The following is a 183,153-nucleotide window of genomic DNA, read 5'->3' on the forward strand; positions in this document are numbered from 1 at the left end:
TGGGAAAACTTCTTTAGTATTTTCAACTACAAATTTTTCTCCTTCTTTTGCATTCATAGGATACTCCCTAATTTTCCCTATAGGAAGGTCGATATCAATTCCTCTATCAACTAACATATTCACAACATTTGCAGGATGTCCCGTACCATCAACTACGAACTTTGCCATAATTGTTATAGGATCAACATGGAGTTTTTGCCTTATAACTGGTGCCCAATTTATTACAATTCCATTCACTTTATTTTCATATAATACAATATCTTCAACTATAACATTATTGAATAAAATTGCACCAGCTTTAGTAGCATTGTATAGCAAAGAAGACGCAAAATGTACAGAATCAACTGAAATAAAATTGTTTTTAATTAAGTAATTCATTCCTAATTCATCTAAAAAAGATTTAATATCGTTTTCAACAACTAGTTCATTAAACATCATTCCTCCACCCCATGTACCACCACCAGGTTCGTTTTTTGCTTCAAATATAGCAACTTTCAATCCTTTTTTTGAAAGATAGTAGGAAGCCGATAAAGCGCTTGGACCACCTCCGACAATGGCTACATCAACGTTCAAATTATCATTCAATTTTTCAAAAAACCTTTCTACAATAATTTTGGAAACTTCATAATCCCACATTCCGTCTACCTCCTTAATAAAAAATTCCCCTCCGCAAAAGCGGAGGGGTTATTATAAACTTATAGACTCTTATCTTTTCCTTCCCAATCCCTCCGCCGGTATTACCCGGTTCAGGTTCTAAGGGTCGAAGGTTTCCACCTTCCTCTCAGCCCCGGATTATGGAGCTCCCCTTGGGATTTTATTCACTTTTCTTACACTAATATAGTACTACTAAATTTTTAAAATGTCAATTTAGTTTTTTAATTTCTTTTATAATGTCATAAAAGAAAAAGTAAGAATATATTCCAAGAGTTAGTATGGAAAATACAATAAACTTAAAAATTGATTTTTTTGACTTTATTATACTCAATATTACCTTAAGATATAACAAAATAAATAGAAAACTCATAAACTGCGCAACAAAATACGTAAAATATGATGAGGTTAAATACAAAGGAAGCAGAGAGAAAAGTGCAAGAAATAACGCTATATAAAAAATCCACATAAAGTTTACATTAAATTTCTTTCCAATTTTTCTACCAAATAAGAATAGTAAAAACATTAAAAATAACGATGAAATAGTCAACAATATTTGCGAAATAGGTTCATTAAAGAAAACAAAAATATTAGCTAAAATTGAAAAAAATGTATAACCCCAAAAAGAAATAATCATTATTAATATACCTCCATTTTTTTGTTTAATACTATTCTAAGTATAAAAAAATAATCGATTAAAGTCAAATATTTTCAACAAATAAAAAACATGGCTTCAAACAAATTGAAGCCATGTTTTCAAGATAAGAAATTTCCAAATATTCAACTTTTATCTTCAAACTCTGGAATCTTCTATTTCTTCTATCTCACTAAAATGAATAATATCTATCTTTTCTCTTTTTAACATATTTGATAAAACATTTTTAGGACCAACTTCAATAAATTCTTCTACTCCAAGTTCTAACATTCTTCTTATCGATTGCAACCAGTAAACTGGTCCTGCTATTTGTTCAAGTAAATAGTATTTTAATTCCTCTGGGTCAGTCGATTCTTTTGCTGTACTATTTAAAACAATCGGAACTTTTGGTTTTTTGAATTTAACATGTTCTATTTCTTTAGAAAGTTTTTCGCGAGCACTTTCTAAAAAGGGAGTATGGAAAGGTCCAGAAACAACCAATTCTGTTGCTCTAATACCTTTATTTTTACAATCTTCTATAAATTTTTGAATAGATGATTTCAAACCACTTATAACTGTTTGTGTTGAAGAATTATAATTTGCAACATAAAGACCTTCATAATTTTTAACAAGCTCTTCTACTTTCTCAGCAGAGATTTTTAGAACCGCAGCCATACTTCCTTTTCCCGGCTCGATTGCTTGAGAAATATATTCTCCCCTTTTTCTTACCAAATATATTCCAAAATCAAAATCGTATACCCCAGCTGCAGCAAAGGCGGTATACTCTCCCAGGCTATGCCCTGCAAATATATCATAGTTTATTCCTAAGCTTTCTAAGTGTTTAAAAGCCACAAAACTAGCTAAAAATATTGCAGGTTGCGCATTTTCGGTTAACTTTAGAGTTTCTTCATCTCCATTCATGATATTTATTAAATCAATATTAAGCACCTCTTCTGCTCTTTTACTTAGATCATTCCAAAATGGATATTTAGAAAAATCCTTTGCCATTCCAGAATATTGTGAACCTTGACCTGGAAATAAAAAAGCTTTCATGCTTCCACCACCTTTAAAACTCTTTTTGAAATTATAACTGCTAAGCACATTTTCAAAAAATCTATTCCAATAAATGGAACAACTCCGATCATAAAAGCTTTTTTAAAATCGTGCAAATGATAATTTAAAACCAAAACCCCTAATGTGTAGATGATTGCAATTCCCAATATCCCATGTAAAAACATAGAAAAATAATCTTTCTTAGATAGAGAAATTATCCAAGCAGCTAAAGGAAAAGCAATTAAATATCCACCAGTTGGACCAATTATACTTGCAAATCCTCCTGAAAAGTTAGCAAAAACAGGAAGGCCAATGATACCTAAAAGAAGATAAATAGATTGTGTTAAAAGGGCAAGTGTGGGTTTTAAAAAATAACCAGTTAAAAATACCATTAAGACCTGTAAAGTTATAGGTACAGTCCCAATTGGAATTGATATTTGTGCTCCGACTATGGTTAAAGTTACAAATAACGCAACTAATGATATATCTTTAGTTTTCATAACCTTACCTCCCCTAATTTTCTCACAGTCTCGTTAAATTCTTCCATTATTTCTTCAATAATTTCGTGTACAGGCTTTATATCTTTAATTAACCCAACACTCTGTCCTGCCATGAAAGAGCCTTGCTCAATATTTCCTTCCTGAACAGCTTTTCTAAGGCTACCAACCAATATATTTTCGGCATCTTGTGGACTTTCAACTTCCAAAGTTTTGACTATTTTTGCAAACTTAGTTTTTATAACTCTTGCTGAATGACCCAAACTTGCTCCAGTAATAATAGTATCTCTTATTCCTGATTTTATAATTAAATTTTTAAAGTTTTCATGAACTTCTGCTTCTTTACTAGCAATAAATCTTGTTCCCATTTGTATTCCCTCAGCCCCTAACGCAAAAGCAGCTGCCATTCCTTTTCCATCTGCAATTCCACCTGCAGCAATTACAGGAATTTTTACACTCTTTGATACAGAGTTAACTAAAACAAAAGTTGTAACTTCGCCTATATGCCCACCAGATTCCATTCCTTCAGCAATAACTGCATCAGCTCCAGTCCTTTCAACAAGTCGAGCAAGATTTTCCGAAGCAACTACTGGAACAACTTTAATCCCTGTACTTTTCAAATCATTTATGTATTTTGTTGGATTTCCCGCCCCAAATGTTACAACTGGAACTTTGTTTTTTAATACAACTTCAACTAGTTCATCTGCAAACGGTGACACTAATATTATATTTACTCCAAATGGTTTATCTGTGTGTTTTCTTACCTCATCAATCGCATTTTGTAAGTCTTCACCTTTCATAGCTCCTGCACCTATTATTCCTAGGCCTCCAGCATTTGATACAGCTGCAGCAAGTCTTGGTGTACCAGCCCAAGACATTCCACCCATCAATATTGGATATTTAATATTAAAGAGTTTGCAAATTCTATTCATAAAATTCACCTCTTTGAACCTAATAATAGAACTGCTTTCGCTACCATTTTACTACTAACATATGCTTTTGCATCTACAAACACTACTCCAGCTTTTATTTCTTTTATCTTAACTTCATATCTTAGTGTACAATCGGGCCTTACTTCTCCTTTAAAACGCGCATTATCAATCCCTAAAAATAATGGTATTTCATCATTTCCTTTTAAAAGCAGTATTCCTGCAGTTTGTGCAAGACCTTCTAAAATATAAACACCTGGATATATATGGTAATTTGGAAAATGACCTTTAAATATAGGATCAGAATCTTTAATTTCTCTTTCAGCAACAATATAATCTTCTCCTTTTTCAACAACTCTGTCAACAAGCAAAATAGGATCTCTATGAGGCAAAATTTTCATTATTTCCTCTTTTTTCATTATTAGTACCTCCCAATAACAACAGAAGCATTATGACCACCAAAACCGAACGAATTTTTAAGAAAATTATTAATCTTTGCTTCTCTAGTTTCTTTAACTAAATTTAATTTCGAAGCAATTTCATCAGGTTTCTCAAGATTTGGCATTCCATGTACAAAACCTTCATTCATTTCTAATATTGCTGCAATTGTTTCTACAACACCTGCTGCTCCTAATAAATGTCCAGTTAAAGCCTTGGTTGAATTTACAAATAAATTATTCCTTTCTCCAAAAACATTCAAAATTGCTTGAGCTTCAAGTTCATCACCAACTGGTGTACTTGTAGCATGACAGCTTACAAGATCAATTTCATCCGGAGAAAGGTTTGCATCTTTTAATGATTGAAGCATTACTGATGTAGAACCTTTTGATTGAGGATCAGGAGCACTAAAATGATAAGCATCATCGTTCATTCCAAAACCCTTAACTTGGGCTAATATATTTGCGTTTCTCTTTTTAGCAAATTCTTCGGATTCTAAAATTAGTATTCCGGCTCCTTCTGCCATTACAAAACCATCTCTTTCAACATCAAATGGCCTAGAAGCTTTTTTCGGCTCATCATTCCTTGTAGACAAAGCTTTCATAGCCGCAAAACCTGCAATTGGTAATGGAGCAATAGTAGCTTCTGCACCACCTACAACAGCTACATCCACATAGCCGTGCCTTATTAAAAGTGCTCCCAAAGCAATAGCATGAACTGAACTTGCACAAGCACTAACAACTGAAAAATTAGGTCCTTTTAGCTTATAATTCATTGCAACAACACCACTTGCCATATTTGAAAGTATCATTGGGATCATAAATGGACTAACTCTATTTGCACCACGTTCTTTGAAAACATCATTTTGTTTGTCGAGAGTTATAAATCCTCCCATACCACTTGCTACTATTACCGCAACTCTTTCTTCTATTCCTTCAAAATTGATCTTTGAGTTTTCAATAGCCTCTTTTGCAGCAACAAGTGCAAATTGAGTGTACCTATCAATACGTTTAGATAATTTTTTATCAATGTATTCTTCTGGCACAAAACCTGTTACTTCTCCAGCAATTTTTACAGGTAAATTTTCAGCATTGAAGCTTGAAATTTTATCTATTCCTATATGCATTTTTTTCAGATTTTCAGAAAACTCGGAAATATTTTTTCCAATTGGATTTATGGTCCCCATTCCAGTTATAACAACTCTTTTCACATTTACACCTCCTATTAATATTTTTACAAGTAAAATTATATCAGTTTAACTTTTTTAAGTCAAGCAAACTTATCATGCTTTTATTTATCATCATCCGCGAAATTAGTTACATTAATCTTAACACAATAACGGAATTTAAAAATATTGAAAAGCTATTTATATAATAACATTCGTGGTATAATTTTATAAGAAAAAAATTTTAGGAGGAAAAAAAGATGGAATTAACAGCTGAGGTATACGGTGTAGAATTGATACCTATGGGACCGATTATTTATTATACTGAAAATGGCGAAGATATAAAAGTAAATGATACAGTTATTGTTATTAGTGAGTTTGGTTTAGACTATGGAGTTGTAAGAATTGGTAAAAGGCAAATGAGCATAGATGATATAGGGTACGATTTAAAACCAATAATTAGAAAAGCTACTGAAGAAGATTTAGAAACAATTGAGAAAAATAAAGAAATTGCAAAAAGAGCATTTGAAGTTACAAAACAACTTGTAAAAAAACATGGTCTAAACATGAAGGTTTTATATTCAAAAATGATGGTTGATGGTTCAAGACTAGTAATTTATTTTAGTTCTAAAAACAGAGTAGACTTTAGAGAACTTGTTAAAGATATTGCTAAAGAATTTAAAACAAGAATAGAACTTAGACAAGTCGGTGCCAGAGATGAAATGAAATTTATAAAAGGTTTGGGACTTTGTGGAAAAAAGTCATGCTGTTCTTACTGGCTTAGAAGTTTTGACAGTATTACTCTAAAACATGCAAAAAGGCAACAGATGATGATAAATACCGCAAAAATTACTGGTCCATGTGGTAGATTACTTTGCTGCTTAAAATTTGAGTATGATTTCTACATAGACGCATTGAAAAACATTCCAGATGAAGGAAGTATGATTAAATATAATGGTAAAGATGCAAAAGTTATTACTGTAAATGTGTTTCTAAAAAAGGTAACAATATACACAAAAGACGGTGAAACTATAGCTCTACCCTTTGATTATTTTAGAGGTGGTAATAATGTGGAAATTGTTGATGACAACAGGGATAATATTGATCTTGATATCACTGATGATGTTTTTAATGGAGAAGAGTAAAATTTTTCCTTTGCCTGGAGATATTGTTATAAAAAGAGGCAATTTTGTTCTTATAATACCAATTACAAGCATGATTATACTAAGCATTATATTAACAATTGTTATGAGTCTTTTTAGAAGGTGATACACTTGATGTTTGAGGCATTAGAACTAAACGATTTAAAAAAACTCTCGCAAATTATTTCAAAATTTTATATTAAGTATCCAGTCAGATTTCTTTATTTAAACGGAGATCTTGGAGCTGGTAAAACAACGTTTTCAAAATTTTTTTGTGAAAATTTTGGTGTTGATCCTGATTTAGTAAGTAGCCCAACTTTCTCGATTGTAAACGTATACGAAGGTTATAAAACAATTTACCATGTAGATTTGTATAGATTAGAAAGTCCTGATGAACTTTTTTATGTACTAGAAGAAAATTTCGAAGATGAAGATGGAATATTTTTAATCGAATGGAGTAATCTATTTGAAAACTATTTTACTGAGAAAGGTATAACATTAAATTTTTTTCATAGAAATGATGGAAAAAGGAATGTGGAAATAATAATCGATACAAAACTTTCTAGTTTAGACTTGATAGAAGATTTAAGGAGGTGGCAAGATGACCGAGAAAAAGTTCGAAAAATTGGAAAAGAAAGTAGCAAAATTGAATGAAGAAGAAATAGAAATACCTGATATATTACCTGCTATAGCAATGAGAAGTAATGTTGTAGTTTATCCTAATACTGTAGTACCTTTCTATGTTGGTCGTGAAAAATCTTTATATGCACTTGAAGATTCAATGGAAAATTACAAACAGTTAATTTTTCTTGTTAATCAAAAAGATACTAAGATTGAAGATCCTACAAAAGATGATCTATTCAAAGTAGGAACAGTTGCAAGAATAATGCAAATAGGAAAACTCCCAGATGGAACTTTTAAAGTTTTAGTTGAAGGACTTTCAAGAGCAAAATGGATAAAGTCAGTTGAAGAAAAATATTTTAAATTTGAAATAGAGCTCTTAAAATCAAAATATAGGAAGACGAAAAAACTAATAGCTTTAATGAGAGCTGTAAGAGATGAAATGCAAAAGTATATCCAATATTCAAGAAAACTTCCTACAGATGCTTTAATGTTTTTGGAAGATATGGAAGATCCTGATATTTTTGCAGATCTTGCTGCTTCAATTTGTCCAGGAAATCTTGAAGAAAAACAAGAGTTGTTAGAAATATTACATCCAGGTAAAAGACTTGAAAAAATCCTAGAACTTTTGTCTAAAGAAACTGAATTGTTAGAAATTGAACATCAACTCGATCAAAAAGTCAAACAAAGGATTGAAAAATCGCAGAAGGAATATTTTTTAAGAGAAAAACTTAGGGTAATTAGAGAAGAGTTAGGCGGAGAAGAAGATGCCGAAATAAAAGAAATTGAAGAGAAAATAGAAAAAGGGGATTATCCAGATTTTGTAAAAGAAAAAGCAAGATTTGAACTTAATAGACTTGAGAAAATGTCTCCCTATTCACCAGAAGCAAATGTTATTCGAAATTATCTTGATTGGATACTTAACTTACCTTGGAAAGAAAAAAGTGAAGAAAATTTAGATTTAAAAAATGCTAGAGAAATACTTGAGAAGTACCATTACGGGCTAAAAGAGCCGAAACAAAGAATTCTAGAATTCTTGGCAACTAGAAAAGTTTCAAAGTCAATGAAAGCACCCATAATTTGTTTTGTTGGACCTCCTGGTGTTGGAAAAACTTCACTTGGAAGATCAATTGCAGAGGCATTAGGAAGAAAATTTTTAAGAATGTCTTTGGGTGGTTTAAGAGACGAAGCAGAAATAAGAGGGCATAGAAGAACTTATGTAGGAGCTCTTCCCGGAAGAATAATTCAGCTAATTAGAAAAGCTGGTGTAAAAAATCCAGTTCTTTTGTTAGATGAGATCGACAAAATGGGTATAAGTTTCCAAGGAGATCCTGCATCAGCTTTATTAGAAGTACTTGATCCTGAACAAAACAAAGATTTTGTTGATCATTATCTAGAATTGCCTTTTGATTTATCCGAGGTTTTGTTTATAACCACTGCTAATACTCTTTATAATATTCCAGATGCTCTTAGAGATAGGATGGAGATAATAGAAATACCGAGCTATACAAATACTGAAAAATATTATATAGCAAAAGAATATATTATTCCTAAAGCACTAGAAGAAATTGATATAAAAAAATCTCAAATTATATTTAAAAATGAAGCAATTAATCATATTATATCTGATTATACTCTTGAACCTGGAGTTAGAGAGCTTGAGAGAAAGATTAGGGCAATTATTAGAAAAGCTGTTCTTGAGATAGTTGAAGGTAAAAATAAGGTAATAATAACAGAAAAAAGAGTAAGAAAATTTTTAGGAGCACCAAAAATACTTGAAGAAAATAAATTAGAAGAACCAACAATTGGTGTTTCAACCGGGCTTGCTTGGACCGCGTATGGTGGAACAACACTTTTTATTGAAAGTACTTTATTCCCTGGAAAGGGAAATTTAATACTTACGGGAAAATTAGGCGATGTTATGAAAGAATCTGCACAAATCGCTCTAAGTCTTACTAAAAAAATTTGCGGAAAAGATTGTATGGATATATTTGAAAAAAACGATATACATATACATGTTCCAGAAGGTGCTGTTCCAAAAGACGGACCTAGTGCAGGTGTTACAATAGTTACAAGTCTGGTTTCAGCTGTAAAAAAGATCCCTGTTAGAAATGACATCGCTATGACAGGTGAAATAACACTTAGAGGTAGAGTTCTTCCAGTTGGCGGAATTAAAGAAAAAGTATTAGCTGCATACCGTAAAGGAATTAAAAAAATAATTCTACCATATCAAAATAGATTTGATATTGAAAAAATACCTGAAGAAGTAAAATCTGATATTAACTTTATCTTTGTAAAGGAAATAGATGAGGTTTTAAAGGAGGCATTAATTTGTGAAAATAAAGAGTGTTGAACTTGTAAAAACTATATATAAAAGTAATGATAAGTATCCAGAATCATTGAATGGAGAATTTGTATTTGTAGGTAGATCAAATGTTGGTAAATCAACACTTTTAAACATTTTAACTGGTAGAAACATAGCAAAAACAAGTAAAAAGCCCGGAAAAACGGCCTCCATAAATTTTTACAAAATAAATAATTCATTTTATTTTGTTGACTTACCTGGATATGGCTATGCAAAAGTTTCTGTAGAAGAGAGAGCGCGTTGGCAAAAAATAATTGAAAATTATTTTTCAAAAAGAGCTTGGAATATAAAATTAGTCTTTGTCTTAATTGATGGCAGACATGAACTTCAAAAAAATGATGAAATATTACTTGAATGGTTGAAAGAATTAGAATTAGATTTTGCAATTGTTATGACTAAGATGGATAAATTGAAAAATTCTGAGAGAGCTAAAATGATTAGGTATTACAATGATCTTTACGGAGAAAATTACACTATTATTCCATACTCTGCCATCACAAGAGAAGGAATAGAAAAAATTTATGAATTAATAGAAATATTTGGAGGTGTTTGAATTGATTAGGGAAGTTATAAATGAGCGTTTAGAAAGTATTTTGCGTGAAGAAGGTCTCGAATATCAATTTAACGTTGAAATTCCTGATGAAAATTTTGGAGACTATTCAACAAATATAGCACTTATTGGAAGTAAGCATTTTAAAAAACCTCCAAGAGAGGTTGCAAAATTGTTTGTCGACAAGCTTTCAAAAGAATCCATTTTTTCTGAAGTTACAATTGCCGGTCCTGGCTTCATAAATTTTAGAATATCAAAAGATTTCTATCTTAGCATTCTTTCAGAAATGATAAAAAAGGAAAAGGCATACTGGAAAATTCAAAAAAATAATAAAAAAATACAATTAGAGTATGGAAGTGCAAATCCAACTGGTCCGTTTACAGTGGGCCATGGAAGACAAATTGTTATAGGAGATGTTCTTGGTAATGTACTAGAATTTCTTGGATATGATGTAACAAAAGAAATGTATATTAATGATGCTGGAAGACAAATAAGACTCTTAGGAAGGTCCTTATGGGTTAGATACAATGAATTGTTCGGAAAAGAATATGAACTTCCAGAGGATGGTTATAGAGGAGATTATTTGATAGATTTTGCTAAAAAACTTAAAGATGAAATTGGTAATAAATATGTAGAAAAATGGGATGATGAAGTTGAAAAATTTTTCATGAAATATTCTGTTGAAAATATCTTAAAAACCATGGATGACACCTTATCAATGCTTGATTGTGGCTTTGATTCTAAAGTCAAGGAAAGCTTTGTAATAGAAAAAGGTTATGTAGATATTGTTCTTAATAAGTTTAAAGAAAAGAATATGATTTATGAAAAAGACGGGGCAGTTTGGTTAAAAGTTTCAAAAGTTATAGACGAAAATGATAAAGTTTTAATTAGAAGTGATGGAACTTACACCTATTTCTTAACTGATATTGCTTATCATTACTACAAATTTACTAGAGGATATGACAGGGTATATGATATCTTTGGAAGCGATCATCACGGACATATTCCGAGAATGATTGCAGCTATGAAATTATTAGATATTGATGAAAGCTTTGTCCACTTTATACTTCATCAATTTGTAACTTTAAAGAGGAATGATGAAATAGTAAAAATGAGTACAAGAGCAGGAAATTTCATTACACTTGATGAGTTAATTAAAGAAGTTGGAAAAGATGCAACAAGATACTTTTTTGCTATGAACGATGTAAATACACATCTTATTTTTGACCTTGAACTTGCAAAATCAAAATCAAATGATAATCCTGTATATTATGTACAATATGCATATGCAAGAATAAATAGTATTTTCGAAAAAGCAAAAGAAAAAGATATAGATTTTAAAATTTTAGATAATATTGAACTTTTGGAAAATGAACATGAAATGAGTATAATAAAAATGATGGATGAGTTCATCCACTCACTATATCAAGTTGAAGAAAAGCTTTCACCTCATTACTTAACAAATTATATATTTAGCTTGTCAGAAAAATTTCATAGCTATTATTCAAAATACAAAATTTTAGATGAAGAAAATAAATCTCTGTCAAATGCAAGAATGAACCTTATTTTTGCCTTAAAAAATGTATTTGAAATTTCCTTTGAACTTCTTGGAATAAGTGCACCTGAAAAAATGTAGAAGGTGATAATTTGAACTTAGATCTTCTTTTTTCATCTTTCATGCATGAAATTGGAAAAGCTACAAGTGAAATGGAGGTTTACAAAGCTTTATTAAACTCCGTTAAAAGTGTTCTAAATTATGAAAAAGCTCTTGTAATGAAAGAAGATAAAATAGTTTATTATGAACCTGAAATGTTAGACATTCAAAAGTTTGAAGATTATATTGCTTGGATAAAGCAAAGACTTTTACCAGCATTTTTTTCAGAAGAAGATAAGTTTATTGGAATAATTCCAATTGTCAAACAGAACAAACTCTTAGGGGTAATTTTGTTGCTAACAAAAAATGAACCAAATAATGAAATATTAAATTTATTACAAACATTTGCTTTTCTAACAGGTGTCACTGTAGAAAATTTAATTTTGGTTGATCAAATAAAAAAGTCAGAAAAATTTATGTCAGATGTTTTAAACTCGATCAATGAAGGTATTTTTGTTTTAAACGAAAATGGAAGGATAGAATTTCTGAATGATTTTGCAAAGGAAATATTGGATTCAGCCCCTCATATTAATGAATTTTTAAAATCAGCAATAAATGATGAAAGAAAAATTCTAACAAAAGAATTTAACAATCACTACTATACTATAGTTAAGGTTAAATTTAATTTTTCAAATGAAACAAAATATGTTGTTACTTTCAATAATGTAACCTATGAAATTGAATTAGAAAAACTAAAACAATTAGACAAAATGAAAACAGAATTTGTCGCAAACATATCTCATGAGCTTAGAACACCCCTAACTGCGATTAAAGCATATACAGAAACATTACTCAATATGGAAGTTGATAGAGAAAGTCAAAGAGAATTCCTTGAAACGGTTTATGAACAGAGTGAAAGATTAGAGAGCTTATTGAATGATCTGTTAGACTTTACTTTAATAGAATCTGGCACCATGGAACTTGAATATAGTGAGTTTGATTTGTGTGAATTAATTAAAGAAGTGGTTGAAAACTTGAAACAACTAGCTGAAAAATACAAAGTAAAAATTAATGTAAGTTGTGAAAGTATTTCTATATCAGCTGACAAAAGAAGAATTAAACAAGCAATACATAACTTAGTTGACAATAGCATAAAATTTTCGGATAAATCTAAAGAAGAAAGATACGTAAATATATCAGTTGAAAAGAAAGAAGAAAACTTAAGCATAATTATTGAAGATAACGGAATAGGAATTTCACAAGAAGACAAAGAAAAAATATTCGAAAAATTCTATAGAGGGGATAGAAGTCTAACATACGAAGTTCCAGGAACAGGTCTGGGGTTAACTATAGTCCAGGAAATAATTAAACTTCACGGTGGAAAAATAAATGTGAATAGCACCTTAGGAGAAGGTACAACGTTTGAATTGGTTATTCCATATAGGAAGTGATAAAGTGATAGCGGAACTTTTAAAAGATATTGAAGAATTACCAACACCAGATTTTCACGTGCAACAAATAATTAATATTGCTTCAAATCCAGATGCTTCGGTTAAAACACTGGAAAAAGCTATTTCTACTGAACCTACTCTTTCATTAAAAGTGTTAAAACTTGTAAATTCAGCATATTATGGTTTACCAAAAAAGGTCACAAAAATTAGTGAAGCAGTCATGATTTTGGGGTTTAAAACTGTTAGGAATTTAGCTTTATCTTTATTTACTTATTCTTCATTAAATAGGGGGACATCAAAGATAGATAAAAAAATGCTGTGGAAACATTTTATGTCGACAGCAATTATTTCTGAGGTAGTTGCTAAAAATATTGGATATCCTGAACAAGAAGAGGCTTTTATGGCTGGTCTTTTACATGATGTGGGGAAAATTGTTCTTGATATAGCTTTTCCAGAATATTTGACTATGATAGTTAATAAAAGTAGGGAATCAAAGATAAATTTATATAAACTTGAGAAGATGTTAGAAGTTGAAACTCATAACGAAATAGGTAGTTACTTGATTGAAAAATGGCAACTTCCTGAATTATACCAAATTGTTTCAAAGTTTCATGATGAACCAGAAGAAAATACTTCGCCAGGTTTCAATAGTATAGTTTTTATAGTACACCTTTCTAATTATATATCAAATTTATTGTATCCAGGCTATTCCGGATCTTTTGGTGATCCAATTCTTTCAAAAGATACATTTAAAGTACTGGGAATTAAACCGTCAGATTTATTGAAATTAATTGTTAAATCTAAAGATTCTTTAGCAAAAGCTAAGGACCTTATGGAAGGAGGAGAGGATAATGAGACCTGAATACAGAAATAAAAAAATAGAAGCCTATATTAGGGAATTAATTGCTCAAGCAATCCAAAAAATAAAAGAACCTGAATTTGAATATTTAAAAGATTATATAGTTATTTCACGTGTTTTGATTTCCAAAGATAGAAGATTTGCAGATGTATTCGTCAGTGTTATTGGAAATAGCGAGCAGAGAAAAAAAGCTGTAGAATTACTTGAAAAGTATAAAGGATATTTCAGAACTTTTGTAGCAAAAAATGTAAGACTTTATACTGCACCTGAACTGAGGTTTAAAGAGGACAAAGGTATAGAAGAAAGTGTTAGAATAAATAAGTTACTGGATGAAATTATGTCTAAAGAAGATGAAAATGGTTCCGATAATTAAATTGAGGTATATTACACTTTAATTGTGGGAGGCAAATGTTATGGATGGAATTAAAGGGGTGGAAAATAGAAGAGTAGATGATCAGATAATTTATAGTGATAGAAATGTAAAAACAAGTGATATTGTTCAACAAAGAAATAAGGAAAAGGCGGATCCAGAATTTGCCGCTAATATTTTTAAAGAAAATTTGGAAAAACTTAAAGTGATTTTTAATGCAGAAGCAGAATTTAAAATTGATAAAGAAACAGGGATGATTATAGTAAAAATAAAAGAAAAAGATACAGGAGAAATCATAAGGCAGATTCCACCTGAAGTTGCATTAAAGTTAGCAAAAAATATAGAGGAGCTCTTAGGCATGGTCTTTGATGAACATGCATAAGTGAGGTGGAAAGCATGGATTATAGTTCAATAGCAAATAACATAAATTACAAATATACGTCAAATGCCCCGCTTTTTCAATTTGGCGGAGTATCTAGTGGTTTGGATACAGCTTCCATAATCGAAAAACTTATGGAAGTTGAATCTCAACCATTAAATAGATTAAACGAAAAGTTTAAAGAATTAGATTACAAGGAAAAAGCTTATAACGCAGTATCTGACAAATTAAGAGAATTAATGGATTATTTGACAGATTTTAAGCTTCAGTCAAATTTAATTCCTAAAAGTGCTTCAGTTTCAAATGAAAGTATTTTAACCGCAACCGCTAGTTCTTCAACGTTGGATGGTACTTATTCTATTGAAGTTAAAAGCTTAGCTACAAGGAGCTTTTTTGAAAGCTCAAAACTCGGTCAAGATATTACTCTAACCACATTATTTTCAGATATTAATCATAGGTATGTTCCGGTAGATTCTGTCGTAAAATTAACCGTAAATAATACTGAAGTTGATATAAATATCAGTACTTCAGATACGATAAATGATATACTTACAAAAATTTCTGATGCATTTACAACTGCAGGCAGTTCTGCAACCGTAAGCTTTGATGATACAAATAATAGATTGATAATCCAATCTTCAGATGTATTTGAGTTTTCACAAACAAGTGGTAATTTTATGTTTGTTTTTAATTTAAACGATGCAAATCTAATAGCTGATGGTAGTGGAAACTATACCCTTGAAAGTACTAAGGACATTGGAAGTTATCATACTAGTAAAATACTTTCAGAACTTGGAATTACTGGTTCGGGTACTTTTACAATTAATGGTGTCTCAATTAGTTATTCTCAAGATGACACAATTGCTGATTTAATTTCAAATATAAACAGCAATTTAGAAGATGTAATTGCTAGTTATGATGAAGTGAATAATAAAATAATTTTAACAGCAAAGGATATGGGAGATGTTATTATAAATGTTGCAAATGCTCCTAGCGAGTTAGGTTTTGATACTGGAACATTTACTCTTGGAAATGTTGCACATGCTGTTTTAAAAACAGATTCTGGATTAACATATGATTTATATTCTGATACTAACTCATTTTCTTATAATGGTCTTGAATTTACAGCTTTAAATGTTGGAACAACAAATGTAAGTGTAAATACTGATACAGATTCAATTATTGAAAAAGTAAAAGATTTTGTGGACAAATGGAATGAAACTACAAATTATTTATACACAAAATTAACTGAATCAAAAGTTGAAAATAAAGATGAATCTGAAATGACTGATGAGGAAAAAATACAAGGTTATTTGAAAAATGATCAATATTTGAGAAAAGTTTTTGATAAAATGAGAAATTATTTGTATGAATCCTACGGAGGAAAATATCTTTGGGAACTTGGAATAAAATCTGGTGATGCTGGTATAGGTTTTGAAAATACAATGAAAGGGCATATTGAACTTGATGAAGATAAACTAAGAGAATTTATTTCTAAAAATGGTTCAGATGCTGTTTGGGAATTTTTTGGTGATGAAAATGGTTTTGCATCTCAGGTAAAAGATTATTTATATGAACTTACAAAATTTAATGGAGAGATAGATCAGATAGCCGGAGTTAGTGGGCGTATTGAGCGCGAAAAAAGAACGCTCGCAAAGCAAATGGCTAATTGGATTGAAATTTTACAGAAAAAAGAGCAGGATTTGTGGCAAAAATTTACTGCAATGGAAGAGGCACTTTCAAAACTAAATGCACAAGGTGCATACATTGCCCAAGCTTTGGCTAAAAAATAATTTGTTATTTTACCATTTTATATTAAAGGTTCTCTTTAAAGAGAACCTTAATGTTTTTTATGATAAAATATAATTGTAAATATGAACTGGAGGGAAAATAATGAAAAAAAACATTCTTGATTTTAATTATGAAGAATTGGTAAATGAATTTAAAAGTTTAGGTCTTGAAAAATATAGAGTAGATCAGGTATTGGACTGGATTTATAAAAAGAAAGTCTTTGATTTTAAAGATATGACTAATTTATCAAAGGAACATAGAAAAATATTAGATGAAAATTTTGAAATTCAGATCCCCAAATTAGTTGACATGCAAATTTCAAAAATTGACAGAACAACAAAGTTTTTATGGGAACTACCAGATGGTAATACAATTGAATCAGTAGCACTTTTTCATGAAGGAAGAGTCACTGCTTGTATTTCAACCCAAGTTGGCTGTCCTGTAAAATGTTCTTTTTGTGCTACAGGTCAAAGTGGCTATGTAAGAAATTTAACGGCAGGAGAAATAGTATCACAAATTTTAGGCATTGAAGTTCATAGAAAAATTAGAGTTGGAAATGTTGTATACATGGGTATGGGTGAACCTCTACTAAATTATGAAAATACAATTAAAAGTGTAAAAATGCTCAATAATAAAAAAATGTTTGGAATTGGGATAAGAAGAATCACTATTTCAACGGTTGGAGTACCTGAAAAAATAATTGATCTTGCAGAAAGTGGTTTAGATGTAAAGCTAGCGCTTTCTTTACACGCAACTACTAACTTTAAGAGAGATCAAATTATCCCATTAAATAAACAATACAGCATAGAAGAATTGATTTTTGCTGTGAAAAAATATCAAGAAATAACAAACAATAGAGTTACCATAGAATATATACTAATAAAAGAATTTAACGATTATCCCGAAGATGCTGAAAAGTTGGCTGAACTTTTAAAAGGTTTAAGTGTTTATGTTAACTTAATCCCGGTCAATCCGGTAAATCCAAATTATTATAGACCAAGCAGATGGGCAATGGAAAGATTCAAAGAAATTCTGACAAAGTATGGAATAGAGTGTGAAATAAGAGCTGAAAAAGGAACTGATATCGATGCAGCTTGTGGGCAATTACGAAGGAGGAATCTAAAATAAAGATTTTAAAGTTGATAATTATGTTTTCTATTGGGGCAATATTTGGAGGACTTTTTTTCCTAGGAGTTTTTTATTATATACAAAATACTTCTTACGTTCAAATTCCATCAATTGAAGAGTTAAAAAACTTAAAAGTGACTGAAGTAACTAAAATCTTAAAAAAAGAAGGTTTAGAAACCGAAAAAATCTTTGGCTGGGGTAATTTAAAACTAATTACACCAGAAGGCGGTAATTTAGTAAAAAGAGAAAGAAAAATACAAATATATGGGAATATAGAAATAAAAGACGGGATTTATATTCCAAATCTTTATGGTGTACACTATTTTATAGGTATAGATATTTTAAAAAACTTAGGCTTAAAAGTAAATCTAGTAAAAATAAATTACCCTGGTGCAGATGGAAGAATTCTTGCCGCATATCCAAGTTTTGAAAGTACTATATCTAATCTAGAGAAAATAAATTTATTGGTCGATAACGGAGAAATTGGAGGGAGCAAATGAGAAGAAAAGGCGTTGTGATAAAGTTTTTGTCGAATATGGCAATTGTTCAAGATTTTGAAACTGGCGAAGAATTTTTGTGTAAATTAAGAGGAAAGTTTAAGGAACAAAAAATTAGACCAATTGTTGGAGATATTGTTGAATATAGTCCTATTGTTTCAAAAGAAGGAGTTATCGAGAATATATTAAATAGAAAAAATGAGCTTCCAAGACCAAAAATTGCCAATATTGATCAAGTTGTTGTAGTAACATCCTTAAGAAAGCCTGAAGTACCTTTACAAATTTTAGATAAATATTTAGTTTTAGTTGAAAACGCTAAACTTCCGGCTGTAATTGTGTTAAATAAGATTGACTTATTAACCAAAGAAGAAATAAATAAATTTAAAAATATTTATGAAAAAATATATCCAGTTTATTTTGTTAGCGCAAAAACAAAAGAAGGAATTGAAGAATTAAAAGAAGTATTTAAAAATAAAATTTCTACAATGGCAGGAATGTCAGGTGTTGGAAAAAGTAGTATTCTGAATGCGATTAATCCAGGCCTTTCACTAAAAGTTAATGATGTTTCGGAAAAATTAGATAGAGGTCGTCATACAACGACAGTTATTGAACTTATGCATTTTGACTTCGGTGGGTGGATAGCTGATACTCCTGGGTTTGCAAATTTAGATATAAGTCATATAGAGCACGAAGAGCTAAAAAGATTATTTCCAGAATTTAATGACTTTTATTGCCTTTTCCCTGATTGTAACCATGTTGATGAACCAGGATGTGGAGTTAAGAAGGCGGTTGAAGAAGGAAAAATTTCTAAGACTCGATATGAATCATATTTGCAAATATATAAGCAATTATTGGAGGGGTAAGTTTTGTTTTTACCTACTACTAGAGATGAAATGAACGCACTAGGCTGGAAAGAATTAGATATTATATTAGTAACTGGTGATGCTTATATTGATCATCCATCAATAGGTATTTCACTAATAGGACATTATCTTTTGTCTAAGGGATATAAAGTAGGGATTATAGGACTACCTGATTATAATTCTGATGATATAACGAGGTTAGGAAAACCTCGTTTATTTTTTGGAATTACTAGCGGAAATGTAGACTCTATGGTAGCAAATTATACTGCTTCAATGAAAAAAAGAAGATTTGATGATTATATACCTGAAAAATTTAATATCAGAAGACCCGATAGAGCTTTGATCGTTTATTCTAATTTGGTTAGGCGATATTTTAAAGGAGTTCCAATAGTAATAGGTGGAATAGAAGCTAGTTTAAGAAGGTTTGCTCACTATGATTGGTGGTCAAATAAAGTTAGAAAATCAATCTTATTAGATTCAAAAGCTGATATTTTAGTTTATGGAATGGGAGAAAAGGCTATTTTAGAAATTGCCAAATGTATAGAAAAATATGGTGATATAAACAAGTGTAAAGATATTGATGGAGTAGTATGGTGGTCTTCTAAAAAACCAGAAAAGTGTGTTGAAATTCCTTCATTTGAAGAAGTTAAAGAAAATCCAGAAAAATATAATGAAGCTTTTAGAAAAATGACGCTTTTAACAGATCCAAATAAGAAAATAAGGATAGTACAAAGGCAGGATAATCGATATGTTATTCAAAATCCTCCGCAATCACCTCTAACTCAAAGTGAATTTGATAATTTATACCTTTTGCCATTTGAAAGAGAAGTGCATCCATATTACAATAAATTTGGAAAGGTTAAAGCAATAGAAACTGTAAGATTTTCTATCACTGCCGTAAGAGGCTGTTATGGAATGTGTGCTTTCTGCGCCCTGACTCAGCATCAAACAACACATGTAATATCAAGAAGTATTGATTCAATTCTTGAAGAAGTAAAAATTTTAAAAAGAATGAAAAAATTTCGTGGAACAATAAATGATGTTGGTGGTCCCACTGCGAACATGTACGGGTCTGATTGCTCTATAAGAGAAAATAAAGGACAATGCTCAAAGTTTTGTTTGTTTCCTAATATATGTAATAACGCAAAGGTAAATCACGAAAAGTTATTGAATCTACTATACTCAATAAAAAAGGTTCCAGGTATTAAAAATGTTTTTATTTCCTCAGGAATAAGGCATGATTTAGTATTAGAAGACAAAAAATACGGTGATATTTTCATTAAGGAACTTCCAAAATTTACACCAGGTCAATTAAAACTTGCTCCAGAACATTCTGATAAAAATGTTTTACAAATAATGAGGAAACCTGATATATCTTTGTTTTTGCAATTTAAAGAAAAATATGAGAAAGTTGCAAAAAAAAGATATGTTGTAGCTTACTTTATTGTTGGACATCCAGGAGAAGGAATGAAAGAAAATAACAACTTAAAAAAATTTATTAAGGAAAAGCTTGGCTATAGGCCACAACAGATTCAAATTTTTACTCCTACTCCTGGAACATTGAGTACAACAATCTATTACACAGGAATTGATCCTTTTACCAACAGAAAAATTTTTGTAGAAAGAAGCTTAAAAAAGAGAAATCTCATGAAGAAAAACATACTTGATATATGATATAATCTTTTTGGAGGTGGTTTCTAAGATGGAAGATCCTTTAAGTTATTTGTTAAATTTATTTTTGTTAATTTTTCTACTTTATCTTTCTTCTCTGTTTTCAGCTTCTGAAACTGCTTTAACTTCTGTTAGTAAGTTAAAACTTAGGGAATCTTTGAAAAAGGGTGATAAGAGCGAAGAGGAAAGCGAACTTCATCTTTTTAACAAGCTTTTAACTGTAATACTTATAATGAACAATTTAGTCAACATTTTAGCCTCATCAATTGCGACATTAGTAGTTGTAAACGCATTTAAAAATGTATTGCCAGAAAGTCTCTCGGCACTTTTTAGCACGTTAATTTTGACATTTTTTATATTAATTTTTGGTGAAATTACACCGAAAATATATGCAAGGCAAAATAATGAAAAGATATTTAATAAAATGATTGGCATTCTGATATTTTTGTCCAAGATATTTTCACCGATAATAAAACTTCTTGTTTCAATATCCAATTTTGTAATCAGAATAATTGGTGGTACATATGTTGAAGAAGCACCATTCATAACAACAGAAGATATCATAATGTATGTTGAAGTTGGAAGAGAAGAGGGAACCATCAAACATGAAGAAAGTTTTATGCTTAAAAGAACTTTAGAAATGGAAGAATCCGTTGTAAGAGAAATTATGATTCCAAGGGTTGATATAGTAGCAATTGAAGAATCGGAAACTTTGGATAAGGTAATGGAAATAATAAAAGAGGAAGAGTATTCAAGGATCCCAGTTTATAAAGAAACAATAGATAATGTAGTTGGTATTTGTTATGCTAAAGACGTTTTAGCATTTATAAGCGATAGAGGATCGGAAATATGCGAAAAGGTTAAGGTGAAAGAATTGATGCGCGAACCACTCTTTGTCCCAGAAACTATGAAAGTTTCTGAACTTTTAAAAATTTTCAAGGAACAAAAGATGCACATGGCAATTGTTGTAGACGAATACGGAGGAACTGCTGGACTTGTAACTATGGAAGATATTCTAGAAGAAATTTTTGGAGAAATTATGGATGAATACGATCAAAATGAAAATCTTGGGATAAAAAAACTCGAAAACGGCTCTTACATAGTAGATGCAACTGTACCTATTAATGATATAGAAAGAGAACTAAAAATAGAGTTTCCAGAAACAGACTATGAAACATTAGCAGGTTATATTCTAGAACATCTTCAAAGAATCCCAAAGGTTGGTGAGGAAATTATAATCGATAAATTCAAATTTAAAATAATTGCAGCATCAAAAAATAGAATTGAAAAAGTATTGGTTAAGGTGGTGAAAGATAATGAATGATAAGTTAATTGAACTTGCAAAAAAGGCACAAAAAAATGCATATGCTCCTTATTCAAATTTCAAAGTAGGCGCAGCAATTTTAACAAAGAGTGGAAAAATTTTTACAGGTGCAAATGTTGAAAATGCATCATACGGATTAAGCTGCTGTGCTGAAAGAAATGCTATTTTCAAAGCAGTAAGTGAGGGAGAAACTCAATTTTCGAAAATTGTAGTTGTTGGTGATACTGAAGAACCAATATCTCCCTGTGGTGCTTGTAGACAAGTTATGGCAGAATTTGGAGATTTTGAAGTAATTTTAGTAGGGAAAAATGGAAATATTAAGAAAACCACAGTATCGGAATTACTACCATACAATTTTGACAAGGAGAATCTTAACAAATGAAGAGTGTAGAGGTAGTATCTGTACACCTTCACGATTATTTGTATTTTAAAGATGTAGATATTTACTTTGATAAAGGATTAAATGTTATTACCGGTGAAACTGGTGCCGGAAAAAGTTTAATGTTGGATATTTTTGGGATATTGCTTGGAGTTACCCCAGGTAGAGTAGACAACTACAGCGTGGAAGTAGTAATTGATATTCCAGATGATATCTTGGAATATGAAATTTATAAGGGAGAAAATGTATTTTCAGTTAAAAGAAACAATTCAAGAACAACTTTTAAGATAAATGGAAGAGTATATCCAAAGAATATTGTATCTTCAATTTTATCAAATTATATAACTTTACATAGACAAAATTCACACATGAAATTTTTGGAACAAAATTTTTTGATATCTATTTTAGATGAAATTTCAAATAATAAAAACTTATTAAATGAGTATAGAAAATATTATGAATTATATAAAGAATTAAACGAACTTATTAAAAGTGAGAGTCTGAATAAGCTATATGAAAAGTTAGAATATTTAGAGTCAGTTATAAAAGAAATAGAAGAAGTAAACCCAACTGTCGAAGAAGAAGAACTCTTAAATGAACAGTACAACGTTGCTACTAAGCTTCAAGAAACCGTAGAAAAGTATAATGAAATTTTAAACGAAAGTGAAGTTATTTCAGAAAAACTGTGGAACATAAAAAAGATAATTAATGATAAGTATGAAGAATCAGTAAATGCAGCTTTAGATATTGTAGAAACATTAAAATTAGATATTCAAAAAGAACTTTCAGAAATTGAAGGATATGATGTTAAAGAAATAGAAGAAAAGATCTGGCAATATAACCAACTAAAGAGAAAATACGGTCCCACTCTAGAAGATGTTTTATTAAATTATGAAAATTATATGAAAGAATTAAATGAAATTAAAAAGAAAATAGAATTATTAGAAGATTCTCAAAAAAAGATAGAAGATTGTTTAAAAAACATGAAAGAACTTTCAGAAAAAATTTCGTTAAATAGAAAAAAAGCCGCTGAAAAAGTAAGTGAAGCATTCTTAAAGCACTGCAATGATTTAAATCTAAATATAGAAATTCAATTCAATTTTTCAAAAATTGATTATAATTACAATGGATTTGACAAAGTTGAATTATTAGGAAGAACTGTAAAAAATCAACCTCTAAAACCGTTGAAAGTTATAGCCTCTGGCGGTGAACTTTCAAGGTTAATGCTAGCTCTGGAACTTTCAGTAGTATCAGATGGTATCCTAATTTTTGATGAAGTAGATGCAGGAATCAGTGGTGAAACTGGTAATAAACTAGCTGAAAAGCTTAAAGAAGTGTCTGAAAGATATCAAGTAATCGTAGTCACACACCTTCCACAAGTTGCAGTAAGAGCCGACAAACATTTCGTAGTTTTAAAAGATCAAAAATCTGGATTAATAAAAGAACTAGATGAAGAAGAACGTTCAATTGAAATCAAAAGAATGGTAGGTTCCGATGATGTACTTAAGTTTATAGATTAAATTAGGGTGGTAATTTTATGAAAAAGGCGATAATTTATACATTACTTTTAGCGATATTTTTGTTTTTTTGGGGCTGTAATTATGAAAAATATAATAATTGTGTATCAATAGGGAATGAAAAGTATTGCCTTCAAGATAATGATGAAATAATTAGTATAAATACTAACTTTGGTTATCTAATAGGCAATAAAAAAAATTTGATTTACTTTGAAGGTATTTCTCAAAGCGGCGGAGTTGATATTGAAGATTCTCTTAACAAGGCAAGAATTGATGCAGCTTTAAAAATGATAGATTTTTTTGGCGTAAAGGTAGGAACTTACAACGGTAATGTAAAAATAAATTATGGAAGCATAAGTGAAGTCTCATTAAAAATTATTAAAATTTTAAACAGTTCATTAGAATACCTGGTTTTTAGAAGAAATAGAGGCAATTTTTATGAAATTCATACCATACTGATCTATATACCGGGTAACAAAAAATTCATCCCCATTTATGAGGATGAATTCTCAAAAAAATTATGGCAATATGCTAATCAATAATCATTTTTTTAAATTCATCTTCATTTATAATTTTTACACCAAGTTCCAATGCTTTTTGATATTTCGAACCAGGTTTTTCACCAACTAATAGATAATCCGTTTTTGAAGAAACAGTATTAGTAACTTTTCCACCAAGTTTTTCTATAATTTCTTTTACTTCTTCCCTTGTAAAAGAATTAAATTTTCCGGTTATTACAAATGTTAAGCCTGCTAACTTAGAAGACTTTTTAGTGTCTTCTTCCTGTTCTAGTTTTACACCTGCATTTTCTAATTTTCTAATTATTTCTTTTGTCTTTTCATTTTTAAAGTACTCGATAATATTTTTTGCAACTTCAGGTCCAATTCCTTCAATAGAAGTTAACTCATCATAACTAGCTTGAGAAAGTGCTTTAATACTTTTAAACTTATCGGCTAATATCTTGGCAGTTTTTTCGCCCACAAGTGGAATTCCAAGACCAATAATAACTCTATATAAAGGAGTATTTTTAGCCTTCTCAATTTGTTCTAAAATATTTGCAATAGATTTTTGACCTAATCCACTTATTTGTGCAAGATCAAATGGGGTAAGATAAAATATATCTGCTACATCATTTATTAATCTTGCATCTACTATCTTTTCAACTATTTTTTCTCCCAAGCCACTTATATTAAATGCAGATTTAGAAACAAATATTTCCATATGTCGCTTTAATTTTTGTGGACAATGAGGATTTAAACATCTTATAGCAACTTCTTCTTCTGAAATTTTACCAACTTTCCCACCACAAATTGGACATGATTTTGGAATTTCAATTTCAAGTTCTTTTCCCGTTCTCTTTTCTTTTATAACACTTACAATTTGAGGAATTATACCACCAGCTTTTTCTACATACACGTGATCTCCTATTCTTATATCCTTTTCTTTTATGTAATCAAAATTATGCAAAGAAGCTCTTTTAACAATAGAACCTTCTAAATTAATTGGTTCTAAAACTGCTACGGGTGTTATAACTCCAGTTCTTCCAACATTAAGTTCTATATTCAAAATTTTTGATTCAGCTTTAATGGAAGGAAATTTGAAAGCAATAGCCCATCTTGGAGCTTTTGCAGTTTCGCCCAATTTCCTTTGATATTCAAAATTATTAACTTTAATTACAAGTCCATCAATCCAATAATCTAATTGTGTTCTCTTCTTGGTCATTTCTTTCCAAAAATCTATTACACAATTAACATCATGACATAACCTTGAATAAGGATTAGTTTTAAATCCTATTTCTTTTAAGAATTTTAAAGCTTCCCATTGAGTTTTTAAGCCATAAATCTCTGGGTTTACTACATAATAAATAAAAGAATCAAGATTTCTTTTAGCAACTATAGAAGAATCTAGTTGTCTTATAGTTCCAGCAGTAGCATTTCGTGGATTTGCAAAGGGTTGTAAGCCCTCCTCTTCTGCAATTTTGTTATACTTTTCAAATTCTTTTACTGGCATGAAAATTTCTCCTCTAACTTCAATTGTCAAATTTTTAAATAACCTAAGTGGAATAGATTTTATTTTTTTTACATTTTCGGATATATCTTCACCTTCAATGCCATCTCCTCTACTTAATGCAGTAACAAATTGGCCATTTTCATATCTTAAAGCTACAGAAATACCATCAATTTTTAATTCACAAACATATTCAACTTCATTAACCCCTAGTAATTTTTTTATCCTTTCATCAAATTCCTTTATTTCTTCTTCGTTATATGTATTATCCAAGCTTAACATAGGAATCGAATGCATAACTTTTTTAAATCCGTCAAGAACTTTTCCTCCAACTTTTTGTGTTGGCGACGTAGGAGAATAAAACTCAGGGTATTTTTTCTCTAACTCTATAAGTCTTTTAAGAAGTTTATCGTATTCTTCATCACTAATTACGGGATCAGCAAGAACATAATATCTGTAATTGTGATATTCTATTTCTTCCCTTAATTTTTCAATTTCCTCTTTAAATTTTTTCTTATCCATACCATCACCTCAAATTTTTTGATAAATTTGCAAAATTTTTTGTTATATGGTAAAATATTTTTGCAATACAAAAAAGGAGGGATAATATGATAAATTTTCTTGCCATTTTAGGAGTAATATTTTTAGTATTACTTGGTATTATATTTTTCCCATTTTTATCTCCTATATTATCTATAGTTTTAGGAGTTTTATTAATTGTACTAATATTTGTAGGGCTTGTAACAATAGTTTTTCCAGTTGTTTTAGTTATAATAGCAATCGCCCTAATAGTTAAAGGTATAAAATATATAGCAAATAAAAGGTGAGGCTATTTAAGCCTCACTTTTTGCTATTTCAAAGTCTATTTGCATTCTTGTTTTGTTTGCATTTACAACTTTTGCTTTTAATTTGTCACCAATTTTGAATACTTTTCCAGTGTGTGAACCAATTAAGATACTTCTTTCTTCGTCATAAAGAAAGTAATCATCTAAAGTTGAAATATGAATTAATCCGGATATGTTTTTATCTATGATTTCTACAAATAATCCAAATTTTGTTACTGCAGTAACTACTACATCAAATGTCTCGCCAATATGTTTTGATATATAGTCAATTTTCTTCAAAGCCGTATAATCCCACTCTGCTTCATCTGCTACTCTCTCCCTCTTACTTGAATGTACCGCAATTTTTGATAGTTTATCATTTAGTTTTGTAATTTCCTTTTTAGTTAATTTGCCATTTGTTGATAAAAATTGCTTTATTAATCTATGAACAACTAGATCTGGGTATCTTCTAATAGGAGATGTAAAATGTGTATAAGCATAGGATGCTAAGCCGAAATGTCCAATATTGTTTGCAGAATATACAGCCCTTTTCATAGATCTTACAAGAAGTCTTTCTATACTTCCACGAAGTGGATGGTTTTTAGTTTTTTCTAAAAGTTCTTGTAAAAGTTTTGACGTTATTTTTTTTGGAACTTTAAAGCTAATACCTATTGCAGAAAGATAATTTTTTAATTGAATTATTGTATCTGGATCAGGTTTTTCGTGAATCCTGTATACGAAAGGCAAATCAAAATTATAGAACAATTCTGCAATTGTCTCATTAGCCTTTATCATGAATTCTTCTATAATTACCTCGGCTTCTCCCCTCTCTCTTGGTATAATATCAATTGTGTTCCCCTTTTCATCTAGGATTATTTTTACTTCTCCACCTTCAATATCTAAAATCGCCCCACGTCTTTTTCTTGCATTTCTTAGAACATCTTTTAATTCTTTCATTAAAATAAGTTGGTCATACAAATCACCGATTTTATTAAAGGCTACTTTATCGCCCTTAAATAAAGCATTTACATCGTCATATACTAATCTTCTATGGCTTCTAATTACACCTGGTGCAACTTCAAAATCTACAACGTTTCCTTCTCTATCTATTTCCATAACAAGTGACATAACTAACCTATCTTCACCTTGTACTAGACTACAGATACCATGAGATAACTTAAAAGGAAGCATTGGAAGAACTCTATCTATTAAATAAACACTCGTTCCTCTTTTAAATGCTTCTTTATCTAATTCACTTCCTTCTTTTACATAATGAGAAACATCGGCAATATGTACACCAAGTAAATAATTATCATTTTTTAATTTTTTAACACTAACTGCATCGTCAAAATCTTTGGCATCAGGTCCATCAATAGTAACTACAATTTCATTTCTAAAATCTTTTCTATTTCTAAGGTCTTTTTCTAAAATCCTATCTGGAATTTTAGATGCTTCTTTTAATACCTTATCTGGAAATTCAAGTGGAAGATCATGTTTAACAACTACAGTAGGAAAATCAGTTGCCGGATCATCGGCATATCCCAAGACTTCTATAATTTTGGCTACAGGATTTTTAGTTGGCGTTGGATACTTAATTATCTTTCCAACAACTTTTTCCCCTGGTTTTGCATTATTGAAAAATTCAATGGGAACGTAAAAATCATATTGGATTTTAGGATCATCTGGTATTATAAAAGCAGCCCTGCCAATAGGCTGAAAGGTTCCAACAACTTTTTTTAAGCCATGATCTAAAATTTTTACAACTCTTCCTTCTGGTATGTCGTACCATTTTCCTGTAATTTCTACAACAACCTTATCTTTATGAATGGCTCTTCCTGCCTTTTCAGCTGGAACTGCAATTTCTTCTCCGTTTTCAGTCCAAACAAAAGCCATAGTCCCATTTCTTGTAAACTCAATTGTTCCAACAATCATGTTCTTTCCTATAACTTTGTATCTTCCTTTTGAATCTTTATATATTTTTCCTTCATTTTGTAATTCTTTAAGTAATTTTCTAACAATTTTCTTTTCATCTTTATTTTTAATTTTCAAGGCATTATAAATTTCTTTTTGTATCATTGGTTTATAACTACTTGAATTAAAAAAACTTTCTAATTTCTTTTTGTTAATCATTAAATCACTCCTTTACCTTTCTTAAGATTGAAACATAGAATGGTGTTAATGTTTCGTCAGGATAAAATAATGCACCGTACCCATCCCAAATATATTTTATATTAAATTTTTCTAATTTTTCTCTTATATCAACAAATTCTGCATAACGTGAAAATTCTTTAACTACTTGTGTGTTTTCTTCGTAAGTAACAGTACAAGTTGAATATATCAAAAGGCCAAATTTATTTAGATACTTCCAAAGGTTTGAAACAATCTTTTTTTGTAATTTTGAAAGTTCCAAAATATTATTTTTAGATTGACGTCTCAATACTTCCGGATTTCTTCTACCTGTTCCAAGACTTGTACACGGGGCATCAACAAAAATTTTGTCGAATAAATTATCTAACTTTAAATTCGAAGCATCTTCGCACATTATTCTTTTAGGAGAAAGTCCTAATCTTTCAAATTGCTCCTCAAGAATACTAATTTTAGACTTTTCATAATCATTTACGTATAAATTAACATCGCTAATTTCTAAAATATGCGTTGCTTTTCCACCAGGTGCAGCACAAGCATCAAGAACATTTTCTTTACTTTCATAATTAACCAATAAAGGAATAATTTGCGAAGATTCACTTTGAAATATTATGTATCCATTTTTATATTCTTCTAATTCCCAAGGATTAGTTTCCAATCTTTCAAAAATAATACCTACAGGTGAATGAGGAGCAAATGTTATATTTTCTAATACTAAATCCTTCCTATTTATTTTTCTCATATTTACCCTTGCTGTAGTTTTTAATGGTTTTTGATTGTATTCTAACATTTCTAAAAGATAATCATTTGGAAGAAATGTTTTCCAGTATTCAATCAACCATTTTGGATGTGAATATTTAAGATGTAATTCTTTAGGTTCAATATACCCAATTTTTGCAATTTTTCTCAAAACAGCATTTACCAATCCTCTAAACGATTTTTTCTCAACCAATTCCACACAGTTATTAACTACAGAATAAGAGGGCTTGTTGGTAAAGATGAGTTGATATGCTCCAATCCTTAAAATGGTTCTTATAGAAGGTGGAATATCACGCTTTTTTAAGTATGAATCAATTATCCAGTCAAGATATTCTTGTTTTCTCAAAACTCCAAAAATTAAATTCTTAAAAAAAGCTTTCTCCTCCACATAGGAGAAAGCCTGATAGAATTCTGATGAAAATATTCCCCTTCTAAATTTTTTCCTCAAAAGCCGATACGCGATTATTAGATCATTCAATCTCTATTTCCTCCCAAAAAGCCTGCTATTAAAAGCATCCTAAGTAATTGCAAAAATGCCATCAATGTTCCAGCAACATATGTCATTGCAGCAGCCCCTAAAACTTTTTTAACACCTTCAAGTTCACTTGGTGGCATCATAAGATTTGTACGTAGAATTTTTACTGCACGATTACTTGCATCAAATTCAACCGGAAGTGTTATTAAGGAAAATATCACAGCAAGAGAAAATAATAACACACCGATCCTAATCAAAGCAATGTTCATAAATATAAAACCTGCAATAAATAATATCCAAGATAAATTAGACGCAAAAGATACAACTGGAGCAATTCCAGTACGGATTACCAAAGGCACATAATGTCTAGCATGTTGAATAGCATGTCCAATTTCGTGGGCTACTACTCCAAGAGCAGCAATAGAATTTGAATTATATGTTGCATCAGATAATCTGACAACCTTTGTTCTTGGATCATAATGGTCTGTCAAATGCCCTGGAATTTTCTCAATTTTTACGTTGTATAATCCAGCTGATTCAAGCATGTACTTTGCTAATTGAGCTCCCGTCATATTTAATGATGATGGAATTTTCGAATATCTTGAAAACCTTTCTTGAACGTAGGCTTGTGCTATGAAAGCTAGTAATAACCCCGGTATAAGTATAATGAATGTTGGATCAAAAAAGAACATTTAATCACCTCCAAATAATGATTATGATATAGTATAGCCAATTCCCCTGACCGTTTTAATTATGTCTGAGGATAATTTTTTTCTTAAATAGTTTATATATACCTCAACAGTGTTTTCAGAACCTTCATAGGAAATCCCCCATACTGCATCTAATATTTCCTCTTTTGATACTACCCTTCCAGCATTTTTTACTAGGTAAGCCAACAGATCGAATTCCGTTTTTGAAAGATTGATAGGCTTACCCTTAAATTTAGCCTCCCTCTTTGAGATATTTATTATTAGATCCTTAATTTTAATTTCATCATTCAAAGTTATATTTTTTCTTCTTGCAATAGCTTTTACTCTTGCAAATAATTCTTCAAAGTCAAAAGGTTTTACTACATAATCATCTGCGCCACTCTCAAATCCTTCAAGTTTATTCTTTTTTTCTGACAATGCAGTTAACATTATAATCCCAGCTGATGGATCTAATTTTCTTATTCTTTTTGCTACTTCAGTTCCATCTATATCGGGAAGCATAATGTCTAATACAACAACATCAGGTTTAAACTCTTGATATTCAATTATAGCATCTTCACCATATTCACAAGTTTTTACTGTACATTTTTCATGTTTGAATTCAAGTTCAAGTAACCTTCTTAGCTTATCATCATCTTCAACTACTAAAATTTTCATTTTGTCTCATCACCTCATAAAGTAATATACCAGCACTAACTGAAACATTCAGTGATTCTACACTATTTTTCATAGGAATTGTTATTAAAGCATCGCATTTTTCTTTTACGTTTGGTCTAATTCCAGCGCCTTCATTTCCTAAAACAATAGCTATTGGTTTCCTTAAATCTGTTTTATAATAAACTTTTCCATTAGTATCTGCACCGTATACCCATATTCCCATTTCTTTGATATTTTTTATAAAACGTGCAATATTGATCGTTTTTATTATATTTATTTTAAAAATTGTTCCTACTGAAACTTTAACCACAGTTGGAGTAACTTGAACAGAATTGTTCTTAGGTATTATTATTGCATCTGCACCACTTGCAACAGCTGTCCTTATTATTGCCCCAAAATTATGAGGATCTTGTAATTGGTCCAAAATTACTAAAAATGGTTTTTCTAAACTTTCAATAATACTTTCATCTTTATATTCAAATTCTCCAATATCAACAACAACACCTTGATGCTTTTCCGTATTACTTAACCTTTGCAGAACCTTTTTATTTGCAATTGTAAAAGGTAATTTTCTTTTTTTCACTTCATCAATTAGCTCAGTTAATTCTGCAGAGTTAGTATCTGAAAAGTAGATCATTCTAACTTTAGTATTTGTTTCAAGAATTTCTTTTAGAATATTTCTTCCATACACTTTCATTTTTTTGACTCCTCCCAGTACTTGTTTAGTTCATCAAGTGAAAGATCTTCAAATTTTTTACCATCTTTTTCGATCAATTTTTCCATTTTTTTAAATCTTTTTACAAATTTTTCGGTGGCTTTTCTCAAAGCAACTTCAGGATCAATCTTTAAAAATCTAGATAAATTCACAATTGCAAAGAGTAGATCACCCAACTCATCCTCAGCTTCTTCATCACTTTTTGCATTTTTCAATTCATCTATTTCTTCATAAACTTTTGAATAAACATCTTCAATATTATCCCAGTCAAATCCTACATTGGCAGCATTTTCTTGAATTCTCCTGGAAAGTGATAAGGCGGGCAATGAATAATTTACTTTACCTATTCTTGAAAAATCGTTTTCTCCCTTCTCTTGAGCTTTTATTTTTTCCCACCTTATGTAAGAAAAATCTTGCTCATTACCAAAGACATGCGGATGTCTCCTTATCAACTTGTCTGATATTGTATCGATAACATCATCAATCGAAAATTTTCCTTCTTCATTTGCAATCTGTGCATGAAAGATAACCTGAAGTAATATATCTCCAAGTTCCTCCTTGAGATTATTGTAATTTTTATTTTTTATTTCTTCAATTAACTCATAAGCTTCTTCAATTAGATAAGGTATCAATGAATCATGAGTCTGTTTTTTATCCCAATCACATCCATTAGGACCTCTTAATTGTTTCATTATATTAATTAATTTCTCAAACTTTTCCCCTGTTGTTGCCATAACTACCTCCTAATATATAATATTTCCAGAATTTCTTTATGAATAAAATAGTTGGTATAGCAATTAATATTCCTATAAATCCGAAAAAGTCATTGAATATTAAAAGGCTAATTATTAGTACAAACCAATGAATCTTTAAATTGCTACTTTGAATTTTTGGTGCAAAAAACCAACTTTCAAGCTGATTTACAATTACCAATATTATAATTCCTAAAATTATACCTGTAAATCCCTTTGATGTCCAACCTAACATTAACATCGGTATCGAAACAATTATTACACCAAGAAATGGTATAAAATCAGTTATAAACGATAAAATACCCAAAAAAAGTGCACCTTTTATTCCAAAAACAAAACAAAGAAATCCTACAGATATCCCTACAAATAAAGCAACCAATACTTGACCACTTACAAACCTTTCAAAATCTTTGTAGAAACTCCTAAAAAAGTTATATCCTTTCTCTGGATCATACACAAAAAAACTTTTTAAATTTTTTTTCAAATATGCTTTTAAATTAGAAACAGCAAGTGTTGTAACTATTATAAGTATTCCCATTGTTATGATAGATGGAGTGTAAGAAAATAATTGGTTCAATACATTTAATGCAAAATTTGAAATTTGTTTATTAGAATTATTCAAAAAGTCGAGTATCCAGGAAGGAAGTTGTGGATTCCCATTTATAGAAATTTTTGAAAGTTCAGAAAATATCTTCTTTCCTTCTTCCAATATAACTGGTATAAATGTTATAAACGAATAAAAAATTAAAGATAACATCAAAGTATATGAAATCACTTTAGAAAGATTTTTATTTAACTTCTTTGATAATAATTTTGCAGGAACATCTATAACTATAGAAAAATAAAATCCTATGATAACTGCACCAAATACAAACGGAGAAAACTTTATTAATATCAAAAACAAAATAAAGTATATTAAAATTAAAAATTTATCATTCATTTTTAATCACCGCTTTTTTTCCTTAGTTTATTTATAAAACTGCTAAAAAAAGAATTTTTAGACTCAACTTTTGAAACATGTGTTTCTTTTAATGGTGTTTCCACCAAATGTTTTACAAATAAATTTAGTATAGCATCTTTAGTAGAATAGGATGGATACAGAATTTTACTGATAGCTTCTATCACTACTTTTAATGTAAAATCAAAGCTGTTTAATACATCTCTCTTTAAATAGATAACATTATCTTTAATATAATAAAAACTTTTTGAATCAATCCTTTCCAGCATGTTAGTTGATATTAAAACATTTATATCTTTATCTATTGTAGAAAGAAATTTCTTTAAGCTTTGAAAATTTTCTTTTTCTTTTTCAAAAAGCTTTTTTTCATCTATTATTTCAAAAACAAAATTTTTAGAATATTTTTCAAAATAATTTTGTATAGTATTGATCCTATTTCCAAGAATATCTCTTTCATTTAAAAGTTCTTCTTTTATTTCTTCGGGAATTTCTATAATTTTATACCCAGAATTTCTTGCATTTTCTAGCAAATGATTATAATGAATTATTTCTTTTTTAGTAATAAATAGGTAGTTATTTAGAGCATTTAATAATTTTAAAGCATGAATTTGAACATCTTTCCATCTGATTTCATCATGTATATTTTCAGAATTAATAATTTCGTTTGCAAGTTTCATAGCAATTTCAGTATTTTCACAAAGTAAAAGTATATTTTTTAGCTTGTATACAAACGCAGTTTTTTTAAATGGCAAGTCAAGATTCTCTAGTTTCTTTATCATATTTTTTGTTGGATTTTTTATATTATAACTATAAAGCAAGTTATCTTCCTCTGCAACTAAAATTCCTTTTACATAAATTTTTGATTTATCATTTTTTTCTATTACTTCACCTTCAAAGTTAGATTCAATAACTTTTTCATTTGAAAGATCTTTAATAAAATATTTAAGCTTTTCAAGAAATTTTTCATCTAAATCATTAAAAATAATTTTGCCTGACTCAATAACAGCAGGGGATTTATTAATATCAATTTTTTCTCCGTTGCTGTCAAGAATACTTACTCTACTTTTGGAATTTAAAATATTTACAGGAATATTTGAAGATGAAATAACTAATTTATTATTTTCAATAGTTATTTCATAATCTTCAAGCTTAGTAAAAACTTTTATTAAAGATTTAAATAATTCAGAAGCTATCATTTCTTTAAAATCAAACATTTAATCCCCCCTAGAACATAAAAATTATATCATAAAAAGTATGGTATAATTATTATGGGAGGTGAATTTATGAAAATCAAAAAATTATTAGTTATATTTGTTTTAGTTTTATCGTTGATTGCCATTTCACAAACATATATTAACATTGGAACTATTGAAAGGAACAATGAAAAGTTTTTTGTTTATGAACTTTCACCAGAATTTTCAATTGGACCAGTCACTATCGGAATAGGTTTTACCAGTTACTCTACTGATGTTGTTTATGGAGAAATGTATTATGGTATTCCTAGCTCCACGCCAAGTACAAACATTTTGAATGCATTTGTCATAAATACCTTTGCATTAAATACTGATTTATTTGAATTTAGGTACGGGAAAGTAAAACCTGTTACTTTGGCTATGGGTTTCAATGTAAGAAAGTATGTTAATCCTAACACCAGAGCATTTGACATAACATTGAAATTTTCTGATCTTTCATTATATACACATTTGCCATATGAAATATCAAAATACATTCCATTTGAATTTTCAAGATCAGATAGTATATATATTGCAAGTTTAGGTTATAACTTAAGTTCTCTATTAAAAATTGAATCTTACCTGATTGCAGATGTTGATGCAACTGTAAGTTATACTGAAGATTCTTCAACACCAGTAAAATACGGTGGAGGAATTGCTGCTTACATTCCTATTTTAAATTCAATTAAAATGGGTGGAGAAGTAGCTGCTCAATCAGATGAAAGTTTTCAAAAAATTTCAAAAGGACTCTTTGCTGGAGTATTTGCAGATTTGGGATTAATAAATCCAATGGGAGGAATATATTACACAATGGATGGTTATATCCCATTTTTGTTTAATAAAAAATATTCATCGCTTAAGTTTGATAGTAATTTACCAAGTATGTCATCAACAGACAGTGTTTTAGGATATTTTGCAGGTGCAGATATTGATTTTGAACCTTACATAACTGGAGAATTTTATGTTTATGGATTACTAGAAAACAGTACTCCAGTTGCGGAAGGAAATATAAAAGTTATTCTTCCAGAGTTAGGTAACTTCTCTGGACTTATCATTGACGGAACATATTTTGATGATTCACCATTTGAAGGTGGAAAATTATTAGATGAAAATACAGAAGCAATTTTAAGACTTTCTTACCCATTAATTGGAAATAATTTTGTTGCAGGAATTCAATATAAATGGGAAAGTGATGAGTGGTTTAAGAGTATATTTATAAGTAGCGTAAGTAGCTTTTAAATTAAAATTTAATAATAAAGCTCAATTAATTAGCCCCATTCCTAAATCTGCTAGAATGGGGCTTTTTTAATTTATATCTCCAAAATATAAATTTCGTAAATCAGTTGTCAATTAAGTTCTAAATATGATAAAGTTATTACACTAAATATTTTTATAAAATATTTTTCCAGGCAAATATGTTCCTTTAAATCTTTTTACACAGTTTTTAGCAACTTAAAAAAATTTATTTTTTACTTAATAGCCCCTGACCAATGTAAAAATAAGTTAAATTAGAATATAAAATAAGGGCTACACCTGCTAAAAATATTTTGCACCAAAAATAATCTCTAACAAGGAGGCGAAGCACCTGAAAAATATTTATCTCAATAGTGAAATTAGAAGAAAGAAAAAGAGACTTCATCTATTATATGAAGCAAAAGTGTTATTAGATTTTGAGATAGGAAATAATAAATAGAACATGCAGAAATTATGTTAGAAGATATAGAAGGTTCAATATTGTTAGCAGATAGAGGATACTGGCAATGGGAGTTTATTGAAAAAATGAAAGAAAAGATGAAGTTATATGTAAGACCTAGTGGAAGAAAAGGGAAAGAATTTATGGAAAGAGAAATAAATAGGTTGATATAAAGCAAAAGATGGGAAATAGAATGGTATATAGAAAGGCTGAAGCAGAGTATAAAGATGAGAGGAATGAATGAAAGGAAGCTAAAGGCGCAGATTACATATATGTTACAAGGGCAGCAGTTAACGATGTTAACAGACACACTTTCTACTCATCCTAAAATGATTAGATTGATTGACAAAAAATTTTTACATTGGCTAGGGTATATTTTATTTTAGTTCGTCCAAACAAAAAGAAAACTAAATTATTGAAATTTACCCTCAAAACCTATTTTAATTCTTAAATATGTTAAAATAAAATAAATGAAATGGGAGAAAAATTTAGGATGTGAAAATTATGTTAGAAAAAATTATTAAAGAATTGGAAAATAATTCTAACGAAAAGAAGGCCAAAGCTAGTTATAAATTCTTAAAAGCTTTTCCTGGTGGGTATGGTGAAGGTGATGAATTTTTAGGTTTAACCGTACCTATACAAAGAAAAATAGCAAAAAAATATAAAAATTTACCTTTAGAAGATGTAGAAAAGCTTTTGCAATCAAAATTTCATGAACACAGATTAACTGCATTATTTATTTTAATCCTTAATTATAAAAATAAAAAAGAAGAAGTGATAAATATATATTTAAGAAATTTAGATAGAGTAAATAATTGGGACTTAGTTGATTCTTCTGCTCCATATTTATTAGGACCTTACTTAGAAAATAAAGATAAAAGTATACTATATGAGCTTGCAAAATCAGATAATTTATGGAAACAAAGAGTTGCAATTATAACAACATTTTATTTTATCAAAAAAAACGATTTTAAAGATGCTTTAAAAATAAGCGAATTGCTATTAAATCATAAACATGACTTAATCCACAAAGCTGTTGGATGGATGTTACGAGAAATCGGAAAGAGAGATAAAAAAGTTGAAGAAGAATTTTTAAAAAAATACTATAAAAAAATGCCAAGAACAATGCTAAGATACGCAATTGAAAAATTTCCTGAAGAAGAAAGACAAAAAATTCTTAAAGGAATATGGTGAATTTTGTATTTCAAAAAATATCCTTATAGACAAACAAAATAAAAGCCCCTTTATCGGGGCATTTTTTTGCTTGAATACTTAATTTTTAATCGAACCGGAAACCGTTGGATTTACTAAAAAAATCTGGTGGCGAGGGACGGAATCGAACCGTCGACACGTGGATTTTCAGTCCACTGCTCTACCAACTGAGCTACCTCGCCACCTTTAAGAACTTATGGTGGGTGCGGCAGGACTTGAACCTACGACCTCCTGCTTGTAAGGCAGGCGCTCTCCCTCTGAGCTACGCACCCTTATATTCTGGCGCCCCCAACGGGATTCGAACCCGTGCCTCTGGCTTGAAAGGCCAGTGTCCTAGACCGCTAGACGATGGGGGCTTATTAATCCAAAACTTCCTGCTTATTTTCTTTTCAATTTCGTGAGCAACCGATAATTATCATATCAAAAAACACTCCTATTGTCAAGCAGAATTTTTGTAACTTTTCTCTGACAAGTAAAAAAATATGTTGTTAATATAAAAAATATCTCTTTATCATATTTATAGAATTTATGGTAAAATAAATATGACATATTTTTTCAGAGGTGATTAAATGGCAAAAGGTACTGATATAATTGTAGCAATAATGATTGCTGCTATTGTTTTATTAATGATTCTACCTATCCCAGGTTTTTTATTAGACTTTTTTCAACTTTTAAATCTTTCACTTTCACTAATAATCCTTTTTTCAACAATGTATATTAGAAAAGCACTCGAACTTTCTTCATTCCCTACAATATTGTTAGTCATAACATTATTCAGACTTGGATTAAATGTAGCTTCTACAAGATTAATATTACTTCAAGGCCCAAAATTTTCTGGTAAAGTTATCAGAGCTTTTGGTGACTTTGTCGTTGGTGGTAATTATGTTGTTGGTCTTGTAGTATTTTTAATACTTGTTATAATTCAATTTATAGTAATTACCAGAGGTTCAGAAAGAATTGCAGAAGTTGCAGCAAGGTTTACGCTTGATGCAATGCCTGGAAAACAAATGAGTGTTGATGCAGATTTAAATGCAGGTTTAATTACAGAAGATGAAGCAAGAAAAAGGCGTGAAGAAATAAGGAGAGAAGCCGATTTCTATGGAGCAATGGACGGTGCTTCAAAATTTGTTAGAGGTGATGCAATAGCTAGTATAATAATAGTTCTTGTAAATATAATTGGTGGATTAATTATAGGAATATTGACCCACAAAATGACTGTATCTGAAGCTGCTCAAACATTTACTTTATTTACTGTAGGTGATGGCCTTGTAACTCAAATCCCGGCATTAATGGTTTCTACCGCAACTGGTATATTAGTATCGAGGGCAGCTTCAGAAGATAATCTTGGAAACGAATTAGTAAGAGAATTAAGCGGCGAAAAAAAGGTAATAATCCTAACAGGATTTATCCTTATATTCCTTGGGATCTTTACTCCTATTCCTTTTTCTGCTGCAATTTTAGGAACATTATTCATGATAACAGGTTTCTTAATTAAAAGCACCACAGAACCACAACTTGAAAGCATTGGTGGTAGTGCTGAAATTCCCACAGCTCAAACACCAAGCGGTCCTATTTTAACTACTCCACAGGAAGTATCAGAAATTTTGCAAACTGATACTGTTGAAGTTGAAATTGGATATGGTCTTATACCTCTTGCTGATACATCTCAAGGTGGAGATTTATTAGAAAGGGTAACAATGGTAAGAAAACAAATTGCATATGAATTAGGATTAGTAATATCACCAATAAGGGTACGTGACAGTGTCTTACTAAAATCAAATGAATATGCTATATTTATCAGAGGAGCACAAGTTGCAAAATACGAACTCATGCCTAATAGATTACTTGCAATCAATCCAGGAACTGTTACTGAAAAAATACCAGGAATCGAAACAAAAGAGCCAGCTTTTGGGCTCCAAGCATTTTGGATTGATGAAAGTAAAAAAGAAGAAGCTAGTAGATTAGGGTATACCGTTGTTGATCCTCCAACAGTTTTTGCAACACATTTAACAGAAGTATTAAAAAGAAATGCTCATGAACTACTAGGTACCAGAGAATTTGAACTACTTGTTGAAGGCTTAAGAAGTAAATTTGAAAAACTTGTAGATGATCTGTTTAATGTATTAAAACCATCTGATGTAAAAAAAGTTCTTCAGAGATTACTAAAAGAAGGTATTCCTATTAGAAATCTTTCTTTAATATTTGAAACTCTATTAGAATATGGTGAACAAACAAAAGATGTAATTTATTTGACAGAAAAAGTAAGAAAGGCCATGAAAAGACAAATTATTACTCCTTTAATATCACCAGATGGAATTTTACATGCAGTGGCTATTGATAACGAACTTGAAAAAAATTTGGTAAATCTTGTAAGAGAAAATGATACTGAAAGATATCTTGACCTAAACCCAGAAATTATGAGAGAATTAATTGAGTCAATTTCTAACTCTCTAGAAAATATTATGAAAAAAGGATATAATCCTGTTTTAATTTGTTCATCCTCATTAAGACCACTTATATCAGATTTACTTTTAAAATTTATTCCTGGAGTTTATGTAATATCATATGATGAAATCCCAGAAAATGTTTCCATGCAAATCGAAGGAGTGGTTAGATTATGATAGTTAAAAAATATGTTGTAAAAGATATAAAAGAAGCACTCGAGAAAATTAAAATTGAACTTGGGAAAGATGCAGTAATATTGGGAACAAGAAAAATTAAAAAAGGTGGTTTTTTAGGTATAGGGGCTAAAACCTTCTTAGAAGTTACTGCTGCTGTTGAAGAAAAAGAAGTTGAAAAACAAAAACAAAATGAAAACAAACAAATATATCAGTTACAAGAACTATTATCAAAAAATTCTAAAACTACAACTTCTAGTTCTGAATTATCCGAAATAAAAAAAATGATGTATGAACTAAAAACAATGGTCTCTAGTCAAAAGTCTGATAATGAGCCTGAATGGAGCAAAGATTTAAGAAAATCTTTATCATTTCATGATGTTAATTTCGAAATTATTGAAAAAATTATCGAATACATAAAAATAAAATATGGGAGTATAGACTTCAATGACGAAAATAGTAGGTTTGTACTATCCGAAGTTTTTTTGCCATTTATAAAAACTGAAGTTCCAGATTTAACTGGAAAGGTAATGTTTGTTGGTCCAACGGGTGTTGGAAAAACTACAACACTTGCAAAGCTTGCTGCAAAAATGTCAATTAATAACCACAAAAAGGTTGGAATACTTACTCTAGACACATACAGAATTGCCGCAACTGAACAATTAAAAACTTATGCAACACTGATGGATATTCCAATGAGAGTAGCATATACTCCAAAAGAAGCAAAAATTGAACTTGAAGCAATGGCTGATTTTGACCTTGTTTTTATAGATACAGCAGGAAGAAGCCAAAAAAATGATCTACAAATGAATGAAATTAAAGCAATGTCAGAAATTATAAACCCAGACTTTATTTTTTTAGTTGTAGGAATGCAGTATAGAAGTAATGACGTAGAGTTAATTACCAAAAAATTTTCATCAGTTTCTCCAACACATGTAATCTTAACAAAAATGGACGAAACATCTTCTTTAGGACATTTCTTAAATATAGGTCATTATATAAATAGTCCTATAATCTTTGTTACAAACGGCCAAAGGGTTCCTGATGATATTATGGAAGCAAACAACAAAGAACTCTCTATAATCTTGTCCAGAGAGGTGCTAAATTATGTTAAATCAAGCAAGCAATTTGATTAACCTTGAAAATGTTGTTTTAATTGGTAGTGGAAAAGGCGGAGTTGGAAAAACATTAATTACAGTAAACCTAGCTATTGTTTTAAAACAGTTAGGATATAAGGTACTAATATTTGATTTAGACGTTGGTTTTACAAATTCTGATGTTCTTTTAAATGTTCACCCACAATATTCTATAAATGATCTATTACTAAATAAATGCGAAAGGGAAGATGTAATCTGTTCAACTGAATATGGTGTAGACCTTGTAAGTGTAGGAAGCGATATTGAGTCAATTTTTAACTTTAATCCAGAAAATATTAAAAACTTTTACATAAAATTTGTACAAATTGCAAAAGATTATGATTTTACACTCATAGATCTTCCTCCTGGCTATAATAACAACTATGCTCCGTTTTTTAATAGTGCTACACACACTATTACAATCACCACTACACATCCTACTTCTCTTGTTAACTCATATACTTTTGTTAAAATTTTAATACACAAAGGTGTCCCATCTTCTAACATACACTTAGTTGGAAATAACGTTGAAAATTATAACGAATCTCTTGAAAATCTAAAACGTTTTTCATCGGTCTTAGAAAAGTTTACGGGAGAAAAAATGGGCTCACTAACAATTATCAAAAGACATAATCTTGTAGAAAAAAGTGTTTTTAATAGAAAACCTTTTGTCATCGATCACCCTAAAATACAACCAACTTTTGCCTTATACAGAATTGCATCTATTTTAACAAAAAAAGATATTTCATACAAAGAAAACATATTAGACAAAATTCTCTCATTTTTTAGGAGTGAACATGAATGACTATTATTGAATTTATAAATAAAAACTTAAGTGGTATATATTTATTAGCAAAGGATCATAATAAAAATGATTATCAAGTAAGACTAATTAATATACAAAAAACTGGAGTTGTTGAAATAGAAAGCAACGAACAGTTTAACATTGGAAAAACATTGCAATTAAATATTCCAGTAAAAGAAGCTCTACTACTTTTCGTTGGTGAGGTATTTGATATTAAAGAAAAGAGACATTTTTTAAAAACTCATGAAAAAGTTGGAATAATTCAAAGGCGCAAAGAAAAAAGATATCCATACTTTAAAAGAGCTACTTTCTCTAATAATAAAATACTTATAATCGATGTCTCAAAATCTGGAATGCAAATTTTTTCAGAGAAAGAAATGGAATTAAAATCAAGTTATGAAATAGCAATAGATGATAAAAAAATTAATATTATTCCTATGTGGAGAATCTATGAAGAAGAAATATATAGAATTGGATGTAAAGTTTCCAATGAATCTTTAAATTTATGGAATAACATACTAAATATTTAGAAAGGGTGCAGCCAATGGCATCATATGTAACAAATATTCCTGCTGAAAAGGCATTAAAAATTGGCCTTCCTGGAGTTGTTGAAATTACAATGGTAAAAGAATTAGAAGGTACTTATAAAACATCCATTGCTGATATGGAGCTTTCAAAAAAAATAATTTACTTGTCTATACCTACATACAAAGGCAGGATGATCCCTATACCAAAAGGCGTAAGAATGAATGTCAAAATATTTGATAAAAGTTCCATGTTCTCATTCACAACCGTTTCCCTGGGTGTTATAAAAAGAGATAATCTTTACATGCTTCCTGTGCTAGCACCTGATGAAGTTAAAAAAACAGAAAGAAGAAAATTCAAAAGAATCCCATTATATGTATATGGAATTTTAAAAAAATCATTGGATGAAAATTCAGAAGCTATACAATTTTTAACAAAAGATTTTAGCGCTGGTGGAATTAAATTTGTGACTAAAACTATATTAAAAGAAGGAGATATAATATATGTAACTCTGAATCTCGATGACGATTTACAAATAGAAAATCAAAAAACAAAAATTGTAAGAGTAGATCAAAAAACAGAAGAAGGATATCAATATGGAGCCCAGTTTTTAGAAGTCCCACGGCAACTAGAAAATAAAATGGTAAGGTTTGTCTTTCAAAAAGAAATTAAGGCAAAAAAATAGGAGGGATTATAATGCTTGAAAAATTAAATGATTCTCAGCTTGATTTTTTAAAGGAAGTAGGAAATATTGGCTCTGGAAATGCTGCAACAGCACTTTCAACTATGATTGGGAAAAAAGTAGATATATCTGTCCCTTCAACAAAGGTTGTACCCATTTCCCAAATTCCTTTTATCTTTGAAAATCCAGAAGAAATAGTTTGTGCAATAAAAATGAAAATGAGAGAAGATGTTGAAGGTGAAATACTTTTAATCTTGAACTCTAATACCGTCAAAGAAATAAATAAAATATTAACTGGAAGTACTTTAGAAGATATTACTAGCCTTGATGAGTTTTCTGCTTCAATGCTTAAAGAAATTGGAAATATAATGTGTGGTTCATATGTTACAGCACTTTCAGGATTTACAGGTTTCTTTATAAACCCAGATCCACCTGAACTTGCCGTTGATATGATAAGTGCAGTTTTAGCTGAGGTATCCTTATCTGTATCAACAACTGAAGATTACATTCTTTTAATTGAAACCTCAATAAAAATTGAAGGTATAGAAAAAGAATTAACAGGATATCTGCTTTTACTTCCAAATGAGGAATCACTAGAAAAAATACTTAAAAAATTGGGGATGTGGAATTAATGCCAATCAAGTCAAAGAAAATAATTGGTATAGGCGATTATGCCATTGGTGATAAAAATACGATTCTTGTAACGTTAGGCCTTGGATCATGTGTGGGTGTATGTATAAGAGACAAAAATAAATTGATAGGTGCAATGGTACATGTTATGCTTCCTGACAGTGATGGAAAAGAAATTAATAAACCTGGAAAATATGCAGATACTGGGATTAAAATAGTTGTTGAAGAACTCAAAAAATTAGGTGCAACTACATTTGAGGCTAAAATTGCTGGTGGTGCTTCTATGTTCGAAAAATCAGCAATGGATGTGGGTAAACGAAATGTGGAATCTGTCAAAAAATGGCTTTCAAAATTTGGAATTAGAATTGTTTCAGAAGACACTGGAGGAAATCGTGCGAGAAGCATTGAATATGATATTGAAACTGGAAAATTAATGGTAAGAAAGGTTAAAACTGGTGAAAACGTGGAGGTAATTGAAATTTGATAAATAAAGAAGCATTAGTAAGTGAATATCTACCATATATAAAAAAAAATTGCATACGATTTGAAAAGAAATCTTCCACACAATGTGGAAGTTGATGATTTGATACAGGAAGGTTTGGTTGCTTTTATACAAGCTATAGAAAAATTTGACCCTAAAAAAGGAGCAAAATTAAGGTCTTACCTTCTAACACGCGTAAAGGGAGCAATGTACGACTATCTTAGGAAAATCGATTGGATGCCAAAAAATTTAAGACATGATATAAAATTAGTTGAAGACGCAATTGTAAATATGGAATCTGACACTAACGATATAGATTTTGAAAAAATAGCAAAAATTACTAATCTGCCTATTGAAAATGTTAAACGTGCCTACAATGAATTAACTAGAAAACAACTTCTAATGTTAGATAGCTACATTTCTGATGATTCCGAGTTAATTGATAAAATTGCTTCAGACGAAAATCCTTATTCATATGCAATCAACGAATTATTAAAAGAACAACTTATTGAGGCGATAAAAAAATTAGACGATAAGGAGCAGTTACTACTAAGCCTTAGATTTGAGCATGAACTTTCACTAAAGGAAATCGGAAAAGTTTTAAATGTCACAGAATCAAGAGTGTCTCAATTACTTTCCAAGACATTAGCAAAGTTAAAGAAATATTTAGGGGGGGAATAATATGGACCCTATTGAATTACACCCAATTTATACAAGAGCAAGCGTAGAAAAATCTGCTCATTTTAGCAATTTACAAAATTATGCAAATGTTTTATCAGAAATTAATGCAAATCAATTAAAAGAAAAAATAAAAAGAGAACAAAGTTCACCAAAAGTTGTTGAAAAAACATCAAGCAATTTAATAAAAAATTCTACTGAAAAAAATGAAAGCAAAAACAATCAATTTTATAATAAAGAAGGAAAGAAAAATAAAAATAAAGAAGACATTGTCAAAACTGAAAATAATCATATACTGGATGTGAGAATTTGATCGGATATCTTTCTGTAAAAAAAATAATAGATAAATACATTGGTGGAATATTAATAATCAATGATAAGGGAATTCCAGTGGAATTTAAATACACAGAACCAATTATTCCAACAGCAATACAAAAAATCATATATGGTTCTTCGCTAGAAGAATACCTTAGTACTGAAATAATTGGTAAAACACTAATTGAAAAAATTGAAAATAAACCAGAAATTATATTTGTTGACAGTCAAGAACTATTATCACTCGAGAATGTAGTCTTTTTAGCTGAGCTTAAAACTCCTACTGATGAATCATTGGAAATAAATAATAGATATTTTAAAATAATACCATTAAAGGAAAATATTAAAGGTATTTTAATTGATATATCAGAAAAAATAGATATTACGGAACCTTTCTCACGACTTGAAAAGGCGTTGAATTACGTATGCGAATCATAAAAAATATTATCGAAACACTAAAAATGGAACTTGGATTTATAAAAGTTAATAATCTCAAACTCGAATTTTCAGCAAATACTTCTGAAAATTCTATAAATTTGAGCACAAAAACTTTAGATAAAACATTAAGAACAAAGGTTCTGAGGTTAGAATTTGAAAATAAAGTGAATGTAAAAAATGAAGTGATAGAAAAAAATAGCATTCAAATAAAAGATATCGCGTTTTCTGGAAATAATTTAAAGCTCAACGAACTAGGCTTTAAAAAATTTTCTAAAGTTAAAAATCAAACCTTAGCATTTAAAACCCCTAGTTGTACTAAAATGCCAACAGTGATAAAAGATATAAAAATATATAAAACTAATGTTTTTAATATTAAAGTTAATAAAAACTATATTTCATCAATATATACTATAACATTTTCGCCTACACCTTCCGTAAAGAAAGAAAAAATTTTAAGATTGCTGAAAAATATTATCGCAAATTATAAAAATAGCGATATTAAGTTTGTAGGTTATTACAAAAATATTCCTATAGGATATGCCTATAATATAATAATCTCAGACAGAAAATTAATATTACATGCTAAAAGTAAGGGAAAAGATATTTCGAAAGACATTGCTGTCTTTAAAATTGGTGAAAAATATAAATTGGAGGTCATTGAAGATTGATTTATGATCCAGAATATCTCTCAAGACTTACAACTTTAAAAGGAAAAAGAAAAGTAATTGTTGATATCCTGAAAAGTATTAAACATATGAACTCAAACAACTACAAAATATTAATTAATAACTTAGAAAATAAAAAACTAAAAGAAAAATTAAAAAAAACAAACATAAATTATTTTATCATTTATACCTCAAACCTATTACATGGAAACGGAAGCATAATATCTAGACTAAAAATGTTTAAAGAAATAAACATAGAGCCAAACGAAATTGGTGAAATATTGTTTTGGGCTAACCCTAAAAAGTTTCCATTTCCAGATACTTCCGAAAATTACGATAAAAAATATTTTGAACAAAAAAATAAACTACTAAAAAAATATAAGGTATCAGATTTTCTCGAATTATATGTTATCGAAAGTCTTAATAAAGAAACTTTTTTAAATGATATCATTTCTGAAATAAATTCAATTACTTTTCACAATTTAGATAGAATTAATTGGCTAAGAGAAATTATATATGAACTTGATCCTATTTCAAAACAAAAAGTTAGAGAAAAAATATCAATCCATCCATATCTTAAAAGAGCTCTTTTTTCAAAACCAATAAGCCCTGTAATTTTAGACGGCAATAACATCGCTTTTTGGTCTATACCACCGTCCACAAAAAACATTTATAACCTTCTAGAAACTCTCTCAAAAGCCAAGGATTTTTACTTCCCATTTTATATTGTCTTTGACAAAAACGCTAAATACATGTTCAAAAATGATGGTATATTTAAATTACCAAATGTATACTTTCATTCACCAGCAGATGAATTGATTATTTCACTTGCTAAGACAAAAAAAGGAAAAATTATATCAAAAGATAAATTCAGAGATTGGGATAAAAATATTAAAAAGTTGATTTTAGAAATCTAATTTTTTAACAAAAATATCCGGTTCTTCTCCATCTTTATAAACTGAAAAGAATAAAAGGCCATCACTTACTGTAGGATAAAATACATCATAATTAATATCACTAGTTAAACATGTAACACTTGATGTATCCAAATCTTTCATCCAAATTCTATATATTCCATCCCTGTTAGATGTAAAAACTAATTTGTTTTTATAGATCACTGGATCGTGCTCGTTATAAAAGCTATCTTCTACTTTAAAATTTTTTCCATCCACATATTTATATATACCAAAATTTGCACCATTTAAAGAGGTATAATATATATTTCCATCATAAACAAATGGTGTGAAAACCATATCACCATAAACATTTAAAACCTGTTTTTTACCATTATAAATGTTTGCCATTATCATTACATTTCCTTTTTCAGTATCTTGTATATATAAAACGTTATCATTGTCATACCATACAGGAGTATATGATGGTAAATTACTGTCAGAAATCTTTTTTATCTTTTTGGAATAATCACTAACTCCAAAAGGCATGGTATAGATACTCCAGTTTCCATGCAATGAACCTTGAAATAGTAACATTTTCATATCCGGTGAAAACCTTGGATAGTACTCACTACTACTCCAAACAGGCAAAAGTGTAATTTTCTCATTTTGAATATCAATATATGCTAAATTTCTATTTCCGCCTAATCTATCAGTTATAAAGAGAAATTTTCCATCTTTGAAATCTCCATATTCATCAACACCTGGATAAAATGTTAATCTTAAATAGTTGTCAAAATCTCTTCTTTTAAGTTTATTTATTGAAATTTTTTCTAGAGGATAATAAACTATTTCCTCTAAAAATGTACTATATTTTTTATAACCTTTTGGAGAATAAACACTACTTACAATATAGTCAAAATCCTTGTATGTTGCCTTATATAAATTATTTGTTGAATCATAAGTCAAATAGAGATTTACATAATAATCACATGTTGCATCTGAAGAAGAATTAATAAATTTCACGTAATCCTTATATTCACTATATTCCTTGTTTATAAGATTACTTGCATCAACAAGTAAGTTATATGTTTCTGTACTATAACTAGTTACTACACCAATGGTGTAAGAAAACAAAATATAAAAAACAAAGGAAAAGGCTAAAATTAACACTCTCTTCATGTTTCATCCTCCAATATTTTTTTCAATTCTTCCTCTTCATTAATTGACGGGTTATCTAATTTTCTACAGTACAATTCATTCATAAATTTTCCAATTTCAACAGAATTTTTCACATTCATTTTTTCTTTTAAATAATTTCCAGAAATGCTAAGTTTTGTTGAAAAAACCCTTTTTAAATATTCTACAAAATATTCTTTAGAATCCTCATCGTCAATATATGACATTATATGCGCAGTTGTTTCAGCTGAAGGTTTACCTATTACTTTATAAATATCTGAAAACCTTATTTTATATTTTATCATGTTTAAAAGAGGAGGCAATCTTGTCTCTGTCGCTTTTATCTCATCTATAAATTTTTTAGGAATACCATATTTTTTGATAACCTTTTTTAATGTATCAATATCATAATATTCAAGCAAAATCCTCAGTAATGAATAAAAAACATTAACCTTTTTATATAATTCTTTTATAATACTAAGGTTATTAAACAAATTTTCTAACTTTTTTTCCATAACAGATGTAAAATAGGTTTTAGGAAATATGTGTTTTAAAATCTTTAGCTGCGCTAATCTTTTTATTGCATTTAACGGCTCTCTTTCTCCTAGAATTTTTTCTAACTCCTGTCTTATCCTTTGCCCACTAACTTTTTCAAGAAAACCTCCATTGAGTGTTTCATTTAAAATCCTCAATGTTTCTTCTTCTATTTTAAACCCAAATCTCTGCTCAAACCTTACAGCTCTAATTATTCTTGTTGGATCTTCAACAAAGCTTAATTTGTGCAATACTCTTATCAAACCTTCTTTTAAATCTTTTCTTGAATCGAAAAAATCATAAAGTAATCCAAATTCTTTAGTATTTAATTTTATTGCCATTGCATTAATAGTAAAATCACGACGATATAAATCCTTTTTTATGGTACTAATATCTACTTGCGGTAAATCAGCTGGTTTTTCATAATATTCTGTCCTAGCTGTTGCTATATCTATCCTAAAACCATCTTTAAAAAACAGCGACGCTGTCAAAAATTTTTCATGTTCTACCATCTTAGCTCCTAACTGCTTGCTTGCATACTTTGCAAATTCTAATCCGTTTCCTTCAACCACAATATCTATATCATAATTTTCTAATCCTAAAAGTAAATCCCTAACAAAACCTCCAACTACATAAACAGGCATTTTTTTATCTTCACCATAGCTTCCAATAAGTCTTAAAAGATTTAGTATCCGACTAGGAATTCTTTCAACCATCAAATGTTTAACATCTTCAAATTTCAGTGTTGATTCATTTCCTTTTTTCAACTCTTTTTCATCAAGGTTAAGTAAATCTGATCGAGTAATTATTCCAACCAAAATATTATTTTTATTCAAAACAGGTATCCTACCAACATCGTTTTCAAGCATTAGCTTTTTTACCTTAAAAACCGGATCATCTTCATACACGGTAACAAGTGATGTAGTCATTATAGACTTTACCGGACGATCTGAAAAACCATGCCTCATTGCCTTATCAACTGCTTTTCTTGTAACAATACCAACTAATTTATTACCTTCAATTATTGGGAAACCTCCATGCCCCGTCAAATTCATCATTTCATATACTTTACCAATGCTTTCATGTGTAAAAACTGTCCTAACAGGTGATGTCATTATATCTTTTGCCCTTTTAGAAAAATTTATAAATTTTGGAAGAACATTTTTTAATTTATAAATTACCTCATCCAAAGAAACATTTTGAAGAGTTGCAGAACCAGCTTTTTCATGCCCGTTACCACCAAAATATTGCATTATTTTCTTTATACTAATATCATCGTTTTTTGTTCTTCCCACCAAAAAGACCTTTTTCCCCATTCTCACTACAACTATTAAAGTTTCTAAATCTTCAAATTCCCAGAGCTTATATGTAATTACATTCAATCCACCAATAAATTTCTCAATCTCTGCTTTAGCAATTGCAATTTTGTAATCATATACATTAAAAGTTTCAACATTCTCACTTAACAAATGCAGTAATTCTTTTTGTTCACTATTTAACTCAAAACTTATAAATTCTTGAACCCAATCAAGTCTTGCTCCATTTTCTAACAAAAATTTTGCAGCTTCAAGATCTTCTGCACTCGTTGTATCATACAAAAAATTACCAGTATCCTCATATATTGCAATTAAGAATAGAGTTGCTTCCTCTGGAGAAATATCTATACCATTTTCTTTTATTTTTAAAACAAAATAACTCGTTATTGCTCCAATTTCAAAGCTATTTACTTCTATTTTTTCATCTATTAACTTCAATTTTGGATGATGATCATATGCAACTATCTTAGTATCATCAGTTACTTTTTCTAAAATCTTACTTCCAACTCTATCTAAACTTGCCGTATCCACAAGAACAAGCTCTTTTAAATTTTCATTGATTTCTACATCCCTAAAATATTTAAATTCAAATAATCTTAAAAATTCTTCAAGATTTTGTTGAAATCTTCCGCTAACTACTATTTCAAATTCTGGATTTATTTTCTTAAATGCATATGCAGATGCAAAACCATCAAAATCAGGAGTTCTATGTGGAGTAACTATTTTCAAAATATCACTTCCCGTTTTTTCAAAACATTCACAGTTGAAGTAACAATTTCAACATCACCATTAACCGTCAAGAGAGCATAAAATAATTCACTTCTTCTTTGAAATTTTTTGCCATGCATTTTCTCTACAACAGGTTTCCACGAGCCACAATTGATATAATACTTTGGATTATTTGACACGTTAAAAATATTAAATGTATTTTTATGTATGTGTCCCATAATAACCCCATTGACTTCTTCTATATCATTTCTATAGTCATACCCTACAAAATGTTTTTCATAATTAATCCGGCCTTTTAATACCTTTTTAGCCTTTTTTATCAAATAATCAGTTCTTTTAAATTTTCTCAAATTCATTATTACCCTTACGATTATTTCACCTAACTTTATACCTCCAAAATTATTCAAAAATAACTTTGAAAAATTACTCCAAAAAGGATAATTGGTTTTCATCCATTTTTTTGCTTCAAGGCTTTTCATCATTCCTAAAAACTCTTCCATCCAAAATCTCAAAAGATCAATTCCTAAGTCATACTTCTTAGACACTATCTCAAACCAATCAAATAAATCAAGGGTAGGGCGAACATTATCATAATCTCTTAAAATCTCGCTTGGTACTTTTCCATGCACCTTTTCATCAAAATTTTTTATCATATATCTTACTATATATTCACCAAGTGGTGGAAGTATTTTTCCTGTTGCTTTATCTACAGCAAATTTATTTACTGGATCAAACTGATTACCGTGGACAACTAACATTTTTAGAGTTTCGTCATAATGATATGGCTTTATACTTAAATTTGGAATTTTCTCCAAAAGCTTTTCTGATAAACCCTTATTTTTATAAATATAATAATCGTGATTTCCAATTATATAGAAAATTCTATTACCGTTTTTAGCAAATTTTCTTAAGCTCGAAAAAACTTTTGGATGTTTTATCTCAATTTCTTCTATAATATCAGAACTAACGCTTTGAATAGATTCTTCATAATTAAGCAAATCAAAATCTAACTTTGAACTACTTTCAACCAGTTCAAATCCATCGCCAACTATAAATAAATCTACATTTGAAAAATCAGAAAAATCTAGCATTAACTTTTCAAAATGCTCGTCGTGTTCAAAATCATCCTTTGCGCTCCCATTTCCTATGTGCAAATCACTCAAAAATAGGTACCTTTTCATTCTAATTCACCTTCATAATTTAAATAGTTTATCAGGCTTTACAATATGAACATCAATGTTTTTTAATTCTTCTTTAAAATTTTCGAGAAAACGCTCAGGCCTTTTTCCGTATCTTCCAGAGATGTGATACAAAATTAATGTTTTAATTTTGGTGTCTTTAATTAAATCAATAATGTCTTCAAGAACCGCATGATTTTTATATTTTCTATCTTCCTTCTTAAAAAATGTACATTCATGAAATAAAATATCCGTATCAAAAACATCCTCTTTCTTTAAAAGATAAGTATCACCAGATACTGTTAAAATTTTCTTTTCAAACTTTTCAGAAACATAATCACTTCCATACTTTCTTGAAAGTTCAGCAATTTCTTTTTGGCTTAGACTTTGAAATTCTTTTTTTAATCTCTTTCTTACCTCATATAAATGATAACCAAAGCTTTTTTCACTGTAAGTATGAACCACAGAAAATGCTTTAATGTACTTTGGCTGATTTCCTTCTCTTAAATAAACAATTTGACCATCTTTTAGCGGAAATACATTTAAATTAAATCTTAAATCAGAATTCATCTTTTTAATAAATCTCAAATATTCTTCAATTCCCTTATTTCCTATTGGATAATAAATGTTTAATTCCTTTTCTCTATCTCCCATTGCATTATTTCTAGTATTAATTAAAGCCCACAATCCAGAAATATGATCTACATGGCCATGTGTTAAAAATATATGCTTAATAGCATATATTTTATTATTTAATAAAGTTGCAACTCCTTCACCAGCATCAAATAATATTCGCTCGGGTGAATAATAAATCCAAGTTGTATATAAAGCTTTTGAATATGCTATTACATTCAATTTTTACCCTCCTGAACTACCTCTACTTTAATTTTGCCAGTAATTCCCTCTGGTAACTTTACTGTTATTTCATACAAACCAAGCTCTTTTATTGGCTTATTCAAAACAATATGTTTTTTGTCAATATCTTTTCCCGTTTTTTCAGAAATTGCCTTAGCAATATCCGCATTTGTAAGTGCACCAAATAATTTCCCGCTTCCACCAGTTTTTACAGGAATTTTGTACAAATGCTTTTGTAAAAGTTTTAGCAACTCTTCACTTTCTTGCTTTATTTTTTTCTTTTCTTCTTCTTCTTTCATCTTTTGTGCTTTAAGCTGCTTCATAACAGCAGGAGTAGCTTCTAACGCTAAACCTTTTGGTATAAGAAAATTTCTAGCATATCCATCAGAAACATTTTTTACTTCCCCTTTTTTACCAATTTTTGCAACATCCTTTAATAAAACAACCTTCATTTAAATCACCTCCGAAAATCTTTTATTACTATTCTATCGTTTCCTGAATAATCCTTAATTACATTCCAGTCCTTTTTTCTAAAAAAATCTCCTTGATCATGTCCTATTTCCATAACTACAATTTTTCCATTTAGATCATAGCTGCTTAAAAATTCTCTATAAAAATCTAATCCATCTTCTCCTCCAAATAAAGCTTCCTTAGGTTCAAACATAACTTCCTTTTGAAGGTTTGAATTATTTTTAACATAAGGTGGATTTGATACAATAAGCTCAATCTCATCATATTCATTTTTGAATGGTTCCAAAAATTTACCTAATCTTAAATCTAATCTATCAATTACTCTGAACTTTCTTGCATTCTTTTTTGCTATTTCCAAGGCTTTTTTTGAAATATCCGTTCCAAATCCAACACAATTTGTTTCAAGTAATATAGAAATGATTACTGCCCCACTTCCAACACCTATTTCGGCGACTTTTTTTATTTTCTCTTTATCGATTACTTTCAATGCATTTTCAACAAGTAATTCTGTTTCAGGTCTTGGGATTAAAACTCCTTCTTCTACATAAAAATTATGTTTATAAAAGCTTTTTTCATTTAATAAATATGATAATGGAAATCCCACTAATCTTTTATTTAAAAGATCAAAAAAACTTTGCTCACAAAACTGATATTCAGGGTGAGCAACCAAATATTCTTTAGTTTTACCAGTAATTTTTTTTATAACAAGATAGGCTTCCAATTCAGGAAGCCCTCTATCTTTGTAAATTTTTAATGCTTCATAAACCGTCATATCCCTAACTGAGCTCTTACACTTGGATCAACTCTATCAGGAGTCCAAGGTGGATCAAAGGTAAGTTCAACTTTTACATCATTTATTCCTTCAATTTCTCTAAGTTTGGTTTCTGCATCTTGCAAAATTAGACCTGCAAGCGGACACATTGGAGTTGTCATTGTCATTAACACATACACGTTATCATTTTCATCAATCTTTATTTCATACACTAATCCTAATGATACTACATCCAATCCAATTTCAAAATCAATTACTTCTTTTAACTTGTTATAAACCATTTCTTCTGTTATTTTTCCCATAAATATCACTCCTTTTTATTATCAAATTTTTTTATTAAATCTGCTATATCATTAGCAATAATTGTTGATTCATCCATATCTGGACCTTCAACCAGAACTCTTACAACTGGTTCTGTTCCAGATGGTCTTACTATAACTCTATAATCTTTAATTGATTTTAATTTTTCAAATACTTCTTTTGATTTATAAACTTCCTTATCATTAACCTTTACATTTATCATCACTTGCGGATAGTCAGGTATTAAATTCGACAAATCAGCCAATCTTTTTCCAGAATTTACCATAGCTGATAACGTTTCTAGTGCTGTAATAAGCCCATCACCTGTTGTAGATCTATCTAGATAAATTATATGACCACTTCTTTCTCCGCCCAAAGTTATATTTTCCTTTAACATCTCTTCCAAAACATATCTGTCACCAACTTTAGTTCTTACTACATCTATTGAATTTTCATTTAAAAATCTTTCAAGTCCCATATTAGATAAAATCGTTACCACTACCTTATCGTTTTTCAAACGCCCTTCTTTTTTTAACTGTAATGCTGTCAAACCTATAATTTTATCTCCATGAAATTCCTGACCATTTTCATCCAAAAAAATACACCTATCCCCATCTCCATCATGCAAAATTCCAATCTTTCCATTAACTATGTAATTTTTTATGTTTTCTGGATGAGTTGAACCACAATCTTTATTTATATTAAAACCATCAGGTTCATTATTAACAACTTCAATTTTTGCTCCAAAATATTCCAAAATTTTGGGATTCAGATTATACGTTGCTCCGTTAGCAACATCCATAACAATTTTCAGCCCTGACAAATCTAAATTCTTATAAAGTTCCTTTATATAATTAAAATACTCTTCTTCAGCCAACCTATAATCTATTACTCTTCCAACTTTTTCAAAAGAATTATATTTTACATCTTGCATTTCATTTTCTATACGTTCTTCTAAACTATCAGGCAACTTATAACCCTTCATTATTACCTTTAATCCATTATATTCAGGAGGATTATGAGATGCAGAAATCATTATTCCTGCTGCATCTTCAAGTTTGGTTATTAAAGCAAGTGCCGGAGTTGGCATTATTCCACATCTATATACATCAGCACCTGCAGAGGTAATACCAGCAATAAGAGCCGCTTCTAACATATCACCTGAATTTCTTGTATCTTTTGCAATAAAAACTTTTCCATTAACCATTTTCCCTACAGCATTACCAAGTCTAAAAGCTAGTTCTGGAGTTAGAAATTCATTAACAATTCCTCTAATTCCATCTGTTCCAAAATATCTCACTTTTCTTCCTCCTTGTCCAATATATACACCGAATCTTCTCCGTCCACTTCACTTATCCTAACTTTAATAGTTTCCCTTTCCTTTGAACTTGGAATATTTTTTCCAACATAATCTGGGCGTATAGGAAACTCTCTATGACCTCTATCTACCAACACAGCTAATTGTATAAATTTTGGTCTTCCCCTACTTGTAACTGCATCCATAGCTGCCCTTATTGTTCTTCCTGTAAACAAAACATCATCCACTAATATTACTATTTTATTTTTAACTTCAAAATTTATATTACTTTTATCATCTTTTGTCTTTTTTTCATCATCCCTAAATGGACCAACATCAAGTCCACCAACTGGTACTGTAACTCCCTCTATCATTTTAATGTTCTCTGATATTCTTTTAGCTAGATAATATCCCCTTGTATATATTCCAAGCAAAACAATATCTTCTGCTCCTTTATTTCTTTCTAAAATTTCATGAGAAATTCTCATTAATGACCTTCTTATATCATCTTTTCCCAAAATCTTTTTCATATTAAAATTTCACCTCAATATTTACTTCATAACCATAAGGTGCTGCTTCATAATGCATTGGAATATCAACCGACACATTTTTATCAAACGCATAAAAGCCAAAAATTGAAACAGAAAAGGTCTCTAATTCAACTTTAAAATCTCCACTTATTTTATTCAACATAACATCATCTTTAATGATATATTCAGGTACCCAAAAAAAACCAAAATTAAGAGTGGAAAATGAAATAACGGGCCCTAAATTAAACTGAATATATTCTTGTTTTATATATTTCAAAGCACCGTATAAATTAAAATTGCTCGTGCCAAAGCTAAAATCAATACCAACATTTGGCTTGAAAAAAGTAAAGGGTTTTTGAGCATAAAGAGGTAAGTCATCAATAAAAGCTCCTATATTAAAATAATTAGACAATGCAGCTTCAAATCCTATTCCTACACTTAAAGATCTACTTACAGTAGATTCGGTAGTTAAACTATTAAAAACAAAATTAGTTCCCCATTGAAAATTTTTAGACATACCTTTAATAACATAACCAATGCTATTTATTGATTCACTTTCGCTATTTTCTGTTCTCAAATATAATAAACCATTCAAATAATTTTCATGATCATAGTAATCTAATTCAAAGTTAGTCAACCAATTGTCTAAAAACATCACTCCAAATTTAACACCTACGCCACTTTGACCTTCTAGAAGGTCGACTGGGCTTTTAACAGTCCTCATCGAAAAAACAAATAAACCTAATATTATTAAGAAAACTACAAAACTCTTACGCATAATATTTTAAAACCTCCCCCCTTAGTTCCTGGAAAGTATCATTCTCGATACTTTCTCTTATCTTTTTACTTAAATCCATCATAAAATGTAAGTTGTGAATGGTTAAAAGTATTTGGCCCAGTACTTCCCCCCTATCAAATAAATGTCTTATATAAGACCTTGAAAAATTCTTACATGTATAACATCCACAACTTTCATCAATTGGTTCTTTACTAAATTTGTATTTTGCCGATCTTATATTGAGTTTCCCTTTCCAAGTTAAAGCTTGCCCATGTCTTGCAACTCGTGTAGGTAAGACACTGTCAAACATATCAATACCAGAGTCTACCAAATCAACAATTAATTTTGGAGAACCTGCTCCCATAAAATATCTTGGCTTGTTTTCTGGGAGAAGAGGAACTGTAAATTTTGTCATGTCAAGAGTAATATTATATTCTTCACCAACGCTTAATCCACCAATTGCAAATCCGTCAAAATTCATACTTGTTATTTCTTTAGCGCTTCTAAGCCTTAAATCTTTGAAAAAAGCACCCTGAACTATTCCAAATATTGCTTGGTCGGAAAGTGAACGAAGTTTTTTTAAACTTCTTTCAGCCCAAAGACTTGTAAGTTCAAGCGCAACCACCGCATCTTGATGACTTATTCCAGGTTCTGCACAATAGTCAAAAGCCATTACTATATCTGAACCAATAGCGTGTTGAATTTCCATCGAAAGTTCAGGGGTAATCATGTGCTTACTACCATCCAAAGGAGAACGTATTAAGACCCCATCCTCAGTAATTTTACGACCTTCCCTTAAACTAAAAACCTGGAATCCACCACTATCGGTTAGTACTGGCTTTTGCCAATTCATAAAATTATGAATTCCACCATGAAATCTAAAAACATCTAATCCGGGCTTAAGGTACAAGTGAAACGCATTACCCAATATAATTTGCGCTCCAATTTCATCTAAAAGTTTTGGAGTCATTAATTTTACATTTGCATTCGTTCCAACAGGCATAAATGTTGGCGTTTCTACAACACCATGTGGAAGATAAATTCTTCCTCTTCTAGCATTTCCAGAAGTTTTTAAAAGTTCAAATTTCAAACCCATTCTCTTTAACCAACTCCCTAATAGATTTATAAATACCTTCTACTTCATTTTTTAATTCCTCAAGTTCTTCCTTGTATTTTCTTACAAATTCTTCATCTTTAATACTAGATAAGTTAATTAAAACATTATACATACCTATTCTGAAGGCTGCATATGCTAGCTCTGCAGAAGAATAAGCATCAGATATAGCATTTTTATTTCCATGTTTACTAGTTACTTGAGAAAACTTTAATACATTTCTTGCTTCTCTTGCAAGTTCAAATGGTATATCTGCAGCTTCCTTCAACGCCTTTTGCAATTTTTCGCTCCTTGTCGGATCATCTTTTGGAATCTTTATTGCTTCCATAACTTTATTAAAGGCCTTTATATCATTATATGCTAATTGCTGAAGTTTTTCTCTTGAATAGTTCATATTTTCTAAAACTTCTTCCATTACTTCCTCAAAATCGGCATACTTTTTCTTTCCTATAGTCAAATTTGCAACCATTTGATTTAATGCTGCGGCTAAAGCTGCTACAATAGCTCCGACCGCTCCTCCACCTGGAGTTGGTGTTTTATCTGCAACCATATCACAAAACTCTTTTAAAGTAGTTCTTTCAACATTCATTGAGACCACCCCCAACTTATTTAAAATTATAATGTTTTCTAACCGCTTTTTTTACTTTCCATCTGCAACTTAATCCTTTTGGAAATTCAACTAAATCACCAGGTTTAATTTTGTAAACTTTACCATCCTTTGTTTCAACTTCAATCTCGCCTTCAAGAATATAACATACCTCTGTTTCATCATAATACCAATCAAATTCTGAAACTTCTTTAGTCCAAATTGGCCATGAAAAAACTCCTAATTTTTCTAACTCTTCTCTTGAAGGAGTTGTTATTTTTATTTCCATTATTACACCTCCCCATGATATTATATCATATATCTTGAAAGCATATAACTTAAAAAATATCCTAAAATAGCTGAAAATAAACCAAAAATCATATTTCCGCTTCCATGAAAACCTGGATAAATTGGGTAAAGTGAACCTATAACAAGTCCAAGAATTAAATTCTTAGAAAAATTTTCATATCTTTCAAATGCAATCTTCATGACAAGTGAAACTGCATAAATTCCCAAAAGAACACCTATTCCAAAAATTAGTAATATTCCAATGTTTAAATTACTTATAGCACTAATAATATACTCATATACACCTAAAAGTAGGAGCATCAAAGAACCACTTAATCCTGGAACAACCATAGCAGCTCCACCTGCAAATCCAGCAATAACTATTTTTAAAATAGATGAATTGGAAGAATGTGGTATAAAATTAGGAATTATAACCAATAATATACCCAATATTAGTGGAACTATATTTAATTTTACTTCCCTCTTTAAAAATAGAATTGAAGCAAATATTAATCCAAAGAAAAAACTGTACATATAAAAAGGAAAGTTTTGAAGTGAATATTCAAAAAATTTTGATAATGAAAATATCGAAACCAAAACTCCAAGTCCAACAATAATTAAAATTTTCAAATCCTGCTTTTTAAACTTAAGCACATTAGATATAGCAGAAATAAGTTTTTCATAAACACCTGCAATGACTGCCATTGTTCCACCACTAACACCTGGAATAAGATTTGCTATACCTATTAAAATCCCTGCAAAAAATAGTCTCATTATTACACCTCCTAATTTTTCCTCATTTAGCATTATAATATTTGTTCCAAAAATTGTAAATTGTTACTACTTGCAATTTTTTTATTTTATGATAAAATTCATATTGGTTACAGAATTGGAGAGGTGGCCGAGGGGTCGAAGGCGCACGCCTGGAGAGCGTGTGACGCCCACAAGGCGTCCGTGGGTTCAAATCCCACCCTCTCCGCCAGAAAACCGGGACTATATGTCCCGGTTTAGTATTTATATTATGAGGGGTGATATTATGAAAGAAATAGTTTCAAAAGTTAAAGAAATTGCCGAAAGTGCATGTAAAAAATATAATCTAGAATTATTTGATATTAAATATTACAACAAATCTGGAAAATGGTTTTTAGAAATTGTAATTGACAATCCACTTGATTATGTAAGTACAAAAGATTGTGAAAATATTTCAAGAGAAGTGGAATTTCAGTTAGACAAACTAGATATAATCCCTCAACGCTATTATTTAACTGTATCCTCTCCAGGACTTGATAGACCACTAAGAAGCATTGATGATTTTAAAAGATTTATAAATAACAAAGTAAAAATCAAATTGGAAAATGAAACAATAATTGGATATATAAAAGATGTGAAGGATTCAGTTATCTTTTTAGAAGAAAATAATAAAAAAATCAAAGAAATTAAATATAACCAAATCAAAAAAGCAAATTTAGAAATAGATATATAGGAGGGAAAAGTATGAATTTAGATTTTCTACAAGCACTTGAACAACTTGAAGAAGAAAAAGGTGTTAAGGTTGATGAAATTATACCTGTCATAGAAAAAGCTTTGATTAGTGCTTACAAAAAGGACTTTGGTGGCGAAAAGAATGTTGAAATAATTATCAATCGACAAACAGGAGAAATTGAAGCATACCAACTCCTTGAAGTAGTTGAAAATGTCGAAAAACCAAATTTACAAATATCATTAGAAGAAGCTCTTAAAATTAATTCAAGTGCAAAAATTGGTGATATTGTCAAAAAAAGATTAAACATAAAAAAATTTGGAAGAATTGCTGCCCAAACAGCAAAGCAAGTTCTTATTCAGAAAATTAGGGAAATAGAAAAAGAAAAACAATTTGAAAAATATTCAGAACTTGCTGGAAAAATAACTACTGCAGAAGTTGTAAGAGTTACAAAAGATTGGGCTGACATAAGAATCGGTAAATTAGAAACGAGACTGCCAAAAAAAGAATGGATTCCTGGTGAAGAAATACAACCAGCATCTCTAATCAAAGTGTACGTAAAAGATGTAAAAAAAGATAAAAAAGGTCCAAAAATATTAGTAACAAGAATAAATGAAGAGTTTATAAAAGGACTTTTAGAACTTGAAGTACCCGAAATAGAATCAAAAGTAGTAGAAGTAGTAAAAATAGTAAGGGAACCAGGAATAAGAACAAAAGTTGCTGTAAAATCAAATAATCCAAAGGTAGATCCTGTTGGCGCATGTATTGGTGAAGAAGGTATCAGAATAGCAGCAATATTGAAAGAATTAAATGGAGAAAAAATTGACATAATTAAGTGGTCAGATGATCCTAAAGAATTAATTGCAAGTGCATTACAACCGGCAAATGTTATAGAGGTTGAGATTCTTGATTATGAAAACAAAGCATCAAGAGTTATCGTTTCACCAAATCAATTATCATTAGCTATTGGTAAAGGCGGGCAGAATGCAAGACTTGCCGCAAAATTAACTGGATGGAAAATTGACATAAAACCAATTATGAATGTCTAAGAGGAGGAAAAGCATGTATATTGAGACTCTGAAAAAGGAATTAAAGAACAAAAAATACAGAATGACTCCCCAAAGGGAATTAGTCCTTAAAGTTTTTATTGACAATGAATCTAAACACCTTGGTGCTGAAGATGTTTATAGATTATTATTTTCAAATAAACATACTGTTAGCAAAGCAACCGTGTATAGAACAATCGATCTTCTTGTTGAATTTGGACTTTTAAGAAAAATTGATTTTGGGGATGGAATATATAGATATGAACTTGCTAAAAAAGAAAAAATGCATCATCATTTTATATGTAAAATATGTGGAAAAATATATGAGATTGAAGAAAAGCACCTTGAAGTAATAAAAAAAGAATTGCTTTCACAGGGTTTTCAATTTGAAGATTTTGATTTCAAAATATATGGAATTTGTCCAAAATGTAGCAAAAAAGCAAAGAATAAAACTGAAAATAAAAAGTAAGTGATTATTCCACCATGAATCTTAGGAAATCTTGAAAAAATACCAGAAATAAACTCTATGAATTTTGTAATAGGAAGACTGACTTTTAAAATAAAATCGACTATTAACGAGAAATTTAAAATGTAAAAGAAATATGCAATCATCAAGCTGGTTAATATAATTTGAAATGGAATAATAAGCACAAAAGTTCCAATTATTGAAAAAATATTTACATTTGAAAATAATGACAAAAATGGTGCGCAACCTAAAAATGCTGCAAGAGGTTTTAATTTGTTATTTTCAACACTTAATATACCAAACGTACTAAAAAAAGTCATATAAAAAGAAAGTGAGTACGCAAGAAAAGGCTGAAAAAATAAAAAGAACAAACCAACAAAACTTAAAATATCTATCTTTGACATTTTTGGAATTAGTTTTTCAAATAAAATTACTAAAAAAAGATATAAAAATGCTCTTAAAGAAGGCAAATTATTACCACAAGAAATTAAAAAAAGAAACGAAACCATTAAAGCAATAAATTTTTTTGACAAATCAGAAAGGCTAAAAAACGTTAAAACAGAAGTTAAAATGGCAAATATTAAAGAAATATGTAGCCCAGAAATACTAAAAAAATGATAAAGTCCACTATCTGAATAAATTTTATCTTTTACTTTTCCACCAAAAAGTCCATAGTAAACTTTGCTATAATTTAATATTTTCTTACGAAAATTTTCTGTTTTAGTATATATATTTCTAACCAAAGAAAAATAGGGTGAGACAATCACCCTATTTTTATCTAATGTTACTTTTGGATATGAATATTTCTTTGCATCAAAAGGTCCATAATAGTAAACAATATCTCCCAATGGTATCTCCTTATTTACTCCAACTAAAACATTTAATTTTTTCCATTTACCGTTATAAAATATATCTCCTTTAACAAGAGAATAGCTGTCATTTGTTTGAATCACCCTACCAACAAATTCAAATTCACCATTAAAGTTTACAACTGATAAAATGTTAAAAGCAAGAAAGAAAAATAAAATCCAAAAGCACTCTCTCTTTTTAAAAAACAAAAATGGTAAAAAAATCACAAACTTTGGAAAAGAAAAAACAGGGGCTATCAAAGCCCCTAATATTGAAGATAAAAAAATGAGGAAATACATAAATTATGCTCCATACTTCTCCAATCTTCCAGCATATGCAAGAGCAAGAGGCATCACATCAACTGCATGGATTGTTCCAAGGCTTCCTCTTGCACATTCAAACTCATTAAACAATTTTGAAAGTCCTCTTCTTGTATTCTTTGCATAAATCATTAAAGGAACTGGATGGAATGAATGTCCTTTCATTACACATGGTGTTGAATGATCACCAGTAACTATTAAAACATCCGGATTTAATTCTAAAAGTATTGGTAAGAATTTATCAACTTCTTCTATAACTTTTACTTTCGAATCAAAGTTACCATCTTCACCATATGAATCGGTCTTTTTTATGTGAACATAAAAGAAGTCATATTCATTCCATAGTTTTTTTACAGTATTAAATTCATCTTCAATAGTTTGACCTGCCTCTACAACTTCCATGCCAACAAGTTTTGCAAGGCCCTTATACATTGGATATACAGCAACTGCTGCAGGCTTTAATTTGAAAACATCTCCAAATTTTGGCATATCTGGGTGCTTTGAAAAACCTCTCAAGAGTGCAAAATTCATTTTTGGTTGGTCTTTCAACACTTCTTTTATTTTATCAAGTAAAATGTTAACTATTCTTTCTGACTTTTTAGATGATTCATCTAAAGCCTTTGTATACTTTATAGGTTTCCCTTCTTTTTGAGGATCCGCATCTTCTAATTTATCCATTAATCCTTCACCTGTAAGTTTAACAACAAATCTATGTTCTTTTCCAGGATAAAATGTTATCTTTACATCTTCTATTTCTTTGATATTTTCATTTAAAATTTCTACAACCTTTGCACTTTCTTCTGAAGATGGCCTTCCTGCTCTTCTGTCAACTATAATATCTCCATCAATAGTTGCAAAATTTCCACGAGCAACCAAATCATTTTCACCAACTTCAACATTGATTCCAAGAGCCTCTAATATTCCTCTACCAATTTGATATTTTAAAGGATCATATCCAAATAATCCCAAATGACCTGGTCCACTACCAGGAGTAATACCAGGAAGAACTGGAATTGTTTGACCTAAATCACTCTTTTTTGCAAGAGCATCTAAATTTGGCGTGTTAGCCTTTTGAAGAGGGGTTAAACCTTCTTCATTTGGAATATCACCAATACCATCCATAACCAATAAAACAATTTTTGAAGTATTAGGCGAAATTAATTCACTAATAACTTTTTGCCTATCAATCATTTTTTCACCTCCGTTTTTCTTCTTAGTAGAATAAACATGATAATCCCTAAAATAATTAAAATAAGACTTACCAATTGTGCCACTCTAATTTTACCCCAATATAAACTATCTGTCCTCAATCCCTCAATCCAAAACCTATTTGCAGAATATAAAATAAAATATAATGCCGTTGTTTCACCATTTTTTTTCTTCCACTTCAAATCATATTTGTACAAAAACAAAAATATCAAAAAATCAAATATACTTTCATACAAAAACGTAGGATGAAAATAAGAATAATTTTCATATCCAACCATTCTATTTTCGGGCGGGACAAACATCTTCCATGGTAAATTAGTCGGCCCACCATATGCTTCATAATTAAAAAAGTTTCCCCATCTTCCAATTGCTTGACCTAAAGGTAATACACTAGTTAAGAGATCAGTCCCTTGCAAAAAAGTAAAAGAACAATTTTTTTTCAAGCGAGTATACAAAAAAGTTGAAACAATTGCACCAATAACGGCACCATGGATTGCAAGTCCACCATGCCAGATCTTTATAATCTCTGAAGGATACTTTGAATAAAACTCGTCCCACATAAATATTACATAGTATGTCCTTGCACCAACTATAGATGACAAAATCCCCCAAAAAACAGCTTCATCTAAATCATCGGGGTTAATATCAAAATATTTCAGTCTTCTTCTTACAAGATAATACGAAATAATTATTCCCGTAACTATTAAAAAGCTATACCATCTAAGCTCAAAAAAGCCAAATTTAAAAATGTATCTTTTTAATATTATTTCTCCGGAAAATACTCCTTTGAGAAAGAAAAACATTCCAATTATAAGACAAATAAAGATTAAGGTGAGAACTAATTTTAAAGATTTTCCCAATTTTTCTTCCTCCTTTTATCTTTTTCGTATAAATTAGAATAAATATAGCTTATATTTGAAAGTTTAGCTTTTATTTCTTCAGGAAATTCTACGTACCTCCAGAATATTTCTCTAATTTCCTTTTCAAGTTTTTGAACACCATTTGATTCCTTCAAAATCCAAAGTATATATCTTTTCACAAAGAATTCATCAATTCTCTCTCTAATTTTATTATCCATTAAATAATTGTATATTTCTCCTGTTAAGCCCTCTTCCATCCAACGTCCAAATGCTAATTCTTTTGCGGCCTTTAACCTGTAGTCTCCCAAAGCACTTAAAATTGCAACATCAATATTTTTAGGAAACATAGGTATAACCACTCTGCCACGACCACTAATAACATTTAATCCCTCAAAAGGTTCCCAACAAAATCCATAATCTCCATACCCAGGAACTATTATAAAATAAGGTTTTAATTTAATGCTTGTGCCTCGTATCTTCCTTTCAAATATTTTATAATCAATTTTTTCAAATTCATTTAGTTTACTCTCAATAAGATCTTTTGAACCAATTGCATTAATACCATTTAAAAAAATAGAGGTTAATACTAAAAACCGATTCCCAAGTCTTCCAATAGATTTATTTATCATTTGTATTATAACCTCATGCTCCATTATTTTTTTACTGAAATTATCTTCTGTTTTTTCATTTATTTGAGATTCTTCTTTTAATTTGTTAAGTTGCTCAAAAATAATCTCAACTTCTTTGTTTACAAGTTTTAATTTTTTCAATTTTTCTATAGCTTGATCAATTAAACTCAAGATAGACTTTCGATATGGTTTTCCTTCATCTTCGATACCTTTAACAATTTCTCTTAATTGTCTTTCAATGAATTTCCTTTCTTCCAATTTCTCATTAAATGCCATCTCAAATGACGCAACATTTTTTGGAGCAACATTTTTTCTCGATTCAATTACCTCCATGAAGCTGCTTTCGTTTACTAATCCCTTTTTAACAGCAAGCAACCATTCATCAACATAAAATATATTTTCTTTATCATCCACAAAAGGAATGCTTTTTATTCTTTCAAAATCCCTGGAATTTAAATATCTAGGCTCGAGTAACCCATACCTTAAAAAGAGGCGTTTTTCAACTTCATAATTTTCGTCTATATTCTCAAGCAAATATCTATACAATTCCCATGTAATTTCAATAAAGTTTCGTTTCACTTGTGAATCGTTAAAGTTTTTTTCAAGGGCACTCTTTGCTTTAAAAACTTCTTTGGAAAGTTCGTTAGGTACATCTTTTAAAACATTTTCAAAAAACATAAAAACAACCCCCTACAAATTTATTAAACAATTCCTCTATGCTTTATAAAACTGTATATGATTATCCACATACCAAACATTACTTTAAGGTATATTAATATACTCAGTAATCTTACGTGAACACTGCCTAACAAAGAAGAGATCGAAAATCCATATATAATGAATATTGAGATTTTCTCAAAAAGTTTTATTTTATACTTTTCAAATACATACTCAATTTCATTAAATGTAGTACTTAGAGAGTATAGTAAAATACCAGTTCCTCCAACTACTCCAGCTGAAAAACCTCCACCAGGCGTCTTATCACCATAATAAGCTAAATAAAATGATAATAATATCACAAAATAACTAAGAAACTTTAATAATATTCTTATGTGAGTTTCATGTAAATGAAATTTTTGTCTTTCTTCTGAATAATTAAATAAAAATATTCCCATTGCAGCAAGTGAAAAAACCAAAACCTCAAAAAGAGTATCATACAACCTATTTTTTAAATATATTTCGGTAACAAAATTATTTACAATACCTAATCTACTAAAATCTAAGTTATGTGAGCTTTCAATAAACAAAAATATAAAAAATAAAATTGATAAAAAAATCAAAGAAAAAGACTTTATCCATGCCATGACAACTTAAATTCCTCCGTTTTAAATACATAAATATCAGTAAAATCAAACTTTTTAGCTTTTTTCACCATTTGCTCAGAGTTTTTTATAGATGCTACTACTAAAGCATCTATTCTAACTTTCGAATTGAGTGGCAAAATTGGTATGCCAAATACTCTAGAATTAACTTTACCGTTATCATCATCAAAAAATACAACTATATTATACCCTCTATTCAACAAAAGCTCAGCCAAAACTTTTCCAACAAGCCCTGCCCCATAAATCCCTATTTCATTTTTTCCTTTTAACTTCAAGAAAATATTTTCAAGTTGAGAATCTATCTTTTTTGACAAATTAACTATATCATTAAAAAATGAAAGCTTCAAAAAATATAATTCCGACAAACCTTCTCCTGTAACATTATAAATTTTGTTTTTTCCAAGATCCTTAGTTTCAATATATCCTTTCTTTTCTAATTCATTAATATATTTATTCACTAAAGATGGAACAACACCAGCTATGGCTGAAAGTTCTTTTTGAGAAAGGTTAGGATTTTCATACAAAGCTTCCAATATAACAAGCTTCCTGTATTCAGGTGTCGGTTGAAAAAATTTCAATGTATCTATTTTTATCAATTTGCTCACCCCTTTAAAAAATTATATCACAAAAATCGTGATATAATTTGATTGAGGAGGGATATTTATGTATATAAGAACGACAGTTGCACAATTAAATTCAACTCTAGGTGATTTCGAAGGAAACATGAAAAAAATTATATCTGCAATTGAAATTGCTGAAAATAACAATTCAGAATTCTTAATATTCCCTGAATTATTCTTGACAGGTTACCCACCTGAAGATTTAATTCTAAGAACTTCGTTTTTAAAAAAGAATATTGAATATTTGGAAAAAATTATTAATTTTTCCAGAGGTAAAAACGTAATTATTTTGTTAGGATTTATAGATATTGAAGATGATGCCTATAATTCACTTGCAGTTATAAGAGATGGGAAATTACTTGGGAAGTACCACAAAATGCATTTACCAAATTATAGTGTTTTTGATGAAAACAGATACTTTAAATCTGGAAATGAAATTGTTATTATAAATTATAACAATATTAAAATTGGAATAAATATATGCGAGGATATCTGGAGTCCATTAGGCCCTATGTTTTACCAAGCTATAAATGGTGCTCAACTAATCTTAAACGCGTCGGCTTCTCCATACTTCCATGGAAAAAGGGAGCTTAGAAAGAATTATCTATCCAAGAAATCATATGATCATCATTGCCCAATAGTTTACTGCAATATGGTAGGTGGACAAGATGAGGTAGTATTTGACGGTGGAAGCGTAGTTACTTCATCTGATGGAAAAATAATTTTTGAAGGAAAACCTTTTGAAGAAGAAATCTTTACAATTGATATACCTATCGAGGATAATTTAAGAACAAATCTACATGATCCAAGAAGAAGGTATATTAACATTGTAAATGACAAACCAATAAATTATATCTTTGTAAAAAGTGAGAACATAAATAAACTAAAGCCAATAAATTATAAAAACAAAAATTACACTTTAACAAAGGAAGAAGAAATTTTTAGGGCAATTACTTTAGGACTTAAAGATTACATCCAAAAAAATGGATTTAAAAAGGTTCTAATTGGATTAAGTGGCGGTATGGATTCATCTTTGGTAGCTGCAATAGCAGTAGAAGCTCTTGGAAATAAAAATGTAGTTGGTATTTTAATGCCCTCTATGTACAGCTCATCACACAGCATAGAAGATGCAAAAAAGCTAGCAGAAAATTTAGAAATTGAATACCATATTATAAAAATCTCAGATATTTATTATTCATTCAAAAACTCATTAAAAGATATATTTAAAGGAACAAGCGAAGATATAACAGAAGAGAACTTGCAAGCAAGAATTAGAGGAACTCTATTAATGGCTGTATCAAATAAATTTGGATATATTGTCCTTGCAACTGGAAATAAAAGCGAAATAGCTACTGGCTATTCTACTTTATACGGTGATATGGTAGGAGGATTTTCTCCAATAAAAGATATATATAAAACAGATGTGTATAAAATTGCAAGGTGGTATAATAAATTCAAAGGTAAAGAAATAATACCAGAAAATGTATTTATCAAACCACCAAGTGCTGAATTAAGACCTGATCAAAAGGATCAAGATACTTTGCCACCTTATGAAATCTTAGATGAAATTTTAAAAATGTACATTGAAAAAGAACTTTCTGTGGATGAAATAATTAATAAAGGATTTGATAAAGACACTGTAAAGTACGTAGCAAAATTAGTAGACAGGAATGAATACAAAAGACGCCAGGGTGTTATTGGCGTTAAAGTTTCGGAAAGATCCTTCGGAAAAGACAGGAGAATGCCAATAACAAATAAATATCGGGAATGGTGAATATGAAATTTGAAGAAATAATTGTCAATTATTTAGGTTTAATCTTTCAGCTTCTAGCAATTATAGTTATTACTTCCGGAATAGTTAAAGCTTTTACTATTTTTGTAAAAGACGCATTATTAAAAAAAGATTCAAAAGAAGCAATAGAAGAAAGTCGATTAGAGATAGGTCATTCTTTTTCGTTGGGACTTGCTATCTTAATTGGTTCAAGTATTTTAAAAACAACAGTTGCTCCTTCATGGAATGATATAGGGCAACTAGCTGCAATTATTGGAATAAGGACATTACTTAACTACTTTTTAAGAAAAGATATTAAAGGCGGGGATGAAAAATGATAAGAATTGGAGCACATATGCCCATCGGTGGTGGTTTTAAAAGAGTACCGAAAGAAACATATGAAATTGGAGGAAACGCATTTCAAATATTTCCGCATAATCCACGTCAATGGAAAGCTAACCTTCCAAAGGAAGAAGATATCAAATTATTTAAAGAAGGTATTAAAAAATACAAGATTGATCCAGAAGCTATGCTTTGTCATAGTGGTTACCTTATAAACATAGCAAGTCCAAATATCGAAACATGGAATAAATCATTAGAGCTATTAATCTTAGAAATGAAAATATGCTCAACCCTAGGTATAAAATATTTAAACATTCATCCTGGAAGCCACTTAAAAAGTGGAGTTGAAAATGGTATAAATCAAATTTTAAAAGCATTAAATACAGCTATGGAGAAAGAAAAAAATACTTTTATCTTACTTGAAAATGTAACAAAAAAAGGTGGGAATATTGGCTCGACACTTGAGGAATTAAAGTTAATTATTGATAAAGCTAAATTTCCTGATAGACTTGGTATTACCATTGATACTTGTCATGCTTTTGATGCAGGATATGATATAACTAATAAAGAAAAACTAAATGAATTTTTAAATAAGATAGATAAATACTTTTCACTCGAAAAATTAAAATTTATACACTTAAATGACTCAAAAAATGATTTAGGATCAAATAAAGACAGGCATGAAAATATTGGAAAAGGAAAGATAGGCTCTGAAGGTCTCAAAGTTTTTATATCACATCCACTTATTCAAAAAATACCATGGGTTTTAGAAACACCAGGCGATAATGATGTTCATAAAAAAGATATACAAGAAGTACTCAAAATTTTAGAGGTGAAATAATGAAGATAGGACTTTCTCTTGCTGCTGGTGGCGTTAAAGGATTTGCTCATATAGCAACGCTAAAATTTTTAGAAGAAAATGATATAGATGTTGATATTATAACTGGATCTTCAGCTGGAGCAATTGTTGCTGCTTTATACGGACTATATGGAGACAGTAACAAAGTTTTTGAAATGTTTTCAGAAGCAATTAAACTTTATCTTCCAAACTTCAAAAAATATATGACTAAACTTGAAAAGTCAAATTTTTGGTCTATTTTTCAAAGATCCTTAGTCCCGGTTGAAGATTACTATCCATTTTTCAAATTCCTTTTTGGAAAGAAAAAATTTAGTGATCTTAAAAAAAACGTTGGGATAATAACCTTTGATACTTTAGAAGGAACTTCGTTGTTGATTACAGAAGGTTTTTTAGTAGATGCTGTAATGGCAAGCTCATCAGTACCTGGTGTTTTTTCACCACTATGGATAGCTGGAACTCAAAATACTGATGGTGGAGTACTAGCACCTACCCCTGTAAAAGAAGCTAAACTTTTAGGCTCCGATTTTGTTGTTGCAAGCACCTTTGAAAGAAAACCGCAAGATTTTCCTAAAGATCAACTCGAACTAATGTACTACTTAGATACATGGAAAGAAATAGAAATTGAATATGTTGATTTAGAACTTGCTAATGTGGTAATATATTATAGAATACCTTATCAATGGTATGAATTTAATAATTACTTGCAAATTTACAATACTGCGCTAAACTATATAAATGAGAGGAGAGAAGAATTTGACCCTCGCTTTTGGTGGTGATTCAATTCTTTATTTATCAATTCCTGCTTTTTTTTCCGCAGCTGAAAAATATAATATTGAATTTGAAGAAATTCACTGTACTGGTTTTTCGTGCATACCGGCATATTTTTACCTAAAAACACAATCATCTTCGACAAGTTACTTATATTCAAAAAAATTATACCTAGAATTAAAAAAGACCTTTCATTTTTTATTTGGCTTGAACCTTTTTGGAATTACCGAGCAATTGAGAACTTTGTACAAAGCCTCAAGAAGTTTAAATGGTTTTAAATCTGAAAAAGTTCTTATAAACTTCGTAGATAAGTTTTTTGTTGATGAACCTATTCCAGAAAAATTAAAAATACATGCATTTAATATCAATACATTCAACGACGAAATACTAAAGGGGTCTTTAAAAGAAGCATTAATTAAAACATTGTCTATTCCCATAGAATTTAAACCTTATAATGGTTACATCACAGGTAGTTGGGTATATGGGATACCAGAAGCTGATTTTTTATTCTATATTGAAAATGAAAACGAATATACTTTGAAAAATGCTGTTGATTACATGATAGTATCAACAATACATAGAACAAAACAAATTGCAAAGAAAAGATTGGAAAATGCAAATCACAAAATAGTTATAAATACAAAATCTAAAAATCCTTTTGAAATTTCTACAACAATACTCAATATATCAGAAAAATATTTAGGGGGACTAATCAATGAAAAATAAATTTTTAACCTTTTTTATTATATTATTTCTAGCAACCATTGTTATCTCAAAAACTATACATATTTCTTCTGATTATATTGAACCAAGTGAGAAAACTATTGTTTACCAAGGAAATATTTTATTGAAAATTCCAGAGGACAAATTACTTTTAACCTCTAATGATATGGTAATAAGTAAAATAAACAATAAATGGATTGACCTAAATGTTGACGGTAAAGTTCACATAGAATTTGAAAATGGAGTAATGGAAGGTATAGAAATGAAATACAATATTGAATCACAAAAAGGAACAATTAAAAATGCATCAGTAACTATAAATGATTCACAAAGCTCGGAAACAATATTTATTTCATGTGAAACCCTTGAATTTGATTTAAAGAATAATACATTTTCTGGGAAATCTGAAAAAGAAAAAGTTTCAATTACAAAAGGAAGCATAATTGCTAAAGCTTTTGAATTTTGGTATGATAGAAATGAAGGTAAAATAATACTTTCAAACAATGTTGATTTAAAAGATGAAAAGAAAAAATTGAAACTTCTAGGTGAAAGCGTAAGCATAAATACCAAGGACAATAGCATGAAAGGTAAAAACGTTAAAGTAGAAATAGTGGTGGAGTGATATATGAAATACACAATTATTTCAGGACCAACAGCAGTTGGAAAGACTGATATAGTATTAGAAATTGCATCCCAAATTAACGCAAATATTATTTCAGTAGACTCAAGACAAATTTACAAATTAATGGACATAGGAACAGCCAAACCAAGTAAAGAAGAAAAATCAAAAGTTACACACTATTTAATTGATCACATTTACCCAGATGAATATTATAATGCTTTCCTATTCAGACAAGATGCACTAAAAATAAGAGATAAACTAGTTAACGAAGGTATTGTTCCACTTTTTGTAGGAGGAACAGGTTTATATATTGATTCATTAGTAAGAGGTTTTTTTGAAGGTGTACCTAAAGATGAAAAACTTAGAAAAGAACTAAGTGAAATGGAAAAAAATGAACCTGGTATTCTAAGGAGTATGCTGGAAAAGTATGATCCACAAGCTGCTCAAAAAATTCATCCCTCCGATATAAAAAGAACAATCCGAGCTCTTGAAGTTTATTTTAAAACAGGTAAAAAGATATCACAACTTCAAACACAATCAGAGTATTCAAAAGACTATAAAATACTTGTCTTAGATCGCTATCGAGATGAGTTATACGAAAGAATTAATTTAAGAGTTGACAAAATGATAAAAGAAGGACTAGTGGATGAAGTCAAATCTTTATTAGAAAAATATCCTAAAGATCTTAATGCATTTCAAACAATTGGATATAAAGAAATAATACGCTATTTAGAAAATACATACGATTTGAATACTGCAGTCCACTTAATAAAGAAAAACACAAGACACTATGCAAGACGACAAATAATATGGCTCAGGCGATATAAGCAAGCTAAATGGATAAATCTATCTGAAATTTCAAGAAAAAAAGCTATAGAAGAAATTAAAAAATTTATATTAGAGGTGTAAAAATGCAGGCATTATATAGAAAATATAGGCCGAAGTTATTCTCTGAAGTTGTTGGTCAAAATCATGTAAAAACCCTGTTTTTAAATTCATTAAAAAATGGAGAAATCTCACATGCGTATATTTTTGCAGGTCCACGTGGTACCGGAAAAACTACTGTTGCAAGGATACTTGCAAAATCTCTTAATTGTGAAAATAAGAATGGAGTTGAACCATGCAATAAATGTAATACTTGCCAATCAATAGATAATGGTAGTTTTATGGACGTTCTTGAAATAGATGCTGCTTCAAATAGGGGTATAGATGAAATTAGAAAAATACGTGAAACGGTAGGATATCACGCAGCCCAGGGAAATTATAAAGTTTATATAATTGATGAAGTTCATATGTTAACAAAAGAAGCTTTTAATGCTCTATTAAAAACACTGGAAGAACCTCCTTCAAACGTAGTCTTTATACTCGCTACTACCAACCCTGAAAAGATCCCTCAAACTATCATATCAAGATGTCAAGTAATAGATTTTAAGAATTTAACTATTGAAGATATTATAAAAAGGCTCGAATTTGTATGTAAAAAAGAAAATATAAATATAAGCCAAGAAGCCTTAAATGAAATTGCAAAAAGGGCAAATGGTGGAATGAGAGATGCATTAACAATCCTAGAACAAGTATCAAAAAGCTCTTCAAAGGACATTACTATAGAAGATGTTCGTGAAACTCTTGGATTAGTCCCAATAGAGGTTATTAATGAAATGATTGATAGTATAAAAATTGGAGATATTAAGAAAACCACAGAAATCATTGAAAAAGTTTATTTTTCCGGAAAAGATCCTGAAGTATTTCTGATGCAACTACTTGAAGAAATGATTTTGAAAATTGAAAGTGGTGATTATGAATTAATTGAATTTTTAAAGCCACTCTCAGAAATTTTAAAAGATATAAAATATTCCGAAGAAAAATTAATTTTGATAAAACTTGGTTTTTTAAGCGTCATGAAGTTAAAACCACCTCGAGAAAATATAAAGAAAAATGTCGAAAAAGCTGAAGAGAATGAACCTATACCTGAAAGTAAACTAAATGATAAAGATTTAGAATCAACTCAAAATGTTGAAAATAAAGAAAAAAAGATCGAAAATAAAGAAAATATAAGCAAAATAATGGAATATCTAAAACTACATGGAGATTTATCACTTTACGTTGGGCTTTCATTTTCAAAAATTGAAGAGCTCCCTGACAGAGTTAAAATAACTTTTCCACCAGAGAAAAAAATTCACTATGAGCTTGTTAGAAGTAAAATACATGAATTAGAAAAATTGTATACCTCAAAATTTGGGATCTTTAAACCCTTTGAAGTAATAATTAAAGAAAATTCAAAAGAAGATGATGTACTTAATAAATTAAAATCATTATTTGGAAATAATTTTATAGTAGAGGGGGATAATGAATGAATGAATTAAATATTGATGAAATAATACTAAAAGCAAATCAATCTCGTGCATCTGATGTACATATATCTGCTAATATGCCCATTATGTTAAGAGTCGATGGAAACTTAGTAAAACTTCCTGGAGAAAATATTCCAACTGCCCAAGAAATAGAAATAATGGTTGAAAATTTATTTTCAAAACTTGGAATAAACTCATTAAAAAAAGAAATAGATTTTTCTTTTTCTATACATAATATTAGAATAAGAGCAAACTTCTACTATGAAAAAAGAAATCCCACTCTTGCTTTAAGACTTATACCAAAAAAAATTAGAACAATAGAAGAATTAGGGCTGCCAAAAATATTAAATGAATTTTCAGAAAAAGACCATGGATTAATTCTGGTAGCTGGTCCTACGGGTAGTGGGAAATCAACAACTCTTGCCGCAATGATTGAACATATAAATTCTCGATTTGCAAAGCATATAATAACAATAGAAGACCCAATTGAATATGTTTTTGACTCAAAAAGATCTTTAATACATCAAAGGGAAGTTGGAACCGATACTGATAGTTTTTCAGATGGGTTAAAATATGCTCTTAGACAAGACCCAGATGTTATATTAGTAGGAGAAATGAGAGATTTAGAAACAATGTCACTTGCCCTAACAGCTGCAGAAACAGGACACTTGGTATTTGCAACAATTCATACAAATTCAGCTGCCTCTGCTCCTGAAAGAATAATTGACGTTTTTCCAGCCCATCAACAAAAGCAAATAGCTCTTCAACTTGCAAATACGCTGATAGCAGTAATATTCCAGAGATTAGTTCCTAAAAAAGATTTTGGAGTTGTTGCAGTTGATGAAATAATGATAGCTACACCTGCTATAAAGAACCTTATTAGAGAAAATAAATTACATCAAATAGAAGGCGTAATGCAAACAAGCAAAAAACAAGGAAATATATTATTTGATGACGCGCTTATCGATGCATTCTTAAAAGGTGTCATAACAAAACAAGCAGTTTTAGAAAACGCTAGAAATATTGAGGAGGTGTCTAAAAAGATAGGATGGAGAATATAGAAATAGTTCAACAAATTCATGAATGGAGTAAAAAACTTTTAAAATCATTAGAAGAAAAATTAAGTTCTCAGCTAACACCTGACCAGATCAGAACATATTCTGAAAAGTATTCAAAAATGAAAGAAATTTTTCAACTTGCAAAAGAATATCTTGAAATTGAAGATGAAATTGAGTTGTGGAAAGAAGAAATGCCTGAAGGTTTTGAGCATGAAGTTGAAAAACTACAAAAAAAACAAGAAGATATAATGCAGGACTTAATTTCATTAGTACTCCCCGAAAGCGAATACAGCGGAAAAAACGTTTTTCTAGAAATACGTGCAGGTACCGGCGGAGAAGAAGCCGCACTCTTTGCTGCTGACCTATTAAGAATGTACCTTAGATATGTAGAAAAAAAGAATTTTAAGGCAGAAATTGTTGATGAAAATAAAACCGATTTAGGTGGATACAAAGAAGTTGTAATAAAAATCAAAGGTAAAAACGTTGGAAACTTATTAAAATATGAAAGTGGAGTACATAGGGTTCAAAGGGTCCCTACTACAGAATCTGGCGGTAGAATTCATACGTCTACTGCCACTGTTGCCGTTCTCCCTGAAGTTTCAAACGTTGAAATAGAAATAAATCCATCGGACATCAGAATAGACACATACAGGGCATCTGGAGCTGGCGGGCAGTATGTTAATAAGACGGAATCTGCAGTTAGAATTACCCATATTCCAACGGGAATAGTCGTTACTTGTCAGTCTGAAAGATCCCAACTTCAAAACAAAGAGCAAGCAATGAATATATTAAGAGCAAGACTTTTTAAATTAAAACTTGAAGAACAAGAAAGAAAGATCAGCTCAAATAGAAAATCACAAATTGGAACAGGAGAAAGAAGTGAAAAAATAAGAACTTACAATTTTCCTCAAAACAGAGTAACTGATCACAGAATAAATTATACATCATACAATTTGCAAGCTGTTCTTGATGGAGAATTAGATGAATTTATAACAAGACTTATGCGAATAGATATGCTTGAACAATTAGAAAACATTTTAAAAGGAGGAAATGAAGATGAAAATTAATGTAGTAGATCATCCGCTAATTAAACACAAGCTGACAATAATGAGAAAAACTGATACCGGTCCAAAAGAATTTAGAGAACTCCTTAAAGAAATAACTCTTTTAATTGCTTATGAAGCAACAAGGCATTTGGAAATTCATGAAACAGAAATTGAAACACCTTTAGAAAAAACAAAAGGATATTTTATTGACGACAAAGATGTTGTTATAATTCCAATTTTGAGAGCAGGGCTTGGAATGTCAGATGGAATTTTGCAATTACTTCCAAATGCATCAGTTGGTCATATAGGAATCTACAGAGAACCTCACACTTTAAAAGCTGTTGAATATTATGCTAAACTTCCAAAAATTAATGAAAATTCCTTTGTTTTCGTATTAGATCCAATGCTTGCAACAGGGGTTTCTTCCGTTAAGGCATTAGATATTGTAAAAGAACATGGTGCAAAAAATGTTATTCTTGTAACACTTATAGCATCACCAGAAGGGACAAGGGTTGTAAACAGCAAACACCCAGATGTTATTATTTATACAGCCTCCCTTGACAGAGAATTAAATTCAAAAGGATATATACTTCCTGGATTAGGTGACGCTGGAGACAGATTATTTAGAACAAAATAGGGGGGATTATTTTGAGCAATAATGATGCTTATAATATAAAAGATTTAGAAAGCATGACAATAAGAGATTTGTACAAACTCGCTAAAGAATATGATATTCCCAGATACACCTCTTTAAAAAAACAGGATTTAATATTTGCAATCTTAGAAGCAAGGGCCCAATCAGAAGGATACTTTTTTGGAGAAGGTGTTTTAGAAGTACACCCTGATGGGTTTGGCTTTTTAAGAAGTCTAGAAAGTATGTTACCAAGCTCCAAAGATATATACATCTCAAATTCTCAAATAAGAAAATTCAACCTAAATACCGGTGATATTATATCTGGTGTAATTAGACCCCCAAAAGAAGGCGAAAGATTTTTTGCAATGATAAAAATTGAGGCGGTAAATTATAAAGACCCAGAGTTTGCAAACGAAAGAGTTAATTTTGAAAATTTAACAGCATGCTATCCTGACAAACAATTTTTCTTAGAAACAAACAAAGATACATACTCTACAAGATTAATTGATTTATTTTCCCCAATAGGCAAAGGACAAAGAGGTATGATAGTTGCTCCACCAAAAGCTGGAAAAACGACTATTTTAAAAGAAATTGCAAATGGAATTGCAAAAAATCATCCAGATACAATAAGAATAGTTCTTTTAATAGATGAAAGGCCAGAAGAAGTAACAGATATAAAGGAGTCAGTTAATGCATGGGTAATTGCTGCACCTTTTGATATGCCACCTGATAAACAAATTAAAAAAGCAGAACTTACACTTGAAATGGCAAAAAGACTTGTGGAATTTGGCTACGATGTTGTTATTTTAATGGACAGTCTGACAAGGCTTGCAAGGGTGTATAATATAAATGTTCCACCAAGTGGTAAACTTCTTTCTGGTGGTGTAGATCCTGCAGCGCTTTACAAACCCAAACACTTTTTTGGAGCAGCTCGTAATACAAAAGAAGGTGGAAGTTTGACAATAATTGCAACTTCTTTGATCGAAACGGGGTCAAAAATGGATGAAGTAATTTTCGAAGAGTTTAAAGGAACTGGAAATATGGAACTCGTTCTCTCAAGACAACTTGCTAATAAAAGGATTTTCCCTGCAATCAATATTATGTTATCTGGAACAAGGAGAGAAGAGTTACTACTTAGCAATGAAAAATTAAAAAAGTTGTGGCTTTTAAGAAAAATGTTGTCTTCAATGAGTGAAGAAGAGGGATTAAAGCTTATCCTCAATAAAATGAAAGAAACAAACACAAATGAAGATTTTCTTGCATTAATTGATCTTCAATAGTGAGGTAATATTTTATGAAAAGATTTTTAATTCTGATTATGTTTATCATTATTTTAAATACGTTATTTTCTTTCGAAAAAAAAGCAATAGAATATTATCAAGCAGGCCTCAATGCATATCAACAAAGCAACTATGAAAAAGCACTTTACTATTTTGAAAAAGCCCTTGTTATTGATCCTTCAATTGAAGGGTATGATACTTCGTTAAAATTTAAAGCAGGAATATCAGCTTATATGATTGGGAACTATGAAAAGGCTAAAGCTTATCTTTCAGGGTATACCGAAAATCCATTTGTAAAAGAGCTTTTGAATGATATTTTAAAAAATTCAACATCCACATCAGAAGAATGGAGTAATTGGATTGAAAAGTATAAACCAATTGAATTACCTGCTTCAACTGAGACTACAAATAAGAAAAACAATTCAAAATTGATACTTTTCTTAATTACTTTTTTATCATCCTTTGTAATTTTACTTATAATGGAGTTAAGGGTTATAAAAGCTAAAAAAACTTATCCTCAGCCTCTTGAAACAAAAAAAGAAATTGAACAACTTACAACAAAAACTTCAGGAATTATTTTTAATGAAAACGAAGAATTAATTCCTGAAAATTCTTATACTATGGATTTTAATGAACTTATAAATAAAGAGCTCTCATTCTTATCTGAATTATTTGAGGAACTTGAAGAAATAGAAAATAATAATGAAGAAGAAATAAAAAGTGACATTGAAAATAATGTAAAAAACTCCCCTCCTGAAATTATAGCTGAAAAAGCAAACAAAGAAGAAGAAAATGTGGATATTGATGAAGTTATTGAAGAAATAGATGAATTAGAAGAAATGGTATCTGATCAAAATGAAAAATTAATCAAAAGCGAAGTTGAACATTCATTAATTGAAAAAATTAAAAACCTTGAAATTTCTTTCTCAGAAGAAAGTAGTGGAGAACTTCCAATTGAAATTGCAGAAGAATTTTCATCATTAAATATAGAAGAAGTATTTTCAAAATTGGATGAAAAAGAAGAGCTTGAAGAAGGGGAATTAAAATTAATAACAGAAAAACTAAAAGAATTCATTTCAAATCAAAACCAAAAAGAAGAGGAGGAGATTATATAAGAAAAACTATACTTTTTCTAACACTTCTTCCATTAATTATTTTTTCTGACTCTTCTATGTTTAATTTCATAGAAAATATTGCTGGTAAAAGAGATTTTTTTATATATGGAACTCTACATTTTGATGTATATGATCAAAATAATAAGAATCTACAAAGCGATATAACATTAGATGCAACGATACTCAATTTAGAGCATTTTTTTGTCCAAATTTACAAACCCGAATTTTTAAAAGATATACAAATAGAATTTAATAGTCTTACAAAAACAACGTATTACAAATATAATAACTATAAAGTTGTAGATGTTTCTGCAATTGATCTTGACTATATTTATGAAATTTTAAAAACAATTTTTAGCTTTTTATCTTCTTCACTTTTTACAATATATGAAGATCAAGAAAATTTAACCTTAATCCCCGCAGGTGCCCCATTCTTGAAAAGATTAGGCTTAGAACCAACTAAAATTAGTGTTTATTTTGATAAAGACTCATTGAAAAAAATTATGTTTACCACCGATGATAGTACTGAAAATATTACAATTACATTTGATAAATTTCAAATTCTAAACTTAGAAAATCAGAGGTGAATCATTATGAAAAAGATTTTTGCAATACTTATTATTTTGACTATCTTTTCTCTAATTTTTTCAAATGAAACTTTTCTAGATTTTTGTATTGGATGGAATCTTGGAAAATTCTCAAATTATGGCTTAAATTTTGGTTTTTCAAATAACTTGTTTAATATACAATGGATATTTAATTTCTCAGAAAACTTTGATCACAAAATTTTTGTAGATTCTGCTATAGCAAAGTTTGAAAATATAAGTTTTGGACCTATTCTATTTGTTAACAACACAACATATGATAGCACATCACTATATATTGAAGCTGGGCTCAAAACTTCTCTTTATATTCCTGATATAGAAATTTCTCTATCACTTACATACCCATTAAATAAAGAAGTAAATTATAACCTCACTGATTTTCTACTAGTTAATCTAAAATACATCGTTCCCCACCCAAATACAAAAAAAATTTGGCGTGATAAGCTTTTTTTGCTAATAAGTTATTCTAAAAAAACTGTCTTTTTTGGAGTAGGACTATCTGAACCATTTTAATAAAATAGCTTTGGAGGAAATTTAATGGAAATCTATCCAAATGTTACCAGCATAGATTTAAAAAAACTTATTGATATGGGAATAGATTTATTTATTTTTGATTTTGATAACACTATTAATAAATGGAAAGAAAGCAAAATTCCAAACGAAATAATTCAAATTTTTAATTATCTTGAAAAAAATGGTGCAAAAATAATAATTGTTTCGAATGGAAAACCAAGAAATTTAAACGTAAATGTTAAAACCCTTTGGCTTGCAAGAAAACCCTTACCTTTTAAATTTAAAAAATACTTGAAAGAAAAGAATATAAAATATAATAAAGCAGTAGTTATTGGTGATCAATTATTTACTGATATGCTTTTTGGAAAGCTTTTGAATGCGTATTTAATAAAAGTCGAACCACTTGATACACAGAAAGAATTTTTCATAACAAAAATTCTTAGATTTTTTGAAAAAATAGTCTTGAAATTTTTTTAGAGTATGTTATAATAGCTTGTGGAGGCGTGTTCCGAACTGGCTAAGGGGCCGGTCTTGAAAACCGGTGGGGGTTACACCCCCGTGTGGGTTCGAGTCCCACCGCCTCCGCCAAATATGAAATGGTCCCCATCCATTGAGGATGGGGTTTTTTCTATTTTTTCAAACAGATTTTATATACAATAACACTAATTACTTAAATTTTCCCATATATTCTCAATTTCAGCTTCATAAGTTTTAAAAATTTCCAAAATCTTAGGGTTAAATTCATCTGGTGAAGTTCTTCCATCTCCATTTAGCATAATCTCCAAAGCTTTTTTGTGAGTAAACGGTTTTTTATATGGTCTTTTTGACCTTAAAGCATCATAAACATCTACTATGTTTACAATTTGCGCTTCAATTGGTATCTGATCTCCTTTTAGTCCATAGGGATATCCTTTTCCATTAAATTTTTCATGATGATACAAAGCTATCCTTTTTGCAATTTCTAATCTTTCATCTCCATCCAGTATTTCTGCCCCCCAAATCGTATGTTTCTTCATAATTTTCCATTCTTCACTAGACAAAGAAGAAGGCTTTCTCAATATTTCCGGTGGAACTTTTATCTTTCCAATATCATGCAATGCCGAATATAAATATATCTTTTTAACCAAATTATCTGGTAGTTTCATCTTTTCTGCTAAAAATTTTGATAAAACTTGAACTCTTTTAATGTGATTACCGGTATCTTCATCAAAACCTTCAACAATAGTCGCCATTTTTTCAATAAATAGTTCGTACGTAGTTTCAAGCTCTCCAGAATATTTTTCTATTTCTTTATAAGCTTCTTCCAGCTCTTCATTTGTAGCTTTAAGTTCTTGAAAGTTCGCTTCAATTATTGAAATCATATCGGCAATCTCATTAACCAAAACATCAATTTCTTCAATTTCAGTATTAATTTTTGAACCATCAAATTCTTGATTAGTTAAATATCTTTTTGTTTCATCTATAATGTTTTCAATTGGAACTCTAATGTTAGAATTTAATTCTTCTTCCACATTATTATCAGTCAAATGTCCTAAGACTAAAATTCCTAAAACAATTGTAATTGTAATTAAAAAGTTTGGGAGCAATCTAATTACATAATTTTCATATACTACAATATAGATATCTCCTAAAGCTTTTTGAAATAACAATACATTAAAGTTATAAATTCTATATTTTTTATCGTGATCAATTTTTAATTTTCGCCCTATAATTTTCTTATTATTACTATAAATCACTGTGTTATCTTGATCGATTAAAATAACATTTCTATCTAAAATATGAGTAATAATATAGTTAGGATTTATATCAACACCTAAAACTCCGTATCCATTTTTCATTTCAACATATTTTGATATAGTTAAAATAATTTCACTAGTGATAGCATCAATATATGGCGGGGAAACTTGGAAAAAATCCTTTTTTTCTAAAGATTTTTTAAACCAGGGTCTATCTTTGGGCAATAAATTTTCTGGGATTTTAGCCTCAGGAATAAAGACAAGGTTCTTTTCAGGAAGAGAAAAATAAACGTGCTCTATCATATTTTTGTAATTTTCATAGAAAAGTTTTAAAATATTTTCAAGATTTTTCTTATCTTCAAATAAACTTTTGTCCTGGCTTAAAACATTTAAAAAATTTCCAACATGTAATCCCAAATCATTCCACTCGCGCACAGATTTGGAAAGTTGTAATTCCAATTGAAAAAACATAGCTCTTATTCCTAAAAGCGTCATAATGATTCCAGCAATTATTCCAATAATTACAATCGGCAAAATAATATGGTTTCTTATTTTCCTTTTTATAAAGTGATTGATTGTCAATCTATCACTCCCAATGCTATTTTTATACAATTTATATACAACTTAATTTTATCATAAAAATCTTTTATATAAAATGGTATATAATATAAAGTGTAGTAGGCATATAACTCAAAAAGATCATTTAATTGGAGGGAAAATATGGTAGGAAAACTAACAGTAATCACTGGACCAATGTATTCTGGTAAAACCACTGAACTTTTATCATTTGTAGAAATCTATAATATAGGGAAGAAAAAAACAATTGTCTTTAAGCCATCGATCGATAACAGATATGGAGAAGACATAGTTTCAACACATACGGGATTTAAAGTAAAAGCTCATAAAATCTCAAAATCAATCGAAATATTAAATCATATTTCAAATAATATCGATGCAGTATTTATAGATGAAGTACAATTCTTTGACGAAGAATTGATAAATGTAGTCAGAAATCTTATCTTTAAAGGTATCGATGTTTACTGTGCAGGTCTTGATATCTCATATCTAGAAAAGCCTTTTAAAACAACGGCAAATTTACTGGCAATTGCAGATGAAGTTATTAAAAAGAAAGCCGTATGTGAAAAATGTGGAGAACATAGAGCGACTTATTCTTTTAAAATTACTCAAGATGATAAAGAAATAGATATTGGTGGAAAAGAAAAATATATAGCTTTATGTAGAGAATGCTTAAAAAAAATAAAAGTTAATAAAACACTATAGGAGGTGAAATTCATGAAGAAACTTTTAGGTATCATTCTTATTGTATTAGCTGTATCTTTATTATTTTCAACTGAAGTAGTTATCTTACACACCAGCGATTTGCATGGAAACATTTTACCGATTAATTATGCTACAAATTCTCCATCAGATGTTGGGCTTGCAAAAATTGCAACCTTGATAAAACAGTTTAGGAATGAGTATCAAAACGTAATACTTGTAGATACTGGCGACTTAATTCAAGGAACCCCCTTGGAATATTATCATGCAAGAATAGATAACAAGCCAGTTGATCCAATGATACTTGTAATGAACAAACTAGGTTACTCTGCCTGGATAATAGGAAATCATGAATTTAACTATGGATTAGACGTTTTAGAAAAAGCAGTTTCCGAAGCTCAATTCCCTGCTTTAAGTGCCAATATAATAGATGTAAAAGAAAATTCATCTTTATTTAAACCTTATCATATAGTAAATGTTGGAGATATAAAAATTGGAATTTTAGGACTTACCACTAAGTACATCCCCAATTGGGAAGATCCAAAAAATATCGAAGGTCTTGACTTTTTAGATCCAGTAGAAGTTGCTAAAAAATACGTTGATATTCTTAAAAACAAAGAAAATGTTGATATAGTAATTGTTGCATATCACGGTGGCCTTGAAAGAGATCCTCAAACAGGAGAACCAACAGAAGAATTAACCGGTGAAAATCAAGCTTATCAACTCTTACAAGAAGTTGATGGAATTGATGTTTTACTACTTGGCCATCAACATAGAACTATTGCAACAAAAATAAATAATGTGCCAGTTTCAATGCCTTCTTACTGGGGAAAATCACTTGGAAAGATTGTTTTAAAACTTGAAAAAAAGGATAATAAATGGCAAGTTATTGATAGCTCAGTAGAGCAAGTTTCTGTAAAAGGAGTTACCGCAGATGAGGAAATTACTTCTTTGATAAAACCATATGATGAAAAAGTTCAAGCATGGTTAGATCAGCCCGTTGGATATGCAGATGGAGATTTTTGGGTAGAAAATCCTCTTTTTGCAAGGCTTCAAGACAATCCTTTAATAGAATTTGTGAACAAAGTTCAAATGTACTACAGCAAAGCTAAAATTTCATCTACTGCTCTCTTTAATAATAGCATTAAAGGATGGAAAAGTGGACCTATTACATTAAGAGATATTAACGCAGTTTATATCTACCCAAATACCTTGAAAGTTATTAAAGTCACTGGTAAAGACATAAAAGATGCTTTAGAAAAAAGTGCTGACTATTTTGTTATGGAAAATTATATGGTTTCAGTCAATAAATCTTGGGTTGAACCTAAACCTAGACATTATAATTATGACATGTGGGAAGGAATTAGCTATAAAATAGTTCTCAATAATCCTTCAGGAAATAGAATAATAGATTTAATGTTCGAAGGAAAGCCAATTGAAATGGATAAAGAATACGAAATTGTTCTTAACAACTATAGAGCAGGTGGCGGTGGTGGCTATACAATGTTTAAAGGAAAACCAGTTGTTAGAGAAGTAATGATGGAAGTTTCAGAATTAATGGCAGACTACATTCTTGAACACAAGAATATTAAAGCAACAACTGATAACAATTGGCAAACTGTTGTTAAATTTGAATATGTTATTAATCCTGGCGAAACTCTCTGGTCAATTTCAAAACGCTTAGGTGTTTCACTTAATGATTTAACAAGATGGAATAATATTAAAAATCCATCACTTATAAAACCAGGAACTAAATTGGTATATTACAAAAATTACATTGATACTATACCACCAATAAAAGAACTAATAAACTTCTAAAAATCAAGTTTTTAAGAGTTCATCTTTAACAACTTACTCATGCTTACAAATAATGCCCGTTTCTAGTAAGAAAAACTAGAAACGGGCCTTTCTATTTGAAAGTAATATTTATGTATATGATTTTGTACTTTTAAAACCTTTTTGAAAGAATAATTTTTGCATTAACTTTTAAACCCATAAATAGCTTACTATGTTATGCATTACCTATTATCATCAAGATTTATTAATTCTGAATCTTTTAGAATGGGGTATTTACGGCTTAAGACTATTTATAAGAATGGTTCTTTTCAATGTTAATATTATTTATTTTATTAACCCAAAAACGTCCTCTATACCTTGCTTTTCAACTTGAAATTTATAAAATCCAAAAAATTTATCTATATATTTATCTCTTTCCTTTGAATATTTATCACCAAAGTTAGCTGTAGATCTTGAAACAGTATCATGATCCCTTGTCTCTTTAATCGCATACATTAGATATAAAACTGTATAATCCATGTTTATAGCAGCCATATATAAGTCTTGATTTGCACTATAAATTTCAGAATTTTCTATTCTATCTCTTAAAGAATCAAGTTTACTAATTATATCTTTTAATATTTTTCTCTTATCTTCTAAATAGTAAATCATATAAGAATATGTTTCATTTCTATCTTGCATTTTATTAACTTCATTAAAAATCTTAACTGTTATTAAATTTTCTTTTAAAACATCATATCCAATTTCTTTATCTAAAGCTTCTAAATAAGATTTAAAATCTTTAATTTTACTTGATTCTTGAGTGCTTTCAACTTCTTCTGTTACTAGTGATGAATCTTCTTCAATATCTTCTTGTGCAATTGGAGTTTGAACATTATCTGCTGCAACTTCTTTATCTTTAGATGGTACAAGTAACACTGCCACTGCCATGACTATAACTATCAATATAAAAAAACCACAACCTTTAACCAATTTTCTCATAAATCTACCTCCTTTAAAGTTAGTAAGCCAAATTATATCCCGACAAGATTATACCATAAAAAAAAAGTATTAACCAATTTATGGTACAATTGATAACGAAAGATTATCATAAAAGTGAGGGATAATAATGATAGATTTTGACAAAACCCTTGAACGACGTGGAACAAACTCGTATAAGTGGGATTATGGGTATAATGAATTATATGATAATTTATTACCTTTATGGGTAGCAGATATGGATTTTGAAGCTCCAAAAGAAGTAATTGATGCAATAAAAGCAAGAGCAAAGCATGGAATATATGGATATACTTTTAGGCCTGAAGGGTATTATAAGTCAATTATAAAATGGTTTGATGAAATTCATAATGTAAAAATAAAAAAAGACTGGATTGTTCCAATCCCTGGAGTGGTTCCAGGAATTGCATTTGCAATACAAGCTTTAACAAATCCTGGAGATAAAATAATAATACAACCTCCGGTTTATAGACCTTTTTATGAAGTAATTAATAACCTTGGAAGAAGAATTTCTTTAAATCCCCTAATTGAAAATAACGGATATTACAAAATGGATTTTGAAAATCTTGAAAAAATTATTGATAATAGAACTACAATGTTAATTTTATGTAGTCCACATAATCCAGTAGGAAGAGTATGGAAAAAAACAGAGTTAGAAAAATTAGGTGAAATATGTTTAAAGCAAAACATAACAGTTGTATCCGATGAAATTCATGCTGATATAGTTTATTCTCCAAATAAACATAATATGTTCTTTTCAGTATCTGATAAATTTTTAAACAATAGTATTGTGCTTACTGCTCCAAACAAAACTTTTAACATAGCAGGTCTTCAAACTGGTAATGCATTTATTCCAAATAAGTTTATAAGACAAAAATTCGAGGCAGTTATAAATTCACAACACCTAAACTTAACTAATATATTTGGAATTGTTGCAACTGAAGCAGCATACACATACGGAAAAAGCTGGCTCAATCAATTAAAAAAATATCTTTATGACAATGCCGTATATGTCAAAAAGGCGCTAGAAAAAAATACCAATGTTAGAACTTTAATACCTGAAGGAACTTTCCTTATGTGGCTTGATCTTAGAAAATATAATACTGATATCCATGAAAAATTATTAAAAAATGGGTTGTGGTTAAATCAGGGTAAAGAATTCGGAAAAGAAGGAGATGGATTTGAAAGAATGAATATTGCAACCTCAAGAAAAATAATTGAAAAGGCAGTAAAAATAATAATTAGTAGTTTAAATGATCTTGAATAATCTTTCAAAAGCCCCCAAAATATTGTTTTTCATAATCTTTGAGGGCTTTATAATATACTTAAATTAAGATTTTACAAGCCTAGTTCTTTTAAAACAATAACAACCTTGATCCTTCCAGGATGTCTATAACCACTTTCTATTATTGTATAATAATTACAAATTCTTTGGTGTGATGCACAATCAACACAATAACCTGTTTGAGCGCATGGAGTATTAAGATTCAACCTTTTTGTATTCATAGGAGAAATATACCTTATCCTCTCTCTTGCTTCTTCTAAATTTTTTACCACCTTATTAACACTAGTAACCAAAATAACATTTTTGGGGCCAAAAATAACTGCAGCAACTCTATTACCGTTCCCATCTAAAAGCGCAATTTCACCATTTTCAGTTATTGCATTAGCACTACATATATAAAAATCTGAAAAAAACGCTTTTCTTTCTAATTCTTCCTTCTCTTCTTTTGTTTTTGCACTATATCTATCCAAAAAGTTATATTCTTCAGTTCTTAACTTTTCTAGTAGTCCTATTTGATTAAGTGTTAAAGAACCGCCTGTTGCAACCGTTGAACCCTTAGGAATTAATTCTAAAACTTTTTCTAATGCTTCTTTTTCATCTTCTACAATATATGCTTCATGACCTTTTTTGTTTAAAGCATCAGCAACTTTGTTTGCCACCGATTTATACTTCCATAAATATAATTCGTCTCTCATTCTACCACCTTCTTCTATTCAATATTTCTTTCAATCTTAAATGATAACGATTTAAAAGAAAGAGTTATATCTACATCTTCGACCGGGATATTCGTTCTAAGTTTCACAGGTGCAAAATTAACAATTCCCTTAATTCCCAATTCTTCCAATTTATCTACAACCATTTGAGCAGCATTTTCTGGAACCGCTAGAACTGCTATTTCTACAATATTTTTCTTAAAAAAATCATCAATTTCAGAAAAATGTTTAACAATTAACCTTCCTATCTTTCTACCAACTTTTGATCTATCAGCATCAAAAATACCTATAACATTAAACTTTTCCTTTCTTAAACCTTCATAATTTGCTATAGCACTACCAATATTTCCTGCACCAATAACAATGACATTCCAATATTTATTAACGCCTATTATGTCTTCTAGCCTTTCCATTAATTCATAAGTATTATATCCAACTCCTCTTTTTCCAAACTCTCCAAAGTATGATAAATCTTTTCTAACTTGGCTAGATTTTATGCCAAGTCTTTCTGCTATATCTTTTGATGCAACGTATTCAATGCCTTCTTCATACAATCTATTAAGACACCTATAATAAAGCCCTAATCTTTTAATAACAGGTCTTGGAATCTTTTTCTCCATATTCTCAACCCTCCTATATTTTTTGTGAAGTTAGTCACAATAAATTATACTATATTTTTCACAAATAATTCAAGTAATAATTTGCCTTCGATTTTTCAATAAAAATATTAAATTTCTGGAAATATTAAAAAATAATATGTAGATAATAACCTATATCCTATTTTTTTTAATATTTGAACAAATTGAAAAATATGATATAATACAATTCGAAATTGGATAATAATACTCGGAATTTAATAATTACTTCAAATTTTTAATTGCTTTTTTAAAGGAGGGATATTGTGTATATTTCAGTATTTATTGTGACCTATTTCACATGGATATTACTAACAGGTTACAACGATATTTCTGAGCTAATTGTAGGCTTTTTTGTTTCACTAATTGTTGCCAGTGTTCTAAAAAAGTATTATAGAATAAGATTTGATTCAAAATTTTTAGTAAGATTTGTTAAATTTGTATTAGTTTATTTACCTGTATTTATATGGGAAATGATAAAAGCAAATTTTGACGTTGCCGCAAGAGTCTTAAATCCGAAACTTCCAATTAACCCAGGTTTCGTAAAAGTTAAAACAAACCTTAAAAAAGAAGCCTCAAAACTTACCTTAGCAAATTCAATTACACTTACCCCTGGCACACTCACCTTAGATGTTAAAGATGATACCCTCTTTATTCATTGGATTGATGTAAAAACATTAGATGAAAACGAAAAAAAAGAAAAAATTAGTGGAACATTTGAAAAGATTTTAAAGGGGGTATTCGAATGACAATTATTAACTATATTTTCTTTGGATTTGTAGGTTTGGGAGTATTATTTTCCTTTCTAAGAATATTGCTTGGCCCAACAAGTGCCGACAGAGTTGCTGCATTAGATACATTGAATGTAGTTTTAACTGGAACTATCGTTTTTTTAGCTTTAGTATTCAATAATGGACTATATCTTGATATCGCTCTAGTATACGGTCTTCTTTCATTTACTGAAACAGTTGTGATATCTCGTTACTTGGAGGGGAAAAAATGAGTATATTAGGATATATTCTAATAACTATAGGAGCATTTTTTTATTTTTTAGGCGGGCTAGGCATTTTTAGAATGCCAGATGTTTATAACAGGCTACAAGCTGGTACAAAAGCTACCACTCTTGGTTCATTTTCAGTAATATTAGGAGTCGGCTTAGTTAATCTTGATTATCTACCTAAAGCATTAGTTATTATTGCTTTCATTGCATTAACAAACCCCGTTGGAAGTTCTGTTCTTGCAAGAGCTGCATATTTGAAAGGTATAAAGCCTACTGAAAAGACAAAAGTTGACGAATATAAAGGTGGTGATGAAAAATGACTATTGTCATTATATTCGTCGGAATATTAATGATTATTTCTGCCATTTATGCAATAGAAGCAAAAAAAATGCTAGATTCATTTATATCATTATCACTTTTAAGTTTGTTATCAGTTTTTTTGTTTGTAATAATGAAGGCTCCCGATGTTGCAATTACAGAAGCTGCAGTTGGAGCTGGTCTTACTACAGCTGTTTTAATCTTGGCATTACAAAGAGTTGGTGGTGATGAAAAATGAGAAGAGTATTTTCAATTCTTATAGTATTAGGCTTGATTTTATTTTTTGTAAATTCTCTTTCTATTCTACCTGAATATGGGAAAGTTAAACTTTCAAAAGTTTCCAGTGCATATATAAATAAAAGTGTTAATGGAAACAGTGAAAAAGTCACATTTGGTAAATCAAAAGATTTAGAAGACGGTTCTGCTAATGTAGTTACATCTATAGTAGTCAATTATAGATCTTTTGATACACTTGGTGAAGTTACTGTATTATTTACCTCTGCATTAGGCGTTGGATTAATATTACATGGCTATAAAAGAAAAAAATACGGAAGACAACCTAACTTTATTCTAAGAATTTCTGTAGGTATTTTGCTTCCATTAATTCTTTTGTTTGGTGCTTATATATTTATTCACGGACATCTTACCCCAGGTGGTGGGTTCCCTGGAGGTACAATAATTGCTGCAGGTATTTTACTATTGTATCTTTCTAACGAAGAATATGAGCTTTCTAAAGCTTCCAAATTCGTTGAAAGTGCTGCAGGAAGTTTGTATGTAATAGTTGGTCTAACAGGATTAGCAGTTTCAGGTATATTCTTACTAAACTTCCTCCCAACGGGAGTAGTTGGTAATTTGTTTAGCGCTGGAATAGTACCAATAGTGTACATATTAATTGGTTTTAAAGTAGGCGCCGAACTTTCAGGAATAATTGCGGATTTGCACAGGGAGGAGGGATGACAATGGTATATTATATCTCTTTTATATTAATAGGAGTAGGAATTTATGGAATACTGACTCAAAAAAACTTATTTAAAACATTAGTATCATTAACAATAATTGATACTGCAATTAACATTCTTATAATTTCACTTGGTTACATTGAAGGAAGTGATGTGCCAATTTATTCAAAATATACACAATCGGCTAACTTTGTTGATCCACTCCCACAAGCATTGGTACTTACAGCAATTGTTATAGGCGTAGGTACTTTAGCATTAGGTGCTTCTCTATTAATTAGAGTATATGAAAAATATGGAACTTTAGATACTGAAGAAATCGCCGTTAAGGAGGCGAGAAAATGACAGCTTTATTAATTGCCATTCCCTTAATTTCTGCTTTCATATTTGTACCATTTAAAGAAAAATCAAAATATATTCTTCCATTTATCGTATTAGCCAACATCATTTTATTATTTAATCTTCCACTTGATACTGCAGAATCCATGGGTGGTTGGAAAGCTCCATTTGGAATAGTATTAGTACTTGACTCTGCAAGCTTTTATACTTTATTAGTCGTTAATATTATTTTCTTACTTATCTCCCTAATGCCTCAAATAACGGATAAAGGTCTATCAATAATCTTATTAATTTTATTAGCCTCTACAAATGGTCTAATATTAACAGGTGATATATTTAATTCATTTGTATTTATGGAAATCACAGCAGCTGCATCATATATTATTGCTTCTTCAAAGAAAAATTATTATGGAGCATATAAATATTTGATTGTTGGAAGTATTGCCGGTGGTTTTTACCTCTTAGGTGCAATATATTCATATTTAGGAACTGGATCATTAAATTTTGCAGATATTTCTTTAAATATGAAAGAATCGTTCCTACCTTATGTTGCACTTATGTTGTTTATTGGACTTGCTGTTGAATCTAAAATACTTCCTTTAGCTGGATGGGTTCCAGACGTTTACGCTTCAGGTTCACCGCTTACTCCTGCAATTTTGGGTACTGGAGTTACATTTACAATGATTTATTTATTAAGCAGAATTTTTATTACTGTATTTAATGGGTATTTCCTTGATGTAATTTACATCTTTGGATTATTAACTCTTATTTTAGCTGAAATTGCAGCATTTAAACAAGAAAAACTATTAAAAGCCTTGGCATTTTCATCTATTGCTCAAGCAGGTTTAGTTTTAAGTGTTATTTCTTTAAACACTTATGATTCATTAAAAGCTGGATATTTCCATCTCCTTAATGATGCAACGGCAAAGATAATTTTATTCGTAATAGCTGCAACAGTTGTTGGCAGCTTTATGAAAAACAAAACTGCTGGAATTTCATTTAGTATTGCTTCTTTTTCCTTGATTGGTTTCCCATTATTTGCAGGCTTTAGAAGTAAATTGTTAATTTTACAAAGTTCATTCGAAAGTGGAAACTATATTTTACCAGCAGCATTACTATTCTCAACTATTATTGAAGCGGCTTACTTATTAAAATGGAACATTCATCTTTGGTACGAAAATAACGAAAAATCAGAAAAAATTCCTTGGAATATAGTTCTAATCACTTTAATATTATCGTTATTCATAATATACATTGGATTGTTCCCAGATACATATTTAAAAATTGCTGAAAATATAACAAACGGCTTAATGAATTACAAAGCTTATGTAACTACAGTTCTGGGAGGGATGTAAATGATTTCTATTACAAATCTAATATTAGTGTTTCTGTTTGGTTCTTTAATTAGTTATCTTTTAACAAAAACGAACAAAGTTTTAGGTTCTATATTTAACTTTCTCATTTCTTCATATGCATTATTCTATGTTTGGAATGTTAATGTTGGAAAAACAGAAAAGTTGTTTAATGTTTTTGGTGATATTGAAAGTTCATTAAAAGTAACATACTTAGGAAAGTTTTTTGCAATTGTTAGTTTTTTAGTATTGGCCTTTGTTTCATTTTTTATAATTGATTGGATAAGATCTAATTCAAAAAATTCTGCAGCTTTTAATGCATTTTATTTGTTAATGGCCGGTGGCTCACTTGGAGTATTTTTTGCAAATGATTTAATAACATTGTATATTTTCTGGGAAATAGCAGTTTTAGGATCATTTTTAATTATCCCTATGGGCAATAAAGATTCAAAAAAGGCTGCTATAAATTATGCAGTTATGAGTGCTATTGGAAGCTATATGTATCTTTTTGCAACTTTTTCGATTTTTAACAGGTATGGAGTAATATCGTTCGACAGAGTAATAAATAAGTTATCTAATGAAAGTTCCACATCATACATTTGGTTTATCATACTATTCATCTCTTCAGCAGGTATAGTAAAAAGTGGTATTTTCCCACTTCACACCTGGCTCAGAAAAGCATATGGTAGTTCTCCAGATGCATTTACTGCAGCTTTTTCTGGTCAATTATCAAAACTAGGCTCATATGTTTTAGCAATATCCTTTGCAGTATTTCCAACAATGAAATTGTTCCCACAATTTTATCATGGTATACCAACTTTAAACTATTTATTAATTTGGCTTGGTAACATTTCTATAATTTTAGGAACGTTTATGGCTATTAGGCAAAATGATATGAAACAGCTTATTGCATACTCCTCGATTGCCAACGGCGGATATATACTAATTGGATTAGCCTCACTTGATAGTATAGGTTTTGCAGGAGGACTTTTCCACGTTTTCAATCACGCTATAATTTCAGTTATGGTATTTTTGTCTTTTGCTTTAGTAATTCTAAGAACAGGTACATCGAAAATTGATGAAATGGGCGGTTTAATTTGGAGAATGCCTATGACCTTTGTAACATATCTTGTAGGAATTATTTCACTTGCAGGAATTCCGCCAACAAGCGGATTTATTTCAAAATGGATGATTTTTAATACTCTAGTTAGAAAAGGAATGTTTATAACCGCAGCAATTGCATTTATTGGAAGTGTAGGTTCATTTTTATACGTTTTCAGGCCTCTTGCAGGTGTATTTTTGGGCCAACTAAAGAAAAAACATTACAATTTAAAAGAAGGATCATTTATAATGTTGTTACCTATGTTGTTAATGGTTGCCTTAACAGTTTTATTGGGAGTTTATCCAAAACCAATACTTGACTTAATTGTTTCTGTTGAAACAGAACTTGGAATTAAACCATTAGAACACTCTGGAATAATAATCAAAACACCTTTAGGTTCATGGAATACTTTAACAGTGTTTATAATGTTTGCTGTTGGATTTATTATTGCACTTGTACTATATCTATTATTCCCAAAAGCAAAAAAGGTAGAACTAACAAATCAATACACAGGAGCAGAATTTCTATACAACTATGACTTGTATCACTATGCAACAGGTTTTTATAGATTTATTGAACGATTATATGATAAACATCCATCATTCGAAAAACTCTATGAAATGGTATCCACTTTCTTTAAATCTATGGGAGATTTTATAACCGGTTTAGTTTACAAGACGGGACCAAGTGGTTATGTATTCTGGATTTCAATAATAATCCTCATAATATATTGGGTGAGGTGGTAATTGATGATTAATACAATATTAAAAGTTATGGCAGTATTATTTACTGGATTTTTTGTTGGTTTAACTCTAGAAGGGGTTGCAAGAAAAGTAATTGCAAGAATTCAAAGAAGATACGGCCCTCCTTGGTATCAAAACTTTATTGATTTATTTAAAACATTTTCAAAACATGGAATTACCCACGGTTGGATTTTCGATTTTGGAGTTTTAATGGCTTTGGGCGGCACAATTGCTACATTAGCATTTGTTCCACTTGGAAATCTAATTGCATTTCCAGGATTAGACAACGTATTTATCATTCTTTATCTTTGGGCTATAGGTGCACTCGGAATGGCAATGGGAATGGTCGGTTCCGGAAACCCTAATGCAAGTATCGGTGTTGCAAGGGCATTAACACAAATGATGGGATACGAAGTTCCTTATCTAGTTGTTTTAGCAGGTGTAATGTTTTATTACAAGACATCTTCTGTTTCAGCTTTAATGTACTCTCAAGCAGACAAATGGACTTTACTAAAAATGCCTATTGGTGGTATTATAGCTTTTGTTTCATTAATGGGAATGCTTGGTAAAAAACCTTTTGATACACCAATTGCACCTGCAGAAATAGCTTCAGGTCCTATGGTTGAACTTTCTGCAAAATACATGGGATTTTTAATGTTAATGCATACATTTTCAATTTTTGTAGAAATTTCAATGTTTGTAAACATTTTCTTAGGAATAAGTAATTATTTTACATTCCTTATTAAATTTACTATAGTTTGGATTCTAGCTACAATGATTAGTGCCGTATTACCAAGATTTAGAATTGAACAAGTTGTTAAATTTTATTGGAAAGTTCCTTTATCTCTAGCTTTTGTACAAGTATTGTTCGTATTATTAGGATGGGTATTCTAGGAGGTGTTATTGAATGAAAACAAATGAAAGAGGAATTTGGGAAAAAATAGCTGATCAGCTTCGAAGTAAATCATTATGGATGTTATATTATTGTACAGGTTGTGGAGCAATAGAACTTCCTCCGTCAATGACTTCAAGGTTTGACATGGAAAGATTTGGTATGGGTCCAATGGCTACCCCAAGACAAGCAGATATATTATTTATTACAGGTTATTTAAGTACAAAAACTTTGAGAAGGGTAATTTACACTTACGAAATGATGTCTGAACCAAAATATGTTGTTGGATTTGGTTCCTGTACGTTGAATGGAGGTATTTATTACGATTCTTATGCAACAATCAACAAATTAGACAATTACATTCCAGTAGACTTGTATATTGCTGGATGTATGCCAAGACCAGAAGCTCTACTAAATGCATTTAATGAGTTAATGAAAATGATAAGAAACGGAGAAGCAAATGGATGGAAAAAATACAAAGAGAATTATGAGTGGTACAAAAAAAATCAAATTCAAGCTCTCGGGGAGGTGTTTATACATGACGAATTCCATGAATAATGCTTTAGAAAAACTAAAAAGTTTAATTGGTGAATTTGAGTTGATTGAAATTGATGAAAGAGAAGTAAAAATTAACTTAAAGCCCGAGAGTGTTTTGCAAGCACTTTCCTTACTAAAAGGTGAAGGATATTTCCATTTATCATTACTTTCTGCTGTAGATTGGATTGATGAAAAAATGTTTGAATTAGTATACATACTTTACTCATGGAATGATGGTGGAAAGATTATTGTCTCAACAAAAATAGATAGAGACAAGGCCGAATTTGTTACTGTTAAGCATATGTGGCCAGTTGCAAGATTTTATGAAAGAGAACTTCACGAATTCTTTGGAATTAGCTTTAAAGGTAATGATGATATGAGACCTTTATTCTTAGAAAACTGGGATGATAAACCACCACTAAGAAAGGATTTTGATCCTCTTGAATATTCTAAAAGGAAATTCCCGGACAGGAATATAAAAAAGACGTTATTCACGAAGCAAAGATTATAAGAGGTGATATAAATGGGTGAAGTTAAACTCTTTTTTGGTCCTAATCATCCTGGAATGCATGGAAACTTTAGTGTACATTTGTATGTTGAAGGAGATACGGTAATAAGAGCTAGACCAATGCCTGGCTTCCTTCATAGAGGATTTGAAAAACTAATGGAAAGAAGACTCTGGTACCAAAATCTTGCACTTATACCTAGAATTTGTGTTCCTGAACCTGATATAAATGAAGTTGTTTATGCTTTAGCAGTCGAAAAATTAGCAAATGTTGAAGTTCCTGAAAGGGCTCAATGGATAAGAATGATCGTATTAGAACTAGCTAGAATAGCCGTACATCTAATGAGTATGGCAGGAATTGGTGGCCCTATCGGATTATATACCGGACCTTACTGGGGTGTTGCTGACAGAGACAGAATACTAGATATTTTTGAAAATTTAACTGGAGCACGTATTTATCATATGTATATTATTCCAGGTGGAGTTAGAAAAGATATGACTCCAAAAGTACAAGATATGATAGTAAAATTCCTAGATTATCTGGAAAGCAGACTTCCAGAATTTGAAAATTTAATATTTAAAAATCGAATTGTCCAAACAAGACTTAAAGGAATTGCTTTACTCGATAGAGAAACAGCTTTTGAAATGGGAGTTACTGGTATTGGGCTTAGAGCAACTGGTATTCCATATGATATTAGAAAAATTGATCCATATCTTTTCTATGACAAAGTGGAATTTGAAGTTCCTACTGCAACAGAAGGAGATGCATTTTCAAGAGTATATCTAAAATTCAAAGAAATCCCACAAAGTATTAGAATAATTAGGCAATGTCTTGAAAAAATGCCTGAAGGAAAAATTAATGTTCCAATTAGCGAAGGAAATGCTTTAAGATATCGTGTTCCAAAAGGTTCTGTATACGTTCATATAGAAGCTTCAAGAGGTGAGTATGGATATTACGTAGTATCAGATGGTGGTGAAAAACCTTACAGAATTGTTGTTAGAGGAGCTTCATACCCACAAACTCTATATGGTATTGAAAAATACTTACCTGGAACAAGAATAGAAGATGTTCCAATCTGGCTTGATACTATGGGTGTATGTTCACCTGAGGTTGACAGGTAAGGAGGTGCTGTGATGACAAATAAAACAACTCCTAAAAAAGAATTCTTTGCTCCAATAAAAGCTTGGAAATATATGTTTAGAAAACCAGTTACAATAAAAGTTCCATACGTAAAAAGAGAAGCTGCAGAAAGATATAGAGGTTTCCACATAAATGATTGGGAAAAATGTATTGGATGCGGTACTTGTGCAAAAATATGTCCTACAGATGCAATTAGAATGGTTGAAGTAGAGGGATTAGCCCAAGAGTATGGTAAAAAACCACAACGCCCAGTTATTGATTACGGAAGATGTTCATTTTGTGCCATGTGTGTTGACATATGTACTACTAGTTCTTTAAAAATGACAAGAGAGTATATCCATATATCTCCTGATCCTGAAGATTTCATTTTTGCTCCAACTGAAAAAGGCATACATGGTGTCGATGAGGTGCCAGTAGGCTGGACTAGGGATGAAAATTCTGAGTTATTAGAATTAGATAGAGTTGAAATGGAAATGATTGAAGGAGAAGAAAGATCAAAATCGTTTATTGAATATGTTAAAGGATATAGCAAAGAACAAGCTATGCATGAAGCTGCAAGATGTGTTGAGTGTGGAATTTGTACGGACAGATGCCCTCAACATATGAGAATTCCAGAATATATTAAAGCAATTTGGAAAGACGATCTTAAAGAAGCAGTAAATATATTGCTAAAAGGTGACTTAGAACAAGATATGCTCGGTGCAAACCCATTTTCTTCAGTGTGTGGTAGAGTATGTACTCACAAGTGTGAAGAAGCATGTTCAATTGGAAATAGAGGGGATGCAATTGCAATTAGATGGCTAAAAAGGTACATTGTTGACAACATTTCAAGTTATGAAAACGTTGTTGATTACAAGATCGAACCTAGAAATAAAAAAGTTGCAATTGTAGGTTCAGGACCTGCAGGACTTTCAGCTGCATACTTTTTAGCAACAATGGGATACGAAGTAGAAGTATTTGAAAGTCTTTCAAGGCCTGGAGGTGTTATGAGATATGGTATACCATCTTATAGATTACCAGATGAAGCTTTAGATAAAGATATAGCTTTCATTCAAGCACTTGGAGTAAAAATTCACGTTGGCGTTAGCGTAGGAAAAGATATTCCTCTAATGGAACTAAAAGAAAAATTCGATGCTGTCTATGTTTCAACAGGTTTTACACTTGGAAGAAGCACCAATATTCCTGGAACAGAGCATGAAGATGTAATACAAGCTCTGCCATTATTAAGAGAAATAAGAGACTTTCTAAGAGGTGAAGGTCCAAAACCAAAGATTCCAAAAAGCCTTGTTGTTATTGGTGGCGGTAATGTTGCAATGGACGTTGCAAGATCAATGGCAAGGCTTCAAATGATGGAATATGGTAAAGTAGATGTAAAAGTTTCAAGTTTAGAAAGAACATACGAAGAAATGCCAGCAGACATGGAAGAAATTGAAGAAGGAGCAGAAGAAGGTGTGAAATTCTATCCTGGATGGGGTCCAATAAGAATAATAATTGAAGATGATAAAGTAAAAGGTGTTGAATTTAAAAAATGTCTTGAGGTATTTGATGAAAATCGAAGATTTAATCCAAAATTTGATGAAAATAAAAAAATGGTTTTGGATGCAGATATGGTAGTTGAAGCAATAGGACAAGCCCCTGACTATAGTTACCTCCCCGAAGAATTAAAAGAAAAATTAGAATTTGTAAGAGGAAGAATTGTAACAAACGAATATAGGCAAACATCAATTAAATGGCTTTTTGCTGGTGGTGATATTGTTCACGGTCCTGACATCATCCATGGCGTTGCTGATGGTTATTGGGCGGCAAAAGGTATTGATGAATATTTAAGAAGTGAGGTGAAATAATGTCAATTGAAGACATTTTAAAACTTGCTGAAAATTTTGAAATTGAAGGATACAAATTTTACATGTCAAAAAAAGAAGAAATCAAGAATTCACTTGCAAAAGAAGTTCTCGAATTTCTAAAAAACATGGAAAAAGAACATACTGAATACATTAGAATGGTTAGAAAAGCACTTGAAGAAAACGGCGAAATCCCTACTGCTTCAGTTGATACTACAAAAGATTTTTTCAAAGAAAGATTTACTTCACAGAAGATAAGTAAAACACCTTCTGAAGATGACATAAAAGATTTGTCAATTCTAAGAATGGCTCTTTTAATTGAAAAAGATTTTGTTAATTACTATGATAAGGCTGCAAAACGGGCTAGAGAGCTAGAAAATGAACAATTGGTAAAAATACTAGAAAACTTAAAAACATGGGAAGAAGGCCATGTAGAATTGGTTAAAAAAATGATTGAAGAAATATACGAAAAAAATAGACTTGATCTTGGATTTTATCCTTTCTAATCTATAAAAAAATATAAATACCCCAAGGGTGAAATATCATCCTTGGGGTATTTTTTTACTTGATTTATAAAAATAAAAATGTTATAATTTAGTCAGAATATTCATTCACTGAATGAACGGAGGGGAGAGTATGTCAAAATTGTACGAAAAAATATTAAACAAAAGTGCTATTATTGGTGTAATGGGAATGGGATATGTTGGACTTCCACTTGCAGTTGAAAAGGCAAGAGCTGGATACAACGTCATTGGATTTGATATACAACAAAAGAGAGTAGATATGATTAATGAAGGGAAAAATTATATTGGAGATGTTAATAATGAAGAATTAAAACAACTTGTAAATGAAAAAAGGCTTAGAGCCACTACCAATTTTGAAGAACTTGAAAATTGTGATGTAATAAGTATTTGTGTTCCCACACCACTTGATAAATTTAAACAGCCAGATCTTTCATACATTATTCAAACTGCCGAAGATATTTCTAAAAGGCTCCATCGTGAACAGTTAATAATTTTAGAGAGTACAACTTATCCTGGAACCACTGAAGAAGTTGTCTTACCTATACTCCTTAAATCTGGACTTGAGGTAGGTAAAGATTTTTACCTTGCATTTAGTCCTGAAAGAGTTGATCCAGGAAACATAAGATATAAAACGAGAAATACTCCAAAGGTAGTTGGTGGAGTAACCAGTGAATGTACAAAATACGCAAAAGCATTGTATGAAAATGTGCTCGATGCTCCGATATTCCCAGTAAGCTCTCCTAAAACCGCTGAAATGTCTAAGATTCTTGAAAACACTTTTAGATTAGTAAATATTGCATTAGTTCAAGAGATGACAAAAGTTGCTGAAAAAATGAATGTTAATATTTGGGAAGTAATAGATGCAGCTTCAACTAAACCATTTGGTTATATGCCATTTTATCCAGGCCCAGGTATAGGTGGACATTGTATTCCTATCGACCCATTTTACCTATCTTACAAAGCAAGAGAATACGATCTTCATTTAATGCTTGTGGAACAGGCAGGTCAAGTTGCAGATGAAATGCCTTATTATGTTGTCCAAAGACTCGGCGATATTTTAAATGAATTTAAAAAACCTTTTAATGGTAGTAAAATATTAGTCCTAGGAGTTGCATACAAAGGAAATATAGATGACATGAGAGAAAGCCCCGCATTAAAAGTAATAGAAATATTAGAAAGAAAAAAAGCAGAGGTATATTATTTTGATCCATTTATACCAGAATTTTCTCTAAACGGAAAAAGTTACAAATCCATAGATCTTGATAAAGAAGTCCTTAAAAAATTTGACGGAGCAATTATAACAACTGCTCATACAATTGGAATAGATTATGAATATATAATAGAAAATTTACCATTTGTTTTTGACACCAAAAATGTTTTAAAAAACTTTAAAAACAGAGAAAATATATATGTTTTATAACCTTGGTAAATTTTTAATGACAGTCTTAATTATCTCAACATATTTCTCTCTCATTTGTGAATAATTGATAAGGCCATCAGCTGGATGGCCTTTTTTTATTCCGGCCCTTATAAGTCTAAAATCTTCATAATATGGTAATTTGTTTAAATTCAAAGCATAGCTTCTCATAGAATCCAAAAGACTTTTAAAATATTCCACTTCGTAAATTTCACCATCTGGTCTATCATTTGGAACAATACCAGTTCCTGGTGTAAAAGTCCACTCTCCAAAAATATTATTCGCTTCAATAGCAAATCTACTTGTTCCCCAAGCAGATTCAACGGCAGCCTGTGCAAGTGCTATGTCCTCAGGAATAGCATTTACTTTTAATAATAGCTCATCATAATCATTTGCGTCATATTTTTTCATATAAAACTCTAAAACTTTTAAATCACCATTTTCCTTTGCTTTTAAGATTTCCTTTCTTTCCATAAGAATTTCTTGATTAACCTTTCGAATTAATGGGATCATTATTTTTACAAATAATTCCTTTTTTTCAGCAACTGGAGCTTCAGAAAGGTTTTTTGGCAATGATTTAACAATAATATTAGGGGGATTTTTAATTGAAAAATACCCTATCTTTTCAAAATATTTTTTTAATTCTTTCCAATCATCAAATTTTACATTTATTTCTGATTCAAAAAATTGAAAATACTCAAATTCTGAATCAATAGTATAAAAGTTTAAAAACAAAAATGCTATAATTATAACCGAAAAAGTTATTTTTCTCATCTATCTTATCACCTCTCATTCCAATTTTATCATAAATTTTATAAATAAACCTAAAGGAGGGGTTAAATGCTTTTTAAGACTGATTTTAGAGGTTCATACGCTATATTGTTTGTTGAACTTGAAATTGGTGAAACCATTGTAGCTGAACCTGGCGCAATGGTTTCAATGGAAGGAGATATTGAAGTAAATACATCTACAGGAGGAATATTTAAAGCCTTAAAAAGAGCATTTTTAGGAGGAGAACACTTTTTTCTTAATAAGTATATTTCACATAGCAAAAGCAAAATTTCATTTGCCCCACTCCTACCAGGTGATATTGAAGTAATAGATATCAAAAATGGTTTTTTCCTTCAATCTACCTCATATCTTGCAAGCCAAGAAACAATATCAATTGATACAAAATTTGGCGGATTCAAAACTTTCTTTTCCGGTGAAGGATTCTTTTTATTAAAACTTTCTGGATATGGAAAAGCCGCTATATCTGCCTTCGGTGGAATTTATCACAAAGAACTTGAACCTGGAGAGGCAATTACTGTTGATACTGGTCATATTGTAGGGTTTGATGAAACAGTAAAGTATTCTGTTAGAACATTTGGCGGAATAAAATCAACTCTTTTTGGTGGTGAAGGTCTCGTAGTTGATCTTGTTGGCCCAGGAAGAGTTTATATACAAACAAGAAATTCTCCTGCATTCATTAACTGGATTAGAAATCTTATACCTAGAGATACCGCAAGTAAGTAAAAATAATCTTTTTTTTGAACCATTGAAATTTTTCTTCAGTCAAAATAGTAGAAAAAGTAAAAAGTGGTTTTTATAATTGCTAAGAAGGTAGTGTGTAATTCTTTGTTAACATAAATGGTTCGTAACAGAAACTTTGGCAAGACTAACTTTGTAACATAAATGATGTAGTATATTAATTAGAGAAACCCCCCTATCCCCCTTGAGATACACCCCCCACAGCTTTGAGCGGGCCAAGAAAAAGGCCCGTGTTTTTTTTATTTACCAACACAAAAGTTGGAGAAAATTGTATCAAGTAAATCATCGGAAAATCTTTTCCCTATTAATACATCTAATTCTTCCAAAGCTTTTCTTATATCAATAGATACAACATCAACTTCATATCCACTTTTTAAATTAAAAATAGCACTTTCAACATTTCTTTTTACTCTCTCCAAAACTTCGAGCTGTCTTTGTGTTATTATATGAGAGCTCTCACCAGATTCTATGATATCAGAAACCTTTGATAATATCATAGACTCTAAAGATTTAAAACTTTCTCCCGTTAAAGCACTTATTTTTACTGCATCTCTAAACTCCATATTAAAATTATCACCAATATCGCACTTGTTCCATACAGGTATATAGTTTAATTTTTTTACCTTCTCAAAAATATACTCATCTTCCTTTGTAAAACCTGTTGTTGCATCCAAAACAAAAAGAACAATATCAGCCTTTTCAAGTTCTTTAATACTTTTCTGGATGCCTATACTTTCAACAATATCATCTGTTTCTCTTATACCTGCAGTATCAACAATAACAAAATGGATTCCGTTAATATCTATTTCGCCTTTAATAACATCCCTTGTTGTACCTGGAATATCCGTAACTATTGCTCTATCTTCTTCCAATAGCTTATTTAGCAAGGTAGACTTCCCTGAATTTGGCTTTCCCACTATCGCCATAACTATACCTTTATTCAAGGTTAATGCTTTCTTGCTATTCTCAATTTTTAAAGATAATTCTTGATCTATTTTAGACAATAAATTGAAAATATTATCAAAATCAACTTCCATATCATCTGGATAGTCTATAGAAACTTCTATCTCTGCAAGTATATTTAATAATCTTGAGCGATAATTTTCTATTTCTTCTGATAACTTCCCTTTTAAATTCTCAAAAGAAAGTTTTAAAGATATTTCACTCTTTGCTTCTATTATTTGATATATTGACTCTGCTTGAACAAGTGAAATTTTACCATTTAAAAATGCTCTCTTTGTAAATTCTCCCCTCTCAGCAAGCCTTGCCCCACTCTTCAACACTGCTTCAAGAACTTTTCTTGTAACCAGTATTCCTCCATGACCATATATTTCAACTAAGTCGTTACCTGTATAACTATTTGGAGATTTATAAAAAACAATATTTACCTCATCTACTATTTGACCTTCAAATTCCATAAAAGCATGATAAACTCTTCTATAATCAACATTAGAAATTTTTACCAACTTTTTTGCAATATCATGACTCTTAGGTCCATCAATTCTTACAACTGAAATAGCACCTGTTCCTAAAGGGCTGGATATTGCCGCGATCGTGTCAAACAAATCTTAATCCCTCCTCACAAAGGTTGTTTCAAAATTTTATTAAATCTTCTTGGATATTTAGGATCATTTTCTTTTGCTTTTTCAAAAACAAGTAACACTCTTTCTTTTTCAAGAATATTATACTCTCTTATCTCTCTAAGTTTTACGTTTAGCTCTTTTATAGCATTTTGTGCATTATCTAACTCCTCTTTATAATTTTTCCCCTTGTAAAGAAAAATTTTTCCACCAACTTTTGAAAAGGGAACCGTCAATTCCAAAATTACTCTTAATTCTGCAACAGCTCTTGAAAAAACCGAATCAAATTTTTCAATCAAATCTTTCTTTTCTTCAATTCTTGCATTTAAAAATTCTAGATTATTCAAATTTAATTTATTACAAACCTCTCTAACAAAATCTATCTTTTTTCTCGAAGAATCAACTAATAAGCCACGAGAATTTTCAAACATAATTCCAATAAAAACTCCTGGAACGCCTCCTCCAGTTCCAACATCTAAAAAATTATTCCCCACATCATTTTCTCTTAGAGGAATTAAACTATCCATGGCTAATAATTGGTAGGCTAGTTCTAGTTCCTTTATAGCGGTAAGATTTAACGGTGCGTTTATAATTTCTTTTAAGTACTTTAAAATAACTTGCTTCTTTTCAAAATTCATCTTATCTTACCTCTTAACACTAAATATGTATATTTAATTATTTCGAAAGGCACATGCCTTTTTTTTATCGGAGACTGCAGCCATCTATAAAACCATTCTAATTTCATTTTTTGAAAAATCAGTGGTGCACGTTTTTTTAGTCCAGAAATTACATCAAAACTTCCACCTACACCCATTGCAAATTTAAAAGGTAATGAAATGTTATTAAAAATCCATTCTTCCTGCCTTGGAACTCCCATACCAACAAAAACTAAGTCAGGTTTTAAACGCTCTATTTCCTCAGAAACACTTTTATCATCAAAAGGAAAATAACCATGATGAAAGCCAACGACATTTACACCATTATTTTTTAGCTTTTTGGCCGCTTCCTCAATAACTTTTGGTTTTGCACCTAAAAGATAAACCTTCCAGTTATACTCTTTAGACTTTTCACATAGATATAACATTGTGTCTATACCTGTAATTCTATCAGTTAAAATGTTTCTATTCCTTTTTAAGGCCCATACTATTCCAGAACCATCGGGAATAATATATGTAGCATTATTTACAACGTTTCTATAATACCCATCCTTCAACGCTCTCAATAAAATAGAAGCATTCAAAGTTACTATAAAAGTTTTTTCATTAGAAATTATACTCTTTACAATTTCTTCTCTTATTTCATTTTCAAATCCAACTGTGATCTTTAACTGCGAGAAGTTTACAATATCCACTTTCTCCACCTTTCTTACTTTTCTAATACAAAAAATTCCCGGATATTACCGGGACTGGTGCCGAGGGCGGGACTTGAACCCGCACGGAGAAAACTCCACATGATCCTGAGTCATGCGCGTCTGCCAGTTCCGCCACCTCGGCATGTTACACAATTATATTATATCACATAAAATTTAAGCAAACTATACTTCTTCATACAATTCTTGCTTTACGAATATTGAACTTTCAAAGATTATCTTAGGAGAAGGAATACCATTGAATTTTGTACCGTATTCAGTAGTGTACGCTCCTGTGTTATATAATACAACTAAATCATCCATTGTTGTTGTTTTCGGTAAATTAATATCATAATACATTACATCAACGCTATCACATGTTGGACCTGCAAGAACAAATTTTTCCTTTTCTTCATCTTCTTTTCCAATAACTTCAACTTCATATCTTATATTCTGTATAGTCTCAGTAAGACCATGAAATACACCTGCATCAGTATAAATCCATTTTTCTTCCCCTTTTTGACTCCTTAAGATTACACTCGTTATCATTGTACCAGCGTTACCTACCATTGAACGTCCTGGTTCCAATATTACTGTTACATCTTCCCCAATATAATCTGCTATTGCCTCATTTATAACTGCAGAAATCTCTTCAACTGTTGGAATATTTTTTGAATATTTTACTGGCATTCCCCCACCAGTATTTACCATTTTCATTTCAATTCCCATTCTTCTTGCCTCTTCAAATACTACAGAAACTTCCCTAATTGCAACTCTCCAATTTTCCGGATTATAATTTTGTGATCCTACATGAAAACTCACACCAATTGGATTAAGTCCCAATGAGTACGCATATTTTACCAATGAAATGGCGTGATCAACACTTGTTCCAAATTTTTTAGTTAAAGGCCAATCTGCATCATCTTCCATTCCATTGGTGCTAATTCTAACATATATATCCGAACCTGGGGCATTTTTAGCTATCTTTTCTATCTCCATTTCACTGTCAACTGCAAACATTTTAATTCCTTTTTCATATGCAAACGCTATATCTGAAGATTTCTTTATTGTATTCCCAAAACTCATTCTCTCTGGTTCTACACCTATACTTAAAAGCTTTTCGATCTCTGGTCTTGAAGCTACATCAAAATAGCTTCCCAAATCTCTTAAAAGTTTTAAAATTTCAATATGGGAGTTGGCCTTAACAGCATAATAAATCTTTGAATTTTTTACATTTTCTACAAGTCTTTTGTAGTTATCTCTTACTACTTCCAAATCCATTACTAATATAGGAGTTCCATGCTTTTCTGCCAATGCTTTCAATTTTTTGTTGAGAATTTTTTTGTCCATTCTCCCCACTCCCTTCAGTAAAAAATCTAAAACAATAATAAACTAATTTATGCTACATTAAAACATACATATTATTAATTTTTTACTACAACATGTTACAATTATGAAATACAGAGCGGGGAGGTTATAATAACATATAAATAAAATGTGAAAAAACACCAGCTGCAAGTCCTCCAATTGTATGTGACAAAATTGCTTTTCCTGTCAAAAATCTATACCCAAGTTCATCCATCATAGCAATATGAGTACTCAAATATCCACTCCAAGTCATTCCCATAGCTGTAAAGACTGCTATATCATTCGGCGTAATAATATTCAAATCAATAAACTTTGGGATTAATGCAAGCGCGGCACCGGTTGAACCCAATGAAGTTAAAGGAAAAGCAATCAATTCAGGATTGGAAAAACCAAACAACCACTTTAAAATGAAGAATATTTTTTCACCCAAATAAGGTAATATTGGGATACCTTCATATGCAAGACCCTGGTATCCTACTGTTGGATCTTTTGGCCCAAAAGTTATCATCATTACAAAAGTGCTAATTACTAGTACTCCAGGAATGATACCTAATCCAATATCAACACCCTTTTTCCCTCCATCAAGTAACGCAGTTAAAAGTCTCTCTGTAAAACTGCCATAACTATTTTTATCCTCATATTCAACATTTACTATTTCTTCTGAATCATCATAGTCTCCCAATTTTTTCTTTGTAAAACTTGAAAAAATTCTTACACTAACAATACTTCCAAAAATTGCTCCCAAATTTCCAATAAACACCGCAGGAACTAGATTATATCCCATTTTACTACCTTGAGCAATCATAAAAGTTGAAACTATTAATCCCATACCAAAGGAAGTTCCCAAATTGCACAGCAAAGGTTCTTGCCACTTTGCAAAGTTTTTCATAAACCTTTTGTCCTTTGCAAGAGCAATAATAGCTGGATTATCTGAAAAGTAAGTTGCAATTATTCCCATCACAGAAACACCAGGAAGGTTATAGAGAGGTTTCATAAACGGTCTTAAAATTACATCTATCAAATCAGCAACCTTGAATTCAAACAAAAGACCTGAAAAAGCCCCAGTAATAACTGCTACTGCCATAATAAAAAATACGGTATTTAATAATAAGTCATGGGCTGTTAGCATTAGTGTCTTAAAAAAATTAGAAACTCCCATATAGGAGTTTACAAATAAAAAGACAAGTATCAATAATATTAGAAAAAGAAAAGCTTCAAAATAGGATTTTTTCACAAATACTCCCCTTTCTCAGTCTAATTTTAGCAGCACCAATATAACGCCAACCAATAAAGATATTACACCAACTATTTCTGCATGCAACGACTGAGAAATGGGATAAGCGGCAATTAAAATAGCAAAATATTTAAAAAAGCTTCCAATTATTCTTTTACTTACTCTTTTAATTGAAAATATAGCATACTCAAATCTGTCTTTTCCCAAAGCCAAAACCAATATTCTAAACCTGGTATCTATAGAATAAATATCCCTAATAATCCTATAAAGTTGGTAAAGCGTCGAAAGAATTAAAAAGAAAAACAATTGCAATATGCCTTTAGGTATATAATACCAACCTAATATTCCAAGACCTAAAACAATTAATTCATTAAAAAATCTAAACGTACCATATTTAAAGAATGTCTTTGAAATTACAATTAAAAAAGCTAATGCAATAGAAATCAGGAGCCCTACGGCCCCTGTAATAAGCGTAAAAAAGGTAACATCAAGCATTATCTTTTTCACCGCCACTCTTAAACATTTCAGAAATTGCTCCTATACTTCCCAAAATACCTGATAATTCCATTGGTAAGAATATCTTAGTTGCATTTCCATTAGCCATTTCTTTAAGTGTCTCAAGATATCTTACTGCAATAACGTCGTTGGTAGGATTTCCTTCATGGATTGACTTAAACACCAACATAATAGCTTCACCTTGTCCTTGAGCCTCAGCAATCAATTTATGCTTATTTGCTTCTGCAACTTTCTTAATGGCTTCCGCTTCACCTTCTGCCTTTAAAATTGCTGCTTGTTTTTGACCTTCTGCTTTTAAAATTTCAGATTGCCTAATTCCTTCTGCTTCTAAAATTGCTGCTCTCTTTGTTCTTTCAGCCTTCATTTGTTTACTCATAGCTTCCATAATATCCTTTGGTGGATCTATCTTTTTAATTTCAACTCTTGTAATTCTAATTCCCCATTTATCAGTAGCTTCATCAAGTACAGTTCTAAGCTTCGTATTTATTTTTTCCCTTGAAGTAAGCGTCTGATCAAGTTCTAATTCACCAATAACATTTCTAAGATTCGTTTGTGCAAGCTTTATTGTTGCAAATTCAAAATTACTAACATTGTATACTGCCTTGTAAGCATCTGTAATTTCATAGTATATTACAGCATCTACAGTTACAACAACATTATCCTTTGTAATAACTTCTTGAGGTGGAACATCTATAACATGTTCTCTTAAATCCACTTTTATCATTCTATCAAAAAAAGGAATAATAAAATGAATCCCTGCTTTAACTTCTTTTCTAAACTTTCCAAGTCTTTCTACCAATCCTCTTTCATACGGTCTAACAATTCTTATACCAGATGCCGCAACTAAAAACAAAAAGAATATTAATATTAAAAACAAAAAGTATAACATATTATCACACCCCCTGATCTATTTTTTCAACCACAACATGTGCACCTTCAACTTGCAAAATTTTTACATATTCCCCCTTTTTTATTACAATTTCATCATCATTTGAGAATGCTCTCCAGGTATCGCCATTTACTTTAATAATTCCAGTTCCTGCTTTGTTGTTAATATCTTCTAAAACTAAGGCATGTTTTCCAATTATCTCATCAACATTAATCTTTCTCGTTTGCTCTCCACTAATTTTATTTGCAAGAGGCCTTGTTAAAATAACCAAAATACCAGAGACTACTATAAATGTAACAAGTTCCCAAATAGTATTACCTACGAAAAAAGCAACTAGTGCCGATGCCAATGCGCCTACACCAAACCAAAATATAAAAAACGTAGGTGTTAATATCTCAGCTGCCATTAATATTACTGCTAATATAATCCAAAAAACTGTCGGGCTAATTATATCACCCCCTCACTTTTTAAAAAACTTTCAAATTTTTCAACCAAATTTGGATCAAAATATTTTCCAGATAACTTCTTAATCATTTCCATAGCTTCTTTTGGAGTTTTTAGTTCAGATTCCCATTCTGAAGAGATAAAATGAGTTGTTTCATCAAAAAAGTCTAGTATAGAAATAACTCTAGCATAATATGGAATTTGCCTCTCTCTCAAGCCATCTGGAAAACCTTTTCCATCCCATCTTTCATGATGATATCTAACAGTTGGAATATATTCCCACAAAACCTCAAACATCGAAAGAAAAACACTCCCCATAACTGTGTGATCTTGGTAACTTTCTTCAAACAATCTCATCCTAGTGGGTGAATATAACATTAATTGTTCAAGACTGATTTTTCCAACATCATGCAAATACGCATGAAATACAAATTTTCTTAGTTCTTTTTCGTCCATTCCTAAAAATTTTCCAAACTTTTCCGCCATTTTTGCAACTCTTTCAGTATGGCTATATCCATCACTGTCTTCTACCTCACTCAAAACTATTATATTTACAAGTAAATCAACAATTAATTCTTCTGCCTTATCCTTGTGCAGAACATTTAAATGCCCTCTTACAACTTTTTCAATTATTATAGGTAAAAGGTCAAAATATCGTTTTTCGTTCTTGATAGAAAATACAATATCTTGATCCTTTTCTACAAAGATAAATCCATTCTCTTCAAAAATATTTATATCTTTTTCTCCTTTTTCAAAACCTATATCATAATCATATAACTTTTCCCTCAAAAAGTCTGATAATTCTTTTGAAATCAAATTATCACCTTCTTTCAGCAATAGCCTTGCGGACAACCTCAACAAATTCTTCTACACTTACATCTTTTTCCTCAACTCCATCTCTACTTCTAACACTTATTTTACCACTTTTTTCTTCATTTTCTCCTACAATAATCATATATGGTACTTTGCTGATTTGAGCCTCTCTAATCTTATAACCAAGAGTTTCGTTCCTACTATCAACTTCAACCCTAATATTACTTTCACTTAACAACCTTGCAACTTTTTTTGCATAATCAATATATTTATCAGAAACTGGTAAAACTAATACCTGGACTGGTGAAATCCAAAGAGGAAATGCCCCTGCATAATGCTCAATTAATATTCCAAAAAATCTTTCAAGTGATCCATATTTTGCCGTATGAATCATCACTGGCCTTTTTTCAATGCCATCCTTGTCTACATATTTAAGGTCAAACCTTTCTGGCATTTGAAAATCTAGTTGAATTGTTGCACATTGCCATTCTCTACCAAGAGAATCTTTTACATGAAAATCAACTTTCGGACCATAGAAAGCACCTTCACCTTCTGCAATATCAAAATCAAGCTTTATATCTTCTAAAACTTTTTTTAGAGCATTTGTTGCTTTTTCCCAAGTCTCTTCATCTCCCATATGATCTTCTGGCATGGTGCTCAGAGTTGCTCTGTAAGTAAATCCAAATGGTTTATAAAGTTCGTCTATAAGCCTTACAACAGAGCTTACTTCTTCTTCAATTTGATCTTGTCTACAGAATATATGAGCATCATCTTGAGTAAATGCTCTCACCCTAAGAAGCCCATGTAAAACTCCACTTCTTTCATACCTATGAACCTTCCCAAATTCAAAAAGCCTAATAGGAAGATCTCTGTAAGAGACTACATCATTCTTATAAATCAGAATATGTCCTGGACAGTTCATTGGTTTTACTGCATATTCAGTCTCTTCCTTTTCTGTAAAATACATATTATCTTTGTAATGATCCCAGTGTCCGCTTTGATGCCAAAGTTTTACATTCATAATTAACGGAGTCATTACTTCTTTATATCCATATTCTTTGTGTAGTTGTCTTGAAAAACTCATCAGTTCATTTAAAATAGTTGCACCTTTTGGAAGGAATATTGGCATCCCAGCTGCAACATCTGTGTTTATAAAGAACAATCCAAGTTTTGGACCTAATTTTCTGTGATCTCTCTTTTTAGCTTCTTCAAGCATTTTTAAATAATTGTCCAATTCATCTTTAGTAGCAAATGCTGTACCGTAAATTCTTTGAAGCATTGGATTTTTTTCACTGCCTCTCCAATATGCACCAGAAACAGACAATAGCTTAAAGTGTTTTATCATACCAGTTCTTGGTAAATGTGGTCCTCTACATAGATCCACAAATTCTCCTTGCTTATAAAAACTCACTTTTTCATCTTGTATTTCTTTTATTAACTCAACTTTGTATATTTGCCCTTTTTCATCCATCATCTTTATTGCTTCATCCTTGTTCAGTTCAAATCGTTCAATCTTTAAATCTTCCTTTATGATCTTTTTCATTTCTTTTTCAATCTTTTCTAAATCCTCTTCTTTTATAACCCCATTCAATATTTCAAAGTCATAATAAAATCCATTTTCAATAGTAGGACCAATACCTAGTCTAACATTTTCTGGACCATATATTCTCATAACTGCTTGAGCCATTATATGTGCCATGGTATGCCTAAAAAATTCCGGTGCTTCTTTATCCTTTTTCGTTATAATTTTTATCTCGCAATCAAAATCAATAGGTCTTTCAAGATCCCACAACATTCCATTAACTATTCCTCCAACTGCATTTCTGAATAAACCTTCACTAATCTCTCGTGCGATCTGTGCAAGCGTAACTTTATCTTTATATTCTTTTTCACTTCCATCTGGTAAAGTTACTTTCATTATATTACCTCCTCTATTTAAATTTTATTATTCCTTTCTTTATTAAATAACCATACATCAACAAAGAAATCAATAATGAAATAATAAATACTTTCAAACTTCCATTAATTAAAAACAAAGAATAAAAAATAAAAGCTTCCAGTAAAGGTAAAATCCAAATCTTTAAGAAAGAGTCTCTATACGACTCTATTAATATAAGTAAAAATATTAAAAAAACGTTAATTAAATTAAAATCTTTAAATATTACCATAGTATATAAAGAAAGAAAAACAACGTATCTTAACGCTTTTTCAAAACTAAAGTTATTAGCAGATTCTAAAAAGAAAAACAGTATAAAAGATAAAAAAAGATCAGAAAAAGCTAAATCAAAAAAAATTAAAAAAAATGGAAATATCCAAAAAAACAAACCTGATATCATAAACCAAGCTCCTTTGATATCTTTTTCATTGCATTTAAGGCAATTTCATAAAATTTTTCAAGCGAAAGACCAAATTTCTCACAGCTTGCCATTTGATCCCTATTTGCACCTTTTGCAAAAGATTTTTCCTTAAAACGTTTTAACAAAAATTGAACATCTATTGCTTCTAGCTTTTTCTCTGGCTTAATCAATGCAGCTGCAACAATAAAACCAGTTGTAGGATCAGCAGCATAAATTGCTTTTTCAATCAAAGTATCTCTAGATTTTTTCCCGCTGTGGGCAAGTATTGCATTTTTAATCTCCTGACTAACTAAATCGCCAAGCAATTCCACTGTTTTCAATCCATGCTCTTCTGGAGTATTTTTCGTATATTCATAATCTAAGTCATGTAAAAGTCCTGCAATTCCCCAAGTTTCTTCATCTTCTCCAAAATAATTTGCAAGATCTCTCATAACCGCCTCTGTTGCAAGGCAATGTTTTATAAGATTTTTTGTCTTAACATGTTCATTTAAAAGTTCCCATGCTTGCTGCCTATTTATCATACCTAAACACCTCCACATTTATAGTATATCATAAGTTTAAAACGAAAATCACTAATAATATCTGTAAAATTTTCAAAAATTGTAAAATTCAAAAAAATTCTTAATTTTTTGTTATTTTTTGATTACATCAAATATCAAGTATAATTTAAAACAAACTATAGGAGGGATTAATGTGTACAAATTGAAATGTATAACTTGTGATACTATTTATGATCCAGAACCAAATATGTATACCTGTCCCAAATGTGGTGAAAGATATGGAACATTAGAAGTAATATTTAATTACGATTTAATAAATGTTAAAAAATCTGATTTTGACAAACATGGAGATATTTCACAATTTTCAAAGATTTTACCAATTGCAGAATATAAAGTCAAACAAGTCGTAGGTAATACCCCAACATATGAATTTAAAAATTATTATGGCATAAAAAAAGTCTTCTTTAAATACGATGGAACAAATCCCACTGGTTCTTACAAAGATAGAGCCTCAGCAATTGCAATTTCAAAAGCATATGAATACGGATATGATACTATCTACTGTGCCTCAACTGGCAATGCAGCAAGCTCTCTAGCAGGACTTTCAGCACCTACTGATCTTAAAACTTATATATTTGTTCCTAAAAATATTCCAATTGCAAAACTTGCACAGTTACATGTTTTTGGAGCAAATATAATTCTTATTGACGGAAATTACGACCAAGCATTTGATATATCTACAAAAGTTGGCCAAAAGTTGAATTGGTATTCAAGAAATTCTGCTATTAATCCATACCTTCTTGAAGGCAAAAAAACGGGTACTATGGAACTTGCTGTACAACTTGACTTTAATGTTCCAGATATTGTCTTCGTAAGTGCAGGAGATGGAACAGTTATAAGCTCAATTTACAAAGGTTTTTATGACTTTTACAACTTAAATCTTATACAAAAAATTCCAAAAATAATCGGCATTCAAGCAGAAGGAGCAGATGCAATTGCAAAAACATTCTCTAATGGAAAACCTTACACTCCTGTAGATATAATACCAAACACAATTGCAGATAGTATTTCTGTTGGAAAGCCTCGTGATGTAATAAAAGCTTGTAAATATGTTGAAAAGAGTGGTGGAACATTTTTAACTGTTAATGATGAAGAAATCAAAACCGCAATATTTGAACTAGCTAAAAACACGGGTATTTTCGCAGAACCTGCAGGTGCTGCTGCATATGCAGGCTTTAAAAAAGCTATTTCTATGAATTTGCTAAAAAAAGAAGATACTGTAGCAATATTTATTACTGGAAATGGCTTAAAAGACATTAAAGCAGTTCAAGATAACATAAAAATTAATCCTATTCCACCAGTTTTTGAGAAAATCATTGAATACATAAATGAGGTGAGAAAATGAAAATTAAATTCACACTTAACGGACAAACAATTGAAAGGGATGTACCTGTTTATAAAAGAGCTCTTGACTTTTTAAGAGATGATTTGAAGATAACGTCTGTAAAGGAAGGATGTGGTGAAGGAGAATGCGGAGCTTGTACGATAATCGTCAACGGTAAAAATGTTCATTCATGCCTTATGCTTGCTGTTGAACTCGATGGAAAAGAGATTATTACACTAGAGGGTATTGAAGATCAAATTAAAGATGCTTATGTTGAAGCTGGAGCAATACAATGTGGATTTTGTACACCTGGATTTATAGTTTCAACAAAAGTGTTACTTGATAAACACCCGAATCCAAGCGAAGAAGAAATAAAAGAAGCACTTGAGGGAAACCTTTGTAGATGTACTGGGTATGTAAAAATAATTAATGCTGTAAAAATAGCTTCTAGCTATATCAAAGGAAGTGAAAAAAATGATTAAAAATTATTTCTTACCTAAGACCGTTGAAGAATTATCTGAAATTAAAGCATCTACAAAAGGATTTCTCTTTTCCGGTGGAACTGATCTTTTTGTCAAACTGAGAGCAAATGCAATAAACACAGACACAGTAATAGATACAAAAGCTATTATTGAAACCCCAAATATAAGTGATAAATTATTTATTCCCTTAAACTTTACATACAGTCAACTTAGAGAATATCTAAAAGATAATAACATAAACAAATATTTAGATAATATAATAAGGCTAATAGGTTCACCAATGATTAGAAATAGAGGTACTCCTGTTGGGAACATTGCAAACGCATCACCGGCGGGAGATTTTGTCCTTGCAAGTTATCTCTTAAATGCAAAAGTAATTGTTAAACCAACAAATAAAAAAATCCCCATTGAAGATTTTATTAAAGGCCCAGGAAAAATAGAATTAGAAGAGAATGAATTTATTTTTGGAGTAGAACTTGATATAAAAAATGACTATAAATTCTATTTTGAAAAAGTTGGCAGAAGAAACGCAATGATCATATCAATTGCAAGCATTGCAATACTATTAAAAGAATCAAACAACAAAATTGATGACATTTCAATTTGTTACGGTTCCGTTGGTCCTACCATACTGCGTGAAAAACTGCTAGAAGAAAAAGTAAAAGGTAAAGAGATAAGTCTAGAACTTTTTGAATACCTTGCAAGCGAATACCAAAAGCTTTCAAATCCAATTACTGATGTTAGAGCATCAAAAGAATATAGAAAACAACTTGTGTACAACCTTATGATTAAAGCATATTACAATCTTAAAGAAAAGAAGGTGATGAATATATGATAAAGTTTAAAGAATATGTAAAGCCAAAAACATTAGAAGAGGCATATCAAATACTAACCGAAAAAAATTCACGAGTTATCGGAGGAGCAGCATTTTTGAAACTTTCAAACCAAGAATTCGATGTTGCAATTGATCTAATAGATACAAATCTTGACTTTATAAATGACTATCCAGAAAAAGTTGAAGTTGGATCTATGGTGACAATATCAGCATTTGAAGAAGATCCGGTACTTTCAACTTTATACAACGGCTTTTTAAAAAATGTTGCAGAAAAAATTTTAAGTTATCAAATGAGAAACATAGTCACTGTTGGAGGGACTATTTTTCCCAAATACGGTTTTTCTGATTTAATTACAGCTCTTTTAGTCTTAAATACTAACGTAGAATTGTATAAAAATGGTAAAATGCCACTTGAAAAATTTCTTGAAACAAAAATTGTTAAAGATATCTTGTCGAAAATTGAGATAATGAAGGAAAATTTAAAGCTCGCATTTGAATATGTAAGAAATTCAGAATATGATTTTTCCTTATTAAATGTAGCTGTATCAAACAATGAAGGAAAATTTAAAATTGCTGTTGGTGCAAGACCAGGTATAGCTCAACTTGCTAAAAATGCCGCAGAATTTTTATCAAATAACGCCATCACAAAAGAAAATATTGAAAAAGCTGCAGAAATTGCAGCCGAAGAATTAAAATTTTCAGATGATTTAAGGGCCACAGCAGAGTATAGAAAAAAGGTTTGTAAAGCACTTGTAAAACGTGCTCTTGAGGAGGTGACAAAATGAAGATTAGTCTAATAATAAACGGTGAAAAAAAAGACGTTGAAATAAATCCAGATGATATTTTACTAGATGTTCTAAGAAAACTAGGCTATTATAGCGTTAGAAGAGGTTGTGACACTGGAATGTGTGGAATTTGTACTGTATTATTGGATGGAAAACCTGTGCCTTCATGCTCTGTTTTTGCGGCAAGAGCTGATGGTCATCATATAACTACAGTTGAAGGCCTTGAAGATGCAAAAGTTTTTGCCCAATATCTTGCAGAAGAAGGTGCCGACCAATGTGGTTTTTGCAGTCCTGGATTGATAGTAAATACTGTCTATCTTAAAAATAAAAACTTTAAAGATAAAGAGGAAATAACAAACAAATTAATCGGTAATCTTTGTAGATGCACTGGATATGTAGGACAGCACAGGGCTATAGAAAAATTCTTGGGGGTGGAAAAATGAAAGAAGTTACAAGAAAAATTCCAAAAAAAGATGCATTAGGACTTCTTTTAGGAAAACCAGTATACACAGATGATCTATCCCCCAAAGATGCGCTTATAGTTAAAATCTTAAGGAGCCCACATGCGTTTGCAAAAATAAAAAGTATTGATACATCGAAAGCAGAGAAAATTGACGGAATCGAATGTGTTTTAACATATAAAGACCTTCCAAGAATACCAATAACCAGAGCTGGGCAGGGCTATCCTGAACCTTCACCGCATGATTGGTATATACTTGATGAATACGTAAGATATGTCGGAGATGAAGTTGCAATTGTTGCAGGAAAAGATGAAAAGGTCGTAGAAAAAGCTTTGTCAGAAATTAAAGTAGAGTATGAAATACTAGAACCAGTTCTTGATTTTGAAAAAGCAGAAGGTCATTCTTCAATTATACATCCTGAAAAAGAAACTCATCCAATGTTTGAAATAGGTTTTGATGCCAAAAACAACATTGCTGCATCGTATGAAATGGAAATAGGCGATGTTGAAGAAGAACTAAAAAAATGTGATGTAATAATTACTGAAAGATTTTATACGCAAGCTCAAGCACATGTTGCTTTTGAACCACATTCTGCCGCCTCATATATTGATATGCATGGAAGGTTAGTAATTATTTCTTCTACACAGGTACCATTCCATGTTAGAAGGATATTAGCCGAAGCGTTTAATATACCAATAAAAGATATTAGAGTTATAAAGCCAAGGATTGGTGGTGGTTTTGGTGGAAAACAAGCAATACACGGTGAACCTTTTGTTGCCGCTGTTACATTAAAAACAGGAAAACCCGCAAAAATTGTATATTCTCGTCAAGAAGTGTTTGAAGCAACCTATACTAGACATCCTATGAGATATGATATTACACTAGGAGCAACAAAAGATGGAAAATTAAAGGTTATTGACATGAAAGGTTTATCAGATACCGGAGCATATGGTGAACATGCTCTTACAACATTTATGGTTGCTGGTTCTAAAACACTGCCAATGTACAACAAAGTTGATGCCGTCAGATTTTCAGGAAAAGTTGTATATACAAATAAGGTGCCTGCCGGAGCATATAGAGGATACGGCGCAATTCAAGGAAACTTTGCACTTGAATCTGCTATTGATATCTTAGCAGAAAAACTAAATATGGATCCTATAGAATTTAGAAAAAAGAATATGATACGTGAAGGCGAAACTTCACCAATATTCAAGATAATGGGTGAAGGTCGTGAAGGAGTAGATATGATTGTAAGAAGTTGTAAATTAAATGAATGTGTTGAAGAAGGAATGAAGTTAATTAATTGGAAAGAAAAATTTCCAAGAAAAAAAATATCTGAAACAAAATTTAGAGGAGTTGGAATGGCAATAGCAATGCAGGGATCAGGTATTGCAAATATTGATATGGGATCTGCCATATTAAAATTAAATGATGATGGCTCATTTAATTTATTAATTGGAGCAACGGATCTTGGCACTGGAAGTGATACAATACTTGCCCAAATAGCAGCTGAAGTTCTTCAAGTTCCTACTGAAAATATTATTGTTTATTCATCAGACACCGATCTTACTCCATTTGACGTTGGCGCATATGCATCAAGTACTACATACGTCTCAGGTAATGCTGTAAAAAGAGCAGCAGAAAAAATGAAAAGAATGATTATTAGAGAAGGAGCGCTTAAATTGGGGCTTGATGAATCAAAAGTAGACTTTGATGGAAAATATATTTTCGAAAAAGATGGTAGTAAAAAAGTTGATTTGAAAGAACTTGCCACTGTTTTGTATTACACCGAAAACCAAAAGCAGTTGATTGCAGATGCATCATATGTCGGTGAGGAATCCCCTCCACCATTTATGGCCGGATTTGCAGAAGTTGAAGTTGATATTGAAACAGGAAAAGTTAGGCTTATAAATTATGTGGCGGTAGTAGATTGTGGTGTTACAATCAATCCAAATCTTGCAAGAATTCAAGTTGAAGGTGGTCTTGTGCAAGGAATTGGTATGACATTATTTGAAGATGTTAAATACTCACCAAGTGGAAAATTACTAACAAATAATTTAATGCAGTACAAAATCCCATCTAGAAAAGATATAGGAAATATTATAGTAAAATTCGTAGAAAGTTTTGAACCAACTGGTCCTTTTGGTGCTAAATCTGTTGCAGAAATTGGAATTGACACACCACCAGCTGCAATAGCTAATGCGATATATAATGCAGTAGGTGTTAGAATAAAAAAACTACCTATCACACCTGAAAAAATATTAATGGGTTTAAATAATAATTAAAAAATCAAGCCTCCAAAATTGGAGGCTTGATTTATATTTTGTAAATTCCAAAAATTTAATTACCAAATATTAGCCAGTATGGTTTTCCATAAACATCATCAACTACTGTTGAAAGTGTCGCATCTTCACTTGCAAAAACAGCTGTTACTGGTATTTCAGTTCCATTCAAAGTAACTGTACCATTAACAGTACATGTCGCTCCAACATTTGATCTTTCTAATCTCAAATATACTAAATCTGCTATAGAAGAGAAATCATACTTCATATTTGAAACAAACGTTTCACTTAAGTAAGATCCTCTAATTCCAGTAATAAGTTCATAAAACACTGAATCAACCGTTAGTGTTGCTTGGCCTAAGTCAATAACTGGTTCATCAAATTCTACTTTAAATGTAGATGTAAAAGTAAACGTTTCAGTAGCATCTGCTGTTACATTAACGGTCCTTACATATTGTCTTTCTTCTTCCCTTCTTTTTGAGGAACTATTACCAAAATAACCATCTCCTGAGTAAGATTTATCATTTGAATCTGGTCCACCAACTATAACTTCATATTTCCCTGCGTCTATATTTGAAAAATGAGCAATACCAGTACGATCTGTTTTAGCAAAATAGTCTCCACCTACTCCATCAACTCTTTTTAGTGTTACAAATACTCCTGGTATACCATTATCCAAACTATCAATTGCTTCAACATTAAATGTTACTCCTCCATCAGTTGGAAGTGTGAGATTTATTGAATTTTTTGCATTTACTAGTCCAAATCCTGAATCATGGTCATATCCAGCTTTATCAATATCAACAGCACCTTGTTCTATTAACTTTCTTATTTGCCATACTTTTGCATTTGGATACTTTTCTTTCAATAATGCTACAACACCAGAAACATGTGGACAAGCCATTGAAGTACCTTGATAAAATGCATATAAACCACCAAATGAGTCGGCAAGTTCTGCGCCTTCATAACCTAAAGCAGTAGCTTGTGGAACTGTTGAAAGAATATCAACACCAGGTGCACCAACGGTTATAGCGTCACTTCTATTTGAGAACCATGTTGTTCTATATTCACCACCATTAAATTCAACTGCTGCAACTTGAATTATTCCGGGATAACCTGATGGATAATGTACATGTTGGTCAGTGTGATCATTACCTGCTGATACTGTTACAACAACATCTCTGTCTAATGCGTAATCAAATGCTTTTTTTAAAGTATAGCTATAGCCCCATCCTCCCCATGAATTTTGAAGAATATCTGCGCCATGATCAACGGCCCAAATTATTCCATCAGCAACCGCATCATCACCTACATAACCTTCCACATCAAATATAACAATCGGCATTATTTTTGCATCTGGCGCTACTCCAATAATTCCTAAAGAATTATCACTAGCAGCTATAGTGCCTGCAACGTGAGTTCCATGTGCCCCGCCAAATGAAGAATCTGTATCTGCAGGTAAGATTTCACCTGTTTTTGGTCTGTAACCCTCAATTACCTGACCTTTTAAATCAGGATGTGTACCATCAACACCACTATCAACTACTGCAACAATTACTCCTTTACCTGTATATCCCATATCCCAAACGTCTTTAACGTTTAATGCTTCCAGTCCCCACAAGTATTTTGAAAATTCTTCATCGTCTCTTGGGTTTGTTGAGTTTATACCAGTTTCATTATTCTTGTTAATCATATTATTATCAACTGGTTTTGGATCAATAATATATCTTTTATAGCTTGGTTCTACATATCTGATACCTTTTAAACCAAGTTTTAAAATTTTCTCATATGCCTCTTCTACTGTTCCATTAAATTTAATTGATACCATTTTTATTTGGGGCAAATCAACTGCAATTTTTCCGTTTAATGCTTCTACTATTTTGTTAACTTCTTCTCTATTTTCATATCCAACAAGAACCTTACCTTCTTCGTATTCAAAATCAAGACTTCCCAATTTTATATCCGAACCTGTATTATTAGAAATATTACTATTTTGAGTTATATTGTTTAATCCACAACTTGATAGTATTAAAAACAATACTAAAATTCCAAAAAATGAATATTTAAACAACTTATTCATCTAAAATTCCCTCCTTTCATCAATTTTCACCAGTAGTAAATGTATTATAAATCTCTGCCTCTATTCCAAACGGATCAATAATTTTACCTTGATCTGCGTATATAGAATATGCTTCTGAATCTTCATCAGAGACTATAGCAACTGCTAATTCATTACCCCATTCGTATGTCTTATTTTTTTGCAATGTATTAAACTGATACCATCCACCGGCACCATAATCTACCCACCACAAACCTGCAGGAGGATTATCAAAAGCAAAAGATACGCTTGTAGCAACAGTACCTATAAAGTTATATTTTGGATAGCCACTAGCACTTAACGAATAATATCCATAATCATTTAAAGTTTCATCATAAAGCCAAATATCAAATAAGTAAACTACAGTTCCTTCTGGAGAATCTATTGGATTTACTACTTCCCATTCAAAAGTTGGATTAGTTGATACATCAGTTGCACCATCAGTTGGACTTATATATTTTATATCAAACATTCCTAATGGAACAACAGAACCTAAATCGGTCAATGAAGAAATTTTTCCACCATAATATGAGCCAACTTTATACCAAACTTCTTTTCCAGCTTCAAGTTGTGCAGAGCTATCCCTATAATAATTAGTATCTGATGGCACCCTTGCAATTAGTTCGTAATTTACTCCATCAAAACTTCTGTAAACAACATAAGCTTCTGGTTTGTCAGTTGTTGAAGATGCAGAAGAATCCTCCCATTTCACCCAATTCACTTCTATCCACATATTTAAATCTTTATCTGGAGCAGCATTTGGTTTTTCAAACTTCATTTCAGAAACTGCTGATTTTTGAATATCATTAGAATAAAATTTTATGCCAGCTCTTCTAGTATATGCTTTAAGGTTCACAGATCCACTATCACTTGGTTTTTCAACAACATACATATTATAATCTCCACTTTCTTTAACCAGTGTCAAATAATAAGCATTAACAACCAAATTTTCATTTTGATCAAATACTGCAACAAAAACTGGAACCTTTCCAGAAAAACCATCCAAGGATATGCTTCCTTCAATTTCTGTATCATAATAAATATTTCTTGGATTAGTGAAAAATCCGCTTCCTGGGACTCCACCAACTTTTACATATACGTATTTTACATCATAACCAGTTCCTGAAAGAACGTTAATCTTATAATACAATTCATCACCGGAAAATTTGTTCAAATTAAATTTTGTTAAATTAAGAGTCTTTGACATTCCTTCATCTTCAAAAAAGCTTGCATTAATTGTAATTTTATCAGATGCTTTTGAAGTGTCATATGCTGTTTTTCTTAACGTTAATTCTAATTTTTTTGTTTCTAAACCACTTATCATATAATTATTTAATCTTGTAATACCATAATTTTCTTTTTCAATTTTCACATCAAAATACTTTACAGTATCGTTCATTTTCAAATCAAATTTCACAAAACCTTTCCCATCAGTAACCTTTTCAGCAACCTTTGAACCCGATTCATCAAAAACTGTTACCGTTGCCTCCTCAACTGCAGCTCCTGATCTGTAATCCGTTACATAAACTTCAAGACTTGCAGGGTACTCTTGACTTAAAAACTGTTGAACACAACCGCTAAAAAGCAGAAAAACAAATAAAAACATCGTACTAAAAATCAAAACTTTCTTCACAACTATCCCTCCTATCCTTAAAATTTGTAAAGTAAAATTACTACTTAACTTTCCATCTTAAAAATTATTCAACCAAATATTTTTTAATGATTTTCAAATAATTTCATTTAATTTTTTTATCGAGATATAGAAATACAAAATTAACAATTCCAATAGCTATTATAACACACTTTGCAAAATTTGTGTTAAAATATTTCCAAAAGAGTTAAGGAGTGTTTAAATATGATAGATATAGAAGAATATATTAAAAATTTGGAAACGGTTCTCAATAAAAATTTATCAAATGAAGAAAAAGAAAAAATCAAAAAAGCAATCAAATTGGCTGAATACGGCCACAAAGGTTACTACAGAAAATCTGGTGAACCTTTCATCACTCATCCAATTGAAGTTTCCAAAATTTTGGCATCATTAAAATTAGATATTACTACTATAATTTCTGGAATTTTACACGATACAGTTGAAGATAGTCAAGGCAAAGTAACTTTAAAAGATATTGAAGAAATGTTTGGTAAAGAAGTTGCATTAATTGTCGATGGAGTAACAAAAGTCAGCAAGATTAATGCACCTGTTGGAAACATCGAACAAAAGAAAAAAAGTGAAACCATACAAAAAATGCTCTTTGCAATGGCTGAAGATGTAAGAGTTATTTTTGTAAAACTTGCAGATAGATTACATAACATGCGAACAATACAATATGTTGAAGATGAAGAAAAAAAGAAATACAAAGCACTTGAAACACTTGAAGTTTATGCTCCTATTGCACACAAACTTGGGATTCATGTGATAAAGTGGGAACTTGAAGATCTTTCTTTTAAAGTTTTATACCCAAAAGAATATTACATGATTAAAGAATTAGTTGCTGAAAAAAAGAAAGAAAGGGAAGAGCGAACAAACGAATATGTAAATCAATTAAAACTTGCATTAAAAGAAAATAATATAAATGCTAAAGTGGAAGGTCGTTATAAACATTACTATAGTATCTGGAAAAAGATGAAGGAAAAAAATAAAAAATTTGAAGAAATTTATGATCTTATTGGAATAAGGGCAATTGTAAAAGATGTTCAAACCTGTTATACTGCTCTTGGAGTAGTACACCATATTTGGGTTCCTCTTCCTGGTAGATTTAAAGATTACATTGCAGCTCCAAAATCAAATGGTTACAAATCAATTCATACTACAGTTGTAACACAATATGGTGAACCTTTGGAAATTCAGATCAGAGATGAAGAAATGCATAACGAAGCAGAGTATGGGTTAATTGCTCACTGGATTTACAAAGAAAAGAGCGTTGATTTAAAGCAAAAGTGGCTTCTTCAACTTCTTGACTGGAGAAAAGAACTTCTTCAAGGAAGTACGAATCTTTCCGAACTTAAAAATGAATTGCAACTTGATGAAGTGTTTGTTTTAACGCCAAAGGGAGAAATAATTCATATGCCTTTGGGATCAACCGTTATTGATTTTGCTTACGCTATACATACAGAAATAGGACACCATTTTGCTGGTGCAAAAGTAAACGGAAAAATTGTTCCAATAAATTACAAGCTAAAAAATGGTGATGTTGTAGAAATTTTAGTTAACAAATCAAGTAAAGGGCCAAGCCTTAGCTGGATAAAATATGCTAAAAGTCCTAGAACAAAGGCAAAAATTAGAAGATTTTTTAGAGAAAAAGAAAAAGAAAAACTAATTGAATCAGGAAAAGATGTAATTAGAAAACTATCTAAAAGATTGAATATTTCAATAGAAAAATTACTCGAACACGAAAAAGTTAATGAATTTATAAAAAACCATAATTTAAGTATAGATGAATTTTATACACGCATAGGTGAAGGAAGTATTACTTTTAACGATTTACTAGAACTAATAGAAAACAAACCAGAAAAAAATTACAAGAAAAAGACAAAAAACTCGAAAAAAATTAAAAATGCAGTAGAAATAGATGGAATTTCAAATATTGATATTCACATCGCCAAATGTTGTATGCCAGTTCCAGGTGATGAAATAGTAGGAGTAGCAAGCAGAAGAGGGATAACTATACATAGAATTAATTGCAAAAATATTAGAGATATAGATGAAGATAGACTATTTAAGGCAAAATGGTTATCTGATGAGTCAAATGAATTTTCAACTAACTTAGAAATTGAGTTTGACAAAAATGAACGCCTTGCCGAAATAATGAATCTTTTAGTTTCAAAAAACATAAACGTAAAAAGCTTTAAACTAAATGAATCAAAAAATTGGAATTCGGTCTTTGCACATCTGACAATTGTGGTAAAATCTTTAAATGAACTAAATGACATAATAAGTCAATTAAATAAAAAATCTGGAATATTGAGGGTGAGAAGAAGATGAGAGCAGTAATACAAAGGGTTAAAAACGCAAAAGTTGAAGTAGAAGGAAAAACAGTTGGAAAAATAGAAAATGGACTTTTAGTATTGCTTGGAGTCGGAAAAGATGATAACAAAGAAGACATCAAATATCTTGCCGAAAAAATAATTAACTTAAGAATTTTTGATGATGAAAATGGAAAAATGAACCTTTCATTGCTTGATATAAATGGTGAACTCCTTATAGTATCTCAATTTACTTTATATGGCGATTGCAGAAAAGGTAGAAGACCTTCTTATTCTGAATCAGCGCCTCCTGACATTGCAAAAAAACTTTATGAAGAATTTGTAAATGCCTGTAAAAACTACAATTTAAAAGTTGAAACAGGTGAATTTGGTGCACATATGCAAGTTTCTTTAGTAAATGATGGCCCTGTAACTTTATTACTTGATTCAAAGAAGGTGTTTTAGTTGCTTCTTCACGTATGTTGCGCGCCAGATTTGGTGCCTGCATACTTTCATATGAAAGAAAAAATAAAATACATTTATTTTTACAATCCAAACATCCATCCTAAGAATGAATATGAAAAAAGGTTCAATGAAGTTCTAAAACTTGCAAAGATGTGGAATTTAAAAATCATTGAAAGCAAATATGAACCCGAAGTTTACTTTAAGCATGTAAAAGGGCTTGAAAATCTTGGTATTAACAGCCAACGATGCGATAAATGTATTTATCTTCTTTTAAAAAACACAGCAATAACAGCTAAAACAAACAATTTTGACTCTTTTGCAACTACTCTAACTTCTTCTCCAAGAAAAGTTTTGGAAAAAATAAATAAAATTGGTAAAATAGTAGAGCAGGAAGTTAATGTAAAATATATCGAAACATATTTTAGAAAAGGAAAGGAATACCAAGAAGCTTTAAAATTTATCAAAGAACAAAATATTTACCGTCAGGCATATTGCGGTTGTATATTTTCAAAGATCGAACTTGAAAATAAAAGAAAGGAAAAAATTGAAAAATCAAAAAAAATTCTAAAAGAATATGGAATAACTAATATCCCAGTTTTCCCTGAAAAATTAGTAATAACAAAAGAAAATTTTGAAATATTCTCAAAAAACTTTATCGAGATAATTAAAGTTATTCAACCAAAAATTTTATACATTGATGATTTTGTTAAAGATAAATACAATTTAAAAGAAGGTTGGAATAAATTTGGAAATTATAATCAAAAAATACAAACTTTAAAGGGGAATGGATAATGGATATAATTTCAATTACTTTTCTCTCAAAAAGTGAAAATATTAAGATCGCAAGAAGTGTAGTACAAAAATTTTTATCTCAAAAAGCAGTTAATGAGCAAGATATATTTGATACTGAACTTGCAGTTAATGAGGCAATTGCTAATATAATAGAGCACACATACAAATTTGAAAAAGATAAAATTATTAAAATGACGTTAAAATGGACTGAACCTAATGTTCTAGAAATCTATCTTAGAGATTTTGGACCTAAAGTTGATCCATCTAAAGTCAAACCAAGACCTTTAGAAGAAATTAGGCCAGGAGGCTTAGGGATATATATAATCCAAAAAATATTTGATGTTATGGAATTTAAAGATGTAAGTTGTGGAAATCTTTTACTACTTAAAAAAGAATACAATATATAGAGGTGTAAATATATGCTTCAATTATTATCAAATAAAGCGTTAATGGCTGCTTTCTTTGCATTTTTAAGTGCTCAAATACTAAAGGTGATAATATATAGAGATATTAAAAGTTTTGGAAGATACGGAGGAATGCCAAGTGCACACGTTGCAACAACAGCAGCTTTGGCATGGGAAGTTGCAAGAATAACTGGCTATGACTCTCCAGAAACTGCCATAGCAGCAATTTTTTTATCAATAGTTGCTTCTGATGCGGTTGGCTTAAGAAGAAAGGTTGATCCAAATAGTGGACACACATTAATTGAGGCTATATTGGGATTCATTCTCGGGACAATAATTGCATTTATAATTCCAAAATAGGAGGAAAAACATGAAAAAACATTTTCTTATCTTTTTACTATTAACAATAGCAATTTCAACATTTGCTTTACCTGGAAAATGGTTTAGAGATATGATAAAGTACTATAGAGAAGCATATAACCTCCCATGTGATGAGGAGTTAATTCAAAATATTGAAAATGCAATTTTAGATGCTTCCAAAGAAACAGGAATTGATCCACTTTTAATAACTTCCGTAATAATCGTGGAAACTGAGTTTAGAAATGTAATTGGAATGCATGGCGAACTTGGAATGATGCAAATAAAACCGGAAACTGCAGAATTTGTAGCAAATTTATATAAAATCTCTACTCCACAAGAAGGTTGGAATAGAATATTATGGGACTTTAAGCTAAATATAAAAATTGGTAGTTACTATCTAAAATATCTATACGACAAATTCCATAATATAACTGATGCAGTAAAACACTATAATGGAGGAACATACAAAGATCAATACGCACAGAAAATCCTCGCAAAGTACAAAGAAATGTTAAAGGTGGCAAGTATCAATGAACGAAATTCTTAAAGTAATAAATTTAAATTTTTCATACGGAAATTTTGGAATTAAAAATTTGAATTTAAATATAAAAGAAGGGCAATTTGTAGGGATAATTGGTCCAAATGGCGCTGGAAAATCAACAACACTCAATCTTATAGCTGGTTTGTTAAAACCATATTCTGGAAAAATATTACTTTATGATAAGGATATTAGAAAGCTTTCAAGAAAGTATATTGCATCAAAAATTTCTTTTGTTCGGCAGGAATTTAACCCCACATTTGAATTTAAAGTAAAAGATATAATTGAAATGGGAGCACTTCATAAAAAAACTAGCTTTTTCAATACATTCGAAGATTCAACAAAAATAAAAGAATGTCTTTCAATGGTTGAACTCTTAGGTTACGAAGACAGATACTTTTCCACATTAAGTGGTGGGGAACAAAGAAGAGTGTTAATAGCAAGGAGCATTTATCAAGAAACTCCTGTAATAATAGTCGATGAATTAACAGCCCATTTAGATATCTCACATGCAATTCAAATAGTTGAAATACTAAAAAAGCTTACTTTAAAAGGAAAAACTGTTTTATCAGCTTTCCACAACATCAATGTTGCCTCAAAATACTGTAACTATATATATGCATTAAAAGATGGAAAAGTAATCTTTGAAGGTGCACCAATAAAAGTTATAAATAAAGAAAACATTAAAAAGCTCTATGAAAAAGAATTCTATATTATTAACCATCCTGTACATAATTATCCCGTAGTTACCTTTTAAAGATTTACTAAAAGTTTTTCAAGCTTCTCATACATTTCTTCAGCATCTTCTTTCATCTTTTTATATATATTTGGATTTACTAACTCTTTAACTTTCAAGCTTGCATCAAATAAATCATGTGCAAAATGGCTGTTGTTACTAGAATATCTATTAAAAAATCTTCTGAATTTTTCATCGTTAACAGAAATAAAAGCTTTTCCCAAAAATGCTGAAACTAGCGCTCCATGGAATCTTTCACTGACAACAATCTTACTACTTGATATCTCTTCTATGATTAGGTTTGAAAACCTTGAATTTAATCCTTTGATTGAAATATTCGATAATTTTTTAGCAAGTACCTCATCTTGAGGCGAAAATGGAACATACACTACTTCATTTATTCCCTGACTTTTTAAAGTTAACAAAAGCGGTACATAATTTTTTACTCTCCTTGGAATTATTACTGCCTTATTACTTTCTTTACTACTTTCCACTTTTATACTTCCTAATTTTCTAATACCTGGATCTGTACACAAAAAAGAATTTTTATTAAAATTTTTTGCATATCTATATGAAACCGGATCTCTTGCAAAAATGTATAACTTCTTACTTTCCAATAAATTTTTCATTAAAATCCTTGATGCATAATTATAAAAAGGTCCAAAACTATTTCCAAAAAATATCAAAGGTTTTCTAAACAAAAGGGCTGTTTTAAAGAGAAGGTAATAATACATAAAGCTTTTAAAGCTAGTCTTATCTTGTAAAACTCCTCCACCACCGCATATTACAACATCAGACTTTATAATAGCTCTTATAATAGACAAAGGATTAAATCTATTATATTCATTCAACTTTTTTTTCTCTTTTGGTAATAATTCCATAACTCTATAATTTTTTTCGATCAAAAATTCCTTTATACTTTGCCTCATCAGTTCGTCACCATAATTTCCATAGCCATAATATCCAATCAATAAAACATTTTTCAAGGAACATTACCTCCTTATAGAGAATAATTTCTATGAAAAGTATATCATAAACAGTGAGGGTATATTATGATAAAAAACATAAATAATAAAGTCTATATTATTGAAAACGAATTAGCATCAAACAGCACTTTAATTATTGGAAAAAAAGGAAACATACTGATAGACACATCTTTATTTCCAAAAAAAGCTGAAAAAATAAAAGAGTTCTCAAAAGATATTTCTGGAAAAGAAATAACTCTTGTTATTAACACTCATTATCACCCCGATCATACATTTGGAAATTCTGCATTTGATTGTCCTATAGTTGGTCACTCCCTAACAAGAAACCTTATGGAACAAATAGATGAAAAATATATAATGCAACTAGAAATTGAAGATATAAAAATAGTTCCTCCAAACATCATATTTGATAACTTTTTTGAATATGAAGATGGAGTAAAATTAACTGTTTACCATGGTCCTGGTCATACACCAGATTCATCATACATCATAATAGAAAATGAAGATATTTTAATAGCTGGTGATACTGTTATAACTGACATCCATCCTGAAATAGTAAGTGATAGTAATTTAGACGTTTGGATAAATACACTTGAAAATCTTCCGCAAGTTTCTAATATTGTTCCAGGTCATGGAAAAATTGGAAATTTCGCAGACGTAGGACTAATGAAAGAATACCTACAAAAAATTAAAAATTTAAAAAACGGCACTGTAAGTTCTACTAGCTTAGAAAATGATCCAAATTTTACAAACAGAAAATATCCAGAGCTACTAAAATGGAGCCTTGAAAATTTATTAAAAAATACCCTCTAGGAGAACTAGAGGGTATTTTTTATGTTAAAATATATTAATAGGAGTGTGATTAAAATGACAATACAAAAAATTTTAAAAATGAAAAATAAAGAAAAAATTGTTATGGTTACTGCCTATGATGCACCAACCGCAAAAATCCTTGAAAAAGCAGGCGTTGATATAATCTTAGTTGGTGATTCTTTGGGAAATAACGTTCTTGGATATGATTCAACAATTCCAGTTACTCTCGAAGAAATGATAATACACCTTCAAGCAGTCAGAAGAGGTGCACCAAACTCGTTTATTGTAGCTGACCTTCCATTTTTGTCATATGGATATAGCATAGAAGAATCTGTTAAAAATGCAGGATTGCTAATTAAAAATGGGGCAAATGCTGTAAAAATTGAAGGCGGAGCACAAAACTGTGAAATAATCCAAAAATGTTTAAACATTGGCATTCCAGTTATGGGGCACCTTGGTTTTACTCCACAATCATTGAATATGTTTGGCGGCTATAAAGTTCAAGGAAAAGAAGAAAGTGCAAAGAAAAAACTTTTAGACGATGCACTTGCACTCGAAAATTGCGGGGTATTTTCAATTGTTCTTGAAATGGTAACTGAATCCATTGCAAAAGAAATTACAGAAAAACTCTCAATACCAACAATTGGAATAGGTGCAGGAAGATATTGTGATGGACAAGTTTTAGTGTTTCATGATATTGTTGGTTTAAATCCCGAATTTAAGCCAAAGTTTTCCAAAATGTATGCAAACACTTTTGAAATTATGCTAAATGCAATCGAAAAATTCAAAACGGAAGTAAAAGAGAAAACTTTTCCATCAAAAGAAAACGTGTTTGAAGAAGGAGGAGGAAAATAAATTGAACATAATTGTTGGAGTTACAAGCGGAATTGCAATTTACAAAGCTGTAGACTTAGTTAGCAAACTTAGAAAAAATAAATTTGAAATTGATATAATAATGACTGAAAATGCAACTAAAATGATTTCTCCGGTTGTTTTTTCAGCAGTTGGTAATTGTCCAGTATATACAGATACATTTAATGTTAAAAACGGATGGATTATTCATACAGAACTTTCAAAAAAAGCTGATTTATTTGTTCTTGCACCAGCTACAGCAAACACAATTGCCAAGATTTCTTCTGGAGTTGCAGATAATCTACTTACAACAACAATATTGGCATTGCCTGAAAAAACTCCAAAAATTTTGGTCCCAACTATGAATACTCGAATGTATGAAAATAAATTAACTCAAGAAAACTTTGAAAAATTAAAAAAATTGGGTTGGTTTATTGTAGAACCCGATAGTGGTCATTTAGCATGCGGTGATGTAGGTAAAGGAAGATACCCAGAAAATGAAAAAATTATTGAAGCAATATACTATATGCTTGACGAAAAAAGATTATCTGGCAAGAAAGTTTTAGTTACCGCAGGACCAACAAGAGAAGAAATAGATCCAATCAGATATATTTCAAACTATTCAAGCGGAAAAATGGGGTATGAAATTGCAAAAATCTCGAAAAGAATGGGAGCATATACAACTTTAATCTCAGGACCAACAAATTTAACTCCTCCATATTTTATAGACGAATTTATAAAAGTTAAAACTGCTCACGATATGTACACTCAGGTAATGAATAAATTTATAGATTACGACATTATAATAATGACTGCTGCTGTAGCTGATTACACTCCAAAAGTAAAATCAAAAGAAAAAATTAAAAAATCAGAAAATAATTTTATTCTAGAACTTGAAAGAACAAAAGATATTTTAAAAGAACTTGGAAGAAAAAAACGCAGCAATCAAATTATTATTGGATTTGCAGCTGAAACAAGTAATATAATAGAATATGGTAAACAAAAATTGTTTTCAAAAAATGCTGATTATATCATTGCAAATGATGCAAATAAAGTAATGGGAAGTGATTTTTCAAGTGCATTTTTAATTTCTAAAGATAAAGTAATACAACTTGAAGGGAGCAAAGAAAAAGTTGCAAAAGATATTCTTACTAATATTATTAACAATTAATACTTTAATTTTCCCTTTTTACACAGGGTTAAAATACACTTTTAGAAACACACAATTTGAAAACTATATTGTTTTAACAAGTTCTATAGAAAGAAAGGTATATATTTATGACTTAGAAACAAACAAATTAAAATATCTATTTAATAATGTTGGAGTGTATCCTGCAATATCTTATACAGACAAAAATTATTTATTCATTATTGATACCGTCGGAAAAGAAATAATCCTAATTGATTTAAAAAAGCAAAAAAAATATACAAAAAGACTTGAGCACAGACCAATTTTCTACAATCGTATTAATAGCATAATTTACATTCTTGATTCCGAGGGGAATCTATTTGGATATGACTTTAATTTAAACTTAGTATACTATCACAAATTTGTCTCAACACCAAATTATTTCTATTTTTACAAAAGCAAACCAATTGGATTATATATCTGGAAAAACGATATTGATTTTGAATATCAAGGAAAAATTTATAACTATAACCTTACTACACCTTCATTATTAGTAGATAACTTTATAATAGATACAAGAGGGGGAAATATTTTAGAAATTGATAAAAAGAAATTGTATAAGTCGGAACCTTACATATCATTTGCAATAATCTGGAATAAAAAACTTTACTTTGGTTCAATGTTTAGTAATACAATTTACAGCATAGAAAGTGGTAAAATAGAAAAGGTAGCAAAATTAAATTATCAACCAACTTACGCAAAAATTATAAACGATAAACTATACATTCTCTCTGCATCAAACAATAAGCTTATAATATTTGATAACAATACAATACAAGAAATCGAGACAGGTGATTTTCCCATTGAAATTTTTAGTTATAAAGGCGAAATAGCCGTTGTCTGTGCTGAAAATGGCGAGATAAACATATTTGAATTCTAAAAAATTATTTACTTAGTAAAAAGAGGAGGGCAAAATATGAATGTAAAAAAATGGGTTTTACAACACTTTCCAACAGTAAAAAAAGACGAAGAAATAGGAAATGCTTTAAGAAAAATGAGAGAATTTTCCTGTGATTATTGTATAGTATTAGATGAAAATGACAAGTTCGAGGGTGTTGTTTACAAATCGAGTATCAGAGATTCAGAACTCGACGAAAAAATCGATATGTATGTAACTTTTCCAGATTTTTATGTAGTCGAAGATTCAAATGTCGAAGAAGCAGCACTAATGTTAATAGAAAACAAAGATCAAGTTCTTCCAGTTGTAAACAATAACGCAGAAGTTATTGGAGTTTTAACTGTCCAAGAGGTACTTGAAGCATTTATTGAACTTTCAGCAATGGATGAACAAGGAACCAGAATAATTTTAGAACTTGAAGATAAACCTGGTGAACTAAAAAGAGTAATAGATGTTCTTGCAAATAATAAAATGAACATTTTATCAATTCTTACTCTCAAAGACGACAACAAAAGACAGGTTTCTATAAAAATTCAATGTGAAGATCCTGAATCAGTAGCAAATTTACTTGAAATATATAATATCAAATACATATCTATCATTGAAGAAGAAGGTTTTTAATGGAATTAGTATTTAAATTCCAAGAATTTGAAGGTCCATTAGATTTAATAATATATTTAGTAAAAAAGAAGAAACTAAGTATTAGGGATATTCCTCTTTCTCAGCTTGCTGATGAGTTTTATGAGTATTTACAACAAATGAAGAATTTAAATCTTAATATAACTTCTGAATTTATAGTCACTGCTTCTTATTTAATGGAGTTAAAATCAAAAAGTCTTCTACCAAGAAGCAGTGAGGATGAGTCTTTTAAAATATCCAAAGAAAAATTTTATTCACAAGTTGAGCAATATGCAGCCTTAAAAGATTTAGTCGAAAAAGTTAAAAATAGCGAAAATTTAAATATTGAAAAAATGCCAGTTTCTGTAAAAACTGTTTTTCCGAAAATTAACGAAAAAAAGTTAAAAGATATAATAAAAAATGCTATAAAAGAAGTTGAATTAAAGCAAAAAGTATATAAAATCAAAAAAGAAGAAATCACAATCGAAACTATAATGAGTAAGGTTCTAAATTCTAATATCAACAAAAACTTATATGAAATTCTTAAAAACTTAAATAGCAAGTATGAAATTATAATGTACTTTCTTGCAATACTAGAACTAATTAAACTTAAAAAAATAACTTTAGATGAAGAATTTTACATTAGGAGTGTTTAGTCTATGGAAAAAGAAAAAATTGCACTAATCGAAGCAATTATATTTGCATCAAAAGGAATATCTATTCAAAAACTCAGCGAACTAACAAATATTGATCAGGATGAAATAAATAAGATTATAAAACATCTCTATTCAAAATATAACAATAATTCTGAATCTGGAATTGAATTAAAAAACATAGATGGATATTTAAAATTTTACACGAAAAAGCAGTATTCTTCATATATTGAAAAAGTTGTAAAAAGACGTTCTTTAAGCACTCTTACAAATCAACAACTTGAAATTGTAATACTTCTTGCAACAAAGAAAGAAGCAACAAAAAAGGAAATAGATGGAATCCGTGGGAAAGATTCTACAAACATTTTAAAACAGCTACTTTATAGCGGCGTAATTAAAAGAAAAAAAAGTGGAAGATCTTATATATACGGTTTAACTGAAACTTTTAAAGAAGAAACACTAATAGAAGAACTCATCGAAGAACTGGGAGGTGCTCAACTTGACACTTTTAGAAGCAAAAACTCTAGCCCGCAAAATAATGGAAAGCGGTGAAATACCACTTTTAGTTGGCCATTTTGGTGTAGGTAAAACCGATATAATTAGAGAAATCGCTCGTGAGAAAAACAGAGAATTAATTATTTTAGTTCTTTCACAAATGGAACCTGGAGATTTAATAGGACTACCCTCAAGGCAAGATGATAAAACAGTTTTTCTTGAACCTGATTGGTGGCCTAAAAATAATCAAACAATACTTTTCTTAGATGAAATCAATAGATCTCATAGAAGCATTAGGAACGCTATTATGCAGCTCTTGGTTGACAAAAGAATTCATAATCACATATTGCCAGAAGGCACTTGGATTGTAGCTTCTATGAATCCTCCTGATGAAGAATATGACCAGGTAGATTTAATAACTGATCCTGCATTTTTGTCAAGATTCTTTATCCTTGAAATTACACCTGACCTTGAAGAATGGTTAAATTGGGCACAAAAAAACGATATTCCAAATGAAATAATAAAATTCATTGAAAAAAATCCTGAATTTTTATATTCTCCAAATCATATATCACTAAAGACAACCATAAAACCAAGCCCAAGAAGCTGGCATAAGCTTGGAAATGTATTCAAAAAACTTTCCGATGAGGAGAAAAAAATTTTTGGATATCAACTTGCCTCTGGAATACTCGGGCCAGAAGCAGCAAAAATATTTACGGAAAACCTCTTCTTAAATATTCCTACCGCAAATCAATTGCTATTAGAAGGAGTTATTCCAGACAAATTAGAACTACATGAAGCTAATTCAATAATTCTAAGAATAATTGACTTTTTTTCAAATCTTGATGAAGAAAATGCAAAAAAATTACATGAAAAAGCAGAAATAATTGCAGAAAATTTAATCAAATTTTCAAATTCTGTTCCAAAAGACAGCTTTTTCAGCCTAGTTAGATTACTAAGTGAGCTTTCAAATGAGAATGGTTATAAAGGAAAGTTGTGTGATAAAATACTTGAAAAAATATCATATTAAAAAAACTCCCTTCAACACTGAAGGGAGTTATTCTAGTGTATAAAATCTCTCCTGAGGTGTTACAATTTCCGTAATCCTTACTCCAAAATTTTCATCAATTACTACAACTTCGCCACGGGCAATTAGTTTACCATTTACAATAATATCAACTGGCTCTCCAGTAAGCTTATCCAATTCAATTAGAGAACCTACTGATAATTCCATAACTTGCTTTAAAGTAAGTTTTGTCTTTCCAAGCTCAACTACAACATTAAGTGGAATATCAAGAAGTGCCTGTATTCTATCAGGTATTTCTCCTGTTGATTTTACAGTTCCGCCACTTTCAAAAGATTGAAATTGCACTGGAGATACCGAAACAGGATTTTTCTCTACATTTTTTGTAGTTGTAGCAGAATGCTCGGCATAATTTTGAGTAGAAACAGGTGAAGAAGTTCCTGCTGCACTCGATTCTACCTTTTCTTGTTTTTCGCTTTCAAAAATCATACTATACAATTTTTTAACAAACTCTGGAGGCATTGCTAAAAAGAAATCAGCTGGCTCTAAACCTTCTATTACAAGCTTAAAATTAACCTTCGCTACAACCGCATCATCACTAGTTGCAATAGGTGGGAAATTAACGTTGTCACCATCAAAATCAATCAATTCAACAGTTGGTGGAGTAATATCCACAGGCTTTTTTAACATGTCAGAAAGGGAAGTTGCTGCAGCTCCCATCATCTGATTCATAGCTTCTGAGACAGCACTTAATGAGATTTCATCAACTTCTTCATTTTCAACTTCTCCCGTTCCACCCATCATTATGTTAGCTATTTGTGCAACCAACATTTGCGGAATAATAAGAGCATTTAGACCCTCTATTGCACCTTTAAAATGTATGGAAACTACTGCATTTTTTCCTGTAACTTCTTTTTTTATTTCTGAAATTTTTTTCAAATCAACTGTGGGAACAGTAATATCAACTTTCCTCCCAAGCAAAGTTGAAAGCGCAGTAGTTCCACTCCCCATTATAATATTCCCTATTTCACCAAACATATCTTTTTCTATCTCAGTTAAATCTTCATCTTCATTTAATTGATTAAGTAATGAATCTAATTCCTCCTGGGATAAAAATTGTTCATCACCCATCATTTTATCTCCTCCTCATCGAGAACCTCAACAATCTTTACCGCATATTTTCCTTTAAATACTCCTGGGACACCTAAAAATTTATCTTTACCATTTAATTTAATTTTTAAAGGATCTTCTTTAAAAGTATCTAATCTTATAACATCTCCAACCTCTAAGTTCAGTATATCCCAGAGTGTTAAATTAGTCTCACCAACAGCTACCGAAAGTTCAACAATTGTTCTTGCTAAATTTTCACGTAATGCTTTCATGTCTTCTTCAGAAACTATTTTTTGCTTGGTCTTAAACCAACTTTGAGTAGTTAATTTTTCACCAATAGGTTCAATCAAAGATGATGGCCAACAAATATTAATATATCCCTCAATATTTTCTATTTTTAACAACAATGTAATTACAAGAACCATTTCATTTGAAGCAACAATTTGAACAAATTGTGGATTTGTTTCAATTGCTTCAATAACTGGTGTAAAAGAATAAACGGTACTCCATGCTTGTGCCAAGTTAGTTAAAATATTTACTACTTCTTTTCTCATTACTTCAATTTCAGTATCTGTTGGAGGCCTGTTAATTTCCACATTCATACCAGGTCCTCCCAGCAATATTTCTAATACCCCAAAAAATATTTCTAAATCTATATCCAAAATTGCACTTCCAACAAATTCTTTGGCAGAAAAAACTGCTATATATGAAGGATTGCGAATTGACTTTACAAATTCATCATAAGTCATCTGATCAAGACCGACCAAATCAACTGCTACAAAGCTACGAAGACGCCCTGAAAAATAAGTTGAAAGGCTCCTTGCAAAATTTTCATGGAGCATTTGTAAAGTTCTCTCTTGCTCCTTTGAAAATTTTCTAGGCCTTAAAAAATCATATGTTCTTACTTTTTTTTCTTCCTCTTCTTTTTTTACTTCTTCAATTGATACTTCCCCTTGATTAACCGCTTGCAGTAATCGATCTATTTCTTCTTGGCTCAAAACATCAGACATTTTATCACCTCAATTATTGAACGGAACTAACGGCCTTTATATACAAATATACATCAATTACCCCTTCCTTTTCTTTTTCACCAACAAAGCCGGTAATTTCGTTAACAGCGTTTTTAATTTGCTTTTTTAAAAGTTCAATCCCAGCTGGAGTATTTATCTCTGTTCTTTCTTTACTCAAAAATATCAACATTAATGCATCCATAATTTCATCATTTTTTTCAGCAATTAAACTTCTACATTGGTCGCTTCCAACTTTAAAAGATAAAGAATCTATTACAGCAACCTCTTTACCACCTTTTAACATAAATGTCTGATAGGTTCCTGGTTGAATAACTACTGCTTTTATTGGAACTGCTGTCGTAGTGGTCGTAGTAGTTGTTTTCTCAGTTTGGACTTGAGTATTATTACCCAAAAACATTACCACTGCAACACTAACAACTAATGAAATCACAAGCGGTATCAAAATAGGTCCTAATAACCCCATTATTCCTTTCTTTTTTTTAGGTTGTTGTCCTTCTTGGATTTCTTCTTCTGGCATTAAAATCCCTCCTATTTTGCAAGTTCACGTTTAATTAAAATATCAATTCTTCTATACTTCTCTCTTAATTGTCTTATCTTATTATCTGTTTCTTCAGTTTTTTGTGCTACAAAATTATTCCATTCTTCTCTTGTTATTTCACCAGCAACTAATTTTTTTCTCATCTCTTCAAGTTCAAATTCGTACAAATTTCTTAATGCTTTTATTTCCTTTTGAATTTCAATATCTCCCTTTCCAATTGGCAAAAATCTTTCAGCTGCATAATAGTAATCTGGGTCGAATCTTCCCAATTGTATATCTGCAATTCTTTCAAGAGTTCTCTTTTGCTTTAGTTCTGTAGTAAAAAAGTAAACAACACTTGATGCTCTTGCGGAACTTAAATGCCAGTTTGATTGGTAAATAGAATTTTCTGGTACAGGAATTTCATTAGCGTATCCATATATTTCTAAAACATTTGTTGTATGTTCAATAATTACTGCTCCTAATTTTTCTAATAATTTTTTTGCTTCGGCAGTTAAACGCGCACTACCGGGATTAAATATATCCAAATCGCTAATTGTAATTAACGTACCTTCGTCTCTTTCCTCTACTGTTACTTTTCCTTTATACTCTTCTGAAATTTTCAATATCTCCTGATATACACCCGGATTTTGCGATATCAAAGGCTCAGTCTGCAAAGATTTTCCTCCTGTAAGAACACTTGGTGGATTACCATTTAACGCCGATGTTAATCCAACTGCAACCTGTTGAAATTTTCCTGGACTAATACTTGACATTGCAAATAGCAAAACAAAAAATGTTAGTAAAAGGGTCACCATATCTCCGTATGTTGTCATCCAAAGCGGAGCACCCTTTGGGCATTCTTGTTTTTTAGCCATTATTATGCGCCCGCCTCCTGAGTAGCTGCTTCATACTGAGCTTTTACAGCATCTGGTAAGAAGGACTTTAATTTTTCCTCCAATATTCTTGGGTTTTCACCAGCTTGAATTGACAAAATTCCTTCTAAAATCATCGTTTTTTCCATTTCAAAACTTATTACCCTTTTTGCAATTTTTTCTGCTATAGGAAGAGCCATAGCATTTGCCATTATAGAACCATACAATGTAGTAATTAATGCAACTGCCATTGAAGGACCTAACGAGTTAGGATCATTAAGGCTCTTAAGCATTTGTATCAACCCTATCAAAGTTCCTATCATTCCAAACGCAGGAGCATATGCTCCAATTGCTTCAAATAATCCCTTCTTCAAATTCATTTCATTACTAGCAACTTCAACTTCTATTTCAAGCATTGATTTTAAAACTTCAGGTTCTGTACCATCAACTAAAAGTTGAAGACCTTTTTTCATAAATGGATCATCGAGTTGCTCTATATTTTCTTCAAGTGATAAGAGACCTTCCCTTCTTGCTTTTTCTGACAAAGATACTAACGTTTTTAACAAATTTACATAATCGGTTTTTGGTTCTCTCAAAGCTTCAAGTGCTATCTGAACAATTTTAAAACCAATATCTTTCGGATTTGCTGCAATTGCAGCACCAATAGAACCACCAATAACTATAACAATGGATGGAATATTAATAAACGCGGCAAAATCTCCACCACCAGAAACAATTCCAAAGACAACCATAGCAAAAGCTATACCAATACCACCAATTAATGCTATATCCATTAATCATCACCGTCCTTAAATAAAGGAGGAATATTCAAAATCTTCTTTTTATATTCAATAATTCTTTCTATAACTGTCTTAGCATCTTCTGAAACTATATATTTTTTTCCGTTGTACAAAGTTATTGTAGTGTCAGGAAGCTCTTCTACTTTTTCGATATAATCTGCATTTAAATAAAATTGCTGTCCTGATAATGAAGTAAGTAAAATTATAAAAATCACTCCTCAATTATTATCGTCTCAAATTAACAACTTCTTGAAGAATTTGGTCAGCAGTTGTTACAACTCTAGCATTTGCCTGAAAACCTCTCTGTGCAATAATTAATTTTGTAAATTCTTCTGATAAATCTACATTTGACATCTCTAATGCACCTGATATTAGAGAACCAGAACCACCAAAACCTGGTTGTCTAATTATTGCTCCTCCACTGTTTGCACTTTCTGTATATAATGAATTCCCAGCTTCCAATAAACCAGCAGGATTATTAAATATAGCAAGTGCTACTTTTCCTAGCTTATCAGTAAGCCCATTACTAAATGTTCCAATTATATCTCCATTTTCAGCTATTGAGAAAGATTCTAGAGTTCCTTGAGCATTACCATTTTGTTCTGTAACATAAGCATCAGAAGTTGCTGCAAATTGAGTTATTCCAGTCAAATTTAACTTTATCTTTACTTCTCCATCTCCATTTTCACCGGCATCAAATTTTATAGCATCTATTGATTCACCTCTATTTACCTTGCCAGTAGAAGGATCGAAAGCATAAATGCCAGTAAATCTTCCGCTTTCATCAAATGTCATAACACCAGCTGTTCCACTAGTAATTTCTTGACCTGTTTCATAATTAGAAAGATATTTAATATTTTCCCCACTTGCGTTTCTTACTCTAAAAGCCCAAGCATTTTTGAAAGTGTCTGTACCGTCATAGTAATTTGCTGAAAGTTTTACAAAATCTATATACAAAGTATAGGCATTTCCTAATGTATCATAAACTTGCACTGAAGTTGTGTAAAATGGAGAATTAAATTCAGAAACTGCAAAATTTGTTGGATTATCTGCCTCATAAAATCTAGGTTCACCACTACCAGGTACTACTACACTATTAACAGTATCTTCTCTTACTACTTCTATTGTATACGTTCCACTTGGATTAAAAACTCCTGATAAACTATATGAAGTTCCATTTGTTATATTATTTAAGCTATACTCTCCCACTAAATTACCATTTCCGTCTCTTACAAATACTTTTATAGGTGAAGAGGTAGTTGTTCCATTATATGTAAAGTCTATCTGATTTGCTGCAACACTAGTTGGAGTTTCCGTTGATAATACATACCCAGGAGTTTGCAAGTCAACAACATCGTTTGCTATTTCTACGATATAATTTCCACCATTAACAATTTTTTCAGATGAAATTGTTGCATTACCACTTGAAACACTCGAAGTTTGAACATCCAAAATACTTCCGTTTGAATCTTTTATAATAAACGTATAATTTCCATCATCTTGTTGAATATTGTTCAAAGTTAAGCTTCCATCAGTCGTTGCTGTTGCAGAAAGTGATTGCTTTATCGCTCCAGATTGAACTACATTTCCAAATTTATCAAATTTAATATAAATTTCTCCATCAACAGAATCATCACTTCCACTATAAACCTTTGCTCTATAAATCTGGTAATCTGAGAATGGTTCTTGCAATGCCCCACTTTCACGGTCAAAAAGTATTTTTACATCTACAGAATTTCCTCCATAACCAGAAAGTGTCATAACTGTTTTGCTAGGCCCAACTCTTGCATCAAGATTATTAGCAACAGTCATATAAGATGTTTTTTTAGCAGCCATTGAAAGACCTGCAGAAATTTGAATATCTGATATTGGCTTATTAGTATCAACAAATCTCTTTCCTGATTCTGGATCCGGTTCTGCAACCCATCCTTGTAATTTAAGTCCTGAAGATGCTTGTACCAATGTACCATTTACATCCAAATCAAAATTACCAGCTCTTGTATAATATATCTTTCCTGAACCATCTTTTAAAATGAAAAAGCCATCTCCTTGAATTGCTAAATCTGTTTTCTTTCCAGTATTTTGAAAACTTCCTTGTGACATGATTTTATCAATAGATGCTACCTTAACACCATAACCAATTTGCTTTGGATTTGTACCTCCTGTTAATTCTGTGGCTCTTTTAGATAATTCTAATACTTGGGAAAAGGTCGTTGCATAAGTAACCCTAGAAGCTTTAAAGCCAATTGTACTAACATTTGCAATGTTATTTCCAACAACATCAATTGCTTGTTGAAATCCTTGCAATCCTGTAACACCACTATAAATTGACCTAATCATCTATTTCACCCCTCTTGCGAAATTTCTATTATTGAACTTATAGGATACAAATTTCCATTTACTAGAACATAAACATCATTATCCCTAAATTGTACTGCTTCCACTTTTCCTCCATCCATAGCAGAAATTTCCTCTAAATTTCCATCAGGTTGTACTGAATAAAGATTGAAAGTATATTTCCCATCAGGAAGCATCACACCATCATCGCTTCTACCATCCCAAAGAAAAGTCTGCATTCCTTCACTCAAATTACCCAAATCTTCTTGACGAACCAATTTTCCATTCTCATCGTAAATTTTTAAAATAACATGCGATGGAGACTCTAATTTGAAAACTTGAGTCGATGTTGTCCCGTTTGATAGCTCTAACACATTAGATTTTACAACTGCATACTTTCCAACCATGGAAGAAGCTTGAGCTCTATACAATGAAGCAGAACTTTCAACAAACTTCTGTACAGACTCGCTCATATTAGTAATCTGTTCTAATGTGGATAGCTGTGTCATTTGGGCAATAAATTCTCTGTCTTTCAATGGTTCTAATGGATCTTGATTTTTTAATTGAGTTACTAAAAGTTCCAAAAAAGCTTCTTTGTCTAATTCCTTTTTTATTTCTTGTTTTTTTGAATTTGTACTCAAATTGTATATATTATCCATCGAAACCCAATTCATCATCTTGCTTCACCCACCTTTTTTGTCTTCTCTTTTGCTCTTGTTGTTGATCTTCATTAGGATGCTGATTTTCATCCTCGTACCATTCTTGCTCTTCTTTAACTTCTAAATTAAATTCTTTTACTTCTAAACCTACATTTAATAATCTTTCTCTTAAATTAACCAATCCCTTTTCTATAATTTCCTTTGAATCACTATTATCAAATACAAACTTTACAACTATTTCATCTTTTACCTTTTCCAAATTTATTTCCATTTTTCCAAAAGCAGGATGTTCTAAATTTATAACCGCTTTTTCTTTAATTATTTCTCCCTTAAAATTTATCATTTCAACAACTTTTTTGTAAATATTCTCTATATTTCTATTTTGAGTTTCAATTTCTACCTTCTGATTCAAATCTACCTTCCCAGTTTGTAAATCGCCAGACCTCACAATATTCTCATCAATATGCGAAAGAGATTGGTAACTTTTTTTGGCATAAAACTCTTTTATATTATTAGAAACTTTTGGTTTTATATCACTAAATTCACTTTTCAATTTTGAAATTTTATTTTCTCGTTCAAAAACAAACTTTACATTTACCTCACTTTTATTATTCTTCGAAACACTTTCCATTTTCCTAATTAATTCATTCAAAGTTTCCACATTTTTCTTTATAGACTTTAAATCAATTTTTAAATGCCCAGTATGTTCTTTTTTCAACATCAGACTATCCAATTTTCTGATACTTTCAAAATTTTCTTTATTATCTAATATATTGACTATCATCGGCTGTAAAACAACAGCTTTTATGGTGCTATCATTTGGAAAAACACTATCAACATTAACTTTATTATCCAATATCAAAAACTTTTTGCTTGAAATTTTTAACTTTATATTATCTTTTTCATTCAAACCTTCAAAATTATCTTTTATCTCATTACTACCTTTTACAAAATCTTTTAAATTAATTTTTAAAACTAAAGGAATTCTCTCCAATTTATCATTCCATGTTATTTTCCTTGAAGTTAAATTATTTTTCAAAACTTTTTTATATTCGTATTTAGTTGTTTTACTCTCTAAATTTAACAATTTATTTGGATCTATTAAAATTATTAGTTTTTCACCTTTTTTTAGATTTATTTCTTTTTCATTAATAACAACAATTTTTTTATTGTTATCTGGTATGTTTAAAACTCTATCCACAAAATTTTTACTAATTATTTTTCCTTTCTTCAATACACCTTCAATTATTTTTTTATTTTCTAGACCATAAATCTTTTCATTACTTTTTTTCGAATAAAGATTTTTAGTATCACTTTCAACTTTTTTTTCATTTAAAAAAGTTCCACTTTCTAAACCTATACTACTTTTTATTTTTTGCTCTACATCTTCAATGAACTGAATTTTTGATTTAAACTTATCTTCCAATTGAATTTTGTTTAAATCTTTGTCTTTAACAATTACCTTATCTTTGATATCTTTTTGAATTAAATTTTCGACTTTTTTAGCCACTTCAACTTTCGAAATTTCCTTTTTTAATCTATCGTCCTTTATTAATTTTCTTTCATTGATTATTAGCTTTTTTACCACATCTGTTTTTGAAACAATTTCAGCTTTAGCTTTATTATCTTTAGAATTAGGAATTATTTTTATTTCTTTTTTATTACTAATTTTCTTTATATCGATATTTTCAATACTTGAATCTAAATTTGTTTTAATTGGCAAATTATTTTTACTTTCATCAACAATAACCTTTTTGTTAATACTTTTAATTTCTTTTAAAATAAATTCTTGTTCTTTTTTACTCATTTTGGTTTCAAATTCTTTATCTCTCAGTTTAGAATTTTTTTCTAATTTTTTCAATGATAGAATTTTACTATTTTCAATAACTATTTTTTTCTCTGCATCCAGTGCGTTGGTATTTTTTTCTATAACTTTGTTAGTATCATTCTTAATAATTGCATTTTTTCCACCTAAATCATTTAATTTCCCAGCTCCATTTTGCCTATTATTTGTCAATGATAAACTTTCTATAGCTTTCTTTAACTCCGTAGCAGGAGTTGTTAATTCTTTTTTCATGCTACTAGATATTTCAAATACTCTTTTAGAAAGGAAATTAGCCATAACTTTCTTTTTTGTTTCAAGCAGCGCTTGCTCAAAACCTTTAAAGTTTTGATTATCTTTTATTTTTTCATTTGTTGTTAATTTTAAATTAGAACCTTTTTTTATATTAACAATCTGCATCAAAAAGTTCATTCGATCCCACCACCAAGTTTTATTATCTCAATAAATAATTTTTCATTATTTTCTTTCAACCATTTAAGTATATTTCTTGATTTACTAGGCTCTAGATTGGACAATATATAGGCTACTATCTTAGGAGATTCTTGATATTGATTTATAAAAGCTTTTATTTCTTCCTCTGTTAAATTTAAAATGTAACTTTTTATAGCTTTATTGAAACCTTCAAGAGATATTAATTGGCTTTCTCTTTCATACAATTTTGCGTAAAAATCTTCTAATTCCTTTATTTTACTATTAACTTCCTTTAAAATCTCTTCGACATTGTATATTGTATTAACCACTGATGCAGCTTTTGTTGGATTTACCGAGGCTAAAGATTGTACCATTTCACTTCTTAAATCAGGTGAAAGTTTTTGAAATACAACAGCTAAAGTTTTTACATCAACTTTCTCGCTATTCATTAAAGGCAAAAGTTCTTTTGAGTCACCATTTTTAAATATTTCAACTAAGCTATCTAAATTTTCAACTTTCTTAACCACTTCAACTTTCGAAATTTCTTCTTTAATTTTCCTTTCTTTCCATTCATCCTCTATTGACTTTAATGTTTTATACAATAACTCATTTTCTTGCTTTAATTTTTCTGCTTCTTTTAACTTTTCCTCAGATTGCTTTATTAACTCCTCAATATTTTTCTTGTAACTTTCCAAAACTTCTTCAAAATATTTTTTTGGCTCATTTATACTTAAAGGTTCATATTTAACAAATTTATTTACCAATGGTATTTTTGACAATAAGTAAGCTGAATAACTCTTAAAATTAGAAAAAATACCTTCATCAATTCCATAAACTTGATTTAGCTGAAACTTAAAATAAGAAATAAATATTAAATTAGAAAAAAACAACACAGCTATAATGAATGCAACTAAAAATTTTAGAAATTTTCCTTTTTTTTCCATATCGACCCTCCAAGTTATACTTTGTCCATAGTATTTTTCTATAGATTCAAACACTTTTCCTTAAAAAAAAATGAGGCGCATAGTTGCGCCTCATTTTTACTTACATATAAAAATTTTATTCTTGTTCTAATTCACGTTTTCTTTCTTGAATAATTTTTTCTTGCACATTTGGTGGAACTATATCATATTTTGAAAATTTCATTGTAAAGTATCCCCTACCACTTGTAATTGAAGACAATCTTCCGGAAAAGTCTAACATTTCAGCTAGTGGAACTTCTGCAGTAATCTTTGTAATACCTTTTCCTGCTGGCTCCATTCCATGAGGTCTTCCCCTTCTTGAACTAATTTCTCCCATTACATCACCAGCATTCTCATCTGGAACAAATACGGAAACTTCCATAACTGGTTCCAATAATACAGGTTTTGCCTGCTCAAAGGCTTTTCTAAATGCTTGAATTGCAGCTATTTGGAATGAAATATCTGAAGAATCAACTTCATGATATGAACCATCAAACAACGTAACTCTAATATCAACGACTGGATATGCTGCAAGCGATCCCTTCTTCATCGCCTCTCTTATACCTTTTTCCACTGAAGGTATAAAGTTCTTTGGAATTACTCCACCAACTATCTTATCAACAAATTCAAATCCTTTTCCTCTTTCAAGTGGCTCAATTTCTATCTTAACATGTCCATATTGTCCATGTCCACCTGTTTGCTTTTTGTGTTTGTGTTCTCCAATGGCCTTTCCCATTATTGTCTCTCTATAAGCGATCTTTGGCTTACCAACCTCAACATCAACACCAAAAATGTTCTTAAGCCTTTCAACCATTACATCCAAATGGATATTTCCAATTCCAGAGATAACTGTTTCAGAAGTTTCTGGATCAAATTCCCAACTAAATGTTGGATCAGAGTCTGCAAGTCTTGCAAGCCCGTTACTGATCTTATCAATATCAGATTTGGATTTTGGATTTATACTCTTTGAAATCATTGGTTCTGGAAATTCTGGTGGTACTATCTTAAGTTTTCTATCTTTATGGGTCATTGTATCTCCAACTGAACTTTCCTTTAATTTAGGAATGACTATAATATCTCCACATGAAGCCTCTGAAACTTCGTTGGTATTCTTAAGAACAGGGAAATATAAATGTCCGATTTTTTCACTTGTTCCCTTATTCACATTTATAAGTGTATCCCCAGAAGTTAATTTTCCACTGATTATTTTTAAAAAGCTCAATTTTCCAACAAATTGATCAACAATTGCTTTAAAAGTATAAGCAACAATTGGTTCATCTTCAACTGGCGCTACTTCAACTTCATCACCAGTTTCTAAAACAGCTTTATAGGAATTCCCCTCAGATGGATTTACTCCTAAAATAGTCATTACTTTTAGGAATTGATCTACAGCAATATTTTTTTCAGCTGAACCGCAAAATACAGGTACTATCTCTCCAGTTTTATATCCCTTTTTTAAAGTTTTTAATAATTCTTCAGCTGATATTTCTTCATCATTAAAATACCTTTCCATTAATTCTTCATCAAGAGAAACTATATCTTCAATCATTGAAGATTTCAATTCTTCAATTTTATCTTTTAATTCCGCTGGAACTTCAACTTCTTTTGCTTTACCATTTTCATAGACGAAAGCTTTCGAAGAGAAAATATCAACAATTCCTTTAAAACTATCTTCTGCCCCAATAGGATAAAAAATTGGAACAAAATTTTTCTCAAATCTTTCTTTTAAACTTTCAAGTGATTCTTCAAAATTTGCTCTTTCTTTATCCATTTGATTTATAAAAACAGCAATTGGTTTTTTCATTTCTTCTGCAATTGCCCAAGTTCTTTCAGTTTGAATTTCAACTCCAGCTGTGGCATTGACAACTGATACAATATTTTCCGTAACAAAGATCGCATTAATTACTTCTCCAACAAAATCACTAAAGCCTGGAGTATCTATAACCGTATATTGAGTACCATCAAAATTAAAAGAGGCAATATGTGAGGATAGACTCGAACCTTTTTCACCCTCAATTGGATCATAATCAATATCTTTATTTCCTATTTTATCAAGTACTCCAGCATTAAAAAGCATACTAGACAATAACACACTCTTTCCTGATCCATTATGACCTATCAAAGAAATAGTTCTTTTTTTATCAACAGCACCCATTCGCCCACCTCCAGTTTATATTTATTGCAAAAATTATTATATCATAGCTTCATCCCTTTTTCTTTACAATCAAATCTAAGCCTACTTCTATTAATCCAGAACTAATTAAAATCACTATAAACTCCAAAACATCAAAATGAATTTTTCCAAAAGCACTAGCAACAATAATACTTCCAACAATTATAGCAGCGATACCTTTTGGAAAACTTCTTATTAATTTGTAAATCCCAAATCCAATTATAAGAAACCCAATTAGAAAAATAAAAGAATATGAGAAGGAGAAAAATACCGAAAATAATATTAAAATCCCCAATCCCAATAAGATAAACCCCATTAACATAACCACACCTCACATGAAAAAGTCTGTAATCTCAGTTTCAATTTCTAATTCATAATCATCTTTTCTAAATTCTTCTTCAAAAATATTCTCAACTAAGTATTTTAAAACCAAGTATGAAATTTCATTATTAGTCATTTCTTTAGTTTTATTTTCATCCAAAACCACATAAACAACATCATTGTCATAAATAAGACCTTTTATAACGTTATCAGAAATCTCAGATACAATCACATCAGAAACAAGACTATTATTTAATAAAAGTTTTTCTGAAAATACCCTTACTTCAGAAAATTCAAAATCATCAATATTTGAAAAAAATAAACCCTTAAATAAAATTAATTCGCCCTCTTTTGAAGTTTCATATAATTCTAGCTTTATTCTACCAAAATTTTGATTAGATTTAATCTCACATTTCAGGCCATTTTCATGATATTCAGAAAGATTTTTAACAATTTTTGCTAAATAATCCTTCTTATTCTTTCTTACATATTTTACCGTAAAACTATCAATAAATCTCATTCTATTCCTCCTCTAAATTTAAATTCTGGAACCAATTTTCTTGCATATTCGCACGCTTTTTCGAAATTAAAACCCTTCAAATTTTCTAAAATTTCAAGAGAATTTTTCTTTATTTCGTCTTCATTGAAAGGTTTATCATATTTTACACTAAAAATTTTCGGATGTTTGGTTCTATTTGCCACTTCATATGGATAAAATAATTCTTCATACAATTTTTCACCTCTGCGAATTCCCGTATAAACAATTTCTATATTGTCTTTTCCTAAGATCTTTCCAAGTTTTCTAGCAATCTCCTCAATTGGAATTTGTTCCCCCATATCTAAAACAAAAAGATTACCATTTAAGATCGTTGATTCTAAAACTAGTGAAACTGCTTCTGGAATACTCATAAAGTAACGCCTCATATCAGGATGTGTTATAGTTACTGGCTTTCCCTGTTCAATTTGTTTTTTAAATTTCCAAAGCACACTGCCGCACTTCCTATAACATTACCAAATCTTACAATTGAAAATCTTGTAGAACATTTCTTAGATAATATATAAAGTTCAGCTATCCTTTTACTCAATCCCATAAATGACGTTGGATTAACTGCTTTGTCAGTTGAAATAAAAACAAATTTTTCTACATTAAACTTACATGATATATCTGCCAAATTTATTGTACCAAAGACATTTACTCTTATTGCTTCATAAGGATTTTCTTCCATCAAAGGTACATGCTTGTGAGCTGCCGCATGAAAAACTATATCTGGTTTGAACTTTTCAAAAATTTTTTCCATCCATTCTCTGTTTTCTACATCACCAATTGCTCTAAAAATTTCAACATCTGCGTATTTCTCATTCAATTCTTCAGAAATTTCATATATACTATTTTCGCCTCTACCTAATAATATCAAACTCCTAGGTTTTTGAATAACAATTTGTCTACAAAGCTCACTCCCGATACTTCCTCCTGCTCCTGTAACTAAAACAACTTTATCTTTTAAATATTCACCAATTTCTTGCAAATTTACATCAATAGGTTTTCTTCCAATAATATCTTCAAGTGAAATATTCCTTATATCATCTATCTTTACTTTTTCACTAAGAATTTCCTCAAAAGAAGGAATAATTTTTACTTTTACTTTACTCAAATCAACTAAATCTACTATTTGATTTACCTTATTACTTGTAATTCCAGGAATTGCAATTATTAATTCATCAAAATCTATGACCTTTGAAAGTTCACCAATTTTAGAAATTGGGCCATAGACTTTTTTACCCATAATAGTTCTTCCAATTTTAGATTTATCATCATCTACAAAAGCTACTATTTCACCTACTTTGTTTTTTTCAATATCTTCTGCCAAAGAAACCGCCATATTTTCAGTACCTACAATCAAAAATTTTCTGGTGTGATTTTTGGATGTTTGCACAAAAAATTGGTACAGAAGTCTTCCCGTTAAAATAAACATAAAAGAGCCAAGAAAAGTAATCATTCCAACAGATCTAGGCAAAACAAATGATCTATAAAAGTGAAAAAACATAACTGTTAGTAGATAAGAAAAAAGTGTTCCTCTGAAAATAATCAAAAAATCTTTTTGATTAGCGTATCTCCAAACTATCTTGTAATTTCCATTTAAAACATAAACAACTGCAGCTATAATAACATAGAAATAGATAGACTCATTATACTTATCCATTTCAACAAAATCAAAACCAAACCTTATAAACAAAGCTACTACACCAGCAATAATGGTTGCAAGAACATCTAATAAGAATAATAACAACTTTCTTTTCAAAGAAAATCACCTCAAACTATATGTTCAATTTCTCCATTTAAATGTCTAATTTTTTCAACAATATTTTCATAACCTCTTAAAACATGAAAATCATTATGAACCTCAGTAGTACCTTCGGCAACAAGGCCAGCAATTATTAAAGCAGCTGTTGCCCTCAAATCTGTTCCTTCAACTTTAGTTCCACTTAATTTTTTTACTCCATTGACAATAGCTGTACCATCAACAACTCTTATGTCTGCTCCCATTCTAACAAGTTCATCAATATGATGAAATCGATTTTTAAAAACATTTTCCACAACCATGCTAACACCATCAGCCAATGAAAGATAAACTAAAATTTGTGGTTGAAGATCGGTAGGAAAACCAGGATAAGGTTGAATATTTATATTTATTCCTCTCTTTTTACCTTCTCCATCTACAAAAACTCTGTTCTTTTCAATGATTACATTCGTACCTGTTTCTTTAAGAATTTCCCATAATATTTCCAAATGTTCTGGGATTATTTCCTCTATATAACCCTTTCCACCGGTTGCAGCTATTGCAATAGCATACGTTCCTGCCTCGATTCTATCTGGAATTACTTTGTAGCTTCCGCCATTTAATGAGTTAACCCCTTCAATTACTATTTTCCTACTTCCCGCTCCTTGAATTCTTGCACCTAAAGAATTTAGAAAGTTTTGAAGATCAACTATCTCTGGCTCCATAGCAGCATTTTCTATAACAGTAGTTCCTTCCATTAAAGCTGCAGTCGTCATTAAATGTTCTGTTGCACCAACACTTGGGAATGGAAGATTAATAATTACCTCTTTTTCCTTTTTGCCCTTTTTTATGTATACTTCCCCATGTTCTATCTCAACTTCAAATCCCAATTTTTTTAATCCCATTATATGATAATCAACCGGTCTAACTCCTATAGCACACCCACCTGGGAGAGAAACCTTGCTTTCACCAAGAATAACAGCAAGCGGTCCTGCAACATTAAAAGAAGCTCTCATTTTTCTGACCAAATCATATGGAACAACATGATTTTCTACTGTTCCATTTAAAGTAACTTTATTATTTTCAAATATTACTTTCTTTCCAATTTTTCTCAATATCTCTATCATTGTCTGAACATCTAAAAGATCTGGAACATTTTCAATCTCTAATTTTTCTGAACTCAATATAGTAGCCGCCAAAATAGGTAAAGCAGAATTTTTTGCACCTGAAATTCTTACATTTCCATTTAATATTGAATTTTTTACCTTAAAATACCCCATTTTATCATCCTTTATGCTTTTACTATATTTAATAATTCTTCTAAACTTGTTGAATCATGTGGATAAACTGCCATTCTAATTTCAAATTTCACATCTGGAATTTTCAATTCAATAAGGTGCTCTATTCTCTCTTTTACAGTTTCTGCATTTTCTTTTGTAATTTCTGTTAAAAGCACCAAGAAAGAGTCATAAGAATATCTTCCAATGCTATCAAGTGGTACTCTTACTGCTTCTCTAAGAACTTTACCTAAAGTAATTATAATTTGTTCTTTTTCAAAATCCTCTTTACTGTTGATATCTAAAAGTTTGATCATCACTATTGCGTATTCGAAATTTTCTTCAAATGCTTTTTGATGATAATAGCTTATCAATTTTAAAATGTGTTCTTTTGAATATACACGAGTTAGTGGATCTACCATTCTTTTTGTTCCAAGATCCTTAATAAAATCATCAAAAGCTTCAAATTGCTTTTTCACTATCTCCGAATATTCATTTAAAAGTCCTTCAAGTTCATTTTGTCTGGATTTTAAAAATACAACTTCATCTTCAAGTTCTTTAATTTTTGCTATCAATTCTTCTCTTGTCATTTTTTCGTATTCACTCATCCCTATCTCCTCCCAAATTATTCTTAATATAATCATTTAGAATAAAATAAATCCTCTTTGTTTTTATATCTGGTAAATTCAACTTTAAAACTCCATCCTTTATTTCAGCAAGATGAATTCCCATCTTAATAAGTGCCAAACCGTAAGGAGTATTTTTTGATAAAAATATTTTCGCATTATTTATTTGAACATTATCAAAAACTTCAAGCTTTCCTTCTTTCAAAAATCCTTCTACTTCAAAATTATTAGCAACAACTGTTACTTCAACATTATCATACCACCATTTTTTTACAAAAATAAACTTTCCGGTTTTTCTTGCTATTCCTAATATTTTTTTATCATCTGTCAAAATTATTCCAGGAGATTCTATTTTATAAAAATATACTCCCTTTTCCGTGTAAGATAAAGGTAAAAGCTCATTTTTCATTTCATCAAATACAATTATTTTACATTCATTTTTGTTTTCAAAAGAATTCATAAATCTCATTTTCAACGAAAAAAAAGGTTTAGAAAAAACACTAAAATATTCCCCTGTAATTTCAACTACTTTACCATCCAAAATAAAATTTAAGGCAAACAAAAACAATGTAATTAGCAGTGATACCAAAATTATCTCTACCTTACTCATTCATTCCTCCTTAATCTCGAAAGAATTGAAATTTTATCAAGGACCATACCAGCTCCACGTGCTACACATGTCATCGGCTCATCTGCAACAATTGCATTTATTCCTGTTTCTTTTTCAATTAAAGTTGTTATTCCTCTTAAAAGAGAACCTCCACCTGCAACAACTATTCCACGTTCAGTTATATCTGCAACCAATTCTGGAGGAGTTTTTTCAAGCGTTGCTTTAGTTGAATCTATAATTTGCATTACAATAGGTTTCAAAGCTTCTCTAATTTCTCCGCCCTTTAACACCAATTTCTTTGGAAGACCACTCGATAAATCTATTCCTGTTACTGATGTTTCAAGTTCATCATATTCCTTGTCAGGGAAAACATTCCCTATTTCTATTTTAACTCTTTCAGCAGTTCTTTCACCTATAACCACTCTATACACTTCACGAACATATTGAATAATAGCATCATCTAATTCATCCCCTGCAACTCTAATAGAAGTCCAAGTAACCAAACTTCCAAGTGAAATTACTGCAATTTCAGTTGTACCTCCCCCAATATCAACAACCATATTTCCAGTTGGTTCCTCAACATTTAAATTTGCCCCAATAGCTGTTGCCATAGGTTCCTCTATTAAAAAAACCCTTTTCGCACCAGCTTCGTTTCCTGCTTCAAGTATTGCTCTACTTTCTACTTCAGTAATTCCAACTGGAACACCTACTACAACTAATGGCCTAAACAAAGAAAATCCATTTTGTGCCCTATTAATAAAGTAGGAAAGCATTGCAAGTGCAACGTTGTAATCTGCAATCACTCCGTCCTTTAAAGGTCTAATTGCCTTTATATAAGCAGGCGTTTTACCTATCATATTTTTCGCTTCATTCCCAACTTTTAAAACCTCATCTGTTTCTACATTTATAGCAACAACAGATGGTTCATTAACAACTATACCTTTATTTTTAACATAAACTAGTGTATTTGCAGTACCCAAATCAATCCCCATGTCGTATCTTTTAAACATGCTAACACTCCCTTAAAATTTCTTCAAGCTTTTTTATTGCTTCTTGCACTTTACCGAAATCTTTACCTCCAGCTTGTGCAAAGTCTGGTCTGCCGCCGCCTCCACCACCTAAAACTTTTGAAAGTTCTTTTGCAATATTTCCTGCATGTAACAACTGATTAGATTTTTTCTTCTTAACAATTAAAATAACTTTTTCTCCAACTTTATCAAATAATACTACAAGGTCCACTCCTTTATCAACCAATCTATCTGCTAGATCCCTTAAAACATCAACTTCTAATCCTTCAAACTTCTCTACAATATACTCTACATTGTTAATAACCTTCTTATTCTTATAAATACTGTCTATATCAACCATTTTCTGTTTTAAGCTCTTTATCTCAGAATTTAACTTCTTTATCTCTTCTTTCATATTTTCAATTCTTCTAAAGACTTCGTCATCGTTAACTTCAAGAACTTTTCTCACTTTAAACCAATTATTTTCTAACCTTTGCAAATACATTAAGCTATTTAAACCAGTAATTGCTTCAACCCTTCTAATTCCAGCACTCACCGAACCTTCAGACACTATCTTAAACAAACCTATCTCTCCCGTATTTTTCACGTGAGTACCACCACATAATTCCTCACTAAAATTGCCAACTTTTACTACTCTAACTTTATCTCCATATTTTTCCTCAAATAATGCCATTGCTCCTTCTTTAACTGCCTCATCATAGTCTTTTTCTTCTACAATAACGTCTATGGCTTCAAGAATAACATTGTTTACCATCTTTTCAACTTGTTCTATTTCATCAACACTTAGTGCATTAAAATGTGTGAAATCAAATCTAAGCTTCTCACTTTCGACCAATGAACCAGCTTGTCTAACGTGCGTACCTAAAACTTTCCTCAATGCCGCATGTAAAAGATGTGTTGCTGTATGATTTCTTGCAGTTGCTTTTCTCTTTTCTATATCAATTTTTGCGTAAACCTTCTCACCTACTGATAATCTACCTTTTAACTTTCCTCTATGAACTATTATTCCCTCTGTTGGGGAATAGACATATTCAACCAAAAATTCTCCATTTTCACCCTTAATTATTCCGGTATCAGATACTTGCCCACCCTTTTCTGCATAAAATGGTGTTCTTTCTAATACAATCTCACAATCAGCGTCTTGTGCTTCATTAACAAATTCAGATACTTTTATTGCAAGAACTTTAGAATACTCCTCATATTTTTCGTATCCTACAAATTCACTTTTTAATTTCAAATCTTCATAACCTGTTCTTTTTGTAAATTCAACATCACCTGCAGCGCTTTTTGCAAGCAATCTCTGCTTTTCCATATACTCATTAAATCCTTGCTCATCAAGAACATAGCCATTTTCTTCTGCTAAATCTCTTAAAATATCTAGTGGAAATCCATAAGTATCATATAATTTGAAAGCCATTTCTCCACTTATCTTCCCATTATTTTCACGAACGACTTTTTCAACTAATTCTAGCCCCTTATTAAGGTTCTGTAAAAATCTCTTTTCTTCACCTAAGATTATTTCTTTAGTAAATTCTTTCTTTTCAACAATTTCAGGATAAACATTTCCCATTTTATTAACAACAAAATCCACCAATTTATGTAAAAAAGGTGCATTTGCCCCCAACAATTTTCCATGCCTTGCGGCTCTCCTCAAAATTCTTCTTAGCACATATCCTCTACCTTCGTTAGAAGGAAACACTCCATCTGAAATTAAGAAGACTAAAGCTCTTATATGATCTGCAATAACCCTTATAGAAACATCTATCTTTTCATCTTTTTTATATTCCACATTCAATATATTACAAATTCCCTCAATTATAGGAGCAAATAAATCCGTATCAAAATTGTTATATACTCCTTGCATCATAGCTGCCACTCTTTCAAGGCCCGCTCCAGTATCTATATTTTTTCTCTTCAAAGGAAGTAAATTACCATTTTCATCTTGGTAAAATTCTGTAAACACCAGATTCCATATCTCTACAAATCTGCCTTCTGTGTTCGCTGGTGTTGGTTCTTTTCCATCACTTGTAGGAACATCTCTTTGTGTATCATAAAAAATTTCAGTATCAGGTCCACAAGGTCCTGTAGGACCAGCAGGCCCCCAGAAATTATCTTCTTTTCCAAGTTTCAAAATTTTCGAAGAGGGAACACCAATTTTTCTCCAAATTTCATATGCTTCATTATCATCTTTATAGACAGAAATCCACAATCTTTCTTCAGGGATCTTCAAAACTTGAGTCACAAATTCCCATGCCCACTCAATAGCTTCTTCTTTAAAATAGTCACCAAATGAAAAATTACCAAGCATCTCAAAAAATGTATGATGCCTTGGAGTTTTCCCAACATTTTCTATATCAGTAGTTCTCACACATTTCTGACAAGTTGCAATTCTAGTATAAACAGGATCAACCTTTCCCCAAAAAATAGGTTTAAAAGGAACCATTCCTGCAATAGTAAATAAAAGTTGAGGATCCTCAGGTATCAAAGAGGCACTAGGCAGTATTTTATGTCCCTTTTTTTCAAAAAACTCTAGAAATAATCTTCTTATTTCATCACTTCTCATGCAGCAACCTCCTTATTTTAACTAAATAGTTTTAAAAATATATAAATAACAGGTGCAACAAACAATAATCCATCTATTCTATCCAACATACCACCATGTCCGGGCATAAAACGCCCTATATTTTTTAATCCATACGCTCTCTTAATAGCAGATTCAAAAATATCACCAGCTGTATCCATTATCCCTGTAATTATTGCAAAAGCTATAGAATACCACAGAGGTATACTATAATTAAAAAAGCTATTTATAATTACAAAATAAATAAGAGTATAAACAAATGTACCAAAAATTCCTCCTAATAATCCTTCATAACTCTTATTAGGGCTATATACTTTTGAAAGCTTGTGCCTTCCAAAACTTAATCCAAAAAAATATGCAAAACTATCATAAGCCCAACTTAAAGTCAAAGTTAAAAGTGCAACAGCTGCACCATAAAACTTATACAATGGAATAAAAAACGAAAGATTCATTGATATATAAATAAATGAAATTGAATATACTCCAAAAAATTCCATTACAATTTCTTTATTTTTAACAATAAACAATGTAAATACGATTCCAATTATATATAGACCACTTAGCAATTCCATAGGTTGCTCTAAAAACCAAATTCCAAAAAGTAAAGGAAATGCAGATAAAAGTGCAATGTAGACAACTAATATTCCATTTTTTCTGTGCTTCTTTAACGTTGCAAATAAAAGTTCAGAGCTTGCAAGTAAGACAATTGCCGAAACTAGGCCTATCAAACTTTGGTACGAAATAAAACAAGCAACAACAAAAGGTGCTACAATAAACGCTGAAATTAAACGAACCTTAGTTTCTTTAGTCACTTTATCCCCCCAAAACGTCTTTGCCTTTTTTTAAAATCTTCAATTGCTCTATCTAAATCTTCCCTGGAAAAGTCAGGCCATAAAACATCCGTAAAATAAAGTTCACTATATGCCGATTGCCATGTTAAAAAATTGCTTAGCCTCATTTCACCAGATGTTCTAATAATTAAGTCTGGATCTGGAATATCTGGAAAATACAAAAATTCTCTAAATTTTTCTTCATCTATATCACTTATTTTAGAATCTATTATCTTTTTTATTGCATCTACTATTTCAGCTCTACCACCGTAGTTTAATGCCATATTGACTACTATTTTATCATTATTTTTAGTTTTTTCCTGATACTCCATACAAATATTATATATTTTTTCACCTAATTCTTTTAACCTTCCACTAAAAACTAACCTTACACCTTCCTTATTCATTCTTTCATAAAATTCACCAATTTTACTTTGCAAAAGCCCAAAAATAAAATTTACTTCACCTTTTGGTCTTTTCCAATTCTCAGTTGAAAATGCATAAAAGGTGGTGTACTTTACACCATACTCAGCACACCACCTCACTACTTCCTCAATTTTATAAGCACCGGCATAGTGCCCATACATTCTAGGCTTGTTTTGCCTTTTTGCCCACCTTCCATTTCCATCCATTATAAAAGCTATATGATTCAACATAATTAAAACTCCATTATCTCCTTTTCTTTCTTTTCAAATAGCTTATCCAATTCCTCAACATATTTATCCGTTAGATTTTGAACTTCTTTTTCAAGTCTTTTTTCATCATCTTCTGATATTTCACCGTTTTTTGTCATCTCTTTCAGTTCTTTAATAACATCTCTTCTAATGTTTCTGACAGCAATTTTACCATGTTCAACAATTTCTTTTGTCTTTTTTACCCATTTTTGTCTTTGCTCAGTTGTAGGGCTTGGAAAAACTAATCTTACAACATTTCCATCATTTGTCGGATTCAATCCAAGATCACTTGCTTGAATAGCCTTTTCAATTGCACTTAAAAGGTTCTTTTCCCAAGGTTTAATAATCAATGACCTTTCTTCTGTAACATTAATAGTTGCAACCTGATTTATAGGAGTAGGCACTCCATAATAATCAACCTTAATTTCTTCCAATAAAGCTGGTGATGGCCTTCCCGTTCTTAATTTTTTCAATTCCTCGTCAATAGCTTCTACGCTTTTTTTCATCCTTAATTCTGCTTCCTTTAAAATAGGGTCCTTCATCAAAACACCTCCTATATTAATTTATCATTTCATTAAATAATTATATCATGGAACTTGTAAAGTTAACACTTTAGATATTGTTTCTCCAGCATCAAGTTTAAATACTATATCATATTTTCCTGGTGCTGGAAATACTAAAGGTAAAGTAACCAAACTCATCCCACCATATCTTCCAAGCAGGACCTTTACATTACTTACTTCATAGGAATAATTTATTTTAGGAATAATTATAACGACTTTATTGAAATATAAATATCTTTCCTTCTCACTACGATTTAAAATTTCGAAATTGAAGTTCACCTTTCTACCAGATACAACATACTCATCAGAGTAAATGTTAAGATCTAGATCTTTTAAACCTTTTTCTGGAACTTCAATAACATTTATATTTTTAGAAATAGTTTCAATGCCATTTTTAAAGTAAATTGTACATTTTAAATTATAACTTCCCTTTTTATTTATTTTGAAAATATTTGATGATTCAAAGAACATCTTTTCGCCAGGCTTTAAACTATATTCTTGCGAAAATACATCCGTATAAGTTTTATTATTAAGTGTCCATTCAATTTCTGTTGGACTTAAAACAACAGTTGTTGCAGTTTTATTTTCAATAACCAACTGTGGAATAATATTTTCACCAATAGAATAATATGGGTCAACGGCTATTTCTTTTAGAATCTCCTCTTTTACAGAGAAATTAAAACTATTCTTTATCAATTTACCATCTAAATACATTTCTACACTTACAATATAAATTCCAGATTTTAAGTTCTTTAAAGATACTTCACGAGAAAGGTCAAAAACTAAAATACTTTCCAATCTGTCTATGGTAGAACTTATTGGAGAATCATAATAGAAATTATACACTGGAACATTTTCTCTTAAGATTTGAAATTTGAATCTATCAATCACAAAATCCCTTTTGTAATTTCTAGTATTTATCAAAAAAACTTTCGATTGAACTTCTTCGTCTGAATAAATTTCTGAAGGCATTTTAATAGCAATTTGATAACCCTCTACAATTGTAGTATCTTTTCCCTTCACACTATTAAATAAAAAGAACAACACAACAACTAAAAAAACATTGAAGAAAAGGATATAAACACTTCTTCGTCTATATGACTGTATCTCTTCTTTTAATTTTCTTTCTTTTTCTTCTATTTTCTTTCGATAATTTTCACTCTTCATTACTACCACCAGTCACTCTTAAAATTTCCTCAATAGTTGTTTCTCCATTAAGAACCTTATACAACCCATCTTCAAATAGAGTTCTCATTCCGTTATTTTTAGCAGTTTTATTAATTTCTATAATTGATGCTCTGTTATTTATTAAATACCTTAATTCATCATTAACAATTAAAACCTCATTTATAGCAGTTCTACCTTTATACCCCGTGCCATTACAAGCATCACAGCCAACTGCTCTGTACGCATATGGCTCTAATTCTGGAAAGAGTTTTCTAGCAATACTTTCAAATTCTGGATCAAGTTTTTCCTTTTGGGCACATTTTGTACATACTTTTCTTACCAATCTCTGACCTATTACTCCAATTAGTGCAGAACTTATTAAGCTTGGATCAATTCCCATATTCAACAAACGATCAACAGCACCAGATGCTGTATTTGTGTGTAAAGTTGAAAGGACCAAATGTCCAGTAAGAGACGCTTCAATAGCAAGATTTGCAGTTTCCTTATCTCTAATTTCTCCAACCATTATAATGTCAGGGTCCTGCCTCAAAAATGCCCTTAAATACCTTGCAAAAGTTAAACCTATCTCCGGATTTACCTGACATTGAGTAACACCTTCAATAGTATATTCGACTGGATCTTCTGCTGTTACAATATTTACTCCCTCATGGTTTAGTGAATTTATTATTCCAACAAGCGTCGTACTCTTTCCACTACCTGTTGGTCCAGTTACCAAAATTATTCCATATGGATGTTTTATCAACTCACTAATTCTTTTAAAGTTATAATCACTATATCCTAATTCTTCCAATTTTTTATTTGATTGTGACACTCTTAAAATTCTTAAGACAACTTTTTCACCATTAACAGAAGGCATTGTAGAAACCCTAAAATCATACTGTTCATTGTTCATTATTAAATAAAATTTTCCATCTTGGGGAATTCTTTTTTCAGTAATATCAAGGTTAGACATTATCTTAATCCTTGCAACTACTGAACCATGGCTCGATTTTGGATATTCTGTAACTTTTTTCAAAACTCCATCAATTCTATATCTGACTATCACATTTTTCCCTTTCATTGGTTCTATATGAATATCACTTGCTTCTAGTTCTATTGCATGATTTAAAATATTGTTAACCAACCTAACAATCGGAGTTTCTTCAGACTCTAATTCTTCCACTCTTACTTCCTCTTCTTCATTAACTTCTTCACTGTAAAGTTCCTCAGACACATCAAAATCAACTTTCTTTTCAGCATTCATATCCATTAATAGTTCATCAAATATACTTGGAGAAACCAAAAAGACTTCTATATCTTTACTTAACAAAAACTTTAATCTCCTTTTAATCAAAGAAAGATTATATACGTTATCAGTAACAACAATTACCTTACCATTTTCTTCCTTAATTGGAATAACCCTCAATTCTTCTATTAATTCTTTTTTCAAATTCAGATTTAACGAAGGATCTATTGTAGGCTTTTCAGGAAAAAAACCTACTTCATACTGCTCAGCCAAAGCTTTAACGATTTGCTGCCATGTACAAAATCCAAGTTCAACTAAAACTTCTCCAATAGGTTTTCTAGTTTCTTTTTGAACTTTAAGTGCATATTCTAAATCATCTTCAGTAATTATCCCCTTTTCAATTAAAATATCCCCCAGCCTTTTATACTTTTTCTCCATCATCCCCCATTACCTCCAAACCAAATTTGAATATAGCCGGAATATCATCGTCACTGTAAAGAAAATCTTCTTCTCTTTCAAGTCCTGTTGCAATGAGCGTAACTCTTAATTCATCTTCTGGAATCTCTGAATCAACAATTATTCCAAGCTTTAAATCGGCATCTTCACTGCATGTTTGTCTGATAATAGTTGCAGCCTCTTGCATTTCATGTAACTTAAAGGTTGTTGATGCTGTAATATTCATAATCAGCTTGGTTGCATTTTCAATAGGATGTTCAACTAATTTACTTTCAAGTGCCCTTCGTGCAGCAACCGTTGCTCTATTTTCACCCTTTGCAACACCAATACCAAGCATGGCCGCTCCTGCATTTCTCATTACCGATTCAATATCGGCAAAGTCAAGGTTAATAATTCCACGTTTGGTAATAAGTTCTGAGATACCTTTTATACCTTGATATAAGGTTTCATCAGCTTTTGCAAAAGCTTCTACAAAAGGAATATCCCATGATAATTCTTCAAGAAGCTTATTATTGCTTATTTTAATTAAAGTATCCACATTCTTATGTATTTTCTTTACACCTTCCATCGCAGCTCTCCATCTTGGTGCACCTTCAAAATAAAATGGAGTAGTTACAACTGCTACAGTTAAAATACCAAGACTTTTTGCTATTTCAGCAATAACTGGTGCAGCTCCTGTGCCTGTACCACCTCCAAAACCAGCTGCTATAAATAACATGTCAATTCCCCTTAACATTTCTTCTAACTTCTTTTTATCTTCAAGTGCAGCTTCTTCGCCTACTTTTGGGTTACCTCCTGCTCCCAAGCCCTTTGTTAACTTTTCACCAATTTGGACTATTTCATCAGCTTTGCTCACTTCCAATACCTGAGCATCAGTATTAACAGCAACAAAACTCACATCATCTATACCAAATTCAATCATACGATTGATAGCATTACAACCTGCGCCACCAACACCTACAACCTTTATTTTCGGCATAATTTTAGAAAAAACTTCCTCTCTTTTTACTGAAAATCCCATACATTATTCCCCCTTAAATAATTTTCTTAGAAATTCTGAAAAAGCACTTGATGACTTATTTCTCGGTTTATTCAATGTATCAATACCCTCTTCTTTTTCAAATTGTAATATGTTTCCAAAGGCTGCTGCAAACTGAGGATCAGACAAAATTTGCTCATTTTCCTCAATTATAAACTCCTCAGTATTTATAAAACTTCCAACCCTTACGGAACATTTCATTACATCTGCAGCAACATCAGTTATTCTAGGTATTTTTGCACCACCACCTGTTAAAACTATTCCTCCAGGAATTCCCAAATCTCTAAATTCTTTATAATCTATCGTTGCATCTCTATAAATTTTTCTAACATTTAAAAATATTTCTCTAAGTCTTGCATAAATTATACGTGCAAGAAGTTCTCTGTTTGTTTCAAGCGTAGTTCTTCCATCAAGGGCCTTATATTCTATAATAGAAGGCTCTATATTTTGAAAAATTGCTATACCATATATCTTTAATAGTCTCTCAGCTTCATAAATTGAAGTTTTTAATATTTTTGCAATATCAAGAACAACATATTTCATAGATTTAGGTAGCCTTACAAATCTTATAGGTGCATTATTTAAAAATATGGTTACAACTGTAGAATAAAAACCTAAATCCACATGCATTACTCCGCTATCTTTTTCAAAACTAGTCAAAACAGCCTCAGCTGCTGAAATTGGAGAAATATAATAATCTGCTTCTCCCAAAGTCTCCCGTGTAGCATAATCAACTATGCTTCTGTGAATGCTATCACCCATTATGATGGAATATACTGCCTCTAATTTCCTTGCACTCATATCAACTGGATTAAATACTATTTTATTTTCATCCAAAATATATTTCTTTATATATGAATGGTATACATAATTATTTTCTCCAAGTGCCGTATTCAAAACAAGTTCTTTAATTTCATCTACATGCTTTTCATTTACAGTTACTAAATTATCTCCTTCCGTCAAAAGCAATTCTTCTCTAATCTCTTGAAGTTTAAAATTTCCAACACTTGATGAAACCAAAAAATCACCTTTTAAAGTTTTGCCAACCTGCTCTTCTAAATTCTCAATTATCTGATTCATTGCATCGTTCAAGGCAACTACATCTTTTATATCTCCAGACTCTATACCTTTAGATTTTAAATTTGAATAAGCAACAACTTCTTTTCCTTCATTAGAATAATTTACAACAACACCCTTAATGCTGTCATTACCTATATCTATTGAAACTACTGGATCCCATTTTCCCATACCTTTCACCTCGCTTTAACTAACATTTCATCCGAAATATAATAAATCCCTAACGGTTCAATATAGTTATACACTATTTTCAATTTTTCAAAATACATTTGAAAATCAAAATTTTCATTAAAATATATTCTGGCGTTATTATTCAAAACCATATAATTCTCATTAAAATTTATCTCATACACGAAACTTGGTATATTTTCTGGTATTTTTTTTAAAAATTCTTGCTTTATTTTTCCAAAATAGCCATCCACAAACTCTTCAGGAACTACTATTATTGGCAGACTTTTTAAAACCTTGTAATCTTCAACAATATCAATAATTTTTCCACTATCAGAAACTACCCATAAATCATTTTTATATGGTAAAATAAACTTGTAAGCAATTGAATTTTTATGGCTAAAATCAATTGCACTTATTTTCTTAACATGAAAATTGTTATAAATTCCAATAAAAAGAAACAAAAACACAATAACCCAAAGAAAATAATATCTATAATTATCCATCAAAGTATATTTTATCACAAATAATATGTAATTATCAAATGAGTGGAGCGAGGAGGCGCAGCTTTAAAGCTGAGGAAAGTCCGGACTCCGTGGGCAGGGTGCCGGATAACATCCGGAGGGAGTGATCCCTGGACAGGGCCATAGAGAAGAAAACCACCACTATGGTAAGGGTGGAACGGTGAGGTAAGAGCTCACCAGGTATGGAGTAATCCATACGCTTGGCAACCCCCACCTGGAGCAAGGTCAAGCAGGGTTTGGGTGGCCCGCCCTATAACCCGGGTAGACCGCTTGAGGAATTTGGTAACAAATTCCCAAGATAGATGCCTCCAAAAACAGAATCCGGCTTACCGCTCCACTCATTTTACAAAAAATGTTATAATTTTATTGAATAACTAAAATAGATAGGAGGTTGTTAAAATGTATGTAAACACTAAAGATATTTTAGAAAAAGCTAGTAAAGAGTTTTACGCTGTTCCAGCATTTAATATTAATAACTTAGAATTCCTTATCGCAATTTTAGAAGGAGCAGTAGAAAAAAACGCACCTGTAATAATTGAAACAAGTGAAGGTGCAATAAAATATGCTGGAAATGGCGATCCAATTAGAGGAGCAAAATTTTTTGTAAATCTAGTTAAAGGATATGCTGATACTTTAAACATTCCTGTTGCTTTACACCTTGACCATGGTAAAAATATTGAATACATTGCTGCAGCAATTAAAGCTGGTTATTCTTCAGTAATGATCGATGCTTCACACGAACCATTTGAAGAAAATTTAAAAATTACTAAAGAAGTTGTTAAATGGGCTCATGCAGCTGGTGTCTCAGTTGAAGCAGAATTAGGTCAACTCGCAGGTATTGAAGATAATGTTTCTGCTGAAGAAAATGTCCTCGTTGACCCTGAGCAAGCAAAAATATTTGTAGAAGAAACAGGAGTGGACTTTCTTGCTCCAGCAATTGGAACAAGCCATGGGGCATTTAAATTCAAAGGTGAAGCTAAACTAGATTTTGAAAGACTTGAAAAAGTTAAAAAACTAACAAACATCCCATTAGTACTACACGGTGCATCAAGTGTTCCTGTAAAATATGTTGAACTTGCTGAAAAATATGGAGCAGATCTTGGCGGAGCAAAAGGTGTTCCAGCAGAAGAAATCAAAAAATGTGTAAAACTTGGTATTAATAAGGTAAATACTGATACAGATTTAAGAATAGCATTCCTTGCGGGCTTAAGAAAAAATCTAACTGAAAATGTTAAAGAATTTGATCCTAGAAAATACTTTAAAGAAGGAATGCAATTTGTAAAAGATGTTGTTATGGATAGATTAGAATTCTTAGGTGCTGCTGGTAAAGCCATATAAAAAAGAAAAGGAGGCAAAGTTATGATTGTATTAGTTGTAAACAGTGGAAGCTCTTCTATAAAATACCAACTGTTGGATATGGATAACGAGAAAGTTCTTTGTAAAGGCTTAGCAGAAAGAATCGGAATCCCTGGAAGCAGAATAGTACATAAAAAAGACGGCGAAAAATTTGTTATAGAACATCCAATGGCAAATCATGACGAAGCGTTACAGCTTGTTTTGCAAACACTAAAAGATGAAAAAATGGGTGCTATAAAAGACTTTAAAGAAATTGATGCAGTTGGGCACAGAGTTGTTCATGGTGGAGAAAAATTCTCCGGTTCTGTTTTAATAGATGATGAAGTTATAAATGCAATAGAAGAATTTTCATACCTTGCTCCGCTACATAATCCTCCAAACCTAATGGGAATTAAAGCAATTATGAAACTTTTACCTGGAGTGCCTAATGTAGCTGTATTTGATACTGCTTTCCATGCTAAAATGCCTAAAAAAGCTTATCTATATGCTATTCCATATGAATACTACGAAAAATACAAAATCAGAAGGTATGGATTCCACGGAACAAGCCACAGATATGTTTCAAGAAGAACTGCTGAAATACTTGGATTAGACTACAATAAATCAAAAATTATAACTGTTCACTTAGGGAACGGAGCATCAATTGCAGCTGTAATGAATGGAAAAAGTGTAGATACATCTATGGGATTCACACCACTTGAAGGTTTAGTTATGGGAACTCGCTCTGGAGATCTAGATCCTTCAATTGTAACTTTCTTAATTGAGAAAGAAGGTTTAAGTCCTGAAGAAGTTTACACTATCTTAAACAAAAAAAGCGGTGTTTTAGGACTTACAAGCAATTTCAGTTCAGACATGAGAGATATAGAAGACAAAGCTCTTGAAAATGATCCATTATGCAGATTAGTACTTGACATTTACGAATATAGAATTGCAAAATATATAGGTGCATATGTTGCAGCAATGAATGGAGTTGATGCTATATCATTTACAGCTGGAGTTGGAGAAAACTCACCAATTACACGTGAAGAAATTTGTGAAAACTATTTGAGTTACCTTGGTATTAAGATAGACAAAGAGAAAAACAATGTCAAAGGAGAAGAAAGAATAATATCAACTCCTGACTCCAAGGTTAAAGTTCTTATTGTCCCAACCAATGAAGAATTAATGATTGCAAGAGATACTAAAGAAATAATTGAAAAAGGAATTAAAAAACTAGAATATTAATTATCTGGGCTGGTGCTTTTGCACCAGTCTCTTTTCAAGAGGTGTTAAATGTGATCATAAAAAAAAGATACGTTTACATAGATACTCCTCAATTAATAAAAAGTGAAAATGTTGAAAAAAATAAAGATTTACCAAGTGAAGATAATAAAGAAATCCAAAAAGATATACTTCTTGAGGAAGCCAAAAAAGAGGCCGCAAAGATAGTTAACGAGGCAAAAACAAACGCAAAAAATATTATTGAATCTGCAAAAAAAGAAGCTGAAGAAATAAAAAATAGAGCATTAGAGGAAATATCACAAATAAAAAATAAAGAGCTCGAAGAAATAAATCAGAAAATAAATAACCTTAATCAAAAAATCATTTCAATAAGCAATAATTTTGAAGAAAAGCTAGAAAAAAAGTTAATGAATTAAGTAATGAAATGTTATATTTAATAAAAACAATAATTCAAAAATTTTTAGAAAAAGAAATAGACGTAGGGGTAACAAAAAGAAAACTTGAAAAAGTTTTAATGCATATTATAGGAATGAAAAACGTAAAGCTTTACCTAAATTCGGAAGATATAAAGTTACTTGATGAGGAAACTTTAAACCATTTACGTTACAGAGGAATAGAAATAATAGAAGACAATAATGTTCATTCAGGCGTTATAGCTGAAACAGAAAGTGGCACTATTAACACAAGCCTGAATTTTCAAATAAAGTTAATTAATGAAATAATTGATGAGGTACTAAACAATGAATAGATTAGAACTTTTAAAGAAAAGATTCGAAAATTTTAATCCTTATCAAAAGATAGGATCAGTAAGTAAAATTGTTGGATTAACTATCGAATCAAAAGGGCCTGATGCCTTTTTAGGTGAATTGTGCAAAATCATTACCGACTACAAAAAAACCCTTGCCGAAGTAGTCGGTTTTAATGATAATGGAATAATATTAATGCCATTAGAAGACATAAGTGGTCTAAAAAAAGGCTGTCAAGTATTAAAAACAGGTGAATATGTTAGTGTACCTGTTTCTGAAGAATTACTTGGAAAAGTTATAGATTCTCTCGGAAGACCACTTGATGGCAAAAAAATATATACAAAAGAAAAAGTACCTATAGTAAGAGAAGCACCTAATCCATTAGTTAGAAAAAGAATTACTACTCCCATTTCTGTTGGAGTTAGAGCAATAGATGGTTTTTTAACTTTAGGTTACGGTCAAAGAATTGGTATCTTTGCAGGTAGTGGTGTGGGAAAAAGCACGCTGCTTGGAATGATTGCAAGAAACACTTCTGCAGATATTAATGTTATTTCATTAATTGGCGAAAGAGGAAGAGAAGTTAGGGAGTTTATTGAAAAAGATCTAAAAAAAGAAGGTTTAAAACGTTCAGTTGTTGTTGTATCTACCTCTGATCAACCCGCTCTTCTAAGAGTTAAAGCATTACTTACGGCAACTTCTATAGCCGAATATTTTAGGGACAAAGGTTATAACGTCCTCTTAATGGTTGACTCACTTACAAGGTGGGCAATAGCTCAAAGAGAAGTGGGACTTGCAACAGGCGAACCTCCTACAACAAGGGGATATCCACCTAGTGTTTTTGCAGGATTACCAAAAATATTAGAAAGAGCTGGTAATTCTGATAAAGGGAGCATAACCGGTATATATACTGTTCTTGTTGAATCAGATGATTTTAACGAGCCTATATCAGATACTGTAAGGGGTATTGTTGATGGTCATATAATATTATCCAGAAAACTTGCAGAATCTGCACACTATCCCGCAATTGATATTTTAATGAGTGTAAGCAGGCTAATGAATGATATTACTAGAAAAGAACATAAAATTGCCGCATTAAAAATTAAAGATCTTCTTGCCACCTATTATGATGCAAAGGATCTAATTGACGTTGGAGCGTACAAAAAAGGCACGAATCCAAAAATTGATAAAGCAATAGAATTAATTGATGAAATAAACAAATTTTTAAGACAATCCGTTGATGAGAAAATGAGCTTTGAAGATACTGTTGAGTATTTAATTTCAATTGCAAATAAAATCTAAAACTTATTAAGGAAGAGGGGGCTAAAGTGAAAAAGTTTTTTCTACTATTTTTAATACTTACATCAACAATATTTGCAACAACATTTTCATTAAGATATGAAAATATAATATATACATCAGATACAAATAAATATTTTTCAAATATATTTACTCCTGCTATCAAATATCAAAACGATAATTTTTCTTTTTTTGTAGAAATGACTTTTTCAAATGATGGAAAATTTCCGCTTTTTTACGAAGAATTCTACGGTGATTATTATATAAAATTTAAAAATTCTGGAATAAATTTAAATCTTAATAACGTAAAAATCTCATTTGGAAATTTAGAGAATTATGATATTGTTGACTCGCCATATTCATTATTTATTTCATCTCTTGGACATTCAAAACCAACTATTTCTTTTAAATTTGAAGATAACAATTTTAAGTATGAATCAAGATATATTTTAATTTCATATGATGATTTTGTGCCTCTAAATCTGTCAACAAAAAGTTCTATTGATAAGGGATTAAACTTAAAATATTACGCTATAAAGTATGGAAATTTTACATTTGGATATGAAGAAGCTTCAGTATATGTAAACAGGTTATTTGATTTTGAATATTTTTCTAATCCTTTACCAAACTTTTTTGTACAATACTACCGTGAAAATGTTTTATACAATGGAATAAGAAGTTTTAACGACAATTCTTTAATAGGATTTTTTGCAACATATGAAGATCTTAAAAAATATTTATATGCACAAATACTCATAGATGATTTTAATGCAAATAGATTTTTTAACCCAGATAATCCAACGGTTGATAAGATTGCATGGTCTTTTGGTGGAACATACAATTTAAATAATTATTTGAAAGCTAAAATATTCAGTGCTGGCGCGACAAAATATACATTTCAACCTTCAGCTGACTCAGGAAACCCTCTATATTATGGATATACTTACTTTATAGTTAAAAAACTAAAAGATTGGATAATAGACTATGAGGAAAATTATATTGGTTACAAATATGGAGAAAATAATCTTGCTCTTTTAATAGGTCTTGATTATTCAAAGGAATTTAATTTAACTGGAGATCTTGAATTTATTCTTTCTGGAACAAAATCGCCTATAAATCCTTGGACAGAGAAGAATAGTTCAACATATGAACGTGGTTTTAATCTCTTAAATGAAGAAAAAATTGAAAAGACTTTTCTTATATCTTTAAACATCTCAAAAAAATTTGGTATAATGGAATTAGGTGGATTTATTAAACTGGGAGAAATATTCAACGTACTAAAATTAGTGGAAGAAGTAAATGATAATGTTAAAAAGCCATATTATGCTCCGTCAGATGAAAATAAAACCATATTTGATCTTTCAATATTTTTAAAAGTAAGTTATAACCTATAAAGAAAAGGGGGATCACATGAAAAAGTTAATGTTAATTCTTTTTGTAATTACATCCTGTATTTTATTTTCTGATACGGTAGTATTAAAAGATGGGAGCCAAATAAAAGGGGAAATTCAAACAATAAATTCTGGAGTTTTAAGTATTAAATCTCTAGTTGGCCAAATTGTTTCTTATACAGATATTGTAAAAGAAGTTTACTTTGATGAACAAGCTACGCCAACTTATGGAGTATGGATAGAGCCTAATGAAGGTGAATGGATAAGAATTCCTGGAAAATTAACTAAATTTGATGGAAACTCTGGAACAGTTCTTTTACCAGATAGTGGAACTTTTGTATTTTCAAGTAGAGAGGCAATAAAATATATTAATTTCATTGAAAGTTCTACAGAACTAGATCTTTCACAAAACACATCTGTTGTTCCTGGAAAAACAGACAAATTAAAAGTAACTTTAAAAAACGGAGATACTTTTTCAGCTGTATTTTCATCCAGGCTTGGTGATATAATAACGTTTATCGTAGAACGTGGAATTATATCAATTCCAACTAACCTGATTGAAAAAGTGATATTTCCTGAAAACTCAAAATATAATTCTCTTTTTACACTTAAAGATGGTGCTAAAATATATGCGAAAATATTAAAATTTGAATCTAATAGCTTCTTAATTGAAACAGCAATAGGTGTTATATTTATTGATTTAAAAATGATGCATAATATAGAACTACTTTTTTAACTGTAACAAAAATTTTATCAAAAATACTGATTGGTTGTTAAAAAAAGATAGTAAAATTTTTCACGAGGACCATATAAAAAGGAGGGAAAAGTATGAAAATAGCTATCAACGGTTTTGGAAGAATAGGAAGATTAGTCCTTAGGGAACTTATACGCCGCAATAGTGACATTGAAGTTGTTGCTATCAACGATTTAACTGATGCTGCTACATTAGCTCATCTTTTCAAATATGATTCAGTACACAAAGTACTACCTAATGAAGTTAAAGCTACAGAAAATTCTATTATAATCGATGGTAAGGAAATTAAAATCTTTGCAGAAAGAGATCCTGAAAACCTTCCATGGAAAGATCTTGGTGTAGATGTTGTTGTAGAATCTACAGGAGTATTCAGAAACAGAGAAGGTGCCGAAAAACATTTGAAAGCAGGTGCAAAAAAAGTTGTAATTACCGCTCCTGCCAAAGGTGAAGATATTACAATAGTTTTTGGCTGTAATGAAGAACAACTTTCTTCTGAACACAATATCATTTCCTGTGCATCTTGTACAACAAATTCAATCGCATCAATTGCAAAAATAATTAATGATGAGTTTAAAATAGTAACTGGTCACCTTATTACAGTACACTCTTACACTAATGACCAAAGAATTTTAGACTTACCACACAAAGATCTTAGAAGAGCTAGAGCAGCTGCTGTTAACATAATTCCTACAACAACTGGTGCAGCAAAAGCAGTTGCAGTGGTTGTTCCTGAATTAAAAGGAAAACTCGATGGAATGGCAATAAGAGTTCCAACACCAGATGGCTCACTTACAGGCTTAAGTGTAGTAGTTGAAAAAGCTACTTCAGCTGAAGAAGTAAATGAGGTAATCAAAAAAGCTACTGAAGGCAAATTAAAAGGAATCATTGGTTACAACACTGAACCAATTGTAAGTAGCGACATTGTTGGAACAAGATTTGCTGGAATCTTTGATGCAACATTAACTAAAGTTATGAACGGAACATTGGTAAACGTATTCTCATGGTATGACAACGAATATGGATACACAAATAGAGTTGTTGATACACTTGAATTAGTAGAAAAGAAATTATAATAACTAATAATCTTTTTTCGTAAATGGGGGCCGTGTTGCCCCCATTATTAAAATTAACAAGGAGGGATAAAATATGGAAAAATTAACAATAAGAGATATAGATCTAAAAGGAAAACGAGTTATAATGAGAGTTGATTTTAACGTCCCTATGAAAGATGGAGAAATCACTGACGATACAAGAATAGTTGAAGCACTTCCTACAATAAAATATGCTATTGAAAACGGTGCTATTGTGATTTTACTTTCACACCTTGGAAGACCAAAAGGCGAAAGAAAGCCTGAATTTTCTCTTTTACCTGTTGCTAAAAGGCTTAGTGAACTTCTTGGAAAAGAGGTTACATTTATTCCAGAACTTTATGGAGAAATTGTAAATGAAAAAGTTAAAAATGCAAAAGAAGGGGATGTTATTTTACTTGAAAACACAAGATTTGACAAAGGTGAAACTAAAAATGATCCAGAACTTGCAAAAAAATGGGCTGAACTTGCCGATATACATGTAAATGATGCATTTGGAACAGCCCACAGAGCTCACGCAAGTAATGTTGGAATTGCACAGTATATACCAAGTGTTGCTGGATTTTTAATGGAAAAAGAAATTAAATTCTTATCTAAAGCTACAACTAATCCTGAAAAACCATATGTTGTTGTATTAGGTGGTGCAAAAGTTTCAGACAAAATTGGTGTTATAACAAATCTTCTTGATAAGGCAGATAAAATTTTAATTGGTGGCGCTATGATGTTTACTTTCTTAAAATCTCTCGGATACAATGTTGGTTCATCTCTAGTTGAAGATGATAAGTTAGATCTTGCAAAAAGAATTTTAGAACAAGCAAAAGAAAAGGGTACCGAAATAGTCCTTCCAGTTGATGCTGTATGTGCTCAAAAAATTGAAGCAGGAGTTGAAACAAAAACAATTGATATTAAAGATGGTATTCCTGAAGGTTGGATGGGGCTTGATATTGGACCTAAAACAGTTGAACTCTTTAGAAATAGCATATCTGGTGCTAAAACAATAGTTTGGAATGGACCAATGGGAGTTTTTGAAATAGAAGATTTCTCAAACGGAACTAAAGAAGTTGCAATTGCTATTGCTGAAGAAACATCAAAAGGAGCTACTACAATCATTGGTGGTGGAGATAGTGCAGCAGCAATCGCAAAATTTGGACTTAAAGACAAAGTATCACACGTTTCAACAGGTGGTGGAGCTTCTCTCGAATTCCTAGAAGGAAAAGAATTACCTGGTATAGCATCAATTGCAAATAAAAAAAAAATAGAAAACTAGTATTGGCTGGAAACTGGAAAATGCACAAAACTCCAACTGAATCTGCACATTTTGCATCAATATTACTAAATGCATTTCATGGAGAAAAAGAATTTGATATTATAGTCGCTCCTACTTTCATATCAATACCAGCAGTATACGAAATTCTAAGAGATTCTAATATTAAGGTTGCAGCACAAAATATGTACTTTGAGGATGAAGGTGCATACACCGGAGAAATATCTTGGAAAATGTTAAAAGAATCTGGTGTTGAGTATGTAATAATTGGTCATAGTGAAAGACGAAACATATTTGGAGAAACAGATGAAATGATAAACAAAAAGATAAAAAAAGCAATAGAAGTTGGTTTAACTCCTATTTTCTGTGTTGGAGAAAAACTCGAAGAAAGAGAGGAAGGCCTTACATTTGCAGTAGTTGAAACTCAAATTAGAAAAGGATTAAAAAATATAGAGGACATTGAAAATGTAATTATAGCTTACGAACCAGTCTGGGCTATTGGAACAGGAAAAGTTGCAACTCCAGCTCAAGCTCAGGAAGTTCATAGCTTTATAAGGTCACTTATTTCAAAAATGTACTCAAAAGAAAGAGCCGAAAAAGTTAGAATACTTTACGGTGGTAGCATTAAACCAAACAACTTCTTTAGTTTAATAGTACAACCAGACATAGATGGTGGACTAGTTGGAGGAGCAAGTCTTAAAGAAAGTTTCATAGAACTTGGAAAAATTTTAAAACAAGTGATATAATATAGAACTAGGGGGTGAGTCCCCCTAGTTTTTCTTTTACAGGAGGTAATTAAATGCCACACATTCTTATAATTGATGATGAACGAAATGTAAGATTTTTAATTGAAAAATTTTTGGAAGGATTTACTTATGATTCTCTATCTACAGTTGAAGAAGCTTTAAAAAACATATTTGAAAAAAATATAAACTATGATCTTATAATTTCTGATTTAAAATTACCTGGAAAGTCTGGTATAGAACTTGTCAAAGAATTAAGGGAAAAAGCAATTGATACACCTATTTTAATTGTGTCAGCATATACAAAACCAGAAATTTTATCTGAATTATTCAAATTTGAACGGGTTGATTTTCTTTCAAAACCTTTTACAAAAGAAGAATTACTTTCAAAGGTAAAAGAATTAATTGATGAACCTAAAGAATCTTTTGACAGAGCATTAAGAATGGCAAATGAATTTCTAAATTCTGGTGATCTAAATAAAGCAGAAAAACTTATTAAAAAAATGTTTAGTCTGTCGCCTTCTTCACCAATCCCACATTACCTTATGTATGAATTACTTAAAAAACGCGGTAATTTAGAACTTGCAAACAAGCACTTGAATGCCGCAAAGTCTCTTGATGAAAACATTGAGGTGAAAAAAGATGCGGAAAACAAATGAGCTTTTCATTGTTATTATAGGCTGTGGTAAGGTTGGCGGAAACATTGCCAGTATGGCTTCGTCCATCGGACACAGTGTCGTTGTAATAGATAAAAATCAAGAGTCATTCGAGAATTTGTCACCTGAGTTTACAGGTTTTACAATTATTGGGGATGCTACTGAAAAAGATGTCCTCGAAAATGCAAAGATTTCTAAAGCAGATTATGTATTTGTACTTACAGAAGATGATAATACAAATTTTTTAATATCCCTACAATGTAAATATTATTTTGGAGCAAAAAATATAATTGCAAGAGTTTACGACCCAGAAAATAGTGTATTATTTTTAGAATACAACATTAATGTTGTATCACCTACGATGCTTTTAATTGGTGATTTAAAAAATATACTGGTTGGTGAAAGCTTATGAAAGTTGTCCTAATTGGCGGCGAAAAAATTGCATATTTTCTTGCAAAATCATTCTCAAGTAAGGGATATAAAACTTATTTAGTAAACAAAGATCAAAAATTATGTGAGGATTTTGCAAGAGATCTAAAAGCTGTGGTAATTCATGGCGATGCTTCAAAGAAAAGACTCCTAGAACAATTAGATATTGAAGAAGATGATATCATAGTTGTTCTTACAAATAAAGATAAAGAAAATCTTATTATCACACAATTTGCAAAAAAGATCTTTGGAGTAAAAAATATTGTAACACTGGTAAATAATCCAGACAATATAGAACTATTTGAAAAATTAGGAATTACAGCAGTTGTCAGTACTACCACAATGCTTCAAAAAGCTGTAGAAAATTTGTTATTTGGGGAAGAACTCCAACAATTCTTATCTGTTGAAGAAGGAAAACTAACTTTCTTAAAAATAGACATACCTGAAAACTCAAAAGCTGTTGGAAAGTTATTAAAGGATTTAAATTTGCCTCATGATTGTGTTGTTGGTGGTATACTAAGGAAGGGAAAAGTTATAATTCCACATGGTAATACTGAAATAAATGCTGGAGATAGATTATATATTGTAAGTTTACCAACAGCTCAAGAACAAATTCTTGATATTTTAATGGGTGAATAAGTATGCCTAGAAAAAAAGAACAGTACAAACTAATTATTCATAACATAGGATTAGTTTTAATGTATTACACAATTATCATACTTTTCCCATTAGTATTTAATATTTTTTATCCAAATGAATTAAAAAATTCTTATGCCTTTTTATTATCAGCCTTTTTGTCTTTTTTTATTGGATACATTCTTTTTAAAGCTACAAAAGATGTTTCTTCTACAACCGTTACAGTTCGTGAAGGAGCTGTTATTGTCTTTTTCACATGGTTACTTGTTGTTTTAATAGGCTCTATTCCTTTTATACTAGTTGAAAACTTGACCTTTTCACAAGCTGTTTTTGAATCAACAAGTGGTTTTACTACTACTGGTTTGACAATGTTTACCGATGTTTCAAAAGTTTCAAAATTAATACTTGTTTGGAGAAGTATAATGCAATTCATAGGTGGTGCTGGCTTTGCACTTATAATGATGGGATCTGTCATTGGTCCAAAAGGGTTTGGTCTATATCACGCTGAAGGCAGGGTAGATAACATTGCTCCAAACATAAAACGTTCAGCAAGGATTATTACTCTCATTTATATAACTTATGCATTTTTAGGAACTGTACTACTTGATATAGTTGGAATGCCTTTGTTTGATGCGTTCAACCATTCATTAACTGCTCTTGCAACAGGTGGTTTTTCCGTAAAGAATGCAAGTATTGGAGATTACAATAACTTAAGAGTTGAAATAGTCACAATCATTCTAATGTTTTTGGGTGGAACAGGGTTTGGAGTTCACTATACACTGTGGAGAGGAAATTTTAAGGCTTTCTTAAAAAATGGTGAGCCTTGGTTAATGCTCACAACAATATTTACTTTTTCTTTAATAATGGCCTTTAACGGTATTGGAAAAGTATTTTCTACCTTTTCACAGGGTTTTAGAGAGTCTTTATTTCAAACTACGTCTGCGCTAACAGGTACAGGTTTTTCAACAGTGGATTTGACAAATCCTTTATGGATCAATTTTGGATTAGGAATGTTTATACTTACTTCATTAATGATGGCCGGTGGTGGTATGGATTCAACCGCTGGTGGATTAAAACAATATCGTATCTGGGTGACTATCAAGGTATTACTACATTCTGTAAAGGAATTTCTTCTGCCATCAAAAAGTGTTACTAAAATATCTGCTTGGAAAGGGCAAAATAAAAATTTTATAAAGAATGAAGATATTAAAGAAATTTTTCTAGTTTTTTCAATGTATTTCTTCACATTTTTCGTGGGAAGTTTAATACTAAGCTCTTATGGTTATAATCTAACTCAATCCATGTTTGAATTTGCTTCCGCAATGAACGGCGTAGGATTATCTTCCGGAATTACTTCACCAAATATGCCTCTTGGAGCAATGTGGACACTTACTATTGCAATGTTTACTGGAAGACTGGAATTTTTAGTTGTAATTTACGCTGTTGCAAAGATGATTAATGATTTATACGAAAGTATAAAAAAGTAGTTTACATATTCTTTTTTAATGTTACGTATGAAGTAGGCGTTTCATATACTTTTATTTCATACAAGAAATATCTTTCACTGTGTAATTCGGTCTCCAATTGTTTCCAAATCCACTCAGCAATATTTTCCGCACTCGGTTGTGGAATTATTTCGTTTATATATGAATGATCTAATCTATTTAAAACTTTTTCTTTAATAATACGCTTTAGTTCTAAAAAATCTATAACCATACCTTCCTCATCTTTCTCACCAGCAACGGTAACTACTAGTTTATATGTGTGTCCATGCAACTTTTCACATTTTCCATGATACTTTACAAGGTTATGTGCTGCGTCAAACGTAAACTCTTTTGAAACTAGTAGCATCTTAAATAGTCCCTCCCTAGTTAAATAATTTCTACTTTTTTTATCTTTGCATTTTTATCTTTTAGTTTTGCTAAAAAAAGTTCTACATCTTTTTCTTTTGATAACTTCCAATTTCTCTCGATTAAAATTTTATATGTTAAGGTATCTATTTTTAAAATAATATCTCCTTTTCTTATATTATCCTCCAAAGGAAATTCTTTGTCAAAAATTATAACCATTCCTATATATGATGAAAATCTCATCAGTTTATTCTTCAACAATACATAGTCAAAAAAATCCTCATAGACTAAATCAAATTCATATCTTTTTTCTATTTCCTCAACTATCAATTTTACCACGTTATAATCTAACCCCAAATCTATCATCTTTTTCAAATAGATCATTTCATTTGATACATTTGTTTCACTATAAACCAAGTATTTACCCACTTCAAAAAATGCTTCCCTATAATACATTCTTACTGATAAAGCCCAATCAGAAGAAATTGATGGTAAAAAATCTCCATTGTATATATCAAATGCTTTTTTTAAAGACTTTGTATCTTTTTTATCTAAAGAAACCAAAGATAATCTTTCAAAGTTTTCAAAATCTGTTTCTATTTTATTAGGTACAACAGAAACTATAGAATCTTTAGTATTTAATCTTGCAATATTTTTTAACTTTTTATTTATTTTAGAAAAAAATACTGTTATATCATTTCGGCATGGCATCTGATTAATATCCCACACATTTTCTAATACATTTTCAACACTTACATGTTTTTTGTAAATAACAAAAGCAAGAATTTCTGACTCTTTGGGAGAAAAATGCGTGTTTTTCAACTCTGAAATTAAAAAATCTCCAAATGTAATAACTTTTATGCTCTCACCTTCTTTCAAGCTAATTATATCATGTAAATTATATAATTAATTTTATATTGAGTAATAATTTGACTGCATCTTAGGTTTTAATTTATATTAATGTAGTATTATCAATTTACAGAAGAAAAATAAAGACAAAAAAAGTGCTGTTGTTATGTAATTAATTTCTTAAGAAAGGAGGAAAGGTAAGAAATTATATAAGAACCACAAAAACTAAGGAGGGGAAACTATGAGAAAGATGTTAATTACTTTATTAAGTTTATTTGCTTTATTTATTTTTGCCGATGCAACTTCTGTACATGTACCGGGATGTGATTGGGAAGAATATACTATTGATTCTTCCATCACAATTTTTGTCCATCAATGGATGGATCTTGATTATGAATGGTTAATCGCTGATTTTGATATTTGTGACTATACTCAAACAGGTGATGTTGATGTATTAACTTTCACACTTGACTCCAATGCTCCTGTCAACGTAATTCCATATGCAGATTACAATGGACTTGATGCTTACATAGATGCAGATGTTTATGTTACAAAAGATGGTAACCCATTTGTTCCTACAAGTCCTATTGATGATGGAGTATA

191 protein-coding genes, 6 tRNA genes, 1 other RNA gene, 3 pseudogenes and 1 riboswitch (1 of these 202 cut by a window edge) are annotated in these 183,153 nt (G+C 30.5%); of the genes and pseudogenes, 112 read left to right on the plus strand and 89 right to left on the minus strand.

Annotated features, from left to right (window positions below; genetic code table 11):
- From OB7_RS02660 to fabF, 7 genes are all read right to left on the minus strand, one after another.
- Nucleotides 1–636, minus strand: partial view of a sulfide-dependent adenosine diphosphate thiazole synthase gene (locus tag OB7_RS02660; protein ID WP_012580423.1) — the 5' portion only. 138 nt of this gene lie to the left of the window's left edge; the window shows 636 of its 774 coding nt (coding positions 1–636); its start codon is at nucleotides 634–636; the stop codon falls past the left edge of the window.
- 69 nt (nucleotides 637–705) lie between these two features.
- Nucleotides 706–817: riboswitch (TPP riboswitch) on the minus strand.
- 45 nt (nucleotides 818–862) lie between these two features.
- Entirely contained in the window at nucleotides 863–1,288 is a 426-nt protein-coding gene (locus OB7_RS02665) for a DUF4234 domain-containing protein (protein ID WP_012580422.1), read from the minus strand.
- A gap of 156 nt (nucleotides 1,289–1,444) precedes the next feature.
- Complete coding sequence (gene fabD / locus OB7_RS02670; protein WP_114702471.1) at nucleotides 1,445–2,338, minus strand: ACP S-malonyltransferase; 894 nt, start codon at nucleotides 2,336–2,338, stop codon at nucleotides 1,445–1,447.
- A complete protein-coding gene (locus OB7_RS02675) occupies nucleotides 2,335–2,838 on the minus strand; it encodes a biotin transporter BioY (protein ID WP_012580420.1) in 504 nt (167 codons plus the stop codon). The genes fabD and OB7_RS02675 overlap by 4 nt, the downstream gene beginning before the upstream one ends.
- Nucleotides 2,835–3,767 (minus strand): enoyl-[acyl-carrier-protein] reductase FabK, encoded by a 933-nt coding sequence (gene fabK / locus OB7_RS02680; RefSeq protein WP_012580419.1) that lies wholly within the window; start codon nucleotides 3,765–3,767, stop codon nucleotides 2,835–2,837. Before fabK ends, OB7_RS02675 begins: the two co-directional genes overlap by 4 nt.
- Before the next feature lie 5 nt (nucleotides 3,768–3,772).
- On the minus strand, nucleotides 3,773–4,183 hold the full coding sequence (fabZ, locus tag OB7_RS02685) for a 3-hydroxyacyl-ACP dehydratase FabZ (RefSeq protein ID WP_012580418.1): 411 nt from the start codon (nucleotides 4,181–4,183) through the stop codon (nucleotides 3,773–3,775).
- 2 nt (nucleotides 4,184–4,185) lie between these two features.
- Nucleotides 4,186–5,412: a beta-ketoacyl-ACP synthase II gene (fabF, locus tag OB7_RS02690; RefSeq protein WP_012580417.1), complete on the minus strand. Its 1,227-nt coding sequence runs from the start codon at nucleotides 5,410–5,412 to the stop codon at nucleotides 4,186–4,188.
- 215 nt (nucleotides 5,413–5,627) lie between these two features.
- Here fabF and OB7_RS02695 point away from each other — a divergent pair, with 215 nt between their 5' ends.
- The 19 genes from OB7_RS02695 (at nucleotide 5,628) to OB7_RS02785 (ending at nucleotide 24,410) form a co-directional block, all read left to right on the plus strand.
- Complete coding sequence (locus OB7_RS02695; RefSeq protein WP_012580416.1) at nucleotides 5,628–6,512, plus strand: PSP1 domain-containing protein; 885 nt, start codon at nucleotides 5,628–5,630, stop codon at nucleotides 6,510–6,512.
- Nucleotides 6,499–6,636: a DUF2905 domain-containing protein gene (locus tag OB7_RS02700; RefSeq protein ID WP_004102707.1), complete on the plus strand. Its 138-nt coding sequence runs from the start codon at nucleotides 6,499–6,501 to the stop codon at nucleotides 6,634–6,636. Before OB7_RS02695 ends, OB7_RS02700 begins: the two co-directional genes overlap by 14 nt.
- A gap of 8 nt (nucleotides 6,637–6,644) precedes the next feature.
- Nucleotides 6,645–7,163, plus strand: a complete 519-nt coding sequence (gene tsaE / locus OB7_RS02705) for a tRNA (adenosine(37)-N6)-threonylcarbamoyltransferase complex ATPase subunit type 1 TsaE (protein ID WP_012580414.1) — start codon at nucleotides 6,645–6,647, stop codon at nucleotides 7,161–7,163.
- On the plus strand, nucleotides 7,111–9,483 hold the full coding sequence (gene lon, locus OB7_RS02710) for an endopeptidase La (RefSeq protein WP_114702475.1): 2,373 nt from the start codon (nucleotides 7,111–7,113) through the stop codon (nucleotides 9,481–9,483). The genes tsaE and lon overlap by 53 nt, the downstream gene beginning before the upstream one ends.
- Nucleotides 9,464–10,048, plus strand: a complete 585-nt coding sequence (yihA, locus tag OB7_RS02715; RefSeq protein ID WP_114702476.1) for a ribosome biogenesis GTP-binding protein YihA/YsxC — start codon at nucleotides 9,464–9,466, stop codon at nucleotides 10,046–10,048. Before lon ends, yihA begins: the two co-directional genes overlap by 20 nt.
- A gap of 1 nt (nucleotide 10,049) precedes the next feature.
- A complete protein-coding gene (gene argS / locus OB7_RS02720; RefSeq protein ID WP_114702477.1) occupies nucleotides 10,050–11,681 on the plus strand; it encodes an arginine--tRNA ligase in 1,632 nt (543 codons plus the stop codon).
- 11 nt (nucleotides 11,682–11,692) lie between these two features.
- Nucleotides 11,693–13,090, plus strand: a complete 1,398-nt coding sequence (locus tag OB7_RS02725) for a sensor histidine kinase (protein WP_012580410.1) — start codon at nucleotides 11,693–11,695, stop codon at nucleotides 13,088–13,090.
- Nucleotides 13,091–13,094: 4 nt separating this feature from the next.
- Nucleotides 13,095–13,952 carry an HDOD domain-containing protein gene (locus OB7_RS02730; RefSeq protein ID WP_012580409.1) on the plus strand — a complete coding sequence of 286 codons (858 nt, stop codon included), beginning with the start codon at nucleotides 13,095–13,097 and terminating at the stop codon, nucleotides 13,950–13,952.
- Complete coding sequence (gene rbfA, locus OB7_RS02735; RefSeq protein ID WP_012580408.1) at nucleotides 13,942–14,322, plus strand: 30S ribosome-binding factor RbfA; 381 nt, start codon at nucleotides 13,942–13,944, stop codon at nucleotides 14,320–14,322. The genes OB7_RS02730 and rbfA overlap by 11 nt, the downstream gene beginning before the upstream one ends.
- A 40-nt stretch (nucleotides 14,323–14,362) precedes the next feature.
- Nucleotides 14,363–14,701 carry a flagellar protein FlaG gene (locus OB7_RS02740; protein WP_114702478.1) on the plus strand — a complete coding sequence of 113 codons (339 nt, stop codon included), beginning with the start codon at nucleotides 14,363–14,365 and terminating at the stop codon, nucleotides 14,699–14,701.
- 14 nt (nucleotides 14,702–14,715) lie between these two features.
- A complete protein-coding gene (gene fliD / locus OB7_RS02745; RefSeq protein WP_114702479.1) occupies nucleotides 14,716–16,491 on the plus strand; it encodes a flagellar filament capping protein FliD in 1,776 nt (591 codons plus the stop codon).
- A gap of 100 nt (nucleotides 16,492–16,591) precedes the next feature.
- Nucleotides 16,592–17,617, plus strand: a complete 1,026-nt coding sequence (rlmN, locus tag OB7_RS02750; protein ID WP_114702480.1) for a dual-specificity RNA methyltransferase RlmN — start codon at nucleotides 16,592–16,594, stop codon at nucleotides 17,615–17,617.
- Between the two features lie 20 nt (nucleotides 17,618–17,637).
- A complete protein-coding gene (locus OB7_RS02755; RefSeq protein ID WP_114702481.1) occupies nucleotides 17,638–18,117 on the plus strand; it encodes a hypothetical protein in 480 nt (159 codons plus the stop codon).
- Nucleotides 18,114–18,977 (plus strand): ribosome small subunit-dependent GTPase A, encoded by an 864-nt coding sequence (rsgA, locus tag OB7_RS02760; protein ID WP_114702482.1) that lies wholly within the window; start codon nucleotides 18,114–18,116, stop codon nucleotides 18,975–18,977. The genes OB7_RS02755 and rsgA overlap by 4 nt, the downstream gene beginning before the upstream one ends.
- A 3-nt stretch (nucleotides 18,978–18,980) precedes the next feature.
- Nucleotides 18,981–20,651, plus strand: a complete 1,671-nt coding sequence (locus OB7_RS02765) for a YgiQ family radical SAM protein (RefSeq protein ID WP_114702483.1) — start codon at nucleotides 18,981–18,983, stop codon at nucleotides 20,649–20,651.
- Nucleotides 20,652–20,679: 28 nt separating this feature from the next.
- Nucleotides 20,680–21,972 carry a hemolysin family protein gene (locus OB7_RS02770; protein ID WP_114702484.1) on the plus strand — a complete coding sequence of 431 codons (1,293 nt, stop codon included), beginning with the start codon at nucleotides 20,680–20,682 and terminating at the stop codon, nucleotides 21,970–21,972.
- A complete protein-coding gene (locus tag OB7_RS02775) occupies nucleotides 21,965–22,354 on the plus strand; it encodes a cytidine deaminase (RefSeq protein WP_012580401.1) in 390 nt (129 codons plus the stop codon). Before OB7_RS02770 ends, OB7_RS02775 begins: the two co-directional genes overlap by 8 nt.
- The gene (locus OB7_RS02780) at nucleotides 22,351–23,871 is read left to right on the plus strand and encodes a DNA repair protein RecN (RefSeq protein ID WP_004102681.1); all 1,521 of its coding nucleotides are present in this window, start codon (nucleotides 22,351–22,353) and stop codon (nucleotides 23,869–23,871) included. The genes OB7_RS02775 and OB7_RS02780 overlap by 4 nt, the downstream gene beginning before the upstream one ends.
- A 17-nt stretch (nucleotides 23,872–23,888) precedes the next feature.
- A complete protein-coding gene (locus OB7_RS02785; RefSeq protein ID WP_004102679.1) occupies nucleotides 23,889–24,410 on the plus strand; it encodes a hypothetical protein in 522 nt (173 codons plus the stop codon).
- On the opposite strand, the gene ligA is transcribed toward OB7_RS02785, so the two are convergent.
- Entirely contained in the window at nucleotides 24,400–26,397 is a 1,998-nt protein-coding gene (ligA, locus tag OB7_RS02790; RefSeq protein WP_114702485.1) for an NAD-dependent DNA ligase LigA, read from the minus strand. The two genes, OB7_RS02785 and ligA, sit on opposite strands and share 11 nt — an antisense overlap.
- An 86-nt stretch (nucleotides 26,398–26,483) precedes the next feature.
- Here ligA and OB7_RS02795 point away from each other — a divergent pair, with 86 nt between their 5' ends.
- Nucleotides 26,484–26,702: a hypothetical protein gene (locus tag OB7_RS02795; RefSeq protein ID WP_012580399.1), complete on the plus strand. Its 219-nt coding sequence runs from the start codon at nucleotides 26,484–26,486 to the stop codon at nucleotides 26,700–26,702.
- 6 nt (nucleotides 26,703–26,708) lie between these two features.
- Here the strand turns inward: OB7_RS02795 and rnr are convergent, their stop codons facing one another.
- From rnr to OB7_RS02835, 8 genes are read right to left on the minus strand one after another with little or no spacing between them, the layout of a single operon-like run.
- Nucleotides 26,709–28,829 carry a ribonuclease R gene (gene rnr, locus OB7_RS02800; RefSeq protein WP_012580398.1) on the minus strand — a complete coding sequence of 707 codons (2,121 nt, stop codon included), beginning with the start codon at nucleotides 28,827–28,829 and terminating at the stop codon, nucleotides 26,709–26,711.
- Between the two features lie 4 nt (nucleotides 28,830–28,833).
- Nucleotides 28,834–30,081, minus strand: coding sequence for a 16S rRNA (cytosine(967)-C(5))-methyltransferase (locus OB7_RS02805; RefSeq protein ID WP_114702486.1), 1,248 nt, complete (start codon nucleotides 30,079–30,081; stop codon nucleotides 28,834–28,836).
- On the minus strand, nucleotides 30,078–30,770 hold the full coding sequence (locus OB7_RS02810; protein WP_114702487.1) for a zinc metallopeptidase: 693 nt from the start codon (nucleotides 30,768–30,770) through the stop codon (nucleotides 30,078–30,080). Before OB7_RS02810 ends, OB7_RS02805 begins: the two co-directional genes overlap by 4 nt.
- Nucleotides 30,771–30,791: 21 nt before the next feature.
- Nucleotides 30,792–31,445: a response regulator transcription factor gene (locus OB7_RS02815; protein ID WP_114702488.1), complete on the minus strand. Its 654-nt coding sequence runs from the start codon at nucleotides 31,443–31,445 to the stop codon at nucleotides 30,792–30,794.
- On the minus strand, nucleotides 31,426–32,142 hold the full coding sequence (gene rlmB / locus OB7_RS02820; protein ID WP_114702489.1) for a 23S rRNA (guanosine(2251)-2'-O)-methyltransferase RlmB: 717 nt from the start codon (nucleotides 32,140–32,142) through the stop codon (nucleotides 31,426–31,428). Before rlmB ends, OB7_RS02815 begins: the two co-directional genes overlap by 20 nt.
- Nucleotides 32,139–32,894 carry a nucleoside triphosphate pyrophosphohydrolase gene (mazG, locus tag OB7_RS02825; protein ID WP_114702490.1) on the minus strand — a complete coding sequence of 252 codons (756 nt, stop codon included), beginning with the start codon at nucleotides 32,892–32,894 and terminating at the stop codon, nucleotides 32,139–32,141. Before mazG ends, rlmB begins: the two co-directional genes overlap by 4 nt.
- Nucleotides 32,869–33,852, minus strand: coding sequence for an AI-2E family transporter (locus OB7_RS02830; protein WP_114702491.1), 984 nt, complete (start codon nucleotides 33,850–33,852; stop codon nucleotides 32,869–32,871). Before OB7_RS02830 ends, mazG begins: the two co-directional genes overlap by 26 nt.
- Nucleotides 33,853–33,854: 2 nt before the next feature.
- Nucleotides 33,855–35,084 (minus strand): hypothetical protein, encoded by a 1,230-nt coding sequence (locus tag OB7_RS02835; RefSeq protein WP_114702492.1) that lies wholly within the window; start codon nucleotides 35,082–35,084, stop codon nucleotides 33,855–33,857.
- Nucleotides 35,085–35,153: 69 nt separating this feature from the next.
- Here OB7_RS02835 and OB7_RS02840 point away from each other — a divergent pair, with 69 nt between their 5' ends.
- The 3 genes from OB7_RS02840 (at nucleotide 35,154) to OB7_RS02850 (ending at nucleotide 37,989) form a co-directional block, all read left to right on the plus strand.
- Complete coding sequence (locus OB7_RS02840; RefSeq protein WP_114702493.1) at nucleotides 35,154–36,341, plus strand: hypothetical protein; 1,188 nt, start codon at nucleotides 35,154–35,156, stop codon at nucleotides 36,339–36,341.
- A 495-nt stretch (nucleotides 36,342–36,836) separates the two neighbouring features.
- Nucleotides 36,837–36,968: a hypothetical protein gene (locus OB7_RS10150; RefSeq protein WP_258167427.1), complete on the plus strand. Its 132-nt coding sequence runs from the start codon at nucleotides 36,837–36,839 to the stop codon at nucleotides 36,966–36,968.
- A gap of 331 nt (nucleotides 36,969–37,299) precedes the next feature.
- On the plus strand, nucleotides 37,300–37,989 hold the full coding sequence (locus tag OB7_RS02850) for a DNA alkylation repair protein (RefSeq protein ID WP_114702494.1): 690 nt from the start codon (nucleotides 37,300–37,302) through the stop codon (nucleotides 37,987–37,989).
- Nucleotides 37,990–38,113: 124 nt separating this feature from the next.
- Here OB7_RS02850 and OB7_RS02855 read toward each other — a convergent pair.
- The 3 genes from OB7_RS02855 to OB7_RS02865 form a co-directional block, all read right to left on the minus strand.
- A tRNA-Phe gene (locus tag OB7_RS02855) sits at nucleotides 38,114–38,189 on the minus strand.
- Between the two features lie 15 nt (nucleotides 38,190–38,204).
- Nucleotides 38,205–38,279, minus strand: a tRNA-Val gene (locus OB7_RS02860).
- 8 nt (nucleotides 38,280–38,287) lie between these two features.
- Nucleotides 38,288–38,363: transfer RNA gene (locus tag OB7_RS02865), tRNA-Glu, on the minus strand.
- Between the two features lie 213 nt (nucleotides 38,364–38,576).
- Here OB7_RS02865 and flhA point away from each other — a divergent pair.
- The 12 genes and pseudogenes from flhA to OB7_RS02925 all read left to right on the plus strand — a co-directional run bounded on the left by flhA (nucleotide 38,577) and on the right by OB7_RS02925 (nucleotide 47,897).
- Nucleotides 38,577–40,628, plus strand: coding sequence for a flagellar biosynthesis protein FlhA (gene flhA / locus OB7_RS02870; protein ID WP_004102657.1), 2,052 nt, complete (start codon nucleotides 38,577–38,579; stop codon nucleotides 40,626–40,628).
- On the plus strand, nucleotides 40,625–41,761 hold the full coding sequence (gene flhF, locus OB7_RS02875) for a flagellar biosynthesis GTPase FlhF (RefSeq protein WP_012580390.1): 1,137 nt from the start codon (nucleotides 40,625–40,627) through the stop codon (nucleotides 41,759–41,761). The genes flhA and flhF overlap by 4 nt, the downstream gene beginning before the upstream one ends.
- On the plus strand, nucleotides 41,733–42,566 hold the full coding sequence (locus OB7_RS02880; protein WP_004102656.1) for a P-loop NTPase: 834 nt from the start codon (nucleotides 41,733–41,735) through the stop codon (nucleotides 42,564–42,566). The genes flhF and OB7_RS02880 overlap by 29 nt, the downstream gene beginning before the upstream one ends.
- The gene (locus OB7_RS02885) at nucleotides 42,563–43,096 is read left to right on the plus strand and encodes a PilZ domain-containing protein (protein ID WP_004102654.1); all 534 of its coding nucleotides are present in this window, start codon (nucleotides 42,563–42,565) and stop codon (nucleotides 43,094–43,096) included. Before OB7_RS02880 ends, OB7_RS02885 begins: the two co-directional genes overlap by 4 nt.
- A gap of 14 nt (nucleotides 43,097–43,110) precedes the next feature.
- Entirely contained in the window at nucleotides 43,111–43,776 is a 666-nt protein-coding gene (locus OB7_RS02890) for a flagellar brake protein (protein WP_114702495.1), read from the plus strand.
- An 11-nt stretch (nucleotides 43,777–43,787) separates the two neighbouring features.
- On the plus strand, nucleotides 43,788–44,405 hold the full coding sequence (gene cheC / locus OB7_RS02895) for a CheY-P phosphatase CheC (RefSeq protein ID WP_114702496.1): 618 nt from the start codon (nucleotides 43,788–43,790) through the stop codon (nucleotides 44,403–44,405).
- Nucleotides 44,405–44,887: a chemoreceptor glutamine deamidase/glutamate methylesterase CheD gene (gene cheD / locus OB7_RS02900; protein WP_004102648.1), complete on the plus strand. Its 483-nt coding sequence runs from the start codon at nucleotides 44,405–44,407 to the stop codon at nucleotides 44,885–44,887. Before cheC ends, cheD begins: the two co-directional genes overlap by 1 nt.
- Nucleotides 44,884–45,565 (plus strand): annotated as a pseudogene (locus OB7_RS02905) (sigma-70 family RNA polymerase sigma factor). Before cheD ends, OB7_RS02905 begins: the two are co-directional and overlap by 4 nt.
- A gap of 1 nt (nucleotide 45,566) precedes the next feature.
- Nucleotides 45,567–45,875 carry a hypothetical protein gene (locus tag OB7_RS02910; protein ID WP_114702497.1) on the plus strand — a complete coding sequence of 103 codons (309 nt, stop codon included), beginning with the start codon at nucleotides 45,567–45,569 and terminating at the stop codon, nucleotides 45,873–45,875.
- Nucleotides 45,872–46,315 carry a hypothetical protein gene (locus OB7_RS02915; RefSeq protein ID WP_012580384.1) on the plus strand — a complete coding sequence of 148 codons (444 nt, stop codon included), beginning with the start codon at nucleotides 45,872–45,874 and terminating at the stop codon, nucleotides 46,313–46,315. Before OB7_RS02910 ends, OB7_RS02915 begins: the two co-directional genes overlap by 4 nt.
- Complete coding sequence (locus OB7_RS02920) at nucleotides 46,303–46,983, plus strand: hypothetical protein (RefSeq protein ID WP_004102640.1); 681 nt, start codon at nucleotides 46,303–46,305, stop codon at nucleotides 46,981–46,983. Before OB7_RS02915 ends, OB7_RS02920 begins: the two co-directional genes overlap by 13 nt.
- Nucleotides 46,980–47,897 carry a hypothetical protein gene (locus tag OB7_RS02925; protein ID WP_012580383.1) on the plus strand — a complete coding sequence of 306 codons (918 nt, stop codon included), beginning with the start codon at nucleotides 46,980–46,982 and terminating at the stop codon, nucleotides 47,895–47,897. The genes OB7_RS02920 and OB7_RS02925 overlap by 4 nt, the downstream gene beginning before the upstream one ends.
- Here the strand turns inward: OB7_RS02925 and OB7_RS02930 are convergent.
- From OB7_RS02930 to OB7_RS02995, 14 genes are read right to left on the minus strand one after another with little or no spacing between them, the layout of a single operon-like run.
- Complete coding sequence (locus OB7_RS02930; RefSeq protein ID WP_114702498.1) at nucleotides 47,886–49,055, minus strand: TolB family protein; 1,170 nt, start codon at nucleotides 49,053–49,055, stop codon at nucleotides 47,886–47,888. The genes OB7_RS02925 and OB7_RS02930 overlap by 12 nt on opposite strands.
- Nucleotides 49,052–51,631, minus strand: coding sequence for a CBS domain-containing protein (locus OB7_RS02935; RefSeq protein ID WP_114702499.1), 2,580 nt, complete (start codon nucleotides 51,629–51,631; stop codon nucleotides 49,052–49,054). Before OB7_RS02935 ends, OB7_RS02930 begins: the two co-directional genes overlap by 4 nt.
- Nucleotides 51,628–52,812 carry a metallophosphoesterase gene (locus OB7_RS02940; RefSeq protein WP_114702500.1) on the minus strand — a complete coding sequence of 395 codons (1,185 nt, stop codon included), beginning with the start codon at nucleotides 52,810–52,812 and terminating at the stop codon, nucleotides 51,628–51,630. The genes OB7_RS02935 and OB7_RS02940 overlap by 4 nt, the downstream gene beginning before the upstream one ends.
- A gap of 12 nt (nucleotides 52,813–52,824) precedes the next feature.
- Entirely contained in the window at nucleotides 52,825–53,664 is an 840-nt protein-coding gene (locus OB7_RS02945) for an MBL fold metallo-hydrolase (RefSeq protein WP_004102632.1), read from the minus strand.
- On the minus strand, nucleotides 53,661–54,116 hold the full coding sequence (gene rplI / locus OB7_RS02950; protein ID WP_012580380.1) for a 50S ribosomal protein L9: 456 nt from the start codon (nucleotides 54,114–54,116) through the stop codon (nucleotides 53,661–53,663). Before rplI ends, OB7_RS02945 begins: the two co-directional genes overlap by 4 nt.
- Before the next feature lie 5 nt (nucleotides 54,117–54,121).
- Entirely contained in the window at nucleotides 54,122–54,907 is a 786-nt protein-coding gene (gene prmC / locus OB7_RS02955; RefSeq protein ID WP_004102631.1) for a peptide chain release factor N(5)-glutamine methyltransferase, read from the minus strand.
- Complete coding sequence (locus tag OB7_RS02960) at nucleotides 54,904–55,209, minus strand: metal-sulfur cluster assembly factor (protein ID WP_004102627.1); 306 nt, start codon at nucleotides 55,207–55,209, stop codon at nucleotides 54,904–54,906. Before OB7_RS02960 ends, prmC begins: the two co-directional genes overlap by 4 nt.
- 5 nt (nucleotides 55,210–55,214) lie before the next feature.
- Nucleotides 55,215–56,507 (minus strand): phosphoglucosamine mutase, encoded by a 1,293-nt coding sequence (glmM, locus tag OB7_RS02965; protein ID WP_114702501.1) that lies wholly within the window; start codon nucleotides 56,505–56,507, stop codon nucleotides 55,215–55,217.
- A complete protein-coding gene (gene pyrR / locus OB7_RS02970; protein ID WP_004102622.1) occupies nucleotides 56,504–57,034 on the minus strand; it encodes a bifunctional pyr operon transcriptional regulator/uracil phosphoribosyltransferase PyrR in 531 nt (176 codons plus the stop codon). The genes glmM and pyrR overlap by 4 nt, the downstream gene beginning before the upstream one ends.
- A 1-nt stretch (nucleotide 57,035) precedes the next feature.
- Entirely contained in the window at nucleotides 57,036–57,812 is a 777-nt protein-coding gene (locus tag OB7_RS02975) for a hypothetical protein (RefSeq protein ID WP_114702502.1), read from the minus strand.
- Nucleotides 57,805–58,908: a tRNA guanosine(34) transglycosylase Tgt gene (gene tgt, locus OB7_RS02980; protein WP_004102612.1), complete on the minus strand. Its 1,104-nt coding sequence runs from the start codon at nucleotides 58,906–58,908 to the stop codon at nucleotides 57,805–57,807. The genes OB7_RS02975 and tgt overlap by 8 nt, the downstream gene beginning before the upstream one ends.
- Nucleotides 58,892–59,515, minus strand: coding sequence for a cyclodeaminase/cyclohydrolase family protein (locus OB7_RS02985; RefSeq protein WP_004102610.1), 624 nt, complete (start codon nucleotides 59,513–59,515; stop codon nucleotides 58,892–58,894). The genes tgt and OB7_RS02985 overlap by 17 nt, the downstream gene beginning before the upstream one ends.
- Before the next feature lie 16 nt (nucleotides 59,516–59,531).
- Nucleotides 59,532–59,801: a cupin domain-containing protein gene (locus tag OB7_RS02990; protein ID WP_004102608.1), complete on the minus strand. Its 270-nt coding sequence runs from the start codon at nucleotides 59,799–59,801 to the stop codon at nucleotides 59,532–59,534.
- A gap of 20 nt (nucleotides 59,802–59,821) precedes the next feature.
- Entirely contained in the window at nucleotides 59,822–60,574 is a 753-nt protein-coding gene (locus tag OB7_RS02995; protein ID WP_004102606.1) for a DUF368 domain-containing protein, read from the minus strand.
- Nucleotides 60,575–60,691: 117 nt separating this feature from the next.
- On the opposite strand from OB7_RS02995, the gene OB7_RS03000 reads away from it, so the two are divergent.
- The 4 genes from OB7_RS03000 (at nucleotide 60,692) to OB7_RS03015 (ending at nucleotide 62,795) form a co-directional block, all read left to right on the plus strand.
- A tRNA-Ser gene (locus tag OB7_RS03000) sits at nucleotides 60,692–60,782 on the plus strand.
- 54 nt (nucleotides 60,783–60,836) lie between these two features.
- Nucleotides 60,837–61,283, plus strand: coding sequence for a ribosome maturation factor RimP (locus tag OB7_RS03005; RefSeq protein WP_004102604.1), 447 nt, complete (start codon nucleotides 60,837–60,839; stop codon nucleotides 61,281–61,283).
- Between the two features lie 11 nt (nucleotides 61,284–61,294).
- On the plus strand, nucleotides 61,295–62,329 hold the full coding sequence (nusA, locus tag OB7_RS03010; protein ID WP_004102602.1) for a transcription termination factor NusA: 1,035 nt from the start codon (nucleotides 61,295–61,297) through the stop codon (nucleotides 62,327–62,329).
- Nucleotides 62,330–62,342: 13 nt separating this feature from the next.
- The gene (locus tag OB7_RS03015) at nucleotides 62,343–62,795 is read left to right on the plus strand and encodes a Fur family transcriptional regulator (RefSeq protein WP_004102600.1); all 453 of its coding nucleotides are present in this window, start codon (nucleotides 62,343–62,345) and stop codon (nucleotides 62,793–62,795) included.
- Here the strand turns inward: OB7_RS03015 and OB7_RS03020 are convergent.
- Genes OB7_RS03020 through OB7_RS03045 form a run of 6 tightly spaced genes read right to left on the minus strand, consistent with a single transcriptional unit; the run spans nucleotide 62,708 to nucleotide 68,577 of the window.
- Complete coding sequence (locus tag OB7_RS03020) at nucleotides 62,708–63,940, minus strand: ComEC/Rec2 family competence protein (protein WP_004102598.1); 1,233 nt, start codon at nucleotides 63,938–63,940, stop codon at nucleotides 62,708–62,710. The genes OB7_RS03015 and OB7_RS03020 overlap by 88 nt on opposite strands.
- Nucleotides 63,941–63,943: 3 nt before the next feature.
- Nucleotides 63,944–65,152: a 2,3-bisphosphoglycerate-independent phosphoglycerate mutase gene (locus OB7_RS03025; RefSeq protein WP_004102596.1), complete on the minus strand. Its 1,209-nt coding sequence runs from the start codon at nucleotides 65,150–65,152 to the stop codon at nucleotides 63,944–63,946.
- Nucleotides 65,149–65,973, minus strand: a complete 825-nt coding sequence (gene lgt / locus OB7_RS03030) for a prolipoprotein diacylglyceryl transferase (protein ID WP_193330477.1) — start codon at nucleotides 65,971–65,973, stop codon at nucleotides 65,149–65,151. Before lgt ends, OB7_RS03025 begins: the two co-directional genes overlap by 4 nt.
- Before the next feature lie 41 nt (nucleotides 65,974–66,014).
- Nucleotides 66,015–67,337: a hypothetical protein gene (locus tag OB7_RS03035; protein WP_012580373.1), complete on the minus strand. Its 1,323-nt coding sequence runs from the start codon at nucleotides 67,335–67,337 to the stop codon at nucleotides 66,015–66,017.
- Nucleotides 67,338–67,360: 23 nt separating this feature from the next.
- The gene (locus tag OB7_RS03040) at nucleotides 67,361–67,963 is read right to left on the minus strand and encodes a Na(+)/H(+) antiporter subunit B (protein ID WP_004102590.1); all 603 of its coding nucleotides are present in this window, start codon (nucleotides 67,961–67,963) and stop codon (nucleotides 67,361–67,363) included.
- Nucleotides 67,951–68,577, minus strand: coding sequence for a winged helix-turn-helix transcriptional regulator (locus OB7_RS03045; protein ID WP_004102588.1), 627 nt, complete (start codon nucleotides 68,575–68,577; stop codon nucleotides 67,951–67,953). The genes OB7_RS03040 and OB7_RS03045 overlap by 13 nt, the downstream gene beginning before the upstream one ends.
- A gap of 67 nt (nucleotides 68,578–68,644) precedes the next feature.
- Here OB7_RS03045 and OB7_RS03050 point away from each other — a divergent pair, with 67 nt between their 5' ends.
- The 17 genes from OB7_RS03050 (at nucleotide 68,645) to OB7_RS03130 (ending at nucleotide 82,876) form a co-directional block, all read left to right on the plus strand.
- Entirely contained in the window at nucleotides 68,645–70,375 is a 1,731-nt protein-coding gene (locus tag OB7_RS03050) for an NAD+ synthase (RefSeq protein ID WP_004102586.1), read from the plus strand.
- Nucleotides 70,376–70,377: 2 nt separating this feature from the next.
- On the plus strand, nucleotides 70,378–70,710 hold the full coding sequence (locus OB7_RS03055; RefSeq protein ID WP_012580370.1) for a DUF1622 domain-containing protein: 333 nt from the start codon (nucleotides 70,378–70,380) through the stop codon (nucleotides 70,708–70,710).
- Nucleotides 70,707–71,555 (plus strand): deoxyribonuclease IV, encoded by an 849-nt coding sequence (locus OB7_RS03060; RefSeq protein ID WP_004102582.1) that lies wholly within the window; start codon nucleotides 70,707–70,709, stop codon nucleotides 71,553–71,555. The genes OB7_RS03055 and OB7_RS03060 overlap by 4 nt, the downstream gene beginning before the upstream one ends.
- Complete coding sequence (locus OB7_RS03065; protein ID WP_114702503.1) at nucleotides 71,555–72,349, plus strand: patatin-like phospholipase family protein; 795 nt, start codon at nucleotides 71,555–71,557, stop codon at nucleotides 72,347–72,349. The genes OB7_RS03060 and OB7_RS03065 overlap by 1 nt, the downstream gene beginning before the upstream one ends.
- Nucleotides 72,327–73,067, plus strand: a complete 741-nt coding sequence (locus tag OB7_RS03070; protein ID WP_004102578.1) for a hypothetical protein — start codon at nucleotides 72,327–72,329, stop codon at nucleotides 73,065–73,067. The genes OB7_RS03065 and OB7_RS03070 overlap by 23 nt, the downstream gene beginning before the upstream one ends.
- Complete coding sequence (locus tag OB7_RS03075) at nucleotides 73,057–73,686, plus strand: hypothetical protein (protein WP_012580368.1); 630 nt, start codon at nucleotides 73,057–73,059, stop codon at nucleotides 73,684–73,686. The genes OB7_RS03070 and OB7_RS03075 overlap by 11 nt, the downstream gene beginning before the upstream one ends.
- 3 nt (nucleotides 73,687–73,689) lie before the next feature.
- A complete protein-coding gene (miaA, locus tag OB7_RS03080) occupies nucleotides 73,690–74,595 on the plus strand; it encodes a tRNA (adenosine(37)-N6)-dimethylallyltransferase MiaA (RefSeq protein WP_004102573.1) in 906 nt (301 codons plus the stop codon).
- Nucleotides 74,596–74,597: 2 nt separating this feature from the next.
- The gene (gene dnaX, locus OB7_RS03085; protein WP_004102571.1) at nucleotides 74,598–76,040 is read left to right on the plus strand and encodes a DNA polymerase III subunit gamma/tau; all 1,443 of its coding nucleotides are present in this window, start codon (nucleotides 74,598–74,600) and stop codon (nucleotides 76,038–76,040) included.
- Complete coding sequence (locus OB7_RS03090; protein WP_004102570.1) at nucleotides 76,037–77,098, plus strand: type IV pilus twitching motility protein PilT; 1,062 nt, start codon at nucleotides 76,037–76,039, stop codon at nucleotides 77,096–77,098. Before dnaX ends, OB7_RS03090 begins: the two co-directional genes overlap by 4 nt.
- Nucleotides 77,086–78,162 (plus strand): peptide chain release factor 1, encoded by a 1,077-nt coding sequence (prfA, locus tag OB7_RS03095; RefSeq protein ID WP_004102569.1) that lies wholly within the window; start codon nucleotides 77,086–77,088, stop codon nucleotides 78,160–78,162. Before OB7_RS03090 ends, prfA begins: the two co-directional genes overlap by 13 nt.
- Nucleotides 78,152–78,778, plus strand: a complete 627-nt coding sequence (gene upp, locus OB7_RS03100) for a uracil phosphoribosyltransferase (protein ID WP_004102568.1) — start codon at nucleotides 78,152–78,154, stop codon at nucleotides 78,776–78,778. Before prfA ends, upp begins: the two co-directional genes overlap by 11 nt.
- Nucleotides 78,779–78,789: 11 nt before the next feature.
- Nucleotides 78,790–80,055 (plus strand): transcription termination factor Rho, encoded by a 1,266-nt coding sequence (gene rho, locus OB7_RS03105; protein ID WP_114702504.1) that lies wholly within the window; start codon nucleotides 78,790–78,792, stop codon nucleotides 80,053–80,055.
- 14 nt (nucleotides 80,056–80,069) lie between these two features.
- The gene (locus tag OB7_RS03110; RefSeq protein WP_114702505.1) at nucleotides 80,070–81,170 is read left to right on the plus strand and encodes a tetratricopeptide repeat protein; all 1,101 of its coding nucleotides are present in this window, start codon (nucleotides 80,070–80,072) and stop codon (nucleotides 81,168–81,170) included.
- Between the two features lie 56 nt (nucleotides 81,171–81,226).
- Nucleotides 81,227–81,757, plus strand: coding sequence for a hypothetical protein (locus OB7_RS03115; RefSeq protein ID WP_012580364.1), 531 nt, complete (start codon nucleotides 81,227–81,229; stop codon nucleotides 81,755–81,757).
- Between the two features lie 6 nt (nucleotides 81,758–81,763).
- Nucleotides 81,764–82,288, plus strand: a complete 525-nt coding sequence (locus tag OB7_RS03120; RefSeq protein ID WP_114702506.1) for a hypothetical protein — start codon at nucleotides 81,764–81,766, stop codon at nucleotides 82,286–82,288.
- A 24-nt stretch (nucleotides 82,289–82,312) separates the two neighbouring features.
- A complete protein-coding gene (locus OB7_RS03125; RefSeq protein ID WP_114702507.1) occupies nucleotides 82,313–82,765 on the plus strand; it encodes a YqeG family HAD IIIA-type phosphatase in 453 nt (150 codons plus the stop codon).
- Nucleotides 82,766–82,785: 20 nt separating this feature from the next.
- Nucleotides 82,786–82,876, plus strand: a tRNA-Ser gene (locus tag OB7_RS03130).
- Between the two features lie 74 nt (nucleotides 82,877–82,950).
- Here OB7_RS03130 and OB7_RS03135 read toward each other — a convergent pair.
- On the minus strand, nucleotides 82,951–84,606 hold the full coding sequence (locus tag OB7_RS03135; RefSeq protein WP_114702508.1) for an HD domain-containing phosphohydrolase: 1,656 nt from the start codon (nucleotides 84,604–84,606) through the stop codon (nucleotides 82,951–82,953).
- Nucleotides 84,607–84,744: 138 nt separating this feature from the next.
- Here OB7_RS03135 and OB7_RS03140 point away from each other — a divergent pair, with 138 nt between their 5' ends.
- The gene (locus OB7_RS03140; RefSeq protein ID WP_004102555.1) at nucleotides 84,745–85,305 is read left to right on the plus strand and encodes a thymidine kinase; all 561 of its coding nucleotides are present in this window, start codon (nucleotides 84,745–84,747) and stop codon (nucleotides 85,303–85,305) included.
- Nucleotides 85,306–85,317: 12 nt separating this feature from the next.
- On the plus strand, nucleotides 85,318–87,120 hold the full coding sequence (locus OB7_RS03145) for a 5'-nucleotidase C-terminal domain-containing protein (protein WP_004102553.1): 1,803 nt from the start codon (nucleotides 85,318–85,320) through the stop codon (nucleotides 87,118–87,120).
- Nucleotides 87,121–87,423: 303 nt separating this feature from the next.
- Here the strand turns inward: OB7_RS03145 and OB7_RS03150 are convergent, their stop codons facing one another.
- Nucleotides 87,424–88,080, minus strand: coding sequence for a hypothetical protein (locus tag OB7_RS03150; RefSeq protein ID WP_114702509.1), 657 nt, complete (start codon nucleotides 88,078–88,080; stop codon nucleotides 87,424–87,426).
- 127 nt (nucleotides 88,081–88,207) lie between these two features.
- Between OB7_RS03150 and OB7_RS03155 the strand changes: the two genes are divergently transcribed.
- Nucleotides 88,208–89,362 carry a MalY/PatB family protein gene (locus tag OB7_RS03155; RefSeq protein ID WP_114702510.1) on the plus strand — a complete coding sequence of 385 codons (1,155 nt, stop codon included), beginning with the start codon at nucleotides 88,208–88,210 and terminating at the stop codon, nucleotides 89,360–89,362.
- Between the two features lie 71 nt (nucleotides 89,363–89,433).
- Here the strand turns inward: OB7_RS03155 and OB7_RS03160 are convergent, their stop codons facing one another.
- Together OB7_RS03160 and OB7_RS03165 are read right to left on the minus strand one after the other, a co-directional pair.
- Nucleotides 89,434–90,075, minus strand: coding sequence for a lactate utilization protein (locus OB7_RS03160; RefSeq protein ID WP_004102548.1), 642 nt, complete (start codon nucleotides 90,073–90,075; stop codon nucleotides 89,434–89,436).
- A gap of 14 nt (nucleotides 90,076–90,089) precedes the next feature.
- Complete coding sequence (locus OB7_RS03165; protein WP_012580357.1) at nucleotides 90,090–90,713, minus strand: redox-sensing transcriptional repressor Rex; 624 nt, start codon at nucleotides 90,711–90,713, stop codon at nucleotides 90,090–90,092.
- A 281-nt stretch (nucleotides 90,714–90,994) separates the two neighbouring features.
- Between OB7_RS03165 and OB7_RS03170 the strand changes: the two genes are divergently transcribed.
- From OB7_RS03170 to OB7_RS03240, 15 genes and pseudogenes are all read left to right on the plus strand, one after another.
- Nucleotides 90,995–91,477, plus strand: a complete 483-nt coding sequence (locus OB7_RS03170) for a Na+/H+ antiporter subunit E (protein ID WP_012580356.1) — start codon at nucleotides 90,995–90,997, stop codon at nucleotides 91,475–91,477.
- Nucleotides 91,474–91,731, plus strand: a complete 258-nt coding sequence (locus OB7_RS03175) for a cation:proton antiporter (RefSeq protein ID WP_012580355.1) — start codon at nucleotides 91,474–91,476, stop codon at nucleotides 91,729–91,731. Before OB7_RS03170 ends, OB7_RS03175 begins: the two co-directional genes overlap by 4 nt.
- Nucleotides 91,728–92,048, plus strand: a complete 321-nt coding sequence (gene mnhG / locus OB7_RS03180; protein WP_012580354.1) for a monovalent cation/H(+) antiporter subunit G — start codon at nucleotides 91,728–91,730, stop codon at nucleotides 92,046–92,048. Before OB7_RS03175 ends, mnhG begins: the two co-directional genes overlap by 4 nt.
- Nucleotides 92,045–92,284, plus strand: coding sequence for a Na(+)/H(+) antiporter subunit B (locus OB7_RS03185; protein WP_012580353.1), 240 nt, complete (start codon nucleotides 92,045–92,047; stop codon nucleotides 92,282–92,284). Before mnhG ends, OB7_RS03185 begins: the two co-directional genes overlap by 4 nt.
- Complete coding sequence (locus tag OB7_RS03190) at nucleotides 92,281–93,003, plus strand: Na(+)/H(+) antiporter subunit B (protein WP_004102528.1); 723 nt, start codon at nucleotides 92,281–92,283, stop codon at nucleotides 93,001–93,003. Before OB7_RS03185 ends, OB7_RS03190 begins: the two co-directional genes overlap by 4 nt.
- 2 nt (nucleotides 93,004–93,005) lie before the next feature.
- Nucleotides 93,006–93,347 (plus strand): sodium:proton antiporter, encoded by a 342-nt coding sequence (locus OB7_RS03195; protein WP_004102527.1) that lies wholly within the window; start codon nucleotides 93,006–93,008, stop codon nucleotides 93,345–93,347.
- A complete protein-coding gene (locus tag OB7_RS03200) occupies nucleotides 93,344–94,696 on the plus strand; it encodes a complex I subunit 5 family protein (protein ID WP_114702511.1) in 1,353 nt (450 codons plus the stop codon). The genes OB7_RS03195 and OB7_RS03200 overlap by 4 nt, the downstream gene beginning before the upstream one ends.
- Nucleotides 94,697–96,541 (plus strand): proton-conducting transporter transmembrane domain-containing protein, encoded by a 1,845-nt coding sequence (locus OB7_RS03205; RefSeq protein ID WP_114702512.1) that lies wholly within the window; start codon nucleotides 94,697–94,699, stop codon nucleotides 96,539–96,541.
- A gap of 3 nt (nucleotides 96,542–96,544) precedes the next feature.
- Entirely contained in the window at nucleotides 96,545–97,432 is an 888-nt protein-coding gene (locus OB7_RS03210; RefSeq protein ID WP_114702513.1) for a respiratory chain complex I subunit 1 family protein, read from the plus strand.
- 13 nt (nucleotides 97,433–97,445) lie between these two features.
- Nucleotides 97,446–97,988 (plus strand): NuoB/complex I 20 kDa subunit family protein, encoded by a 543-nt coding sequence (locus tag OB7_RS03215; RefSeq protein ID WP_114702514.1) that lies wholly within the window; start codon nucleotides 97,446–97,448, stop codon nucleotides 97,986–97,988.
- Nucleotides 97,969–98,498: pseudogene (locus OB7_RS03220) on the plus strand (NADH-quinone oxidoreductase subunit C). The gene OB7_RS03215 and the pseudogene OB7_RS03220 overlap by 20 nt, the downstream one beginning before the upstream one ends.
- Nucleotides 98,491–99,594: an NADH-quinone oxidoreductase subunit D gene (locus OB7_RS03225; protein ID WP_004102511.1), complete on the plus strand. Its 1,104-nt coding sequence runs from the start codon at nucleotides 98,491–98,493 to the stop codon at nucleotides 99,592–99,594. Before OB7_RS03220 ends, OB7_RS03225 begins: the two are co-directional and overlap by 8 nt.
- Before the next feature lie 12 nt (nucleotides 99,595–99,606).
- The gene (locus tag OB7_RS03230; RefSeq protein ID WP_004102510.1) at nucleotides 99,607–101,457 is read left to right on the plus strand and encodes an FAD-dependent oxidoreductase; all 1,851 of its coding nucleotides are present in this window, start codon (nucleotides 99,607–99,609) and stop codon (nucleotides 101,455–101,457) included.
- A complete protein-coding gene (locus OB7_RS03235; protein WP_004102509.1) occupies nucleotides 101,457–101,960 on the plus strand; it encodes a ferritin-like domain-containing protein in 504 nt (167 codons plus the stop codon). Before OB7_RS03230 ends, OB7_RS03235 begins: the two co-directional genes overlap by 1 nt.
- A gap of 130 nt (nucleotides 101,961–102,090) precedes the next feature.
- A complete protein-coding gene (locus OB7_RS03240) occupies nucleotides 102,091–103,398 on the plus strand; it encodes a nucleotide sugar dehydrogenase (protein ID WP_114702515.1) in 1,308 nt (435 codons plus the stop codon).
- Here the strand turns inward: OB7_RS03240 and OB7_RS03245 are convergent.
- The gene (locus OB7_RS03245; RefSeq protein WP_004102506.1) at nucleotides 103,393–104,169 is read right to left on the minus strand and encodes a glucosaminidase domain-containing protein; all 777 of its coding nucleotides are present in this window, start codon (nucleotides 104,167–104,169) and stop codon (nucleotides 103,393–103,395) included. The two genes, OB7_RS03240 and OB7_RS03245, sit on opposite strands and share 6 nt — an antisense overlap.
- 66 nt (nucleotides 104,170–104,235) lie before the next feature.
- On the opposite strand from OB7_RS03245, the gene OB7_RS03250 reads away from it, so the two are divergent.
- Nucleotides 104,236–104,910 (plus strand): TIGR00266 family protein, encoded by a 675-nt coding sequence (locus tag OB7_RS03250; RefSeq protein ID WP_114702516.1) that lies wholly within the window; start codon nucleotides 104,236–104,238, stop codon nucleotides 104,908–104,910.
- Nucleotides 104,911–105,164: 254 nt separating this feature from the next.
- Here OB7_RS03250 and mnmE read toward each other — a convergent pair whose 3' ends face one another.
- The 13 genes from mnmE to OB7_RS03315 form a co-directional block, all read right to left on the minus strand.
- The gene (gene mnmE / locus OB7_RS03255; RefSeq protein WP_114702517.1) at nucleotides 105,165–106,490 is read right to left on the minus strand and encodes a tRNA uridine-5-carboxymethylaminomethyl(34) synthesis GTPase MnmE; all 1,326 of its coding nucleotides are present in this window, start codon (nucleotides 106,488–106,490) and stop codon (nucleotides 105,165–105,167) included.
- A 14-nt stretch (nucleotides 106,491–106,504) separates the two neighbouring features.
- Nucleotides 106,505–107,143, minus strand: a complete 639-nt coding sequence (gene rsmG, locus OB7_RS03260) for a 16S rRNA (guanine(527)-N(7))-methyltransferase RsmG (protein ID WP_004102498.1) — start codon at nucleotides 107,141–107,143, stop codon at nucleotides 106,505–106,507.
- Nucleotides 107,140–107,856 (minus strand): WecB/TagA/CpsF family glycosyltransferase, encoded by a 717-nt coding sequence (locus OB7_RS03265; RefSeq protein WP_004102496.1) that lies wholly within the window; start codon nucleotides 107,854–107,856, stop codon nucleotides 107,140–107,142. Before OB7_RS03265 ends, rsmG begins: the two co-directional genes overlap by 4 nt.
- Before the next feature lie 55 nt (nucleotides 107,857–107,911).
- Nucleotides 107,912–107,998 (minus strand) — tRNA-Leu (locus OB7_RS03270).
- A 41-nt stretch (nucleotides 107,999–108,039) separates the two neighbouring features.
- Nucleotides 108,040–109,203, minus strand: a complete 1,164-nt coding sequence (locus OB7_RS03275) for a type III PLP-dependent enzyme (RefSeq protein WP_114702518.1) — start codon at nucleotides 109,201–109,203, stop codon at nucleotides 108,040–108,042.
- 124 nt (nucleotides 109,204–109,327) lie between these two features.
- Nucleotides 109,328–110,455: a CD0519/CD1768 family membrane protein gene (locus OB7_RS03280; protein ID WP_114702519.1), complete on the minus strand. Its 1,128-nt coding sequence runs from the start codon at nucleotides 110,453–110,455 to the stop codon at nucleotides 109,328–109,330.
- Nucleotides 110,456–110,470: 15 nt separating this feature from the next.
- A complete protein-coding gene (locus OB7_RS03285; RefSeq protein ID WP_012580341.1) occupies nucleotides 110,471–110,950 on the minus strand; it encodes a hypothetical protein in 480 nt (159 codons plus the stop codon).
- The gene (locus OB7_RS03290) at nucleotides 110,943–111,860 is read right to left on the minus strand and encodes an SPFH domain-containing protein (protein WP_114702520.1); all 918 of its coding nucleotides are present in this window, start codon (nucleotides 111,858–111,860) and stop codon (nucleotides 110,943–110,945) included. The genes OB7_RS03285 and OB7_RS03290 overlap by 8 nt, the downstream gene beginning before the upstream one ends.
- Before the next feature lie 4 nt (nucleotides 111,861–111,864).
- Nucleotides 111,865–112,266: an NfeD family protein gene (locus tag OB7_RS03295; RefSeq protein ID WP_211305594.1), complete on the minus strand. Its 402-nt coding sequence runs from the start codon at nucleotides 112,264–112,266 to the stop codon at nucleotides 111,865–111,867.
- Between the two features lie 41 nt (nucleotides 112,267–112,307).
- The gene (locus tag OB7_RS03300; RefSeq protein ID WP_249030998.1) at nucleotides 112,308–113,141 is read right to left on the minus strand and encodes an HD-GYP domain-containing protein; all 834 of its coding nucleotides are present in this window, start codon (nucleotides 113,139–113,141) and stop codon (nucleotides 112,308–112,310) included.
- On the minus strand, nucleotides 113,125–115,035 hold the full coding sequence (gene thrS / locus OB7_RS03305; protein WP_114702522.1) for a threonine--tRNA ligase: 1,911 nt from the start codon (nucleotides 115,033–115,035) through the stop codon (nucleotides 113,125–113,127). Before thrS ends, OB7_RS03300 begins: the two co-directional genes overlap by 17 nt.
- 13 nt (nucleotides 115,036–115,048) lie before the next feature.
- Nucleotides 115,049–115,453, minus strand: a complete 405-nt coding sequence (locus OB7_RS03310) for a hypothetical protein (RefSeq protein WP_012580337.1) — start codon at nucleotides 115,451–115,453, stop codon at nucleotides 115,049–115,051.
- Nucleotides 115,450–115,995 carry an HD domain-containing protein gene (locus OB7_RS03315; RefSeq protein WP_012580336.1) on the minus strand — a complete coding sequence of 182 codons (546 nt, stop codon included), beginning with the start codon at nucleotides 115,993–115,995 and terminating at the stop codon, nucleotides 115,450–115,452. Before OB7_RS03315 ends, OB7_RS03310 begins: the two co-directional genes overlap by 4 nt.
- A gap of 172 nt (nucleotides 115,996–116,167) precedes the next feature.
- Here OB7_RS03315 and thrC point away from each other — a divergent pair, with 172 nt between their 5' ends.
- From thrC to OB7_RS03345, 6 genes are read left to right on the plus strand one after another with little or no spacing between them, the layout of a single operon-like run.
- Nucleotides 116,168–117,379 carry a threonine synthase gene (thrC, locus tag OB7_RS03320; RefSeq protein WP_114702523.1) on the plus strand — a complete coding sequence of 404 codons (1,212 nt, stop codon included), beginning with the start codon at nucleotides 116,168–116,170 and terminating at the stop codon, nucleotides 117,377–117,379.
- Entirely contained in the window at nucleotides 117,376–117,840 is a 465-nt protein-coding gene (locus OB7_RS03325; RefSeq protein ID WP_012580334.1) for a (2Fe-2S)-binding protein, read from the plus strand. Before thrC ends, OB7_RS03325 begins: the two co-directional genes overlap by 4 nt.
- Nucleotides 117,833–118,675 carry an FAD binding domain-containing protein gene (locus tag OB7_RS03330; protein WP_004102474.1) on the plus strand — a complete coding sequence of 281 codons (843 nt, stop codon included), beginning with the start codon at nucleotides 117,833–117,835 and terminating at the stop codon, nucleotides 118,673–118,675. Before OB7_RS03325 ends, OB7_RS03330 begins: the two co-directional genes overlap by 8 nt.
- Nucleotides 118,672–119,460 carry an FAD binding domain-containing protein gene (locus OB7_RS03335; RefSeq protein ID WP_004102472.1) on the plus strand — a complete coding sequence of 263 codons (789 nt, stop codon included), beginning with the start codon at nucleotides 118,672–118,674 and terminating at the stop codon, nucleotides 119,458–119,460. The genes OB7_RS03330 and OB7_RS03335 overlap by 4 nt, the downstream gene beginning before the upstream one ends.
- A complete protein-coding gene (locus tag OB7_RS03340; RefSeq protein WP_004102471.1) occupies nucleotides 119,457–119,903 on the plus strand; it encodes a (2Fe-2S)-binding protein in 447 nt (148 codons plus the stop codon). Before OB7_RS03335 ends, OB7_RS03340 begins: the two co-directional genes overlap by 4 nt.
- A complete protein-coding gene (locus OB7_RS03345) occupies nucleotides 119,900–122,206 on the plus strand; it encodes a xanthine dehydrogenase family protein molybdopterin-binding subunit (protein WP_114702524.1) in 2,307 nt (768 codons plus the stop codon). The genes OB7_RS03340 and OB7_RS03345 overlap by 4 nt, the downstream gene beginning before the upstream one ends.
- A 55-nt stretch (nucleotides 122,207–122,261) precedes the next feature.
- Here OB7_RS03345 and OB7_RS03350 read toward each other — a convergent pair whose 3' ends face one another.
- The gene (locus tag OB7_RS03350; RefSeq protein WP_114702525.1) at nucleotides 122,262–124,283 is read right to left on the minus strand and encodes a S8 family serine peptidase; all 2,022 of its coding nucleotides are present in this window, start codon (nucleotides 124,281–124,283) and stop codon (nucleotides 122,262–122,264) included.
- 19 nt (nucleotides 124,284–124,302) lie between these two features.
- On the minus strand, nucleotides 124,303–125,934 hold the full coding sequence (locus tag OB7_RS03355) for a hypothetical protein (RefSeq protein WP_114702526.1): 1,632 nt from the start codon (nucleotides 125,932–125,934) through the stop codon (nucleotides 124,303–124,305).
- Nucleotides 125,935–126,156: 222 nt separating this feature from the next.
- On the opposite strand from OB7_RS03355, the gene OB7_RS03360 reads away from it, so the two are divergent.
- Genes OB7_RS03360 through OB7_RS03390 form a run of 7 tightly spaced genes read left to right on the plus strand, consistent with a single transcriptional unit; the run spans nucleotide 126,157 to nucleotide 131,580 of the window.
- Nucleotides 126,157–128,283 carry a RelA/SpoT family protein gene (locus OB7_RS03360; protein WP_114702527.1) on the plus strand — a complete coding sequence of 709 codons (2,127 nt, stop codon included), beginning with the start codon at nucleotides 126,157–126,159 and terminating at the stop codon, nucleotides 128,281–128,283.
- Nucleotides 128,280–128,729 carry a D-aminoacyl-tRNA deacylase gene (gene dtd / locus OB7_RS03365; protein WP_004102462.1) on the plus strand — a complete coding sequence of 150 codons (450 nt, stop codon included), beginning with the start codon at nucleotides 128,280–128,282 and terminating at the stop codon, nucleotides 128,727–128,729. Before OB7_RS03360 ends, dtd begins: the two co-directional genes overlap by 4 nt.
- On the plus strand, nucleotides 128,730–129,521 hold the full coding sequence (locus OB7_RS03370) for an epoxyqueuosine reductase QueH (RefSeq protein ID WP_004102459.1): 792 nt from the start codon (nucleotides 128,730–128,732) through the stop codon (nucleotides 129,519–129,521). It begins immediately after the preceding gene.
- Nucleotides 129,521–129,928 carry an ATP-binding protein gene (locus tag OB7_RS03375; protein WP_114702528.1) on the plus strand — a complete coding sequence of 136 codons (408 nt, stop codon included), beginning with the start codon at nucleotides 129,521–129,523 and terminating at the stop codon, nucleotides 129,926–129,928. Before OB7_RS03370 ends, OB7_RS03375 begins: the two co-directional genes overlap by 1 nt.
- Before the next feature lie 12 nt (nucleotides 129,929–129,940).
- Entirely contained in the window at nucleotides 129,941–130,285 is a 345-nt protein-coding gene (locus OB7_RS03380; protein ID WP_114702529.1) for a divergent PAP2 family protein, read from the plus strand.
- A gap of 10 nt (nucleotides 130,286–130,295) precedes the next feature.
- Nucleotides 130,296–130,832, plus strand: coding sequence for a transglycosylase SLT domain-containing protein (locus tag OB7_RS03385; RefSeq protein WP_004102456.1), 537 nt, complete (start codon nucleotides 130,296–130,298; stop codon nucleotides 130,830–130,832).
- Nucleotides 130,816–131,580, plus strand: coding sequence for an ABC transporter ATP-binding protein (locus OB7_RS03390; protein ID WP_012580327.1), 765 nt, complete (start codon nucleotides 130,816–130,818; stop codon nucleotides 131,578–131,580). Before OB7_RS03385 ends, OB7_RS03390 begins: the two co-directional genes overlap by 17 nt.
- Here OB7_RS03390 and OB7_RS03395 read toward each other — a convergent pair.
- A complete protein-coding gene (locus tag OB7_RS03395) occupies nucleotides 131,577–132,545 on the minus strand; it encodes a polysaccharide pyruvyl transferase family protein (RefSeq protein WP_114702530.1) in 969 nt (322 codons plus the stop codon). The genes OB7_RS03390 and OB7_RS03395 overlap by 4 nt on opposite strands.
- 66 nt (nucleotides 132,546–132,611) lie before the next feature.
- Between OB7_RS03395 and OB7_RS03400 the strand changes: the two genes are divergently transcribed.
- Genes OB7_RS03400 through OB7_RS03435 form a run of 8 tightly spaced genes read left to right on the plus strand, consistent with a single transcriptional unit; the run spans nucleotide 132,612 to nucleotide 139,093 of the window.
- Nucleotides 132,612–133,358, plus strand: a complete 747-nt coding sequence (locus OB7_RS03400; protein WP_114702531.1) for an MBL fold metallo-hydrolase — start codon at nucleotides 132,612–132,614, stop codon at nucleotides 133,356–133,358.
- 54 nt (nucleotides 133,359–133,412) lie between these two features.
- Nucleotides 133,413–134,213, plus strand: coding sequence for a 3-methyl-2-oxobutanoate hydroxymethyltransferase (gene panB / locus OB7_RS03405; protein ID WP_004102451.1), 801 nt, complete (start codon nucleotides 133,413–133,415; stop codon nucleotides 134,211–134,213).
- 1 nt (nucleotide 134,214) lies between these two features.
- Nucleotides 134,215–135,381 carry a bifunctional phosphopantothenoylcysteine decarboxylase/phosphopantothenate--cysteine ligase CoaBC gene (gene coaBC / locus OB7_RS03410; protein WP_114702532.1) on the plus strand — a complete coding sequence of 389 codons (1,167 nt, stop codon included), beginning with the start codon at nucleotides 134,215–134,217 and terminating at the stop codon, nucleotides 135,379–135,381.
- Nucleotides 135,344–136,279, plus strand: a complete 936-nt coding sequence (locus OB7_RS03415; RefSeq protein WP_114702533.1) for a YncE family protein — start codon at nucleotides 135,344–135,346, stop codon at nucleotides 136,277–136,279. The genes coaBC and OB7_RS03415 overlap by 38 nt, the downstream gene beginning before the upstream one ends.
- A 36-nt stretch (nucleotides 136,280–136,315) precedes the next feature.
- Nucleotides 136,316–136,918 (plus strand): CBS domain-containing protein, encoded by a 603-nt coding sequence (locus OB7_RS03420; RefSeq protein ID WP_012580322.1) that lies wholly within the window; start codon nucleotides 136,316–136,318, stop codon nucleotides 136,916–136,918.
- Complete coding sequence (locus OB7_RS03425) at nucleotides 136,918–137,571, plus strand: segregation and condensation protein A (protein WP_012580321.1); 654 nt, start codon at nucleotides 136,918–136,920, stop codon at nucleotides 137,569–137,571. The genes OB7_RS03420 and OB7_RS03425 overlap by 1 nt, the downstream gene beginning before the upstream one ends.
- Nucleotides 137,572–137,574: 3 nt before the next feature.
- Complete coding sequence (gene scpB, locus OB7_RS03430) at nucleotides 137,575–138,120, plus strand: SMC-Scp complex subunit ScpB (protein WP_012580320.1); 546 nt, start codon at nucleotides 137,575–137,577, stop codon at nucleotides 138,118–138,120.
- Nucleotides 138,068–139,093 (plus strand): AAA family ATPase, encoded by a 1,026-nt coding sequence (locus tag OB7_RS03435; RefSeq protein ID WP_170128440.1) that lies wholly within the window; start codon nucleotides 138,068–138,070, stop codon nucleotides 139,091–139,093. Before scpB ends, OB7_RS03435 begins: the two co-directional genes overlap by 53 nt.
- Before the next feature lie 27 nt (nucleotides 139,094–139,120).
- On the opposite strand, the gene fliY is transcribed toward OB7_RS03435, so the two are convergent.
- From fliY to OB7_RS03570, 27 genes and pseudogenes are all read right to left on the minus strand, one after another.
- On the minus strand, nucleotides 139,121–140,218 hold the full coding sequence (gene fliY / locus OB7_RS03440) for a flagellar motor switch phosphatase FliY (protein WP_012580318.1): 1,098 nt from the start codon (nucleotides 140,216–140,218) through the stop codon (nucleotides 139,121–139,123).
- The gene (gene fliM, locus OB7_RS03445) at nucleotides 140,218–141,207 is read right to left on the minus strand and encodes a flagellar motor switch protein FliM (RefSeq protein ID WP_114702534.1); all 990 of its coding nucleotides are present in this window, start codon (nucleotides 141,205–141,207) and stop codon (nucleotides 140,218–140,220) included. The genes fliY and fliM overlap by 1 nt, the downstream gene beginning before the upstream one ends.
- A 13-nt stretch (nucleotides 141,208–141,220) precedes the next feature.
- Nucleotides 141,221–141,745 carry a flagellar basal body-associated FliL family protein gene (locus OB7_RS03450; RefSeq protein ID WP_114702535.1) on the minus strand — a complete coding sequence of 175 codons (525 nt, stop codon included), beginning with the start codon at nucleotides 141,743–141,745 and terminating at the stop codon, nucleotides 141,221–141,223.
- Nucleotides 141,746–141,756: 11 nt separating this feature from the next.
- Complete coding sequence (locus OB7_RS03455) at nucleotides 141,757–142,623, minus strand: flagellar motor protein MotB (RefSeq protein ID WP_004102432.1); 867 nt, start codon at nucleotides 142,621–142,623, stop codon at nucleotides 141,757–141,759.
- A gap of 2 nt (nucleotides 142,624–142,625) precedes the next feature.
- Nucleotides 142,626–143,414 (minus strand): motility protein A, encoded by a 789-nt coding sequence (locus tag OB7_RS03460; RefSeq protein WP_012580315.1) that lies wholly within the window; start codon nucleotides 143,412–143,414, stop codon nucleotides 142,626–142,628.
- Nucleotides 143,414–143,626 carry a flagellar FlbD family protein gene (locus OB7_RS03465; RefSeq protein WP_041427341.1) on the minus strand — a complete coding sequence of 71 codons (213 nt, stop codon included), beginning with the start codon at nucleotides 143,624–143,626 and terminating at the stop codon, nucleotides 143,414–143,416. The genes OB7_RS03460 and OB7_RS03465 overlap by 1 nt, the downstream gene beginning before the upstream one ends.
- Nucleotides 143,627–143,645: 19 nt before the next feature.
- Complete coding sequence (locus OB7_RS03470) at nucleotides 143,646–145,760, minus strand: flagellar hook-basal body complex protein (RefSeq protein ID WP_012580313.1); 2,115 nt, start codon at nucleotides 145,758–145,760, stop codon at nucleotides 143,646–143,648.
- Nucleotides 145,761–145,765: 5 nt separating this feature from the next.
- Nucleotides 145,766–146,434, minus strand: a complete 669-nt coding sequence (locus OB7_RS03475) for a flagellar hook assembly protein FlgD (RefSeq protein ID WP_012580312.1) — start codon at nucleotides 146,432–146,434, stop codon at nucleotides 145,766–145,768.
- Complete coding sequence (gene fliK / locus OB7_RS03480; protein WP_114702536.1) at nucleotides 146,409–148,670, minus strand: flagellar hook-length control protein FliK; 2,262 nt, start codon at nucleotides 148,668–148,670, stop codon at nucleotides 146,409–146,411. The genes OB7_RS03475 and fliK overlap by 26 nt, the downstream gene beginning before the upstream one ends.
- Nucleotides 148,667–149,614, minus strand: coding sequence for a hypothetical protein (locus OB7_RS03485; protein ID WP_114702537.1), 948 nt, complete (start codon nucleotides 149,612–149,614; stop codon nucleotides 148,667–148,669). Before OB7_RS03485 ends, fliK begins: the two co-directional genes overlap by 4 nt.
- 115 nt (nucleotides 149,615–149,729) lie before the next feature.
- Complete coding sequence (gene fusA, locus OB7_RS03490) at nucleotides 149,730–151,787, minus strand: elongation factor G (protein ID WP_114702538.1); 2,058 nt, start codon at nucleotides 151,785–151,787, stop codon at nucleotides 149,730–149,732.
- 49 nt (nucleotides 151,788–151,836) lie between these two features.
- On the minus strand, nucleotides 151,837–152,127 hold the full coding sequence (locus OB7_RS03495) for a LiaF transmembrane domain-containing protein (RefSeq protein ID WP_249030999.1): 291 nt from the start codon (nucleotides 152,125–152,127) through the stop codon (nucleotides 151,837–151,839).
- A 9-nt stretch (nucleotides 152,128–152,136) separates the two neighbouring features.
- Nucleotides 152,137–152,646, minus strand: a complete 510-nt coding sequence (locus OB7_RS03500; RefSeq protein ID WP_012580307.1) for a hypothetical protein — start codon at nucleotides 152,644–152,646, stop codon at nucleotides 152,137–152,139.
- Nucleotides 152,643–154,327, minus strand: a pseudogene (locus OB7_RS03505) (polysaccharide biosynthesis protein). The gene OB7_RS03500 and the pseudogene OB7_RS03505 overlap by 4 nt, the downstream one beginning before the upstream one ends.
- Nucleotides 154,328–154,437: 110 nt before the next feature.
- The gene (gene murA, locus OB7_RS03510; RefSeq protein ID WP_114702539.1) at nucleotides 154,438–155,685 is read right to left on the minus strand and encodes a UDP-N-acetylglucosamine 1-carboxyvinyltransferase; all 1,248 of its coding nucleotides are present in this window, start codon (nucleotides 155,683–155,685) and stop codon (nucleotides 154,438–154,440) included.
- Between the two features lie 11 nt (nucleotides 155,686–155,696).
- The gene (locus tag OB7_RS03515; RefSeq protein ID WP_114702540.1) at nucleotides 155,697–156,290 is read right to left on the minus strand and encodes a GGDEF domain-containing protein; all 594 of its coding nucleotides are present in this window, start codon (nucleotides 156,288–156,290) and stop codon (nucleotides 155,697–155,699) included.
- The gene (locus OB7_RS03520) at nucleotides 156,283–156,918 is read right to left on the minus strand and encodes a hypothetical protein (RefSeq protein WP_012580303.1); all 636 of its coding nucleotides are present in this window, start codon (nucleotides 156,916–156,918) and stop codon (nucleotides 156,283–156,285) included. The genes OB7_RS03515 and OB7_RS03520 overlap by 8 nt, the downstream gene beginning before the upstream one ends.
- Nucleotides 156,915–157,928, minus strand: coding sequence for a rod shape-determining protein (mreB, locus tag OB7_RS03525; protein ID WP_004102407.1), 1,014 nt, complete (start codon nucleotides 157,926–157,928; stop codon nucleotides 156,915–156,917). The genes OB7_RS03520 and mreB overlap by 4 nt, the downstream gene beginning before the upstream one ends.
- Before the next feature lies 1 nt (nucleotide 157,929).
- Nucleotides 157,930–160,509, minus strand: coding sequence for an alanine--tRNA ligase (alaS, locus tag OB7_RS03530; RefSeq protein WP_114702541.1), 2,580 nt, complete (start codon nucleotides 160,507–160,509; stop codon nucleotides 157,930–157,932).
- A 17-nt stretch (nucleotides 160,510–160,526) separates the two neighbouring features.
- Nucleotides 160,527–161,339 (minus strand): phosphatidate cytidylyltransferase, encoded by an 813-nt coding sequence (locus tag OB7_RS03535; RefSeq protein WP_114702542.1) that lies wholly within the window; start codon nucleotides 161,337–161,339, stop codon nucleotides 160,527–160,529.
- A complete protein-coding gene (uppS, locus tag OB7_RS03540) occupies nucleotides 161,336–162,013 on the minus strand; it encodes a polyprenyl diphosphate synthase (RefSeq protein ID WP_114702543.1) in 678 nt (225 codons plus the stop codon). Before uppS ends, OB7_RS03535 begins: the two co-directional genes overlap by 4 nt.
- 2 nt (nucleotides 162,014–162,015) lie before the next feature.
- Nucleotides 162,016–162,573, minus strand: a complete 558-nt coding sequence (gene frr, locus OB7_RS03545) for a ribosome recycling factor (RefSeq protein ID WP_114702544.1) — start codon at nucleotides 162,571–162,573, stop codon at nucleotides 162,016–162,018.
- A gap of 45 nt (nucleotides 162,574–162,618) precedes the next feature.
- Complete coding sequence (locus tag OB7_RS03550) at nucleotides 162,619–163,761, minus strand: hypothetical protein (RefSeq protein ID WP_114702545.1); 1,143 nt, start codon at nucleotides 163,759–163,761, stop codon at nucleotides 162,619–162,621.
- Nucleotides 163,751–165,445 carry a GspE/PulE family protein gene (locus OB7_RS03555; RefSeq protein ID WP_428843307.1) on the minus strand — a complete coding sequence of 565 codons (1,695 nt, stop codon included), beginning with the start codon at nucleotides 165,443–165,445 and terminating at the stop codon, nucleotides 163,751–163,753. Before OB7_RS03555 ends, OB7_RS03550 begins: the two co-directional genes overlap by 11 nt.
- Nucleotides 165,429–166,484 carry a cell division protein FtsZ gene (ftsZ, locus tag OB7_RS03560; protein ID WP_114702547.1) on the minus strand — a complete coding sequence of 352 codons (1,056 nt, stop codon included), beginning with the start codon at nucleotides 166,482–166,484 and terminating at the stop codon, nucleotides 165,429–165,431. Before ftsZ ends, OB7_RS03555 begins: the two co-directional genes overlap by 17 nt.
- Nucleotides 166,485–166,487: 3 nt before the next feature.
- Entirely contained in the window at nucleotides 166,488–167,750 is a 1,263-nt protein-coding gene (gene ftsA, locus OB7_RS03565; RefSeq protein WP_114702548.1) for a cell division protein FtsA, read from the minus strand.
- Between the two features lie 5 nt (nucleotides 167,751–167,755).
- Nucleotides 167,756–168,217, minus strand: a complete 462-nt coding sequence (locus tag OB7_RS03570) for a DUF4894 domain-containing protein (protein WP_249031000.1) — start codon at nucleotides 168,215–168,217, stop codon at nucleotides 167,756–167,758.
- A gap of 75 nt (nucleotides 168,218–168,292) precedes the next feature.
- Here OB7_RS03570 and rnpB point away from each other — a divergent pair.
- From rnpB to OB7_RS03640, 15 genes are all read left to right on the plus strand, one after another.
- Nucleotides 168,293–168,616, plus strand: an RNA gene (rnpB, locus tag OB7_RS03575) — RNase P RNA component class A.
- A 54-nt stretch (nucleotides 168,617–168,670) separates the two neighbouring features.
- Nucleotides 168,671–169,609, plus strand: coding sequence for a class II fructose-1,6-bisphosphate aldolase (fba, locus tag OB7_RS03580; protein ID WP_004102382.1), 939 nt, complete (start codon nucleotides 168,671–168,673; stop codon nucleotides 169,607–169,609).
- Between the two features lie 21 nt (nucleotides 169,610–169,630).
- On the plus strand, nucleotides 169,631–170,851 hold the full coding sequence (gene ackA, locus OB7_RS03585) for an acetate kinase (protein ID WP_004102380.1): 1,221 nt from the start codon (nucleotides 169,631–169,633) through the stop codon (nucleotides 170,849–170,851).
- 50 nt (nucleotides 170,852–170,901) lie between these two features.
- Complete coding sequence (locus OB7_RS09945) at nucleotides 170,902–171,264, plus strand: hypothetical protein (RefSeq protein WP_249031001.1); 363 nt, start codon at nucleotides 170,902–170,904, stop codon at nucleotides 171,262–171,264.
- Between the two features lie 8 nt (nucleotides 171,265–171,272).
- Nucleotides 171,273–171,596, plus strand: coding sequence for a FliH/SctL family protein (locus OB7_RS09950; RefSeq protein ID WP_249031002.1), 324 nt, complete (start codon nucleotides 171,273–171,275; stop codon nucleotides 171,594–171,596).
- A complete protein-coding gene (gene fliI, locus OB7_RS03595) occupies nucleotides 171,589–172,893 on the plus strand; it encodes a flagellar protein export ATPase FliI (RefSeq protein WP_114702549.1) in 1,305 nt (434 codons plus the stop codon). The genes OB7_RS09950 and fliI overlap by 8 nt, the downstream gene beginning before the upstream one ends.
- Before the next feature lie 26 nt (nucleotides 172,894–172,919).
- Nucleotides 172,920–174,284 (plus strand): hypothetical protein, encoded by a 1,365-nt coding sequence (locus OB7_RS03600; protein ID WP_114702550.1) that lies wholly within the window; start codon nucleotides 172,920–172,922, stop codon nucleotides 174,282–174,284.
- Nucleotides 174,285–174,300: 16 nt separating this feature from the next.
- Nucleotides 174,301–175,017 (plus strand): hypothetical protein, encoded by a 717-nt coding sequence (locus OB7_RS03605; RefSeq protein WP_012580294.1) that lies wholly within the window; start codon nucleotides 174,301–174,303, stop codon nucleotides 175,015–175,017.
- Between the two features lie 92 nt (nucleotides 175,018–175,109).
- On the plus strand, nucleotides 175,110–176,108 hold the full coding sequence (gene gap, locus OB7_RS03610) for a type I glyceraldehyde-3-phosphate dehydrogenase (RefSeq protein WP_114702551.1): 999 nt from the start codon (nucleotides 175,110–175,112) through the stop codon (nucleotides 176,106–176,108).
- A 73-nt stretch (nucleotides 176,109–176,181) separates the two neighbouring features.
- Nucleotides 176,182–177,390, plus strand: a complete 1,209-nt coding sequence (locus OB7_RS03615; protein ID WP_114702552.1) for a phosphoglycerate kinase — start codon at nucleotides 176,182–176,184, stop codon at nucleotides 177,388–177,390.
- Between the two features lie 2 nt (nucleotides 177,391–177,392).
- A complete protein-coding gene (gene tpiA, locus OB7_RS03620) occupies nucleotides 177,393–178,133 on the plus strand; it encodes a triose-phosphate isomerase (RefSeq protein ID WP_282956778.1) in 741 nt (246 codons plus the stop codon).
- A gap of 53 nt (nucleotides 178,134–178,186) precedes the next feature.
- Entirely contained in the window at nucleotides 178,187–178,789 is a 603-nt protein-coding gene (locus tag OB7_RS03625) for a response regulator (RefSeq protein WP_114702553.1), read from the plus strand.
- Complete coding sequence (locus OB7_RS03630; RefSeq protein WP_004102358.1) at nucleotides 178,773–179,198, plus strand: potassium channel family protein; 426 nt, start codon at nucleotides 178,773–178,775, stop codon at nucleotides 179,196–179,198. The genes OB7_RS03625 and OB7_RS03630 overlap by 17 nt, the downstream gene beginning before the upstream one ends.
- Nucleotides 179,195–179,854, plus strand: coding sequence for a potassium channel family protein (locus tag OB7_RS03635; RefSeq protein WP_004102356.1), 660 nt, complete (start codon nucleotides 179,195–179,197; stop codon nucleotides 179,852–179,854). The genes OB7_RS03630 and OB7_RS03635 overlap by 4 nt, the downstream gene beginning before the upstream one ends.
- A 2-nt stretch (nucleotides 179,855–179,856) precedes the next feature.
- Nucleotides 179,857–181,338 carry a TrkH family potassium uptake protein gene (locus OB7_RS03640; protein WP_004102354.1) on the plus strand — a complete coding sequence of 494 codons (1,482 nt, stop codon included), beginning with the start codon at nucleotides 179,857–179,859 and terminating at the stop codon, nucleotides 181,336–181,338.
- Nucleotide 181,339: 1 nt separating this feature from the next.
- On the opposite strand, the gene queD is transcribed toward OB7_RS03640, so the two are convergent.
- Nucleotides 181,340–181,702 (minus strand): 6-carboxytetrahydropterin synthase QueD, encoded by a 363-nt coding sequence (gene queD / locus OB7_RS03645; RefSeq protein ID WP_114702554.1) that lies wholly within the window; start codon nucleotides 181,700–181,702, stop codon nucleotides 181,340–181,342.
- Nucleotides 181,703–181,722: 20 nt separating this feature from the next.
- Complete coding sequence (locus OB7_RS03650; protein ID WP_114702555.1) at nucleotides 181,723–182,580, minus strand: hypothetical protein; 858 nt, start codon at nucleotides 182,578–182,580, stop codon at nucleotides 181,723–181,725.
- A 211-nt stretch (nucleotides 182,581–182,791) separates the two neighbouring features.
- Here OB7_RS03650 and OB7_RS03655 point away from each other — a divergent pair.
- A partial coding sequence (locus tag OB7_RS03655) for a hypothetical protein (protein ID WP_114702556.1) occupies nucleotides 182,792–183,153 on the plus strand: 362 nt, incomplete at its 3' end.

Source organism: Thermosipho africanus Ob7 (genome assembly GCF_003351105.1).
GTDB classification, from domain to species: domain Bacteria; phylum Thermotogota; class Thermotogae; order Thermotogales; family Fervidobacteriaceae; genus Thermosipho; species Thermosipho africanus.

Coding starts and splice junctions, on each gene's coding strand:
- OB7_RS02665 (WP_012580422.1), bottom strand. CDS start 1,288: ATGATTATTTCTTTTTGGGGTTATACATTTTTTTCAATTTTAGCTAAT.
- fabD (WP_114702471.1), bottom strand. CDS start 2,338: ATGAAAGCTTTTTTATTTCCAGGTCAAGGTTCACAATATTCTGGAATG.
- OB7_RS02675 (WP_012580420.1), bottom strand. CDS start 2,838: ATGAAAACTAAAGATATATCATTAGTTGCGTTATTTGTAACTTTAACC.
- fabK (WP_012580419.1), bottom strand. CDS start 3,767: ATGAATAGAATTTGCAAACTCTTTAATATTAAATATCCAATATTGATG.
- fabZ (WP_012580418.1), bottom strand. CDS start 4,183: ATGAAAAAAGAGGAAATAATGAAAATTTTGCCTCATAGAGATCCTATT.
- OB7_RS02695 (WP_012580416.1), top strand. CDS start 5,628: ATGGAATTAACAGCTGAGGTATACGGTGTAGAATTGATACCTATGGGA.
- OB7_RS02700 (WP_004102707.1), top strand. CDS start 6,499: ATGGAGAAGAGTAAAATTTTTCCTTTGCCTGGAGATATTGTTATAAAA.
- tsaE (WP_012580414.1), top strand. CDS start 6,645: ATGTTTGAGGCATTAGAACTAAACGATTTAAAAAAACTCTCGCAAATT.
- lon (WP_114702475.1), top strand. CDS start 7,111: ATGACCGAGAAAAAGTTCGAAAAATTGGAAAAGAAAGTAGCAAAATTG.
- rbfA (WP_012580408.1), top strand. CDS start 13,942: ATGAGACCTGAATACAGAAATAAAAAAATAGAAGCCTATATTAGGGAA.
- OB7_RS02740 (WP_114702478.1), top strand. CDS start 14,363: ATGGATGGAATTAAAGGGGTGGAAAATAGAAGAGTAGATGATCAGATA.
- fliD (WP_114702479.1), top strand. CDS start 14,716: ATGGATTATAGTTCAATAGCAAATAACATAAATTACAAATATACGTCA.
- rlmN (WP_114702480.1), top strand. CDS start 16,592: ATGAAAAAAAACATTCTTGATTTTAATTATGAAGAATTGGTAAATGAA.
- OB7_RS02755 (WP_114702481.1), top strand. CDS start 17,638: ATGTTTTCTATTGGGGCAATATTTGGAGGACTTTTTTTCCTAGGAGTT.
- rsgA (WP_114702482.1), top strand. CDS start 18,114: ATGAGAAGAAAAGGCGTTGTGATAAAGTTTTTGTCGAATATGGCAATT.
- OB7_RS02770 (WP_114702484.1), top strand. CDS start 20,680: ATGGAAGATCCTTTAAGTTATTTGTTAAATTTATTTTTGTTAATTTTT.
- OB7_RS02775 (WP_012580401.1), top strand. CDS start 21,965: ATGAATGATAAGTTAATTGAACTTGCAAAAAAGGCACAAAAAAATGCA.
- OB7_RS02780 (WP_004102681.1), top strand. CDS start 22,351: ATGAAGAGTGTAGAGGTAGTATCTGTACACCTTCACGATTATTTGTAT.
- OB7_RS02785 (WP_004102679.1), top strand. CDS start 23,889: ATGAAAAAGGCGATAATTTATACATTACTTTTAGCGATATTTTTGTTT.
- ligA (WP_114702485.1), bottom strand. CDS start 26,397: ATGGATAAGAAAAAATTTAAAGAGGAAATTGAAAAATTAAGGGAAGAA.
- OB7_RS02795 (WP_012580399.1), top strand. CDS start 26,484: ATGATAAATTTTCTTGCCATTTTAGGAGTAATATTTTTAGTATTACTT.
- rnr (WP_012580398.1), bottom strand. CDS start 28,829: ATGATTAACAAAAAGAAATTAGAAAGTTTTTTTAATTCAAGTAGTTAT.
- OB7_RS02810 (WP_114702487.1), bottom strand. CDS start 30,770: ATGTTCTTTTTTGATCCAACATTCATTATACTTATACCGGGGTTATTA.
- OB7_RS02815 (WP_114702488.1), bottom strand. CDS start 31,445: ATGAAAATTTTAGTAGTTGAAGATGATGATAAGCTAAGAAGGTTACTT.
- rlmB (WP_114702489.1), bottom strand. CDS start 32,142: ATGAAAGTGTATGGAAGAAATATTCTAAAAGAAATTCTTGAAACAAAT.
- mazG (WP_114702490.1), bottom strand. CDS start 32,894: ATGGCAACAACAGGGGAAAAGTTTGAGAAATTAATTAATATAATGAAA.
- OB7_RS02830 (WP_114702491.1), bottom strand. CDS start 33,852: ATGAATGATAAATTTTTAATTTTAATATACTTTATTTTGTTTTTGATA.
- OB7_RS02835 (WP_114702492.1), bottom strand. CDS start 35,084: ATGTTTGATTTTAAAGAAATGATAGCTTCTGAATTATTTAAATCTTTA.
- OB7_RS02840 (WP_114702493.1), top strand. CDS start 35,154: ATGAAAATCAAAAAATTATTAGTTATATTTGTTTTAGTTTTATCGTTG.
- OB7_RS02850 (WP_114702494.1), top strand. CDS start 37,300: ATGTTAGAAAAAATTATTAAAGAATTGGAAAATAATTCTAACGAAAAG.
- flhA (WP_004102657.1), top strand. CDS start 38,577: ATGGCAAAAGGTACTGATATAATTGTAGCAATAATGATTGCTGCTATT.
- flhF (WP_012580390.1), top strand. CDS start 40,625: ATGATAGTTAAAAAATATGTTGTAAAAGATATAAAAGAAGCACTCGAG.
- OB7_RS02880 (WP_004102656.1), top strand. CDS start 41,733: ATGTTAAATCAAGCAAGCAATTTGATTAACCTTGAAAATGTTGTTTTA.
- OB7_RS02885 (WP_004102654.1), top strand. CDS start 42,563: ATGACTATTATTGAATTTATAAATAAAAACTTAAGTGGTATATATTTA.
- OB7_RS02890 (WP_114702495.1), top strand. CDS start 43,111: ATGGCATCATATGTAACAAATATTCCTGCTGAAAAGGCATTAAAAATT.
- cheC (WP_114702496.1), top strand. CDS start 43,788: ATGCTTGAAAAATTAAATGATTCTCAGCTTGATTTTTTAAAGGAAGTA.
- cheD (WP_004102648.1), top strand. CDS start 44,405: ATGCCAATCAAGTCAAAGAAAATAATTGGTATAGGCGATTATGCCATT.
- OB7_RS02910 (WP_114702497.1), top strand. CDS start 45,567: ATGGACCCTATTGAATTACACCCAATTTATACAAGAGCAAGCGTAGAA.
- OB7_RS02920 (WP_004102640.1), top strand. CDS start 46,303: ATGCGAATCATAAAAAATATTATCGAAACACTAAAAATGGAACTTGGA.
- OB7_RS02930 (WP_114702498.1), bottom strand. CDS start 49,055: ATGAAGAGAGTGTTAATTTTAGCCTTTTCCTTTGTTTTTTATATTTTG.
- OB7_RS02940 (WP_114702500.1), bottom strand. CDS start 52,812: ATGAAAAGGTACCTATTTTTGAGTGATTTGCACATAGGAAATGGGAGC.
- rplI (WP_012580380.1), bottom strand. CDS start 54,116: ATGAAGGTTGTTTTATTAAAGGATGTTGCAAAAATTGGTAAAAAAGGG.
- prmC (WP_004102631.1), bottom strand. CDS start 54,907: ATGACGGTTTATGAAGCATTAAAAATTTACAAAGATAGAGGGCTTCCT.
- OB7_RS02960 (WP_004102627.1), bottom strand. CDS start 55,209: ATGGGAAAAATAACAGAAGAAATGGTTTATAACAAGTTAAAAGAAGTA.
- pyrR (WP_004102622.1), bottom strand. CDS start 57,034: ATGAAAAAGATTTTGGGAAAAGATGATATAAGAAGGTCATTAATGAGA.
- OB7_RS02975 (WP_114702502.1), bottom strand. CDS start 57,812: ATGCGTAAGAGTTTTGTAGTTTTCTTAATAATATTAGGTTTATTTGTT.
- tgt (WP_004102612.1), bottom strand. CDS start 58,908: ATGGGTTTGAAATTTGAACTTTTAAAAACTTCTGGAAATGCTAGAAGA.
- OB7_RS02985 (WP_004102610.1), bottom strand. CDS start 59,515: ATGAATGTTGAAAGAACTACTTTAAAAGAGTTTTGTGATATGGTTGCA.
- OB7_RS02990 (WP_004102608.1), bottom strand. CDS start 59,801: ATGGAAATAAAAATAACAACTCCTTCAAGAGAAGAGTTAGAAAAATTA.
- OB7_RS02995 (WP_004102606.1), bottom strand. CDS start 60,574: ATGAGACTATTTTTTGCAGGGATTTTAATAGGTATAGCAAATCTTATT.
- OB7_RS03005 (WP_004102604.1), top strand. CDS start 60,837: ATGAAAGAAATAGTTTCAAAAGTTAAAGAAATTGCCGAAAGTGCATGT.
- nusA (WP_004102602.1), top strand. CDS start 61,295: ATGAATTTAGATTTTCTACAAGCACTTGAACAACTTGAAGAAGAAAAA.
- OB7_RS03015 (WP_004102600.1), top strand. CDS start 62,343: ATGTATATTGAGACTCTGAAAAAGGAATTAAAGAACAAAAAATACAGA.
- OB7_RS03020 (WP_004102598.1), bottom strand. CDS start 63,940: ATGTATTTCCTCATTTTTTTATCTTCAATATTAGGGGCTTTGATAGCC.
- OB7_RS03025 (WP_004102596.1), bottom strand. CDS start 65,152: ATGATTGATAGGCAAAAAGTTATTAGTGAATTAATTTCGCCTAATACT.
- lgt (WP_193330477.1), bottom strand. CDS start 65,973: ATGTTTTTCTTTCTCAAAGGAGTATTTTCCGGAGAAATAATATTAAAA.
- OB7_RS03035 (WP_012580373.1), bottom strand. CDS start 67,337: ATGTTTTTTGAAAATGTTTTAAAAGATGTACCTAACGAACTTTCCAAA.
- OB7_RS03040 (WP_004102590.1), bottom strand. CDS start 67,963: ATGGCATGGATAAAGTCTTTTTCTTTGATTTTTTTATCAATTTTATTT.
- OB7_RS03050 (WP_004102586.1), top strand. CDS start 68,645: ATGTATATAAGAACGACAGTTGCACAATTAAATTCAACTCTAGGTGAT.
- OB7_RS03055 (WP_012580370.1), top strand. CDS start 70,378: ATGAAATTTGAAGAAATAATTGTCAATTATTTAGGTTTAATCTTTCAG.
- OB7_RS03060 (WP_004102582.1), top strand. CDS start 70,707: ATGATAAGAATTGGAGCACATATGCCCATCGGTGGTGGTTTTAAAAGA.
- OB7_RS03065 (WP_114702503.1), top strand. CDS start 71,555: ATGAAGATAGGACTTTCTCTTGCTGCTGGTGGCGTTAAAGGATTTGCT.
- OB7_RS03075 (WP_012580368.1), top strand. CDS start 73,057: ATGAAAAATAAATTTTTAACCTTTTTTATTATATTATTTCTAGCAACC.
- miaA (WP_004102573.1), top strand. CDS start 73,690: ATGAAATACACAATTATTTCAGGACCAACAGCAGTTGGAAAGACTGAT.
- dnaX (WP_004102571.1), top strand. CDS start 74,598: ATGCAGGCATTATATAGAAAATATAGGCCGAAGTTATTCTCTGAAGTT.
- OB7_RS03090 (WP_004102570.1), top strand. CDS start 76,037: ATGAATGAATTAAATATTGATGAAATAATACTAAAAGCAAATCAATCT.
- prfA (WP_004102569.1), top strand. CDS start 77,086: ATGGAGAATATAGAAATAGTTCAACAAATTCATGAATGGAGTAAAAAA.
- upp (WP_004102568.1), top strand. CDS start 78,152: ATGAAAATTAATGTAGTAGATCATCCGCTAATTAAACACAAGCTGACA.
- OB7_RS03110 (WP_114702505.1), top strand. CDS start 80,070: ATGAAAAGATTTTTAATTCTGATTATGTTTATCATTATTTTAAATACG.
- OB7_RS03115 (WP_012580364.1), top strand. CDS start 81,227: ATGTTTAATTTCATAGAAAATATTGCTGGTAAAAGAGATTTTTTTATA.
- OB7_RS03120 (WP_114702506.1), top strand. CDS start 81,764: ATGAAAAAGATTTTTGCAATACTTATTATTTTGACTATCTTTTCTCTA.
- OB7_RS03125 (WP_114702507.1), top strand. CDS start 82,313: ATGGAAATCTATCCAAATGTTACCAGCATAGATTTAAAAAAACTTATT.
- OB7_RS03140 (WP_004102555.1), top strand. CDS start 84,745: ATGGTAGGAAAACTAACAGTAATCACTGGACCAATGTATTCTGGTAAA.
- OB7_RS03145 (WP_004102553.1), top strand. CDS start 85,318: ATGAAGAAACTTTTAGGTATCATTCTTATTGTATTAGCTGTATCTTTA.
- OB7_RS03150 (WP_114702509.1), bottom strand. CDS start 88,080: ATGAGAAAATTGGTTAAAGGTTGTGGTTTTTTTATATTGATAGTTATA.
- OB7_RS03155 (WP_114702510.1), top strand. CDS start 88,208: ATGATAGATTTTGACAAAACCCTTGAACGACGTGGAACAAACTCGTAT.
- OB7_RS03160 (WP_004102548.1), bottom strand. CDS start 90,075: ATGAGAGACGAATTATATTTATGGAAGTATAAATCGGTGGCAAACAAA.
- OB7_RS03165 (WP_012580357.1), bottom strand. CDS start 90,713: ATGGAGAAAAAGATTCCAAGACCTGTTATTAAAAGATTAGGGCTTTAT.
- OB7_RS03175 (WP_012580355.1), top strand. CDS start 91,474: ATGACAATTATTAACTATATTTTCTTTGGATTTGTAGGTTTGGGAGTA.
- mnhG (WP_012580354.1), top strand. CDS start 91,728: ATGAGTATATTAGGATATATTCTAATAACTATAGGAGCATTTTTTTAT.
- OB7_RS03185 (WP_012580353.1), top strand. CDS start 92,045: ATGACTATTGTCATTATATTCGTCGGAATATTAATGATTATTTCTGCC.
- OB7_RS03190 (WP_004102528.1), top strand. CDS start 92,281: ATGAGAAGAGTATTTTCAATTCTTATAGTATTAGGCTTGATTTTATTT.
- OB7_RS03195 (WP_004102527.1), top strand. CDS start 93,006: ATGGTATATTATATCTCTTTTATATTAATAGGAGTAGGAATTTATGGA.
- OB7_RS03200 (WP_114702511.1), top strand. CDS start 93,344: ATGACAGCTTTATTAATTGCCATTCCCTTAATTTCTGCTTTCATATTT.
- OB7_RS03205 (WP_114702512.1), top strand. CDS start 94,697: ATGATTTCTATTACAAATCTAATATTAGTGTTTCTGTTTGGTTCTTTA.
- OB7_RS03210 (WP_114702513.1), top strand. CDS start 96,545: ATGATTAATACAATATTAAAAGTTATGGCAGTATTATTTACTGGATTT.
- OB7_RS03215 (WP_114702514.1), top strand. CDS start 97,446: ATGAAAACAAATGAAAGAGGAATTTGGGAAAAAATAGCTGATCAGCTT.
- OB7_RS03225 (WP_004102511.1), top strand. CDS start 98,491: ATGGGTGAAGTTAAACTCTTTTTTGGTCCTAATCATCCTGGAATGCAT.
- OB7_RS03230 (WP_004102510.1), top strand. CDS start 99,607: ATGACAAATAAAACAACTCCTAAAAAAGAATTCTTTGCTCCAATAAAA.
- OB7_RS03235 (WP_004102509.1), top strand. CDS start 101,457: ATGTCAATTGAAGACATTTTAAAACTTGCTGAAAATTTTGAAATTGAA.
- OB7_RS03240 (WP_114702515.1), top strand. CDS start 102,091: ATGTCAAAATTGTACGAAAAAATATTAAACAAAAGTGCTATTATTGGT.
- OB7_RS03245 (WP_004102506.1), bottom strand. CDS start 104,169: ATGAGAAAAATAACTTTTTCGGTTATAATTATAGCATTTTTGTTTTTA.
- OB7_RS03250 (WP_114702516.1), top strand. CDS start 104,236: ATGCTTTTTAAGACTGATTTTAGAGGTTCATACGCTATATTGTTTGTT.
- rsmG (WP_004102498.1), bottom strand. CDS start 107,143: ATGAATTTTGAAAAGAAGCAAGTTATTTTAAAGTACTTAAAAGAAATT.
- OB7_RS03275 (WP_114702518.1), bottom strand. CDS start 109,203: ATGGACAAAAAAATTCTCAACAAAAAATTGAAAGCATTGGCAGAAAAG.
- OB7_RS03285 (WP_012580341.1), bottom strand. CDS start 110,950: ATGCTTGATGTTACCTTTTTTACGCTTATTACAGGGGCCGTAGGGCTC.
- OB7_RS03290 (WP_114702520.1), bottom strand. CDS start 111,860: ATGTTATACTTTTTGTTTTTAATATTAATATTCTTTTTGTTTTTAGTT.
- OB7_RS03295 (WP_211305594.1), bottom strand. CDS start 112,266: ATGGCAGCTGAGATATTAACACCTACGTTTTTTATATTTTGGTTTGGT.
- thrS (WP_114702522.1), bottom strand. CDS start 115,035: ATGAAAGTAACTTTACCAGATGGAAGTGAAAAAGAATATAAAGATAAA.
- OB7_RS03310 (WP_012580337.1), bottom strand. CDS start 115,453: ATGATATCAGGTTTGTTTTTTTGGATATTTCCATTTTTTTTAATTTTT.
- OB7_RS03315 (WP_012580336.1), bottom strand. CDS start 115,995: ATGATAAATAGGCAGCAAGCATGGGAACTTTTAAATGAACATGTTAAG.
- OB7_RS03325 (WP_012580334.1), top strand. CDS start 117,376: ATGAAAATTAAATTCACACTTAACGGACAAACAATTGAAAGGGATGTA.
- OB7_RS03330 (WP_004102474.1), top strand. CDS start 117,833: ATGATTAAAAATTATTTCTTACCTAAGACCGTTGAAGAATTATCTGAA.
- OB7_RS03335 (WP_004102472.1), top strand. CDS start 118,672: ATGATAAAGTTTAAAGAATATGTAAAGCCAAAAACATTAGAAGAGGCA.
- OB7_RS03340 (WP_004102471.1), top strand. CDS start 119,457: ATGAAGATTAGTCTAATAATAAACGGTGAAAAAAAAGACGTTGAAATA.
- OB7_RS03345 (WP_114702524.1), top strand. CDS start 119,900: ATGAAAGAAGTTACAAGAAAAATTCCAAAAAAAGATGCATTAGGACTT.
- OB7_RS03350 (WP_114702525.1), bottom strand. CDS start 124,283: ATGAATAAGTTGTTTAAATATTCATTTTTTGGAATTTTAGTATTGTTT.
- OB7_RS03360 (WP_114702527.1), top strand. CDS start 126,157: ATGATAGATATAGAAGAATATATTAAAAATTTGGAAACGGTTCTCAAT.
- dtd (WP_004102462.1), top strand. CDS start 128,280: ATGAGAGCAGTAATACAAAGGGTTAAAAACGCAAAAGTTGAAGTAGAA.
- OB7_RS03375 (WP_114702528.1), top strand. CDS start 129,521: ATGGATATAATTTCAATTACTTTTCTCTCAAAAAGTGAAAATATTAAG.
- OB7_RS03380 (WP_114702529.1), top strand. CDS start 129,941: ATGCTTCAATTATTATCAAATAAAGCGTTAATGGCTGCTTTCTTTGCA.
- OB7_RS03385 (WP_004102456.1), top strand. CDS start 130,296: ATGAAAAAACATTTTCTTATCTTTTTACTATTAACAATAGCAATTTCA.
- OB7_RS03390 (WP_012580327.1), top strand. CDS start 130,816: ATGAACGAAATTCTTAAAGTAATAAATTTAAATTTTTCATACGGAAAT.
- OB7_RS03400 (WP_114702531.1), top strand. CDS start 132,612: ATGATAAAAAACATAAATAATAAAGTCTATATTATTGAAAACGAATTA.
- panB (WP_004102451.1), top strand. CDS start 133,413: ATGACAATACAAAAAATTTTAAAAATGAAAAATAAAGAAAAAATTGTT.
- OB7_RS03420 (WP_012580322.1), top strand. CDS start 136,316: ATGAATGTAAAAAAATGGGTTTTACAACACTTTCCAACAGTAAAAAAA.
- OB7_RS03425 (WP_012580321.1), top strand. CDS start 136,918: ATGGAATTAGTATTTAAATTCCAAGAATTTGAAGGTCCATTAGATTTA.
- scpB (WP_012580320.1), top strand. CDS start 137,575: ATGGAAAAAGAAAAAATTGCACTAATCGAAGCAATTATATTTGCATCA.
- fliY (WP_012580318.1), bottom strand. CDS start 140,218: ATGGGTGATGAACAATTTTTATCCCAGGAGGAATTAGATTCATTACTT.
- fliM (WP_114702534.1), bottom strand. CDS start 141,207: ATGTCTGATGTTTTGAGCCAAGAAGAAATAGATCGATTACTGCAAGCG.
- OB7_RS03450 (WP_114702535.1), bottom strand. CDS start 141,745: ATGCCAGAAGAAGAAATCCAAGAAGGACAACAACCTAAAAAAAAGAAA.
- OB7_RS03455 (WP_004102432.1), bottom strand. CDS start 142,623: ATGGCTAAAAAACAAGAATGCCCAAAGGGTGCTCCGCTTTGGATGACA.
- OB7_RS03460 (WP_012580315.1), bottom strand. CDS start 143,414: ATGGATATAGCATTAATTGGTGGTATTGGTATAGCTTTTGCTATGGTT.
- OB7_RS03470 (WP_012580313.1), bottom strand. CDS start 145,760: ATGATTAGGTCAATTTATAGTGGTGTTACAGGATTGCAAGGATTTCAA.
- OB7_RS03475 (WP_012580312.1), bottom strand. CDS start 146,434: ATGATGAATTGGGTTTCGATGGATAATATATACAATTTGAGTACAAAT.
- fliK (WP_114702536.1), bottom strand. CDS start 148,670: ATGAACTTTTTGATGCAGATTGTTAATATAAAAAAAGGTTCTAATTTA.
- OB7_RS03485 (WP_114702537.1), bottom strand. CDS start 149,614: ATGGAAAAAAAAGGAAAATTTCTAAAATTTTTAGTTGCATTCATTATA.
- fusA (WP_114702538.1), bottom strand. CDS start 151,787: ATGGGTGCTGTTGATAAAAAAAGAACTATTTCTTTGATAGGTCATAAT.
- OB7_RS03495 (WP_249030999.1), bottom strand. CDS start 152,127: ATGTTAATGGGGTTTATCTTATTGGGATTGGGGATTTTAATATTATTT.
- OB7_RS03500 (WP_012580307.1), bottom strand. CDS start 152,646: ATGAGATTTATTGATAGTTTTACGGTAAAATATGTAAGAAAGAATAAG.
- murA (WP_114702539.1), bottom strand. CDS start 155,685: ATGGGGTATTTTAAGGTAAAAAATTCAATATTAAATGGAAATGTAAGA.
- OB7_RS03515 (WP_114702540.1), bottom strand. CDS start 156,290: ATGAGTGAATACGAAAAAATGACAAGAGAAGAATTGATAGCAAAAATT.
- OB7_RS03520 (WP_012580303.1), bottom strand. CDS start 156,918: ATGAGTAAGGTAGAGATAATTTTGGTATCACTGCTAATTACATTGTTT.
- mreB (WP_004102407.1), bottom strand. CDS start 157,928: ATGTTTAAAAGATACGACATGGGGATTGATTTGGGTACTGCAAATACA.
- alaS (WP_114702541.1), bottom strand. CDS start 160,509: ATGAGAAGTGATGAAATAAGAAGATTATTTCTAGAGTTTTTTGAAAAA.
- uppS (WP_114702543.1), bottom strand. CDS start 162,013: ATGTTGAATCATATAGCTTTTATAATGGATGGAAATGGAAGGTGGGCA.
- frr (WP_114702544.1), bottom strand. CDS start 162,573: ATGAAGGACCCTATTTTAAAGGAAGCAGAATTAAGGATGAAAAAAAGC.
- OB7_RS03550 (WP_114702545.1), bottom strand. CDS start 163,761: ATGAAGAGTGAAAATTATCGAAAGAAAATAGAAGAAAAAGAAAGAAAA.
- OB7_RS03555 (WP_428843307.1), bottom strand. CDS start 165,445: ATGGAGAAAAAGTATAAAAGGCTGGGGGATATTTTAATTGAAAAGGGG.
- ftsZ (WP_114702547.1), bottom strand. CDS start 166,484: ATGGGATTTTCAGTAAAAAGAGAGGAAGTTTTTTCTAAAATTATGCCG.
- ftsA (WP_114702548.1), bottom strand. CDS start 167,750: ATGGGAAAATGGGATCCAGTAGTTTCAATAGATATAGGTAATGACAGC.
- fba (WP_004102382.1), top strand. CDS start 168,671: ATGTATGTAAACACTAAAGATATTTTAGAAAAAGCTAGTAAAGAGTTT.
- ackA (WP_004102380.1), top strand. CDS start 169,631: ATGATTGTATTAGTTGTAAACAGTGGAAGCTCTTCTATAAAATACCAA.
- OB7_RS09950 (WP_249031002.1), top strand. CDS start 171,273: ATGTTATATTTAATAAAAACAATAATTCAAAAATTTTTAGAAAAAGAA.
- fliI (WP_114702549.1), top strand. CDS start 171,589: ATGAATAGATTAGAACTTTTAAAGAAAAGATTCGAAAATTTTAATCCT.
- OB7_RS03605 (WP_012580294.1), top strand. CDS start 174,301: ATGAAAAAGTTAATGTTAATTCTTTTTGTAATTACATCCTGTATTTTA.
- gap (WP_114702551.1), top strand. CDS start 175,110: ATGAAAATAGCTATCAACGGTTTTGGAAGAATAGGAAGATTAGTCCTT.
- OB7_RS03615 (WP_114702552.1), top strand. CDS start 176,182: ATGGAAAAATTAACAATAAGAGATATAGATCTAAAAGGAAAACGAGTT.
- OB7_RS03625 (WP_114702553.1), top strand. CDS start 178,187: ATGCCACACATTCTTATAATTGATGATGAACGAAATGTAAGATTTTTA.
- OB7_RS03630 (WP_004102358.1), top strand. CDS start 178,773: ATGCGGAAAACAAATGAGCTTTTCATTGTTATTATAGGCTGTGGTAAG.
- OB7_RS03635 (WP_004102356.1), top strand. CDS start 179,195: ATGAAAGTTGTCCTAATTGGCGGCGAAAAAATTGCATATTTTCTTGCA.
- OB7_RS03640 (WP_004102354.1), top strand. CDS start 179,857: ATGCCTAGAAAAAAAGAACAGTACAAACTAATTATTCATAACATAGGA.
- queD (WP_114702554.1), bottom strand. CDS start 181,702: ATGCTACTAGTTTCAAAAGAGTTTACGTTTGACGCAGCACATAACCTT.